General features: G+C 37.5%; 188 protein-coding genes, 4 tRNA genes, 2 other RNA genes and 2 pseudogenes (2 of these 196 running past the window's edge). 56 read left to right on the top strand and 140 right to left on the bottom strand.

Features of this window, described 5'->3' with window-relative positions; genetic code table 11:
* On the top strand, positions 1–751 hold the 3' end of the coding sequence (locus BTO11_RS13290; protein WP_105053051.1) for an ATP-binding protein. The gene continues 1,994 nt to the left of window position 1, outside the view; the window shows 751 of its 2,745 coding nt (coding positions 1,995–2,745); the start codon falls outside the window, past its left edge; it ends in the stop codon at positions 749–751.
* Between the two features lie 21 nt (positions 752–772).
* Here the strand turns inward: BTO11_RS13290 and pepP are convergent, their stop codons facing one another.
* Complete coding sequence (gene pepP / locus BTO11_RS13295; RefSeq protein ID WP_105053052.1) at positions 773–2,101, bottom strand: Xaa-Pro aminopeptidase; 1,329 nt, start codon at positions 2,099–2,101, stop codon at positions 773–775.
* Positions 2,102–2,137: 36 nt separating this feature from the next.
* Complete coding sequence (locus tag BTO11_RS13300) at positions 2,138–2,692, bottom strand: UPF0149 family protein (RefSeq protein WP_105053053.1); 555 nt, start codon at positions 2,690–2,692, stop codon at positions 2,138–2,140.
* 328 nt (positions 2,693–3,020) lie between these two features.
* On the opposite strand from BTO11_RS13300, the gene ssrS reads away from it, so the two are divergent.
* A non-coding RNA gene (ssrS, locus tag BTO11_RS13305) (6S RNA) lies at positions 3,021–3,215 on the top strand.
* A 128-nt stretch (positions 3,216–3,343) separates the two neighbouring features.
* On the opposite strand, the gene BTO11_RS13310 is transcribed toward ssrS, so the two are convergent.
* Together BTO11_RS13310 and BTO11_RS13315 are read right to left on the bottom strand one after the other, a co-directional pair.
* On the bottom strand, positions 3,344–4,726 hold the full coding sequence (locus BTO11_RS13310; RefSeq protein WP_105053054.1) for a sensor histidine kinase: 1,383 nt from the start codon (positions 4,724–4,726) through the stop codon (positions 3,344–3,346).
* Complete coding sequence (locus BTO11_RS13315) at positions 4,723–5,481, bottom strand: response regulator transcription factor (protein WP_105053055.1); 759 nt, start codon at positions 5,479–5,481, stop codon at positions 4,723–4,725. The genes BTO11_RS13310 and BTO11_RS13315 overlap by 4 nt, the downstream gene beginning before the upstream one ends.
* A 185-nt stretch (positions 5,482–5,666) precedes the next feature.
* Here BTO11_RS13315 and BTO11_RS13320 point away from each other — a divergent pair, with 185 nt between their 5' ends.
* Positions 5,667–6,737, top strand: a complete 1,071-nt coding sequence (locus BTO11_RS13320) for a YHYH protein (protein WP_105053056.1) — start codon at positions 5,667–5,669, stop codon at positions 6,735–6,737.
* Between the two features lie 129 nt (positions 6,738–6,866).
* On the opposite strand, the gene BTO11_RS13325 is transcribed toward BTO11_RS13320, so the two are convergent.
* The 10 genes from BTO11_RS13325 to BTO11_RS13370 form a co-directional block, all read right to left on the bottom strand.
* The gene (locus tag BTO11_RS13325; RefSeq protein ID WP_105053057.1) at positions 6,867–8,120 is read right to left on the bottom strand and encodes an SAM-dependent methyltransferase; all 1,254 of its coding nucleotides are present in this window, start codon (positions 8,118–8,120) and stop codon (positions 6,867–6,869) included.
* A gap of 43 nt (positions 8,121–8,163) precedes the next feature.
* Entirely contained in the window at positions 8,164–8,985 is an 822-nt protein-coding gene (locus BTO11_RS13330) for a DUF1365 domain-containing protein (RefSeq protein ID WP_181135909.1), read from the bottom strand.
* A gap of 83 nt (positions 8,986–9,068) precedes the next feature.
* Positions 9,069–10,337, bottom strand: a complete 1,269-nt coding sequence (locus tag BTO11_RS13335) for an NAD(P)/FAD-dependent oxidoreductase (protein ID WP_105053059.1) — start codon at positions 10,335–10,337, stop codon at positions 9,069–9,071.
* A complete protein-coding gene (locus BTO11_RS13340; RefSeq protein ID WP_229793286.1) occupies positions 10,334–11,188 on the bottom strand; it encodes an SDR family NAD(P)-dependent oxidoreductase in 855 nt (284 codons plus the stop codon). Before BTO11_RS13340 ends, BTO11_RS13335 begins: the two co-directional genes overlap by 4 nt.
* Positions 11,181–11,669 carry a nuclear transport factor 2 family protein gene (locus tag BTO11_RS13345; RefSeq protein WP_105053060.1) on the bottom strand — a complete coding sequence of 163 codons (489 nt, stop codon included), beginning with the start codon at positions 11,667–11,669 and terminating at the stop codon, positions 11,181–11,183. Before BTO11_RS13345 ends, BTO11_RS13340 begins: the two co-directional genes overlap by 8 nt.
* 101 nt (positions 11,670–11,770) lie before the next feature.
* A complete protein-coding gene (locus tag BTO11_RS13350) occupies positions 11,771–13,243 on the bottom strand; it encodes a cryptochrome/photolyase family protein (RefSeq protein WP_105053061.1) in 1,473 nt (490 codons plus the stop codon).
* A gap of 129 nt (positions 13,244–13,372) precedes the next feature.
* Complete coding sequence (locus tag BTO11_RS13355; protein ID WP_105053062.1) at positions 13,373–14,335, bottom strand: YbgA family protein; 963 nt, start codon at positions 14,333–14,335, stop codon at positions 13,373–13,375.
* 9 nt (positions 14,336–14,344) lie between these two features.
* Positions 14,345–15,046: a ChrR family anti-sigma-E factor gene (locus BTO11_RS13360; RefSeq protein WP_105053063.1), complete on the bottom strand. Its 702-nt coding sequence runs from the start codon at positions 15,044–15,046 to the stop codon at positions 14,345–14,347.
* Positions 15,039–15,665 (bottom strand): sigma-70 family RNA polymerase sigma factor, encoded by a 627-nt coding sequence (locus BTO11_RS13365; RefSeq protein WP_105053064.1) that lies wholly within the window; start codon positions 15,663–15,665, stop codon positions 15,039–15,041. Before BTO11_RS13365 ends, BTO11_RS13360 begins: the two co-directional genes overlap by 8 nt.
* A 294-nt stretch (positions 15,666–15,959) precedes the next feature.
* Entirely contained in the window at positions 15,960–16,235 is a 276-nt protein-coding gene (locus BTO11_RS13370) for an HU family DNA-binding protein (RefSeq protein ID WP_105053065.1), read from the bottom strand.
* A gap of 324 nt (positions 16,236–16,559) precedes the next feature.
* Here BTO11_RS13370 and ssrA point away from each other — a divergent pair.
* Positions 16,560–16,928: a transfer-messenger RNA gene (ssrA, locus tag BTO11_RS13375) on the top strand.
* A gap of 262 nt (positions 16,929–17,190) precedes the next feature.
* Here ssrA and BTO11_RS13380 read toward each other — a convergent pair.
* The 7 genes from BTO11_RS13380 to BTO11_RS13405 all read right to left on the bottom strand — a co-directional run bounded on the left by BTO11_RS13380 (position 17,191) and on the right by BTO11_RS13405 (position 22,235).
* The gene (locus tag BTO11_RS13380) at positions 17,191–18,300 is read right to left on the bottom strand and encodes an AAA family ATPase (protein WP_181135910.1); all 1,110 of its coding nucleotides are present in this window, start codon (positions 18,298–18,300) and stop codon (positions 17,191–17,193) included.
* The gene (locus BTO11_RS13385; protein ID WP_105053067.1) at positions 18,293–19,156 is read right to left on the bottom strand and encodes a GTP 3',8-cyclase MoaA family protein; all 864 of its coding nucleotides are present in this window, start codon (positions 19,154–19,156) and stop codon (positions 18,293–18,295) included. Before BTO11_RS13385 ends, BTO11_RS13380 begins: the two co-directional genes overlap by 8 nt.
* A gap of 572 nt (positions 19,157–19,728) precedes the next feature.
* On the bottom strand, positions 19,729–19,875 hold the full coding sequence (locus tag BTO11_RS16510) for a hypothetical protein (protein ID WP_181135911.1): 147 nt from the start codon (positions 19,873–19,875) through the stop codon (positions 19,729–19,731).
* 126 nt (positions 19,876–20,001) lie between these two features.
* Positions 20,002–20,265 (bottom strand): ParE family toxin-like protein, encoded by a 264-nt coding sequence (locus BTO11_RS16730; RefSeq protein WP_105053068.1) that lies wholly within the window; start codon positions 20,263–20,265, stop codon positions 20,002–20,004.
* Positions 20,266–20,325: 60 nt separating this feature from the next.
* Complete coding sequence (locus tag BTO11_RS13395; RefSeq protein ID WP_105053069.1) at positions 20,326–21,054, bottom strand: hypothetical protein; 729 nt, start codon at positions 21,052–21,054, stop codon at positions 20,326–20,328.
* 3 nt (positions 21,055–21,057) lie between these two features.
* Entirely contained in the window at positions 21,058–21,534 is a 477-nt protein-coding gene (locus BTO11_RS13400; RefSeq protein ID WP_105053070.1) for a hypothetical protein, read from the bottom strand.
* Entirely contained in the window at positions 21,531–22,235 is a 705-nt protein-coding gene (locus BTO11_RS13405; RefSeq protein ID WP_105053071.1) for a hypothetical protein, read from the bottom strand. The genes BTO11_RS13400 and BTO11_RS13405 overlap by 4 nt, the downstream gene beginning before the upstream one ends.
* Before the next feature lie 878 nt (positions 22,236–23,113).
* On the opposite strand from BTO11_RS13405, the gene BTO11_RS13410 reads away from it, so the two are divergent.
* The 3 genes from BTO11_RS13410 to BTO11_RS13420 all read left to right on the top strand — a co-directional run bounded on the left by BTO11_RS13410 (position 23,114) and on the right by BTO11_RS13420 (position 26,461).
* Positions 23,114–24,070 carry a porin gene (locus BTO11_RS13410; protein WP_105053072.1) on the top strand — a complete coding sequence of 319 codons (957 nt, stop codon included), beginning with the start codon at positions 23,114–23,116 and terminating at the stop codon, positions 24,068–24,070.
* A gap of 9 nt (positions 24,071–24,079) precedes the next feature.
* Positions 24,080–25,555: an SLC13 family permease gene (locus tag BTO11_RS13415; protein ID WP_105053073.1), complete on the top strand. Its 1,476-nt coding sequence runs from the start codon at positions 24,080–24,082 to the stop codon at positions 25,553–25,555.
* Between the two features lie 285 nt (positions 25,556–25,840).
* Complete coding sequence (locus BTO11_RS13420) at positions 25,841–26,461, top strand: hypothetical protein (protein WP_105053074.1); 621 nt, start codon at positions 25,841–25,843, stop codon at positions 26,459–26,461.
* A 79-nt stretch (positions 26,462–26,540) separates the two neighbouring features.
* Here the strand turns inward: BTO11_RS13420 and pbpC are convergent, their stop codons facing one another.
* The 4 genes from pbpC to BTO11_RS13440 all read right to left on the bottom strand — a co-directional run bounded on the left by pbpC (position 26,541) and on the right by BTO11_RS13440 (position 39,907).
* Positions 26,541–28,988 (bottom strand): penicillin-binding protein 1C, encoded by a 2,448-nt coding sequence (gene pbpC / locus BTO11_RS13425; protein ID WP_105053075.1) that lies wholly within the window; start codon positions 28,986–28,988, stop codon positions 26,541–26,543.
* Entirely contained in the window at positions 28,969–34,917 is a 5,949-nt protein-coding gene (locus BTO11_RS13430; protein WP_105053076.1) for an alpha-2-macroglobulin, read from the bottom strand. Before BTO11_RS13430 ends, pbpC begins: the two co-directional genes overlap by 20 nt.
* 593 nt (positions 34,918–35,510) lie before the next feature.
* On the bottom strand, positions 35,511–36,992 hold the full coding sequence (locus BTO11_RS13435) for a tryptophan halogenase family protein (RefSeq protein ID WP_105053077.1): 1,482 nt from the start codon (positions 36,990–36,992) through the stop codon (positions 35,511–35,513).
* Positions 36,993–37,093: 101 nt separating this feature from the next.
* Complete coding sequence (locus BTO11_RS13440) at positions 37,094–39,907, bottom strand: TonB-dependent receptor (protein WP_105053078.1); 2,814 nt, start codon at positions 39,905–39,907, stop codon at positions 37,094–37,096.
* A gap of 456 nt (positions 39,908–40,363) precedes the next feature.
* Between BTO11_RS13440 and BTO11_RS13445 the strand changes: the two genes are divergently transcribed.
* Positions 40,364–42,004, top strand: coding sequence for an alpha-glucosidase (locus tag BTO11_RS13445; protein ID WP_105053772.1), 1,641 nt, complete (start codon positions 40,364–40,366; stop codon positions 42,002–42,004).
* Positions 42,005–42,263: 259 nt separating this feature from the next.
* On the top strand, positions 42,264–43,289 hold the full coding sequence (locus BTO11_RS13450; protein ID WP_105053079.1) for a LacI family DNA-binding transcriptional regulator: 1,026 nt from the start codon (positions 42,264–42,266) through the stop codon (positions 43,287–43,289).
* Positions 43,290–43,397: 108 nt separating this feature from the next.
* Here BTO11_RS13450 and BTO11_RS13455 read toward each other — a convergent pair whose 3' ends face one another.
* The 16 genes from BTO11_RS13455 to BTO11_RS13535 all read right to left on the bottom strand — a co-directional run bounded on the left by BTO11_RS13455 (position 43,398) and on the right by BTO11_RS13535 (position 64,004).
* The gene (locus BTO11_RS13455; protein ID WP_105053773.1) at positions 43,398–45,845 is read right to left on the bottom strand and encodes a glucan 1,4-alpha-glucosidase; all 2,448 of its coding nucleotides are present in this window, start codon (positions 45,843–45,845) and stop codon (positions 43,398–43,400) included.
* Between the two features lie 57 nt (positions 45,846–45,902).
* Positions 45,903–47,420, bottom strand: coding sequence for an MFS transporter (locus BTO11_RS13460; protein WP_105053080.1), 1,518 nt, complete (start codon positions 47,418–47,420; stop codon positions 45,903–45,905).
* Between the two features lie 299 nt (positions 47,421–47,719).
* The gene (locus BTO11_RS13465; RefSeq protein WP_105053081.1) at positions 47,720–48,256 is read right to left on the bottom strand and encodes a GDYXXLXY domain-containing protein; all 537 of its coding nucleotides are present in this window, start codon (positions 48,254–48,256) and stop codon (positions 47,720–47,722) included.
* 1 nt (position 48,257) lies between these two features.
* A complete protein-coding gene (locus BTO11_RS13470) occupies positions 48,258–49,442 on the bottom strand; it encodes a DUF4401 domain-containing protein (RefSeq protein ID WP_105053082.1) in 1,185 nt (394 codons plus the stop codon).
* Positions 49,429–50,493 (bottom strand): DUF2157 domain-containing protein, encoded by a 1,065-nt coding sequence (locus tag BTO11_RS13475; protein WP_105053083.1) that lies wholly within the window; start codon positions 50,491–50,493, stop codon positions 49,429–49,431. Before BTO11_RS13475 ends, BTO11_RS13470 begins: the two co-directional genes overlap by 14 nt.
* A gap of 164 nt (positions 50,494–50,657) precedes the next feature.
* On the bottom strand, positions 50,658–50,960 hold the full coding sequence (locus BTO11_RS13480; RefSeq protein WP_105053084.1) for a DUF1330 domain-containing protein: 303 nt from the start codon (positions 50,958–50,960) through the stop codon (positions 50,658–50,660).
* A 23-nt stretch (positions 50,961–50,983) separates the two neighbouring features.
* Positions 50,984–51,586 carry a DUF1287 domain-containing protein gene (locus BTO11_RS13485; protein ID WP_105053085.1) on the bottom strand — a complete coding sequence of 201 codons (603 nt, stop codon included), beginning with the start codon at positions 51,584–51,586 and terminating at the stop codon, positions 50,984–50,986.
* Between the two features lie 90 nt (positions 51,587–51,676).
* Entirely contained in the window at positions 51,677–52,888 is a 1,212-nt protein-coding gene (locus BTO11_RS13490) for an NnrS family protein (RefSeq protein ID WP_105053086.1), read from the bottom strand.
* Between the two features lie 255 nt (positions 52,889–53,143).
* Positions 53,144–54,742, bottom strand: coding sequence for a diguanylate cyclase domain-containing protein (locus tag BTO11_RS13495; RefSeq protein ID WP_105053087.1), 1,599 nt, complete (start codon positions 54,740–54,742; stop codon positions 53,144–53,146).
* A complete protein-coding gene (locus BTO11_RS13500; RefSeq protein WP_105053088.1) occupies positions 54,732–55,160 on the bottom strand; it encodes a hypothetical protein in 429 nt (142 codons plus the stop codon). The genes BTO11_RS13495 and BTO11_RS13500 overlap by 11 nt, the downstream gene beginning before the upstream one ends.
* Positions 55,161–55,162: 2 nt before the next feature.
* Complete coding sequence (locus BTO11_RS13505) at positions 55,163–56,440, bottom strand: hypothetical protein (protein WP_229793285.1); 1,278 nt, start codon at positions 56,438–56,440, stop codon at positions 55,163–55,165.
* A 305-nt stretch (positions 56,441–56,745) separates the two neighbouring features.
* A complete protein-coding gene (locus BTO11_RS13510; RefSeq protein ID WP_105053775.1) occupies positions 56,746–58,059 on the bottom strand; it encodes a M28 family metallopeptidase in 1,314 nt (437 codons plus the stop codon).
* A gap of 299 nt (positions 58,060–58,358) precedes the next feature.
* Positions 58,359–60,782 carry an Lcl domain-containing protein gene (locus BTO11_RS16550; protein WP_219846471.1) on the bottom strand — a complete coding sequence of 808 codons (2,424 nt, stop codon included), beginning with the start codon at positions 60,780–60,782 and terminating at the stop codon, positions 58,359–58,361.
* A 193-nt stretch (positions 60,783–60,975) separates the two neighbouring features.
* Positions 60,976–62,028: an NADP-dependent oxidoreductase gene (locus tag BTO11_RS13525; RefSeq protein WP_105053089.1), complete on the bottom strand. Its 1,053-nt coding sequence runs from the start codon at positions 62,026–62,028 to the stop codon at positions 60,976–60,978.
* Between the two features lie 13 nt (positions 62,029–62,041).
* Positions 62,042–63,199, bottom strand: coding sequence for an iron-containing alcohol dehydrogenase (locus BTO11_RS13530; RefSeq protein WP_105053090.1), 1,158 nt, complete (start codon positions 63,197–63,199; stop codon positions 62,042–62,044).
* A gap of 118 nt (positions 63,200–63,317) precedes the next feature.
* Positions 63,318–64,004 (bottom strand): type 1 glutamine amidotransferase domain-containing protein, encoded by a 687-nt coding sequence (locus tag BTO11_RS13535; RefSeq protein ID WP_105053091.1) that lies wholly within the window; start codon positions 64,002–64,004, stop codon positions 63,318–63,320.
* Between the two features lie 310 nt (positions 64,005–64,314).
* On the opposite strand from BTO11_RS13535, the gene BTO11_RS13540 reads away from it, so the two are divergent.
* A complete protein-coding gene (locus tag BTO11_RS13540) occupies positions 64,315–65,220 on the top strand; it encodes a LysR family transcriptional regulator (protein ID WP_105053092.1) in 906 nt (301 codons plus the stop codon).
* A gap of 188 nt (positions 65,221–65,408) precedes the next feature.
* Here the strand turns inward: BTO11_RS13540 and BTO11_RS13545 are convergent, their stop codons facing one another.
* From BTO11_RS13545 to BTO11_RS13580, 8 genes and pseudogenes are all read right to left on the bottom strand, one after another.
* A complete protein-coding gene (locus BTO11_RS13545) occupies positions 65,409–65,918 on the bottom strand; it encodes a hypothetical protein (RefSeq protein WP_105053093.1) in 510 nt (169 codons plus the stop codon).
* Positions 65,919–66,112: 194 nt separating this feature from the next.
* Positions 66,113–66,556, bottom strand: coding sequence for a hypothetical protein (locus BTO11_RS13550; protein WP_105053094.1), 444 nt, complete (start codon positions 66,554–66,556; stop codon positions 66,113–66,115).
* Between the two features lies 1 nt (position 66,557).
* Complete coding sequence (locus BTO11_RS13555) at positions 66,558–66,986, bottom strand: hypothetical protein (RefSeq protein WP_229793306.1); 429 nt, start codon at positions 66,984–66,986, stop codon at positions 66,558–66,560.
* A 9-nt stretch (positions 66,987–66,995) separates the two neighbouring features.
* Positions 66,996–67,142 (bottom strand): annotated as a pseudogene (locus BTO11_RS16635) (RHS repeat-associated core domain-containing protein); the annotation flags it as partial.
* 162 nt (positions 67,143–67,304) lie between these two features.
* Positions 67,305–67,625 (bottom strand): hypothetical protein, encoded by a 321-nt coding sequence (locus BTO11_RS13560; RefSeq protein ID WP_105053096.1) that lies wholly within the window; start codon positions 67,623–67,625, stop codon positions 67,305–67,307.
* Positions 67,612–68,202, bottom strand: a complete 591-nt coding sequence (locus BTO11_RS16640; RefSeq protein ID WP_229793284.1) for an RHS repeat-associated core domain-containing protein — start codon at positions 68,200–68,202, stop codon at positions 67,612–67,614. The genes BTO11_RS13560 and BTO11_RS16640 overlap by 14 nt, the downstream gene beginning before the upstream one ends.
* Before the next feature lie 398 nt (positions 68,203–68,600).
* On the bottom strand, positions 68,601–68,972 hold the full coding sequence (locus BTO11_RS13575; RefSeq protein ID WP_105053098.1) for a hypothetical protein: 372 nt from the start codon (positions 68,970–68,972) through the stop codon (positions 68,601–68,603).
* A 48-nt stretch (positions 68,973–69,020) separates the two neighbouring features.
* Positions 69,021–69,224, bottom strand: a complete 204-nt coding sequence (locus tag BTO11_RS13580) for an RHS repeat-associated core domain-containing protein (RefSeq protein ID WP_342352803.1) — start codon at positions 69,222–69,224, stop codon at positions 69,021–69,023.
* 203 nt (positions 69,225–69,427) lie between these two features.
* Between BTO11_RS13580 and BTO11_RS13585 the strand changes: the two genes are divergently transcribed.
* On the top strand, positions 69,428–70,372 hold the full coding sequence (locus BTO11_RS13585) for a tRNA-dihydrouridine synthase (protein WP_105053099.1): 945 nt from the start codon (positions 69,428–69,430) through the stop codon (positions 70,370–70,372).
* Positions 70,373–70,422: 50 nt separating this feature from the next.
* On the opposite strand, the gene BTO11_RS13590 is transcribed toward BTO11_RS13585, so the two are convergent.
* On the bottom strand, positions 70,423–71,502 hold the full coding sequence (locus tag BTO11_RS13590; protein ID WP_105053100.1) for an MBL fold metallo-hydrolase: 1,080 nt from the start codon (positions 71,500–71,502) through the stop codon (positions 70,423–70,425).
* Between the two features lie 234 nt (positions 71,503–71,736).
* Here BTO11_RS13590 and BTO11_RS13595 point away from each other — a divergent pair, with 234 nt between their 5' ends.
* Genes BTO11_RS13595 through BTO11_RS13605 form a run of 3 tightly spaced genes read left to right on the top strand, consistent with a single transcriptional unit; the run spans position 71,737 to position 74,304 of the window.
* Positions 71,737–73,377, top strand: coding sequence for an ATP-binding protein (locus tag BTO11_RS13595; RefSeq protein WP_105053101.1), 1,641 nt, complete (start codon positions 71,737–71,739; stop codon positions 73,375–73,377).
* Positions 73,361–73,765 carry a response regulator gene (locus BTO11_RS13600; protein WP_105053102.1) on the top strand — a complete coding sequence of 135 codons (405 nt, stop codon included), beginning with the start codon at positions 73,361–73,363 and terminating at the stop codon, positions 73,763–73,765. The genes BTO11_RS13595 and BTO11_RS13600 overlap by 17 nt, the downstream gene beginning before the upstream one ends.
* Positions 73,762–74,304, top strand: coding sequence for a heme NO-binding domain-containing protein (locus BTO11_RS13605; protein ID WP_105053103.1), 543 nt, complete (start codon positions 73,762–73,764; stop codon positions 74,302–74,304). The genes BTO11_RS13600 and BTO11_RS13605 overlap by 4 nt, the downstream gene beginning before the upstream one ends.
* Positions 74,305–74,464: 160 nt before the next feature.
* Here the strand turns inward: BTO11_RS13605 and BTO11_RS13610 are convergent, their stop codons facing one another.
* Positions 74,465–77,587 (bottom strand): efflux RND transporter permease subunit, encoded by a 3,123-nt coding sequence (locus BTO11_RS13610; RefSeq protein ID WP_105053777.1) that lies wholly within the window; start codon positions 77,585–77,587, stop codon positions 74,465–74,467.
* A gap of 13 nt (positions 77,588–77,600) precedes the next feature.
* Positions 77,601–78,719: an efflux RND transporter periplasmic adaptor subunit gene (locus BTO11_RS13615; RefSeq protein WP_181135913.1), complete on the bottom strand. Its 1,119-nt coding sequence runs from the start codon at positions 78,717–78,719 to the stop codon at positions 77,601–77,603.
* Positions 78,720–78,858: 139 nt separating this feature from the next.
* On the opposite strand from BTO11_RS13615, the gene BTO11_RS13620 reads away from it, so the two are divergent.
* Positions 78,859–79,740, top strand: coding sequence for a LysR family transcriptional regulator (locus BTO11_RS13620; protein ID WP_105053105.1), 882 nt, complete (start codon positions 78,859–78,861; stop codon positions 79,738–79,740).
* Between the two features lie 34 nt (positions 79,741–79,774).
* On the opposite strand, the gene prpF is transcribed toward BTO11_RS13620, so the two are convergent.
* From prpF to BTO11_RS13650, 6 genes are all read right to left on the bottom strand, one after another.
* Positions 79,775–80,968: a 2-methylaconitate cis-trans isomerase PrpF gene (gene prpF / locus BTO11_RS13625; RefSeq protein ID WP_105053106.1), complete on the bottom strand. Its 1,194-nt coding sequence runs from the start codon at positions 80,966–80,968 to the stop codon at positions 79,775–79,777.
* A 24-nt stretch (positions 80,969–80,992) separates the two neighbouring features.
* Positions 80,993–83,635 (bottom strand): Fe/S-dependent 2-methylisocitrate dehydratase AcnD, encoded by a 2,643-nt coding sequence (acnD, locus tag BTO11_RS13630; RefSeq protein WP_105053107.1) that lies wholly within the window; start codon positions 83,633–83,635, stop codon positions 80,993–80,995.
* 114 nt (positions 83,636–83,749) lie between these two features.
* Positions 83,750–84,874 (bottom strand): bifunctional 2-methylcitrate synthase/citrate synthase, encoded by a 1,125-nt coding sequence (gene prpC, locus BTO11_RS13635; protein ID WP_105053108.1) that lies wholly within the window; start codon positions 84,872–84,874, stop codon positions 83,750–83,752.
* An 84-nt stretch (positions 84,875–84,958) separates the two neighbouring features.
* Positions 84,959–85,837, bottom strand: a complete 879-nt coding sequence (gene prpB, locus BTO11_RS13640) for a methylisocitrate lyase (protein ID WP_105053109.1) — start codon at positions 85,835–85,837, stop codon at positions 84,959–84,961.
* 65 nt (positions 85,838–85,902) lie between these two features.
* Complete coding sequence (locus BTO11_RS13645) at positions 85,903–86,571, bottom strand: GntR family transcriptional regulator (RefSeq protein WP_105053110.1); 669 nt, start codon at positions 86,569–86,571, stop codon at positions 85,903–85,905.
* 522 nt (positions 86,572–87,093) lie between these two features.
* A complete protein-coding gene (locus tag BTO11_RS13650; protein ID WP_105053111.1) occupies positions 87,094–89,364 on the bottom strand; it encodes a TonB-dependent receptor in 2,271 nt (756 codons plus the stop codon).
* 372 nt (positions 89,365–89,736) lie between these two features.
* On the opposite strand from BTO11_RS13650, the gene trxB reads away from it, so the two are divergent.
* From trxB to infA, 4 genes are all read left to right on the top strand, one after another.
* Complete coding sequence (trxB, locus tag BTO11_RS13655) at positions 89,737–90,687, top strand: thioredoxin-disulfide reductase (RefSeq protein WP_105053112.1); 951 nt, start codon at positions 89,737–89,739, stop codon at positions 90,685–90,687.
* A gap of 47 nt (positions 90,688–90,734) precedes the next feature.
* Entirely contained in the window at positions 90,735–91,493 is a 759-nt protein-coding gene (gene aat, locus BTO11_RS13660) for a leucyl/phenylalanyl-tRNA--protein transferase (protein WP_105053113.1), read from the top strand.
* Complete coding sequence (locus tag BTO11_RS13665) at positions 91,486–92,181, top strand: arginyltransferase (RefSeq protein WP_105053114.1); 696 nt, start codon at positions 91,486–91,488, stop codon at positions 92,179–92,181. The genes aat and BTO11_RS13665 overlap by 8 nt, the downstream gene beginning before the upstream one ends.
* A gap of 198 nt (positions 92,182–92,379) precedes the next feature.
* Positions 92,380–92,598 (top strand): translation initiation factor IF-1, encoded by a 219-nt coding sequence (gene infA / locus BTO11_RS13670; RefSeq protein WP_105053115.1) that lies wholly within the window; start codon positions 92,380–92,382, stop codon positions 92,596–92,598.
* Positions 92,599–92,721: 123 nt separating this feature from the next.
* Here infA and clpA read toward each other — a convergent pair whose 3' ends face one another.
* Positions 92,722–94,977, bottom strand: a complete 2,256-nt coding sequence (clpA, locus tag BTO11_RS13675; RefSeq protein ID WP_105053116.1) for an ATP-dependent Clp protease ATP-binding subunit ClpA — start codon at positions 94,975–94,977, stop codon at positions 92,722–92,724.
* Positions 94,978–95,021: 44 nt separating this feature from the next.
* Positions 95,022–95,342, bottom strand: coding sequence for an ATP-dependent Clp protease adapter ClpS (gene clpS / locus BTO11_RS13680; RefSeq protein ID WP_105053117.1), 321 nt, complete (start codon positions 95,340–95,342; stop codon positions 95,022–95,024).
* Positions 95,343–95,534: 192 nt separating this feature from the next.
* Here clpS and cspD point away from each other — a divergent pair, with 192 nt between their 5' ends.
* Positions 95,535–95,744, top strand: a complete 210-nt coding sequence (gene cspD / locus BTO11_RS13685) for a cold shock domain-containing protein CspD (protein WP_105053118.1) — start codon at positions 95,535–95,537, stop codon at positions 95,742–95,744.
* 66 nt (positions 95,745–95,810) lie between these two features.
* Here the strand turns inward: cspD and BTO11_RS13690 are convergent, their stop codons facing one another.
* Complete coding sequence (locus BTO11_RS13690) at positions 95,811–96,110, bottom strand: PilZ domain-containing protein (protein WP_105053119.1); 300 nt, start codon at positions 96,108–96,110, stop codon at positions 95,811–95,813.
* Between the two features lie 446 nt (positions 96,111–96,556).
* Here BTO11_RS13690 and BTO11_RS13695 point away from each other — a divergent pair, with 446 nt between their 5' ends.
* Entirely contained in the window at positions 96,557–97,327 is a 771-nt protein-coding gene (locus BTO11_RS13695) for a TIGR04219 family outer membrane beta-barrel protein (RefSeq protein WP_105053120.1), read from the top strand.
* Positions 97,328–97,435: 108 nt separating this feature from the next.
* Here the strand turns inward: BTO11_RS13695 and BTO11_RS13700 are convergent, their stop codons facing one another.
* From BTO11_RS13700 to dnaQ, 8 genes are all read right to left on the bottom strand, one after another.
* Entirely contained in the window at positions 97,436–98,671 is a 1,236-nt protein-coding gene (locus BTO11_RS13700) for an amidohydrolase family protein (RefSeq protein ID WP_373295158.1), read from the bottom strand.
* A 10-nt stretch (positions 98,672–98,681) separates the two neighbouring features.
* Positions 98,682–100,061, bottom strand: a complete 1,380-nt coding sequence (locus tag BTO11_RS13705; protein WP_105053122.1) for an amidohydrolase — start codon at positions 100,059–100,061, stop codon at positions 98,682–98,684.
* 306 nt (positions 100,062–100,367) lie between these two features.
* Positions 100,368–100,444, bottom strand: a tRNA-Asp gene (locus tag BTO11_RS13710).
* A 434-nt stretch (positions 100,445–100,878) separates the two neighbouring features.
* A tRNA-Asp gene (locus BTO11_RS13715) sits at positions 100,879–100,955 on the bottom strand.
* A gap of 80 nt (positions 100,956–101,035) precedes the next feature.
* Positions 101,036–101,112 (bottom strand) — tRNA-Asp (locus tag BTO11_RS13720).
* A 72-nt stretch (positions 101,113–101,184) separates the two neighbouring features.
* Positions 101,185–101,261: transfer RNA gene (locus BTO11_RS13725), tRNA-Asp, on the bottom strand.
* A 106-nt stretch (positions 101,262–101,367) separates the two neighbouring features.
* On the bottom strand, positions 101,368–102,726 hold the full coding sequence (locus BTO11_RS13730) for a TIGR03503 family protein (RefSeq protein ID WP_146105492.1): 1,359 nt from the start codon (positions 102,724–102,726) through the stop codon (positions 101,368–101,370).
* Positions 102,727–102,788: 62 nt separating this feature from the next.
* Entirely contained in the window at positions 102,789–103,496 is a 708-nt protein-coding gene (gene dnaQ / locus BTO11_RS13735; protein WP_105053124.1) for a DNA polymerase III subunit epsilon, read from the bottom strand.
* An 88-nt stretch (positions 103,497–103,584) separates the two neighbouring features.
* On the opposite strand from dnaQ, the gene rnhA reads away from it, so the two are divergent.
* Positions 103,585–104,046 (top strand): ribonuclease HI, encoded by a 462-nt coding sequence (gene rnhA / locus BTO11_RS13740; RefSeq protein WP_105053125.1) that lies wholly within the window; start codon positions 103,585–103,587, stop codon positions 104,044–104,046.
* A 289-nt stretch (positions 104,047–104,335) separates the two neighbouring features.
* Complete coding sequence (locus tag BTO11_RS13745; RefSeq protein ID WP_105053126.1) at positions 104,336–104,626, top strand: superinfection immunity protein; 291 nt, start codon at positions 104,336–104,338, stop codon at positions 104,624–104,626.
* Positions 104,627–104,650: 24 nt separating this feature from the next.
* Here the strand turns inward: BTO11_RS13745 and gvpU are convergent, their stop codons facing one another.
* The 6 genes from gvpU to BTO11_RS13775 all read right to left on the bottom strand — a co-directional run bounded on the left by gvpU (position 104,651) and on the right by BTO11_RS13775 (position 110,344).
* On the bottom strand, positions 104,651–105,085 hold the full coding sequence (gene gvpU / locus BTO11_RS13750) for a gas vesicle accessory protein GvpU (RefSeq protein ID WP_105053127.1): 435 nt from the start codon (positions 105,083–105,085) through the stop codon (positions 104,651–104,653).
* 372 nt (positions 105,086–105,457) lie between these two features.
* A complete protein-coding gene (locus BTO11_RS13755) occupies positions 105,458–105,922 on the bottom strand; it encodes a DUF6559 family protein (protein ID WP_342352804.1) in 465 nt (154 codons plus the stop codon).
* Between the two features lie 184 nt (positions 105,923–106,106).
* On the bottom strand, positions 106,107–106,376 hold the full coding sequence (locus BTO11_RS13760) for a hypothetical protein (RefSeq protein WP_105053129.1): 270 nt from the start codon (positions 106,374–106,376) through the stop codon (positions 106,107–106,109).
* 458 nt (positions 106,377–106,834) lie between these two features.
* A complete protein-coding gene (locus BTO11_RS13765; protein ID WP_105053130.1) occupies positions 106,835–107,254 on the bottom strand; it encodes a hypothetical protein in 420 nt (139 codons plus the stop codon).
* 110 nt (positions 107,255–107,364) lie between these two features.
* Entirely contained in the window at positions 107,365–107,736 is a 372-nt protein-coding gene (locus tag BTO11_RS13770; protein WP_105053131.1) for a hypothetical protein, read from the bottom strand.
* Between the two features lie 1,084 nt (positions 107,737–108,820).
* The gene (locus BTO11_RS13775; RefSeq protein WP_105053132.1) at positions 108,821–110,344 is read right to left on the bottom strand and encodes a fumarate hydratase; all 1,524 of its coding nucleotides are present in this window, start codon (positions 110,342–110,344) and stop codon (positions 108,821–108,823) included.
* A gap of 236 nt (positions 110,345–110,580) precedes the next feature.
* Between BTO11_RS13775 and pabB the strand changes: the two genes are divergently transcribed.
* From pabB to asnB, 5 genes are all read left to right on the top strand, one after another.
* The gene (pabB, locus tag BTO11_RS13780; protein WP_105053133.1) at positions 110,581–112,032 is read left to right on the top strand and encodes an aminodeoxychorismate synthase component I; all 1,452 of its coding nucleotides are present in this window, start codon (positions 110,581–110,583) and stop codon (positions 112,030–112,032) included.
* A gap of 142 nt (positions 112,033–112,174) precedes the next feature.
* Positions 112,175–112,768: a CoA pyrophosphatase gene (locus tag BTO11_RS13785; RefSeq protein ID WP_105053134.1), complete on the top strand. Its 594-nt coding sequence runs from the start codon at positions 112,175–112,177 to the stop codon at positions 112,766–112,768.
* An 83-nt stretch (positions 112,769–112,851) separates the two neighbouring features.
* Positions 112,852–114,255: an L-serine ammonia-lyase gene (locus BTO11_RS13790; RefSeq protein ID WP_105053135.1), complete on the top strand. Its 1,404-nt coding sequence runs from the start codon at positions 112,852–112,854 to the stop codon at positions 114,253–114,255.
* Between the two features lie 151 nt (positions 114,256–114,406).
* Positions 114,407–115,375 carry an aldose epimerase family protein gene (locus BTO11_RS13795; protein WP_105053136.1) on the top strand — a complete coding sequence of 323 codons (969 nt, stop codon included), beginning with the start codon at positions 114,407–114,409 and terminating at the stop codon, positions 115,373–115,375.
* 402 nt (positions 115,376–115,777) lie between these two features.
* Positions 115,778–117,454 carry an asparagine synthase B gene (gene asnB, locus BTO11_RS13800; RefSeq protein ID WP_105053137.1) on the top strand — a complete coding sequence of 559 codons (1,677 nt, stop codon included), beginning with the start codon at positions 115,778–115,780 and terminating at the stop codon, positions 117,452–117,454.
* Positions 117,455–117,579: 125 nt separating this feature from the next.
* Here asnB and BTO11_RS13805 read toward each other — a convergent pair whose 3' ends face one another.
* Positions 117,580–118,335, bottom strand: coding sequence for a Nif3-like dinuclear metal center hexameric protein (locus BTO11_RS13805; RefSeq protein WP_105053138.1), 756 nt, complete (start codon positions 118,333–118,335; stop codon positions 117,580–117,582).
* A 185-nt stretch (positions 118,336–118,520) separates the two neighbouring features.
* Between BTO11_RS13805 and BTO11_RS13810 the strand changes: the two genes are divergently transcribed.
* Entirely contained in the window at positions 118,521–118,940 is a 420-nt protein-coding gene (locus tag BTO11_RS13810; protein WP_105053139.1) for a hypothetical protein, read from the top strand.
* 155 nt (positions 118,941–119,095) lie between these two features.
* Here the strand turns inward: BTO11_RS13810 and BTO11_RS13815 are convergent, their stop codons facing one another.
* Genes BTO11_RS13815 through pheS form a run of 3 tightly spaced genes read right to left on the bottom strand, consistent with a single transcriptional unit; the run spans position 119,096 to position 122,817 of the window.
* On the bottom strand, positions 119,096–119,407 hold the full coding sequence (locus BTO11_RS13815; protein WP_105053140.1) for an integration host factor subunit alpha: 312 nt from the start codon (positions 119,405–119,407) through the stop codon (positions 119,096–119,098).
* 6 nt (positions 119,408–119,413) lie between these two features.
* Positions 119,414–121,825, bottom strand: coding sequence for a phenylalanine--tRNA ligase subunit beta (pheT, locus tag BTO11_RS13820; RefSeq protein ID WP_105053141.1), 2,412 nt, complete (start codon positions 121,823–121,825; stop codon positions 119,414–119,416).
* An 11-nt stretch (positions 121,826–121,836) separates the two neighbouring features.
* Positions 121,837–122,817 carry a phenylalanine--tRNA ligase subunit alpha gene (gene pheS, locus BTO11_RS13825; RefSeq protein WP_105053142.1) on the bottom strand — a complete coding sequence of 327 codons (981 nt, stop codon included), beginning with the start codon at positions 122,815–122,817 and terminating at the stop codon, positions 121,837–121,839.
* 234 nt (positions 122,818–123,051) lie between these two features.
* Here pheS and BTO11_RS13830 point away from each other — a divergent pair, with 234 nt between their 5' ends.
* On the top strand, positions 123,052–123,666 hold the full coding sequence (locus BTO11_RS13830) for a flavin reductase family protein (protein ID WP_105053143.1): 615 nt from the start codon (positions 123,052–123,054) through the stop codon (positions 123,664–123,666).
* Between the two features lie 135 nt (positions 123,667–123,801).
* On the opposite strand, the gene hda is transcribed toward BTO11_RS13830, so the two are convergent.
* Positions 123,802–124,494, bottom strand: coding sequence for a DnaA regulatory inactivator Hda (hda, locus tag BTO11_RS13835; protein WP_105053144.1), 693 nt, complete (start codon positions 124,492–124,494; stop codon positions 123,802–123,804).
* 1 nt (position 124,495) lies between these two features.
* Positions 124,496–125,779 carry a DUF2066 domain-containing protein gene (locus BTO11_RS13840; RefSeq protein WP_181135914.1) on the bottom strand — a complete coding sequence of 428 codons (1,284 nt, stop codon included), beginning with the start codon at positions 125,777–125,779 and terminating at the stop codon, positions 124,496–124,498.
* Between the two features lie 169 nt (positions 125,780–125,948).
* On the opposite strand from BTO11_RS13840, the gene BTO11_RS13845 reads away from it, so the two are divergent.
* The 7 genes from BTO11_RS13845 (at position 125,949) to BTO11_RS13875 (ending at position 138,116) form a co-directional block, all read left to right on the top strand.
* Positions 125,949–126,329, top strand: coding sequence for a histidine triad nucleotide-binding protein (locus BTO11_RS13845; protein ID WP_105053146.1), 381 nt, complete (start codon positions 125,949–125,951; stop codon positions 126,327–126,329).
* A 29-nt stretch (positions 126,330–126,358) separates the two neighbouring features.
* Positions 126,359–127,225, top strand: coding sequence for a DMT family transporter (locus BTO11_RS13850; RefSeq protein WP_181135915.1), 867 nt, complete (start codon positions 126,359–126,361; stop codon positions 127,223–127,225).
* Positions 127,226–127,370: 145 nt separating this feature from the next.
* Positions 127,371–128,705: a Xaa-Pro dipeptidase gene (gene pepQ / locus BTO11_RS13855; RefSeq protein WP_105053148.1), complete on the top strand. Its 1,335-nt coding sequence runs from the start codon at positions 127,371–127,373 to the stop codon at positions 128,703–128,705.
* Positions 128,706–128,707: 2 nt separating this feature from the next.
* The gene (locus BTO11_RS13860; protein ID WP_105053149.1) at positions 128,708–129,328 is read left to right on the top strand and encodes a tRNA-uridine aminocarboxypropyltransferase; all 621 of its coding nucleotides are present in this window, start codon (positions 128,708–128,710) and stop codon (positions 129,326–129,328) included.
* A gap of 436 nt (positions 129,329–129,764) precedes the next feature.
* Complete coding sequence (locus BTO11_RS13865) at positions 129,765–132,410, top strand: TonB-dependent receptor (RefSeq protein WP_105053150.1); 2,646 nt, start codon at positions 129,765–129,767, stop codon at positions 132,408–132,410.
* A 114-nt stretch (positions 132,411–132,524) separates the two neighbouring features.
* Positions 132,525–134,468 carry a S9 family peptidase gene (locus BTO11_RS13870; protein ID WP_105053151.1) on the top strand — a complete coding sequence of 648 codons (1,944 nt, stop codon included), beginning with the start codon at positions 132,525–132,527 and terminating at the stop codon, positions 134,466–134,468.
* A gap of 726 nt (positions 134,469–135,194) precedes the next feature.
* Entirely contained in the window at positions 135,195–138,116 is a 2,922-nt protein-coding gene (locus tag BTO11_RS13875) for a TonB-dependent receptor (RefSeq protein WP_105053152.1), read from the top strand.
* A gap of 90 nt (positions 138,117–138,206) precedes the next feature.
* Here the strand turns inward: BTO11_RS13875 and BTO11_RS13880 are convergent, their stop codons facing one another.
* The 8 genes from BTO11_RS13880 to BTO11_RS13915 all read right to left on the bottom strand — a co-directional run bounded on the left by BTO11_RS13880 (position 138,207) and on the right by BTO11_RS13915 (position 147,888).
* Positions 138,207–139,160, bottom strand: coding sequence for a 2-hydroxyacid dehydrogenase (locus tag BTO11_RS13880; protein WP_105053153.1), 954 nt, complete (start codon positions 139,158–139,160; stop codon positions 138,207–138,209).
* A 67-nt stretch (positions 139,161–139,227) separates the two neighbouring features.
* The gene (tcdA, locus tag BTO11_RS13885) at positions 139,228–140,046 is read right to left on the bottom strand and encodes a tRNA cyclic N6-threonylcarbamoyladenosine(37) synthase TcdA (RefSeq protein ID WP_105053154.1); all 819 of its coding nucleotides are present in this window, start codon (positions 140,044–140,046) and stop codon (positions 139,228–139,230) included.
* A 47-nt stretch (positions 140,047–140,093) separates the two neighbouring features.
* Positions 140,094–140,969: a pseudouridine synthase gene (locus BTO11_RS13890; protein WP_229793283.1), complete on the bottom strand. Its 876-nt coding sequence runs from the start codon at positions 140,967–140,969 to the stop codon at positions 140,094–140,096.
* 138 nt (positions 140,970–141,107) lie between these two features.
* A complete protein-coding gene (gene kdsB, locus BTO11_RS13895; RefSeq protein ID WP_105053155.1) occupies positions 141,108–141,920 on the bottom strand; it encodes a 3-deoxy-manno-octulosonate cytidylyltransferase in 813 nt (270 codons plus the stop codon).
* Positions 141,921–141,982: 62 nt separating this feature from the next.
* A complete protein-coding gene (locus BTO11_RS13900; RefSeq protein ID WP_105053156.1) occupies positions 141,983–142,177 on the bottom strand; it encodes a Trm112 family protein in 195 nt (64 codons plus the stop codon).
* Between the two features lie 50 nt (positions 142,178–142,227).
* A complete protein-coding gene (lpxK, locus tag BTO11_RS13905; protein WP_105053157.1) occupies positions 142,228–143,292 on the bottom strand; it encodes a tetraacyldisaccharide 4'-kinase in 1,065 nt (354 codons plus the stop codon).
* A gap of 57 nt (positions 143,293–143,349) precedes the next feature.
* Positions 143,350–145,107 carry a lipid A export permease/ATP-binding protein MsbA gene (gene msbA / locus BTO11_RS13910; RefSeq protein WP_219846472.1) on the bottom strand — a complete coding sequence of 586 codons (1,758 nt, stop codon included), beginning with the start codon at positions 145,105–145,107 and terminating at the stop codon, positions 143,350–143,352.
* Positions 145,108–145,158: 51 nt separating this feature from the next.
* Complete coding sequence (locus tag BTO11_RS13915) at positions 145,159–147,888, bottom strand: ComEC/Rec2 family competence protein (RefSeq protein ID WP_105053158.1); 2,730 nt, start codon at positions 147,886–147,888, stop codon at positions 145,159–145,161.
* 196 nt (positions 147,889–148,084) lie between these two features.
* Between BTO11_RS13915 and BTO11_RS13920 the strand changes: the two genes are divergently transcribed.
* Together BTO11_RS13920 and pyrC are read left to right on the top strand one after the other, a co-directional pair.
* On the top strand, positions 148,085–148,618 hold the full coding sequence (locus BTO11_RS13920; protein WP_105053159.1) for a DUF2062 domain-containing protein: 534 nt from the start codon (positions 148,085–148,087) through the stop codon (positions 148,616–148,618).
* A gap of 71 nt (positions 148,619–148,689) precedes the next feature.
* Positions 148,690–149,724, top strand: a complete 1,035-nt coding sequence (gene pyrC / locus BTO11_RS13925; RefSeq protein WP_105053160.1) for a dihydroorotase — start codon at positions 148,690–148,692, stop codon at positions 149,722–149,724.
* A 139-nt stretch (positions 149,725–149,863) separates the two neighbouring features.
* Here pyrC and BTO11_RS13930 read toward each other — a convergent pair whose 3' ends face one another.
* The 4 genes from BTO11_RS13930 to BTO11_RS13945 all read right to left on the bottom strand — a co-directional run bounded on the left by BTO11_RS13930 (position 149,864) and on the right by BTO11_RS13945 (position 156,961).
* Positions 149,864–151,447, bottom strand: coding sequence for a BspA family leucine-rich repeat surface protein (locus BTO11_RS13930; protein WP_181135916.1), 1,584 nt, complete (start codon positions 151,445–151,447; stop codon positions 149,864–149,866).
* 530 nt (positions 151,448–151,977) lie between these two features.
* Positions 151,978–152,712: a BspA family leucine-rich repeat surface protein gene (locus tag BTO11_RS13935; RefSeq protein ID WP_105053162.1), complete on the bottom strand. Its 735-nt coding sequence runs from the start codon at positions 152,710–152,712 to the stop codon at positions 151,978–151,980.
* A gap of 29 nt (positions 152,713–152,741) precedes the next feature.
* Positions 152,742–153,971, bottom strand: coding sequence for a BspA family leucine-rich repeat surface protein (locus BTO11_RS13940; RefSeq protein WP_219846473.1), 1,230 nt, complete (start codon positions 153,969–153,971; stop codon positions 152,742–152,744).
* A gap of 539 nt (positions 153,972–154,510) precedes the next feature.
* A complete protein-coding gene (locus BTO11_RS13945; protein ID WP_105053163.1) occupies positions 154,511–156,961 on the bottom strand; it encodes a BspA family leucine-rich repeat surface protein in 2,451 nt (816 codons plus the stop codon).
* Positions 156,962–157,118: 157 nt separating this feature from the next.
* On the opposite strand from BTO11_RS13945, the pseudogene BTO11_RS13950 reads away from it, so the two are divergent.
* Positions 157,119–157,259, top strand: a pseudogene (locus BTO11_RS13950) (dihydroorotase); the annotation flags it as partial.
* A gap of 138 nt (positions 157,260–157,397) precedes the next feature.
* Here BTO11_RS13950 and BTO11_RS13955 read toward each other — a convergent pair.
* Both BTO11_RS13955 and BTO11_RS13960 read right to left on the bottom strand, forming a co-directional pair.
* Positions 157,398–159,239 carry a BspA family leucine-rich repeat surface protein gene (locus BTO11_RS13955; protein ID WP_181135917.1) on the bottom strand — a complete coding sequence of 614 codons (1,842 nt, stop codon included), beginning with the start codon at positions 159,237–159,239 and terminating at the stop codon, positions 157,398–157,400.
* A gap of 329 nt (positions 159,240–159,568) precedes the next feature.
* Positions 159,569–161,209, bottom strand: coding sequence for a BspA family leucine-rich repeat surface protein (locus BTO11_RS13960; protein ID WP_105053165.1), 1,641 nt, complete (start codon positions 161,207–161,209; stop codon positions 159,569–159,571).
* A gap of 278 nt (positions 161,210–161,487) precedes the next feature.
* On the opposite strand from BTO11_RS13960, the gene trhA reads away from it, so the two are divergent.
* A complete protein-coding gene (gene trhA, locus BTO11_RS13965; protein ID WP_105053166.1) occupies positions 161,488–162,156 on the top strand; it encodes a PAQR family membrane homeostasis protein TrhA in 669 nt (222 codons plus the stop codon).
* Positions 162,157–162,229: 73 nt separating this feature from the next.
* Here trhA and BTO11_RS13970 read toward each other — a convergent pair whose 3' ends face one another.
* The 3 genes from BTO11_RS13970 to BTO11_RS13980 form a co-directional block, all read right to left on the bottom strand.
* Positions 162,230–163,609, bottom strand: coding sequence for an FtsX-like permease family protein (locus BTO11_RS13970; RefSeq protein WP_105053167.1), 1,380 nt, complete (start codon positions 163,607–163,609; stop codon positions 162,230–162,232).
* Positions 163,610–163,616: 7 nt separating this feature from the next.
* Positions 163,617–164,318 carry a lipoprotein-releasing ABC transporter ATP-binding protein LolD gene (lolD, locus tag BTO11_RS13975; protein ID WP_105053168.1) on the bottom strand — a complete coding sequence of 234 codons (702 nt, stop codon included), beginning with the start codon at positions 164,316–164,318 and terminating at the stop codon, positions 163,617–163,619.
* Positions 164,319–164,405: 87 nt separating this feature from the next.
* Positions 164,406–165,683 (bottom strand): lipoprotein-releasing ABC transporter permease subunit, encoded by a 1,278-nt coding sequence (locus BTO11_RS13980; RefSeq protein ID WP_105053169.1) that lies wholly within the window; start codon positions 165,681–165,683, stop codon positions 164,406–164,408.
* A gap of 181 nt (positions 165,684–165,864) precedes the next feature.
* Here BTO11_RS13980 and BTO11_RS13985 point away from each other — a divergent pair, with 181 nt between their 5' ends.
* Positions 165,865–166,500, top strand: coding sequence for a PilZ domain-containing protein (locus tag BTO11_RS13985; RefSeq protein WP_105053170.1), 636 nt, complete (start codon positions 165,865–165,867; stop codon positions 166,498–166,500).
* Positions 166,501–166,670: 170 nt separating this feature from the next.
* On the opposite strand, the gene BTO11_RS13990 is transcribed toward BTO11_RS13985, so the two are convergent.
* The gene (locus BTO11_RS13990; protein WP_105053171.1) at positions 166,671–167,240 is read right to left on the bottom strand and encodes a hypothetical protein; all 570 of its coding nucleotides are present in this window, start codon (positions 167,238–167,240) and stop codon (positions 166,671–166,673) included.
* A gap of 300 nt (positions 167,241–167,540) precedes the next feature.
* Between BTO11_RS13990 and BTO11_RS13995 the strand changes: the two genes are divergently transcribed.
* On the top strand, positions 167,541–168,209 hold the full coding sequence (locus BTO11_RS13995; protein ID WP_105053172.1) for a TorF family putative porin: 669 nt from the start codon (positions 167,541–167,543) through the stop codon (positions 168,207–168,209).
* Positions 168,210–168,335: 126 nt separating this feature from the next.
* Here BTO11_RS13995 and BTO11_RS14000 read toward each other — a convergent pair whose 3' ends face one another.
* A complete protein-coding gene (locus BTO11_RS14000) occupies positions 168,336–168,812 on the bottom strand; it encodes a hypothetical protein (protein ID WP_105053173.1) in 477 nt (158 codons plus the stop codon).
* A gap of 527 nt (positions 168,813–169,339) precedes the next feature.
* Entirely contained in the window at positions 169,340–169,774 is a 435-nt protein-coding gene (locus tag BTO11_RS14005) for a hypothetical protein (RefSeq protein WP_105053174.1), read from the bottom strand.
* 616 nt (positions 169,775–170,390) lie between these two features.
* Here BTO11_RS14005 and mfd point away from each other — a divergent pair.
* From mfd to BTO11_RS14025, 4 genes are read left to right on the top strand one after another with little or no spacing between them, the layout of a single operon-like run.
* Positions 170,391–173,894, top strand: a complete 3,504-nt coding sequence (mfd, locus tag BTO11_RS14010) for a transcription-repair coupling factor (protein ID WP_373295164.1) — start codon at positions 170,391–170,393, stop codon at positions 173,892–173,894.
* A gap of 38 nt (positions 173,895–173,932) precedes the next feature.
* Complete coding sequence (locus tag BTO11_RS14015) at positions 173,933–175,276, top strand: CsiV family protein (protein ID WP_105053175.1); 1,344 nt, start codon at positions 173,933–173,935, stop codon at positions 175,274–175,276.
* Positions 175,277–175,312: 36 nt separating this feature from the next.
* A complete protein-coding gene (locus BTO11_RS14020) occupies positions 175,313–175,732 on the top strand; it encodes a hypothetical protein (protein ID WP_105053176.1) in 420 nt (139 codons plus the stop codon).
* Between the two features lie 38 nt (positions 175,733–175,770).
* Entirely contained in the window at positions 175,771–176,259 is a 489-nt protein-coding gene (locus BTO11_RS14025; RefSeq protein WP_105053177.1) for a GNAT family N-acetyltransferase, read from the top strand.
* Between the two features lie 61 nt (positions 176,260–176,320).
* On the opposite strand, the gene BTO11_RS14030 is transcribed toward BTO11_RS14025, so the two are convergent.
* The 16 genes from BTO11_RS14030 to BTO11_RS14105 all read right to left on the bottom strand — a co-directional run bounded on the left by BTO11_RS14030 (position 176,321) and on the right by BTO11_RS14105 (position 200,898).
* On the bottom strand, positions 176,321–177,568 hold the full coding sequence (locus BTO11_RS14030; protein WP_105053178.1) for a phosphopentomutase: 1,248 nt from the start codon (positions 177,566–177,568) through the stop codon (positions 176,321–176,323).
* Between the two features lie 56 nt (positions 177,569–177,624).
* Positions 177,625–178,149, bottom strand: coding sequence for a cell division protein ZapC domain-containing protein (locus BTO11_RS14035; RefSeq protein ID WP_181135918.1), 525 nt, complete (start codon positions 178,147–178,149; stop codon positions 177,625–177,627).
* 139 nt (positions 178,150–178,288) lie between these two features.
* A complete protein-coding gene (pyrD, locus tag BTO11_RS14040) occupies positions 178,289–179,296 on the bottom strand; it encodes a quinone-dependent dihydroorotate dehydrogenase (RefSeq protein ID WP_105053180.1) in 1,008 nt (335 codons plus the stop codon).
* Between the two features lie 204 nt (positions 179,297–179,500).
* The gene (locus BTO11_RS14045; RefSeq protein WP_105053181.1) at positions 179,501–184,327 is read right to left on the bottom strand and encodes an NAD-glutamate dehydrogenase; all 4,827 of its coding nucleotides are present in this window, start codon (positions 184,325–184,327) and stop codon (positions 179,501–179,503) included.
* A gap of 294 nt (positions 184,328–184,621) precedes the next feature.
* Entirely contained in the window at positions 184,622–186,943 is a 2,322-nt protein-coding gene (locus BTO11_RS14050) for an efflux RND transporter permease subunit (RefSeq protein WP_105053182.1), read from the bottom strand.
* Between the two features lie 4 nt (positions 186,944–186,947).
* The gene (locus tag BTO11_RS14055) at positions 186,948–187,976 is read right to left on the bottom strand and encodes a WD40/YVTN/BNR-like repeat-containing protein (RefSeq protein WP_181135919.1); all 1,029 of its coding nucleotides are present in this window, start codon (positions 187,974–187,976) and stop codon (positions 186,948–186,950) included.
* A 116-nt stretch (positions 187,977–188,092) separates the two neighbouring features.
* On the bottom strand, positions 188,093–189,454 hold the full coding sequence (locus tag BTO11_RS14060) for a DUF1329 domain-containing protein (RefSeq protein WP_105053184.1): 1,362 nt from the start codon (positions 189,452–189,454) through the stop codon (positions 188,093–188,095).
* Positions 189,455–189,469: 15 nt separating this feature from the next.
* Complete coding sequence (locus BTO11_RS14065; RefSeq protein WP_105053185.1) at positions 189,470–191,521, bottom strand: DUF1302 domain-containing protein; 2,052 nt, start codon at positions 191,519–191,521, stop codon at positions 189,470–189,472.
* Positions 191,522–191,681: 160 nt separating this feature from the next.
* Positions 191,682–191,909 carry a DUF2835 family protein gene (locus BTO11_RS14070; RefSeq protein ID WP_105053186.1) on the bottom strand — a complete coding sequence of 76 codons (228 nt, stop codon included), beginning with the start codon at positions 191,907–191,909 and terminating at the stop codon, positions 191,682–191,684.
* Positions 191,910–191,911: 2 nt separating this feature from the next.
* Complete coding sequence (gene pepN, locus BTO11_RS14075) at positions 191,912–194,488, bottom strand: aminopeptidase N (protein ID WP_105053187.1); 2,577 nt, start codon at positions 194,486–194,488, stop codon at positions 191,912–191,914.
* Between the two features lie 194 nt (positions 194,489–194,682).
* Positions 194,683–196,116, bottom strand: coding sequence for a Na+/H+ antiporter NhaC (gene nhaC, locus BTO11_RS14080; RefSeq protein WP_105053188.1), 1,434 nt, complete (start codon positions 196,114–196,116; stop codon positions 194,683–194,685).
* A 233-nt stretch (positions 196,117–196,349) separates the two neighbouring features.
* Positions 196,350–198,389, bottom strand: coding sequence for a carboxy terminal-processing peptidase (prc, locus tag BTO11_RS14085; RefSeq protein ID WP_105053189.1), 2,040 nt, complete (start codon positions 198,387–198,389; stop codon positions 196,350–196,352).
* A gap of 8 nt (positions 198,390–198,397) precedes the next feature.
* Positions 198,398–199,027 carry an RNA chaperone ProQ gene (gene proQ / locus BTO11_RS14090; protein WP_105053190.1) on the bottom strand — a complete coding sequence of 210 codons (630 nt, stop codon included), beginning with the start codon at positions 199,025–199,027 and terminating at the stop codon, positions 198,398–198,400.
* Positions 199,027–199,311, bottom strand: a complete 285-nt coding sequence (locus BTO11_RS14095; RefSeq protein WP_105053191.1) for a hypothetical protein — start codon at positions 199,309–199,311, stop codon at positions 199,027–199,029. The genes proQ and BTO11_RS14095 overlap by 1 nt, the downstream gene beginning before the upstream one ends.
* A 6-nt stretch (positions 199,312–199,317) precedes the next feature.
* On the bottom strand, positions 199,318–199,800 hold the full coding sequence (locus BTO11_RS14100) for a GAF domain-containing protein (protein ID WP_105053192.1): 483 nt from the start codon (positions 199,798–199,800) through the stop codon (positions 199,318–199,320).
* Positions 199,801–200,019: 219 nt separating this feature from the next.
* Positions 200,020–200,898, bottom strand: a complete 879-nt coding sequence (locus tag BTO11_RS14105; RefSeq protein WP_105053193.1) for a DUF6279 family lipoprotein — start codon at positions 200,896–200,898, stop codon at positions 200,020–200,022.
* 157 nt (positions 200,899–201,055) lie between these two features.
* On the opposite strand from BTO11_RS14105, the gene BTO11_RS14110 reads away from it, so the two are divergent.
* The gene (locus tag BTO11_RS14110; RefSeq protein ID WP_105053194.1) at positions 201,056–202,042 is read left to right on the top strand and encodes an ATP-dependent 6-phosphofructokinase; all 987 of its coding nucleotides are present in this window, start codon (positions 201,056–201,058) and stop codon (positions 202,040–202,042) included.
* Positions 202,043–202,248: 206 nt separating this feature from the next.
* Here the strand turns inward: BTO11_RS14110 and BTO11_RS14115 are convergent, their stop codons facing one another.
* Both BTO11_RS14115 and BTO11_RS14120 read right to left on the bottom strand, forming a co-directional pair.
* Complete coding sequence (locus BTO11_RS14115) at positions 202,249–203,094, bottom strand: LytR/AlgR family response regulator transcription factor (RefSeq protein WP_105053195.1); 846 nt, start codon at positions 203,092–203,094, stop codon at positions 202,249–202,251.
* A gap of 5 nt (positions 203,095–203,099) precedes the next feature.
* Positions 203,100–204,167 (bottom strand): sensor histidine kinase, encoded by a 1,068-nt coding sequence (locus BTO11_RS14120; RefSeq protein WP_105053196.1) that lies wholly within the window; start codon positions 204,165–204,167, stop codon positions 203,100–203,102.
* A 150-nt stretch (positions 204,168–204,317) separates the two neighbouring features.
* On the opposite strand from BTO11_RS14120, the gene BTO11_RS16520 reads away from it, so the two are divergent.
* Entirely contained in the window at positions 204,318–204,476 is a 159-nt protein-coding gene (locus BTO11_RS16520; protein WP_181135920.1) for a hypothetical protein, read from the top strand.
* A 15-nt stretch (positions 204,477–204,491) separates the two neighbouring features.
* Here the strand turns inward: BTO11_RS16520 and BTO11_RS14125 are convergent, their stop codons facing one another.
* Both BTO11_RS14125 and BTO11_RS14130 read right to left on the bottom strand, forming a co-directional pair.
* Entirely contained in the window at positions 204,492–204,962 is a 471-nt protein-coding gene (locus BTO11_RS14125) for an Mpo1 family 2-hydroxy fatty acid dioxygenase (protein WP_105053197.1), read from the bottom strand.
* A 70-nt stretch (positions 204,963–205,032) separates the two neighbouring features.
* Positions 205,033–205,443 (bottom strand): acyl-CoA thioesterase, encoded by a 411-nt coding sequence (locus BTO11_RS14130; protein WP_105053198.1) that lies wholly within the window; start codon positions 205,441–205,443, stop codon positions 205,033–205,035.
* Positions 205,444–205,544: 101 nt separating this feature from the next.
* Between BTO11_RS14130 and BTO11_RS14135 the strand changes: the two genes are divergently transcribed.
* The gene (locus BTO11_RS14135) at positions 205,545–207,320 is read left to right on the top strand and encodes a M61 family metallopeptidase (protein WP_105053199.1); all 1,776 of its coding nucleotides are present in this window, start codon (positions 205,545–205,547) and stop codon (positions 207,318–207,320) included.
* 92 nt (positions 207,321–207,412) lie between these two features.
* Here the strand turns inward: BTO11_RS14135 and BTO11_RS14140 are convergent, their stop codons facing one another.
* The gene (locus BTO11_RS14140) at positions 207,413–208,249 is read right to left on the bottom strand and encodes a M23 family metallopeptidase (protein WP_105053200.1); all 837 of its coding nucleotides are present in this window, start codon (positions 208,247–208,249) and stop codon (positions 207,413–207,415) included.
* Positions 208,239–209,108, bottom strand: coding sequence for a 6-pyruvoyl trahydropterin synthase family protein (locus BTO11_RS14145; protein WP_105053201.1), 870 nt, complete (start codon positions 209,106–209,108; stop codon positions 208,239–208,241). Before BTO11_RS14145 ends, BTO11_RS14140 begins: the two co-directional genes overlap by 11 nt.
* Positions 209,109–209,251: 143 nt before the next feature.
* On the opposite strand from BTO11_RS14145, the gene BTO11_RS14150 reads away from it, so the two are divergent.
* Both BTO11_RS14150 and BTO11_RS16525 read left to right on the top strand, forming a co-directional pair.
* Positions 209,252–209,566: a putative signal transducing protein gene (locus BTO11_RS14150; RefSeq protein WP_105053202.1), complete on the top strand. Its 315-nt coding sequence runs from the start codon at positions 209,252–209,254 to the stop codon at positions 209,564–209,566.
* 329 nt (positions 209,567–209,895) lie between these two features.
* Positions 209,896–210,063, top strand: coding sequence for a hypothetical protein (locus BTO11_RS16525; RefSeq protein WP_181135921.1), 168 nt, complete (start codon positions 209,896–209,898; stop codon positions 210,061–210,063).
* Positions 210,064–210,192: 129 nt separating this feature from the next.
* On the opposite strand, the gene BTO11_RS14155 is transcribed toward BTO11_RS16525, so the two are convergent.
* From BTO11_RS14155 to BTO11_RS14170, 4 genes are all read right to left on the bottom strand, one after another.
* Positions 210,193–210,750, bottom strand: coding sequence for a DUF6436 domain-containing protein (locus BTO11_RS14155; protein WP_146105495.1), 558 nt, complete (start codon positions 210,748–210,750; stop codon positions 210,193–210,195).
* A 10-nt stretch (positions 210,751–210,760) separates the two neighbouring features.
* Complete coding sequence (locus BTO11_RS14160; protein ID WP_105053204.1) at positions 210,761–212,251, bottom strand: methyl-accepting chemotaxis protein; 1,491 nt, start codon at positions 212,249–212,251, stop codon at positions 210,761–210,763.
* 185 nt (positions 212,252–212,436) lie between these two features.
* The gene (locus tag BTO11_RS14165; RefSeq protein WP_105053205.1) at positions 212,437–212,877 is read right to left on the bottom strand and encodes a VOC family protein; all 441 of its coding nucleotides are present in this window, start codon (positions 212,875–212,877) and stop codon (positions 212,437–212,439) included.
* An 85-nt stretch (positions 212,878–212,962) separates the two neighbouring features.
* On the bottom strand, positions 212,963–214,657 hold the full coding sequence (locus BTO11_RS14170) for an NAD-dependent malic enzyme (protein WP_105053206.1): 1,695 nt from the start codon (positions 214,655–214,657) through the stop codon (positions 212,963–212,965).
* A gap of 292 nt (positions 214,658–214,949) precedes the next feature.
* On the opposite strand from BTO11_RS14170, the gene hisF reads away from it, so the two are divergent.
* Entirely contained in the window at positions 214,950–215,723 is a 774-nt protein-coding gene (gene hisF, locus BTO11_RS14175) for an imidazole glycerol phosphate synthase subunit HisF (protein ID WP_105053207.1), read from the top strand.
* A gap of 348 nt (positions 215,724–216,071) precedes the next feature.
* Here the strand turns inward: hisF and BTO11_RS14180 are convergent, their stop codons facing one another.
* Together BTO11_RS14180 and BTO11_RS14185 are read right to left on the bottom strand one after the other, a co-directional pair.
* The gene (locus tag BTO11_RS14180) at positions 216,072–217,193 is read right to left on the bottom strand and encodes a PQQ-dependent sugar dehydrogenase (RefSeq protein WP_105053208.1); all 1,122 of its coding nucleotides are present in this window, start codon (positions 217,191–217,193) and stop codon (positions 216,072–216,074) included.
* Positions 217,194–217,202: 9 nt separating this feature from the next.
* Complete coding sequence (locus BTO11_RS14185) at positions 217,203–218,027, bottom strand: DUF3025 domain-containing protein (protein WP_105053209.1); 825 nt, start codon at positions 218,025–218,027, stop codon at positions 217,203–217,205.
* 218 nt (positions 218,028–218,245) lie between these two features.
* Here BTO11_RS14185 and BTO11_RS14190 point away from each other — a divergent pair, with 218 nt between their 5' ends.
* A complete protein-coding gene (locus tag BTO11_RS14190) occupies positions 218,246–219,868 on the top strand; it encodes a M28 family metallopeptidase (protein ID WP_105053210.1) in 1,623 nt (540 codons plus the stop codon).
* A 188-nt stretch (positions 219,869–220,056) separates the two neighbouring features.
* On the opposite strand, the gene BTO11_RS14195 is transcribed toward BTO11_RS14190, so the two are convergent.
* The 6 genes from BTO11_RS14195 to BTO11_RS14220 all read right to left on the bottom strand — a co-directional run bounded on the left by BTO11_RS14195 (position 220,057) and on the right by BTO11_RS14220 (position 224,662).
* Positions 220,057–220,341 (bottom strand): hypothetical protein, encoded by a 285-nt coding sequence (locus BTO11_RS14195; protein WP_105053211.1) that lies wholly within the window; start codon positions 220,339–220,341, stop codon positions 220,057–220,059.
* Between the two features lie 48 nt (positions 220,342–220,389).
* On the bottom strand, positions 220,390–221,391 hold the full coding sequence (locus tag BTO11_RS14200; RefSeq protein ID WP_105053212.1) for an alpha/beta fold hydrolase: 1,002 nt from the start codon (positions 221,389–221,391) through the stop codon (positions 220,390–220,392).
* A 154-nt stretch (positions 221,392–221,545) separates the two neighbouring features.
* Positions 221,546–221,809 (bottom strand): hypothetical protein, encoded by a 264-nt coding sequence (locus BTO11_RS14205; RefSeq protein ID WP_105053213.1) that lies wholly within the window; start codon positions 221,807–221,809, stop codon positions 221,546–221,548.
* Positions 221,810–221,996: 187 nt separating this feature from the next.
* A complete protein-coding gene (locus BTO11_RS14210; RefSeq protein ID WP_105053214.1) occupies positions 221,997–223,025 on the bottom strand; it encodes a hypothetical protein in 1,029 nt (342 codons plus the stop codon).
* A gap of 336 nt (positions 223,026–223,361) precedes the next feature.
* Entirely contained in the window at positions 223,362–223,952 is a 591-nt protein-coding gene (locus BTO11_RS14215; RefSeq protein ID WP_105053215.1) for a hypothetical protein, read from the bottom strand.
* A 113-nt stretch (positions 223,953–224,065) separates the two neighbouring features.
* Positions 224,066–224,662 (bottom strand): 3'-5' exonuclease, encoded by a 597-nt coding sequence (locus tag BTO11_RS14220; protein WP_105053216.1) that lies wholly within the window; start codon positions 224,660–224,662, stop codon positions 224,066–224,068.
* Between the two features lie 197 nt (positions 224,663–224,859).
* On the opposite strand from BTO11_RS14220, the gene BTO11_RS14225 reads away from it, so the two are divergent.
* Positions 224,860–225,600, top strand: a complete 741-nt coding sequence (locus BTO11_RS14225; RefSeq protein WP_105053217.1) for a MepB family protein — start codon at positions 224,860–224,862, stop codon at positions 225,598–225,600.
* Between the two features lie 220 nt (positions 225,601–225,820).
* Here BTO11_RS14225 and BTO11_RS14230 read toward each other — a convergent pair whose 3' ends face one another.
* From BTO11_RS14230 to BTO11_RS14250, 5 genes are all read right to left on the bottom strand, one after another.
* Positions 225,821–226,480, bottom strand: a complete 660-nt coding sequence (locus BTO11_RS14230; RefSeq protein WP_105053218.1) for a CoA transferase subunit B — start codon at positions 226,478–226,480, stop codon at positions 225,821–225,823.
* Positions 226,481–226,489: 9 nt separating this feature from the next.
* On the bottom strand, positions 226,490–227,188 hold the full coding sequence (locus tag BTO11_RS14235; protein ID WP_105053219.1) for a CoA transferase subunit A: 699 nt from the start codon (positions 227,186–227,188) through the stop codon (positions 226,490–226,492).
* A gap of 329 nt (positions 227,189–227,517) precedes the next feature.
* Entirely contained in the window at positions 227,518–227,856 is a 339-nt protein-coding gene (locus BTO11_RS14240; protein WP_373295157.1) for a VF530 family protein, read from the bottom strand.
* A gap of 139 nt (positions 227,857–227,995) precedes the next feature.
* A complete protein-coding gene (locus BTO11_RS14245; protein ID WP_105053221.1) occupies positions 227,996–229,021 on the bottom strand; it encodes an ABC transporter permease in 1,026 nt (341 codons plus the stop codon).
* Entirely contained in the window at positions 229,021–229,923 is a 903-nt protein-coding gene (locus BTO11_RS14250; protein WP_105053222.1) for an ABC transporter ATP-binding protein, read from the bottom strand. The genes BTO11_RS14245 and BTO11_RS14250 overlap by 1 nt, the downstream gene beginning before the upstream one ends.
* A gap of 238 nt (positions 229,924–230,161) precedes the next feature.
* On the opposite strand from BTO11_RS14250, the gene rsmE reads away from it, so the two are divergent.
* On the top strand, positions 230,162–230,686 hold the 5' portion of the coding sequence (gene rsmE, locus BTO11_RS14255; RefSeq protein WP_105053223.1) for a 16S rRNA (uracil(1498)-N(3))-methyltransferase. The gene runs 207 nt beyond the window's last position; only the first 525 of its 732 coding nucleotides appear in the window; its start codon is at positions 230,162–230,164; its stop codon lies beyond the right edge, outside the window.

Raw genomic sequence — 230,686 nt, forward strand, 5'->3', positions numbered from 1 at the left:
CCTAATGGCCCAGTATTTTACCGATATCCACGTGGTGGATGAATCACTAATTGAACGCTTTATTGAGCAACAAGAGTCCAAGTTCAATAAAAACGATATGTTGTTAATATTCACTAACAATAGTCTTAACGAACAACAAAAGTATATTGTTTCTACCTTACTTGAAACTGGCATTTCAATGGCAATCTGTACAGACATTAACGCCCAGCAATTAACCACGAACCTAAACACCTTAGGTATAAAAAATATTATTCACCATCCATTTCATCCCGTTCAATTCCATAAGTTTATTACCGGTATGCACGCACCTCGTGTAATGGAAAAACGTTTCAAAGATATGCCAACAAATGATATTAGCCCTGAAGAAAACCGCTATAAAGGACATATATTATTAGTAGAAGATAATAAGATTAATCAATTGGTCGCGGGCAGTATGTTGAGTAACTTTGGGTTATCGTATGACGTGGCTGAAGACGGCGAACAAGCCGTTACTAAGTTGCAAAACAATCCAGAATACGACTTAGTCTTTATGGATGTACAAATGCCAGTATTAGATGGTTATGGTGCTACCATTAAACTTCGTGAGTCTGGGTTTAAAGATTTAATTATTTGTGGTTTGTCAGCAAATGCCATGCGCAGTGATTTTGAACGAGCAAAAGAAGTCGGCATGAACGACTACTTAACCAAGCCCATTGATAAAGATGAAGTAGAGTTGATCTTACAAAAGTACTTAACTAGGCAAAGTATTTAACATAGCGAATTGAGTAAATGGCTAAGCCATTAACTTTTCTATCTCTTCTATGGTTTTAGGTACTGCGTGAGTTAAGTTTTCAAAGCCATCTTGTGTGATCACTATGTTATCTTCAATTCTTACGCCAATGCCATGCCATTTAGGGTCGCATTCTGACTCAGCATCTATATAAATCCCAGGTTCAACAGTAAACACCATTCCTTCTTTTAATGGACGAGGTTCGCCATTTAAGTTGTACAGGCCAACATCATGCACATCTAAGCCTAACCAGTGACTCAGTCCGTGCATGTAATATGCTCGGTGTGCATCTTCCTCAATTAATGTATTTAACTCGCCGTGTAAAATGCCAAGTTCAATTAAGCCGTTAGTAATAACTTCTATCGACAGATCAGTTAACTGCTTTAAAGTAGCGCCAGGTTTAATCGCAGTAAACACAGCTTGTTGAGTGTCTAGCACTAGCTGGTAAATGGCTTTTTGCTCTGGACTAAATTGGCCACTAACAGGAAAGGTTCTGGTGATATCGGCGGCATAACCTTGCAACTCACAACCTGCGTCAATTAACACTAAGTCGTCGGGGTTTATTGGATCTTTATTTTCAGTGTAATGCAGTATACAAGCGTTATCGCCACTACCGACAATAGTGCCATAAGCAGGATAACGGGCATTGTGCATCGCAAAATGGTGATGTATTTCGGCTTCTAGCTGATATTCGGTGACAATGTGTTGTTGTTTGATTTGCTGGGCTGAAAACAACATAGCGCGAGTATGAGCGCTAGCAGAGATTTCACAGGCTTGTTGCATTACCTTAATTTCACTGGCTGACTTAACCAAGCGCATTTCGTGAAGTAATGGTCGAATATCAATCTGCTGATCTGGCGCACTTAAGCCCTTTCTAACCGATGCTCTTAATTGCGCAAGTAATGCAAAAACAGTCTCATCGACGGCAAAGTCTTCACCTTGTGCCCAATATAAAGTTTGCTTGTCGTTAACTGCGTTTTGCAATACTTGGTCTAACTCATCTAGAGAGGCACTTTCATCAAACAAATACTCTTGTTTAGCTAACGCTTTACCAATACGACGACCTTGCCAAATTTCAGCGGCTTTGTCTTTTACTCGACAAACGATTGTGCTTTTACTAACACCGCCAATTTTCTCTAATATTAGCCAAGCGTCTGGCTCTGGAAAACCAGTTAAATAATGAAAGTCGCTATTTTGTCTAAAACCGTATTCCGTATCTCTGCTGCGAGTCACTTCTTTTGCTGCGGTAATAACCACAACACAGTTGTCAGACAACTGCGCTAATAACTGTTCTCGACGCTGCTTAAACTCAGAAAATGCAATACGGTTCATAAATTAAATACGACTCTCAAGTGAACGGATTAAAGATTAATGAAGTGTTTTAGACTCAGATTTTGGCTCGTTTACTGCTTTACCAAACTCTTGATGACATAACACAGCGGAGATACGAACAAACTCAACCACTTCATAGAAGTCAGCCTGACTCTCGTTGTTTTCATCAAATTGCGTGTCCATACGTGTGATATTGGTAAAGTCTTCTATGATTTCACGCGCTTCGTTAGATGACATAGTCAAATCACGTTTGTTAAGGCCAAAACCAACTAAAAAGTATTGCACCCAGTTTAATAACTCTTCGGCTTGGTCAGTTAATGACTCATCGTCGTCAGGTAAGTAAATTGCAAATGACATATCTTCTGATTCAAATTGGTTAAATAAGTCTTCAACCATAGTTTCAGTGGCTTTTTTCAAAGAACCTTTAACAGATAACCCGTTATTGAATAGCTCTGACATGTGTTCTAAATAATCAGTAGATTCTCTAAACATGCCACCGCAAACTAAGCCAGTAAGCAAGCCGTGTAGTTCACTTGCTGTGGCGGTAAAGTCATTTTCGTTTAACGTAGACACTAACTGGTCGTGATTCATAAATGCAGCCTTTTATTTTACTCTCTGGTTTTAATCGAACATAAAACCATAAGAAATAAACAGTCAAAATTGATAACAAAATAATGTGCAAGCTTATCACTGTTTTAATAGCTGTGGGTAGTGTTACAAACGTAATAACCATTGTGAAAATGCGGTATTTGTTTGTTCTCTGGTCAGTTTGATAATTAATTGCTCATTTGACTAAAAAAGTCTGTTTTTACCCTTGAGCATAATCCTATACCTGTTATATTCCGCCAAGAAATAGAATAATCATTATCAGTGCATTAATGTTATTGGTGTATTACGTTATGTTAGGCTATTTTGAATATGGGACCTGGGGTGTTTGACAGAAAATTGTATCCCTGAGCCGATAATACTTATACAGGAGAGTATTTTATTTGCTATTGCGCAAGCTCGACTCATTTCGGTGAGTAATCGAGAAGCCTACGGTGAAAAAATATTTTCCGCCTTGAACACTTCGGTTGTTCATGGGTTAGGTTTTCATCGGCACCTTGGGTGTCACCATATATTAAAGTTAACGATATTCATGGTTAACCCTGCTATTTGGCTAGTTCGAGTATCAGTGCCCTACTGCCAATATTCTGCTTTCAATGTTATGCTTTCAAAAATTAACAGCACAATTTTATGCCCTTACGACTTCTTTTCAGCAAACGTAATCCGGGTTAAAAAGTAATCTTTTCTTTCATCCGATAGTTGAAAGTGCCAATTCTGTAACTGACAAATTTGTTGAACAATTTCCAACCCAATACCAAAACCTTGTATCTTATCTATGTCTTTTGCGGTGTTATTTCCTGTATTCGTATTTACGTTAACTCTAGAGTTTACAATCATAGGTGGCTTAGAGTTCGTCACTGTTACACAAGCATCCTGAATTTGAATAAATACACTCCCTTCAACGCAATGTTCAAAGGCATTGCGGATTAAGTTACTGAGTAAAATCCGGCATAAGATTTTAGGTAATAAAATAGCGTTATGGCCATCTTCCGATAAACTCAATTCGACATTTTTTCCTTGCAACAAATAATCATGTTCATGAACCAGCAAGGTAATTTCTTGTTTTAAGTTCACCTCTTCATTAAGTAAATCTTCGGTATTTTCTCTACTTAGTAACAACAGCCCGTCTGACAGTTCAGTCATATTATTGTTAGCTCGTCGAATATTGAGATACTGATCATCAAACTCGTTTTTGCCTTGTTTAATACGCAAGTCAATTATATCAAGGGCGCTGCTTACTAAGGCGATAGGTGTTCTTAATTCGTGACTGGCATTTTGGATGAATTGTTTTTCTCGTAGGTAAAATTTATCAATACGTTCCATCGACTTTTGCAGTTTTTTGGCAACCAAACCTACTTCACTTGGATTATTGGTAATGTCAAACGACGCAGCGTCATGATCATCTACTAAGCTGGCCATTTCAGCTAAATCATCCAGTGGCTTCACCACCAAGGAAATGATTTGACGAGAGACCACATAGAATAAGATCAAAGCTAAAATCACGATGCCAAATATAGACAAAGGCACGTTCATATAGGGCATATTAAAAATAGCGGTATTATTTTTCGCCAGCTCAGACTTTGTTTTTTCATCTTCACTATAGAACAAGTAAAGCAGTTGCTCTGAGTCCATTATTGGGTGAGCAAAAGCAAAGTACTTAGACGTCCTGTCAGCTTGCCCTAACACACGCTCATCTTCCTTAACTAGCATTTTAAATGGTGTTAATTGTTGCAATTCAAACAGGTCAAAATACAAAGGTGGGATATTATTCAAACCAACAAAGGCCGCGTAACTCCCTCTGTGCGGTAGTTTAAACTTAGGATCACGCTGTACTTGCTGAGCAAAGTTTTTAGACATTGTCATTAAGTTGCGGTGTGTTGTCGCTTGAGAACTTATATTAAAGATTTGATAGATTAATATTGAAAACACAACGACTAAAAAAAGCATGCTAAATAATAGATGCTTATTTAATTGGTACTTTATGCTGTTTTTTCCTAACTGGTTTTTATCTTTATTCATAATTTTCCTTTAACAGCAGGTTCCTTTAATGCAATGTCCTTAATATCACTTTTCTTTGATTCACTTTTCTTTAACACTAGGCCAACGCCTCTTACCGTTGAAATTAATGCAGAGCTAAAAGGTTTATCTACTTGCTGTCTTAATTGATAAATATGAGACTTTAATGCATCTGAATTAGGGAGTTCATCTGGCCATAACACACGCTGAATTTCTGATTTTGTCACTACATTGGGAGAGGCTTTGATTAGCAATTCTAAAATTTGCCAACCTGCTTTACTCAAGACGATCTCTTGCCCTGCTCTATTTACCTTATACTCTGCGGTATCCATAGTTAAATCACCAACGCTAAGCTGAGTGTTACCTTTTTGGGGATAGCCAGTGTTTTGGTGATAGGACTGTTGGTAGGAAGACAGTACCTTTAAGCGAGCAACCAACTCTGGCAGTTGAAATGGTTTAACTAAGTAATCGTTGGCGCCAACATCAAAGCCTTCTAATTTATCTTCTAGGGTGCCTTTAGCGGTCATCATAATTATAGGAGTAGATATGCCATGGTCTCTAATGGCTGAACATAAGTTAATGCCATCCATTCCCGGCAACATTATATCCAGTAAAATCACATCAAACCTTTGTTCACGTGCTAACGTCAAGCCTAAATTACCATTGTCAGCATAATCACACTCAAAGCCATACGCCTCTAAATATTCAATAATGTTTGCGGCTAACACTCGATTGTCTTCAACAAGTAGCACCAACATATTTTTGACCTCGCACCTTTAATTTGTTTGTTTATACCAGATAAAAAATAAGCAGTTAAGCCGTAATTAACACATTATAATCTATCAAAAAAACACGGTTTCACTTTTTTTTCACCTACACTAGATTAAGCTTTGTTGGATAGCTATTTAACAACTAGATAAAAATACACCTGTGTGAGGATATTATGAAATTTACCAAGTTAACCATTTTAACAGCAATACTATTATCAATAACGGCTTGTGGTGATAGTAGTAACGATGACGATGCCTCATTAACGGATGACAGCTCAACAGATAGCGAGACTGTGGACACTTCGGTTATTGATATAACCAACGTTAACTTTACCAAACGAGATGGCTCTTGTGCTGATTACGAGGGATATTACAAATCTGAAGTGATGGATATTAAAAACGCAATATCCTTTATCGGCGATGTGAGCATATTACCAAGTAGCGATGTTTGTACACTTGATGCGAATACCATCCCAAACCATGACTTTCATGACGGCGGTTCTCAATTTGCTACGCAACCTGCCGAAGTGAGAACCCAATTTTTCATTAACGCTAATCCTACTTTTGCTGATGAAGTAAACCCGTTAACGTTAGGTACAGCAGAAGCTGTACTACTTAATGGTGTTACTCTAGATATTTTGGCGGCGGCTTGTTATGGCGTAGGCAATGAGACGTTAGGACAAGAAAAAATTGGCTGTGGGGCAAATCAAGATGATAACCCATGGCGTTACGACCCAATGTCTCCATTAAATAGCTTTGGTACCGACACTCACAACGCGCATACACAACCTAGCGGTAAATATCATTACCACGGCAACCCAATTGCAATGTTTGAACAAGACTGCAGTACCGCGTCAACTGCGTCTCCTGTAATTGGTTTTGCGGCTGACGGTTTCCCTGTCTTTGGTTCTTGTATTAATGTTGACGGTACAATTAGAGAAGCAACGCCTAGCTTTGAACTTAAACAAGGCACGCGTCAAGATGTCGCAGGTTACCAAACGCCAGAAGCAGACGTTGGCTCAATCGCGAGTGATAGCTATGATGGTCAATTTAGAGGTGACTATGAGTATTCTGAAGGCCTTGGTGATTTAGATGAATGTAATGGCATGACGGTGGACGGTCAATATGGCTATTACATTACCAACTCTTTCCCATGGACATTAAGCTGTTACAAAGGTGATACCAATGCCAGCTTTAGTGAGCAAGAAGTGAGTGAATCTCGTTCTCACACTCATACTCATTAAATAGAACTTAACTGAAAAGCATAAAAAAGCACCAGGGTGAAAATTTTCACCCTGGTGCTTTTTTGTTTACCGCTTTTTGTATCTATTAACTGGTGTTTTCTATCCATAGAAAAACTAGTTTATTAACGACTAAGCCTTTCTTGCCACTAAATGAATTGCACTGGTTGAACGTTCTAAGAACGCACCTTCACAATACGCTAAGTAATATAACCATAAGCGTTTAAACTTTTCGTCATAACCAAAGGTTTGTAATTCATTCCACGAATTTAAAAATTCGGTGCGCCAATCAGCTAATGTTTTTGCGTAGTCCAAACCAATATCATCTAACGACTCAATCACCATATTTGTATGCTTACTCATATGTTGGCTTAAGCTAGTAATTGACGGTAAGAAGCCACCTGGGAAAATATAACGTTGAATAAAGTCGACGTTATTTTTGTAATAATCAAATCGCTGATCCGCTATGGTAATAGACTGGATTAATAATTTACCTTCAGGCTTTAATCTGTCGTTACATTGCTTAAAGAAGCTAGGTAAATACTCAAGCCCAACGGCTTCAATCATTTCTACAGAAACCACTTTGTCGTACTGACCTTCAAGCAGTCTATAGTCTTTTTTCAATAACGTGATTTTATTGCCTAAGCCTAATTGCTTTACTCGATCTTCTGCATATTCGTATTGAGCATCAGAAATTGTGGTGGTGGTTACCTGGCAACCATAATGTTGAGCCGCAAATATCGCTAAACCGCCCCAACCTGTTCCAATCTCTAACAAGTGATCTGACGGTGATAAATCCAGACGCTGACATATAGTATGTAACTTATGGATTTGCGCCTCTGCCAATGAAGTACCTTCATCTGGATAGATAGCTGAAGAATACATCATTTCTGGGTCTAAAAAGCGCGTGTAGAGTTCATTCCCTAAGTCATAATGTGCCAGTATGTTCTTTTTAGAACCAGACTGGTTATTGCGATTTAACTTATGGAATATCGCATTTTTTAATTTATTTAACCACGAGGTTTTACTTTCAATTTGATCCGCTTGTTCCTGTGATTTAGCAAATATGCGAATAAGGTTAGTAAGGTCAGGACTGCTCCATTTACCTTCTATAAATGCTTCTGCAACGCCTATACCGCCACCTTTGATGAATTCTTTGAAAACACTGGCATCATGTATATACATTTTTGCAGTTGGTGAAAGTCCATCATGTTTTTCTGGATAAAAACTGTGCTGATGTTGTCCTTGGTTTGACTCAATAATTTCTATTTGGCCATAATCAAGTTTTGCCAATACTGACAAAACGATTCTTCTGCACTTTTGATCTACCCAAGTCACTTTTTTTGTTATTGTATTTTCACTCTCTGTGGTGACGACCTGTTCCATAGAACACTCCTTTTTACTTATCTTTTCTATAAATTTTTATTGGTTATTTTTTTCGAGTCTGGTAACTAACAAAAGGTACTCGTTTAAAAAATAATTTCATCGCTTGCCAATATATTAACAAGACAATTTTTAACGTCATGACCGGGAATCCCAACAAGACTTTGACTAATTCTGTTTTACTAAATTGTTTTTTCTTTAACGACAAGGTCGCATCAAACACTTTACTGTCTTCTTTGCTCTCTTCTTTGCTCTTATGTGCATCGCTATTTAACGTGTGGTTTTCAATATGAATAGATAACGCATCACTTGTTGCACTTGGCGGCCTTACCTTCCAAACATATTCCATATCTATCGCCATAAAAGGTGACACATGAAACTCTTTTTCTGTTGGAGGCAAATCGCCATTGTCTAAATGATCATTTAAATCTATTAGGTAATAATGACGTTGATTCCAAGGCGTATTGCTCACCTCAGCTAACATGCAATTACATGCACCTTCTGCGTCATAACAAAAATAAAAATTAGCCGGACTAAAATACAAGCCAAAACAACGCACTTGTACCAGCATCACTACTTTTTCTATTTTGTATTTACCATCTAATTGTTGCACTTTTTCGGTAATACGCTGTTTAAGAGAAATTGGATCTGTTTTGTCTGCTGTTTTTTCACGAACTTTTTTTAGATAGTCTGTTTGATTAAATTTAAGTGCATGAAACCAACGAGTGCCAAAGACGCCAATATTAAATTGCGGCGTTGAGACTTCATCAACATCAAGGGCCAACATATATAATGAATAGCCAAATCGGTTCACTTTGGGCGTAAAGCGCCTATGTCTAATTTGACCAACATAAATACTATTTTTCATATTCAATCTTTACTCAACTAATACCAGCCAATAAAGCGCCTAACCAATATCTGAATATTTTTAGACGCTACACAACCTCTACTTTACACAGTTTTAGAACCTAAACTACAACCAAATCGTGCAGCAACGTCAACGGCACTGCGTACTCCATCTTCATGGAAACCGCTGTACCAATACGCACCAGCAAAGTGGGTATGTTGCTTACCGCAGATCATATTTCGTTGCTGTTGAGCTTTTATTGATTCGATTGAAAATACTGGATGCTGATAAGTAAATTCTCTTAATATTTTATCTGGGTTAATCGACTCTTTTTGATTTAACGTCACGCAAAATGTGTGTTTGGTATCGAGACCTTGCAATATATTCATGTTGTAAGTGACACTTGCTGGCTTAACTCGGTCGTTGGTTAATTGATAATTCCAACTTGCCCAGGCTTTTTTACGCTTTGGTAATAGGTTTATATCCGTATGTAATACCACAGAATTATCACTGTATGTCATAGCTGATAAAAGAGCGTTCTCTTGCTCTGTTGCATCCCCCAGTAGTGTTAACGCTTGGTCTGAATGACATGCAATAACCACATCGTCAAAAAATTCAACATGCTGGTCGGCAAAATGCAGCTGTACACTTTCGTTCTCACGAGTGATTGATGTTATATCGGCATTTACACGAATTTTATTTTTAAACGGTTCACACAAAGGGGCTAAATAACGTCTTGAACCATTTGGAATAACATACCACTGTGGTCGGTCTGCAATATTTAATAATCCGTGATTATTAAAGAACTGCACAAAAAATCGGAATTGGAATCGAGTCATTTGATCCAACGAGCTAGACCAGATAGCCGCGCCCATTGGTAAAATATAATGCTCAGAAAAGTAATCACTGAATTTATGCTGTTGTAAAAAATCACCTAACGAATAATCCTCAACAAAAACACCAGATTTATACGCTTGTTTACATAATTTATTAAATCTTAAAATTTCTTTAATTAGAAACCAAAATCTAGGATTTAAAATATTACGTCTTTGTGCAAATAAGGTATCTAAGTTGTGTCCGTTGTACTCTAATTTACTTTGGCAATTATGAACCGAAAAGCTCATTTCAGTTTCTTGTTTCTGTATACCAATTTCATCTAACAAGGCTAAAAAATTAGGATAGGTTTTATCATTAAAAACAATAAAACCCGTGTCGATAGCAAAACTCTTATTTTCTAATTCAACATCAACCGTTGCTGTGTGCCCGCCAATTATTGGGGCTTTTTCGAATACAGTTACGTTATGTTTTTTTGATAATAAGTACGCTGCGGTTAAGCCAGAAACACCAGAACCTATAATGGCTATATTTTTCATTTTTTTAAATCCTTTGTATCAGTCTCTTTTGCGTCATCTCTCGGATGAGTGTCTTTTGAGTCTGTTTGTTTTGATGACGTATCTTTTGGAGCAGAGTCGCTAGAAATAAGTCGTTGCCAAATACTTGCTGGTAGCAATGAAAGAAGCTTTAAACTCAAGGTTAAACGTTTAGGGAAATGCAGATAGTTTTTCTTGGCCTGAACGCCATTAAAAATTCTTGCTGCGGCATCGCTTGCTTCAATAATAAACGGCATATTAAAGTGATTTACCGAGGTTAAAGGCGTACGAACAAAGCCAGGGTGAATCAAAGTAACACCAATATCATGTGCCGCTAAGTCCACTCGTAAGCTGTTAGCTAAGTAATCAACGCCAGCTTTAGACGCGCCATAAGCTTCAGCTTGTGGAAAAGGAACTATGCTAGCGCTAGAGCTGACAAATACAACTTGCCCGCCCTTTTTTACTTTAGGTAAAAAGAACTTTAGTAAACGCCCTAACGAAATTAAGTTGGTATTAATAATGTCGGCAAAAAGCTCGGCATCAAAATTGATTGGGTCTTGTATATAACGACAATCCCCAGCATTTAAAATTAATACATCTAAAACCTTATCCGCTTCACCATCTGTGCCGTTATCTAAGCTATCCGTCAGTGTTTGGGCTGCGCTTGCAACATCGTCGTTGTTATTTACATCAAACGCCAATGTTAAACGAGCAACGGCATCAAGCTCGGCTAGTTTGTCTTTATTACGTCCACAAGCAATTACGTTATGACCAGAAACCACATATTGATTTAATAGCGCCTCGCCAATGCCAGATGTTGCTCCTGTAATTAATACATTCATTTTATTAAGCATTAGCCGCCCTTTTTTTAATCCAAGAGATCAAACGTCCAAGCAGAGGAATATTTTCATATAACATCTCGCCTAAGTCGATGTAGTCACGGTGATAAATGATCTTACCTTCAAATGCTTTAAGGTGAGAGCTGCCTGTTACTGTGATTTTTTGACCACCATTTAACTGTTTATGTTGGTATGTCATGGTCCAGTAAATTGCCGCTTCAAGTTCCGTTTCTACCACATGATGAATATTGAATTGGCAATAACTAACATTTTGGTACAAGCCATCAAAATAGTTACTTAATGCATCAAAACCATGAATTTCATGAATAGGGTCAATAAAGTCTACTTTTGCATGATAAATTTGCTCAAGTAAATGAAGATTGTCTGTCGATAATTGATGGTAAACACTAATGAAATTAGTTAACCAAGCTGAATTACCCAAAACATTAATCTCAGTATGATCTGTATTAATTCTGTCCGTATTTGTGTCTGTCATTACCGTTTCCATTAAATACTATTTTGAAGTACTAGTGCCGAATGCTGTTACCAAATGCGATTGTTAATCCTGACAAAGAAAACGCTATTGATAAAAAAGCGCTACTTGTAAAAAGAAAGCGCAGCTTCTCTTGCTTCTTTATGGTCAACAATTGCAGGCCAATACATATCTAAATTTTGTTTTTTGATATAGCCATGTGGGAAGTGAATTTCTTTTGCTGGTACTTCCACAAGCTCTGGTACATATTTACGAATGAAGTCCCCATTTGGATCAAATCTTTTACTCTGTAATATAGGATTAAATATTCTAAAGTATGGTTGAGCATCACAACCGGTACTCGCAGCCCACTGCCAACCACCATTGTTAGCGGCTAAGTCACCATCGATTAATGTCTGCATAAAGTACTTCTCGCCATGACGCCAGTCGATTAATAAATGCTTAGTTAAAAAGCTCGCGACTATCATGCGTAAACGGTTATGCATCCAACCCGTTTGATTTAACTGCCTCATGGCAGCATCTACAATTGGGTAACCGGTTTTACCATCACACCAGGCTTTAAAAAGCACAGGGTTATGCGGCCAAACTGCGCCTTGGTATTTAAGGTTAAAACTTTGATGTTTACACAATCTTGGATTGTGAAAAATTAAGTGACGATAAAAATCACGCCAAATCAGCTCATTTATCCAAGTAAACAAAGGTAAGTCTGGCGCCATTAAAATATCTGGATAGTGATTTAAAATCAGTCGTAATAAATACCTAGGACTCACCGCACCTATTGCTAAATATGGCGATAAACCTGAGGTTGCTTTAATGCCTGGGAAATCACGCTCTTCATCGTAGTAAGCTAATTTATCTTGAATGAAATTTGGAATAACTTGATGTTCAATAACATTGGCTAGTGGCCACAACTTAGATGTTAATGGCGAGTCTTTTTCTCCTTCATACTCTGCAATATCATCAGTGCTTGGCAAAACGGCGGACAAGCTGACGTCACTGTTTATTAATTTAGGGAAATAATCAAAACCATAGTCTCGAACGTACTTCAGCCACGCCCGTTTAAACGGGGTAAATACTTTATACATTTCACCGCTTTGATTAAGCACTTTGCCTTTAGGCACAATCACGTCGGACTCAAATACGGTCAGTTTAATGCCGTTGTTTAACAGTGCTTGATCTCTGGCTTGTTCGTTAACCTCAAGCTCTTGATTAGCCACAAGTTCAAAGCTGCTGCTGCCATCTTCACTTAAGCTATCTTTATTTAAGCCATCTTTATTTAAGGTATCTTTACTTAAAGTGACAAGTTCAGTTAAGTATTCCACCTGCTGTGCAAAGTCATCCACTTCAACAATATCTAGCTGAATATCAAGCTGCTTTAGCTCAAATGTTAATAATTCCAGGTGACGTTTAATGAGGTCAATTTTTATTGCCGACCAATCATGTTGCTGCCACTGCTTTTCACAAACGAAAAAAATGGCTTTTGATTTAATTGAATTGGGATCAGGACGGTTTGCTAAAAAATACTGTAACGCAGGGTTGTCATGGGTTCTTAAGTCGTTTCTAAACCACAATATCAAAATTGCACCTCATTTTTTTAATGGCTTTGATGAATATGAGCGCCCTCGTTAATCACTAAGGCGCTCATTTTTAGGTTATGCTTTTAGATTAAATCTCTTACGTTAGCTTTTTTTAAAACGCTAACGAGATTAATAACCGTATCTTAATTTTAAATCCGCAGGATAAGGATTAAGGTAAGTCTGCTGAGTTAAGTATTCTTTTGGGTGTTCCAACAAATAATGTTTGATCAAAGCTAAAGGCACCATTAACGGCATCACACCTTGCCTATATTCATCAATAGTATCAGTTAGTTCTTTACGTTGCTCTGCACTGAGGTGGTCAGAGAAATAGCCCTGAATATGCTGCAAGGTATTAGTATGAGACCTACGAGTCGCTTTAATTTTAAGCGCATCCATAAGACCACTAATATACAATTTCGCCATCTCTTCAACATCCATATCAGCATCGGCTAATAATCGCCCTAACGCTTTATAAGCGACAATGTTATGACTCATTACTGAATACTTGTGTTGGCTATGAAAGGTCATTAGCTTATGTTTAGTAACGCCGCTAGCAACTAAATTGTGCCAACGTTTGTAAGTATAAATACGAGCAACAAAGTTTTCACGGATAATAGGGTCGTTCAAACGGCCATTTTCTTCACAAGGCAACAGTGGATTAGCTTTCATTATCTCGTTAGAAAATACGCCTATCCCATCAGATTTTAATGAGTTACCTTCCGGCGAATAGATTTTCACTCTTTCCATACCGCAAGTTGGGCTATTGGCACAAAACACATAACCAACCATGTCTTTGGTTAATTCAGCGACTTTCTTACCGTATTCAATTAGCGGGTCGGTTACATCGCCACTGCCATCTGGCTGAGCCACGATGATCATGTCGTCTTGTTTTATTTGTCTAATAGTAGGACGAGGAATTGGTAAACCAATGGCTACTTCAGGACAAAAAGCTTTATAAGTGACATATTTACCAAGTTCATTGATGCAAAAGTTAGACGGTTTATTACCTGAGTCGTATCTGACTTTTTCGCCAATTAAACAGGCGCTAATACCTATAGTTAAGTCTTCTTTAGCAAAAACTGATTGAGTCATATCCATTCCTTAGTAAATGAAAGAGCCGATAGGGTTCAATAACTTGTTGATACCTTGAGTAAAGTGCAACGAGTCACTTACTACGGTATAGCACAAACATCCTAATTCCGACATTGGCTGATGCTGATGTTTACCATCTAGCACGATAAAGTCGCCAGCGACGTATTCGCCCATATCATCTTTAAAGCTGCCTTCTAGTAACAAGGTAATTTCATAACCTTTGTGAGTATGCTCTGGAATTGATCCGCCTGCCTCTATTCTTAATAAGCTTGAATGAATATGCCCTTCATCTAGTAATATTCTAGAGCGGCTAAGCTTGCCAATTTGAGCGGGTTTCCCCAATGACATATGTTTCATTACATTTGGTAAGTCGTACTCTACACCACGGAATGTTACCGACAATGGTGTCTCATCAATGTTCAATTCTGTTTCAGCCTGCATCTCGGTAATATTGTTGATCATACTTTGCGCATCAAAGTTATATTCTTCATCATGATCTTGTGCTGCAAAGCTTTCTGCAGCAAACTCTTGAGAATCAAGCTCTTGTGACCCCAAGCATGTTTTTGCAGCATGCTTAGTTAATTCAATAATTTGGTTATTACATTTAGTACAAAGGTCCGAATGGATTTTTATGCCGGCAGAAATAGATGCTGGTAACTCACCATTTACATGTTGTATTAATAAATCAATTTTAGGATGGTGATTAATCATTATTTACTCCTAACAATCCTCTAAGTTTAATTAACGCGAGTCTTAATCTAGATTTTACTGTGCCTACAGGCAGATCAAGATGCACGGCTAATTGGTCTTGAGACATTTCCATAAAATAAAAGCCTTTTATGACTTCTTGCTGGTTTTGCGGCAACTTATCAATAACCGATAAAATTTGTTTTTGCTCTAGGTGATCAGAAAAGGGTTCGTGTTCAACCTCTGCCATTTCTATCATTGGCCAAATATCATCACTTAAATTATCTTCTTTGTTTGATTGCAACTTACGTAAAATATCAAAGGTGACATTACGCATTATGGTGAATATCCATGTTGTTGGCGCACCTTTGGCGTCATCAAACAAATGCGCTTTTTTCCAAACGTTAGACATAGTTTCTTGAACTACTTCGTTAGCTAACGTTTTATTTGAAAGTTTTGACTGAGATATTTTTAAAATTTTTGGTGCAAAGAAATGAAATAATTGAGTGAATGCAGATTTATCTCTAGATTTGGCAACAGCATGTAACCACGAACAAATATCCGTGTTTTGTATAGGACTATGCATAGAACTAATTATATGACCTGTTATTTTATTTGATAAGTTTGATTGTACAACTTGCATAGGATCTGTCCATTATTAAACACATACATACCAATACGCGGCTAATTAAATTAAGGATCACTATTAAAGTATTAATTAATGTATTTTTTACTTTGGTGTTAATAAGGAAGTTAAATTATATCAATTTAATTAAGTATTAATGGGAATTGAGGGGTTTAAGGGTTTAAGGTTGTAAGGCTGTAAGGCTGTAAAGCTGTAAGGTTGTAAGGCTTTAAGGGGTTGAGGGAATGTTTTTACAGCAGAAATAAAAAACGCACCTAAAGAGGTGCGTTTATAATATATAAAGATTAAAAATTAGCTATTACAAGCTTCTTTTAATCCTTTACCCGCTTTAAATGCAGGAACTTTTGCAGCAGCGATTTGAATTGCAGCACCAGTTTGAGGGTTACGACCCGTACGAGCGGCTCTGTCATTCACTTTGAATGTACCAAAACCAACTAAAGAAACATCACTTCCTTCAGCAAGCTCAGCTGTGATTGCAGCTGTAGTTGCGTTTAATGCTTTTTCAGCATCAGCTTTTGAAATGTCTGCACCTAAAGATATGGCTGCGATTAGTTCACTTTTATTCATTTTTATTATTCCATTTATTTGAATTTGGAAACCGAAATCTAAACGTTTCCCAAACAATAAGCAATAGCCAAAAGCCTATATATGCTAACTATTATGGTTTTTTATCTTAAATTCTTTAATTTGGTGTCATTTTAACTGGGAATTTAACAAATTTAATCAGATCTACAATTAACCTGAATTAATTTTAATACCACTATACGTAGCTTTTTTCAGCAGTCAGCGATCTAATCACTTCACAAGCGAATGAAATGGGTTTATCATCAGCTCGTTACATCTTCGGACAATGTTCCGTTGAATAAAGGATTCTGCTAGAAAATATTTTCTGGGGCTGATCTAGGATTCGACAGGATTGATGATACCGGATGGAGCACGTCGAGGGGCGGTTTGCCTCGTAAAAAGCCGCAAAAAAATAGTCGCAAACGACGAAAACTACGCACTAGCAGCTTAATACCCTGCCAAGAGCTCTTTTGCCCTAGCTTCCGCTCGTAAGACGGGGAACAACAAAAGATCAAAACCCAAACGAACTAGTGGCGCGGCTCCTGCCTGAGAGGCAACCCACGAAATATAATTCAGGATAGTCGATAAGTGGCGTGTCTGTTCGCAGCTTATTGGTGAATTTAAAAACTGACTAAACGTGTAGCGCCAAAGGATAAGCTTTTCTGGACGGGGGTTCGACTCCCCCCAGCTCCACCACTCATGATTACACAGAAGCCCTACTATAGAGTAGATAGATAGGACTTCTGGATAATTACACCAACATGTACAGCTGTATATAATACATTAAGTCTAAGTAGCTTAGTCCTATCAACAACTTTTACTAATTCAAGTCATAGTCATAACCGTATCAAACTCAAGCTTCTACTAAAATCGACTTATGATTTAAGTTTGTTCATTTAAAATGGCACTGTTTTTTCGAACGCCACAAACAGGACAATTAAACCTCATATATTAGTAATTAATTGAGTGTTCCATATAAACGCGCCCCCATGTCGGATTTACCTTCTGGACGTTTAACTTTATTTGAAAAACCTAAACAATGAAAAGTAACCTTACTTTCTAGAGATTCTATAACTGTTAATGCCTTAATATTTATGGCCATACATACCATATGAATCGGTTTAGAAAACGAACTTGGTATTCCATTAATTATTTTTTTAACGGTACTGCATGTATCAATAACAGAATCAATAATGATTAAAGGCTTGTTAGGGTCAAGCTCCTTCACTATCTCTGAAGGTTCCTTACACATTAAAATCATTCCGTTAAACTCATTACAAAAACCGTTCGCTATAATATTTCCGGATCTAGGTATAGATAAAACTTGATACCTCTCAGGTGTAAGCCCTGTCTTTTGAATTAAAGGGTCAACTATTAATTCACCAATTTTAAAATGATATTTGCGTAGTTCTGAAGGGGATAGTTTTGGATCAAATTGATCCTTATATAGCGTTCTTAACTTACTATCAGCTTTCACATAATAATTATTTAAATAACGGACATCATCTAATCCCAAACTTAGAAAATTATCATTTTCAAATATATTATTTAAAACGCCAAATTCAATATTGTTTTTGTAACAATAGTCTTCAGCTGCTTGAAATTCTGCTTCGGTACGTTTATTTAATCTATCTATATTGACTTCATCTCGTCGTCTTTTACACGTACGATTATCCATTTTTATATTTTCAGCAATTAGTCTTGTTGGTGTATTTAAAAATATTATGCCATCGCTGATCCCTCTATTTTCTGAGGGCATTGAATTAATTAACTTATTCGTTTTCGAATTCAAAACCAACATATGCCCATCTAAAAAAGTAAAAGTATTATTACGTTTATCATTTACAAATGTACGATGGAGTTTATTTATTAGAATATCTCTATCTTTTAAAGGTATTGAATCAATTTCTTTAAGACTATGAAAACCTCTATCCTTGAAAAATATTTTAAAACGACTTGATGTTTGTATCGCTTGAGAATTGTCTATACCTTTAACTAAGTCTTTACAGACTGCTGTTTTTCCAGATCCAGCTATTCCAACTATGTAAAATAAATAATTATTATCCATTATTAATCTCCTCATCCATAAATTTCATCGCTTTTTTAACAACTTTATCCAAATCAGTTTTTACTTGTTCAGCAACTGGTATTTGAGAGCAGTTTCCAACGGTGGCACATGAGTAACAAGCTCGTTTGGGCTCTTCAGAATTCAAATACTTAACAATATCCTCAATTGAAGTAAGCTTCTCCACTAATAACCCTTCCTCATCCCATTTTTTCTTTGCGATTCTTGAACAAGAAAATAGTCGCCCTCTTTCTAACGTGACGTCATAGCGTCTATAAAAACAAGAATTCCAATGCTCTTTAGTTAATAGCTTGTCGTTTTTAACTTCACTAATTAAATCATCCCAAGCTTCCTTTCGACGAAAATCAATATCTCCACCATATTTATTAACTGTTGTGTAACGACGCCAATTATTTTCAAAGTCGCTTTTACATATATAATCACTGATAACTAAACTATCTAACAAACTTAGAACCTCCTTGGTAATACCTTGGGGATAAAGACCATTTGTAACTAGTTCAACCTGTTTAGTTATTCCTATTTGACGAAGCTGGGTAATATACTCTGGTAATGATTTCGCTAAAGCGGCTTCGCCGCCAACCAAAACAATTTTGCCAATAGATAATCCCAATAGTTTCAGTTTTTTAAGTGAGACTATATGTTCATTTATGCCTTTACCATTAACAGCTTCAATTTGTTTAGGCACATTAAAGCCGCACCCACGACAAGTTAAATTACACTTGTTAGTTACCGTAATTTCTAATTCTTGTATTTCCATATTTGAAGCATCAGTAAATGGGCTAGCCTCTTTTTTTTGTCTGTTTAATGAATTATTAGCTAAGCTATTCGTCAATTTCATATTGTATTTTCCGTTGGATTTAATTACACCAATCTAATGTCTAGGCATTGAGTACTAGTGCAAATTTTAAATATTATTTAACAATGTTACGTCTGAGTTGTAACAGTCCTTAAGCATCAATCAATTCCTAAATATATTTAGAAGTCAGGGCATCGACATGAGCACTCAGACAGAATCCAATAATGTTGTTTTATAATGAGAGATACCTTGCCTGTTGTGTTTTTTCCGTTATCATTAAATGGCAACTGGCCAAAATAAGCTTGATATAATTCGATATTATTTTCGAATATAGTTTGCTGAGTTTTACTGTAGTTCTATCTAATAGGGTCTGATTATGTAAGTAATATACCAATACCGTATTACAATTCTTCACGTGTGACTGAGTGAAGAATATATGTTGATGCCTCAATTTACCCACTAAGGTACTCCGGGGAATTATTATTTCTGGATAAATAAAATTTAGAGTTAAAACGATTTATACTCTATCTCAGCATAATCTATTACTGCAGCTGTCCCAAATTCGCTCTGTGAGAGCAATAATTTATCTTTCAACTTTGTAAAATTTAACTTTTTTATAGATCCATCAATACTATGTAACAAATCAATTTTTGTGAGTTTGCTTCTACTTTTGAAACATCTATTGACTCATCGTCTAAAATAGTCACTTTATGTACCCCCTGCTTTGTTTTGCTTACTTCTACTTCCATGTACTTGCTCATACTGACGATTAGTACTTAATGTACCTTTGTTAAATTTTTTTAATTTGATGGATTATCAAATGGTTTTATATTTTTTATCATGTGTCATTTCCTTTTTTGGTTGTTAATAAAGTAATACTTTTTGTATTACCTTCGTTTAAGGAAATGATTTAGGTTTTTACGTAGAATGATTGTTTCTAATACGAAGCCTGTATTCGTTTTTTTAAATATTAAACGGTAGTAGCCTAGTTTGAAGCGTATTAAGTTTTTTGCTAAGTGAAGTTTTCTACCTCCTAATTTTTGGTACTTACAACCATTATCTAATTCCTCTTGAATCGACAATGCTCTATGAAAGTATTTTTGAAGTGTAGATGATGTGTATTGTTGAAATAGTGTATGAAGTGTTATCATTTTTAAGCTCCAGTTAATTAACTGTAGCTATCGTCTTCTAGTGCGCCGCACAACCAATAATTAATTTAAAATATTTTTTAAGTAATCCCAAGCCTCTTTAGATTCAGACTCTTCGGCGTAAATTTTTGACATTAATAATTCAATTACAGGTAAACGAATAATAGATTCAGAACTCAATATTTTAAGTATTTCTTGAGCTTTTAAGTATTCTTTTACGATAAAATGCTGTTCAGCCTCTTTGTATAGGCTCATATACCGTTCCCAAGGAATATCTTCAAACATAATAACTATTGGGGAAATATCGTTCATATCATTTTTTTCGTTCGAAAATGGGGATGGGAGTTTTTCGCTAAAAAAATCAAAATCTTGCGATTTCAAACATCTAACTATTTTATCAATTTTTTCACTGATAACTCCTAATGAAAAATACTCCAAATACTGTTTTTTAGTTTTTTCGACTATATGAGTAATATCCAACTCACATTTAGTACTTTTAAACATGCAATACTCTTCTAGAAAACATTTAGTTTTTTTTGTATCACCGTCAAATAAATACCAAATAATTAAAATATTACGAACAGAGTACTTTCTTCCTTGTTTAATCGGGTATTTATTTTGTTTAATACCTTGAGCTTTTAAATCTAATATTTTTCCTCTGTATAAATTAGCGTTTGCTCTTTTCGTAAAAATTGTATTCAACCCATCCTTAATTGGTGTAGGTAGTGGATCAACTTTAAGCTCACGCCGAGCAATTTCTAAAAATGTTAATGGTTCAATATCAAACGGCATAATTTATTTCATATAACAGAGTAGCTTTAGAAGGTTCGTTCTATTTAATAACTTTTTAGAACTATATCTAATTTTATCGACCGCTTTTTTACCTTTGATACATCGATAAACATAAGTACTTTGCCACCTGTTACTAGAGTTATTTATTGGCTCATTATTATAATGTTGATAAATGTATTTTATTGCTCCAACACACTGACCGATTAAGATTGCCTCTAGCTTTGACAATGAAAGTATTCCCAACAAGTTTCTTCTATCTTCGTCTACTTCATTACATGACCTTACTAGGTCGAGTTCTGAATGTTTCTTTATAAAATGAATGGCTAAACATTCACCTAATTGAATAAACTCTTTTTTATTTAAAAGAACAAAGTTAGCTTTTCCTACACTTTTCAAGTGAATGCAATCGTCAGGAAGACTTTCTTTTGAATAACTTATATGGCTAAAAAATAAAAGTGAAAATACGATTACAAATTTCATTTAGCAGCCCCTTCTCCAAATGGTTTTAATGTTCGAACTACAATAATAATGATTATCAACCATTCTATAAAACTAATTGTATCGCCTACCACACCGTTTAAATAAATTTTTATAAGTATACTTGGGGTAATATCAGGTGTGTAAGTGTAAGTGAACGTAATGAAAAACATCAATATCATCAATTTGAATATATCTAATAAAACTCTATTAAGCGAGTTAGCACAAAGTGCTATTTTGTATCGAATACTATATTTACCTACTTTAACTTTGGTTAATTTTTTGATCTTTGAAAATGTGAATATTAATATGAAGTAAAAGCACAGTTTATCCAATACATTAATATCACTAACATACCCTAAACCTGGCACCATCTCATCGGGGTTAGTCATAACAATTAATCCGTATAAATAAAATGTAATGTATGACAAGGATAATAATAAACTACACAGGTGTATAATCGATTGACCATAACCAATTTCAATATCTCTGAAAGTATATATTCCTTGCGGATCAAACAGTCTAAGTTTATGGCGTAGTTTCTCAATTAATTCTATTTCAATTTTATTGAAATATTTATCACCTACTACTTCTTCTGACTGTTTTACTGTTTGTTCTATTTCCTCTAAGGTTCTGACCGACTGCAACTCTTTTGTATCATTAATTATGACAAAGTTAGGTTCAGTATCTGAATTACCATTCATTTTTAGGGATTCCATTCTGTATTATATAAAAGTTAGTAACTACGTAGCTTGCCCACTATAAACTACTATTTAACTTTTGGGATTAGCATATATTAATAATGACAAATATATTTAAGTATAACTGCCTGATTAGCCTGAAATGAAAGAAATTAGTTTCTTTATTAACGTCAAACAAAAAATTAATAGGCATTATAAATGTAAGAGCGGCTCAATGATTTAATAGTCGTATATATTTGCTTCAAAACATAATATATTCGCTTAATATAACAGATCAAATTCATGCCAAACAGACCTATTCAAAATAATAAGCAAATACTAAGTTAGCCGAATTAGCTTGATATTCACTGAAAGTTTTAATACAAGGTTTTATTAGTCACACTAAAATTTCCTAGCTACATCACAATGAACAACGCTATACACTTCCCTATCGACTACTTATTAGCTCTGATTGTTAATACTGAGAGTCAATCACCTAAGTTTTAACGGTGCTATTTAAAAACGCCCTTCTTAATAAAAACCAAACGCTCTCTTACAAAAAATAAACGCGGTATATATAGATAGATAGTGTTAATTAAGTCTTTAATTGGACAAATATAATACATTCAATAATTTGTCGGCATATTAGGCGTGACAATTGGTGTTGTTTTCTTCAATATAGGAACGATAACCATAATGATCTTGTGGTTATTTTTTTGCCAGTTACGTTAGCGCTTATTTTCAACTTCTTGTCTATTAATGATCTGTATAAATGAAAGCGGTAACTAATGGTGCGGTTATTACAATTGATACGATAACCATGTAAGCCAAATATAAATCAACTATATAAATCATATTGATAAAGCAACAACTTAGTCTCAACTTATAAATTAGGATACATAATGATAAAAATAACATCCAAAACTTCATTATTTGCTGCATTAACAAGTTTACTTATAATTCCTAAAGCTGCGCTGGCTGAAGATTATGATGTGTACGGTAAAGTTGAAGTACAAATTGCTGATACTGATACAGGCGAAATGCGTTATGCCGCAGAAGGTACGCAAATAGATGCTCCTTTCTCACGCATTGGTATTAAAGGTGAACGTAAACTTAATGAATATTTCACCGCTGTATTTAAATATGAAGTACAAGTTAAAGGCTTTGAAAGTGATGATACAACACAACCATTTTCTGCGCGTAATACTTACCTAGGCTTAAAAGGTGCTTTTGGTGAAGTTGTAGTAGGTAGAAACGACAGTCGCTTTAAATATTCAGAAGGCAAACTTGATAACTTTAATGAAACTCAAGGTGATATAGCTCAAATCATTGCAGGCCAAGATAGATTTGGTGACACGATTACCTACTCGTCTAATTATTGGAATAACGCTCAATTTTCTGTTACTTATGCACCAAAAGACGATGCTACCGCTGAAGAAGCTGGTTTTGCAGCAACCTTTATTTATGGTGACCGAGGTTTAAAAAAGACACCGTATTATGTGTCACTAAGTCATGTTGATTCACTTAATGATGTTATTGCCAGTCGCATTGTTGCTGTGTATAAATTTGAACAATTAAAACTAGGTGCGTTATACCAACATTCTGAGTCAGTAGATGGTACTAAATCAGGTGATGGCTATGTATTAAGCGCAAGTTATGCAATTGATAAGTGGGTTCCAAAAGTACAATTGGCAACTGATGATTCAACAATTCGTCAAGCGTCGGAGGCCACACAGTTGAGCGCCGGTGTTGATTATTTATTTGATAAGCAAACAAGTGCTTATTTTCTATATACAGATTTAGATCTTGATGCGGCGGCTGACAGCAGTGTTGCGCTTGGTCTTAAGTACAACTTTTAAGAGGTTACTATGGCAAACAATATATTAACTCAGGAACCCGCTAAAAATAGACATTTTCAATGGCTATTTTTAATACTTGGTCCAATTATAATGTTACTTACCTGTTTATTAGATCCCCCAAGCGCTATGTCGCCAGCGGCATTTAAAACCGCAGGTTTAGCATTTTGGATGGCGTCTTGGTGGGTTAGTGAAGTAGTTCCTATCCCTGCAACGGCGTTATTGCCGTTGGTGATCTCACCTTTAGCTGAGATAAGTCCAATAAAAGCAGTAGCTGCACCTTATGCTCATCCTTTGATCTTTTTGTTTTTAGGTGGCTTTTTAATCTCAATTGCGATGGAACGTTGGGGTTTACATAAACGTATCGCATTAAAAACTATGTTATACGCGGGGACTAAACCAAGCTTACAAATTCTAGCTATGATGCTTGTTACCGCCTTTTTATCGATGTGGATGTCTAATACAGCGACCGCTGTAATGATGTTACCTATTGCCCTTTCAATTACTCATTTAGTAAAAGACTCAAATCCTGAAAATGACGGATTTGGTAAAGCCTTATTACTTTCAATTGCTTACGGTGCCAGTATTGGTGGTATTGCGACATTAATTGGTACACCACCAAATGCACTTATGGCTGCATACCTTTCTGATAGTTATCAAATTGAAATTGGCTTTGCTCAGTGGATGATTGTTGGTTTACCTTTAGCAATAATATTGTTGGCACTTTGCTGGGTGTGGCTTACAAAATTTGCTTATAAAGTTGATACCAAAGAAAATAAAAGCGCGAGCGTAAACACCAAAGAAGTATTTAAAGAGCAGCTAAGTGCCTTAGGTATAATGCAACGAGCTGAAAAAGGCGTACTTTGCGTATTCGTTTTCGCGGCGTTATGTTGGATTTTCAGACCTTTATTAACTGACTTTACTGGCTTGAAAATATCCGATACCGGTATTGCGATTGCCGCGGCTTTATTATTATTTGTGTTACCGGCAAATAAAGGCGAAGACGAGAAAATTCTTGATTGGAAAAGTGCCTCACAAGTTCCTTGGGGTGTGTTGTTATTGTTTGGTGGCGGACTTACTTTGGCGTCACAAATTAAATCATCGGGCTTAGCCGACTTTATTGCTCATATGATTGAAGGCGCAAGTACTATTCCATTGGTTCTTAGTGTGCTTGTTGTTGTCAGCCTAATCACTTTCTTAACCGAGATCACCAGTAACACAGCAACGGCAGCAGGCTTTTTACCACTGCTAGGCCCAGTTGCTGAGTCGATAACTGGCACACCTTTAGTTTGGGTTATTCCAGCAGCTATTGCGTGTAGTTGTGCGTTCATGATGCCGGTTGCTACGCCACCAAATGCAATTGTATTTGGGTCTGGTGAAATAACCATGCGTGACATGATAAGAGCAGGATTCGCCCTTAATATCATGGCGATTATAGTAACAACCATTATTACTATGACTATAGCTGCGCAAGTGTTTGGTTTTTAACTGAAAGCCAAGCTTAGTTTAAGTTTGGTTTAGGTTAATATTTAGTCTGTGGTTTTGTATGTTGACGTTCTCATACAAAACCACTTTTTCTGCATTAATATCTCTTTTTAGGGTTCCCCCCTATGTCAAAGCCCCTGTTATTTAACGCATAATCTCACCCAAGATAAAATCGGAAATAAAGTTATTTATCTATATTTGATTTGTAAAAATATAGATTATTCGGTTAAAAGAATCACCATCACCTCTATGTTTCCTTTGCCTTTATAAACTCAAAATGGAACCCAAATGAAGTTAAGATTTATCCTTGTCGTTTTTTCGTTATTGGTATCCGAATTTATAAATGCAAGTGAAGCTTCTCCAACCTGGAACCATGTCGATTTATCCTATAAAAGTTATTCCTATGACGACATTGATGACTTTGCTCCTACCGGATTAAACATATCTGCATCCTATTTAGTAGTTTCCAAGTTTTTCATTACTTCCCAGCATGAAGCGGTAAAGTATCAATACCCAGCCCCAAATAAAGACAATACGTTCGAGTTATCTGTGGTTACTTTTGGTGTTGGTTTAAAACATTCAATAACGAATACTACGGACATTTGGGTTGGAACCGGTATCGCCTCTTTGAAAGTAAAAACATCGGATAGAATATTTCTTAATAAAGAAGAATCTGACGGGATTTATTCTGAAATAGGCATAAGGTCTATGCTAAGTAGCAAGGTTGAATTTTTTGGCCGTTGCCAGAGACGAACAATCGAAGCGATTAATGGTAATGACAAGTCTACCGAGTATTTTACTTTTGGGTCACGTTATTTATTAAATAGAAGCGTATCATTGTTTAGTTCATTTGGTACGGGACAAGACAATAGCAGTACGACATCTATAGGGCTTAGCGTTAAATTCTAACGGCTGATTAAGCTTAACTATTATCTGAACCAATATTATCTGAATCACTTTTATCTAAGTCCACTATTGCCTAAACCTACTACTGAATAAGGTTCACTCGAACTTTCGTTGACGAACCCCGCCCTAAGTCATCAACGACCTTAACGTCAAATGTGCCGACTTCTGGATGCCAAAAGAATGGCTTATCACGCGCTACCTTGCCAACAAATCGATTATCTATAAACCAAAATAATGAATGTGAGTCGCTATCTGTAGTAGCAATAAACGGCAGTACTTCATCTTTTAACTTACTTGCTCTGACGGTATAGCTAATTAGGCTACTCGGCGAGGTTATCGTTGGTGCAAGGCCACGCGTGCCCGTTTCGTTAATATCACATGACTCCAAATAAATCGGTGGCTGACGCTTTACTACGCCTGCTTGCCTAAACAAGGTAACTAAGTCCGACGGCCAAAATTCGTAAACGTCTTTTTTGGTGATTGCTGCATCAAAACGACACGCACGCAAACCTGTTTTTTTATCTATATAAATTTCTCTGTGCACATCCGATATTTTAATTGGTGATTTACCCGGTATAAACAAGCCTTTTTTTGTTTTAGGACAATGTAGGTTAGGTAAATCTCCAGTGCTTGAGCAGATATCAACGTCGGTTATATTTAAGCCATCAGCAGATAGGTTGTCTTTGATTAAACCATAGCTTTCTAGCGAGCGAATTATTTCAAAAAACAAAGGCCCAGCTGCTGTCCCGCCGATAAAAGAAGGATGCCCTTCTCCGGTAAAGTTACCAACCCAAACTGCTAATACATAAGGCCCAGCAACTCCCACAGACCAAGCGTCTCTAAAGGCAAAAGAAGTACCTGTTTTCCAATACACCGGATACTCTTGTCGAGTTTCTTTTTGAAATTCCATCTCATCAACGGCGGTATTTTGTTTTAACATTTGTAAGGTTAAATACGCAGCTTCCGGACTTAATAATCGATTTTCATCTGACGTCGGTTCGCTACCGTTATTGTTATTGTTATTGTTGGCATTGCTAAGAAAATACTGGTCTATTTCTGTTTCAGTAGTGCTTTGGTTAGAAACAACAGCTGAAGGATCAGGCGTTAAAATCACTTCCTCTTTATAGACTCCAAAGTTGGCTAACATAGCGTACAGCCTTACTAGCTCTAACATAGTGACTTCGTTACCACCAAGAGCGAGCGCCAAACCATAAAACTCTTTAGGTTTTAAGTCTTTAACGCCTCCTGCGACTAAAAGATCATACAGGCCTATTTTTTTTAGCTCGTACATTAAATTTACCGCGGGCACATTTCGACTTAAGACTAATGACTCCGTAGCGGTTATAGGCCCTAAAAAGCCTTGGTCGTAGTTTTCAGGTGTGTATGCGCCATAACGTCTTGCCGCATCTTTGACCAAAGACAAGGGATGAATTAATCCTTCATCAATAGCCAGTCCATAAATAAACGGTTTAAGGGTAGAGCCCGGTGAACGCTTGGCTAGAGTACCGTTAACTTGACCACTAATTTTGCGATTGAAAAAATCAACCGAGCCGAGCTCAGCAACCACTTCCATGGTTTTATAATTCAATAAAAGAGCCGAGGTATTGTTCAGTCCATCTCTGTCACGACGTTGTATATAACTTTGAGCATGGCGCTCCAACAGCTTTTGTAGATTTAAGTTTATCGACGTTTTGTACTGCCCTGACTTAAGGTTTGGGTATTCGCTGCGTAAGTGATTAATAAAATGCGGCGCTAAAAAAGGCAAGTCAGAGGTAGACTGAACACTAATTGGCAGTTGCATGGCACTTGCCCAATCAGCATCTTCAGGGTGCGATTCTAGCCAACGGTTAAATAACTTTTGTCGTGTATCTAGCAATACAGGTTTGGCGGTCTTTTTAATTGGGTTACGTTTAGTCGGGTTTTGTGGGATTAAACTCAGTAATAAAGACTCTGGCAAATTAAGCTTACTGGCTGGTTTGTCAAAATAAATTAAACTCGCCGCACCAACACCTTCAATGTTTGAACCGTAAGGTGCCAAGTTAAAATACGCTTCTAATATTTGTTTTTTAGAGTAATGTCTTTCTATTTGTAAGGCGCGAAAAATTTGTTCAAGCTTGCCCACAATAACATGTGTGTTCATACCATAACGTAGTCGAGCTAATTGCATCGTAATGGTGGAAGCTCCAACTCGTCGGCTTCGTTTTATATAACTGGTATAAAACGCCTTAGTTAGCGCGACAAAGTTAATACCTATGTGCTGATAAAAGTACTGATCTTCGTATAAAAGAGTGGCCTCTTGTATATCCAGAGGGATTTTATCTATTGGAGTCCACAAACGATAACGATCGTCCGTCGCTAAATTTAAACGCAGCAGTTTCTCGTCATTGTCATAAAATGCCGTTGAATAAGAAACATGCTGAGTAATGTCGGGTTTGGGGATAAAAAGATATAGCAGCACCATAAACAGTGCTGCTATTAAAACGGCTTTCCTAAACAGCAGGAAGCCCTTTCTATTTAGACGAGATGACATCAAAGCGACCAGACGTCGAATTAGCCTTGATAGTTAGGTCGTACATAGACTCAACGTAAACGGGAGGAATAACAAAACTACCCATTGTCGTTGCTTTCACTTTATAGGTTAGTTTTGTCACACTCTCACTAAAACCACCGTAAAACACAACTCGGTCTTCTCTAACATCTTGGTAATCTGACTGCCAACCATTGTAACCACGACGAACACTTTCGGTTGAGACTTCAAAACCACCCGGCAATAAGTCTACAACCGCCACGTTAGGTACATAGTCACCTGTGGTACTACGTATTTTTAGTACAACATTTAACTCTTGTCCTTGGGTAACGTTCCCCGTTATCACATTGCCTTTGTCGTCTTGGAACTCACGGATAACTTCTAAGCCTTCACTTACCGCCTCTTTTGGCAAGCTAGTATCAAAACCAGATTGGCTAAGCATGTAGAACGAGTTAGGTTGAGCAAACAGTTTCAGTTTTTCTACATCGGTAAAGAAACTCGCTTTAGGATAAGGGTTATGTTTTACCTCCAAAGATTCACCAGTTGCTTGTTCTGCATCTTTATCCTTGTTACTTGCTTTGAATGCAGTAAAGGTTACATTTTCCTCAACACCTTTTGGTAAAACCACTTGCGAATAAGCACTCATCGCAATCACCGACCAAGCTGATGATAATGTATTGTATTTACCTTCAAATATTGGCTCAACAAAAGTAAACAATTTGTCTTTTTCAAGTTCAGCTAACTCAGTTGGGAAGTGTCTAGCGAGTAGATATACATATTGTCCGTCATGAGTAAGACGTGAGTCGTAAGAATTCCAATGATCATCTTTGGTTGCTTTACCCACTTCGTACTCTTCAATAAAGGACTTAGCTTTGTCTTCTACATGCATTAACTTGTAACTCGCACCAATAAACACAGATGCTATATCATGACGCCATGCTTTACTTCTAGCCGACTTCAGAGTTTTCTCTAAGTCGAATAGGTAGTTTGCGGTGACATCACCTTTACGTGTTAACAGGTAAATAGCATAAGCTCGGTTTCGATTACTAATAGCCGAGCTTGATTTTGACGCTGAGTGCGCAATTTTACTTACGGCCTCAAAACCTTTTCTCCACATGTCATTTGGTATCGCAACCCCCTTCTCTTTTGCATCTAATAAAAAGTGCATTACATACAAAGAAGCATACGTCGACTCGTAATCACTTGCAGGCCAAAGCATATAGCTACCATTAGGTAACTGGCGTTTACGTAAGGTGTTTATTAAGTTATTTAAACGTTCATATTTAGTAGCAATATTGCCCATGTACGTTGGGTGTTCCAGATAATTAAGAATAGGGAAAACACCACTAACTACTTGTTCCGTACACATGTGCGGGAAAGTATCTAAATAAGTAATTAAACCATCAACCAAAGCTAACGGGCTTTGCGATGCGGTTATATTGTTATTAGCCAAACTAGGATATAGAGTTCTTGGTACATCGAACGTTTCTTGACCAGACTCAGTTAACCCACTTTTAAAGGTACTCACTAAAGGCACTGGTGGACGAACGCTTAATGTTGCAGTGCGTCGGCTAAAGTTTTCACCAGCTGATGCGGTAAACGAGATTGATGCAGCACCAAGCTTATTCAGTACTTTTACGCGAAGGGCCACTCTATCTTCTGAGTTTTCATCTACTTTTAACGTTACCTTAGACTCGCCTAAGATTTTTAGGTTGTCGGACGTAGTAACATCAATATCAATTGGTAATTCTTTACCTGAACCTTCAACGCCATTGGCTACACCTAATACCACTTCAAACTCATCACCTGGAGCGGCAGCGGTTAATACATTAGGTGTTAATACAAATGGTCCACGAACGAGTGTTTGATGCTCTTGAACACCTACACCTTTGTTATTTACTGCAACCGCCATCACTCGTAAAGTACCTGAGAAAGTATCAGGGACTTTAAAGATATGTTTTTGTGTTTCAGGTCCTGCAGATAAAACACCAGACCAAAATGCAACTGGTTTCTCTACTTTACGAGAGAATGGATTAAGCTGTTTGCTTCTAAATGAAGATTCCATTGAGCTCATCATGCCACCACCGGCAGCGGCAAACTCTTGCACTAAACGAAATTCAGGTAAAATAAGGTCGACCATTTGCATAGTGCCAACTTCTAGAGCTCGTTTTTGTAAAAAGTGATTTAACGGTTTAGGTGTTTTATATTTAGCTACTTGTAAAATACCTTCATCAACAGCATACAGAACCACACTTGATGGTTTAGCTGAGCTATATGAAATAGTTAACTCATCACCAGGTTGAATTCGTTTAGGTACGCCTAAATCCAAGTCAATAACACGAGCGCTACGGTCGATAGAAAATGACTTAACTGCGTAACTTAATGGGCTAGTGAAGATCTCTTTTGAGTCTACATCTCGAACAAAAGACACATTTATATAAGCATTACCTTCAATTCCCTTAGGCACTTTTATGGTTTGTACACTACTTAATGTGTCACTTTTAAACCATTTGAAAGCATGAACTTTATTGGTTTCAATGGTGATCAAGCCAGAACCTATATAAGGCGCGACAATGCTCATCTCAACAGATTCACCCGACTTATAATCGCTCTTACTTAACTGCAGTTGTAGCTCTGCATTTCTTTCTAACTTGCCCGCTAAGTTACCTGCACCTACAACGGTAAAGTGTACTTTGGTCAATTTATTACCACTGCTATCAACAAGTTCTAATAAATAGTCTCCTGGCGTGCCTGTCGGTAATTTATAGTCAGTGCCAGTTTCAGCAATAGCGAATTTATCCGTGCTTAACAATTTATCTTTTCTGACAGATTGGTATTTATAAGTTCCATTATTTTGCTGTACTAGTGTAGAAATGTACTGCTGCTGCGTTAACTGCAAAGACAAGTTATTACGAGGAATCTGTTTAACATCTGAGTCGATATTAACAAAGTTTAATACACGGTCTGAGTCTCTAGAAATATAACCTAAGTCACCATCGGCTTTGAAACCAACCAACTCAGTCGCAGGCGATACCAGCATAGCGGTGCTTGAACGAACACTGCGGCCACCACCTTCTTCATAACCTTGCACTGAAAAGTTTAAACGATATGTGCCTGCTTCGTAATTAGTCAGGTCGATATCAAACTCAGCTTTACCATTGTTGTCGGTTTTGCTTTCGTCTAAGTTTTCATTTCTTTGTCTGATATTTTTATTATCGTAATAAGAGTCTGAAAATGTATATTTGGCATATTCATTAAAGTAAAAGTTAGCCGGCGTTAAACGTATATTGGCAGTGACTCTTCTGTCTTGAGCTGGAGTACCAAATAAGTTTTCAAGATTAACCAATGCCTTTATTTCAGAGGCTGTCACCCAACCTTTTGCTTTATATTGGGCAAACTCACTTGTTATTTTTAATCTATCCGCTTGAAACTCTTCAACTTTAAAACTGGTGCTACCAAGTTGGCGATGTCTGTTGTTTTCAACAAGTGATACGTATGCGTAATAATTACCCGTTGCAGAGCCATATTCGGTTTTAAAGTTTACGTCGATTAAACCGTCTTGGTTTAGTTTCATTCGCTTTTTATATACCGTTGAACCACGAGGATCATTAATTCTAACTTCTAACGGAATAGAGCCTAAAGCCGAAAAGTCTTTTTGTTTAACTATTGCCGCTAAGTTAACGTCATCACCTGGGCGGTAAATACCACGAGAAGAAAACATAAATGCATCTATTTGGTTTGTAGCGTTTTGACTGGTTCTTACACCACCTGTGTCAAAACGAGAGTAATTTACACTTCTGTCATAACGGTCGTAAGGGATAAAAGAAACATCCGAGCGATTCTTAACAACAAACGCAACAGGCTCTTTATCTCGTTGAAACGAAGACGTAATAGGAAAATAGGCATGGCCTCTAGCATCTGTTTTTGCCGTTAATACCACAAGTCCATTTTTAGCCAGCAAAGACACATTGCTGTTGGCTACTGGTTTTCCTGTTTCTATCGACTGAACAAATACATCGTGGGAACCATCGGCATTATTTTTTACTAAAATACCTAAGTCGGTAATAAGAATAAGGCGGCGATCGTTACTGCCAAATGCATATTTTCTTACAGGGTCCCAAGCTCTAGCATCAACAATAAACAAACCTAAACCATCTGAAGAACTGTAGCTGTCACTTAAATCAAGTGATGAATACACCGCTTTTTTCGGATGTTCGTCTTTTAATTTAATGTGTTTTTTTGAAAGAGTACTGATGTTCTCTTCTGAGAAATAATAACTCTTAAAATCAGGGCTGGTAATGCGTCCGCTAGTTTGGCTAATTAAATGATTAATTTGGTTTTCATGTACTTTAGAAATATCGACTTCAATTTCTTTAATACCACGGGTTAAGAACGACAGTTTATGATCACCATTTTTAGACAAAATAGCGCCATCTGACATTATATTTACTTCTTTAGGATAAGATGGCGTTGTTAAGAAACGGTCATACTTATTGCCCATTATAAAGCCATTCGTTGATTTTAATCCGCTATCTAAGCGTATGTAAATCTGTCTGTCTTCTGGTGCATCAAAGGTAAAGCTGTGCAATTTAGCGGTATCATGTGCTGTAGGAACGGCGGCTAATTTGATTTCTTTTGAAAGCTTAAATAATTCCGCATAATCAAGCTTACTAGAGCTACTCCAACGTTTTTGTCTGCCGTTAGCGTCCGTTGTTGGTAATAAATACGCTTTGGTTTTAGTAATAACATCTTCTGAGCTGATCTGGTCGGTAAAGTTAATAACTAATGCTTGTTCAGACTCATCTTTGGCATTTTTTACCAAGGAAACATCGGCGTTTCTCACCTTGAAAAAACTAGCAATGCTTGGAATTAATAGCGTTTTCTTCAATTTGTTTTCTAAACGTGAGCCACCGTTAGTTGGTTTAACACCGCTATCAAGCACTAGGTACATGTAACTACCATTGTCTTGAATTTTTATTTTCTCTGACGTTATATAAATTTCACGTTGATGCTTATCAGACGTCACTTCAAATTTGTATTGATACTCACCGTTATTCCCCTTTCCACTTACTGGCTGAATTAAGGTTAAGTTATCTTTGATACTGTCCAGATCTACTGGGTGTGTAGCTCTTAATGTTGCCACTACCTTATGACTATTTTTTACTTGTGGGTCCTGGTAAAGCTCAAAAGACTCTAAGCTCACACTAAAGTCTGGGGTAGTAAAACGTGTATTATCTTCCTGTAATAAAATATCAGGCTTAAAAATAGAGGTATCAAAACTAACGGTATAGGATGTTCCAGCTGGCCAATCTTGCTTAGGTTGGAATTTAAGTCTGTCCTCTTCACTCCAACGCCACACGCCCGCAACTTCTGGGTTAATTGTTATGCCACTGGTGATCTCTTTATCTAACAATTCTAATTTAGCAACGGAACGAGATACCTCTTCATTGTTACTATCTCTAGATACTGTCGGGCTAAACTTGATATATACCGCTTCTGGATTTAACGTTTCGCTATTGTAGTAAGTAAGCTCTGGCGCATAACTACTAGCTTCATAACTCACAGGCTGGGGTATAGAAAGGTAATAATTATAACCCACACCTATGAGTATAAATAAGGTGAAAACGGATAATACTGATTTGATATTACGGCGTAAAAAACCAAAAGGAGATTTAAGCCATTTAGGTTTCTTCAGTGTAATAATGTCTAAGATACTTAAAATAGGTAATACAACAGCAAAAATACTGCCAAAAATAGCCACCCCTTTTAATGCCATTTCAGTACCCGAGGTGAAGAAAATAATAATCCCCAAAATAGTCGCCAACAAAATAGCAATTAAACCGCCTAATAAGAATTGCTTGCCTACGAAGCCAAGAAACTTGAGCAACTTTGATGAGAAGGTAATTTGTTTAACGTTATCTTGTACATCCATTGGACATTAACCTTGTTTGTTAGTTTTGCGTAATTCAGTCGCTTTGATCAACAACTTTATACATTCAATATTGTATTTTCTGTTAGGTACTTTCTGTTAGGTACTTTCAATTATGAGCTTTCGATTATCACGGTAGCGGTAAGAGACATTTGCATGTTCATTGCTAAGCTATAAAACCTTAAAAGTGGTTACTAGCCATAACATTAAACTGCATTTTAAACAGCGCATTAAGCAGCATAAGCCCCGATCAATCGACCGCGAATATTACAATAAAATTAATAAGTTAACTAGTAGGGTGTTCCCCTAACCGCCTCTGATAACTAACTTAATATAGAGCAGTTCAGCGCCAATATACTTAGTTGTCTGTTTAACTATAAAGGTGATAAAGACAGACAAGTGCTTTTTTTGCAATATTAGATACCGTTACCTACTACTTTAATGATCTTAACTGGCGCTATGTTATTTTAGTTGATATGGTGATTGATGGTCTTAAGCGCTGTTAAGAGACTAAAATAACTAACATTTATTAACTCAGCTCTTTTAGTCCCTTAACCTAGCTATTTAACACTTAGTTCTTGATTTAACACCTTAATTCATTCGTTTAAAAAACCTTCATGGCTTGGCATCTTAGCGACAGTAGCTTGTATTAAGGTATTTAAGTTATCCATTAAATCAAGCAGTTGCTCGTTAGTAAGTGTGTCGGCCATTGGGTGATAATCCTCTGGGATGACTTCTTGCCCAAGCAATACTTGCTGCCATGCTATCTCACTAAACACATCATCTTGTTCCCTAAAGACCTTACCCGACTGTTTAAACAACTCGATTTTACGTTCTAGTGTTTTGGGAATATCCATCTGTTGGCAATATTGCCAAAAATCAGTATCTTCTCGCTGATTAACTTTGTAATGCAAAATAATAAAGTCTCTAATATTTTCAAATTCTATTTTAGATTGCCGATTATATTCCGCCACTTCCACATCTTTAATGCCTTGGTGAGGAAAGCACTTTAGTAACCTAATAATTCCCGTTTGAATAAGGTGAATACTGGTAGATTCTAATGGCTCTAGAAAGCCGCTTGAAAGACCAATTGCCACCACGTTTTTATTCCATTGCTTGGTCCTGCGGCCGGTTTTAAATTTAATAAAATTAGGCTCAGACAAGGGTTTACCAGACAAGCTAGCGCGTAGAGTTTGTTCCGCCTGTTCATCGCTGATAAATTTACTGGAATAAACAATGCCATTTCCCATACGATGTTGAAGTGGTATATGCCAACACCAGCCAGCATCTTTAGCGACACTTCGAGTGTAAGGTGGAATTGGTTTTGTGGGTTCACTAGGCAGTGCTATAGCTCGGTCACATGGTAGCCAATGACGCCAATCTTCAAATCCAGTATTGAGTGTCTGTTCAATCAACAAGGCGCGCATACCACTACAGTCAATAAACAAGTCCCCTGCTATTACCTGACCCGTTTCTAAGGTGACCTGCGTGACATGACCACAGCTTGGCGCTTGATCAACCTTTGTTACTTTGCCTTCAATACGTTCGACTCCCGACGCTTCACTATATTCACGTAACAACTGAGCATAAAGCGATGCATCAAAATGATAGGCATGTGTAATGCCGGGTAAATTTGTAGCGGGGATATTAGCTAGTTTATCAAATTTACCATTTTTCGCGGCCTGATAATTCAAGGAAAAATCACCAAATGAAAATTTATTCTCTAGCTTTTGCGCGCTTAAAAATAAATGATTAAAATCACAAAAAGGTAAATTTTTACCGACACTACCAAAAGCGTGCATATATTGGCTACCAAGCGAACTCCAATTTTCAAACTCAATACCAAGTTTAATTGTACCTTTGGTCGCCTTCAAGAAATGGGCTTCATCAATACCTAACGCATTATTTAGTTGGAGTATTGGTGGTATAGTTGCTTCACCAACACCTACGCTACTAATAGATTCAGATTCAATCAGTTTAATGTTGTGCGTTTTACCAAGGACTTTTACTAACAAAGCGGCACTGACCCAACCAGCCGTTCCCCCTCCAACGATCACTATGTCTGTTATATTCTTCATACTAAAACCCATCAATTAAATACAAATGCTCTAAATTATCGCTATAAAACAAGAAAACCCCTGTAACTTTCATCACAAGGGTTTTTCATATTTTTTAGCTACTATAGCTTGTAGCTAAAGCCGAGTAAGTAAGTACTACCATAATCTTGGTAATCTCGTACTTGCAATGCATTATCACCTTGTAACGAAGTGAACGGCTCTTTAGTTAAGTTATAACCTTGTAAGAAGATAGATAAACCTTTTAACTCTTCAAAACCAGCTTCACCGAAGTCATAGCCAATTTGAGCATCCCAAACCGTTTCACCTAAAATATCAACTTGCACTGTGTCAAAACCTAACCCGTAAACATCACCTTTAAATGCATCACGTTTACGCATGCTTGCACGAGCTGAGAATCCATTATGGTCATAATAAATAGTTGCGCTACTTATGCTGTCAGACAAACCAGGTAGTTGATATTCATTATCATTTTGATCTTTCATATCAGACTCAATCCCTGTGTAGCTCGCTATAATACCAAAGCCATCAAGGTCTTCGCTTATTATATTAAATGGCAAGGTTGCAGATATTTCATAACCTGAAAGTGTGCCGTCTCCGCCATTCACTTTACCGCTACCGGTACCAGATGTTGTTGCAGGTAATAGACCTGTCTCTGGATCGGTAATTCCCGTCATATCCACTGAGTAGTTACCGTCAAAAATCCAGTTTTGTAAATCTTTATGAAAAAGCGCAACCGCGAAGTAACCTTCCGCACTAAAGTAGTTTTCATAAGATACATCTATACCTATGGCTTCTTTTGGTTCTAAGCTTGGGTTACCACCATACAATGCCCAGTAATTACCGCTATCGTCAGGTTGTTGATTATATGACGCACTATAAGATGCGTTCATTTCATCTAAACGAGCACGAGAAATGGTTTTAGCTGCACCAAAACGCACAGTTTGAGTATCGTCAATTTGCATTGATAAATTAATACTAGGTAAGAAGTGGCCATAATCGTGGCTTGCGTCAGTTGCTTGTGCAACCACTAGACCATTAACCGTATTAAACGCACTACCTTGTGAAGACTGCTCGGTATGTACATAACGAATACCAAACCCACCTGTTATAGGCATGTCAGCAATTTCAGTGGCTAGTTCAGCTTGAACAAAAGCAGAAGTTACTTGCTCATTCACAACCCAAGATTTAGTGGCGTGTTTGGCGTCAGTTAAGCTTTCCTGTAATAGATTGTAGTAACCGTCATTAATCAAACCCATAGTGTCATAAGCAACCATGTTACCCATGCCAATAAAATCTAAATTAGCACTGCCTAAACGATATTCTTCAGGTACTGATAACATACCTGCATTGTTCGGGTAGCTAAAGTTACTTAAGGTCATGTAATAACCTTCAGACTTTTTAGTCTTCTCACGTTCACGAAAAGCAATACCGTAACTAATAGCAGATATAAAGTTTGAATCAATTTCCTGGCTAGCCGCAAATTTTAATGACATTAATTCATCATCAATGTTTGGCGCATTGATAAATCCATCTTGAGCTTGGTTTTCGTAATCAGTGCCGGAAAGATTATATTGATTATTTAATGCAGAGCTACCGCCCCAACTTAAAGGGCCACCTAATTGAATTAGGTTGAAGTCGCTGTAATCTAATTCGTGCGTAAATGTTGCGCCTGTATTACCTGAATCAAAAGTGTATCCTAGGTTGTCAGCAACACCACGGCTGTCGCCACGACCAGTGCCTGAGTAACTTTCAACACTGTAAACATCACGCTCAACTTTTGAGTAACTTGCATCAAAATCTAATATCCAAGTGTCATTCACGGCCCAGTTAGTATTAAAGCCAAATGACATTAGTTGTGCGTCACGTTCTTCGTAGTCATTACGAACAACAACACGCTGTCCCTCAGTAGTCGCGCTCGTTACAAAGCCTGTGGCTTCATCTATTACTGCGGTGTCAGGGGAAATAGAACCTTGACCCCAAGCAAAAGGTATTTCAATCCCACGAAGAATTTTAGTATCTAGAAAATCAACATAGAGTGCATCGAACGTTACTTTTAAGTTATCTGTAGGTGCAGCTTCAATAACCAACATGGCAGAATCACGATCTAATACAGAAGAACGTACATAAGGCTTAGCTCCACCTAAAATAGAACCTTTTGTTCCATCGGTATATTCAAATTCTGGGTAACCCCAGGCATTCCAGCGTTTTTCTTGGTTTGGTGAAGACATTGTAGTGTAAGCAAATGCAACACCTAAAGTGTCATCAGCAAACTGATCCATGTAAAAGAAAGTCCCTTTTACACCGTCATTTTCACCATCTGGATTTAATTTATCAAAACTGGTTTTTTCATACGTACCATTAACTTGAATAACACGGCCATCTTGGCTCAACGGCTTAATGGTTTGTAAATCAATAACACCAGCAATACCTTCGCCTTCAAGGCTGGCATTCGGTGTTTTATAAACGGTAACTCCGCTCATTATCTCTGACGGGTAAAGATCAAATTCCACACCGCGGTTGTCACCTATGGATACTTGCTCACGGCCATTTAATGTTGTGCCGCTTTCATTCTCACCAAAACCACGAATACTTACTTTACTTGCACGCCCGTCAATACGCTGTGCTGCAAGACCCGGTAAACGGGCAATAGACTCAGCAATTGAAGAGTCTGGTAACTTACCAATATCTTCTGCTGAAATAGCTTCGACTACGTTACCTGAGTAACGTTTTAGGCTAATTGATTTCACCAAACTTTTACGAAAGCCTGTAACTTCAATGACTTCAACTGCATTATCCGTTGCTTCAGCCGCTAACTCTTTAGCATCTTTTGTTGTTGGTTCAGCAGCGTGAGCACCACTAGCAATACCCGCTGTGATTAACGCTATTGTTACCAAATTCGGTTTGAAATTTGACATTGTTGACACCCCGTTTTGTGTTTTTTTATTATTATATTTTTTTATGTTACTGCGATTACTCTGTATGTTATGGAAATAACAATGAGCAAAATGCGTACATTTATTTTTTTGATGAGGCGATGTTACGCTTCATTCTATTTAACAAACAACCTCATGCATACGTATTCAATGTGATCCCACTACATTCAACAAACACAAAAAGCCTAAAAAACACACAAAAAAGCAGTCTATATAAAGTTAAACACTTGTAATTAATGAAAAAAAATTAATTCAATTAATATCATTGAAAAATACCTTTTATGCATACGTATGCAGCGGTATTGAACATTTTAGCTAACCTAACGTATTCTCATGCAACTTAATTTGGTCTTATCTAATTTGCACTTAATAGGTCAAACACAAGATCAATACATACAGTGCGCGACAAATACGCACAACTTATTAGTTGAGGTTTACATGCAGAAAACTCCTTGGTGGCAAGGTGCTGTTATTTATCAGGTGTATCCACGCAGTTTTATGGACTCTAATAATGATGGCATTGGTGATATAAAAGGTATCATTGATAAATTCGACTATATCGAATCCTTAGGTGTGGATGCTGTATGGGTTTCACCATTTTTTAAATCGCCAATGAAAGACTTTGGTTATGATATTAGTGACTATCGAGCTGTCGACCCTATCTTTGGTGAACTTAAAGACTTTGATGCATTAATCACTCGTGCGAAGACATCTGATATTAAAATCATTATCGACCAAGTCCTCAGCCACACGTCCGACTTACACCCCTGGTTTACTGAGTCTCGTCAAAATAAAACCAATCCTAAAGCAGACTGGTATGTATGGGCCGATCCAAAGCCAGACGGTACAGCGCCAAATAACTGGATGTCTATTTTTGGTGGTACAGCGTGGCAATGGGAGCCTCGTCGCGGTCAATATTACTTACATAATTTTTTAACTAGCCAACCGGATTTGAACTTCCATAATAATGAAGTTCAACAAGCTGTTTTAGATAATGTCGAGTTTTGGTTAAAACGTGGTGTAGGTGGCTTTAGATTAGACGCTATAAATTTTTGTTTTCATGATAAACAATTACGTGACAATCCAGCTAAGCCACAAGATAAACGTGCTGGCCGTGGATTTAGTGAAGACAATCCTTACGCTTATCAGTATCACTACTTTAATAATACCCAACCTGAAAACCTTGGGTTTATGGAATCATTGAGACAGTTATTCAATCGATATGATGAGGTGGTTAGTTTAGGTGAAATTTCAACTGAAGACTCACTTAAAGATATGGCGTTATACACTCATAACAATCAGCGTTTAAACATGGCTTATAGCTTTGAATTGTTAACCGATGACTTTTCAGCGCAACATATTAAAGACACAGTATCCTCATTAGAAGCTCAAATGACAGGTGGCTGGCCTTGTTGGGCGGTGAGTAATCACGATGCGGACCGTGTTATCACGCGTTGGGGAAAAGGCAAAGAGAACAATCAACTAGCAAAAATGTTACCTGCGATGTTGGGTTCACTTAAAGGCAGCATATGCACCTATCAAGGTGAAGAATTGGGCTTATCACACGCTGAACTATCCTTTGAAGAGCTTCAAGATCCGTTTGGAATTACATTTTGGCCACAATTTAAAGGACGAGATGGATGTCGTACACCAATGCCATGGCAACAGAATGCGATAAACGCAGGGTTTTCAGAAGCGAAACCTTGGTTACCGGTTTCTAAACAACACTTACCATTAGCCGTTGATGTGCAAAATGCCGATAAACACTCACCTCTTAGCAGTTACCGTGCATTTACTGCATGGAGAAAAGAGCACACTGCATTAATTACTGGCGACATTGAATTTGTTAGCACAGACAACAATGTTTTAATTTTTATTAGACACTGTCCAGATGCTCAAAAACAAAAGATATTGTGTGTATTTAACTTTAATGACTTCGCTGTTGATGTTGCTATTGAACAAAGTGTTATTACGTTTTTAAACGCAGCGCCGTTTTTAATGGATGTGAGTGACCTTGATAATTCAGTAACAAGTATCAACACCAGTGGATTCAGTGGTTTTTACGCTCATATTAATTAGTGCTAAATAAGTAGGTAAAGAATAACAAGGCCGCTGTTCATGGCCTTGCTTATCTCATCTCTGGTAAATGAGATAATGTTTGCGTTACTAATGTGAATGGGCGTATGGATTGTTACAAACTAGATAACAGCATTATTTGAGAGTCAGTTGAAACTTAGGTACTATCCCTTTAAGCGCATATTTAAGCGCTGTGTATTTATTTAACCACGAACAATAAACGTAGCGACTATAACCTCTTAAGCCTCAGCGAGAAACGACCATGAGAAATAAAACCACCTCTTTTGATATTGCTTATCAAGCGGGTGTATCACAATCTACCGTTTCTCGTGCATTAAGCGGCAATCCCTTAGTGAGTAAAGAGACTCGAGCTCGTATTCAAGCGATCGCTAAAGAACTCAATTATAAAGTTGATAAAAACGCCAGTAACTTACGCACTCAAACGAGTAACACAATCGCGTTATTGCTGTTTGAAGACGTCACGGTGGATGACTCCAACATTAATCCATTTTTTCTGTCTATGTTAGGCAGCATAACCAAAGCCTGCGCCGAAGCTAAATATGACTTGTTAGTCTCATTTCAACAAATGAATGACGACTGGTACGCTGAATATGAAGATTGCCATAAAGCTGACGGACTTATTCTATTAGGTTACGGCGACTATCTTACTTATGCACAAAAGTTAGCCCACTTGATTGATCAAAAAACACACTTTGTATTATGGGGAGCGGGTGATAAAAGTTTAGACGCCATCACAATACGTTGTGATAACAAACAAGGTGGTTTTGCCATCACCCAACATTTAATTGAACAAGGCCGTCGACACATTGCATTTATTGGTGAAGCTTCAGATGCGACTCCAGAATTATTAGAGCGTTATCAAGGTTATTGCCAAGCATTAAAAGATAACGGCCTAACACCGAATAAAAAACTACATGTTGACGCAAAAATCACTGAATTATCAGGCTACGAAGCCACCAAAGAATTATTAGCTAGAAACGAAAAGGTTGATGCTATCTTTACTGCTTGCGACTTAATGGCCATTGGCGCAATGCGAGCAATTAAAGACAAACAACTGGTTGTCGGTAAGGACATTGCGGTTGTTGGTTACGACGATATATCTGTGGCTCAATTTACCAATCCCCCGCTGACAACCGTAAGACAAGACACTAATATTGCAGGCCAACTGTTAGTTAAAAACCTAATTGATTTGATCAAAGGAAACGACGTTAGTAATTCCATTATTGAACCCCGTCTTATGATCAGGCAAAGTTGTGGCAAAGCTTAACGCTTTGATCAAACCTAGTTCCACAACCGCAAAGCACGATTACCGAACAAATAAAAACGCCGCTATTTAGCGGCGTTGTTATTATTAAGTACTATTTAATGTTAACGGTTAACGTTGAAACTTTTGCGTTAATTCACTGTAGTTATCCCATACTTTTTTATCAGTATATGAACGTAGTAGTTTGATATATTCAGCATGAGTCCACGCTAGTGGTGTTGCCGAGTTAGTGCCCTGACCTAACTTATATTGGTACTTATCGTTATTACCTACCCCGTCCCAAACTTGCTCTGGAAGCATCATGCCTTCATTAGCAAATAGCTCCATCGTTCTAACATAAGTATTGCGTAACTTAGTCATAGTGGCTGAGTTAATATCTTTTTGCTCTAAATTTGCAGCCGCTAACTCGTAATGACCACGTTCTCCGGTAAAGAACGGCCAAACGCGACCACGCTGTTGCTCTATGTTTTTACCCGTCGCAAAATAGCCTCGGCCTTTTAGCGTGTCTTCGCCATAACCGTCATTACCATAACGACGCCAACCTGGGAATTCTCCCGACTCACCGTCAAAACTAAAGTTATATTTAACCCGTAAATTATCTTCTATGCTTTGACTGTCATATTCTACTAAGGTATCAACCACAGCGGCATCGTCAGCACTACGAACGCCATAACGAACCAGTTCTAAGAAACCACCATCGATAACGCTTTTTTTATCTACGCCAGGCTTACCATTGTTATCGCCCAATTTCTCAGCGTCATTTATGTCTTTGTCTTTGTTCAAACGAACATAATAATGTCCATTATTTTTATTGGTAGCCGCAGAGTTAAGTTCTTTCTCTTTAGAAAAAGTACCTTCAGTGGTAAACATTAGCTTTTCAATATTGTTGGCATATTCTTTGGCTGTTTTTGCATAAAGTGCAGCACTTACTTTGTCACCCGCTAAGTTTGCAATGTCAGTCGCAGCTGCAAGCCCAGTAATAACTGCAGCGGTTGTAGATGGTGAATGACCAGACTGTTCTTCCCAACGCTCTTGTTGAGTAACTGGAGGCGTGATTTTAGCGTTATTCCAACCGATATTTACCGTTCCGCCTTTAACTAAAAAGTCAGCCGCTGGTTTGAACATTTTGTTATACCAAGAGATTAACTCTTGGTCTGATAAAATTTTACTGTCCCATAATTTCCAACCCAACATGATTGGCATAGCCGTTTGATCTAATTGCACACCAACCCACTCTACAGTGCCATCTACATGTGTTTTTTGTAAGAACCAACCACCGTCGCCTTTGTTGTCTTTAACCTTGTCCGACACCTGAACTTTTTCTAAGTAATTAAAAGAAACCAGTGGAGTCTGTGTATCGCCAAGAGCTAATAAAGCCATAGCACACTGATAAAAATCTCTTGGCCAAACCGCTTTATAACCGGTACTGCCTACTTCTGCTGAAACAGAATCGCCCCACGGATTAGACAGTGATGCGATTAATGCACCAGCATGCGTTTTGTCTTCCTGGGCTTTAAGTACTAAAGCACTAGCATGTAATAAATGTCCGTTATCTGTCGTTGTTGGGATCATCGACTTTAAGCCAGTAAGGCTAGTCAAATAATCTTGCCAACCTATGGCTGAACCTTCGCCATTATATTGTGCCAATACTGCTTGATAGCCGCGTTCTAACGTACTTTGAGCTTCATCATGACTTTCTGTTTGGCTATAACCAAAACCTAACGTGATATCAAATTCGACTGTGGCGCTGCCTTTACCATCAAGATTGACCGTATTAAACTGTGCAGTTAAACCTACGTTCCCAGCGATTTCTCCAGTGTTTTGATATTGCCAGTCCATCACGCCGTCTTTTAAGTCGGTTAAACCATCAGACTCGCCAATAAAACCAACCGATGTTTGTTTAAAACCTTGCTTACTTAATAACGTAATATGAGAACCGTTATCGCTGGCCGACAAGCTATTTTTAGACGCCACTGCCATGTCGTTACTACCACTGTTATTAACATGTGGGTTTACTAGTAAATAAGGCGTGATATTGGCCTCGTTAGCCGTGAAATAGGTTTTTACATATAACGTATTATGACTTGGGTCGGTAAATACATGTTTTTCAATACTGTATTTTCCCTCTTTGTCTTGGTTTACAATTTTATAAGCCAACGACAATGGTCGGTTTTGATCATCACGATACAAATATTCAATTGTTGAAATAGTGTCATCTTTTTCAGTATCAACAAAGCCTGTTCCCGTGACGACAAACTGCATATCTTTAATTTGTGCCTCATGGATCAAACCAAACATGGTTTCGGTAATAATACCTTGAGCTAAAGAGAACCAAACTTTTGAAACTTTACCGGTTACCGCTTCATCTGTGTATTTTAAGTCTTTATACGCTTCGTAAGATGTGCCAATACCATTTTTACCGGCATAAGCCCATGTGGAAGCAGCACCAGGCGCTCCCGGTGCTATTATATTTTTAGTCGCTAACGCGTCTGTATCTTCTGTTGTGTTTGTTGAAGATTGACCGCAACCGATTAAAGTAAGGCTACTGGCCAATGCCATAACAAGTAGATTGGGTTTTAGATGACGAGGTTTAAAATTCACGACAAACTCCTATTATTATTTTGATGGTGTCGTTTGAATGTTAGCGTCGCTAACAAATAGAGTTGAGATCCCAGCAATTATTAGCGATACGCCGCCTAATACTAGAGCATAAATTGTTTGCCCATCAAAAGCGTATCGTACCAACACGCCTAAAATACTAGCGGCAAGCAACTGTGGAATAACGATAAAAAAGTTAAATATCCCCATATACACACCCATTTTATGAGCCGGTAATGAGTTAGATAGCAATGCATAAGGCAAGGACAAGATAGATGCCCATGCGATCCCAACGCCCACCATTGAATAAATCAGGTGATCGGGGTTGGTAATAAATGAGAATGAAATTAGACCCAAGGCACCACAAGTTAAATTAAACAAATGGCTCATACGTAAACCAACTTTGCTAACAATCCAAGGGATAAACACGGCCGCTAATGCAGCAAAGCCATTGTAAGATGCGAATAAAACCCCTACCCAGTCAGCGCCATCGTTAAATAACTTACTGGTTGCATCGGATGTACCGTAATGAAAGCTAGTTACCGCAGACGTGGTATAAATCCACATAGCAAATAGAGCAAACCAGGAAAAAAACTGAGTTACCGCCAATTGTTGCATAGCTTTGGGCATATGAAACAAGTCATTAACTACCTGATAAAAACCGTTGTTAACGGCGCTGCGTTTAATCATAAACGCCGTTATGAATTCAACTAATCCAAAGGCAATCAAACCGCCAGCGACTAAATACAACTCTTTGTCTAAGCTATTGGTATAAATGAACATTAACAGCACTAAACCGACTAAACTCCAAATAGCTGCGCCAGTTAAATACTGTTTAGCGCTACGATGCTTTTCTTGATAAACCAATTTAGAATCTGTTGATGCTTTTTCAAAAGCCGCTAATTGCTCAGGAGAGTATTCTTTAGTGCGATAAACAGTCCATGACACAGCGGCAAGCAACACCACGGCTCCTGCGTAAAATGAATACGTCACTGAGTCAGATATTTCCCCTTGCGGGGCTACATTACTTATGTCTAACCAATTGGTTAAAATCCACGGTAATGCTGAAGCGACGATTGCGCCAATACCAATAAAGAAACTTTGAAATGCATAGCCTGTCGCATGTTGTTTTTTAGGTAACATGTCGCCAACAAAGGCTCTAAAGGGTTCCATTGTAATATTGATTGAAGCATCCATGATCCATAAGGTGCCTGCTGCAATCCACAATACTGACGAATTAGGCATAACGATAATAGCCAAAGAGGTAACAATAGCGCCGTAAAGAAAATAAGGGCGACGGCGGCCTAAGTGATTCCATGTTTTATCACTTAAATAACCAATAATTGGCTGAACTATTAGACCAGTTAATGGTGCTGCAATCCAAAGAATTGAAATGTCGTCAATACTTGCACCTAAGGTTTGAAAAATTCGGCTGACATTGGCGTTTTGTAATGCAAAACCAAATTGAATGCCTAAAAAACCAAAGCACATATTCCAAATTTGCCAAAAGTTTAAACTAGGTTTTTGCTGCGACATAAACGCCCCATTAGATTACGCAAGAATTAGCGCTTGATAATATAGGGACTACTACTTTATGCCTAGGGATTTGCATACGTATTCATAACAACAAGCCATAATCACTGCGGTTCAGCCGTTAAATAAAAGCCATTAATAAAAAACGTTATGATGAATTGAATGTGGGTAGCAAAAGCAAAAAAGCCGATTAACACTATGAAGTAACTTCATAATATCAATCAGCTTTTAGTATTTAAAAACCCAAATATGGTTAAAGATTAAAGATTAAAGATTAAAAATAAGTACTAATTTTTAAACGATCACTTTCCTAATAAATTAAAGTCTTTATCCATTAAAGACACCAATAATAAATCACCGGATGTGTCGACTCTAAATTGTCCGTACGTGGCACTTTCGAGCTCTGGCCCAGTCCCTTCTTCAAAGAAGTAAGCGTTGGTGGCAATTTTTATTCGTCCGTTACGTTGTCTAAATTTCATCGCGACGACCGCTTCTTTATCGTTAATTTTTTCAGTGACGCTAACAAACGAACCAACCTTATTTTCATCAAGGGAAAGCTGGACAAAACCGTCAAAACTAGCCGTTCTATAACCTTTATAATCCTCTTTGTCTTTTTCTCTGTCCTTGTCTTGTATTTGCTCTAGAGCGGTCTCAATATCACTGACAATGGCAAAACGCAGCGCCATGTAATCGCCTTGCATTAAAGAACGCGGATCAACAGGAGCTAGTGGCAAATACACAATTTGACCATTTTCTAACAATTGTTCTTTTTTATAAATAGACCAATTCACAACACCAAGTACTAAAACTAAGGTGATAACGGCAACTAATTTACGCATATTAAACACCTTCAACCGTATTTATTTTAACTGCATCTTTTTCAACAGCATCTTCTTCGGCATAGCTTTCTTCAACCGCATCTTCTTCAATCAGCGGCCAAAAACGGACGATGACAAAACGCGCCGTTAACATCACAATCGCAACGACCAAAAAAACCCCAGATTTATACAATAAGGTTTGCTCCATCGAATAATAATAAACCGAGCAAAAACCTAATAACGCGAAGATCCCTAGGCCCATCAACACGCGATTAGAACGAGAAAAACCAAGTATTATAATAACCACCGCCGCCGAGAACCCTGTGGACTTAATCGTTAACAGACAAAACACTAAAGCCCCGCCGAGCGCTATCACAGTGGCTTTAGTGTCTTTCGTGACCTTAGTAGCCTTATTAGGTAATCTTCTTTGACTGTTTTTTGTCATACATGGAATGACTTTCCAAACACTAAACATAATGGCAAATACAAATAAGCCTTGAGACACGCTATAGGGAAAATTAAATAACGGTTCCACATCGCTAGATAAAACAGTAAAAAGCCATAAGTCGAGTTCAGTTACACAATGTATGGTTAACCAGAACAAGGTTAATCCATAAACCAAGCCACTAACCTTTTGATAAGACTTAATCGTTTTAAATTCACGTGTGTACAAGACAACAAGCAGTACCAGCACAACTGAACTAACCACATAAGGAATGCCTATTACTTGAAACCCGACCTCAAATGAGATTGCAGCAAAAGCCGAAGAAAAAACACGGTGAACAAAATTAGGCATGATCACAGCTAATAGCGCATGGAAAACACCGACAATAAGCCAACTATCTGGCTCTCTGCCACCAACAATGGAAAATACCACTAAGGCTTGCCCTGCTAAGCTGACGGCTAACCCTACATGCTCAAAAAATTCATTTTTAGGTATGCGTATTATAAAATAAGCCACCACAATGAGAAGCCCACCAACAATGCCAACAATAGCTTGTTCATCAAACAGATCATTAAATAAATCTGCCATTAACAAGCCGACAAAACCTAAGAAAAATACAGCACCCACCCAACCAGAAATAGCCAATAGCGTTTTAATATACCAAGGCGATGTTAACGGTTGCGACTGAATGTCGTCAGCATCATTGTTTTGCACGAGTCCTGCATTTTTTAACTTAGCTAATAATGAATTACTCTGACTCATGTTGAACTTCCTTGTTAACGTGTTCTTGCAATGGCTCTTGTTCGGCCCGGTCTTGTTCGACCCTGACTGGCTCAAATGATTTTACTTTAGTCGACTTTTGCACTGAATTAAGCCACCAAGCAGAACAAGCACCAAGACCTACGATAATTAACGCTAGTAACAAAAATGCACTTATAATTTCACTACCATTAAATAAAAGATTTATAAATAATGTAGCAATCAGCATTATCCCAGACAGGCAGCCAATCGCTAGTATAAACAGTTCAACGGTTCTACAACGATAAAGCCAATAACCCAACCCCATACAAATAGCCCACATAGGTACGGCTAAATTGCTAAACATATTGCCTTCGCTCACTGAAATTATCGCAAGAATTGTAATTAAAATGGCCACCGTGACCGTAATAAGTCGCATAGAAAAACCATCTTGTAACCATTTACACTTTACACTGGCCAGCTGCCATACAATTAAGCTAACAAAATTAATGGCAAACAAGCCCCATAAAATAACATCTTGAACATAATGTAGAAAAAACAATCTGTTATGCGCATCGATATACAAAATAAAAGCGACGTTAATTAGGATTATGGATATTAACCACAACACTGAAAATCGTGCTGTCATTGTCCAAGGTAGTATTAAACAAGCCCAGATAAAGAATAGCTGCCAAGGATCGGCTCCTGTTTGATAAGTTTGGCCAAACAAAGCTAATAAAACGCCAACAAAAATAGCCGCCACGGTAATAGATGCTTTTGCCAACAAGGACTCTTTTTTTAATATTAGATAAGAAATTATAGCCCCGACTAAACTCACTTCAACCAAAGCGAATTTGGCAAAACGACCAAATTCCAACCAGTTAAAGGCAATAAAGAAAAGCATGGAAAGGCCAAGCGCGATGCTGCCAGTCCACAAAAACAATTGATTTAAGAAGGTTAACCAACGTGAAGAGTTAGGGATAATGTTAGCCAATGTAACGGCTTCATCTAGATTTTCATCCGTGACTAGATTGTTTTCAATGAGGTTAATCAGCTCATTACGATGTGAGTCCATCACACATTCCTTATTAATTTTTGCTACTGAATCTAAGCAGCACTAAATATACTAACTGACAGCCAAGAGGATTCTTTGAAGTGCCGTGACTGTATATTAACTAAAGTGAGATTAGAACAATTTGCCCCAAGAATATTTAGCTTAGGGCTTATTTATATAGATAATTATAAAGACTCGTGAATTGAAATGGTTGTCACTGAGTTAACCGAATTGTCAAAATACTTAGATCTGACTTCAAGATACGAAGAGTCAGTAAAAAATGCATCCATTTTTTCTCTGCTTGGAAAATCAAGCGTAAACACTCGATTAATAGGAGCTTGAGTTTTTGACTTTAATACCTTACTGACTGTAAAGTCGAAGCCAAATTCACCGCCATAAGCTTTAAGAATTGGCAGCATATTTTCACGATATTGTTGATATATCTCATCGTCAAAAACGTTTAATCCCATAATTCTTTCAAAAGACATAAAACCTCCAAACTAAATAAAAGTTAGTTAATTTGCTCGTTATACTTTGCTGGCACGTATCGATAATGCCCTGTAATTTTATAATTAAACAGCATATCTTCAATTTCAGGACCGCTACCAATATTATGAACTATCATAGGGTTGCCTGTTTTGGGATTAATACGGTCGATGACGATACCAATATGAGGAAGATTTCCCGACACCATCCAAGTCACTATATCGCCTGGCTTATAATCACTTGCAACCGCAGACGTGGTTAATACCGAACCATGTCGAGTAAAGAACGTTTGTAAATTAGGTACCCTTCTATGATCAATATTCTTATCTGTGCTTTTTAAGCCCCACATTCGCTTAGACGGATATAACAAAAAATTATCACGCATATCTTCATGAACAAGTTGTTGTAAGTCCGTACCAATTCCTCGGTAAGAACGAATAACCACATCGGTACAAACACCAATATTTTTAGGTACATCACCATTTGGATAAGCAATGGATATATATGAACCATCATAAGTAACTTGATGCGTCGTTCTTTCAATTGAAGCGGCTATAATTTCTTGCTCAAATGTAGTCGCATTTATTGCTGGCGCTGTGAATAAAAGCCAAAGCATAAATTTTTTCACACAGTTTCCTTAGGGATTGAGTTCACTTCGAAATAAAATTTAATTAAAAACGAAGCTAATTGAAAGAACAAAGCATTCAAACAGCAATCTTTATCCTGGTCTGCCATCGACTCTCGCTTGAGTTAAAATTGGGAAGTAAATAACACTAAACACCGTAAAGCTATACACCCAAAATGCAGCAGACATGGACGTTAACAATAAATAGCTGTCATTAATCCACATACCAGCAACAACTCTAAGGCTCGCGGCTATTAACAAAGCAACAAAAGCACTAACAACAAATTTATTTACCTTTAATGGACGTCCTGTGTGACCTAACGATACTCTTGCCATCATTGCCAATACCATATTGCCCATAGCGCCAATAGTTAAGCCATGCAAAACCGAACTTAAGCTAAACACCCCAAAAGCATAATGCAGCGCTAACAGTAAAAATGTTATTGGTATAAATAAATAAGATAACTGCAAACTCCATAACAAAGGGATATTAATTGTTGAGAAAAAGCGCCAGCGGCTAAATCGAATAAAGTTAGTCAGTGCGGCGATTAAAAATAAAACAGATAAAATTACTGAATACTCTTTAGATGACGCTAAGTTAAACAAAAAAGAAAAAGCCAATAAACCTACGCTTATGACACTTAACCATTCAATCCATTGTATATTTTCTCTTTTAACCGTTTTAGTTCCACTTGCGGTAAAAAATGGAATTACTCGCCCGCCCATTATGGTCATAATTAATGAAATGAACATAACCGCTGCATAAGTTCCATGCCTAAAAAAATCGCTCAATCCGTTTGTAGGTTCAATATACGTTAATCCATTACATAGGCTAAGTAGCAGTAGCACTGGAATAAACACCATATTTTTATACTGTTTTACTCGCAGAATAGGTTTTGCTAGAAAATAGCCAGCAATAGGTAAAAAGCTTAAGTCGATTAACATGACCATTACCGGAGAAATAAAGGCAGGGTTAATAGCCAATAATAATCTGGCTGATAACCATAAACTCCAAAGGCCTAATAGAGCCGAGCCTCGTAAGCCAGGTTGCCCAGTCCAAGTTTGTACCGCCGTTAATAAAAAACCCACTATGATTGCAGATACAAAACCAAATAACATTTCGTGACCATGCCACCAAAGAATGTTGTTAAACGGTGAGAATTCAACTGAACCATGCAATGCCAACAACCAAATCAATACCGCGGTCACAGAAAAAATAGCCGCTGACAAAAACATAGACCTAAAGCCTAATCTAAAAAAGGCTGGGATTTTTTGCTCTTGTGCGTTATCGGTAATATTTAACATTGTTGGTATACCTTTACTTACGTAGCGTTGAATAAAGTGGACACTCAGTATTGAATGCGCCTGGCGATAGTTAATTAGGGGTCATTATTGTATCAGATGGTTATTTTATAAGATGGCTATTTTATAAGATGGTGACATATAAAATCATTACTTTAAAAGCTCATTAGACGGCTCTAATATTTGGTGGTAGCTAGGTTTAGTGATAGTTAGTTCAGGTGATAGATAAGATAAGTTAACTAATCTCAACCTACAGCTCTATACTTTGTTAAAAATAGCGACTTGCCCTCGGCCATTTTCTTTTGCTTGATACATAGTGTTATCAGCATTCACCATAAGTTCATGCAGAGCTTCTCCATCATTTGGACCTACAACGAAACCGATACAAGCGCTAACATTACAGCTTGTATCATCATTAACTTGGATTGGAAGTTCAATATCTTGCAGCATTAACTGGGCTTGTTTTAGCGCACTTTCTTGTTCCGACAATTTGATTTCTCTGGCGATGACAAATTCATCCCCTCCCCAACGAATACAAATATCAGTATCTAAATTAAAACGACTTTTTATGCGCTGTGCCACTTCGATTAAGACTTTATCACCGGCTTCATGCCCCAAATTGTCGTTAACCGGCTTAAATTTATCTAAATCAATCATCATAAGTACAAGCTGATGATCTTTTGAAATACATTCAGACAATGCATTATTAAGTGCTCTTTCTCCAGCTCGTCTATTTAATAAATAGGTTAATGCGTCGTGATCGGCTTCAAATCGGGTTTGGAATTCTTTTTCTGCACGTTCAGTTACGTCATGTAAAATAACTTCTATCAGAGTTTCTTGATTTTCACGAACCGTATCACGCTGCTCGGTTAATTTAGCAAATAAACAGTGCAACCATTTTGTTTGTGTACCTATTGTGCATTCAATATCGAGACTGAGTTGTTCAACGTTGTCTTTTTCTCTTATCACTTGCAGCAAGCTTTGCAGTTTGTCTGAATTGTTTAATAAGGTGGGGAAATTTAACGAAGACATTTCTGTCTTGCCGTTTTCTACAAAGTGCTCTTTAAATGCCGGATTGTAGGTTGTGATCATATTTTGTTCGTCAACCAAACATATACCGGCACTAGCCTGTTCAAAAATCAATCTAAAGCGAGCTTCTAATTCTTGAGTTTTAGTTCTTAACTCTCTTTCATTACGGATAGTTTGTTGTAATGCACGCATTAAGGAGTTAATCCCCTTAATTAGTCGACTAACTTCATCTTTCCCTCGCTTTTTTACACTAAGCATTTGCATTGTTTGCGGCATACTTGGGTCTATTTTAGCGAAGTCATCTGTCAATTTTTGCAGTGGACGACTTAATTGTTGATTTACCGCAAGTGACACAAAAAAGATGATAATAATGGAATGAACCATCATTAATAACACTTCTTTTTCACTGGCTTTTTGGGCTTGTTGCTGAATATAAATATCGTCAGGATATAAGGTTAGCATGCCTATTTTAGTGTCAGGAATAAAAGGATGCATTAGCTGAATAGAGACTTGTTCAGATACGTTATTTATATCTCCCTGAGTGATCAGCATTTGCGCATCACCAGATAAACTAACCCCTTTAACTAAGTCATTACTTAACAAACCGTTACTGATCTCTTCACCAAGTTCAAGGTCAACTAAATAAGCAGATATCGCTGCCGTTTTTTGCATGGTCTGAGCAAGCTGTTTAACTAAAGTATAATTGGTTGTTTTCCTTTCCTCTAATCCAGAAATATAGGAAAAAAGAGACGTTGCAAGGGATACCAACAAAGCCACAATGGCAATGGATAATGCAACTCGTACATAAAGTTTTTGACTAATTTTCATTTAATCTATACACCACTTTAACAACATCGGTCACTTCTGATTCAGGGATGTAGGCTATAGCCGATTCAGAGTTTTGTAAATGACTAAGAACCTCATTAATAGACTGTACCGACTCAGGCGGTTTGGCTCGCCCTGAGAACAGCACTCTAGCCCAATATGCGTTAATTTTACGTTCATTTTGATTAACCAGTTTCAAATAAAAGTCATTTTTCAATTCTGACTTCGCCGGTAAATCAAACGGTTTAGCACTTTCGCCATCAGGGAATGTCACATAACGCCCCATATAAATATCTATCACTTCTCGTTTTGATAGATCATTGACTGTATTACTTTTATTAACCACAACCACTAAATCTTGAGCGTTAGTATATAAGCTAAATAGTAATAATACTGGGATAATAAATCGTATTAACTTCATGGTTAAAATACCAAGCTAGCACTAAAGCTAATTAAATTAACATTGTGCTCAACATCAATACCTAACTCAGGAGCTATGTCCCATAAACCACCGCCTGTTGGCTCGATAATAAAGTGATCGGCTTGAACTTTAAATACTACTTTGTCGGAGTAATACCATTTAGCTCCAACATTTACATTTTTTTGATCAACGATAGTACGCTTTACTGCATATTCTGTAACTTCAATTAATTCAGTTGTGGCGTATTGAACCGCTTCAGGTAAATAGGCTAATGATTCTGGAGTGACTATCTCTGGTGTATTCTTCTTATTTTTAGCAATAGATAAGCCGCCAAAATAAGTCATTTCATTTACTCGATACCCCACACTTACATAACCACTATTATTAGATGGCACCACCATCCAATCTGATTTTGTCTTGCCAGCTTCAGCTTGAATTAACCAATTCGCATTGTCGTATGCTAAACCTAACGCAGAATAGTTTATGCTGTGATGCTGATGTTCGAAACCGCGGGCAAAGTGAGCCGCTTGAGGCCATATATTACTTGGAGCAATCGTGTTTAAACTATCAATTAGTGTATTAAACGGCATAGATTCAAAATTTGACACATCAGACTTAGACGTCGCAGCTCTAAACGTCCACTCATCTTTGATATACACAGCACTTAATATGTACAAGTCGTCAAAGGTAATAGTAAGCTGTTCGTCGCCGGCCGTTAATTTGGGGGTTGTTGTGCCTAACGCTAATTTAACTCGTAAAAAACCATCATCTATTTGATTATTATATTCTACATCCACACCGTCGTAGTGTCCGGCCGTAGATGCAAAAGAATAATAGGCATGAGGAGGTCTAGCCCATAAATAGGCATATCCTACATAAGGGTATTCAGATAGAAGGAAAAGATCACTGTTCATTCTGCCCGCTCGGATAATCCAATTACGTTGTGGGCGATAACGTATAAAAGCTAATTCTAAGAAGTTATTGAAATATTTTGCTGAGCGGTCTTGGTATATACCTTGAACAACGGCATCCCAATTATTATTTATAGTGATATTTGCTTGGCCGCCTAGGATAGAGTCACGGCTAAATGAGAAGCCAGTTTCACTCTCATTAAGATAATTTGAACTAAAGCCTATATCAGAGTCATCACTGTAACTCATGCTCAATGTAGCAAAACCACTGAATTCAACACTTAAGTCATTGGCTTTCACTTGGCTTGATATACAAGCAAAAACGCCTGCTAAAAACAAAGTGTATTTGTACAATATCGATAACCTCATTCCTACCCCAACTTAACCACATTAGAGCGATTATATAAGTGTCTAAAAATTCAATGAAAGTTTGAATATATCTAGTATATATCATTTAGTTTAGTTTACTGCTAGTTGTAAACCAGTTTAGTATATTTGTGAGTTTTAGGTCGAGTAGGGAAATTTTAATTTATATACTGGTTGGCAGATAAGCTCAAACATCAAAATTATTTACTGATTTATGCTTTTTACCTACATTAACAAAAAAGCACTCAATGAGTGCTTTTGGTTAAATAAAATTTATTTAAGTGTTTATCTCACTACCATCTATCTGCCTAGTTGCCAAAGCTACCCGCAGCACCAGGAAACACAACTGGGCTTTCAGTGCCATCGATTGCAACACTTGCTACACCAAAGAAGTAATTATCAATCACCACATTTTTTAATGTAAATTCACTCACTTTGCCAACCGAGCGGCTAAATTGCCACTGTGACGAATCGGTAAATCTCCAATAGATTTTGTACCCCGCCAGTTGAGGGTTTTCTGATGCAGAAGCGAGTGTCCAAGAAAGTGTGGTATCCGGTTTTACAGCACCTTCAATTTTGACATTTGACGGCGGCGTTGGAGCCATCGCCATTGACGCTAAAGACACAGCATTAAGCGAGGTTAATTTAGCTGCATAATCAAAGTTTACGCCGTCAATTGTATCGCCGTAATTAACGCCGTTTTCAGTTCTTAAATCTTGATGTTGACGATTGTAGTTCTCGTTTGTTTCCATAATTCTAATTGCAGGAAAACCAACTTGGTTAAACGGTCTGTGATGACCACCACGGCCAAATCTATCTAATCGGTAAATCATCATAGTGTCTAAATTAGGAATATACTGGTCAGCAATTTTGTCAACATAACGAGCCAAATTACGGCTTGGCGAGTCAACTTCACCACCTGTAAAACGGCGTGTTATGGCTTCTTTGTCTGTCTCTGTTGGACGAGTACCTTCAGAGAAGAGTCGTGCTGTTGTATTGTTAATTACACCGTTAACGCCTTGAATGTTGCCAATCATGTCATTGTTTAATACGGCTTTGATGCGCCAGCCATCTTTTTTTGCTTGTTTGGCCATTATTTTTCCACCAAACAAACCTTGTTCTTCACCAGATAAGGCTGCATAAATAATGCTGCCGTTAAACTTATATTTTGATAATACTCGTGCGGCTTCAATTGTACCTGCAATGCCAGACGCATTATCATTGGCTCCTGGAGAATCGGCGGTGAAGTTCATCACATCTGAAACTCTGGAGTCAATATCACCAGACATAACAACGTAACGACTTGGGTCGGTTTGACCCTTTTGAATGGCAATAACACTTACCACTTCTGTTGGGTTTGGAATACGTTTTTCACCACTTATCGTTTCTGACTGATAATAAACTGTTAAACAACCGCCACACTCAGCTGATATTTTATCAAATTCTGCTTTAATCCATCGTCGTGCCGCACCAATTCCTCTTGTATCAGATTCTGTTTCAGACAGAGTATGGCGAGTTCCAAAACCGACTAATTTTTTTATGTCAGTTTCTATACGAATTGCCGATATCTCACTGGCAATTTTATGTAGTTGCTGATTATCTGCAAAAGCAGCAGTTGGCATAGTAGAGATATCGCCGGCCAACGACTGGGTTGCAATGAAAAGCGGTAATAAACTGACGGTATAAAGGTATTTGATGCTCATCTAATATTCCAATTTAGCGGTTCTGAAATTTAATTATTTAGAATAATTAATACGATGGCTCACTATACCCTTAAAAATATATTGAAAAATACAGATAACCAGATGAATGACCTAGATATCTGGTTCAACACCAATTTAGCCATAAACTAAACTGATATTTACTTTTAAGCATCTTGTTTAAGTTATATGACTCTACGCCTTTCATTTACAACAAGCTCTTAGCTTTTCTTCTCTGTAGGTGGCCCTGTTGGTGCTTCATCTGCGCTTATGTAACCATCATTATTACGATCAAATTGGGTAAATCTTTTAGCCGGCCCTTTAAACTCTGTACTTGAGACTTTTCCGTCATTGTCTTTATCCAATCGATTTATAAATCTATTACTACCTGATAGCGGGCGTTTTTTGACTGCAGGTTTAGTTTCAGAGTTTGCGTTTCTGCTTGTGTTTGCTCTGCTAGTGTTTGCTCTGCTAGTGTTATTACGGCTCTCGCTGTCAGAATAAGTCGCGTTCATTTCTTCAAAAACCTGACTATCTACAACGCCACCTCTTACACTGCGCACATAATTGTTTACTCTGATCATGTCACCTTGTGGGCCTCTTGACATGGCCTCACCGGTTTTGGGGTCGCTGCGTTGTGCGCCAGCACCATGTACATCCATTGTTTGACCACGCATTTCCCCTAACGCCTTACCAAAGGCAATATAAACAGCGTTGGCTTCTGGCACTCGTCCATCAAGGTGTGTTGTTGAGCTCCAGTAATAAGGATAATCTTTTTCACCGCCTTCATTAGTAATAGAAGATGTTTGAAAAATAGGGTCTATCGCTGCTGAATTTGAGGTTTCTGGCGAACGAGAATAATCCACTATGCTTTGCAGCTCTTTGGCATTTGGTAAACGCCAATCGTCGTGCCCGCCTAATTCTAGATTATTAGAAAACTCAAGCGCATCCTGCCAGTTCATGCCTTGAGCACTGTCGGCTTTTTGCCATGTTAAGCCAGTTGCTGTATCGGTAATTGTGCCGTCGTTATTATCGACAAATTTGTTTTTACCATAGTCTTTGTTATCTCTGACAAACCTGAAATACATTTTGTTGGCTTCATGCGTACGTGGATTATATTTTGGATAACCTTTGATACGACCATCAACAAAATTCACACCAAATACAGTGTCATCATTTTTCATGGTTTTGCCGACGTACTCAGTACTACTCCAAACTTGCGCGTCAATTTCACGCTCACCTTGGCTACTATCACCAAGCGGCTGAGTAAAGAAACCGGTATCAATAAAAGGCGTGATTGCTTTTTCACCCATAACCGTTCCGGTAAATTGAATAAGAGAATAAAGCTCTTTAACGCTAGCTATGCGCCAATCGTTGTAACCTCCTAGATTGAAGTTCTTCACCTTCTGTTGCGCTTGCTCATAAGTTAACTTTTCAGTTAAATCTTGTTGCCACATTAAGCCAGTTACATTGTCGGCAATGGTGCCATTGTTGTTATCTGTGTAAGACGGGTCGCTAATAATGTAACTCGCGTCTTGACCAAAAAATGCATCCCCTTCTGCTGGAGCTGAAATCACTTGGTGTGTGCTATAAAATGTCTTTTGTCCCGTATCCGCAATTTGATAAGAACCAGAGCCTCTATAAGTAACGCCTTTAGGTGAACTCATGCTGTCATCTGTTTTTTTAAAGTCCTTAGCTTTTACTAACATTAAATCAGTAGCAAAAATCACATTACCTGAATAGTTTTTACGAATTTGTTTTAAGCTGGCCTCTTGGTCAATCTCACCGGGTGTGAAGTGGGTATACACTAAGTTTTTAACCTTAGCTTGTTTAGCAAGTAAGCTTGAATCCGCTAAATCTAAATGTGCTCTCACGCGCTTGGAACTTTTATTCTGAGAGTTTGTTCCTGTATTTTTAGAGCCACCAGCCTTGTTTGTTTTTTTAGCCGTTGGTCTGTTATTACGTCCACCTGTCATGATCATGCCACCAGAGTCGATGATCATAAAATCTGCGTTTTTGGCCAACTCAGGTAAGTCTTCAGCATAAGTAAGATCGCCGGTGATCACGATAGATTGCCCGTCATAATCAAAGCGATATGCAATAGTGTGTATGGTATGTGGCACTTTTACCGTACTGACATTGATTTTGCCTATTTTAAACGACTCACCACCAAGGATATCTTTTACTTCAAACGCCTTTTTACGCTCAGCTAAGCTTCTTTGGGTTTTGTTTAACCGATAAGAAATATCTTCTTCATATAGCTCTAGGCTTGTCTGGGTTAACTTTTTAGTATTTGGAGGACCAACAATAATAAAGTCATTTCTTCCCATTAGGGAGCTTATTAATATAGGAACAAACTCTTCATTATGATCAAGGTGATGATGAGTAAAAAGCAAAGCGGATAAAGTTCGAGGTTGGACACCTAATTTATTTAAGTTAGTTTGTGCGCCATTACCCATATCAACTAATATTCGAGTGTTCCCTAAAGAAACAAGCACACTGGCACTTGCTCTATCTTCGTTATACAAAGGCGAGCCTGAACCTATAATGGTTGCCATAAGATGCTCTTTTGACCTAGCCGATGTGGTTACCAAAGCACTCAAAATAGAGCTTAATACTAAAACCCAAACAATATACTTCTTCATATAAACAGCCCTGCTTGTTATGTACTTACGCTTTTAATTAACGCTATTTCAATCTAAAAATACTGTAAAACAAAAGTATGCAAGAAATATGGAAACAAAGGATTTTATTTGTTCACTGTTTAAAATTAAGGCATAAAAAAAGCACTCGACGAGTGCTTTTTGCTTAGAGCTTTTGATAATTAGCTCTGTATAGTTATCCTGCTAAGTTCTCTGAACCAACTTGCACAACTAACTTACCAAAGTTTTCACCTTTTAATAAACCGATGAAAGCGTCTGCTGAGTTTTCAATGCCTTGAACTAAATGTTCTTTGTACTTGATTTGACCTTGTTGTAGCCAGTTCGACATAGCGTCACTGAACTCGCTGTAACGATGACCATAATCATCAAATACAATAAAGCCCTGCATTTTAATACGCTTAACCAATAAACGGCCCATTAATGCACCCATTCTGTCAGGTCCATCAGGTAATGATGTTGCGTTATATTGTGAAATCAAACCACACAATGGCACTCTTGCTTTAGTATTTAATAATGGAAGTACTGCATCAAATACCGCACCACCTACGTTTTCAAAATAAACGTCAATACCATTTGGACAAGCTTGTTTTAGAGCGTCATTTAAGCCTGCTGATTTATGATCAACACACGCATCAAAACCAAGTTGGTTAACGGCGTAATCACATTTTTCAGCACCACCAGCGATACCGACTACGTGGCAACCGTTTAGTTTAGCGATTTGTCCAACCAAGCTACCTACTGCACCCGTTGCTGCTGCAACTACTACTGTTTCGCCTTCTTTTGGCTGGCCAATATCCATAAGTCCCATATAAGCCGTTAAGCCTGGCATACCTAAAATACCTAACGCATAAGATTTTTGTGCAAGCTGCTCTGGTAGTTTTAATAAATCAACACCGTCAGATACACAATAATCTTGCCAACCACCAAATGCGACAACCCAGTCACCTTGCTTGAAGTTGTCATTTAATGTTTGCTCTACACGACAAACAGAACCACCAACCATAACGCCATTAATCGCTACTGGGTCAGCATAAGACTCAGCATCGCTCATACGGCCACGCATATAAGGGTCTAACGATAAATATACCGTTCTTAATAAAACCTGACCTTGACTGATTGTCGGGATAGCCGTTTCGACTAATTTAAAATCAGATGGTTTTGGCTCGCCATTTGGACGAGCTGCCAAAGTGACTTGTCTGTTAATTGAATTGCTTTGTAATGAATTCATAAACAACCTACTCCTACAGTGCTAGTTGATAAATTTCACGGCTAACATCAAGTGTTACTTTTTGGTGTTCACCCAATTGAGTCATACCATGTTGCTCTAAACGTTTCACTAAAGTATCAATTTTTGATGCATCTACGTCAACTTCAGACAAGCGCGTTGGCACTTTCATCGCCACAAAAAAGGCTTCTGTTTTAGCAATCGCTTGTTCAATTTTTTGTTCGTCAGAACCGTCTGTAATATTCCATACGCGCTCTGCGTATTGAACTAACTTAGCGTGTTTGTCAGCTTTACATACTTTCATCACAGCGGGTAATACGATAGATAACGTACGAGCGTGATCGATATTAAATTCAGCCGTTAACTCATGACCTAACATGTGAGTGGTCCAGTCTTGAGGAACACCAGTACCAATTAAGCCGTTTAATGCCATCGTCGCTGCCCACATAATGTTAGCGCGTACTTCTAGGTCTTTGTTGTACTCAGGCTGTAATACTTTTTCACCCTCTTCAACTAAAGTAAGCAATAAGCCTTCTGCAAAGCGGTCTTGTACTTTTGCATTTACCGGATACGTTAAGTATTGCTCAATAGTATGAACAAACGCATCTACCACACCGTTACTTACTTGGCGTTCAGATAAAGACAAGGTTACTTTTGGATCTAATACCGCAAACTTTGGACGAACTAAAGGATGCATAAACGCAAGTTTATTACCGTCTTTAGTCACTACTGAGCCTATATTAGATTCAGAACCAGTTGCTGGTAATGTAAGCACAGCGCCAATTGGCAATGCTTTGTTAATTGGTGCTTGTTTAGCAAGAATATCCCAAGGTTCGTCACCCTCAAAAAATGCAGCTGCCGCAATAAACTTAACGCCGTCAACCACAGAGCCACCGCCAACAGCCAATATGTAATCAATATTGTTTTCTTTGATGATAGGTAAGGCTTTTACTAATGTGTCGTACTTTGGATTTGGTTCGATACCTGAAAATTCAACAAATATGTGATCTTTTAAAGCGTCAACAACTTGATCATAAACACCATTGGTTTTAATTGAGCCGCCACCGTAAACAAATAACACATTGGCATTAGCTGGTATTTCTTTACTTAATGCGGCTATTTTACCTTCACCAAAATGAATTTTTGTTGTGTTTTCAAAACTAAAATTAAACATATGTATCCTTAAATTAGGATGTGCAATCGTGCGACTACACATCCTGTCTATATTGAAAATTGACGTACTTATAAACAGCGTACTCTAAACTTTACCGACAATCGATTAGCTAAGCGTATTACTTTGCTAAGAATGTTAATAATTTTTCCGCAGCTAACTCTGAACTTGCTGGGTTTTGACCGGTAATTGCTAATCCATCTTGGATAGCAAACGGATGCCAGTCAGCACCACTTTGGTATTGAGCTTTACGGTTAACAATTTCATCTTCTAACATAAATGGTACCACTTCACGTAATTGTACCGCGTCTTCTTCGCTGTTACTGAAACCAGTAATTTCTTTACCTTTAATGAAAAATTCACCATTAGTGTCTTTCACGTTTAACAACGCAGCCGTTGCATGACATACCGCAGACACAGGTTTATTTTGTGCTACAAAGCTTTCTAACAAGCTAATTGAGTCAGTATTGTCTGTTAAGTCCCATAATGGTCCGTGACCACCTGGGTAAAATACAGCGTCGTAATCGTCTGCATTTACAGATGATAATGTTACTGTATTAGCAATTAATTTTTGTACTTCGCTGTCAGCATCAAAACGTTTAGTTGCTGCCGTTTGGAAGTCTTCCAATTCACTTTTTGGATCAACCGGAGGCTGTCCGCCTAATGGAGAAGCTAATGTGACATTTACACCCGCATCTTTGAATATGTAATACGGTGCTGCAAACTCTTCTACCCAGAAACCCGTTTTCTCGCCAGTGTCGCCTAAGTCAGCATGTGAAGTAAGTACCATTAATATATTTAAAGCCATTGTATTTATTCCTTGAATTAATGAACATCAATCTTTAAGAATCGTTCTTTAATAAAAAATTTACTAAAAAACACTTAATAATTGATGTGTTTATAACGTGTTATCTAATGAGCATTTATTAAATAACTGTCTTATATAAAGTGATGTATAGATTATATAGCCCAAGTATAAATTAACAATGCAGAGTAATTTGATATCATTGTCAAAATATTTGATACAATCAAATAATATAAAAAGCAACACGCTCTAGCTAAACCAGTAACGGCTTATAAAAGCCTCTAGAAATCATAAAACCAGCGAGTAAGTAAACATGGACATTTCTTTTGAACAGCTAAAAAGCATGGTGGTGTTTGCCCAAGTCGTAGAGCAAGGAAGTTTGTCTGCGGCAGCAAAGCACATTAACTTAAGCCGTGCTGTGGTGAGCTATCATATTAAAAAGTTAGAAACACAACTTGGCGTAACATTACTTAACCGCTCAACTCGCACCATAGGTTTAACTGAAGCTGGCAGTGAATACTATCAACGTTGTCGTATTATTGCAGAGCAAGCATTTGCCGCTAATCAACAAATAGAAAATTTAAAAAATGAGCCACAAGGCTTAATTAAAATTACCTGCCCGGTTAATGTTGGCTTACAAACCATTATCCCGGCGTTAAATCAATTCAAAACCTTATACCCAAAAATAGATTTGGACGTGATGTTAACGGATGAAGTCGTCAACATTATGCAACAAGGAATTGATCTTGCTATCCGTGGTGCGCCTTTGGCCGACAGCGGGTTACAAGCCGTAAAACTCTCTGTGTTACCTATGTGTTTGTGTGGCTCTCCAGAATATTTAAATCAGTATGGTCGCCCCAAGAAACCAGCAGACTTAACAAAACATCAATGGGTTATATACAAACTGACCTCTGGCAACATAGAACTAAAAAAAGGCACTCGCTCTTACAGTGTTGCCACTAAAGGTGGGATTAGTACCAACAATGCCGCGGCAAGAACCGCATTTATTGAAGGTGGACATGGATTAGGCCGCATCCCAGTTTACGATGCCTGGCCAAAAATAAAGGCTAGCACGTTAGAACAAGTGATGAGTGACTATCTATTAGCTGATATAAATATATACGGCGTGTTTTTACCCGGAGCTGGCAACACCAAAAAAGTCAGGTTGTTATTGGACTTTTTAAAAGACTACTTTGCTAAGCAGCAAGTTCAGGTTTAGTTGTTAACTAAACCAATGCTAAATACGAGTAAATGCAAATTCCAATCACCTTCGGCAGGCATTCCGAAAGCCCCCAGCATTAGGTCCAATTTAGGTTGGCTGGCAATTCCAATCTATTTCAGCATGATTAGGTAATAAAAAGCTCAGTGGTGAACTGAGCTAATTATCAGTTTAGGTGGATCACCTTATTATTTTTCGTAAAGGCTATTTATGAAAGACTTAAATTGTGAATCCGCCTGAGGGAAAGCTTGGAAAGCTAATTCAACATTGAGGTACGATGCTTCAATCGCGTCTCTATTAGAGTTGTCAAAGACTAAACACCAATAACTATCGTTAAACCAACTACACCAACTTAAGCTATAATCAAAAACGTAAAACGAAATCATTTCATTGTTTGCGAAAAAATGAGAAACGTCTTGCCAATTGCTGCATACAATATCATTAAGCCTGACGGTTTTTCCTGAAGACTTGTAGACTCGCTCAAAATCCTCAGCAACAATTAGATCATGACTTTCAGAACACCTAGACAATTTTAAAATAGTTTTTTCAAACACATCTTGCGACATCCAGTGTTCGTCTTCTTTTCGTTTTATGAACCCTACTGTATTTCCTTCTCTTCGGACTGACGGAAAATTAGAAGGTTGAATCAGCGCATCATTTATCGATTCCACCAGTTCGTTAATTTTATCTAGAATCAATTGCTTTTCTCCTCCGGGTATCTAATTTTAACTTCAGTTTTTCCATTTGGCTTTTGTACATCTAATAATAACATTGCTACCCACTTTAAATGAAACTGCCAGAACTTGAATTTGGCACTAAGAATTAACGATGGGTGTCTCTAATGCCTGATTCTGGGCTTCATAAATCATTACGCATGTGCGATTAATAGGTATCAACGCCTACTTTTAGAGCGGAGGAAAATGCGATATCCCGCGTCGCAAGTGGCTAAGATAAACAACAAAATAAAAATAAATTTCGCGCCATTAATTGAGCGCTCAATAGCATTTTCATTGAAATGGTTAATGTTATCATGAGTAATCTGAGTAAACTTATGACCATCACGATTGATTGTAACCTCATCACCAATTTGTATATTCAAAAAGCGTTCACATTTAAGATTTGAACTATTACTAAAAGTCCCTTTATCTTCAATTTCTATAGCGTAATTAAATCTATCCTGCTTTTTGTAATGCTCAGTACAGCTAATGTTTTTGACGATACCTTGAATAACAGAGTCTTGTGCTGTCCAAGTTTTGAACAAAACAACGCCCAAGCATATCGATACAAATAATGAAAAGGCTATATTTATATTGTTTTTAAAACCATTTATTGCCAAATTAAAATACCTCTTTAGTTTCGTCTATCGTTAAACCAAGATCAGCAGCTTCTGCTCCTGTTGCTACAGCCTCATCAACCAACTTTCCAGCAGTTTCTGGCGAAAAGTTATCTCCGATACTTTTGAGTCCCTGAGCCATACCTTTTAAGCCTAAAGCTAAATCTACTGTCGTTGCAATTTGTTTTTGCAAATCTTCATCATGAGTCAAAAATGAGGCTGCGGTTTCAGAAACTGACTCTCCACTTAATCCCTCACCCATGAGAATAACTCCAGGTACTACATTACCGGTACTAGCTAATGCCGCTCCAGCAAAAATTTTGACCACTTGGTCTCCTGTTTTGGGAGCTGTATATGCACGATGAGCGATTCTGGCTGACTTTGCATCAGGAGCCATAGCAACTGACATTTGTTGTGCCCCGTATGTACTCATCCCCGTTGGGTCAATATACTTATATGGGTTATTATTCGCATATGTATATCTGTTAAAACCGTGAATACTATTCGGTGTATTCAAATGACTTAACGCATCAATCGGATCATTCGAATAAAATCGCCCGATAACTGGATCATAGTATCGTGCCTGCATATAAAGTAATCGTAATTACGATCCACTGCAATTAATTTAAAAGTTTAATATATACAGCGAGTTACCATTATAGTTGATTTTCTTGCAGTCACAAAAAAACACCCAGCGAATTATCGATGGGTGGCCTTGTTATTTCCTTTTAATATATCAACCTTTTAACACTTACATAGGTCCTGATGAGTAATTTACGAGTAAATTAAAAACACTTACAGGAGTTATAGAAGCTATACATGAGATGATAATTAGCTTTGATAGCTTCGTTTTATCTATAGTTACAACCTTAGACAAAATTACAGTGCAAACAATTGCTAAAATAACTGGCACTAAATAAATTGCGACCTTATAACCAGTATACCTTGCAACTGAATCTGCAAATAATTGAATATAGAAAAAAGAACCTATTAAAATAAAAGCTTCAAACAAAACTAAAACAAACCCACTCACCTGTTGACTCTCTGACTGCGTAAAATTATTGGTCTTCATCAGTTTTTCTATCTCCGTGTAAGTCTGGATTCATCCCTTTAGGATCATAATTTTCTGGAATTTTGCCGCCGGCTCCATTTACGAGGTTTCTTGTTGTCGTGTGACAGTTACCTTCGCTTGAGGTATCAGAACTAGGAAATGCAGAATAATCTAACGAATCACTATCAATCATTTTTTCCCCTTGCGCTAAAACAGAATTATCAAATTGCTCCTGTGTCATCCCTTCTGGAGGAGAAACAACTGCCGTACCAGCAAATGAATGAGGGGAAGTATCACTTGAATGGTTTTTGGATACAACGTTTTTACCATCAACTTTATGACTACTAAAAGTAGTTTTCGTACCATCTGACTGTGTTACTACAGTATAAGTATGCGCCCCAAGCCCACCAAGAGCAGCAGTTCGTAATGGTCTTGCAACAACTTTAACTTCTCTTCCATCCGGGTCAACATACTTATACGGATTATTACTTGCGTAAGAATATCTATTGAAAGAGTTAACAGGGTTTCGGTCAACATACCCAACAGGATCATTCGAATAAAACCGACCTATGACTGGATCATAGTATCGTGCCTGCATATAAAGTAATCGTAATTACGAACCACTGAAATTCATTTGAAAATTCAATATATACAGTAGGTTACTACTGTAGTCGAAACTCGTACAGTCACAAAAAAAACCCAACGAATAAACGGTGGATGCCCTTTGTACTTTACCAATTTAGGTGGATGTCCCTTTTATTTGGCATACATTACTAATTATTACCTGTTTCATCATTTTTGAACCCAAAGTATGCAATCAAAAACGTTATGAAAGCAGTACCAAGGGTTAATATACTTAAACTCGTTAATATAGAAGAGATAGTTATATTATCAGCTTCACTTTTCAATATCATAATTACACCTCGAACTATTAGGCAAACAATCATTATTGCGTACAAATATATAAAGGATAATTTCCAGTTTTTAATAAACTCTTTATTCATTTTCTACGGCCTTCTCTATTTCTTTTACTACGTTGCCCACAGCTGCTTTTGCACCACTATAAGTTAATTCTGCAACACCTTCATTTGCTCCTTTACCTATCATTGAATCCTTAATATTTGAACCCATCATTCCTTTCAATGTTGAACCATTTCCTAAACCGGGAACAGAAGTTACCGCAGACTTAAAAGCTTTACCCAGATCAGCATTATTCCCGTCTAAGCCATCATGAATCATCGATTCACTAGCAGAGCTTATAGCATTTAACCCACCATTAAAAACTTTAGAGCTTGTAGCCAGTTTAGTACCAACTGACGCTACGATAGAGTAACCACTTGTAGCACCGCCAATCGCCATGCTTGCCATTATTTTACTTCCACTAAATCCATCACCAGACAACGCCTGTGAAGCAGCTTAAAAAATCCCACCAACTGCCGCACCTATAACAAAATTAAGAAATTCGCCATTAGGATCAGTATATTTATAAGGATTATTATTAACGTATAAATAACGGTTAAAGGACATTACTGGGTTAGATGCTGTATACCCAACCGGATCATTCGAATAAAACCGACCTATGACTGGATCATAGTATCGTGCCTGCATATACGTTAGCATAATATTACTACTAGACACTCCAATAGTTACTAAGCTAAATGTAACTAATTTACAAAACCTCACATCGTATTTCTACAATATAAACAAATTCATGTACAATCCGCGCCGCGCCTAATTTAAATGGTGCTTTATATTTAATAGTAAAACACTTTATCAGTAACTTTTATAAAAGACTCTAGGCAACACTGAATGCGAAGGTTTAAATGAAAATCGTTCTTGCACCTATGGAAGGTGTTATTGATCACTTAATGCGTCATATGCTTACCTCTTTAGGTGGCATAGATTTATGCATGACTGAATTTGTCCGAATTGTTGATCAAAAGCTACCAGAGCGTGTTTATTATCGTTATTGCCCTGAATTACATCATGGTGGTAAAACGCCTTCAGGCGTGCCTGTGCGGGTACAGTTACTGGGACAAGATCCAGATTGGTTGTCAGAAAATGCAGTAGTGGCTACTTCTTTAGGCAGTCCCGGCATTGATCTTAATTTTGGTTGTCCAGCGCCTTTGGTTAATAGAAACAAAGGTGGCGCTATTTTATTAAAAGAGCCTGACGCATTATATAGAATTGTAAAAGCAGTACGAGCCGCGGTGCCTGGTCATTTACCAGTTACCGCTAAAATGCGCTTAGGTTACGAAGATAAGTCTTTAGCCGTAGAAAACGCACAAGCATTATCCGAAGCCGGAGCTAGTGAAATTGCGATACATGCTAGAACCAAGTCAGACGGTTATAAACCACCGGCTTATTGGGACTCGATTGCTGAGATAAAAAAGCAGGTAGATACTCCACTCATTGCCAATGGCGAGATTTGGAATCCAGAGCACGCTAAACGCTGCCAACAACAATCTAACTGCGACAACATTATGTTAGGTCGTGGTGCGCTGGCGGTGCCGAATTTAGCTGCTTGGATAAGAGGTTCTGCCGATAAGCTAACCTGGAATGAATTGTTAGCCTTAATGCTTGAGTATTCTAAGTATGAAATTGAAGGTGATAAAGGTTTGTATTATTCAAACCGTGTCAAACAATGGTTTGTTTATATAAAACAACAATATCCTGAGGCTGAGCCTTTTTTTAGACAGATCCGTGTAATAAAAAAGGCAGACGAGATGTATAACGCAATCAAGCAACAGCTGTTAATGGTTAGTTAATTGCGTTTATTTAGCGTTTATAAAAAGCTTATAAAAAAGCCAAGCTCAGTTTAAATACTTAACGGCAATCCTTGTTCTTGCCAGTCCAACATGCCACCTTTTATATTAGCCACATTAGTTAAACCAGATTTGTTTAACATAGTAACGGCTAAAGCAGAGCGGCGACCTGAACGGCATAACACCACAATAGGTTTATCGGTTGGGATAGTATCAATGTTGGACTCTAACTGACCAAGTGGGATTTCAATTACAGCCTTATCCTGCCCTACTTTACTTTTTATTTTACTCTGTACTTTACTCATTGTTATTTCATTTGGCTCTCTAACATCGAGTAACGTTACTTTATTAAGATTATTTGCGACCCAATAAGACGTAACTTGATAAATACCACTGTAGCTCAATTCTACTGGCGCCCAATTTGGCTCTTCTGGCAAGGTTTCTGGTTTGCCACTAAGGACATTAGCAGGTAAGGCGATATCAATAAATTTAGGATGAGGTAATGACATATTATTCATATAACCAACAAAGTCTTCTCGACTTGCGTTGCCCCCTAAACGAGCATTAAATTGCTTTTCTTCTGCCACTGAGGTTGAGCATCGGCCAGAATAGTCATGGCCAGGATATAACTGAAAATCGTTACTTAATGAAAATATCTGCTGATGAATAGAATCAAATAATTGGCTAGCACTGCCTTGTTGGAAGTCACAACGGCCACATCCTCTAATTAATAAAGCATCGCCAGTGAACGCTATTTTTTGCGAGTGACATACATAAGTTAAACACCCCTCTGTATGACCAGGCGTAGCCCTAACGTCTAGCTCGTATTGACCAAACTTAATAATATCGCCATTAACCAGACTTATGTCAGAATTCTGGGCATGTATTGATTTGGCGCTTGCAATTTTACAGTTGGTTTTATGTTTCAATAACCAAGAGCCTGTAACGTGGTCAGCATGACAGTGTGTGTCCAACGCATAGGTTAAGGTAAGACCAAGCTCATTAAGTAATGCTACATCTCTATTAACTTGCTCAAACACAGGGTCAATGAGCACAGCAGCTTTACTTTGTTCATCTGCCAATAAATAAGTATACGTTGATGACTTAGCATCAAATAATTGTCTAAAGATCATATTCTCACCTGAAGCTTGGTTTTACATATTAGATTAGTACACAGTATATTAGTTTTAGCTAATGCAAAAGTTTTTTCTATTAAACTTTTTCTATTAAATTATTTTATTAAAGTCAGCTCCCTGCGTTTCTATTATTCACTCAGACAAACTTAACATTAGGCTTTTTTAGCTTAAGTCATCAAAAGTGAATATGTTGACTATAGTTAAATTTCATCTCAAGAGACTAATACTTAAATGAATGAAGACAGACTTAAAAAACGTTACCAAAGAGAACGCGACGCAAGAAAAGCGGCTGAAACGGTTTTAGAACAAAAATCTATTGAGTTATTTGAGCGTAATCAAGAGCTAGAAAGTTTTAAAGCAAACCTAGAACAAGAAGTACTAGCACGTACTAAAGAAGCCGAAAAAGCGAAAACAGAAGCTTACGCCGCCAATCAAGCTAAGTCTCAATTTCTAGCCAATATGAGTCATGAAATAAGAACCCCATTAACCGCTATTATTGGCTTTGCCGAAGTACTGCTGCAACATAAACCATCGCCAGAAGAAAGTGACAAACACTTAACTACTATTATTCGCAGTAGCCGTCACTTAACGGCTTTACTTGGTGAAATTTTAGACCTCAGTAAAATTGAAAATCAAAAACTGGACTTAGAACTTTTACGCTTTAACTTACCAAGCTTATTACAAGATATTGAGCAGATATACCAACTCAACTGCCAACAAAAACAGCTGGAATTTATACTCGTTTTGGAGTCTGTGATACCTGAGTGGATTGTGACTGACTCAACGAGAGTGAAACAAGTAATACATAATTTATTGAACAATGCGATTAAGTTTACCGAAACAGGAAAGGTTGAACTTCACATTAGTTTTGAGCCAGAAACTAAAACACTAAAAATAGATGTAATCGACACAGGTCAAGGGATTGCACAAGATAAACAAGCCTTAATATTTGAGTCATTTCGCCAAGCTGACACAAGCATTACTCGTAATTTTGGCGGTACCGGATTAGGCTTATTTATTACTAAGAGCTTAGTGGAGTTAATGCACGGAAGTATCGATGTTGACTCCACTTTAGGGGTTGGATCAAAGTTTAGCGTTACTATCACCTGTAAATCTTTTGAAGGTGAATACAACGCATTTAAACATAAAACCATTGTTGATATTAAACCAGAACGCATTCCGTCATTAACTGGCAATATTTTGTTGGTTGAAGATACCGAAGTGAATCAACAACTTATTACTTTTAATTTAGAACAAGCCGGTGCTCATGTAGATTTAGCTGAAAACGGCCAACAAGGATTAGAAAAAGCCCTAGCCAATTCTTATGACTTAATTTTGATGGATATTCAAATGCCAGTTATGGATGGTAAAGAGGCGATGAAAGCATTCAAGCAACTTAATATTACCACTCCCACGTATGCTCTCACGGCCAATATAATGCCATCGGATGTTCACGAATATACTGAAATTGGCTTTACTGGAACTTTAGGAAAGCCGCTTGAGTTGACTAATCTGTATCAGGTTCTTAAACAACATTTACAAATAAATAATACCGCTAGCAAAAACACAGACCAAACTAAAAGTGCTGAAACACTCGCTCAAGATACCAAAATCAGAACCTTATTTTATAACGAATTGACCAAACAAAATTTGGCCATAACCGAAAGTATACAAAGCTTAAACTATACTAAACTCATTCAGTCGACACATATTATTAAAGGCTCGGCAACAAGCTTTGGGTATGAAGAATTAACCTTATTAGCTGAAGAGTCTCTGTTGTTGCTAAGAAAACAAAATTATGAACAAGCTATTAAATCTTGTATCGACCTTAATCAAAAAATAATGGGCGTATTAAATGGAAATAGCGATTAATATTTTACTAGTAGATGATGTTGAGTACACCAGAGAACTTTTGCGTAGTATTTTACTGTCCTGCTTAAATGAGCAAAAAATTACTATGACAGCTAAATTTTCTCATTCCTCAACAGGTTTGGATATACCTAAGAGAATAACCGATGAAAAAATCAATCTGGTTTATTTAGATATTGAATTACCCACCACCACAGGTTTAACGGTATTAAAACAAATTCGCCAAGCACATCCAGATATGATGGTTGTTATGGTTTCGGGAGAAAGCTCGCCAGACAATGTCACTAACTCAATAAAAATGGGAGCCAATGGTTTTATTGTTAAACCGTTCAATTCTGACCGAGTTATAGAGTCACTTAAAGCTTATATAAAAAAGGAGTATAAAATATGAAAGGCATGGTATTTACTGAGTTTATGGATATGGTGGAAGATGTATTTTCAGTTGATATTCTTGAAGATGTTATTGAAAAAAGTGACCTACCCAATGATGGTGCTTATACCGCGGTAGGCACTTATGATCACCAAGAAATCGTTCGTATGACTGATAACCTAAGCCAAGCTGTAAACATCCCGGTTCCCACTTTATTAGAAGTTTTTGGCAAACACTTATTTGGCCGATTTTCAGCACGTTACCCTAGCTTTTTTGCTGGTATTGCAGACCCGTTTGAATTTTTGAAAAACATTGATAATTACATTCATGTTGAAGTAAAAAAACTTTACCCTGACGCTGAGCTTCCACGTTTTTACCACGAACAAAAATCAGCTAACGAATTAACTATGTATTACATGTCATCTCGCCATTTTGAAGACTTAGCGGTTGGATTAATCTCAGGCTGTTTAGCGCACTTTGAGGCGGCCGGAAAAGTGGAAAAAAGCGAAGGACAATATAAAGGCGAAGATGCAATTATAATAAGCATAATATTAGACTGAGCTATTAAGACAACTTAATCAGCCGTTTGTTTTATCTGAATGTAGCTTATATTTGTATATGGATTTATCCAACCCAAAAGATAGTCATAAAAAAAGCCAAGTGATGTGTGCATCTACTTGGCTTTTTTGTTTAAGTTTACATTTCGGTCAAGTTAAAAAATTAACTCTGAACTCTGTCGTTTTCTTTGATCAGTAACGAATACATTACTGGTACAACGATAAGTGTCAGCACAGTGGCAAAACTTAATCCGAACATGATCACCACCGCCATACTTTTAAAGAAGTCGTCGGTTAATAAAGGCAACATACCCAGTACGGTTGTAATTGCCGCCATAGAAACAGGACGAACACGACTGACTGATGCATGTACTATTGCGTCATACAATTCTCGCCCTTCGTTTTTCTCTAAGTTTATTTGCTCAACCAGTACAATACCGTTTTTAATTAACATCCCCGATAAACTTAACAGGCCTAACAAACTCATAAATCCAAACGCTATTCCTGTGGTTAAGAATCCGAGCGTAACACCTATAATAGCAAGTGGTACGGTTGTCCATATTACCGCGGCTATTTTGAATGAATTAAACAGTAAAATAGTAATAATAAACATAATACCAAAGCCGAGCGGTAATGCGCTAAATATTGGTTTTTGTGCTTTTTTACTTGCCTCAAACTCACCGCCCCATGAAATCTCATAGCCTACAGGTAAGTGTATTTTTTCAATTTCAGGTTTTACTCTAGCAAATAATTGCGCTGCCGTTTCGTCCGATAATATATCGTGATCTGCCATCACTGTAATTGTGCGTTTTCTGTCACGACGCATAATGACTGGGTTTTCAAATTCAAGTTTGAATTCTGAAACCACTTGCGTAATAGGCACATATTGACGTAATACTGGACTATAAATTCGCATGTCTTCTAAGGTATTTATAGTTTGTCGTTCATTGTCCGGTAACCTAATGAGAATAGGTAAACGTTCAGTTCCATCTCGATATACCCCAACCGCTTTTCCGCGGTAATTAGTTAACAATAAGTTATCAACGTCTGATTTGGAAATACCCACTTCACGCGCCGCTTTAGCATTAAAGACTGGGCGTATAACTTTAGTCATATTTTTCCAATCGTCAGTGATATTCATTGCGCCTTTATCGGCCGCTAACACTTGTTTGGTTTGGTCTGAGAGTTGTCTTAATATCGCAGGATCGGAACCTGAGATCCTGGCTTCTATTTTGGCCGCCGAAGATGGACCTATATTGACTCGGGTTATTTTGCTTTCTACATTTGGATAATTCAGTTTTATGAATTCTCGTAAGTTAGCAATAACAGAAACAATACTGTCTTTGTCTTCAACACGGATAATCAACTGTCCGTAGTTGCTGTAACTCATTTCCATTTTATAGGTCAACATAAAGCGCGTTGCACCACGGCCGATTGTAGAAGAGATGAATTGCACTTTGTTTAGTTTACTCGCATAAGCTTCTAATTCAGCACCTGTGTCAGACGTTGCTCTAATATCTGAACCAGACGGTAAGCGATATTCCAAATAGAACATTGGCAAATTTGACGATGGGAAGAACGATTTTTTTACAAATTTAAAGCCATAACCTGCACCAATAAACAAAAAGAACATGAGTAACATGGTCATTTTTGGCATTTTTAACGCGAACTCTAATATGCGTTTATAGCCTACGTAAATGCCAGCTTTGTAAGGGTCTTCATGATCGTTGTCTGTATTTTTTTGGTCACTTTCTTTGTCGTTATTTTCACTAATATTGTCAGTTCCAGTAACGCTTTGGTACTTTTTATCTTTAAATAATAAAGTAGCAAAAAATGGTGTTAACGTTATCGCAGTGATCCAGCTCAATAACAAAGAGATCAACAGTACATAGAATAACGAACCTGCAAACTCACCAGTTGCATCTGGTGATAAGCCAATTGGCGCAAACGCAATAATTGCAATAAAGGTCGCGGCTAATAAAGGCCATTTAGTTTGTTTTACAATTAGGCTAGCAGCTTCAACTTTGGAGAGGCGTTTTTGCATGCCAATTAATATGCCTTCTACCACCACAATGGCGTTATCAACCAACATACCAAGAGCGATGATCAAGGCACCTAAAGATACCCGGTGTAATTGCCAACCATATATATCCATAAAAATGAATGTGCCCATAACGGTAATTAACAAAATGCCACCAATGAGCAATCCTGTTTTTAACCCCATAAACATTAATAGAATAATAATTACGATAACAACCGCTAGTAGAAGACTGTCGATAAATCCTTGAACAGAAACGGCAACCTCTTTAGGTTGGTTATAAACTGTATTTAATTCCATTCCATACGGGCGGTATTGTTCTAACTCCGCTAATTTAGCGTCAACCAATTTACCTACATCAACGACGTTAGAGCCTGATGCAAAGGATAAACCGACATAAATAGCTTGTTGGCCGTCGTAACGTACTATGTGTGATGGGACTTCAACAAAGTCACGGTAGATTTTGGCAATATCAGAGAGTTTAATGCGCTTGTTTTGCCCAGATGGACTCACAATTAAGTCACCTAGCTCTTGCACAGATTTGAATTCACCCGTTGGATTAAAGCGAATATTTTCATTACCGACTCTTACCGAACCTGCGTTTGAAACAACATTTTGCTGAGCTAATATTTGATATAAATAATCGGTCGATAATCCCAAAGAGATCATCTTATTATTTGAGATTTCAATGATAACTTGTTCTTGTTGCTTACCTTCAACCGTGACTTTACCAACACCGTCAATCAAGACTAATTCACGACGAATAAAGTCAACGTAATCGTTGATCTCGTCATAAGCAAAACCTTTACCGGTTACTGCAAATAAAACACCAAATACGTCACCAAAGTCATCTTTAATAATTGGTGTTGAAGTACCTGCGGGTAAGTTAGGGCTAAAGTCATTAACTTTACGTCTAAGCTCATCCCAAATTTGACGTAATTCTTGTTTACGATAAATCGATTTCATTTCTACTATAATTTGAGAAATACCGTTGGATGTTATCGACTTAATATTATCGACATAGGCCAACTTTTGAATTTCATTTTCTAGCGGATAAGTAACTTCTTCTTCAACTTGTTCAGGTGATGCTCCTGGGTATTGAGTAACAATAATGGCTTGTTTGAGTACAAACTCCGGATCTTCCAATTGCCCTAAGTTGGTATAAGCAATTACCCCACCAATTAATAGTAAAACTGACAATAACCAAGACGTGGTTTTTTGGCGAATAAAGTACTTTGCGATGTCCATACCTTTAGCCATATTACAGTCCTCTTTCTCTTGACCAAGGTTTAACTTGTTGATCATCAGCGATTAAGTGACTTCCTGTTGCAATTACAAGTTCACTAACCATTAACTCGCTTTCTACTTTAGGTTTAATGGTTGCACTGTTGTTATTGATTTTTATTACTTCAACTTCAACTAATACCGTTTTATTTGATGCATTTAGTTTATAAACAAATGTTTTGTCTTGACCAGCGTATTGATTTGGTAAAAAGATAGACTCAACAGGAACAGAGAAGTAACTGTGTTCAACTTCCATTATTTTATCCATTTCCACGATTAAGCTACCTGTCATTCCCGATAACATATTCATATCTTCAGGCATGTTCATGGCAAAGACCACTTTATAAGACTTAGTTGCCATGTTTGGCGTGATGTCATGCTCTTTTAATTTAACTTTAAATTTACGATCTGGCTTAACATCTAAAATGAAGGTTGGTTGATATGTATTATTTTCAGTATTTTTTGGTAATTTAGCCATCACGTTTTCTGATACTTCAATGGCAATATCAACTTGTTTACGGCCCTGTAATTCCATGATTGGTTGTTTAGCTTGTACAAATTCGTATTTTTCAACTTGTAGTTGAGCAACGATACCGTCAAATGGCGCAACAACTGTCGTGTATTTTACGTTCGTTTGAGCGACATTAAATTGAGCTTCGGCAATATCAACTTGCGCTTTTGCTTCATCAAATACTGAACTGGCGATTAGCTTTTCTTTAAATAATTGTTTCGCACGGACAAATTGACTCTTGGCTAATTCGTAACGAGCATCCGCTTGTTTTAATTGCAGTAAATAATCTTTGTCATCTAACGTTGCCAGTACTTGTCCTTTTTTAACGGTTTCACCTGCTAATGCATATAACTGTGCGATTTCACCATTAACTCTAAACGTAAGATGAGCAATTTGTGTAGGCTCAACCGTAGCTGGGAAGGTTTTAATGCTATTGCCATTAGTCGAAATAACTTCCGCTACTTTTACTGGACGAATAACTGGTTCCTCTTGTACTAAGTCAACAACAGGCTCTGAACAAGCAACCAAAAAAACAATTGTCGTTAATGACAAAGTGTTAACAAGAATACTTTTTAATACGGGCATAATATTTTCCATCACAAATTAGTGTCGCTATAGTAGTTAAGTTAGTCTTTTAATAATATTTATATTAAATTAACATCTATATAAATATTATTTATGCTTTTTAGTTTTTTATCAATACAGGACAGAAACAGGAACGTTTATGAATTTTGAGTTACTAAAGACTTTACAGGCCGTCGTCACGTCAGGTTCCATAAGCGAAGCTGCAAATCTATTATACAAAACCCAACCTGCCGTTAGTATGTCCATTAAACGCTTAGAGTCTGATGTTGGTTTTGAAATTTTTGACCGTACAGGTTACCGCCTTGAGTTAACTGACAAAGGCAAAATATATTATCAAAAGAGTAAACAGATATTAGCTCAAGTTAGCCAACTTAACAGCTTAAGTGAAAGTTATGCTAAAGGTGAAGAACACGCGGTAAGGATTGCCTTTGAAAGTACCGCAGATGTTAATGACATGATGCGAAAAATTGTTCCTATACAAAGACAATTCCCCAACACTGAACTGCACCTGCAAGGCGTGCAAATGTTAAATGCGCTGAAATTACTAACTGAACAACAAGTTGATTTGGCCGTGACACCTTGGACTATTTCGTTTGAAAGTGTAGGCGATTTTGAGTCAAAAATTGTAGGTCCGTTAAATTTCAAATTATGTATTCATAAAGACTTATTAAAGCCATTTAACATAGATAAGCCTGAACAAATAACATCAAAAGTATTAAGACAAATACCGCAACTAACACCAATTAAATTGCCTTTTAATATGGATAAAACCAGTTTGGCTAAACAAATTAGTGACAGCATTGTGAAGATTGACGATATCTCATGTTTTTTAGCGGCGTTAAATGCTCAACTTGGTTGGGGACCAATAACGGATACAGTGTGGACAAACGAAATGGAGGAAAACCTAATTCGTTTCAAATTACCTGAAATAAATTCCGATGTTAACGCCGAGATTCGTATTGTAAAAAACAGGTCAAAAGTATTAGGCCCTGCGGCTCAAGCTATTTGGGATAGCTTGTAAACTATCCCATTTTTGGGAGGAAAATTAATTATGCTTAAAATGAATCGCCAGGAATACGTACCCAACCTTCCATTAACACTCTGGCGCTACGGCTCATAGATACTTTATTAACGGTCCACAGTCCATTTACTTCCTTGGTTTCAGCTCCGACTTTTAACGTGCCAGATGGATGTCCAAACGTCACGAATTGCGTACTTCCAGTTGCGATAGCTTGAGAAACTAATGTACCTGGAATGGCCGCTGCAGTTCCGATGGCAACAGCTGCAGTTCCCATCATGGCGTGATGAAGTTTGCCCATAGATAAAGCGCGTACATTTAAGTCGATATCATCCGCTTTTACGTGTTTACCACTTGATGAGACATAAGCTTTGCTTGCTCCGACAAAGGCCACCTTTGGTGTATGCTGACGCTCTGCAGCTTGCTCGATATTATCGATAAGCCCCATTTTTAACGCACCATAAGCACGTATGGTTTCAAATCTGGCTAATGCTTTTTCATCGTTATTAATATCATCTTGTAACTCAGTGCCTTTGTAACCTAAGTCTGCTGCATTTAAGAAGATAGTTGGAATACCTGCATTGATCATAGTGACGGAATAACGGGCTGCTGAAAATTCTCCAACGGCTGGAACATCAAGCATATCGGTGATATTTCCTGTTGGAAACATAGCTTCTGAGCTATCCACTGGCGCAACAAAATCCACTTGTACTTCCGCTGCGGGAAAAGTAACACCGTCTAATTCAAAGTCACCGGTTTCTTGTACTTCACCTTTAGTTATCGGCACATGGGCGATGATGGTTTTTTGAATGTTTTTTTGCCATATTCGTACAATTGCATGACCATTTTCAGGTATACGTTTGGCATCAACTAACCCATTTGAAATAGCAAACGAACCGACAGCCGCGGTTAAATTGCCACAATTACCACTCCAATCTACAAAGGCTTTGTCGATAGCAACTTGGCCAAACAAATAATCCACGTCGTGATCCGCTTGTTGGCTTTTGGCCAAAATAACGGTTTTACTGGTACTTGACGTTGCACCACCCATTCCGTCGGTTTGCTTTGAATAAGCGTCTGGGCTGCCAATCACACGTAACAACATGTTATCTCTAGCCTCGCCGGCTACCTGACATTTCTCAGGCAAGTCCGTTAAGCTAAAAAATACACCTTTGCTGGTGCCGCCACGCATGTATGTTGCCGGGATCTTTATTTGTGGTACGTGTTTCATTATTCAGCCCTATTCTATTTATTGCTAAGCGTTAGATTGTAAAAAGTCTTGGGCAAATTTTTGTAATACGCCACCTGCGTTATAAACCGAGACTTCTTCTGCTGTATCTAAACGACACTTAACCGGTATGGTCACCACTTCGCCTGCATTTGTACCTGAGGTTCTGGTCATTAGTACTGACATTGCACCGCCTGAGGCTATGTCGCCAGCGACATCGTAGGTTTCTGTTCCGTCGATGTGGTAAGTTTTTCTGGTTTCACCATTAATGAATTCCAGCGGCAATACGCCCATTCCCACTAAGTTGGTACGATGTATACGTTCAAAACCTTCAGCAACAATAACTTCCACACCTGCTAAACGAACCCCTTTTGCCGCCCAGTCTCTTGACGATCCTTGACCATAATCAGCTCCGGCAATAATAATAAGCGGCTGTTTACGTTGCATGTAAGTTTCAATGGCTTCCCACATACGGCTTTCTTTGCCTTCAGGTTCAATGCGCGCATACGATCCTTGTTTTACCTTACCTTGTTCGTCTAATACCATTTCATTAAACAATTTAGGATTAGCAAACGTGGCACGCTGTGCGGTTAAGTGATCCCCACGGTGGGTTGCATAAGAATTAAAGTCTTCTTCAGGTAATCCCATTTTATCTAGGTAAGCACCTGCAGCACTATTTAACTGTATGGCATTAGACGGTGATAAATGATCTGTGGTGATGTTGTCGCCTAATACAGCAAGCGGCACCATGCCTTTCATTGTGCGTTCACCAGCTATAGCCCCTTCTCCCTCTTTATCCCAGTAAGGAGGACGACGAATATAAGTGCTCTGTGGACGCCAGTCGTATAACGGACTTTCTGCAGGTTCAAACGCACCTAGGTCAAACATAGGTGTATATATTTGCTTAAATTGCTCAGGCTTAACACTGGCACTAACAATACGATCTATTTCTTCATCGCTCGGCCAAATGTCTTTTAATGTAATGTCGTTACCTTGTTGGTCTTGCCCTAAAATATCTTTTTCAATATCAAAACGAATCGTCCCAGCAATTGCATAAGCCACAACTAACGGAGGTGACGCTAAAAATGCTTGTTTAGCGTATGGATGAATGCGTCCATCAAAGTTACGATTACCAGATAAAACGGCGGTGGTGTATAAATCTCGGTCTATCACTTCTTGTTGAATTTTAGGGTCCAGTGCGCCACTCATGCCGTTACAGGTTGTACAAGCATAACCGACAATACCAAAACCTAATTTTTCCATCTCAGGCAATAAACCAGATTCTTCCAAATACAATTTAGCGACTTTAGAACCCGGCGCAAACGAAGATTTAACCCAAGGTTTACGAACTAAACCAAGCTCGTTAGCACGTTTCGCTATTAAGCCTGCCGCCACTACATTGCGAGGATTTGAAGTATTGGTACAACTAGTAATGGCAGCGATGATCACAGCGCCATCTGGCATTTCACCGTCTTTTTCTTGTTGCTTACATTCACTTAAATCCTTTGCGATACCCGATGCAGTTAAATCTGAAGTGGCTAATCTACGGTGTGGATTTGAAGGGCCAGCCATATTGCGACAAACCGATGAAAGATCAAATTCTAGTACCCGTTCATATTCAGCATCAACTAAGTCGTCTGCCCATAAACCTGTATGTTTGGCATAGGTTTCAACTAGCTCAACTTGTTCCGGCTCACGTCCAGTTAATTTAAGATAATCTATTGTTTGTTGGTCTATATAAAACATACCTGCCGATGCACCGTATTCTGGTGTCATATTAGATATTGTTGCTCGGTCACCAATAGTCAGTTCTTTTGTACCTTCACCAAAAAACTCTAAGTAACTAGAGACTACTTTTGAATTTCGTAAGAATTCGGTAATGGCTAAAACAATATCCGTTGCGGTAATTCCCGATTGACGTTTTCCTGTTAACTTAACACCAATTATATTAGGTAACCTCATCATAGATGGACGACCTAACATCACAGTTTCAGCTTCTAATCCACCAACACCAATAGCGATAACACCCAATGCATCAACATGTGGTGTGTGACTGTCTGTACCTACGCAAGTATCGGGATAAGCAACGCCATCACGCAGTTGAATAACAGGCGACATTTTTTCTAAATTAATTTGATGCATGATGCCGTTTCCGGCTGGAATAACATCTACATTTTTAAATGCGGTTTTGGTCCATTCTATAAAATGGAATCTGTCTTCATTTCGTCTGTCTTCGACCGCTCTGTTTTTATCAAATGCATCAGACTCAAAACCACCAAATTCTACTGCTAGAGAATGATCAACAATTAACTGAGTAGGAACCACAGGATTTACTTTGGAAGGATCGCCACCTTGATCTGCAATTGCATCTCGTAAACCAGCTAAATCCACTAACGCTGTTTGGCCTAAAATGTCATGACAAACAACACGGGCTGGATACCAAGGAAAATCTAAGTCTTGTTTACGATAGATCAATTGTTCTAATGCACGGGTTAGATCTTTGGGATCACAACGGCGTACTAATTGCTCTGCTAATACGCGAGATGTGTAAGGTAACTTCGCATACGCGCCTGCACTAATGTTTTCAACCGCTTCTCTGGTGTCAAAAAAATCGATCGGTAAATGATCCTTTTTGTAACCTGGTAGAGGTTTTCTATATTCATAATTCATATTAAGACCTATGATAATGGATGAACTGAGCTAAAATCGTTAAATTATGACTTAAGGTCAAATATAAAATTGACCTTAAGTCATAAAATACAATAAGAGATTAACTTTCAGAAATTAACGTTCAGAAATGCCAATTACTTTTCTTGGTTCAGAACCAATGTAGTCGGCGCTAGGTCGAATAATTCGATTGTTACTACGTTGCTCCATAATGTGAGCTGCCCAGCCAGTTAAGCGGGAACAAACAAATATTGGCGTAAATAGTTTGGTTGGAATTCCCATATAGTTATAGGTTGAAGCATGGAAGAAATCGGCATTACAGAACAGTTTTTTGCTGTCCCACATAAATTCTTCACAAGCGACAGAAATATCATAAAGTGATGTGTTACCGTTTTCCTGTGCGAGTTTTTCTGACCATCTTTTTATGATCACGTTACGTGGGTCAGACTCTCTATAAATTGCGTGGCCAAAGCCCATGATTTTTTCTTTACGTTCTAACATGCCCGCCATTTGAACTTTGGCATCCTTTGGTGACTTGAACTTCAAAATCATGTCCATAGCCGCTTCATTTGCGCCACCATGAAGTGGTCCTCGTAAAGTACCAATGGCTCCTGTTACACAAGAATACATGTCAGATAATGTTGAAGCACAAACACGAGCGGTAAAAGTAGATGCGTTAAATTCATGCTCCGCATATAAGATCAGAGAAACATCCATAACTTTACGATGTTGCTCCGACGGGGTTTTACCGTTTAACAAACGTAAGAAGTGACCGGCTAATAAGTCTTCATCGGTCGTACAATCGATTTCTACACCGTCATGAGTGAATTTGTACCAGTAACACATAATAGCGGGAAATGCGGCCAGTAATCGGTTGGCTGCTTTGTTTTGTTCAGCAAAGCTATTCTCTGGTTCTAGATTACCAAGGAAAGAACAACCTGTTCGCATTACATCCATTGGATGAGCGTTTTTAGGGATCAGTTTTAATACGCTTTTTAGCGCATCTGGTAAGTCACGCATGCTTTTTAATTCAGATTTATAAGCATCTAATTCAGCTTGATTTGGTAACTCACCATTAAAGAGTAAATATGCGACTTCTTCAAACGTTGCGTTATCCGCTAAGTCAGAAACATCATAACCGCAATAGGTTAAACCAGAACCTGATTTACCAACTGTACATAATTTGGTTTCGCCAGCACTTTGACCACGTAGACCTGCACCTGTTAATTTTTTATCAACCATTGTCATCCCCTAAATTTTTATTTGATATTCAGCTACCGCAATTCTTTGACTGCTTAAGTGAGCATTTGTATTTAATTTATCTTTTTATTTGTTTTTACCTTGGGCAAATAAGCTATCTAACTTTTGCTCATAGTCGTGATAACCAAGATAGTCATACAAGTCCATTCTGGTTTGCATTGAGTCGACTACGTCTTTCTGATCACCCTTTTCTAATATAGATGTGTAAACTGACTCAGCGGCTTTGTTCATTGCTCTAAAGGCACTTAATGGATACAAGACCATAGCCGCGCCCCATTCACCTAATTGCTTTTTATTCCATAATTCGGTTTGACCAAATTCAGTAATGTTGGCAAGAATAGGGACATTTAAGGCTTGTGAAAATGCACGATAATGTTCTTCGGTTTTTACCGCTTCAGCAAAAATCCCATCAGCACCTGCAGCAACATAAGCTTTTGCTCTGGCAATAGCAGACTCAAGCCCTTCTTGAGCAAATGAATCTGTACGAGCCATAATGAAAAAGTCAGGGTCAGTACGAGCATCAACCGCCGCTTTTATTCGGTCGACCATTTCGTCAATTGGTACAATTTCTTTGTTTGGACGATGACCACAACGTTTTTGTGCTACTTGATCTTCAATATGCACCGCTGCTGCACCGGCTTTTTCCATATCACGAATGGTTTTGGCAATATTAAACGCGCCGCCCCAACCTGTATCAATATCGACCAACAAAGGTAAGTCACAGGCAGACGTAATACGCTGTACATCAACAATAACATCGTTCAAAGACGTCATACCTAAGTCGGGTAAACCGTAAGACGCGTTCGCAACACCGCCGCCGGATAAGTAAATAGCTTTATGGCCAATTTGTTTGGCCATCATTGCTGAATAAGCATTAATAGTCCCTACAATTTGTAGAGGTGTATTGTTGACTAATGCCTGACGAAATTTTTTTCCTGCGCTCATAATTTACTCTCTTAAACTAGTTAATTTAAAGATCTATTTGGTTTAAAGCTTTAGTTAGTTAAAGGTTAAGCCAATTTGTTAGCAATATTGTTTTTTGAATACATAATGTGACGACGCATTAACATCTCAGCCAATTCTTCGTCTTTATTTTGGATGGCACTAACGATAGCTTTGTGCTCATCAAATGCGGTGGTGATCCTTGGACCTGACATACCAAGCTGAACTCTGTACATACGCACCAAGTGGTAAATACCATCAACTAATAAGGAAATGAGTTGTTTGTTTTTGCATCCGAGGATAATACGGTAATGAAAGTCGACATCGCCAGCTTCTTGATAATACGAGCCTTCTTGTTTTACTTTTTCAGCGTGGATGTCTAGTAATTGATTTAATTCAGCAATTTCTTCAGATGTCATATTTTTTGCTGCTAATCTGGCAGCCATACCTTCCAAAGATTCTCTTATTTGATAAAGCTCAATTAATCCATCTGGTGTTAGTGATACCACCCTTGCACCGACATTGGCTTTTCGTTCAACTAAGTGACATGTTTCCAAACGATTTATAGCTTCTCTTATTACAGCACGACTAACTCCGTACTTTGTCGACAATTCAGTTTCACTAAGTTTACTACCAGATGCAATATCGCCTTCTACAATAGCGTACCTGATACTCAAGAATGTCTTATCTGACGAGGTTATAGCCTGCTCAATCGGTTTGGTATAGTTAAGAGTCATATTTATGCTATTTAATTAATGTTGTCGACAATTTAGACCTATCCATCTAATTCGTCAAGCAAATCGGTCTATTTTGTCGACAAAAACAAGATTTATACCTATTATAGGTATTTAGTACCCAAAAAGTTCACTTTGTTCACAACCTGTGCATAACTTAACTTTGTACAATTAGCATCCTGTTAATTAAATTGTATAAAATCATAAGTTACTGTTTTACAAGGGTTTAAAATGTTATTTAAATGCTTTTTTTTGAAATTAATTTACTCTAGACTAGCTTCATCAGTCGCATTACACATTTAATGTCGACTTACCGCTTAAGCGCACGGCTCCTAACGAGCCATTCTGTAGCCCAGACTAATTTGTCCTGGGCTTTTTTTTTGCCTAAAATATAGCAGTGTATTCAAGTTATGCACATTCAACGTATTCCTGTGACTAAATCCAAGGCATAAAAAAACCCGTTAAACATAACGGGTTTTATTTAAAAAGCTTTATTGAGTTAATAAAGCTTATGCAGGGTTAAATTTAAAAGAATGACTTCTTAAATTCAACACCCCAAATAGCCGGTTCGTTGACAACACCAGTATTGTTATTGAAATCAATACCCGCTTTTAAGTTATCTTCGTCGGTAATATTACGACCAAACAATGCCACTTCATAATCCATGTCAAAGTTTACATAACCAATACGTAAGCCAAGTTCAAATTGGCCGTCAGTTACATATTCTTCAGTTTGGTAGATAAACAAACTTGTTTCACCTTGATAAGCATAGTCTGAATAAACAAACATCTCACCACTGTCGCCAATAGGAAGAGAGTAACGTCCTGTTAACGTGAAGATAGTTTCTGGGGCATTAGGGAATGGGTTGCCATCCACGTAAGCATCATAAACTGGACCATCAGCTGTTACTCGTTCAACAGTTCTGTCTGTAGGTGTACATTGACCAGAACCACAAGTACCAATCAATAAGTCTTCATCTTGTAATTCAGTTTTATTATATGAAAAACCAGCCGTAACTAAGAAATCTTCCGTTATGCGGATCTCAGAGTCTAATTCAAAACCTGTACCTACACCTTTACCTGCATTGGTTAAACCAATGCTATTTCCGTTACCACCAACTGCAGTTAACTGAATATCATTAATTGTGTAATGGAAAACGGCACCGTTTAAACGAACCGTATTGTTAAATAAGTCAGATTTAAAACCAGCTTCGTAAGACATGATAGTTTCAGATTCAGCGACTGAAGGTGTTCCAAAAAATGCAACATCACGTCCTTGAATAGATTGAGCACGGAAACCATTTGATACTCGTGCATACAAAGACATATCAGAGTCTAATTTATGATTAGCCATTAATTCCCAACTAACTTGATTATCTGACAAGTCGATTGGCGTTACATCAGCATCAAAACCTGAAGAATAACCGGTTAAACCTTTTTCATCTTCGGTATAACGTAAACCAGCTACAACTGTTGTCATATCAGATACATCATAGGTTCCTTGACCAAATACAGCCCAAGTTGTATTTGTTTGGTTTACCGTAGAGGTTGGTATAAAGAACGGACTAGTCGCAACCTCTAGTTCAGAATCAAAGTAGAATACACCCGTTTGCCAAGAGTAATTATTATCACCGTTAGACGATAAGCGTATTTCCTGAGTGAATTGATCTATGTCTGCTGCATCTTGTGTATTTGAATTAAATGAAATAAAACCAGATGTTTCATTGTTTGGAAATGTTTCTGGTAAATAAACTGCTCCAGCACCACCATCAATATCACCTAAGCTATAGCCTTTAGCTGACTCATTTGCGGTAATAGAAGTTAATGTAAAATCACCAAAGTCGTAATTAGCCGTTAAGCTCCAACCATCGCTGTCAAATGATTGCGGGTTGTTGTCACCTGAAGCATTAACGCCTTCGTCATACCAAACCGTATCGCGGTCATAGTTATTGTTTAATTCACTACTACCCTGATTAATAACCATAGCGCGGAAAACTGAAGATGTACCTTCAAGTGAACGAGAGTGGATATTGAATAACATATCCAATTCATTGGTTGGTTTATAAGCTAATTGTAAGCGGTAGGCTTGGTCTTCATGTCCACCTAATGCGTTATCTTCACCTGTATAACCATTATCAATCCAATCGTCTTTTGATTGACTTAATACTGAAAGGCGCGCTGATAGCTCATCAGTTAAACCACCACCCACGGCACCTTCTAAATTAATAAGGCCATAAGTCCCAGCGCCAGCTTTCACATAAGCTTCAAAATCATCTGTTGGTTTACGACTGGTAAATTTAATAACACCAGCTGTAGTATTACGACCAAATAACGAACCTTGAGGTCCACGAATAATTTCAACTTGGTCCATATCAAATAGTGGGAAACTTTTTAGAACCACATTTTCCATTACCACTTCATCCATGATAATTGACACAGGTTGAGAAGCCGCTAAATCAAAATCTGTATTACCTAAGCCACGCATATAAAAACGAGGGGCTGCACGACCATTTGATGATTCTGCATAAAGGCCCGGTACACGTGTAGCTAGTGCTAAAATGTCATCGCCACCGGCAAGGATGTTTTCAAATTTTTCGCCCGACAATGTGGCAATTGAAAGTGGAACGTCTTGAATTGACTGTGTTCTTTTTAATGCGGTTACTGTAATTTTTTCTAATTTTGAATCATCTTTTTTTTCAACAACGTCTTCAGCTGCAAAAGTGGTAAATGAAGTGAATAATGCAGCCTGAATACTTAGCGCTATGACTGCTTTTTTCATGGTTTTCTTGGTTTTCATGTTATTTCCAGTAGTAAGTTGTTGTTTTAATGTAAGTCTGTTCTATAAATATTTTATTATTTTAATCGTTTAGTTTTTAACTAAATCGTCCCGATACTAACCCATGTGAGTTTATATATGTAGTTTTTAATGCTGTTTTTTTATGTTTTTATTCATCTTTCATACGTCTGTTATTCGCCTTTAATTAGTGCAAATATAATTAACAGGAAGCATCAAAAATACAGCCTTAACATTCGTTTGAATGCGGTTAAATTATATTCCATTCCATATTTATATTATTTTTTTCAAAATATCACTTGTTTGGCGCTTGCAACTGGTTATGATCCCCCCAATAAATAACAGTAATTGTTTTAAGGCGTATTGGAGTCATTAATGAGTGAAGTTCAGCATCATAGTTTAATTATTTTAGGATCAGGCCCTGCCGGTTATACCGCAGCAGTTTATGCAGCCCGTGCAAATTTAAATCCAGTGTTAATCACAGGTATGCAGCAAGGTGGTCAATTAACAACGACAACCGAAGTTGAAAACTGGCCTGGTGATGCAAATGACTTAACGGGTCCTATATTGATGGATCGTATGAAAGAGCATGCAGAGAAATTTGACACTAAAATTATCTTTGATCACATCAATTCTGTAGATTTCAGCAAGAAGCCGTATAGCTTAAAAGGCGATTCGGTTAGTTATACTTGTGATGCACTTATTATCTGTACAGGAGCATCGGCTCAGTACTTAGGACTTGAGTCTGAACAAGCATTTATGGGTAAAGGCGTATCAGCTTGTGCCACTTGTGATGGTTTCTTTTATCGTAATCAAAAAGTTGCGGTTATTGGCGGTGGTAATACAGCCGTTGAAGAAGCGTTATATTTATCAAACATTGCTTCTGAAGTTCATCTAATTCACAGACGTGAAACATTCAAAGCTGAAAAAATCTTGATCAAACGTCTTATGGATAAAGTGGCCAAAGGCAATATTGTATTACATTTAAACAAAACATTAGACGAAGTACTTGGTGACGACATGGGTGTGACAGGCGTACGTCTTAACGACACTCAATCTGACGCTCAAGAAGAATTTGATGTAATGGGTCTATTCATTGCTATTGGGCACAAACCTAATACAGCAATGTTTGAAGGCCAATTAGACATGAACAATGGCTACCTAAAAATCCATAGTGGATTAGAAGGCAACGCAACAGCAACCAATGTTGAAGGTATATTTGCTGCAGGCGATGTGTGTGACCACATTTACCGTCAAGCAATTACCTCAGCTGGTACAGGTTGTATGGCGGCGTTAGATGCAGAACGTTACTTAGACGCTCTGTAAATAAGATTTAGAGGGGATAACTCCCCTCTTACTTTGAACTACCTCATTTGAAAAAAACACTTCACTACCTATCGGACGACCCTAACTGGTTTCCTTCTCCCTCTAGCGCTCTTGATGATCCTGCTGGCTTGTTAGCCATAGGTGGTGATTTAAACCCCAAGCGTGTATTTAGCGGTTATCAACAAGGTATTTTCCCTTGGTTCTCTGCCGGCGAACCAATAATGTGGTGGAGCCCAGACCCTAGAGCAATTATTAATATTACCGATGTTAAAATTAATAAATCTCTAAGAAAGTTTTTAAAAAAATGTAACTACAGTGTCAGCGTTAATACTCAATTTAACCAAGTGATCTCTAATTGTTCAAAACCAAGGCCTAATTCAGAAGGTACTTGGATAATGCCTGAAATGATAAAATGCTATAACCAGATGCATGAAGCAGGAAACGCACATTCCATTGAAATTTGGCAGATTGGAGAGTCTGGTAAAACTTTAGTTGGTGGTTTGTACGGTGTTTTGGTGGGTAATTGTTTTTGTGGTGAGTCGATGTTTTCCCTACAGCCCAACGCATCAAAACTGGCGTTAATATGTTTGGCTGACCTGTTAAAGAATGAGCGAGTAGAAGGACATGGCGAAGCATTCATTGACTGCCAATTACCTAATCCTTACCTTATGAGTATGGGCGCGACATTAATTCCCAGACAAGTATATTTAGATCGTTTAGCCCACAGCCGGAATAAAACTTTACCATTATCGGTTTTTTCATCTAAATTTATACAATGGCAAAATATTTTAGAACATCATGACTAGTGTTAAATTTGGTTTATCCGCAACATTCGATTGCGGCTACTTAGAAGACAAACAAGAACAGCTACTTATTTATATTGATGAACAACCTTTATCGCCTACAGTTTACTCTGCTTTACAAAATCAAGGATTTAGGCGTTCAGAAGGTCATGTATACAGGCCACATTGTGATAATTGCAATGCTTGTCAATCAATACGTTTACCGGTTGATAATTTTAAGTTTAAAAGCAGTCAAAGAAGAATTTTAAATAAAGCACGTGAGTTTTCAGTAAAGCTGTCAAACAGCGTGTCAGATAAATATTACCCGCTATTTGAAACATATATTAATACCAAACACCTAGATGGCGTTATGTATCCGGCAAACCAAGCCCAGTTAGATAGTTTTGTTAAATGTGATTGGATGGATAAAGTGTTTATCGAATTACTGGACCAAGACAAACTCATCGCTGTTGCCATCTGCGACGTGACACCTGATAGCTTGTCGGCTGTGTACACTTTTTATGATCCAGATTATTTTAAATACTCTTTAGGTACGTTAATGATCTTACAACAGATCAATATTACTAAGCAGTTAGATAAAAAGTGGCTGTACTTAGGATACTTTATTGAAGACTGTGAAAAGATGAATTACAAAACCCGTTTTTCTCCCTATCAAGTTCGTCGTGATGACATTTGGTTTGAAGTAGATTGATTTATTTATCATATTTCTGTACTTTACCCGTCGTGACACCCTAACATTGAAAAATTCCACATTTATTGAACAATAAACTAGGAATAACAGGCTAATTACTATTTATTTCCAGTATTGGCTTTACTTATTGACTAAATTTGGGCAAAATCTGCGCTTATTTTTTTACGCTTACAAACAGTCCCAGAGGTTATACGCTTAATGGCGAAAGAAGACGTTATTGAAATGCAAGGTACGATTTTAGACACTTTGCCAAATACTATGTTCCGTGTTGAATTAGAGAATGGTCACGTTGTGACTGCTCACATATCCGGTAAAATGCGTAAACACTACATCCGTATTTTAACTGGTGACAAAGTAACAGTGGAAATGACTCCATATGATCTTTCGAAAGGTCGAATCACGTTCCGAGCTAGATAGTTCTTACTAATAGCTCTTGCTAATAGTTACGTACTAAATAGTTTGATTCGTAAATACTTATAAAAAAACCGAGAATATTCTCGGTTTTTTTATATCTTCAAAAAAATCATACTTTCGATTAAATTAAGCCGTTACCGCCTCTTTAGATTCGTAACTTAAACTAAGTTCATCTTTCTTAACGCCAACTTTCACTACACCACCTGATACTAACGCACCAAACAATACTTCACTGGCTAAAGGCTTACGTAATTTTTCTTGGATTAAACGAGCCATTGGACGTGCGCCCATCGCTTTGTCATACCCTTTTTTACCTAACCATTTCATTGCAGCGTCTGAAATCTCCAACTCAACTTGTTTCTTATCAAGCTGCGACTGAAGTTCAACGATGAATTTATCAACCACTTGTAAAATAGTTTCTTCATTTAAATGATTAAACCAAACAATCTCATCGAGTCTATTTCTAAACTCAGGCGCAAAGGTACGTTTAATTTCTTCCATCGCATCTGAGCTGTTGTCTTGGTGAGTAAAGCCAATCGATTTTTTCGATACTTCAACCACGCCAGCATTAGTTGTCATCACTAATATCACGTTTCTAAAGTCAGCTTTTCTGCCGTTATTATCCGTTAGCGTGCCGTGATCCATAACTTGTAATAAAAGATTGAACACATCTGGATGTGCTTTTTCTATTTCATCTAATAACACAACACTATGTGGATGCTTCATAACCGCATCCGTTAATTGACCACCTTGTTCAAAACCAACATATCCTGGAGGCGAACCAATTAAACGACTTACCGCGTGACGTTCCATGTATTCAGACATATCAAAACGCAGTAACTCGATATCGAGCACTTTTGATAGTTGTTTGGTTACTTCTGTTTTACCAACACCAGTAGGTCCTGCGAATAAGAAACTACCAATAGGTTTACCTTCAGCACCAAGCCCAGAGCGTGATAAGCGTATTGCAGCGGTTAACGCATCAATAGCTTGTTCTTGTCCGAACACGGCTAATTTCAAGTTACGGTCAACATTACGTAAAACGTCAGTATCCGATTGTGAAACTGATTTTTCTGGAATACGGGCAATTTTGGCAACGATCTGTTCAATAATGCCAACACTGATTTGCTTTTTCCGTTTTGATTTAGGCAATACTTTTTGATTTGCACCAGCTTCATCAATAATATCGATCGCTTTATCAGGTAGATGACGATCGTTAATATATCTGTCTGACAATTCCGCGGCTGCTCTTAATGCAGAATTAGTATATTTAACACCATGATGCTGTTCATAACGTTCTTTTAAGCCAATTAATATTTTAGTTGTGTCGTCCACACTTGGCTCTTCAACATCAATTTTTTGGAAACGTCTAACCAGTGCTTTATCTTTTTCAAAAATATTTCTAAATTCAGCATAGGTTGTTGATCCCATGCAGCGTAATTTACCCGTCGCTAAAAGTGGCTTAAGTAAATTAGACGCATCCATAACACCACCAGAGGCAGCTCCGGCACCGATTATTGTATGAATTTCATCAATAAATAAGATGGCATGTTCTTGAGCTTGTAATTGTTTTAACAAGGTTTTCAGGCGTTTTTCAAAGTCGCCTCTATATTTAGTACCCGCAAGTAAGCTACCCATATCTAAAGAATATACGGTCGCATTTTCAATAACTTCAGGTACAGTTCCATTAACTATTTTATAAGCTAAGCCTTCAGCAATTGCCGTTTTACCAACTCCTGCTTCACCAATTAATAATGGATTGTTTTTCTTACGACGACATAAAACCTGAATACAGCGCTCTATCTCTTGCTCTCGGCCTATAATTGGGTCAATGCCACCTTGAGTTGCCAATTCATTTAAATTGGTACACAAGCTGTCTAAGCTACTTTCAGCATCACCTGAACCATCTTCTGACTCTAAGCTTTCACCGTCGGCACCTTCTTCATCATGATCAAGCCCATGAGAAATATAATTAACCAAATCCAAACGGCTAATATCAAAACTTTTTAATACATAAACAGCGTGAGATTCTTGTTCTGAGTAAATGGCAACCAATACATTGGCACCTGACACTTCTTGCTTGCCAGAAGATTGCACGTGGAATACAGCTCTTTGTAATACTCTTTGAAAACCAAGTGTTGGCTGAGTATCTTTCTCCTCCGACTCATCTTCCGCTAAATAAGGCGTAGTTTGAGTAATAAACTCCACTAATTCGGCTTTAATTTTATCAAGATCTGCTGAGCATGCTAACAATGCATCTTTGGCGTCGGAATTATCTAGCAAAGCCATTAACAAATGCTCAAGTGTCATAAACTCATGACGATGTAGCTTGGCATAATGAAATGCTTCATTCAAAGTAACTTCTAATTCTTTGTTTAACATGGACACCTTCTTATTTATTCAAACGAATACTAAACAGAGCTTAGTTATTCTTGTTCCATTGTGCATAACAATGGATGCTGATTGGCGCGAGAAAATTGATTTACTTGTGCTACTTTTGTCTCTGCAACTTCTGCAGAATATGTACCAACAATGGCTTTTCCATCCTTGTGTACTTTAAACATTATATGGTTTGCGCTTTCTAATGTTTTGCCAAAAAACTTCATTAACACTGTCACTACAAAGTCCATGGGGGTGTAATCATCATTATTCAAGATTACTTTATACATTGACGGCTTTTTTAATTTACTTTTAGCGGCCTCTTTTAATAAGCCTGTGCCGTTTTCACTATCGGTTATTTTTGCCATACACTCACAAATATTTCTGTTATATCGTTAAGAAACTAAAACCTTTATATAAATATATTAGTCAATTAACAAAACATAGTTGTTAAAACTTGACTATTTGATTAATTTATCTACAGTATTTTATTGATTGCTTTAAATTTATACAAGAAGTAACAACAACAATTGCACAAATTTAACATAGGAAGTAGAAGTATGGCACTCGGAAAAGTAAAATGGTTCAACAACGCGAAAGGTTTTGGCTTTATTAAGGAAGAAGGCAAGGAAGAAGATATCTTTGCTCACTTCTCAACCATCACTATGGATGGTTATAAAACCCTCAAAGCTGGTCAAGATGTAGAATTTGATTTAACGCAAGGTCCAAAAGGACTGCACGCGATCAATATAAAACTTGGCGAAAAATAAAATAATAATAAAAGCCAAAATAATAGCACCCTAATTATGGGTGCTTTTTTGTATCCAAAGAATAATTTAGAGGTGCTCTATGATCTCTATTCCTAACAAATACGACCCGCTCTCTTCTTGAGAACAACGAACCACAGTTGCAGACGCTTTTAGTGCTGGTAATTCTGGACTTGCGCCTTCTAACTTGCAAACTACACTCGTACCAACTTCAACTGGCTCATCGGTTTCAACAGCCATTCCGGTTGCACTCAAGTCGCGACACACAGCATCTATTTTTCGCCCTGCGTCCGCATCTGCAATATCTATTTCTATATTAGTATTAACCATCATTCTAAAAAAATTTCGGTTGTCACTGTATCTAATCATACCGCTGCCTTTAATTTAAATTTCTGATAATTTTTTATTACTATCACTTAAAATAACTTGATTATAACAACCAGTCATCCCCTTTCGAAGCTTGGAACTCTTACTATTTGGTAGAGTCAAAACAACTTAACCAATACCTAGCTTGAAACGCTAACTTAAGCTTTTAGATTAAGAAATCCAACATAAATCAACAGTACCAAACTACTTTCCAATTTAATTATCCACCTCCATGTAATTAAATTTAAACTCATGGATACTGTAGATTAGTTACTCACTAATATACAAATTTTCAACATCATTGCTACACTTTAGTGCAAAATAAATAAACAAACTTTCATGAAAAAAGAGTAAATAAAACTAAAAAACGATTAAATAGTTTGACATTACACTCATTAAAGATTGAAATTGGCGCAACAACTTTACTAGTTACTTAGGGAATAGAACAAATGAAAAAGACAACTACGGCTCTAGCGCTTGCGTTAGCATCAACAAATGTGGCAGCTTTGCCTTTAATCGATTTTTGGGTAGGCGGATACTCTTGGAACACAGCTTATGAAGGTTCTGTATCAGCGACATCTTCAGGCCAACCTATCGATTTGTCATTGGATAACACGCTTCAACTAGAAGATTCTTACAACAATGTTATTTGGGCTGCTTTTGAGCATCCAATTCCAGTTCTTCCAAATATCCAAATAAAACAAACGACTTTAGAAACTACAGGTATGGGTTCTTTGGATCAAAGTTTCACTTTTGGTGGCAAAACTTACAGTGAAAGTGTTGACTTAAATTCAAGCATTAACCTTAATCATACGGACTTAACAGCATACTGGAGCTTACCGCTTCCGATTGTTACCGTTGATTTTGGTTTAAACATCCGTAAATTTGATGGCGAATTAGCAATTAATACAGGTGTATCTGAATTAGACGCGCCAATTCCTATGGGATTTGCACGTGTAGGCGGTTACTTACCATTTACTGGTTTATCATTAATGGCTGAAGCAAATTATATTGGTTACGGTGATACTAATCACATGGATTACCAAATTGTTGCTCGCTATACACTTCCTATCATTCCAGTTTTAGATGTGAATTTAGAAGCTGGTTACCGTTCATTTCAGTTGAACATTGACCCAACTGACTTTGATGGTAATGAAGATGACTTAACAGCTGACATTGATATGTCTGGTGTTTTTGTAGGTGTATCTTTCCACCTGTAAATATATGTTAAATATTGTTATAGAGTGAAAATAAAAAAGCTTCTACCTCATATATTACAGAGAGTAGAAGCTTTTTTTTTGCCGTTTGAAACTTTACCCTTTAAGGCATCAAGGCTTTATATAACCTCTAGGTTTATTATCTTTCGATATATATCGGTCACGTAATTTATCTTGTCTAGACTCAGTCGTCACCTTCTCACCATTAATCCAAAGCGATTCTACTTTTGAACTAATTTCAAATGGATCAGCAGTCCAAAGTACTAAATCAGCCGCACGACCAACTGCAATTTCGCCGGAATCCATATTAAACACCTCAGCAACATTTGATGTCATAGCTTCAAGAGCTCCCTGAGGCGTCATACCGTAAGATATTGCATTACCTGCATCCAACCTTAGATTTTTAGCCATATGACTGTCAGGGCTAAACAGGATGACTTTAACGCCAGCCTTTTCTAACTCACCAGCCGTTGTCAATGAAGCATGTAATGAATCAAAGCTTCCTGGCAAATTAGCAACCACTTTAATCATAACTGGAATTTCAGCTTCCGCGAGTTGTGACTTAACTCGTGCAGCGTCTTCCCCACCAGCAATAACGATGTGAACGCCATATTCTTCTTTTATCTTAATCAAATGTAATAAATCAGATGATCTAGAAGCCGAAGCCACTAACGGTTTTTCACCATTTAATAATGCAGTAAGAGCTTCTTCTTCATCGGTTGGCGCTTTGGCTTTTTTCGATGACTCATCATCAGCGTTAGATAACTTGTCTCGTTGCTCTTTTAATTTTTCAATTAACTCTATTAAGCTACTCGCTCTAGAGTCTTTGCTTTCGCCACCAAAACTAGCAACAACCGCTGATTTTGTATCAATAACGCTGTCAAAGCTTGAGTTCATTAAGATAGTAAATGCTTGACCAGCAAAAACACTATCACGTGAACTTGGTGTAATTAAACTACGCGTTATTCCACCTTTACGAGCAAATGGAATTAACGATGTTTCTGCGTTATAAGCATAAGATGGGTCAAAGTTGATGCTGCCTTTTTTTGCACTCGCATCTCGAGTACCAGATACCGCATTAACTTCCACTAAACCAAACTGGTTCATTGTGGAAATCAAACCAGGTGTCACTATTTTACCTGTGCCATCAATGATTTTGTCGGCTTTAATGCTTAGTGGATTGATGCTAATGATCTTTCCATTTTCAAACACGACACTGGCATTCGTTAGTACACCGTTGTCTGTCGCGGTATAAATAGTTGTATTTGTTATAGCTATTTTTTCAGCAAGTACCGAGCAAGATGTTAATAACGATAAAGCGATGAGAGATGGTTTTAATAATTTCATCATTGGTTCCTTAATCTTGACCTAATAGAAAATCACTTTTCGGTTGATATGCTTCATCTGCAATATCAAATACTTTGGCACCGTCAATAAAGACTTGCTCAGCTTTAGCGTAAACACTAAATGGACTTTGATTCCAAATAACCACGTCACCTTGTTTACCAGCTTCTAGTGATCCAGTTTTATCATCAATGCCCAATGACTTAGCTGCATTTAATGTGATCCAACCAATCGCTTTAGCTTCATCAATTATAAAGCCCGCTTCATTTGAACGGTACATGATTTTTGCTGCTTCCTGATTCAAACGTTGAATCGTGGTATCTGAGTCTGAATGTACAATGGCACATGAGTTTTGATAAGAATCTACAACGCCTGCATTTTCTTGGATCATGTCAAAAGCTTCCATTTTAAAGCCCCACCATTCTGGCCACATAGCCGCACAAACTTTATTTTTAGCTAAATCTTCAGCAATTTTATAAGCTTCAACAGCGTGATGGAAAGTACCAGCGTGGTAATTAAATTCTTTTGCTAAGTCCATCATCATTGACATTTCTTCAGCTTTATAACAATGATTATGAATTCTGATATCACCATCTAATACGCCTTTTAACGTATCGTAAGTAAGGTTACGCTCAGGTGCTTGAGGATTTTTACCTGCGGCGTAATCTCTTTCATACTTTTCCCAAGCACGTTTATATTCAGTTGCTTCAACCCAAGCATTTCGATAGCCAGCCATATTACCCATACGAGTTGACGGCGTCACTTTTCTGCTACCGTATACACGTTTAGGGTTTTCACCACAGGCCATTTTTAAACCATAAGGTGCATCAGGAAATTTCATTCCTTGCATAGTTGGAGATGGAATGTTTTTTAATGTAACACCACGTCCGCCAATTAAATTACCAGAACCTGGTAAAATCTGTAGTGTGGTAATACCACCAATTCTTGCTGCTTCAAAACCTGGATCTTGAGGCCAAACTGAGTGTTCAACCCAAACTTCTGCCGTTACTGGGTTGGTCATTTCGTTGCCATCTTGATGAGACTCAACGGATGGACTTGGATAAGCACCTAAATGAGAATGAACGTCAATAATACCTGGAGTAACAAATTTACCGCTACCATCGATAATAGTCGCGCTGCCGTTTTCAATATTAGTACCGACTGCTTTGATTATGCCGTTTTCTAATAGAACATCAGCATTCGGTAACATTTCCCCTGTACCCGTTAAAACAGTTGCACCTTTAATTAATACCGTTAGTTGTTCCATCGGCTTATAGGTACTTGGGTATGGATTTTTGTTGATAGTGACATGTGGATCTTGAGCTTCATTGCCTGAACATCCAGACAAAGCAGCCAATGATACAGCTGTAACAGTTAATGCGAACTTACGCATGACGACATCCTCTTTCTTTTTATGTAATTGTTTTGATTATTCCTGACAAAAAATCTCAGGCTAAATTGTTGTTCTTACAATAATTAAAATTATTACGTTTTACTACAAGGGAATGACGATAGTTTACAGGTTTAATGGGAGAGACTGGAAAGCGTGATTTTAAATGAATCAAATATACACAAAACCTAACGCTTTGAGTTTGAATTGTTAAGTTTTACATTTGGTAACAATGGCGGAATTTTATTAGTGATAATTATTTAAAAACTGAATGAAGATATTTAATACAAGGAGATAACTAAGAAATAATGGCGGAACGGACGAGACTCGAACTCGCGACCCCCGGCGTGACAGGCCGGTATTCTAACCAACTGAACTACCGCTCCGCAGAAGTAGGTTTTACATCTGTTGAAGATGACGGAACAAACAAGACTCTAACTCGAAACCTCGACCTGACAGGACGCTGCTCTTAATAAAAGCCTAACCAACTGAACTACCGCTCCGCAGAAGTAGGTTTTACATCTGTTGAAGATGACGGAACAAACAATACTCTAACTCGAAACCTCGACTTGACAGGCCGCTGCTCTTAATAAAAGCCTAACCAACTGAACTACCGCTCCGCAGAAGTAGGTTTTACATCTGTTGAAGATGACGGAACAAACAAGACTCTAACTCGAAACCTCGACCTGACAGGCCGCTGCTCTTAATAAAAGCCTAACCAACTGAACTACCGCTCCGCAGAAGTAGGTTTTACATCCGTTGAAGATGTGATTAAGGGGTATTAATCAAATGTTGTTGTAATAACAATAAGACTCAAAAGTGGCGGAACGGACGAGACTCGAACTCGCGACCCCCGGCGTGACAGGCCGGTATTCTAACCAACTGAACTACCGCTCCAGCTTTTGAGAATTTTAGCGTAAAACATTAAACAGTTAAATTATCGTTTCAGCTTTTGAAATCTTAGCATCAATATTAAATGGCGGAACGGACGAGACTCGAACTCGCGACCCCCGGCGTGACAGGCCGGTATTCTAACCAACTGAACTACCGCTCCAGTTTAATACTTCTTACTAAGAAAAGCTTAACAACTACTTTATCTTAATGTTTTAACAAATGACAATATAAGTGGCGGAACGGACGAGACTCGAACTCGCGACCCCCGGCGTGACAGGCCGGTATTCTAACCAACTGAACTACCGCTCCCTTTACTTACATGTCGTCAGCTTTGCTAAACAACGGCGCGGATATTAAAGTCTGAATGCCCTACCGTCAACCCTTTTCTTCAGTTAAGTGTTTAACTGGTCAAATTCTAATCTTCTGGCAGGCTAAGGTCTAAAATATCATCAGGTGAATCGTCAATATCTTGGTTATTATCAAGTTCTTCTGATTTAGGCTGAGGTTCATTTTCAAAATCCATTTCTGAATCTTCTTTATTTTTATCTTTCTTTTTAAAGAACCTAGCAAACGGATTTTTAATATCTCGTTTTAAAACAAACAACCAAATGACTAAACAACCAAAAGATAAAATCAGTATATTGATGAAAATAATAAAGCCAACAGGAAGTTCAGGCTCAGCATCAACTTTAAGCGCTGAGTCACCACCTTCCATTTCTGCATCCATCAAACCGTCTGTCATTTCTGGTAATACAATGTAGTCAATTTCAGGCTCTTCAGTAACAAACTGATATGGCGGTATATCTAAATGGAACTCGCGACCGTCTTTTTTGGTACCAAACACATGCATATCAACGGTAAACAAACCGTATTCACCATTAAATATCTCTATGCGTCTTTCTTGCATCCCTTCAACACTGAATGTTTGCTTGTCGCCATTTGGAAAACGGATTGTCCCTTGAAACAATAAACTTAAGTTATCTATATTTGTGTCATCTACCGTAAACATAAAGTTATGGTAACGATCAATTTCACCTGCATCATTCATTTTAGCGGGAAGTACAGTGAACGAAATTGGCGAGTCGACCACCGTAATAGGGTCTTGCATCAACTCTCGGCTAAATAACTCAGCATTGATACGGTAATTGGGGATCCACTCACCGTGCATAGTCTTAATTGTGTATTGAATGGTAAACACACCATCTCTTGGTCTTTCATCTAGGCCTTTACCGTCATCTAAAAACTCACCCAATTGAAAAATACTAGTTCCAAAGTTATCTTGTGTGGGATCTTGAGTAGGATATAAGTTTGCTCTGAGGCTAATAACCTCGTGGAACATTTTAGATTTAATTACCTCATTGCTATTAACAACTCTCGCCTCGGCTTTAATCACCTCATACTGGAATACAACATCTGGGAAGCTATCCGCTTGCAGCTCAATGTCGGTTAATATAATAATTTTACTGTCAGGTAATATTTTGCCAACCGCTTGCCACGGACCGGGCATAGGTTCTTTGATCTTAATTAAGTCGTAGCCGGTATCGGCATGCCATTCTATGGTTTTGTCATTGGCATCACGAGGATAGATTTTTGAACCATCAGGCTGGATTAATACAATAGGTTTTGAACCTTGTTTTCTAAAAAACAATAACATCACTTCTTCCACGTGATAATCCACGCGAAAGCGATTGTTCAATATTTTTATTTCATTTTTACCAGCATAGTTTTTTATGAAATTAAGTTTAGGAACATTTACAGGGCTGGTTGGAGACATGAGATCGGCCGCCGCAAAACTTGGCAAAGCCCCAACAATCAAAAGTACTACAAAAGCATAAATTACTGAATGTTTCGCCACAAACTCGTTCCACCATTCTCTTCTATTAAGGCTAATCTGGAGTCATGCTCCAAGATTTCATTTTCTGTTGCCAAAACTACGTTTAAATTTCTTTGTTTAACCATAGATTGCGCACTATCCGTGTTACCCGCATTTAATAACTGCTGGGCTAAGTCCATGTCAACTTGCCCACCTGTCATTTGCAGGTAAACATCGGCTAAGATTTCCGAATCGAGTAAGGCTCCGTGTAACATACGGTGAGTATTATCAATTTCATATCGACGACATAACGCATCCAAGTTGTTCTTTTGCCCTGGATGTCGGTCTCTTGCCATTACTAATGTATCGACCACAGGACAAAAATCTTCAGTGCCTGTCCAATCTTGCCACAAAATACCAAACTCATTATCCATATGACCGATGTCAAAAGGTGCGTTATGAATAACTAATTCGCCACCTTTTATATAATCAAAAAACTCATCGGCAATATCTTTAAATAACGGTTTATCTTTTAAAAATTCGTTAGTAATACCATGAACACCTATCGCTTCGTCTTCAATAGCGCGTCTTGGATTAACATAAACATGAAAGTTATTACCAGTTAGACGACGGTTGATCATTTCGACACAACCAATTTCAATGATCCTGTGCCCTTGTCTTGGGTCAATACCTGTTGTTTCTGTATCTAAAATTATTTGTCGTTTTGCCATTTATCTATTCATTTTATTTTTCTTTATCGTCATTATGGAGTATAACCCCTATTTCTTATGAATATCATCTATTTGGGAAATCTTCCTCATGAAATCAGTACAACTTTTCACAGATGGCTCTTGTTTAGGCAATCCTGGCCCTGGCGGATACGGCGCATTACTTATTTATAACGATAGTAAAAAAGAGCTGAGCCAAGGTTATAAAAAAACCACCAACAACCGCATGGAGTTACTTGCGGTTATTAAAGGCTTAGAAGCATTAAAATCTCCTTGTACGTTAGATATCACTACAGACAGTAATTACGTAAAAGATGGTATTACCAAGTGGATCATTAACTGGAAGAAAAACGGCTGGAAAACAGCAGCAAAACAACCTGTTAAAAATGTCGATTTATGGAAAGCACTTGATGAACAAGTAAAAGCTCACACCATAGCCTGGCATTGGGTTAAAGGTCACTCAGGACACCCAGAAAATGAATTAGTGGATGACTTAGCCAGAGACGCTGCAGAATCAAGTGACTTAATTGAAGATGTTGGCTTTAAAGGCTAAAGCTAAGCTGTAAGCTGTAAGCTTGATGCGAGCAAAAATAAAAAACAAGCAATAAAAAAGGAACTCATCAGTTCCTTTTTTTTGATAGATCAAAGTTTTATAATAACCTTATGCCGCTCATATATTTTATGTATTAAATGTTTCTTATCAAAACGCTATCTGTTTTATTCACCCAGTTTATTGACAATCCAATAGGCCAACGTTATTTTGCTACACGTCTTTTAATCAAAAACGTTTTATTTAAAAGACGTCTTATTAATCAAAAATTTTTATTCAAAGGGAGTTTTATATGGATTTTTTCAACGAATTATTAGAAACCGAAAGCACGTTAAGTCTTGTTATAATTTGCTTATTTGCATTTGTTTTTTGGTTTTTACCTGCGTTTTTAGCGTTTTTTCTTAACCGAAAATATTTCAAGATCATAGCGCTGGCCTCTATTCCAGCTGGTTTATCATTTATCGCATGGATAGGCTTACTTGGTTGGTCTTTATCGAACCATATTAAATTACCTAAAAAGGTTCAGGCCGCGACAAATAAAATGATGTCTAAATTAGAAAAACCAGATAACACGCCTACATAGTCTAAGCCTTTATCTTAAGAGGCATTAAGTTAATTCACCTAAATGAAAGCCTGAAATTGCATTTATTTTGCCACGCCATAACATTCCATCGTCATTTGGTAACTTAGTGTCTCCGTGGAAAACTCTAGCGTCTTTTAAATGAACATATTGAGTGGGTGGTAATATTTTCTCGCCCTCTTTAAGTGTATAAACGTCTGCGTTCTTTACAAAGATTTCACGGATAGCGTCTTTTTCATCCGCTGGCCATTCATCAGAGAATAACTCGGCGAACATTTCAAAATACTTTTTACCGCCAATCATAGTACCTGAGATTGTTTGCCCACTAACGTTTAACGTAACACCAAACTCAAGATCTGACGAGTTAGTCAAACAGGACAGGTTTTGCAGAAACCAGTCAACATTAACACCCTCCTGCCTTAGCTTTTTTTCATTCTGCCCAAGGGTTTTATCTTCACTCATGCTCTGTCCTCATTTAATGTTCAAACGTCATAATAAAAGAAAGTCGTACTATGATATGCCTACGTTGATGTTAGTCATAACTGACGTAATAAGCACTTTAAATGTAAGTGTATTTGCAATCAACTTAAAGCAAGCGGTAGAGTGATAAGAGCAGTTGTAACAAAAGCAGTTGTAAGTCGTAAGCTTTAAGCGGTAAGTAAAAGCAAGATCAAAAAGAGCAGTTGGAAGTTGGAAGCTTTAAGGTTTTAGAGCTTTAAGGCTTTAAGGCTTTAAGGTTTTAAGGTTTTAAGGAAAGGAAAGGAAAGGAAAGGAAAGCATAACAAGCGAACCAAATAGTCCGCTTACTTTAGATGTTAAAGATGGGTAGCCTTGTTATTCGCCACCGCCACCACTATCCCCACCATCGAAACCACTACTAGCTCCTCCACTGCCAAAGCCGCCGCTTGAGGTGGAATCAGAGATAGACGATACATATACAATAGTTGAAAACGAAAAGTCTGATGCTCCATTGAATAATATATCTGATACATCGCTACGCATAGAGCTATAGTCAAAATTTTTGCCTGCGGAATCGTGAATTTTTTTAAATTCTTCTGGAGAGCAATACATTGCATATGCATAGCAATTAGCAGTTATAACTACACCGCGACTATTTCCAATTTTCTTACGTTTGATGGCAGAATCAACTTCTGCTTTTGAGTAGTATTGTTTGTAACCATATTTAGCTTTTAAGTCTTGAGGCAACTTTCTCGCATATTTTTTAATTTTCCGCTTCTTAAAAAACTTTGAAACATACTCGAACTTCCTTATGCCATTTAACAGCGTATTAGCGCGAATTCCTGTTAAAGGACGATATCCTCAGGTGCTTTTATTCCGCTAATAAACTTTTTCATTTCTATAATTTATAACAACAGTAATAACTTAGCAGCTGATTTATGCATAAACAAACGTTTTTTGTTTTGAGGTAAATGAGACACTCTAATTTTAATTAATAGTGAACATTTAAAAGTGGGTGTCCTTGTTATTCGTTAACACCATAACTAAAGTGATATTTAACTCTAAAAGTATGTTCCCCTGGTTTTAGTTGAACCTTACCAATCGCCACTAATGTTTCTTCTATGCTCTTCCCATTAACTTTATCAATTATTATATTTGGTGGACTTGTATATAAGACTGTTGAAATTTCAGAGTCTTTTAATTTTGGACCATCATACATCGTTACAGTTCTGTATGTGCAACCACTCAAAAGAAGACCTAGTATACTTATAACACTTAAAATTCTATAAATCATAATCTTACCTTAAATATAACACCTCATTAAGAGGCTAGTAATAGTTGGCTAAAATAAACTACGAAGAGTAAAAACCAACTATTCTTCGTCCTTGTTTAGCAGCTTGTATGGATACATTTTAAACACCGTATAATTACAGTTTTAAAAGTCTCTCTGGATAAATTAGGTATTTCTAAGGAAAGGTAAAATGCGTAATCTAATGTTCCAAGTAGGTCATATCTTGTACCAACACAAAATCCATTTCCATATCGAATAAGTATAAGGTTTTCAATAATTTATAAAAGTCCTTTTTAAAACTCAATTGTTCTTTCTCTGGTTTTAGAGCAGTATACAATCAAGAAAATTACACTAGACACTCATTTGAATTTTTTCAACATGCTTAATTAAAAGTGGGTGGACTTGTTATTCTAACGCTCAAAGCAAGCGCGCCGCTTTTGGCGTCGCACTGCCTATGCTTGTTAGTTGTTTGTATCAAATATTTCCCATTCTTCCAGCCCTTCAAAAGTATAAGATAAATCCGAATAGGAATTGATACCTGCTATAGATGGCCATCTTATTTCGAAGTTGTGAATGCTAATTGGAAGCACAAAATATCTACGACTTTGACAATCAATAATGATTGTTTTTCTTTCGTAGAGTTTTTCCATCCAACCACATACGAAATATCTCCCGTCAGAAGAAAAGCCGAAACGCCCCGCCCAAGCAAAACCAGGGAACTTAATCTCATCAATCTCAATTGTGTGGTACGAATCTCCGTGAGGCGGTTCACCTTTATATTTGATGACGACCGAATGTGATCCACAGCTGGAATTGAACTGATAATCCCCCATACCAGCACCAATAGTTTCTCCATTACTTGGTAAAGTCAGAATCTTCATAAACCTAAAACCTTATAACGTGGACAGCCACTCTAATTTTCACTAACACATAAGCCAATTTATTGTAAATTGAAGTGGGTGGCCTTGTTATTTCCTTATGTTTACATTTACTAAAACGTTTCCATTATTATTTCTTTACCATTAGATGGGAAGTTAATAATGACTGATTCATATTGGCTTTCTACACTTTCAATTTCGATATAATCGCCAGATTGAAGAGTGATTTTAAGCAAACTCGGTGAGGATAAACAAACACTTGAGAATTGTTGCCTGACCAAGTTCCCCCATGGTGCACTATTGGGGGAATCATCCCATTCATAAATGTTTCCATTGATACGAGCAATAACGCGCTCATTACAATGAATACTGACATCGCAGAATTTAAACCCGATTCCACAAGAAGACAATAAAGTTGAATCTAGGTATTGCTCACTGAGAGCCTTTTGTAAAATTTCAACGATATCAGAATTAAACAGAATCACCGTACCTTCCCTGTAAACATAACGCCCATTTAAGGGGCTGATAATAGTTTGCTAAAATTGTGTAGCGAAGCGAAACCGAGCAAACTGTTAGCAGTCCCGCTTTAAATTCTTGTTATATGCCGTTACTCAAACGACCTCAATCTACTTAGTTAGCAAAGCCTGAATTATTGCTCTGAAGTTCAGTATATAAAACAACACAACAAGAAAAACAGAAGAAACTAAGAAAAATGACTTCGTGTAACTATACGACCATCCAAAAGCTATAGATAGAAACCCACAAAGTACTACCAGAGCAATGACTGTGTAAGTCGGGTAAAGTACTAAATATTGGAACAGTAATTTGCGCTTAGTTATCATTTTTCTAAAAACCATAATGTAATAATACTGAATCAATAGCAGTTACAATTATCTATTTGGGATGCACGGAACTCCCAAATTCTGCTTGGCATATAACAATTTAATCAGAGGACAATTGCCTAAGTTTCTGACAACGAGGTTCCTCTTATTTATTTTTATTATTAGTAACAAATCTCTACATCATTTACTACACGTTTGTTACGTAACAACTCGTTTTTTATGTTTCCCCAAAGATGGGCATTGTTCCTGTTTTCTTGACTTGGTAGGAAATTGATCGGGACTGTATATAAATGCAGTCCAGTAAATAACATGGACATCCAATCTAATTTGCACAATCGGATAAGTCAATTGACTAGCAACGAACCGCAGGTTCGCGCTTTTGCTTTTTGCTCTGCTTTACCTCCCGATTTAAATATCTGTGTTAAATATAACTTTTCTCAAATCGAGCGGGCATGGATGCCCGATTGAGGAAAATGTTCAGGGACGAATGTTTTTCCGTATTTGATGATAAAAGTTAGTATTTAATACAATTAGATATTTGGTGACGGGCGGCCTTTTGGCCTACCTTTTTGGCTGTTGAAAAAGGTATGGTCGCCGCAGGTGAAATAATCTTTAAATCTTTAAATCTTTAAATCTTTAAATCTTTAAATCTTTAAAATAAATTAAAACAAAAAAGGAACCTTATGGTTCCTTTCTTAAATCACTCAAATAAAACAAAACACAAAAACTACTTCTTAGTTTTTGCCTCTGCAATTTTGCCACGCCAAATAGCTGGGCCTGTTTCATGTACGTTGTTACCTGTAGAATCTACGGCAACCGATACGGGCATATCTTCAACTTCAAACTCGTAGATTGCTTCCATACCTAAGTCACCAAAGGCAACAACGCGAGATTTTTTGATTGCTTTAGATACTAAGTAAGCAGCGCCGCCAACAGCCATTAAATAAACGGCTTTGTTTTTAGCGATTGAATCTACCGTTGCAGGACCACGTTCAGATTTACCTATCATGCCAATAAGACCTGTGTCTTCTAACATCATGTCGGTAAATTTATCCATACGAGTTGCCGTTGTTGGGCCTGCTGGACCACAAACTTCGTCACGTACTGCGTCAACTGGACCAACGTAGTAGATAAAGCGATTATTAAAGTCAACGCCCTCAGGTAAGCCTTCGCCGTTATCTAACATGTCTTTAATGCGTTTATGAGCGGCATCACGACCTGTTAAGATTTTACCGCTAAGTAAAACGGTTTCACCGGCTTTCCATTCTGCAATTTCCGCTTTGGTGATGTTGTCGACATTAACTCGACGAACGTTGTCACCCAATTCCCATGTTACTTCTGGCCAGTCTTCAACACGAGGTGGTTTAAGATCTGCAGGACCAGAACCATCTAAATGGAAGTGAATATGACGCGTTGCCGCACAGTTAGGGATCATTACCACAGGTTTTGATGCTGCGTGTGTTGGGCAAGATTTAATCTTGATATCAACAACAGTAGTTAACCCACCAAGACCTTGTGCGCCTATACCTAAGTCATTTACAGCGTTAAGAATGTCTATGCGTAGTTTTTCTTCCGTTGTTTCAGGTCCTCGTTCAATTAATTCTTGAATATCAACTGGGTCCATTAACGATTCTTTTGCCATAACTGCGGCTTTTTCAGCGGTTCCGCCAATGCCTATGCCTAACATGCCCGGTGGACACCAACCAGCGCCCATTGTAGGAACGGTTTTCTTGATCCATTCAACAATGTCGTCTGACGGGTTTAACATCGCCATTTTAGATTTATTTTCAGAGCCGCCGCCTTTCGCTGCTATCATCACTTCAATACCTGCGCCTTTAACTAGCTCGGTATGCACAACAGATGGCGTGTTGTCTTTGGTATTTTTACGTGTGCCTGCAGGGTCTGCAACAATAGAGGCGCGCAATGGATTATCTGGATTTAGATACGCTTGACGAGTACCTTCGTCTACCATTTCTTGCACGGTTAAATCTGTTTTATCCCACTTAACGTCCATACCAACTTTAACAAAACAAGTTACTATGCCTGTGTCTTGGCAAATAGGTCTGTGCCCTTCTGCTGACATTCTTGAGTTTATTAAAATTTGAGCCATCGCATCTTTGGCTGCTGGGTTTTGTTCTTTGTTATAAGCGACTTCAACCGCTTTAACGTAATCTAGTGGGTGATAGTAAGAAATATATTGCAGTGCATCTGCAATACTTTCTATAAAATCTTGTTGACGAATTACAGGCATAATGTCCTCGAAGTGTTGTTTTTGTATTAATCGGCTTATTTTTTATTAGTACTTTCTATCAAGCGCACAAGTGTATAAATTAATTTACTGAGCGCTTACATAAGATTACTGAAATTGTTGTACATCGATGATAACCTCCCACTAAAATTAAACCAACAAATTAACATAGCAAAATCACTTTAATTGGTGATTTGTTGAACTCTTGTTAATCACTTTTTACTGTTTAGGTTTTAGTAATGCCAAACTCTGTTGTTTCCCAGCCTCTTTTTGTACAAGCTTTGTCGTTAAACCCTGTTCAACTTGAGCAGTTATATAGCGTATTACAAAACTCTCATGGTGCTATGTTTTTAGACTCTGCATCACAGACCCATCCAAATAGTAATGTGTCTATTTTTGTCTGGCAGCCGACGTACACAATAGAAACAATAAACAAAGACACTTTTGTATACCGTGGAGATGAGTTGCTTAAAAAAGTAGATTCAGATCCATTGGAACAAGTGCAGCTTTATTTAAACTCTCTAACTGTTTTTAACACAGGTCAAGACGCTAACTTGCCATTTACTGGTGGCGCTGTGGGTTATTGGGATTATGAATTAGGTGGGCACTTTGAGTCTTTACCAACACCAAAGCCGTCAGACATTACACTGCCTAATATGTTTATTGGCATATATACGTCCGCTATTGTGGTTGATCACGCCACTGGCCAAATTAATTTTGTTAGCCAAGACCCCAGCTACATTTCACAATGGGACAGCTTACAAAAAATAATTAACAATCTAGCACCGCAAGCAATCACAGAAACAAGTACAAACGCTCAAGCGCCATTTAAGTTAACCTCACCTTGGTTATCTAATATGACCAAAGCGCAGTACACAGAGAAATTTAACGCAGTACAAGAACATTTACTTTCTGGTGATTGTTATCAAATTAACTTAGCGCAACGTTTTAGTGCCGGTTACTCTGGTAGTGAGTTGGGATCGGAATGGACAGCGTATAACAAATTACGCAAACAAAACGCAGCGCCGTTCTCTAGCTTTATTCGCCATAAAAACGGGGCGGTATTGAGTGTTTCACCAGAGCGCTTTATTGAAGTTAAAAACAAGATTATTGAAACTAAGCCAATTAAAGGCACCAGACCAAGACACGCAGACAAAGCTAAAGATATTGAGTTGGCTGAACAGTTAAGACATGCAATCAAAGACCGCGCCGAAAATTTGATGATAGTGGACTTACTGCGTAACGATTTATCAAAAGTGGCTGTTGCAGGTTCAGTTGAAGTGCCTGAGTTATTTGAAATTGAAAGCTTTCCTGCAGTGCATCATTTGGTGAGTAAAGTGACCGCAACATTAGACGCTGCGTTTACTTCATTCGATGTATTACGTGGCGCATTCCCTGGCGGCTCTATTACTGGCGCGCCAAAAATACGTGCCATGCAAATTATCAATGAACTAGAGCCAAATCCAAGAAGTGTGTATTGTGGTGCTATTGGTTACATTAAACCAAACGGTGATATGGACAGTAATATTTCAATCCGGACTTTGGTCTGTAACCAAAATAAAATTCATTGTTGGGCTGGCGGTGGCTTAGTGGCTGACTCGGTTTGTGATGATGAATATCAAGAAACCTTAGATAAAGTAAATAAAATATTGCCTGTTTTGGAAAGTGCGCCAGTATTAGCCAACTGTTAAGCGCTTTTGCTTAAATGTTAGTGCTTAGATTAACGCTTAAGTATTTGCGCTTAAATATTAGTACTTAGCTGCTTGTGCTATTTTTTGTATGTTAATTTAAAGCCAATACAGAAACCAATTTCAAAAAGAGGAGAACAACTGCATGACACCTGAACAATTTTCTAGCCGCTTTTGTTTGACCCTTCCTACTGATAAAGAGCTAGGCAATACAGAGGCACTAAGGTCTCGTCTTGTTGCTAATAACACAACCAAAAACGCTGCGGTGCTAGTTCCTATAATAAAACGGCCTAGCGGATTAACCTTGTTGTTTACCCAACGCTCGCAAAATATGCGTCACCACCCAGGTCAAGTTAGCTTCCCTGGAGGCAAAGAAGATCCAGACGACGACTCACTACAATACACAGCGTTAAGGGAAACCTTTGAAGAAGTGGGCATTGATAATGATCAGATCACGACCTTAGGCTGGTTACCCAGTTTTCAAACCATTTCCAATTTTAAACTTTATCCATTAGTAGGATTAATCGAAAACATTAATCAACTAACATTAAACCCTGCCGAAGTAGACAGTGCGTTTGAAGTGCCACTAAGTCACTTCATTCAAAGAGGAAACCACCAGATAATAAAGTCTACATTCAACAACGTTAACCATCCCATTCATTTTATGCCATACCAAGACAAGTTAATATGGGGTGTTACCGCCGCTATTATCGATCAATTAATATTACATTTCGAATAAGTTTTACTCATGCATAAGTGGGTGTGAACAATAACAATCTAAGCTACAATGGTTCAAGTATTTTGAAATGAAGATCCATAATTATGTTAAGTGTTTTTGATATGTTCAGCGTCGGCATTGGGCCGTCTAGTTCGCATACCGTTGGGCCAATGAAAGCGGCCTGTGAATTTGTAGAAACCTTAGACCAAAAAGGTTTACTGCAACAAGTTAGCTTTATTAAAACCGACTTGTATGGATCTTTAGGCCAGACTGGTATTGGCCATGGCTCTGGTAAGGCGGTTATATTAGGATTGTTGGGTGAACAACCTGACAGCATAGATCCAGATACCGTCACTGAAAAACTTAAACAAATTGAACAAAGTGAAAGCATTCTTTTACTTGGAAAACATAAAGCCAAATTTCCAAGGACTAACTCTATCGTTTTCCATCGTAGAAAAAGCTTACCCGCTCATTCCAATGGCCTAACCTTTTTTGCTTATGCTGGCACAGGCGCTGACAAAGCTGATCTTGATAAAAAGATACTTTTTGAACAAACTTATTACTCTATTGGTGGTGGTTTTATTGTTAAACACCAGGATTTTGAACAACAAAAACAAGCCGCGTTACTTGATGTGGTTGAAAATCCAGTGCCTTACGAATTTTCAAGCGGTGCCGAGCTATTAGAGAAATGTCTAATAAACGGCTTAAGCATTCCAGCATTAATGATGGCGAACGAAAAAACATTCCAAAACGAAAGCACAGTGAGAGCTGGGTTAGTTAAATTATGGGATGTAATGCAAGCTTGTATTGACCGTGGTATTAGAACCGAGGGGATTTTACCCGGTGGTTTAAACGTAAAACGCAGAGCGCCGTCGTTAAAACGAAAATTGTCGGCTGAGCAAAGTAACGATCCACTTATAGTCATGGACTGGGTTAACTTATTTGCCTTAGCCGTGAACGAAGAAAACGCTGACGGTGGCCGTGTAGTTACCGCTCCAACTAATGGTGCAGCAGGTATTATTCCTGCGGTATTAATGTATTACCATAAGTTTGTAAAACCATTAGATGAAGACTTGATTGTGCGTTATTTATTAACCGCAGGCGCGATTGGTATTTTGTATAAGAAAAATGCGTCTATCTCAGGTGCCGAAGTTGGCTGCCAAGGCGAAGTTGGTGTTGCTTGCTCTATGGCTGCAGGTGCATTGGCTGAAATTCAAGGTGCGAGCGTTGAACAAGTTGAAAACGCCGCTGAAATTGGTATGGAGCATAACTTAGGTTTAACCTGTGACCCAGTCGGCGGGCTAGTACAAGTGCCATGTATTGAGCGTAATGCAATGGGCGCGATTAAAGCAATTAACGCGGCTCGTTTGGCGTTACGTGGCACTGGCGGTCAAAAAGTATCTTTAGATAAAGTGATCAAAACCATGTGGGATACAGGTAATGATATGAAGTCTAAGTATAAAGAAACGGCTCGTGGCGGATTAGCTGTAAACATTATTGAATGTTAAATCATGTCTCATACAAGTAAATTTAAATTACTCAATTCAATACTTGGCTAAATATGCTAAATTTGATTAACCGTTTTATCTGTTGCCCGTGACGCCAATTACATGAATAGAATTGGTAATAAGCAACCTAAATTAAGATAATCAAAAAAACATGATCAAAACTTTTACAATTGAAAATCAAGTTGGCGACAGTGTAAACATCATTAATTTGGGTGCTCGTCTTGTAGAATGGCACACTCGAGTGAAAGGCCAATCTAGAAACATCATTGTTGGTTACACAGATTATGAATTGTATCGTGAAGATCCTAGTCATTTGGGCGCTATTGCCGGCCCTTATGCCAATAGAATTAAAGGCGCAAGTGTAGAGTTAAATGGCGTTGTACATAAGTTAGCCGCTAACGAAGGGGTTAATATTTTACACAGTGGCCACAACGCACTTGAGTCTTGTATGTGGCAAGTAAAAGAACATTCCACCCGCGCTATCACTCTCACCTATTGGCTGGAAGATGGATTTAATGGCTTCCCTGGCGCTATCGCTTTTGAAGTTGAATATCGTTTAGCGGAAAACGAAAGTCAGTTAAAAATTAATATGAATGCCGTAAGTGAAAAAGAAACCATTGTTGGCCCAACCGGACATGCTTACTTTAATTTATCGGCTATGGCTAAAAGTGCCAAAAAACAAACCCCTACAGCCAAACAAGCAAATGACATTAATCAACATTCTCTGTTGTTAAATTGCCAACAATATACCCCAGTCGATAACGTTGGAATTCCAACGGGAAACATCGATAGTGTAAAAAATACTGAATTAGATTTCACCCAGCTGAAAAAAATAGACACAACCGCCATAAATCATAATTTTGTAGTGGATAACACTGACAACGTCTCGGCTGTATTAGTCAGCCCTGAGCAAGATTTGTCACTTGAAGTTTCTTCTGGTTATCCTGGTTTACAAGCGTATACCGCAGACTATTTACCATCGCCTTTTATTCCTAGACAAGGAATATGCTTGGAGCCTCAATTTTACCCAGACTCACCAAATATCAAACACTTCCCATTTTATACCACGTCACCTGAACGTCCGTTCTCTGAAAAAATCATCTACAAATTAAAAAAATAACTTAGCTTTTATAACGTTTTATTGACCTTGCTATTGAAGTTGCTAGTGGAACGTCCACTCCACCTTACCTTGCAAGTATGAAAGCGGTTTATAGCTGTTTAACACCTTACTTACATCTTGCCCTCCAGATAATAGTTCTTATTAAACTGCTTTTTCTGTATTGTTTTTGGTCATTTTTTGGCTGATTTTTCTACTTTTGATTCCATCATTTATTAATTGCATAAAAATCACTTGGCATTGGTTAAACATCTGTGGCAGTCTCAGGCTAGGCTTGATTAAAGTACAAGCTCTAATTACTAGTAAAATACTAGATTATTAAGATGTTATAGACAAAGCCGCGCCAAACGTTTTGTTTATAATAATTCATTATTGTGATTTTGATTTTAAAGGAGAGAACCTTTTATGTGTTCTATTTTTGGAGTACTGGACGTTACTACTGACGTTGCAGATTTACGAGTTAAAGCGCTAGAGTTATCTGGCTTATTACGTCACCGTGGCCCAGACTGGTCAGGTATTTGGAATAACGACAATGCGATCCTTGCTCACGAGCGTTTATCGATTGTCGACTTAGAGAATGGCGCGCAACCTCTATATAATCAAAATCGAAATCACATCTTAGCCGTTAATGGCGAAATTTATAATCATAAAGCCCTTGAAGCTGAGCTAACTACGGATTACACATTCCAAACTCAGTCAGACTGCGAAATTATTTTAGCTCTGTATCAACAAGACGGTCTTAAGTTTTTTGACAAATTAAAAGGCATGTTTGCTTTTATCTTGTATGACGACACAGATGACAGCTATTTAATTGCTCGTGATCATATGGGGATCATTCCTCTTTATTATGGTTATGACGTAGACGGCCAACTTTATGTTGCCTCTGAAATGAAAGCGTTAGTGCCAGTTTGTAGAACAATTACAGAATTCCCTCCTGGGCATTACTGGTCAAGTAAAGACGGTGAAATCAAACAATACTACGAAAGAGATTGGTTTGAGTATGACGCGGTTAAAGACAATAAAGGCGACGCAAAACAAATTCACGATGCATTAAGTGACGCAGTAAAATCTCACATGATGTCTGACGTACCTTATGGCGTATTGTTATCTGGTGGTTTGGATTCATCAGTTATTTCTGCCGTTGCACAAAAATACGCGCAAAAACGTGTTGAAGATGAAGGTAAGTCAAAAGCTTGGTGGCCACAATTGCATTCATTTGCGGTTGGTTTGGTTAACGCACCAGATTTAATTGCTGCGCAAAAAGTAGCGGATGCAATTGGTACGATTCACCATGAGATCACGTACACAATTCAAGAAGGTATTGACGCTATTCGTGATGTTATTTATCACTTAGAAACGTACGATGTCACGACGATTCGTGCATCAACGCCTATGTACTTAATGTCTCGTAAAATAAAAGCCATGGGCATCAAAATGGTATTGTCTGGCGAAGGTGCTGATGAGTTATTTGGTGGTTACTTATACTTCCATAAAGCGCCAAATGCGAAAGAATTCCACGAAGAAACGGTACGTAAAATTAAACGTCTTCATATGTTTGATTGTGCCCGTGCGAATAAAGCAATGTCGGCTTGGGGCGTGGAAGCACGTGTACCATTCTTAGACAAAGACTTTATGGATATTGCCATGCGCACTAATCCAGAGCTTAAAATGTGTGGCAACGGAAAAATGGAGAAACACATTTTACGTGAAGCATTTGAAGGCTATTTACCGAATGAAGTACTGTGGCGTCAAAAAGAACAATTCTCTGATGGTGTTGGTTACAGCTGGATAGATTCTTTGGTTGAGTCTGCTGAAGCGAAAGTGACGGATCAATTAATGGCAAGCGCGCAATACCGCTTCCCACATAATACGCCTGACTCAAAAGAAGCTTATTTATATCGTACTATCTTTGAAGAGCACTTCCCGCTTGATTCAGCGGCTGAATGTGTACCTGGCGGAAAGTCAGTAGCATGTTCAACACCTGAAGCATTAGCATGGGATGCAAGCTTTACCGCAAATGCCGATCCGTCTGGTCGTGCTATGTTTGATGTACATAACCAAGGTTACGACGATAAGTCTTAACTTTTAAAATAGCTCTTAAGAGCAAATCACTCTATTAGCTTGAATAATTAAATAGCCGTTAACCAACGGCTATTTTTTTTACCTGCAAGATAAGTTGTATCAATTATATTAAATAAAACAACCCGTTACACTGGATTGTGGATATCGATAAACTCTACATCTAAGTCAAATTCACTCGCCAAATGCTCACCAACGGCTTTAATACCATAACGCTCTGTTGCATGATGACCTGCAGCAATAAAGTGAATACCAAACTCTCTAGAGCTATGAATGGTTTGCTCTGATGCTTCACCAGTTAAAAATGCGTCTACGCCCAATTCTGCTGCGGTATCAATATATCCCTGCCCGCCACCAGTACACCAGGCAATTGACGTTACTAACTCATCATTTACCGCATTAATTAAAGGTGTTCTCTGCAATTTAGCTGTTATTAACTCACCAAAGTCCTGCACCGTCATTGGGGTTTTAAGTTTCCCCTGCATTAATACACCTTTTGGTTTAACGCTTTTCACTGGAGCTACATCAATAATATCCAATAAGCTAGCTAACTGTGCGTTATTACCTAAAGTTGCATGTACATCAACAGGTAAATGATAGGCTAATAAATTGATATCGTGTTTTAATAATTTAGCTAATCTATTCTTTTTTAATCCCGTGACAACTTGAGATTCACCTTTCCAAAAGTAGCCATGATGAACCAATATTGCATCAGCATTTTGTTCTATTGCAGCATCAATTAACATTTCACTTGCCGTTACGCCTGTTACTATTTTGTTAATTGTCGACTTGCCTTCCACTTGTAAACCATTTGGGCAGTAATCATTTATATTTTTTGTATCTAGAAGTTGATTTAAATACTCAACAAGTTCATTAGATTTCATTTATTTACTTCATTATTCATAGTTACAATTATGTTAAGTGTAATCGTTATTATTCTCCGTTTGTAACTCAATTTGATGTTTTTTCCATTAATTAGCCTTAACTTTGACCTATAAGTTGAAATTAAGGCAAAAAGTTTGTATAAACAGGGCTTAATTTAAAATCTTATTAAATTTAGGTAAAATAAATGAGCACTCTAGACAAAGAACAAGTCTTGTCTGACTTCACAGAAGCTTACAAAAAAGCAAATGGTAAAGAACCACAAATAGAAGCAAAGGGTGGCTGGTACAGCATTGATGGCGGCAAAAATGTTCGCTTAGCAGCATTAGTTGATCTAACTGCAGAAGTATCTGGCTCAGCAGCGCCTGCTAAAGCAGCAAAAGCTCCAGCTAAAGAGAAAGCGCCTGCTAAAAAAGCGGCTCCTGCAAAAGCAGCAGAAAAAGCGCCAGCTAAGAAAAAAGCAGTCGCTAAAAAAGCAGCTCCAGCTGTTGCAGCTTCAAGCTTTACTGTTGTTAAACAAGGTGATGGATTCAACCCAGCTAACTTCTGGTTAGAATATCTAGCTAGTTTAGATATGGATTGCAGAACACCACACGGTTTCTACTAAACTTTATTAAAGTTAGTAAGCCCGCCTTATAAATAATAAGGCACAAAAAAACCAGCTATTGCTGGTTTTTTTATGTCTGCGATTAAAAATCGTAACTATTTAATAACGTCATAGTTAATAAAGTGACCGAAATTAACGGCCACTTATATTTAGCACTATTTTTCTTTTTCAATTAATTGAGCGGTTCCAACTTCTACCCTAGCCTTTAATTTTTGGCCTGGTCTAAAAGTTACGACACGACGAGCTGAGATTGGAATATCTTCACCCGTTTTAGGATTTCTTCCAGGTCTTGACTGCTTTTCACGTAATTCAAAATTACCGAAACCAGATAACTTAACCTGTTCACCTTCTTCTAATGTCGTTCTCACTTTTTCGAAAAAAGATTCAACCAAATCCTTCGCATCAGTTTTATTGATACCTGCTTTCTCAAATAAATGTTCCGCGATTTCTGCTTTGGTTAGTGCCATAGTCTTTTAATCCCTGAGCGTTGCTTCAAATTGTGTGTTTAACATATCGACGATTGCTTCAATCTTAGTATTAATATCTTGTTCTTCCAATGTTTTTGCAACATCTTGTAAGATTATTGATATCGCTAAGCTCTTAAATCCATCATCAATGCCTTCACCTTGGTAAACGTCAAATAAGTTTAGGTCAACTAATTGATTTCCGCCAACTTTTTCTATCGCTTTTAATAAATCACCTGCATTTACCTGATCTTTAACCACAACCGCTATGTCTCTTCGGTTCGAAGGGAACTTAGATACAGGTTTTGCATCTGGTAAGTTACGTTTGATTAGCTCAGACATTAATAGTTCAAAAACAAATGTTTTGCCATTTAAACCTAATGATTTTTCAGCCGCCGGATGAACGGCACCGATATGACCAACTAAAGAATCACCACGGTAAATCGCAGCAGATTGTCCAGGATGAAGAGCAACACACATGTCATTATCAATCGTTAATGGTTCAAAACGGAATTCTGAACTATCAACACATTGAGCTAATAAAGCTTCAACGTCTGCCTTGGCATCGTAGAAATCAACAGGTACGGCTTTTTCTTCCCAAGACTCACCAGCAATAGAACCAGAAATAACACCAGAGAGCATCATCTCTTGACGAATATTCATTTCAGATGCGGTATCAGGTACAAATCGTAAACCCGTTTCAAATAAACGAACACGAGGTTGCTGACGCTTTTGATTATGTACAACAGCTGGTAATAAACCAGACCACAAGCTAACACGCATTACTGACATGTCGGCTGAAATTGGGTGAGGTAATGTTAAACCGGTTTGTGCAGGGAATAATTTCTCTTGTACTTTAGGATCAACAAAACTGTATGTAATGGCTTCTTGATAACCACGAGTGGTAAGAATATTAGCAAATACAGATTTATCTAACTGAGACTCTGTACGTGTTGGCATATTCAATGTCGCAACGGGTGCAACATTTGGAATATTGTTATAACCGTAAACACGTGCAACTTCTTCAATTAAGTCTTCTTCGATATTGATATCAAAGCGGAAACTTGGAGAAGTAGCAAACCAGCTGTTGTCTTTAAATTCTGTTTTTAAACCTAAACGATTTAAAATAGTGGTTACTTCATCGTCGCCAATAACATGACCTAAAACACGATCTAAACGCGCTCTGCGTAATACAACCGCAGTTTGAGCTGGTAAATCAGCTTCCGATACCGCTTCAACAATTGGACCCGCTTCGCCGCCAGAGATCTCAAGCAACAACTGAGTTGCACGCTCCATTGCTGTACGTTGTAGTTCGTAATCGACACCACGTTCATAACGGTGAGATGCATCTGTGTGCAAACCGTAAGAACGAGCACGTCCTGCAATAACCACAGGATTAAAGAATGCACTTTCTAGGATAACGTCTTTAGTTTCAGCAGAAACACCAGACTCCAAACCACCAAAGATACCAGCTATTGCTAGTGCTTTATTGTGATCGGCTATAACTAACGTGTCTTCTTTTAACGTCACTTCAGTTTCATCTAACAGAGTTAGTTTTTCGTCTTTATTTGCGTTACGAACTTTAATGCCACCTTCAACTTTTGCTAAGTCGAACGCATGCATTGGATGTCCAAATTCAATCAATACAAAGTTAGTAATATCAACAACAGGGTCAATTGAACGAATACCACTACGACGTAGTTTTTCAACCATCCATAACGGCGTTGTCGCTTCAAGGTTAATACCTTTGATCACACGTGCTAAATAACGAGGACATCCGTTAGTATTTACTAACTCGACATCGACTTTATCTTCAATCGTTGCTGTAACATCATTGACTTCAACCGGAGTAACATCAATATTATTTAATACGCCAACTTCACGAGCCACACCCGCAATACCTAAGCAGTCGCTACGGTTTGGTGTTAAGTCGATTTCAATAATGTTGTCGTCTAATTGTAAAAACTCACGAATGTCTGTGCCTATAGGCGCATCTGCTGGTAATTCCATGATGCCATCTGAGTCATCAGCCATGCCTAATTCAGACCAAGAACACAACATACCAAATGATGGTTCACCGCGTAATTTTGCTTTTTTGATTTTAAAGTCACCAGGTAAAACGGCACCAACCATAGCAACGGCTACTTTTAAACCTTGGCGACAGTTTTTAGCACCACATACAATATCGATTAACTCGCCATCGCCTGCACTGCCTACATTAATTTTGGTAATTTGTAATTTATCAGCTTCTGGGTGTTTGCCACATTCAACTACTTCACCAACAACCACACCGGTAAATTCTGCAGCAGCAGGTTCAACACCATCTACTTCCAGACCAGCCATTGATAACTGTTCGTCTAATTCTTCAACTGTAATTGCAGGATTAACCCACTCACGTAACCACTTTTCACTAAATTTCATTTTGTGAGTCCTTATTTAAACTGCTTTAAGAAACGAAGATCGTTTTCGAAGAATGAACGTAAATCGTTTACGCCGTAACGCAACATAGTTAGTCGCTCAACACCCATACCAAATGCGAAACCTGTGTATTCTTCTGGGTCAATGTTCACTGAACGTAATACGTTAGGGTGAACCATGCCACAACCTAATACTTCTAACCATTTGCCATTTTTATCCATAATATCGACTTCTGCCGATGGTTCGGTAAATGGGAAGTAAGAAGGACGGAAACGAACTTTTACGTCTTCTTCAAAGAAGTTACGTAAGAAGTCATGGATCACACCTTTAAGTTCGGCAAAGCTGACATTCTTATCAACCATAAGGCCTTCAACTTGGTGGAACATTGGTGTATGAGTTTGGTCGTAATCGTTACGGTAAACGCGTCCAGGAGAAATAATTCTTAGCGGTGGCGTTTCTTTTTCCATAGTACGGATTTGCACACCAGAGGTTTGCGTACGCAATACTGTTTTTGGCGTGAAGTAGAAAGTATCGTGGTCAGCACGAGCTGGGTGATGCTCTGGAATATTTAACGCATCGAAGTTATGGAAGTCATCTTCAACTTCTGGCCCATTTTTAACTTCAAAACCTAGGTCACCAAAGAATGATTGAATGCGCTCAATTGTGCGTGTTACTGGATGAATGTTTCCAGTATCCATTCCACGTCCAGCTAAAGTAACGTCAATAGTCTCAGAGGCTAGTTTTGCGTTTAATGCTTCAGTTTGTAATTGCTCACGACGAACAGTAATAGACTTTTGCACTGTGCCTTTAGCTATGTTGATAGCTTGGCCCATTTCTTTACGCTGTTCGTGATCCATTTTACCTAAAGACTTAAGTAATTCGGTGATCTTGCCTTTCTTACCCATATATTCAACACGCACATCTTCCAGTGCTTGGATTTCATTTGCTTGTGAAATTGCTTGTTCGGCTAACCCAACGATTTCTTCTAAATTCATGGAACACTCTTTTTTTATTCTAATGCTCGGTGCAAAATCTAAGGCGTTTAAATACCAATAACTAAGTTTGATTGGTATTTGCCTAAAATTAAACTTTCAATATAAATTACAGCCAAGAATTCTAACTTAATTGAATGCAAAATATTAGTGCTAAATCCTTATTTATATGGATTTTTAACGTATTTTATCGGTATGCTAGTGCCATTAGTTTTAAAAGCGGAAATTTAACTGACCATGATTGCCAATTTAGAAAATTTATCAGCAAATAACATTTATCATTTAATGACTCAAAGTATCATTCCAAGACCAATTGCTTGGGTATTGACTGAGTCTAGTGAAGAGAATTATAACCTTGCGCCCTTTTCATATTTCACCGCAGTGTCGAGTGCGCCACCAATATTGATGTTTTCTGTTGGTAAAAAACCAACGGGTGAAATTAAAGACACAGCAAAAAATGTAATGACTAATAAAAAAATGGTTATTCATATTGCTCACGAACAGCAATCTAAAGCGGTTACGGATTCAGCGGCAACCTTGCCCCATGGCGAGTCTGAGTTGATCTCAACAGAGCTAGAAACGGTTGAGTTTGAAGGATTTTCGCTGCCAAGATTAAAAGACTGTCACATCGCCTTTGCTTGCACCTTGTATGAAACAAAAGAACTTGGTGATGTACCACAAATGTTAATATTTGCCGAAATACAGCAGATTTACATTAACGATGAGGTTATTGAGTTAGACGATAAAGACAGAGTGAAAGTGTTAGCCGACAAGGTAAAACCGTTATCTCGACTTGGTGGTGCAGAATACGGTAGCTTAGGTAATATCATTCGAAATATTAGACCAGAATAACCACCTAGTTAGTTAAATAACCAGAGCGAACTGCTTGGAATTTTACAATTGAGCGTTTAGTTACTAAACGCACAATTACATACTTAGTTATCACTCACTTAGTTACAAAATACATATTTATCAAGCGATTAGCCATCAAATCTCAAGCACATGCTTTACAAAAGGAACTGTGACTTTTCTTTGTTTTTCAATACTTTGCTTGGCAAGGGTATTCAGTGCTTGCATCAAAAAAGACATTTTTCTAGGCAGTCGATTTAACATAAACTTGGCCACTTCTTCTGTTAACTCAAACCCCATAAAGTGAGCATGTTGTACTAACGCTCTGCTTTTATCTTGTTCAGATAAGGTTGGTATTTGGAACAAGGTGCCCCACTGTAAACGAGACGCTAAGTCAGGCAGTGATATTTGGGTTTTGGTTGGCACATCCAATGCGGTAAAAATGATGGTGGCATTGTTTTGCTGTAATGCGTTAAACAGATTAAAAATGGCGGTTTCCCACTCTCTGTTATTCGAAATGGCTTCGATATTATCGATACACACCACTTCTACATTCTCTAACCCAATGATCAAGTCAGGTGATGAATCAACCACTTGTTCAAGCGGTAATAACATACTGGACTTGCCAACTTCATTTGCATGGTGACAACAAGACGTGAGTAAGTGGCTTTTACCACTACCGTCGTTTCCTGCTAAATATAAAGCAACAAATTCGCTTGATTCAATTGCTCGACTAATTTCATTGGTCATCACACTTTGTACGTTCTCAGGTGTGACAAAAGACGAAAAGGTTTGACTACTATTTATGGTCACTGGCAGTAATAATTGCACCTTATTTGCCTAACCATTTGTAATTAAGATAAATAGTTTTCTTTTTCACTTCTACTTTAGTTTCAGTATCTACGTCTAACAATGGAGCGTCGCTTAATGCATCGCCGCTTAATGGATCTGAACTTACTGGAGTTGTGACTAAAGGATCTGTATTACTTAACACTCCAGAGTTAGCCTCTGCTGTATTTGTGTCGTCCAAGTATTCTAGGCTTTTTAACTGTTCATCAATAGATAATGAGGTGACTGGTTGATCCGGGTCTTTCAGTTTTTCAAATTCAGGTAATAACGCTAATGCTCTTATAACATCGCCACCTTCGCCAGATAAGTTTAAAAGAAACTTCACCTGATGCTTATGAACTTGCAATAATTGAACGTCTGCCACTGGCGGTAACGATTTCAAATACTTTTCAGCTCTCGTTAGCGCAACTACATTGGGTACATTTTCTAATGTTAACTCTAAGCTATCGGCTCCAGTTTGTTCACTGTCTATGGCGTATTCGCTAGCATAGTAATCACCAATATTATTCACCATTTGACGTACGACTGAAAACTGATCACCATTAAACTCGCCAATTAATAGCGGTTTATTTTCTTTCATCAACTGAAACTGCAATAGCCAACCTTGTTGGTATTCAGTGCCTTTGGTGGAATTAACATAACGCATTCTGGCCATTATGTAGTTGTCGACGTTATATCGTTTTGATGCCGCGTTAACGGGTGCTTCAAATCGAGCCCAAATATCTGACGAGTAAATAGCCTCTTTATCTATTGTGTCCATTAAAGGCAGCAATAAAGGTATTCCACGGTCATCCGATGATTGATTCAAAACTTCACTTAATTGAGGGTATTGTTCAAGTTCGACGATAGAACGGTTTACGCCTTCTTCAATCACTAACCAAACTAAAGTATTTGGTCGACGACGTCCCCATAATGAGCCACCTACGGACTTTATTAGATCGTCAATTTTTGTTTGATAAAATTGATCAACCAAAAAAGTACGATCTTGATCGTCAGTTTTAAACGCAAAGGATTTAATATAGTTGGCGGATTTGTATTTAACTTCACGTTGAATAACGGGGTTTTCTAAAATCTTTTGATTGCCAGTGACTTTAGATAATACCTGCTCAATAGCCCACCGATGCGCTTTTACACGTGTTTTCTGTGTTTTGTCATTTACCAGAATTTTACCTGTATATAGATTTGTTACTTCCACGGCAAAGGCAGCAGAGCCAAACAATAAACTAGGCAAGGTCATTATCAATATTAGTAGGCGGATATATTTCACAAACTTCACTGTATTTAGAGCAATTTTTCTTATCATAACCAATAACATCAAACAAAAACACCATTTCATTTTTATAAACTTTTATTAAGGGTTTAAGCAGTTAACATTTGCCTAATCGCATGTCCCTGATTAAAGTAGACAAAATTGTATAATCCTAATAGGAAATAACATGTCAGACACTACTATTTTCGACAAGATCATTAATAAAGAGATCCCTGCAGATATCATTTATGAAGATGATTTGGCTCTTGCATTTAAAGATATAAATCCACAAGCACCGACACACTTTTTGGTTATACCGAAAACCCCTATTGCGACGATGAATGATGTAAACGAAGAAAATGCACATTTAGTTGGTCATTTATATGTTGTTGCAGCAAAAATTGCGGCCGAGTTAGGGTTTGCTGATGATGGTTATAGAGCCGTAATGAACTGTAATGAACATGGTGGGCAAACGGTTTATCACATACATTTACACGTCCTTGCTGGAAAACCTTTTGGTTGGCCTCCGTATCAAGAGAAGTTGAAAACAGCGATTCTGAATAAATAACTATGGTGCAAAAGGATCAAAAGATAGCGGTGCAATTTGCATTAGCCAGTGTTCTATTGTGGTCGACGGTGGCAACTGCATTTAAGCTAGCCTTAACATCATCGACTTTAGAGCAACTGGTTGTCGTCTCATCGCTATCTTCACTGTTTGTTTTGTTCGTCATTTATGCTTTTAGTAAACAAAAACAAAACCTATTTACTCTTTTTAAACAAACACCCAAAGTGTATTTGTTGTTAGGAAATATAAATCCGGTTTTATATTATTACGTGTTGTTTGCGGCTTACGAAAGATTACCCGCGCAGATAGCTCAGTCAATAAATTATACTTGGGGCATAGTGCTCGCGCTGTTATCAATTCCAATTTTAGGGCAGAAGTTTTCAAAAGGTGACGCCATAGGCTTAACCCTTTGTTATGTGGGCGTTGTTATTGCGATTACCCGATTTGATATAACCAACATGCCAGAGTTTGACTCTGTTGGTCTTGGACTCGCTTTTTTGTCCACTTTAATTTGGTCAAGCTATTGGCTACTAAATAGAAAGACTAATGCACCAGCGTTAGAGTCTATTTTGATCTGCTTTATATGTGGCACACCTGCACTGTTGTTTATTGCAATTAATAACTGGCACTTATTCACCTTTAATAGCACTAATTTAATGGCGAGCGTTTATATCGCCTTATTTGAAATGAGCATTGCATTTATCTTTTGGTTAAAAGCCATGTCTTATGCGATACGTACCGCTCAGATCAGCTCGTTAATTTATCTTTCACCCTTTTTATCTCTGTTATTAATTAACTGGGTATTAAAAGAACCCATATATTTTTCGACTGTGATTGCACTTATCACTATTATGTTAGGACTTTATATTCAGAAAAGAATGAACCAGTCGCTAAAGTAACTTATTTAGTACTCTTTAATTCAGAGCTTTAATTGAAAGCTTTTATTGAGAGAACTTTAATATACAACTTAATAGACTGTTCTGTTTTTAACTTTCTATTTAGTCTTTCTATTTATTAACCTTATGATCAAAACAAGGCAATTTAATGCGTTCTATATATAAGCAACACTTACAGACTCTGCAGAATAATTTTGAAAGCGCATTAGAACAAAATAACTTTGATGGTGTTTTAATTTATTCAGGTCATCACAGCTATGGTTTTAGAGATGACAATGCTTACCCATTTAAAACCAACCCGCACTTTAAATACTGGTTACCATTAACTAAACAACAAAAAAGCTTTGTGTTGATTCAAACAGGTAAAAAGCCGCATTTATTTTTACATCAAGAATTAGATATTTGGCATGCCCAACCTGATTTACCAAAGGGAGAATGGCAACAACACTTTGACTTAACCTTAATTAGTAATGTGTCACAGGTTAAAGATTTTGTTAAAAATAAGGTTCAAACACTGGCATATATAGGTGAGCCGTTAACGGATGATACAGATACAAGCCTAGGCAAGATAAACCCTGCACTATTAATAAACCATATTGAATATGAACGAGCGTATAAAACAGAATACGAAATGGAATGTTTGCGAACAGCCAACCTTATGGCTGCAAAAGCACATATAGTCGCCAAAGAAGGCTTTTATGCCGGTAAAACAGAAATGGAGATACACCAGGCTTATTTAGCATCGTTGGGGGTAAGAGAGTTTGAACTGCCTTATAACAATATAATTGCATTTAACCATAATGCATCCGTACTGCATTATGATAATTATCAAGTTACCAACCCTGAGCAAAGACTCTCTTTTCTTATTGACGCAGGTGCAGAATTTAATGGCTACAATGCGGATATAAGCCGAACCTATTTAAACGAGGCCAATTTAAACGGAACAAATTTAAACAAAGCCAGTGAATTCCAGCAGATGTTCGACGCTTACCAAGTTGAGTACTTTGACTTGTTATCTGAAATTGAAGTAGATAAAGAATACTTTTCATTCCACGACTCGGCACATAAACGCATCGCTAAGCTGTTATCAGAGTTTGATATTGTTAAGTGCACACCACAACAAACCTACGAGAAAGGCTACAGCCAGTTATTTTTTCCATGTGGTGTCGGCCACTATATAGGTACTCAGGTTCATGATGTAGGTGGACACTTTGCTAATAAAAGTGGAGAACTCCTTACTAAAGACTCACGTTACCCATATTTACGCCTGTTACGTAAAATGGAAAAACAAACCGTATTCACGGTTGAGCCTGGTATTTACTTCATAAACCAATTACTAGAAACGGTTAAAGACAATAGTGACTTCAATTGGAGCAGACTCGAACAGTTTAAGCCTTATGGTGGATTTAGATTGGAAGACAGTATTGCCATGAATAACGGTAACATTGAAAACCTAGCCGTTGACGCATTTAATAAGCTATAGCTATGCCAAGAGAACTATGCCAAAAATGTAATTACCCAATAAAGACATGTTTATGTCGTTTTATTGAGCCTGTTAAGCACGAGACTAGAATCTTAGTTTTGCAGCACCCTTCTGAAGTGAATAATAAAAAGAATACGATACGAGTACTTTCTTTATTAACCGACAATATTCAGATATTCGTAGGAGAGAGTGAAGATGACTTTATTCAAGTAAAATCATTATTAAACCAAGCCGATACTAACTACTTTTTATTGTATCCATCCGAACAAGCTAAAACCTGGGATGAATATTCAGCTCAAAACCGTTCACAAAATGACAAAACAACGGCCAATAACGTGTTAATTGTGTTAGATGGAACATGGAGAAAGGCGAAAAAAATTCATCTATGCAATCAATGGTTAGAAAATATACCGAATTTAACACTGAATTCGACAAGGAAAACCAACTACGGCATTCGTAAATCTAGCATAGAGCTTGGATTATCCAGTATTGAGGCAATCGCATTTGCACTAGAAGATATAGAAAATATATCTTCATCCCCATTTTTAAATGCATTAAATGGACTTAAAACATCTTTTACACAGTTAATGCCAAATACAATAAAACAACGATATGACGTATAACCCCTTACTTTAAAGGTGTGTAGAAGATGTTATTGTAATTGCAGCCGTATTTAGTTAAAGGTTATTATTTTACACCCCCTTTAACATAAAAATAACTAACTAGTGGTACGACTTCAGATTAAAATTTCTAACATCAAAAGCTTTGATATAATATTTTTGTAAACAAAACAATACAAAAGATGATTTTATTTATTTATTTATTGCATTTTAAACCATTGACATGACTATATTTTAACCACCAATCCCTTACTGACACTGGATTTCCTTACAAGTTCACATTATTTAGGCCAAAGAATAACAATTGTAAAAAAATATGTTGAAATATACATTTTGTTACGCTTATTATGTGTGTGAGGTTTAAGCAAGACCATAAAATTCTAATTATGGCTAAAAAGACTTAAACTTAAAAACAATAATTATTCCAGGAACAAATCACATGAAAAATTTTAACCGTAGTATTGCTGCTGTTGCAGTATTTTCTGCTTTAGGTGTTAGTGCACCACTTTTAGCTGCTGAAGCTGATGAAGCTAAAGTTATTGAAAGAATCTCTGTTACAGGTTCACGTATTAAACAAGTTGACCTTGAAAATAGCTCACCAATCACTGTAATTACAGCTGCAGATATTAACTTATCTGGTGAACCTTCTGTTAGTGACGTACTAAACAACCTAGCATCAAACTCTTTTGGTTCATGGACTGGTGTTTCTGGTTATGGAGCAGGCAGTGCTGCATCATCAAACATTAATCTACGTGGTCTTGGTTCGGATGCTACTTTAGTATTACTTGATGGTCGTCGTATGCCTGGTACAAGTTCATCTTCTGGTGCTTCTGCAGATACATCACTTATTCCAATGTCTGTTGTTGAACGTATTGAAATTTTACGTGACGGTGCATCTGCTGTATACGGTTCTTCAGCTGTAGCTGGTGTAATCAATATCATTACTAAGAAAGACTTTGATGGTCTAAACCTTAAATATGAAGTTAACCAACCTGGTGTTGAAGGTGGTGATAGCACTAACTTCTCTGTAACTACAGGTTATACTTCTGAAAAAGGTAACATCATTTTCACTTACGAGCACTCTGAAGCTGATGCTATTTTTGATAGTGAAGTTTGGCCTCTAGACGATGCAACTTATGGTGCATATAGTTCTTACAGCCCTGTATCTAACTACAAAGATGGTAACGGTGATTATTTCTCAAACCCTGACATGTGTGCACAAGAGCCAAATGTTGTTAATGGTGTAGATGCTGATGGTAGTGGTCGTTGTTTTTACAACTACGGTGCAGTTACTAAATTTTACCCTGATGCAGAAAAAAATTCATTCTTAACAAACTTTAACTATGAATTAACTGACAACATTAGTTTTGTTGGTCGAGGAATGGCTAGCTTTAATGAAACTGACTCTCGTTATGCCGGGACTCCAGTTTCTACAACGCCTCTTTACATGCAAGCTGATAATCCATTTAACCCAACAGATGAAAAAATCCAAATCTATACTCGTGCAGTTCCAATTGGTAACCGTGATACAAAAACTGAAGTAATCACAACAGACATGCTACTAGGTTTAGAAGGTTTCTCTGACATAGGTCAAGGCCTAGATTGGGAAGTTAACTACCAAAACAGTATTTCTAAAACAAACGTTTTAGGTACAAACCTAATCAATGACGTTGCATTCCAAGCAGCAATTGACGAAGGTACATACGATTTATTTAACACTCAAAATTCTAGCTACGGTGCCTGGAGTGATAGTATGGGTGAGCTTTACCAAAGAGCAAACCATACGGGTAGCTATACAGGTCGTTATGCTAGTGAGCAAATTGACGGTTTAGTTTCAACTACACTTTTAGATGATGGTGACTTTATGGTTGCTGGTGTAGTTGGTGTAGAATTCGAACAAATTGACTTTACTCAAGTTAGTGATCCTGAATCTGCAAATGGTTTCATCTCTGGTGGTTCTGGTGGTGATGATGTATTTGCAACACGTGAACGTACTGCGGCATATATGGAGCTACAAGCTACATTACCGTATAACATTGACGTGACCGTTGCTGGTCGTTATGAAAGTTACGAACAAACAGGTACTACAAACCTAGGCGAGAAAAGCAGTACGTTTGATAAAGTTGTACCAAAAATTGGTTTAACTTGGCGTCCACTTGATTCATTATTAATCCGTGGTTCTTGGGGCGAGTCTTTCCGTGCACCAAACATGGGTGAAATGTTCCAATCTTACGCATTAAGTTTCCCTACAGTTCGTGATACAGCATGGTGTGAAGCTAACCCAGGTCAAGAGTCTGCTGGTTACTGTTCTGATGCTGGTGAGCAAGTAGCAACTTGGTTTGGTGGTAACACTGAACTTCAAGCTGAAACTGGTGATTCAACAACTGTTGGTATGGTATGGGATATAGTTGAAGATTTCTCTGTTGAACTAACTTACTACTCAATCAACTATGAAGACAGAATTGACAGTGTAAGTAACTCAGAAATCTTACGTCTTGAAAAAGAACAAGGTGGCTTAGGTTCTCTTCCTCTTGCAATTGATCGTAACTCTGTAAGTGACAAAATTGATTTCATGTACACTGGTTATGTGAATAAATCTTCACTATCTACAGACGGTATTGACTTTAGTGCTAAGTATCGTTTAGAAACTTCAATGGGTAATGTATCTACTAGCTTAAATATCTCTAAAGTATTTAGCTTTGAAGAAGTTGCAGACTCAGAAAGTGAAGCATTTGATTATGCTGGTTTACAAGAATATCCAGAATGGAAAGCTGATTTAGCAGTTAACTATTCTTATGAAGATATATCTGCTACTTGGACTATGTACTATGTAGGCGCTCAAGACTCTGGTAATGAAGAGTATGATGTAACTTACTATGCTGACCTTCCTAGCTACGTTAAGCATAATGTACAGTTAGCATATGTTGCTCCTACTGATACTAAAATTGCTGTAGGTATCAATAATCTTCTAGATAAAGAAGCTCCTAGTATATATGACGGTTTCCGTGACTATCGTGACGTTAACTGGTCTTTATATGACCTAACTGGACGCTCTCTATACTTACGTTTAGAGCAATCATTCTAAACTATATTTAATATAGTATAGACCCAAAGCCCTGCTAATTTAGTAGGGCTTTTTAATTTGTACATTACTATTTTATATGTATATTTAACTCTCATAATTTAATAAGGAAATATTATGCCTGCATTACTAAAGCTATTTATTATTAGTTTTTTATTCTTGTTTCCATTGACGACAAGTGCACAAGTAACTCAACCTTCAGTTGAAGATTTTTTTAAAAACCCTACATTTTCTAGTCTACAGCTATCGCCAGATGGCAAATATTTAGCGGTTCTATCACCAATAAATGATCGTAAAAATATAGTTATTTTAGAAACCGAAGGGTTAAAAAATGCAAAACCAGTAACTAAATTTGATGAACAAGATATATCTGGCTTCACATGGGCTAATGATAATGAGATTGTTTTTACTCTAGATAGTGATGGTAACGAAGCTTTTAGCCTATACAAAATAAATGTGCATGCAAAAAAAGGCAAAGTAGTTGAACTTATTGGGTCAAAAGTTGGAGCATCAGGTATTCGTTCTGCCGCTATAGTTCATATGTTACCAAATGATCCAGACCATATTATTGTGCAATATAATGGAAGAAATATTAAAGCTCCTGATTTGTATAAATTGCCATTAAATAGTCGTTGGGACCGTAAACGTGACAGAAATTATAAAATGGAGCTTATTGCAAAGAACCCAGGTGATTACCAGGTTTGGCTTTTAGATCATGATGGTGAAGTTCGTGGAGCTATGTCTATCGATGGCTTACAAGGAAAATTCTATTACAAAGCTAAAGGAAAAAAAGAATTTAGTATATTAAGAGAATATGAAGTTACGTCAGAGAATATACAACCACTAGCTTTTGATTTTGATAATAAATCTTTGTTTGTAGCATCTAATATAGGTAGAGATACTTATGCAGTATACAAATATGACCCAGATAATAATAAACTTGGTGAGTTGGTTTTGTCTGTTCCTGAGATTGATGTTTCTTCATTAGGTTTTTCAATTAAACGTAAAAAATTAATAGCTATATCATATATTAATGAATACCCAGAAGTTACTTACTTCGATGAAGAGACAGCTCACATGATGGCCTCATTAGAGAAAGCATTTGTTAATAAAAAAGTGTCTATTACAAGTCAAAGCAAAGATGAAAAACTGAATATTGTATATGCCGGAAGTGATACTGACCCTGGACAGTATTATTTATTTGATAAAGTAAAAAATACGCTAAAGTCTTTAGTTGCACCTATGCCTTGGCTTGATACTACGCTTCTATCTGAAATGAAGCCTATTAAATTCCAGAGTAGAGATGGCCTAACGTTACGAGGTTATTTAACGCTACCTAAAAATAGCGATGGTAAAAAAGTACCATTAATTGTTAATCCTCATGGCGGTCCATTTGGAATTAGAGACTCGTGGGGCTTTAACCCTGAAGCTCAATTTTTTGCTAGCCGAGGTTATGCGACTGTACAAGTAAACTTCCGAGGATCTGGTGGTTATGGTCGAAAATTCGAACAAGCTGGCTATGGCGGGAAATGGGGAGCTGAAATGCAAAATGATATAACAGACACTGTAAAACATTTAATTAATAATGGTACGGTAGACCCTGAGAAAGTATGTATATATGGAGCAAGTTACGGTGGTTATGCAACTATGGCGGGCTTAACATTTACACCTGAATTGTATAAATGCGGAATTAATTACGTTGGTGTAACTGATATTGAATTATTGTTCGACTCATTACCAAAACATTGGGAACCTCAAAGAGAAGTAATGAAAAAACAAATAGGTGATCCTGAAGATAAAGAATTAATGAAAAGAATGTCTCCTCTTCATCACGTAGATAAAATAGTTGCTCCAGTTATGATTGTACAAGGTGCAAAAGATCCTCGCGTAGTCAAGAAGCATGCGACAAAGCTTCGTGAAGCTCTTAAAGACCGTGGTATTGAACTTTCTGATGATGAATGGATCATGAAAGAAAATGAAGGTCATGGCTTTGCTAAGCAAGAAAATAAAATAGAGCTTTATACTAAAATGGAAAAGTTTTTAGCTAAGTACTTACAATAATAAAGCATATTTATTTCATAATAAGTAACATAAGAAAGCATGTTTAAATCCTATTTTAAACGTGATTCATAATTTTATGCCAGTCAGTTAAAGCTGACTGGCATTTATCAACTCCTCCGTCCTGAAGCTCCTAAACTATTGTCGGTTATCTTTACAAAAATAATGTTCTAAAGCCGTCTAAGTAAAACACTATTTTGATTATTCATAGCTCTTATTAATATTTAGCCTCTTAGTAAATATATATTTTTTAAGTATATATACATCAAGCTAAAATATAGCCAACAACGCTATACTGAAGCAACATAGGGCTAAGAAAGTCAAGAAATCCATAAAAAAATTCAAATAAAGGCTATAGAACATTTTACAACCTCAATATATTCACTTATAAAATCACATAATAAATTAAACTTTAATTATTCAAATTCAATATTCACAAAAACGATGTATTACTTACTGTACAGCGATGTTAGGAAGTAATTCCTATCGTTTTAAACAGTAGATACATTTCCTTGTCCCCCTTTCCTCCTCCTTATTTTTAGTTAATTGTTCAGAATTCATTACAAATCACAAAAAACTCATATAAAAACTTTTAAAATTTCTTTCAATATTGTTTAACATCAGGCACTGTAAGTTGTATAAATTAAGGGCAATTGATTTATACCACTAATTGCAACAACATGAATTGCAACAATATAAAAACAAAATAATAACAACCAGGAATAAAACATGAAAAATTTTAGAAATAGTTTAACTGCATTTGCAGTTGCTGCTGCGCTTGGCTTATCAAGTACTGCAATGGCTGCTGATACTGGCGGTTTAAAAATTAAAGTAACTGACAAAAATGGCAACGCTATTGCAGGCGCAACTGTTTTAGCTAAAGCTCCTGATTCTTTAGTAAGCAAAACAGCAGTTTCTGATGCTGACGGTTATGTGACTCTTAGAGGCTTAGATGCATCAAACCAATATACTGTTAGTATTAACGGTTCTGACATTCAGTCTTTTGAAGCTAGTAATGTTCGTGTTATTACAGGTAAAAGCTTGAACCTTAGCTACTCAGTAAGCGGTGCAACCAGCTCTATGGAGACAATTACAGTTTCTGGTCGTGCTATTTCTGCAATTGATACTACATCGGCAACAACGGGTATGGATATCACTTTAGATATGACTGAATCTTTACCTACAGGTCGTTCATATCAAAGTTATTTACAACTTACACCTGGCGTTAAGCCAAGTTCAAGTGGTAACCCTTCGTCTAAATCTGGTGTTAACTATTCAGATGTTGGTGGTAGTGTAGGTACTTCTTCAGATAATATTTACTACATCGATGGTGTAAACGTTACAGATAACTCCACTGGTACAGCTGGTGGTAACATCAACTCTGAAATTATCCAAGAACAACAAGTTATTACTGGTGCTGTTCCTGCTAAATATGCTGGTGGTGCTGGTCTAGTATCACGCGTTGTAACTAAGTCTGGTAGTAATGAATTTCATGGTTCTGTTAACTACTATCTACAAAATGACAGCCTAGTTGGCGATTATGACAGTCCTACAAAAGCAGATGCTGGTTTTTCTACTTTTGATACAGCCGTTACTTTAGGCGGTCCAATAATTAAAGATGAATTATGGTTTTTTGCTTCTTACCAAATTAAAAATAAAAAAACTGATGTAACTGACCCTGTAACAGGTGACTTTTCACGTGCCGTTGAAGATGAATCTACGTTAGGTTTTGGTAAATTAACTTGGCAGGCAACTGAAGATGACCGCTTAGTATTTACTTTCTTTAACGACCCGAGAGATATCTCAGGAAGTAGTGCATTTGATACATTATCAAACCGAGATCGAGTTACAGCAATTGGTGGTAACAATCTAAAACTTGATTACTCACATGCATGGGACGATTTAATTATAAACACTGGCGTCATGTCTCATGAATCAGAATTATCTTATCTTGCTAAAGATACATCGACTCGAAATGATGTTGCTTTTTATACAAATGCCTCATCTGCAACACAATCTGAGACTGACTTAGGTGGCTTAGGTGCTCATACTCTGCAAGATCGTAATAAATCAAGTTTTTACATTAATGCAGAGTACTACTTAGATACTGATGATTTTGGTTATCACACTATTGAAGTTGGTTATGAAGCTGAAACTAATGAAAATATCACAAACTCTGTATACACAGGTGATAGCGCTCAATACACATCTATTGCAGCCGCTGACTCTGGCGTAACATTTAATGATTATATTACAAATGATGACTGGGTTGGTACGAAAGACTTAGGAAGCGCAGATATAGTTAGACTCTCTGATGAATTAGGGATAACAGAAGCCGATGTTTCAAATATTGTATTTAATAGTACTGAAGGTAACCCTACTGGTGATGTTAATGCATATAGAATAATGCAAACTGAACAAGCAGAATCTAAATTGGAAACAAAAGGTCAAACTTTTTATATTCAAGATAGCATTACTATTGATGACTTAACGCTTAATGTAGGTTTACGTGCTGAAAAATGGGAACATTTTGCATCAACAGGCGCGAACATATTTACATTTGATTGGGAAGTCGCTCATCGTTTAAGTGCGGTATATGATATTAATGGTGATGGTGATTCTAAAGTATGGGCATTTATTGGCCGTTACTACGATCCAATTCGTACAGACATGACGTCATTTGCGGGTAATTTAACGGGTTCTGTTCGTGAAGAGCAAATATTTGTTAATGGAAATTGGGAAACATTCCGTACTCGTGGCGGTGTAGCTACTCAAGATGCATTTATTTCACCAGCAACTAAAACTCCGTATACTGATGAGTTCTTAATTGGTTATTCTACAAACCTTACCGAAGATACTAATATATCTGTAACTTATACTAAGCGTGATACCAAAGACATAATGGAAGATTATGACTTAAGTATTTACAGTGAAGACGGTTATTTAGCAGGAACTGATTTTGAATTACCATATTCTTATTTTGGTTATACTGAAAATCCGGGTTCTAACTATGTAATAGGTACACTAGCTGGAGGAAAACGTGTATACCAAGGTATTGAAGTAACATTCAAAAAATTACGTACTGAAAATTGGAGCTTATTATCTTCATATACTTATAATGACGCTGAAGGTAGTTCAAATTCAGATGGTAATGCTGACTTCCAAGGTGACTGGGAAATATTAGATCCTAGAGCTCCAAATATGTACGGTAAACAACCTGGTAATGTTGAGCATCAATTTAAAATATTAGGTACGTATTACTTTGACAACGGTTTTGAAGCTGGCGCTATTTATAACTGGAACTCAGGAACTCGTTATAGTAAAGCCCAGTCTATTAGTGGACGTTACTTACCTCTACAAGTTGAGACTGCATACGAATTTGGTGGATACACTACTGAGTGGGTAGATACAGGTTCTGTTGGTGTAGCAGAAACTCCTTCTTACGGTACTTTAGATGTACGTGTTAAATACGTCCATGACTTTGGTGACTACCAAACAGAGTTCTTCTTAGACATATTTAATGTCCTAGACGATCAAGCTATTACGGAAGAAGAGCAATTAGCTGCTGGTAGTGGAACATATGCCTTCGGTGAAGCTAAAGACTGGGTTGAGCCTCGTCGTTTCTACCTAGGTGCTAAAGTATTATTCTAGATTCAATTTCATTAGTTTGAATTAAATAATTAGTAACCATAAAAAACCAGTAGTGAAAACTACTGGTTTTTTTTATGCTTTATAAAGTGATTAATACGCAGAACGTCTATCTATCAGGTTCTTTAGCTCTAGCCCTTTCTTCTGTAAAAAGTAATTTTCAACGATTTGGCTTACCGCTGTTTCAACATTAGTCACTGCAGAAATATGTGGGGTTATTTGGATTTTATCTGACTGCCAAAACGGGTGTTGTTCTGGTAATGGTTCTTGTCTGAATACATCTAAGTACGCAAAATCTATTTGTTGTTGTGTTTGTAGGTGATGGGCTTGTTCTTTAGTAGGAGCAAGTGCAGCTATTAAGTCTTCATCAACAACATGTTCGCCTCTGGCTACATTAATTAATACAGCTGTTGATTTCATTTTAGAAAATACAGCAGCATTTAATATGTTTTCGGTTTTATCCGTAAGCGGTAATAAACAAACTAAGTAATCAGCTTCGCTAACAACAGTATTAAATCCATTATCGCCTGCATAACAATTGACGTTATTAATTTTTTTTAGACTGCGACTCCAGCCTGATACGTCAAAACCAGCACTTAACAATACTTTTGCTGTTTTTGCACCTAACTGCCCTAGCCCCAGAATGCCGACGTTATTACCCTTTCTTGCTGATTTTGGTTTCCATATACATTCTTTCTGTTGCTGATTAAATTGATTTAAGCGTAATTTATGGTGCTGCACCATAGTGAGAACATATTGCGCCATGTTTATCGCTAAATCTGGATCAACTATTCTGGCAATGGGAACATTAGGTAAGTCTGGGTCTGAGATTATTGAGTCTACGCCTGCGCCAAATGAGGATATGGCTTTTAGGTTTTTATAAGCGTTCAATGAACCATGTTGGTGTTTCCACACCAAAGCGAATTCAACCGCATCTGGATTGTTAACATTAGGCCAAACTTCAATTTCGTGTTCTGGAATGTCTTGTTTGAGTCGAGTGATTAATTTATCTAGTGGTCTTCCTGGAATATTAATTAATATCGACATCGCTTTACCCTTTTTTAATTGGCTTTTTTAATTGGCTCTTTTAAATTGACTCTTTTTATATAAGTGTTTAATTGCTGCTTTCTTTTAACAGTCGTTCTTGTTTCTGTAATATCTTGCTAATGGCTTTTGATGCTGCAAAAAAACCAAAGGTACCGGTTACCATAGTGGCGGCGCCAAATCCCATATTACAGTCCAAGCGCATTGAGCCTTCTGCGTTGGCTTTTACTTGGCACACGCTGCCATCTTCTTGCGGGTATTGTAATTGTTCTGTGCTGAATACACAGTCCACGCCAAACTTACGTTTAGGGTTTTTACTAAAGTTAAAATCACGACGTAGTAAATTTCTTACTTTTGATAATAATGGGTCGTGAGTGGTTTTAGCTAAGTCTGAATATTGAATTTGACTTGGGTCTGTCTGTCCACCAGCTCCACCGGTAACCAACAAACCTATCTTATTACGCTTACAATGGGCTATTAAGGCGGTTTTAGCATTTATACTGTCAATGGCATCAATAACATAATCAAACTTACTAGCATCTCTTGTGCCTATTATTTCAATTAAGTTATCCGCCGTTATAAAGTCTTCGATACAAGTGACCGTGCAGTCTGGATTGATTAGCTTGATTCTCTCAGCCATAACGTCAACTTTGGCTTGCCCTACAGTACCAACCATCGCATGAATTTGACGGTTAGTATTAGTCATACAAATATCATCAAGGTCAATTAACGTTATGTGGCCAATACCAGAACGTGCAAGTGCTTCTGCAGCCCAAGTACCTACGCCGCCAATGCCAACCACACAAACGCGAGCTTGTTCAATCCACTTGGCTTGTTGAGTTCCATATAGGCGGCTGATGCCACCAAAACGAGTTTCATAATCTGTCATATTAATTAACGCTATTGAGCCTTACTGTTTTAATACTAATTTAAATACTATTTTGAATCTTGTTCTTGAATATTCGTTTGTTCATTTGATGTCGAATTTTTAGACTTGTTACTTTTTGGCCAACTATGCAAATCCGGTTCACCAACCAACTCTTTAATACCTTGCTCATTATCAACAAATAACGACCCCGAATTAGGGAATGAGATTAACTTAACCTCGTCGTCACCATATTGAAAATTAAGCATTAATGCGTGTAAGTAACCTCTGTCAGAGCTATTTCCACCGTATAACTTATCGCCTAAAACAGGAGAGCCTAAACTTTTCAGCGCCACTCTTATTTGGTGAGTCTTACCTGTCTCTGGCTTGATCAAAAACAGTCTCAGTCCTTTTATATTGTCTGAGCCAGACGCTAATCCCCAGTTAAAAAAACGGGTAGTTGCAGGATTCACTTTTGTTTTTAGCAGTTTCCATTGTGATAAACGGGCTTTAGCCATATCACCACTGATACTGCCTTGTTTCTTTTTAGGTTTAGAGTCAGACAAGGCCAAATAGTATTTTTGAATTTGTTTGTTTTCAAACGCTTGTTGAAACCAAGTCGCTGCCGTTTTATTACGGGCTAAAATTAACAATCCACTGGTTAGCTTATCTAGTCTATGCACGGGAAATAAGGTTTCAGAAAAGTGCGCAGCGCATAAGTTAAAAAAGCCAGTCTGCTCTACCAGTTTTTTACTTTCGCCTACATGAAGTTCGTTTTCGCTAAGGCTTTCTGTATTTTGGCTAGCGCTTTGTTTACTTTTATCAGAGCTCTCTTTACTTCCACTAGTATCAACGCCTTCATCATGAAAGCCAATGCCAGAAGGTTTATCGACCACATAAAAGTCAGGATGTTGATAAACTACATGTATATTCAATGGTTTGTTCAAATTGTTCTTCAGTATTTAATTAATTTTATTGCACTTTTAATTGCACTTTTAATTGCACTTTAAATTGCGCTTTAAATTACGCTTCTATTACGTTTCTATTTACATTTTTGGCTTAGAATAAAAGCCTAAAATAAAAACTTAGAAACTGTTTAAGCTAGCAACGAGTCTGCGAACTTGCTCTAGGTCTTCAGCGGTATCAACACCAGCTGGCGGTGGCTCAACAGCTTCAGCCACATGGATTGATTGACCTTGCCATAACACTCGTAATTGCTCTAACGACTCAATCTGTTCTAACTGTGACGTTGGCCAAGTAATGTATTGTTTTATAAAGCCGACTTTGTATGCATAAATGCCGATGTGTCTTAAGTAGCCGTAGTTCAATTCGTCTTCTTTACCGTCACGATCAAATGGCATTGCCGAACGTGAGAAATATAAAGCTAAACCGTCTTTATCGGTAACCACTTTAACCACATTAGGATTGGCTAATTCTGCTCTTGAACAAACAGGTTCAGCTAAGGTTGCCATGCCTACATTTTTTGTTATTTCAGTTGTAGAGTTAGCGGTTTGGGCTTTTAATAAATACTGCGACAAATTATCTGCAACCTGGCAAATATTCGACGAAGGGATCATTGGCTCGTCGCCTTGTACATTGACAATAATTTCATCATCCGCCAAACCGTACTTTTCAACAACTTCAGCCAAACGTTCTGTACCAGAAGTATGTTTAGTAGACGTCATACAAACTTCGCCACCAAATGCGATAACTGCTTGCTCTATACGTTTGTCATCGGTAGCAACAATAACTTGCTTAGCTCCGCTGGCAATTGAACGTTCGTAAACCCATTGCACCATAGGTTTCCCTGCAATATCCGCTAACGGCTTACCTGGTAAACGTGAAGAATCATAACGGGCTGGGATAACAACAATAAAGTTCTTTTTATCTTGTGACATTGGTTTTCCAATCTGTGCTGTAAATATAATCGCGGTCTAAAAAAACGCTACTTTCAAATCAGTTACTTTATTTGCTCTAATTCATCGAGCGTCAGTTTTCTTGCTTCATTCTCTAACATCACAGGGATGTCATCGTTAATGGCATAAGCAAGCTTGTCGGCTCTGCAAACTAATTCGTTTAATTCTTTGTTAAAAACCAATCCAGACTTACATACTGGACAAGCCAATATTTCCAATAATTTTTTATCAAATGCCATGAGTCATTTTCCTTAAATATATTTTATAAACTAGTGCCTAATTTATTGGCTTAGTTTATTACAGGTAATTGTTTTATTAATTCAATAAGTTGTTGTTCTACGTTGTTTGATATAACCGCAGAAATAGGTAATACAAACCAATTTTCTTTTGCAAAGGCTTGGCACTTTACTGCATCTTTTTCTGTCATCACGATAATGTCATCGCGGGTAAATTTGTCAAAATCCGCTGGGCTAAACTGATGGTGATCGGCAAACCACAAGGTACTTTCAACTTGATATCCCATCGACTCAGCGGTAGTCAAAAAACGTTGTGGATTACCAATGCCAGACACTAAGTGAACCTTATTGCTTTGCTTGTCACTACTGTTTTTCTTGTCATCATTGTTAACGGCTAATTTACTGGCTGGATTTAACAAGTTATAAGCCGCATCTGCACATAGCCTATAATCATGCTCAATATTCGTATCAGCATCTATCGTATTGATATCAACAGTGCCTGAATTAACGAGTGTTAAATCCACCGACTTTAATCTTGAAGGTAATTCACGCAATGGCCCTACAGGTAACAGCCAACCGTTGCCAAACATGCGCTGTGCATCCAACAATACAATTTCAATATCTCTAGCCATTTTATAATGCTGCAAACCATCATCTGATATCACGATATTGGCATCGGTATTATCATGAACAAACTGTACCGCTTTGGCTCGGTCGGCTCCAATAACAACGGGACATTGAGTGCGTAAATGTAATAATTTAGGTTCATCACCCGTTAAATTTGTAGGTAATCCTGAGCTAACCAAACGTGGAAACGGTAAGTCCTGGCCATTGTCAGAATGTTTATTAGCACCATAACCGCGACTAACAATCGCAGGTTTAAACCCTTGGAGTTGTAACAATTCAACCAAATAAATTACAAACGGTGTTTTACCTGTGCCACCAACCGATATATTACCAACCACAATAACTGGAAGTTCAGATCTAATTTGCTGCTTTATACCCAATTTGAACAAGCATTTTCGAATACTGGATAACAACCAAAACAAACCTGTTAATGGTAATAATATAAAGTTTAATTTACTGGCGTTATACCAACCACGTTCAATCCAATTCATTTAGCTCTCGTTACTGGCATTCATTTATTTGCTTTCATAGAAGTAGCTTTCACTGATTTAGCTTTCACTAAACTGTAATTGGTGTAAGGCAGCGTAAGCACCTTTCTTTTCTAACAGCTCAGCATGACTACCTTGTTCTAGTATTTCACCCTGATCCATAACAATGATCTTATCCGCATTTTCAATTGTAGAAAGGCGATGAGCAATGACTAAACTAGTACGGTTTTTCATTAATTTGTTTAACGCATCTTGAATCGCGCGCTCAGATTCTGTGTCTAATGCCGACGTCGCTTCGTCCATAATAAGTATTGGCGCATTGCGTAATAACGCTCTAGCTATTGCGATACGTTGACGTTGCCCGCCAGATAATAATACGCCGTTTTCACCAACTTCTGTGTCTAGGCCAAATTCCATATTATTAGCGAACTCAGTGACATGAGCTAATTCTGCAGCTTGCTCTATTTCTTCCCTTGTTACCTTTTTATCACCATAAGCAATATTTGCGGCAATACTGTCGTTAAATAAAGTGACATGTTGTGATACCAAAGCAATATGAGAACGTAAATTGGAAAGTTCAAAGTCATTAATATCTACGCCATCAATTTCAACGTGGCCACTTTGAGGATAATAATAACGTGGGATAAAATTAGATATTGTGGTTTTACCACTACCAGAGCGACCAACCAGTGCAACGGTTGTTCCGGCTTCTATTTCCAAGTTAAGATTTTTAATAACTTGAACTTCACTGTTTGGATAAGCAAAATCTAAGTCTTTAAATACAACTTTACCTTTAACCGATTCTTTAACGACTGTACCAGTATTACTTTCTGACTCTTCATCTAATACTTCAAACACACTTCTAGCCGCAGTGATACCGCGTTGAAATTCGCTATTCACTGTGGTTAATTGTTTTAGTGGACGTAATAGAGTCATCATAGCGGTAATAACAACAGTAAAGGTACCTGGCGTTAAAGTGTTCAGCATCTCTGGACTGGATGCCATATATAAAACGCTTGCCAGTGCAAATGAGGCGATAATTTGAATCGTAGAAACACTTAATACACTGGTAGAAACCATCTTCATTTTTTGCTGACGGTTATTGTTATTGATTTTTAAAAATTCTGTTTTTTCTTTATCTTGCCCACCAAAAGCTAATATTACTTTATGGCCAGAGATCATTTGCTCCGACTGACGAGTTACGTGTCCCATCGCTTGTTGGATACGTTTTGAAATTACTCTAAAGCGCTTAGTCACATAAGTAACCACAATCGCCACAAAAGGTACTAACACTAATATCGCAATAGACAACTGCCAACTGTGGTAAAACATGATAGTCATCAGGCCAATAACAAAGGCACCTTCACGCACCATAACCAATAATGCTTTACTGCAAGCATTCTCAAGTTGTTCTGTGTCGTAAGTGATTTTTGAAATTAAACTGCCTGTGGAATTGGCATCGTGGAAGCTGACGGGTAAAGACATAATTTTTTCATACAGTTCCTGGCGCATATTCATCACAACATTAGAGCCAACCGAGCCTAAGCCGAAAGTAGCCATAAAGTTAGATAACCCTCTCAGGACAAAAACCACAATGACGAATATTGGCGCGTAAGCTAAAACCTTTGAACTTTGCCCAGTAATACCTTCGTCGATGAAAGTCTGTATTTTTGAAATGAATAATGCGTCGATTGAGGCATTGATCACCATACCTATAATGGCAAATGCAAAAATAAATTTAAACGGTTTAACGTATTGAAGTAAACGCTTAAACGTCTTTGGTTCTTTAACGATTGCGGTAGTGTTTGCTGAATTCAAAAATAGCGCCTTTTAAAAATTTAAACAAAGGAATTGAGATGACTGCGTATTCTACCGTATTTTTGATGTAAATCTAAAAGGATTTTGTTTTTTCCAAAATGGCTGCCAATGATCCAAATAACCTGTAACGATAACGCCACTTTTTGTTGAGTTCTGGTCTGTCTGGGTAAAGACAACTTCTAGCATTCCTTGGGTATTTGTTGAGTACTGAGTTAGTTGTGGCAACCCCCTCTGTGGTGATTTACCTTTCGTATATTGAGCATTCAATAAATCAAAACGGTCAATCACCTCAGTTGTTGGAAAACCAAATCGATTATTTACTCCTGCACTATGAAATACAATCTCTGGCGACACTGCATTTATAAACGCCTGAGCAGATGAATATTTACTGCCATGGTGGGCGGAGATAATAACGTCAGACTCTAGGTCTATTTTTGCTTTATTGTGCATAGCTAATAACCTACGTTCAATTTTACTGGTTATATCGCCGGTTAATAACACCCTACTATTGGTGAGTTTGTCGGTAATTTTTATCACGCAACTGCTGTCGTTTTTAGATAACTCGTTTTTATTTTTATTTTTATTTTTATTTTTAGTCGTTTGTTTTGAAAAGGAATGATTAAGCCTTGGCTGCTCAGGCCATAACATGGTTATTTCTGTGTTAAACCACGTTAAGGTTTGAGGTTTACAACTTTGCTTTCTTGTTGCTATCCAACTTGTATCTCCCAATACATTAATATCACCTGTATGGTCGCTATCATTATGGGAAACAACAATATGCGCTACATCGGTAATACCTAAACCAATTAACATAGGTTTTACCACAGCTTGGGTGGCGTTAAATCCCGATGGATATACCGGCCCTAAATCATAAATAAATGCAGAACTGCCCTGCTTAAATAATACCGACGTGCCTTGCCCTACATCGAGTACATACATAGTTAACTTAGGTTTAAACTGAGTAATTAATGATGAATGCCACGGATAAAAACTTAATCCCACAGGTAAAACTAGCAAAACGCTTAATACTACTTTGCTAGCGCGACTTCGATTCAGTACATACACAGGCAATATCAACACAATACAGATAATTAATAACCACCATGACCAAACACCAAAGGCAAAATCAATCCAGTAATGAAATACAGAGTAACGGCTAAACATATTAAGTAATGGGCTAAGCACCGCATCCGCAAATACAAATAAATAGTGTAACCAGCTAATGTCGAGCAAAGCTCCTACCGTCCCGACAAAAATACTCGGCACTAATATAAAACTGAAGATAGGAATGGCGATTAGGTTGGTTAATACGCTAGATACTGAAACGCCACCAAACCAGAACAGCACAACAGGCATCATCCAAACAGTAATAAACACCTGAAACTTAAGCAGATAAATAAATCTATTTGTTACATTCCTAAATATCGGAAAAAGCTTATTTTGCCATAACTGCCATTTAAGTGAATCTTCAGGGTTAGACTCTTGCTCTTGTTTGTCGCTGCTGGTAAATAGCGCCTTGATAGATTCCCTTTCTACAGAAAAATTTTTTATAGACAGCTCTTTGATAGACAGCCCAGTTGAAGACTCCACTTTAACAAAAGGGACTTTCTGGATAAATATAACGATGCCCAATACCGCAGAAAAGGTTAACCACCAAGCTGCCGTTAAGGGTGAGAAAGGATCAATTAACAGGCTAAAAAACGCGACTAACAATAACAATTTGATCTTATTAATATTACTAAAGGTTAAGTCCAACAGCGCCCATAATGAAACAAACAACCCCGCTCTTGTTGCCGACACAGGAAAGCTAATTAAGCCGATATACGACCATAATAAAATTAGCGTAAACATGGTTAAATATTTATGATTTAGATGAAGCCGCGTTAACGTCAGCCAGCCTTTTGCCACTAATTTTAATAACCACTTTATCACTAGAAAAATAATACCTATATGCAGTCCCGATATTGCTAATAAGTGGCTAATGCCCATGTGATTATACAACTCAAACTGTTCATTGGTGATTAAACTGCGATTGCCTAAACCAACCGCTAACATAACGCCCTGGCTGTTTATTCCTTGAGTTGCTTCGATTAATTTATTAACTGAGCCTTGCTGCAGTAGATTTTGTTGTAGAAATTTAAATTCTAATGGTTGTTGCTTTGAAGGATTTAGCTGTGTCGGATTTAGCTCTTTTAAAGATGAATGCGAATGAATTTTTTTAATACTGCCAGTCGCAATAAAGCCTTTTGAGAAAACCCATTGATTGTAGTCAAAACCAAATCTATTTTGATAACCATGCGGCTTAGTTAATTTGATGGTCGCGGTAAGTAGATCGCCTTGTTGTAGTAACAGCTTAGGTTTAAACCAACTAACTCTAAGTAAAGTTGGAAACCAAGACGACTTTACCGGCTCCCCATTTATGGTTGCTACTTTTATAGTGAACATTAACGATGGATTATTTTGCTTTTTAACCACCACCGAACTCACTTGTCCTTGTACATCAAATGTTTGAGCCTGTGCCGTGACAAAGTTGTTATTAAAATGGAAATTAGACATGGCCATTAAATAAATTACACCTGCCATAAAGCCGCTTATTATTGTTAAATAACCAAAGCTTTTGTGGTGTTTAAATCTAAACGACAAACTGTTTTTAGTGCTAGCTATGGTGGTAACAACCAAAAAAAAGCAGAAGATAATGACGAGTATATTTAACGGCAATAGCACAGGTGAAAATAAGGCCGCGATGTCACCGACCAAAAAAGCGAATATCCACCGTTCCATGGTTGCCCCCTATTCTGTTGAGTTATAATCCTTAACATCGTCAACTTTTGTGATCAAAGAAATTATTTATTGTCTATTTTAAACAACAAATTTAATTACAAATCCACCAAATTAAGGTAAGTTTAGCCCAATATTTTTCATGTTCTAATATTATGGTGAAAACCTTAATTCCTACCTGCTTAAGTAAGTGTTAATAATGCCTAGAAAATTAATTAAACGGTTTTTACCGGATCATCAAAAAATCAAACAAAACCGAGCCATCAATATGTTTGGTACCTTGTTACATGACGCAAATTTATGGCATTTAAACCGTAAGTCAGCGCGTGGAGCGTTTGCTATTGGTTTGTTTAACGCTTTTATACCTGTTCCTTTTCAAATGTATTTATCCGCTCTCGGCGCTATTGTTTTTAAAGTAAACTTACCTTTATCCGTTGGTTTGGTTTGGATCAGTAACCCACTAACTATGCCGCCTTTATTTTATGCTTGTTATAAACTGGGTGAGTGGATCTTAGGTCCAACAGGCCATGAGTTTGCCTTTGAACTTAGCTGGGACTGGCTTGTAACCAGCTTATCTACCATAGGCCCAACCTTTTTGTTTGGTTGTCTAGTAGTTGCAACAACTTGCGCAATCATTGGATTTTTTGGAATCGATATTTTATGGCGTTATTCCGTTGCTAGAGCATGGAAAGACCGACAAACCAAACGTGAAAACCAAGCAAAAAGCGAATAAAAAACTCTGCGCTAAATTATTTCTTTGGGTTTATTTTATTTTGTTAACCATCTCTAATTTCAGGATTTACAATGACACAGATTACAATTACAACACCAGATGACTGGCACTTACATTTTCGCGATGGCGACATGCTTAACGAAACCGTACCGGCAACAGCTCGTTGTTTTCAACGTGCCGTCGCTATGCCTAACTTAGTACCTCCTGTTACGACTGCCGACATGGTGTCTGAATATAAACAACGTATTTTAGCGGCTCGACCTAAAGACAGTACGTTTGAACCGGTTATGACATTATTCTTAACCAACAATACCAGCTGCCAAGATATTATTGATGCCAAAGCAGCAGGAGCATTAGCCGCAAAGCTTTATCCTGCTGGAGCAACAACCAACTCAGACGCAGCCGTAAGTGCTTTAGATGGAATGTTTCCTGTTTTTGAAGAGATGCAAAAGCAAGGCATGTTGTTGTTAATACATGGCGAAATGACAGCACATCATATTGATATATTTGACCGTGAAAAAGAATTCATTGATCAAAACATGACTCGTATTGTTAGTGCATTCCCACACTTAAAAGTCGTGTTTGAACACATCACCACAAAAGAAGCGGTCGAGTTTGTACTAGCCGCAGGCGACAATGTTGCTGCGACTATTACGCCTCAGCATTTGTTATTAAACCGTAACGACTTATTAGTTGGTGGTGTACGTCCTCATTATTATTGCTTACCTGTATTAAAACGTAATATTCATCAGCAAGCATTACGTTCCGTAGTCGCAACTGGTAGTAAGAAGTTTTTCCTAGGTACTGATTCCGCCCCACACGAGAAAGACAAAAAAGAAAATGCCTGCGGCTGTGCTGGTTGTTACAGCGCTTGGAGTGCAATTGAATTGTATACGCAAGTGTTCGATGAATTAGGTGCGCTAGATAAGCTAGAAGGCTTTGCATCACATAACGGTGCAGACTTTTATGGCTTACCACGCAATTCAACAAGCATTACTTTAGTAAAAGAAGACTGGGTTATTCCAGCTGAAGTCACCTTACCAAACGGCAATCCAATTGTGCCATTTTTTGGCGGTGAAACTTGTGCTTGGAAAATAAAAGACTAGTTCTTCTTGTTCTTAATGCATTTAGTGTTTACGTAATGTCCCGTCCTAAAATACAAAAAAGCCGAGGTGTTAATCACCTCGGCTTTTTTATTTTTTACGCCAATTAATGTTAAATCTAATTAACTAAAAACCAGAGTTATTAAGGCTGCAATCCATCGTCATTAATTGTCCAATTATAAGTATCTATAATTGATTGACGAGCGGCTTGACTTGAACTGCTATACGTTGCACTTACATCAAAAATTAAATCAGGTTGTAGTATTTGTATACTCCACCCGTTTAACAATGCATCGTAATTATCTGTAGATAATCCAGAAGAGTTAAGCATATTTATCATAGTTGTAACATTTGACACATCCCAACTATCTAACGGTTGGTTAAATGCAGTAGTACCTGAAAACATAGATTCCATATCAGTCACATTTGACACATCCCAACTATCTAATGGTTGATTAAATGCAGCTAAACGATGAAACATAATTGACATATTGGTTACCCTTGAAACATCCCAACTGTCTAATGGTTGATTAAACACTCCCGCTCCTGCAAACATTCCGGACATATCTGTTACATTCGATACATCCCAACTATCTAATGGCTGATTAAATGCAGCAGTACCGCCGAACATCCATGACATATCTGTCACATTAGATACATCCCAACTATCTATAGGTTGATTAAACGATTCAGCGAGTTGAAACATAAAACTCATATTTGTCACATTAGATGCATCCCAACTATCTATAGGTTGATTAAATTCAGCAGCAACATAAAACATTCCGGACATATCGGTTACATTAGACACATCCCAGCTGTTTAATGGTTGATTAAATACAGCAGCATTGAAGAACATCCATACCATATTTGTCACATTAGATACATCCCAACCATCTATAGGTTGATTAAATGCAGCAGCACCATAAAACATAACTGACATATCCGTTACATTCGATACATCCCAATGACTGATATCAGTATTGAAACTACTCGCCCCATAAAACATTGCATACATACTTTCGACATCAGATAACACAGGTGCATCAGTAGCGTTTATTACTAAGTTATGAGCTCCCCTAAACATATAACGCATGCTACTCCACCGAATATTCCCCCACTGCTCAACAGACATTAACTTGTCAACACTACTATTTTCATCATTATACATATGAGGAAATATCCCAGTAATAGAAACCGTATAAGTACCAGCTGTGCTATAAATATGGGTTACAGAATCAGTTTGATTCTCATCAATTTGACTACCATCCCCCCAATCAATTGAGAAGTCATAGTAAGTATTAAAAGAATAGATAGGGATTCTAATACTTTGATTGGACTCCGTAGTTGTCCATGTAGTAATAAATGGAATAGGAGCAAAAACATTAACTGTTCTTGTTGCAACAGTTTCATTGCCTTCACTATCAATTAAGGAGAAGGTTACCGTGTGCTCACCTAATATTGATGTGTCAATATTACGGCTATCTCCATCTGTGAAAACATAGAAGTCCCCCCCTTCATCATAAACCATAGCTCCAGCATCAATGTAGTCAAAACCTTGAGGCCAATCAACGATAAGAGCACCATTAACAGTAATAACGTAACCTACAGCATTCCCAGCCTCTACTTCCTCTACTACATCTTCGCTGGACCTATCATCGCTGCTACACCCAGCTAAAATAAAAACAGTGGATATAATCAAAGCACTACGTTTGATTAGATCTAACATTTGAAAATTTATTTTAGAAAATGATAAAACATTTGAGGATGAGTTTAGATTTGTGGATAGAGCTGAGTTTATTGGTATTAATCTATTTCTGAGGCGGCTTAACATAACGTTCCTTATTATAAGCATTTAAATATCTAAATTAATTCTAACAATTACTTTCCATCAAGGTTAGTTTTTATTTGTAAAGGTTTTGATTTGCTATAAGCATTTTTATCAGGCTGAACTATAAAACATATAAATAGACAGATTAAGATAAATTTACGTGTTCTGATTCTTCAAGTTATTGTATTCAATGATGTGAGCTGCAATCGTTATTAAAATACTTATACGTTACTGACTGTATTAGAAATCCCACACCAGTGCATTAATTTAATACACCTTTAATTCAAAAAAAACGCCAACGATCTGAATATAACGTTAAGAACTTTGTTACCCAGTAAAATACAAAAAAGCCGAGGTACTAATCACCTCGGCTTTTTTGTGAGTAATACTTAGAGCACTTTTAAAGTGTATTTAATGTATTAGCTAATTTACTCAACTGTAATTTCACGTGTTGCCGTTGATGTATTTCCAGCTGAGTCTGATGCAGTGTACGTTAACGTATAGACACCTAATACACTTGTATTTACAGAGCCTGATGTTGTAACCGCTACAGCGCCATCTCTGTCGTCTACAGCATAAGCATAAAGTTTTAAATCACTGTATTGAGAGACTGTCGTTATACCTTCATCCCACATAGTAATTGAAGGGCCTGTACTATCAGCTGTTTCGGGTAATTCCCCATTATCAAGGATATACCAATTATAATTATCCATGATGTATTGATGGGCTGCTGCACTTTCACTGTTATAATAAGCACCAATATAAAATGTAATACTTGGCTGTAATGTTCTCAAACTCCAGCCGTCCAATAACTGTGAATAACTCTCCGTCGATAACCCAACTGCACTTAACATATTACTCATATCAGTCACATTAGAAATATCCCAATCACCTAATAACTGATTAAACCCCAAAGCACTACTAAACATTCCTTGCATATTGGTGACATTAGAGACATTCCAACTATTTAATGGCTGATTAAACACAGGAGCATAAAAAAACATTGCATTCATATCAATTACACTAGATACATCCCAATTATTTAAAGGTTGATTAAAAGAAACAGCTCCTGAAAACATCTTCTTCATATCCCTCACATTAGAAACATCCCAATTATTTAAAGGTTGGTTAAATGCATCTGAACCACTAAACATAGACGACATATCGGTCACATTAGAGACATCCCAGTTATCTAATGGTTGATTAAATTTTCAGCGGAAAAGAACATACTCGTCATATCCGTCACATTGGAGACATCCCAATTATCTAATGGTTGATTAAATTTTTCAGCTAAAAAGAACATGCTCGTCATATCCGTTACATTGGACACATCCCAACTGCTAATATCAGCATTAAAACTACTGGCATTTGAAAACATCCCCCCCATATCCGTTACATTGGACACATCCCAACTGCTAATATCAACATTAAAACTACTGGCATTTGAAAACATCCGCCCCATATCAGTTACATTGGACACATCCCAACTGCTAATATCAGCATTAAAACTACTGGCATATGAAAACATATAACTCATATCAGTTACATTGGACACATCCCAACTGCTAATATCAGCATTAAAACTACTGGCATCTGAAAACATATAACTCATATCAGTTACATTGGACACATCCCAACTGCTAATATCAGCATTAAAACTACTGGCATTTGAAAACATTGAACGCATATTACTTACGTTAAACAATATAGGAGTATCCGTTGCGTTTACGACTAAATTGGTTGCACCATAAAATGAAAGCTCCATATTCTCCCAGTGAGTATTTCCCCATTGTTCCACTGAAGTCAACTTGACATTATTTTCTCTATCAGTACCGTATGAGCTTGAATACAAATAAAGGAATCGCCCTAAAATAGTAACTGTATAAGTTCCAGCTACATCATAAATATGAGAACTATCACCTGTTACATTAATTTCAACCTCGCCACCATCCCCCCAATCAATTGAGTATTTATAACCAGAACCATTGGTTCTAATTTTAATCTCTTCATTTTCTGAGGTTGTTGTCCATGTAGTAATAAATGGTGTAGATGCCACCACGTTAACCGTTCTTTTAGTGATAGTTTCATTATCTTCAAGATCGACTGCGGAATAAGTAACGGTGTAAGAACCTACTGTCGACACATCAATATCATTTGTTTGAATGAGGGGGGTTACACCATCTATATCATCATAGGCGTCAGCACCAAAATCCTCGTAGTCAAAATCTTGAGTCCAATTAATTTCATTTTCACCGACTAAAGTAATAACTGGCCCAATACCGTCGTTTGTTTCAGTTTCAACAACTACCACATCTGGTATTACCTCAACAATATCCTCACTCAATTCCTCGTCACTACCGCAGGCAGTTAAAACAAAAACAGTGGATATAATCAAAGCACTACGTTTGATTAGATCTAACATTTGAAAATTTATTTTAGAAAATGATAAAACATTTGAGGATGAGTTTAGATTTGTGGATAGAGCTGAGTTTATTGGTATTAATCTATTTCTGAGGCGGCTTAACATAACGTTCCTTATTATAAGCATTTAAATATCTAAATTAATTCTAACAATTACTTTCCATCAAGGTTAGTTTTTATTTGTATTTATTTGTAAAGGTTTTGATTTGCTATAAGCATTTTTATCAGGCTGAACTATAAAACATATAAATAGACAGATTAAGATAAATTTACGTGTTCTGATTCTTCAAGTTATTGTATTCAATGATGTGAGCTGCAATCGTTATTAAAATACTTATACGTTACTGACTGTATTAGAAATCCCACACCAGTGCATTAATTTAATACACCTTTAATTCAAAAAAAACGCCAACGATCTGAATATAACGTTAAGAACTTTGTTACCCAGTAAAATCACAAAAGCCGAAGTGTTAATCACCTCGGCTTTTTTATTATTTACGCCAATTAATGTTAAACCTAATTAACTAAAAACCAGAGTTATTAAGGCTGCAATCCATCGTCATTAATTGTCCAATTATAAGTATCTATAATTGATTGACGAGCGGCTTCACTTGCACTGCTATACTTAGCACTTACATCAAAAATCAAATCAGGTTGTAAAATTTGTAAACTCCACCCATTTAATAATGCATCATAGTTTTCTGTAGATAATCCTGAAAGACTAAGCATAACGGCCATATTGGTTACATTTGACACATCCCAACTATCTAATGGCTGGTTAAATGCAGTCGCACCAGAAAACATACTTCTCATATCCGTTGCACTAGATACATCCCAACTATCTAATGGCTGGTTAAATGCAGTTGCACCAGAAAACATCCTGCTCATATCTGTCACATTAGAAACATCCCAACTATCTAATGGCTGGTTAAATGCAGTTGCACCAGAAAACATAAACGTCATAGCTCCCAGATTGTATTTACCAGATGATAAATTTGACACATCCCAACTATTCAACGGTTGGTTAAATGCAGTCGCGCCTAAAAACATAAAGGACATATCTATCACACTAGAAACATCCCAACTATCTAATGGCTGGTTAAATGCAGTCGCACGAAAAAACATACTTGTCATATCCGTTACACTAGATACATCCCAACTATCTAATGGCTGGTTAAATGCAGTTGCACCGTAAAAAATCCCGCTCATATCTGTCACATTAGAAACATCCCAACTATCTAATGGCTGGTTAAATACAGTTGCACCTTCAAACATCCTGCTCATATCTGTCACATTAGAAACATCCCAACTATCTAATGGCTGATTAAATGCAATTGCACCGTAAAAAATCCCGCTCATATCTGTCACATTAGAAACATCCCAACTATCTAATGGCTGGTTAAATGCAGTTGTACCGTAAAACATATTCTCCATATCTGTCACATTAGAAACATCCCAACTATCTAATGGCTGGTTAAATGCAGTCGCGCCTTTAAACATCCAGCTCATATCTATCACATTAAAAACACCCCAACTATCTAATGGCTGGTTAAATGCAGTAGCACCAGAAAACATACTTCTCATATTCGTTGCACTAGATACACCCCAACTATCTAATGGCTGGTTAAATGCAGTCGCACCAGAAAACATCCTCCACATACCTTTCACATTAGAAACATCCCAACTATCTAATGGCTGGTTAAATGCGGAGGCTCCTTCAAACATAGAGTGCATATATGTCACATTAGAAACATCCCAACTATCTAGTGGCTGATTAAATACAGTTGCACCTTCAAACATCCACCTCATATCTGTCACATTAGAAACATCCCAACTATCTAATGGCTGGTTAAATGCAGTTGTACCGTAAAACATATTCTCCATATCTGTCACATTAGAAACATCCCAACTATCTAATGGCTGGTTAAATGCAGTTGCACCGTAAAACATATAACCCATATCTGTTACATTAGTTAACACTGGTGTATCTGTCGCATTTATGGTTAAATTATTTGCGCCATAAAAGGCTGCTTTCATACTACGCCATGGAGTATTCCCCCACTGCTCTACCGACATTAAACGTTTACGATTTAGCTCTGCCGTAATTAAACATATATGATTTAGCTCTACCGGCACCGGCATTAAACATTTACGATTTAGCTTATCAGAACCTAAAAGATATAAATGCGGAAATGCCCCAGTAATAGAAACTGTGTATGTACCAGCGCTTGCATAAACATGAGTAGCATCGCCTGTTTGGTTTTCTTGTACAGCACTTCCATCACCCCAATCAACTAAATAGTTATATCCACTTTCAAATGTAGGGATTGTAATCGGCTCATTCGCCTCAGTGGTTTTCCATGTAGTAATGAAAGGCGTAGCTTCTAATATATCAACCTTTTGAGTTACAGATGATGCTTCATTACCTTCACTGTCTATGGCGCTATAGGTTACTGTATAACTACCTACGACTGTGTTATCTATATCATTTGTCTGGGTAACCGTGACATCATCATCGTACTCATCATATACAGTAACCCCTAAATCTTCATAACTATAATATTGCAGCAGCTCAACAGATTTATCTCCCACCAAGGTAATGATTGGAGCCGTTGTATCAACGACCGTTACTTGACGTGTTTCAGTGATGGAGTTATCACTACTATCTGTTGCTGTGTAAATAATTAAATAAGAGCCTAATGAAAGGACATCGACGCTACCGTTTACTTCAACGGTTACACTACCATCAACATCATCTAACGCAGTTGCACCTAATTCCTCGAATAGGGAATTGTATTCTAAGGTTATTTCATCAGCACCATTAAGCGTAATAACTGGGGGAGTTGTATCTGCTGTGCTTTCTGTATCTGCGTCATCACCACACGCGGTTACAGATAGCAATAATGGGAGAATAAATAATGCCCGGAGAAGTGATTGTTTAATATTAAATTCAGCAAAAGGGTTTGCTAATATTCTCTTTTTATTGTCCATAATAAATCTCACTTCCTGATGGTTTTATCATAATTTAACAAATTAATTTCAATTGATATTAGCATAATACTAATTCCAAACAAATTAATATTATGGATTTTAACTTGCTGATTTAATGTAATTATAATGAATGTACACCCTAATAAGTTTGCTTTTATACGGCTTACCACGTAATACCAGCACGATTACCTTAGTAAAAGAAGATTGGGTTATTCCAGCTGAAATCACCTTACCAAACGGCAATCCAATTGTGCCATTTTTTGGCGGTGAAACTTGTGCTTGGAAAATAAAAGACTAGTTCTTCTTGTTCTTAATGCATTTAGTGTTTACGTAATGTCCCGTCCTAAAATACAAAAAAGCCGAGGTGCTAATCACCTCGGCTTTTTTATTTTTACGCCAATTAATGTTAAATCTAATTAACTAAAAACCAGAGTTATTAAGGCTGCAATCCATTATCTTCAAACGTCCAATTATAACTATCTTTAATTGATTGACGAGCGGCCTCGCCTTTATCGCTATAATAAACGGATGTAGTTAAAAATACCCCACTTTGCAAAACTAGCTGACTCCATGCAATTAACATATCGTCGTAATTATCAGTGCTTAACGCTGACCCATGTAGCATATTTTTCATATCCTTTACATTAGATACATCCCATGCATTTAATGCTTGATTAAAAGCATCTGCATTAAAAAACATCCTTGACATAGTTGTGACATTAGAAACATCCCAATTATCTAACGGTTGATTAAAAGCATCTGTATAGCTAAACATAAACGATATATCTGTTACATTAGATACATCCCATGCATTTAATGGTTGATTGAAAGCCTCTGCAAATGAAAGCATATTTGACATATTTGTAACTTTAGAAACATCCCAATTATTTAATGGCTGATTAAACTCACTTGCATAAGAAAACATATCACTCATATTGGTTACATTTGAAACATCCCAAGTATCTAAAGGCTGGTTAAACTCAGTTGCGCCATAAAACATATTCTTCATATCTGTTACATTAGATACGTTCCAATTCTCTAACGGTTGATTAAAATGAATTGCTCGAGAAAACATATCACTCATATTGGTTACATTTGAAACATCCCAGTTATTTAAATCTTGATTAAATACTGTTTGTAATAAAAATGAGCTAGTGCCAAACATTAGATACATATTTGTTACACTGGATACATCCCAACTATCTAATGGTTGGTTAAATGCGGAGGCTCCTTCAAACATCCACTTCATATCGGTCACATTAGATACATCCCAAGTATTTAAAGGCTGGTTAAACTCAGTTGCTTTAGAAAACATAAACGACATATTTGTAACTTTAGATACATCCCAATTATCTAACGGCTGATTAAACTCAGCTGCATTAGAAAACATATAACTCATATCTGTTACATTGGATACATCCCAATGACTAATATCACTATTAAAGCCCTTAGCATAACTAAACATAAGGCTCAGACTTTCAACATTATACAACACTGGAGCATCTGTCGCATTTATGACTAAATTCTCAGTACCTTGGAACATTGACTCCATCTTGTCCCACTTTATGTTCCCCCACTGTTCAACTGATGTTAATTTATCCATATCAGAATCAACACCTTCGAAAAGAATGGTGTTTGGCATGTACGAGAATATTCCAGCAATAGAAATTGTATAAGTACCGGCTTCGGCATAAATATGAGTAACATTACTTTCTTGATTAACCTCCATTGCACTACCATCTCCCCAATCAATTGAGAAGTCGTAATCATAATAGTCATGCTCATCTGTAGGGATTGTAATACTTTGATTGGCCTCCGTAGTTGTCCATGTAGTAATAAATGGTATTGGGGTATATATATTAACCGTTCTTGTTGCAACGCTTTCATTGTTTTCACTGTCACTTATAGTGTAAGTAACTGTTTGAGTACCAACAACTGATACATCAATATCAGTCCCATTCAGGAGATAAAACTGATCATCAGCTTCATCGTAAGAGCTAGCTCCTGAATCTCTGTAAATAGCACCTTGCGGCCAATCGACTTCAAGTTCACCATTTACAGTAATAACAGGACCTATTCCATCCCCAACCTCTACTTCTACTTCTTCGTTAGAGCTATCATCGCTGCTACACCCAGCTAAAATAAAGACGGTGAATATAATAAAAACACTACTTTTGATTAGGTCTAACATTTGAATATTTGCTTTAGCAAATAATGACCAATTTGAGGATGAGTTTAGATTTGTAGGTAGTGATGTATTTCTGAGTATATTAAACATAACGTTCCTTATTATAAGCATACAAATATCCATTTAATTTAACGATTACTTTACAACAGATTTTGAGTGCGATTAGCGATTAAGAGTTATTTTACTCCTCAACAATAACATATATAAAATAGAGAGATAATATAAAATCATGCATTTTATTACGTAACTCACTCATTTAATTATATTAATATAATACGATGTCTATACTGGTAATAAAGGTCTGCTACTTAAGTTTTAAATAAAAAAGTCATCCAATTAAATCAAAAAAGCCGAGGTGTTAATCACCTCGGTTTTATTTTGTTACAGCTTGATATGTGATCAATTGAAAGTCAGAGTTGTTAAGGTTGTAATCCACCATCATTAATTTCCCAATTATATGTATCTATAATTGATTGACGAGCGGCTTCACTGGCACTGCTGTAGTAAATACCATCAGCTCCAAATTCTACTTTTGTTTGTAAAATTTGTGCACTCCAAGCATTTAATAATGCATCATAGTAGTATGTAGATAACTCTGAATTACTGAACATATTACCCATATCCTTTACGTTAGACACATCCCAATCCCCCAAAGAGCTACCAAATGCAGTAGCACCTGAAAACATAGATGACATATCCATTACATTTGATACATCCCAACGATTTAATTCCTGAGAAAATATAGTAGCTCCAGCAAACATAGATGACATATCCGTTACATTTGATACATCCCAATTATTTAACCATTCATTGAACGCGCTAGCACCACTAAACATACTTGACATATCTGTCACTCTTGATACATCCCAATCATGTATTGGTTGATTGAACGCGCTAGCACCACTAAACATACTTGACATATCTGTCACTGTTGATAAATCCCAGTCATTTAATGGTTGATTGAACGTGGTAGCACCACTAAACATACTTGACATATCTGTCACTGTTGATACATCCCAGCCATTTAATGGATGGTCAAATGCAACAGCGCCTTCAAACATATGACTCATATCCTCCACATAAATTAACACCGGAATATCTGTCGCATTTATGACTAAATTTATAGCGGACTTAAACATATACGCCATGCTACGCCACTGAATATTCCCCCATTGTTCAACCGATGTTAATTTATCAATATCATCGTTATTTAAATTATTCATATGAGGGAATATTCCAATAATAGAAACCGTATAGGTGCCTGCTTCGTCATAGATATGGGTTACAGAATCAGTTTTATTCTCATCAACTTCACTACCATCCCCCCAATCAATTGAAAATTTATAATTATAACTTCCGGTAGGAATCGTAATTTCCTCATTTGGGCTAGTGGTTGTCCACGTAGTAACAAATGGAGTAGGAACAAGTACATTAACGTTTCTAGTTGCCAACCTCTCATTACCACTACTGTCTATTGCTTTGTACGTTACGGTGTAACTACCAATTACAGAGGTATCTATGTCATTAGTTTGAGTAACAATGACGTCACCATCATATTTATCATATGCAGTAGCTCCCAAATCCGTGTAGCTATTATTGGGAAGTAAATCAATTGTGTCATTACCAATTAAAGTAATTTTAGGGGCGGTTGTATCGACAACCATAATCGGGCATTCCACAACTGTAGAGTTACCACTGTAATCTGTTGTTGTATAGGTAATTATATATGTGCCCAAGGTAAGAGTATCTACACTTCCCTCTACCACAACGGTTAAAAGATCATCTTCAAGGTCAACAGCACCAGCTTTCGGTAGAGTATAATTCTTTGTATTATACTCTACTGTAATATAATCTACTGTAATATAATCTACTGTAATTCTACAACCGCCATTGATGATAATTACTGGGGGGTTTGTATCTGATTTTTCATCACTGCACGCCGTAATTAAAAATAATATTGCCAGAGTTGAAAGTGCTCTAATAATTGATTTTTTAAAGCTAAACTCAGTTACAAACGTTGTTAACGTTTGATATTTATTATTTATACTCTTTTTATTCATTAGATATCCCTTTCTTGATGCGCTTATAATAATGAAAGATTTATAGTAACATTAACTACTTTAATAAATTAAAACCTTAGCATAAGACAACAACCTCACCAATAGATTTTTTAAATTCCTCTTTGTTTTTATGGAGTTAAGTAGATTCAACCAATATAGATTAAGCTATAAAAACTTTTATTCCGATTAAAACTAATCTAATTACTATAATTCTTTCTTATGTAATAAACACCTGTTATCATTCAGCGAACACGTGTACGCTGAAAAGGTATTTATCTATGAATGATCAAGATATAAACGATTCAAACATCCCGAACCCTAATGCTAGTTATTCAATTAATGAAGAAATAGCTAACTCTGTTAGCCATGGCATTGGGGCGTTATTAAGTGTAGCTGGATTAACCTTATTATTGGTATCCGCCAGTGCAATTGAAAACACAGCGTTATTATTTAGCTATATTGTTTATGGCCTTAGTTTAATGAGCTTGTTTCTAGCTTCTACGCTTTATCATGCCTTTAGCCAACCGCAAATTAAAAAGCTATTTAAGCTATTTGATCATTGCGCTATTTATCTATTAATTGCAGGAACCTATACCCCTTTGATGGCAGTAACGCTAGGCGGTACATTAGGCTTTACTATGCTAGCGATTATTTGGGCATTAGCATTATTGGGTATTGGCTTTAAAATGAAGTTTGGTTCTCAATATAAAATAATATCCCTTGGCACTTATTTAGGGATGGGCTTTATTGCGTTATTTTTTGTTCCAACCTTATATGACGCATTATCTCATAACGGTTTTCTGTTCTTGGCATTTGGTGGGTTAAGTTACGCTTCTGGTGTGTATTTTTACGTGAATAAAAAAATACCGTTTAATCATGCTATTTGGCACCTATTTGTTTTAGGTGGCGCTATCAGTCATTTCTTTATGATTTACTTTTACGCGTAAAAACATCAAAAAAAGCTGAGGTATTAACCACAGCCTTATTATCTTCTACAATCTTCAATATGTTAAATATAAACTAACCAGAAATTAATTCTACAGGTGACAGTTTTGACGCTCTACTTGCTGGATATAAAGTAGCAAAGTATGCAATAACAAATGCCGTTACCGACACCACCAATACCTGAATAAGTTCTAATTCAGTTGGCAAATAATCAATAAAATACACTTCTCCATCTAACGCTTTAACGTTAAATAACTGTTCAATAACAGACAGCAATTCTGGGATGGACAAGGTTAACACGACACCCCATAAAATCCCCCAGGCTATGCCTTTAACCGCTGTTAACATTCCCATCATTACAAATACACGCTTTACGATAACAGGGGTTAAGCCCATGGTTTTTAATATACCAATGTCACTGTGTTTTTCCTGGATTGCCATAGTCAATGACGACACTATGTTAAAACAAGCTACCGACATGACTAGTACCATCACTAAATACATGATGTCTTTGACCATCACAATATCGTTATAAACATGGCCGTTGGTTCTAAACCAATCTAAGACATAAACATAATCGTGTAAACTGCTACCAATTTGACGCCCTAGTACTTGTGCATCAAATGGGTCGTTTAACCCTACTTTAACGCCTTCAGCCTGTTGTTCTGTCCAACCAAATTTTTCTTGAATAATACTTAGCGGCAAATAAACTTGGCCGTAATCCATTTGCCCACCCAATTGATAAATACCAACCAGGTTTGCTTTTAAGTACTTTGGCGCTGCCAGTTTGCCGGAGACTGACGTATTGGGGATAAGCAATTCAATGTCATCGTGTAACGACAAACCTAATTTATTCGCTAATCCTTGACCAATCACCGCTTCTACTTTATTTGCGTCTGCTGATGTTACGTCGGTCAATTGTGCTGCATTTATTCCAGTAGTGGCGACTGTAACAGCATTAACTGGTTCTTGAGTTAGCCAATGTCCTGCTTTAATATATTTATGGGTCGCATTAACGCTGGTTTCTAATTTGGCAGAAACACCATGGATGATCACCGCTTCCAAATCATTTTGCTGTTGCAGCATGGCATTTACTTTAATGTAAGGTGCAGCCCCTATCACATTCGGGTTTTTCAAAATGGCTGCTTGGGTTGCATGCCAGTTAGGTAAAGACCCTTGCACAGCTTCAAATTCAATATCTGGAACCACAGCTAATAAAGAGCTTTTTAACTCTCGTTCAAAACCATTCATTATTGACAAGCCAACAATCAAAGCGGCCACACCGACACTTATGCCTATTTTTGATGCGCGGTTAATAAAACGAATGTATTTATTTTGAAACGCAGCGTGATAATAACGTTTGGCAAACGTAGCCGCGAGCTTAAAAGATGGACTGATCAAAGATGAGCTTTTAATAGAATCTTTTTTAATAGATGAAGGGCTTATAATTGGCATAAATAGCTTAACTTATTAATCCGTCGTCGAGTTTGATCACTCTATTAAACCGAGCAGCCAACTCTAAATCATGAGTAACTACCACTAAACTTGTACCAAATTCTTGGTTAAGCTGCATAAACAATTTAAAGACATGTTCTGCATTTTCTTTGTCTAGATTACCTGTAGGCTCATCTGCCAATACCAATTTAGGTTTGTTGACCAATGCCCTAGCAATCGCGACTCGTTGGCGTTCACCACCAGATAACTGTGAAGGGTTATGATTCAAGCGATGCGACAAGCCAACCAATTCTAATAATTTGGTCGCTTCTTTATTGGCTTCTTGATTGCTCACACCTTTTATTAAAAGCGGCATAGCGACGTTCTCTACCGCGCTAAATTCCATTAACAAATGATGAAACTGGTAAATGAATCCCATATTCTCGTTTCTAAACGCAGCGCGTTCGGTTTCATTTAAACTGGTCACATCTTGTCCCAATATTTTAACGACACCTGAGCTTGGATTATCTAACATGCCTAATATATGTAACAAGGTACTTTTACCCGAGCCAGATTGACCCAAAATCGCAATTTGTTCGCCTTGTGCTATATCAAGGTTCACGCCTTTTAATACTTGCGTTGTCACCGTGTGTTCTTTAGATTTTGTATCTATTACATCGGCGTATTGCTTTACCACATTTTGGCATTCAACTAGCTTCATCTCTGACATTTTGTTACTCGTCTTATTATTCGTTTCGTTATTCATTGTAATTGTGGTGTTACTAATTTAGTGACCTATTACATTCGCTATTTTGTATTACTCATAACGTAATACATCTGCAGGCATTAACTGAGATGCTTTTTTCGCTGGATAAATACTGGCTAATAACGCAAGTACAATTGCCAAACTCACAATGTAAAATAACTTCATCCAACTAAAGTCAATTGGCAAACCTACACCGGCAACACCCAAAAAGTTAAGTCCTGTGGCATTCATAAAACCATTCAAATTTAAGGTTAAAAACGCACCTAAACCGCCGCCAAACAATGCACCTAAAATTCCGTTATACGCACCTTGAACAATAAATATATTTGATATGGTATTTTGTGTCATGCCTAAGGTTTTTAATATCGCAACTTCGTTCTGTTTTTTGGTGACCATCATCACCAGAGCCGACACTATATTAAATGCAGCCACACAAATAATTAAGCTCAACATAAACCACATCATGGTTTTTTCCATTTTCACTGCATCAAATAACTTACCGTGAGTGTCGTGCCAATTTTCTATTTTGTAATTTTCTGCTGGATAATACTCTGCCAACTTTTGCGCTACATCGTTCGCTAAAAACGCATCATTTAACACTAACCTTATACCTGCATTATCATTTGGTGGTTTTTTCATTAGTCGGTTTAAGTCTTGTGAGCGAACAAAAACAAGTTGTTCGTCAATTTCACTTTCAGTTTGAAACATTCCCACAATAGTAAACGTACGTTGGGATGGCATGCGCCCTATTGGCGTGTAATGGCTAGTTCCGCTGATCATTAATCTAACTTTATCGCCAATCCCCAGACCATATTCCATTGCTAAATATTGACCGACGACGACACCGTATTTAAAGTCCAAAAACTCAGACCAACTACCTTGCACTAAATGATTGGTCACACCTAAAGGGATAGAATCGTCACCGCTAATACCTTGCGCCATTACGCCTTTTAAATCTGACGGTAGCTGCATAATAGCAACCGACTGCACCAAAGGAAGTACTTGAATAATTTGCGCATTAAACGGCGCATTTTTAGTCACCGCATTAAACTGTTTAACCTTTAACGCCGCGTCTTTTTCTGATTTTGGGATGGATGTTTTATTTGATGAGTCATTCTTCGCTTGTATGATCACGTGCGGAACGGCACCTAAAATACGCTCTTTCAAAATACCTTCAAAGCCATCCATCACTGACATAACAAGAATTAAGGCCAGCACACCTAACGCAATGCCCGCCATGGAGAAAAAGGAAATAAAGCTAATGAATTTGCCATCTTTGGCTGCTTTTGAATAACGTAAGCCGATTTGTAAACTAATTGGGAGGTTCATGTAGATTCTATTTAGTTGATTAAAACTTGAATTTAGTTAGGTTGATTTTGCCTAAGCAGATAAATATTTTATGTAATTACTATATTAAATAATTATTAAGCTTCGATAATATGGTTTTCATTGCTAAAGTACAAGTTAATACCAATCGCTAACTTGCTAGAATATAACGTAGAGTAAAACAATGACTGACCAAGACCTAGAGCTGTTTGAAGAGTACTTCCAACTAGAACATCAAATTCCAGTTAACATCAAAGATGGCGGTACTTGGAACACAATTCCAGACATGGATAAATTTGACGCCATGATCCCAGCGGCATATAAAATCGCCTCGGAAATGCAAGGTTTAGAACAAAGCATGTTGCGCCCGTTACGACAACTTGGCGACGCTATAGAACCTTTAGCAGAATACTTAAAAGCCCAAAGTCGTAAAATAGACTTAATGATGAGCTACGTATTACAAAGCCAGGATGAAGACGATATCAAATTTAACGCACACTCTTATGGCGGTGGCGGTTTTGTATTCCAATCTGAACAAGAATTCACGTTAGATAATTGGATACAATGTAAGTTATTTTTTAATGAAGAAGCGGCGGCTGTTTTCTGCTTAGGTAAGATTGTAGAAATACAAACCGTTACTCCAAGCCAAGACGAATTAGACGGTAAAGCACAAGAGAATAAAACACCGGCCACTCCATACATTTATAAAGTCGTTTTCCACCGCATCCGTGATGAAGACCGAGAAGTGGTAGTAAGAGCGTCGCTGCATCAACAATCTAAGTTACTGTTGAACAAAACTAAGAACCGCTCAAATAAGTGATCGTTTCTAGTTTTCGTTTCCAGTGTTCGTTTCAAATAGTTAAGAGCTATCTAGTTAAGTGCTATCTAATTAAAAGCCCATTAGTTTGTACTAATCGGCTTTTAATTAATGAACCAGTCCCATTTCACTATTAGTATTTACTTATTTGAAATTTGTTTGATATTAGCTAGTTATTCTTTCATCAAATCACTAACAAATTCATCTGCCGTAGAATAAGTTCTGCCACCTAAATTGCCATGAGTACCATCTTCAGACCACAGTCCAACAACGCCTTTAACCGGATCATCTTCACTAAAACTTAATGTTTTTTCGTAAGTATAAAAATGGTAACCCTTATCACCCTTTTTAATTAAGACAAAAAAGCAATTTGTAAGTGACTTAGGTGTTGGAAAAGTAATCAGTGCGGCATCATGTTCAGGATAATATTTACTCGCCATTCCAGTTGCATAGTCCGCTGATATTATTTCAGCAGCAATACTTTGAAGTTTGGCCAAGTCCCTTTGCATCAAGTCAGCAAATAGTAAATCTCCACTAACACTGTCATAAGTTAATTCCGGTAATAACCTATGCTGAAAGTAATAGACCTTTTGAGATTCTGGAACTTCAGGTGCTTTTTCCGCAGACTCTTTTGTTTCTAATTCTAGGTTAACAGTATCAGCCAAAGGCTCAGTTGGTTTAGTTACTTGCGTGCTACTACAAGCACTTAAGGTTAGAACTAAAACAAGAATAAATAACTTCATAAACAATGCCTTTTTAAAAATATACATTTAATTAAAACCTAATACATAACAGAGACACTACTCTAGATTAAAACCCGCTAACTTTGTAGATCTATACTTCGTTATTGCTCGTTTTTCTCGATAGCTTTATATTTGAAGTTTTAGAATCTATTGGGATTAAAGATGACACAGATGACCATCTTAAATAGCCAATACAAAAGCAAACTAGGATATCCACTAATTGACAACTAAGCAGCTGACGTTTAGTCTGCCGCAATAAATAAAATGATGTATTTAATACTTTAAATGGATATGAAAACTATGATGAAAAAAATTATCGCAACTTCTTTATTAATTTTTACTGCTGCAGGCGTTCAAGCAAAAAGTACAGATCAAATTGGCTTTATGAGCGATTATTTATTCCGTGGTATTACTCAAACGGATCACGGTTTTGCCGCTTACGCCCAAACAAAAAAAACCACTGGAAATGGCTACGGTAAAATATCTTTTATCAATATTGATGCACCAGACAATGCTGAAGGCATTCCTGTGCAAATGGATGTGAGCTTTGGTTACAACAGTAAATTTGACGGTTTTAACATTGACCTAGAAGTGATCACATATAACTATTTGATTGACTCGAGAAGCGATGAGACTGAATTTAAAATAGGTACGTCTCTTACTCATAGTTTAGACATTGCTTTATATCGTGGTATTAAAAATAAAACCTTATACGCTGAAATCGTTTATGAGAAGTTTTTAACCAATCGTTTATACCTAGATGCTCATGTAGGTTACGCAACTCAAGATGACTCAGACGACAGCGCGCTTGACGCACGTGTAGAGTTAGGTCGTGACTTCCCAGAGTTTTACGGCATTGATATTTATGTAGCCGCTGACTTTATTACCGACACAACTCCGTATGGTAATAACAGCGACCAAGATGACTCTGAAGTTAGCTATGTTTTTGGTGTGCGTAAAAACTTCTAAAAATTCTGTAGAGCCATTACCTGAATAAGACTCAAGCCGATTTAATGTTATTAACGTTAATCGGCTTTTTTGTTGCTATTTTTATAGCGTAAGCAAGCAGCGTAAGTGAAGGTTATACCAATTTAATTAATATAATTTATCTTGTGGTTCGATAGCCCAAACCGCTTCATCTAACACTGTGTTTATATATTTGTTACCGACTATGTCGTAAATAAATATAGACACTAAAGTCCGTTTTCTTATGGCATCCCACTCAGTTACGCCTTTAAATAACCCAACTCCAGAAACGATTAAATCTAAATACCCATCTCTATTTACATCTACAAACTGATGTTTAAGTAAGTGATCTTGAAAAATAGTTCCATCATTATGTGAGTCGTACGTGTGAATATAAAGTCCACCAATATTAATACCACCATCACCACGAGAGGTAATACTAAATTTATAAGGCAAAGAAACACCACCACCAATATCCAGCGAGCCTTTTAATTCTTCGTAGGGGGCAAGTTTTTCCACTAAAGCGTAATCTATAATTGCAGCTGGCTCCTTTGATAAAGCATCAAAGCTAATAAGTGCTGCAACCAGCAATGTTAACGTTTTCATTTAGACCCTTTTAAAACAACGGTTATATCAGAAGGCAATCTTGTTGAATAGTCTTCTGATAATTCTAAAAAGAAGTTACTCTTTATTTACTTTTTCTATTGATAACAGATATTTACCACTGTTTCCAGATCTTTCCTGTATGCATTTACCGCATCAGACATCCTGTTTATTTAGATTTTAGTAATTGAATGCTTTGACTTTTATATTCTGCAATGTAGAGAGATAAATTATTCTCAATTGAGATAAAAACGATGTAGTTTAGTCATCTAAACAAGTCTGTTTGTGACAAAGAGTGATTAGGAAAATTTCGAGTTTGCGAGCTGCGAGTGGCGAGCTAAGAAATTAGCTCAACAGAAGATCAATAATGAAGTACGGATTGATGTGCGTATAAAAGCTCCATCATTGAGTTAATGTAAACTATTTCTTAACTTTTTTATGTTGTGAACAAGGCAATACATTTGCCATTTACTTTATCTTGTCGACGTAGCGCGGAATCAAAATGATCTGACCCCGTTGATTCTTTTCTTTTATTCTTTTTTTGCGTATTCTCGAACCAATTTCAATTTCGATTCAGCGAATTCTAATTGTGGTCGATACTTAAATGACCCATGGCAATGTGAGACATAGTTCTCAACGCTACTTTCTTTGGGGACATAGACTAAATACCTTTGCGTCGGGTATAAATCTAGACCGCAATTACTATAGGTTCTTAAAGATTCTACAGGGATAGCCGACTCTTTAAATGTCTCAATTGTGTTAAATGTTGCTTCAAGTACTTTGAGATACTCATCCTTCCGACTTTTATCTGTAATTGTAACTACTTTCAAAGACTGTACCTCAATAAGTAAAACTGCTTTAGCATCCCCAAATGACTCTTCAACAGACTTTAATCGACAAGAACAGCTTAAAGCATCATATGAGAACATGACACATATCAAAGTTAAGAATTGCAATATTTTCACATACCCTCCTACCCACATAAAACTTAATTTAGAGGCTTAAAATAACTGGCAGATTCATTGTGTTATAAAAATAAAATGAACATTCACTTTAATTTGAGCAGACATACAAGTCAATTAACTACTCACGAACCGTCAGGTTCGTTTTGCTTTTGCTTTTGCTTTTGAGTCTCCATCTAAATATTCCCGAAATAAAATAAGTTTTCCAAAATATGAGACAGGACGTCGAATAAGGGATGGTGTTCAGGGACGAATGTACATCCCGTTTTTGAGGATAAAACTTAATTTTATTGAGGATAAGAATATTGGTTAGGAGCGGCCTTTTTGGGTTACGTTTTTGGGCTGTTGCAAAAAGGTAACTTGCCGAGAGGCGAAACCTTAGAGTTAATTTAAATACGATGTAACAGCAATATAATTAAAGGAGTTCAGTTAAGTAAAATGTCATAGTAAAAATATAAATAAATCCCCCCACCTTTCATGGCCCCAACAAATAAAACACCCAAATAAAAAACATCACTCCGGGCTGATTCTTTTTTTATAACTCCATTCACGTTACACTAGCGGCAATATTGTCGTTTCAGTGGAATAATCAGTGTCTAATAAGGCTTCAACAGCGTCTTTGCCGTTAACAAAACTTACCAATTTGCCAATCCCAAAGGCCACGAGTTCAGCTAAGTCTGACAAGATATCCTGGGGACGATTGACGGGAAGCAGTAAAGCGCTAGCGATTGCAGAAAGTGCCTTATATTCAGACCGCGTAACGATAGTTATTACTGAAAGTACGCCAGCAGCCCACAGGCTTGAAGCTGAAATTGTTTCTTTGGTACCTGACGACTTTAAATTATTTACCTTCCCTGACTGGGAAATATTACCGTACGACACGTTTTCTCCGCATCAAGATATTATTTCACAGCGCTTATTAACTCTTTATCAGCTGCCTAAAATGACCAAAGGCATCGTTATTGTGCCAATTAGCACCTTGATGCATTTTTTAAGTCCAACCAAATATATTCAGGGTAATAGTTTTGTCTTTGCCGCTGGCGATACTAATAATATTTCGGCGTTAACCTTACAGTTAGAACAAAACGGTTATCGTCATGTTGAGCAGGTTATTGAACATGGTGAGTTTTCGGTTAGAGGCTCCATTTTAGATTTATTCCCAATGGGCAGCGACCAGCCTTTTCGCTTAGACTTTTTTGACGACGAAATAGATACCATACGTTACTTTGATCCTGAGTCTCAGCGCAGTAAAGACAAAGTCGAGTCTATTAACTTATTACCAGCTCACGAATTCCCTTTAGATGCCAAAGGCATTGAGTTATTTAGAAATAACTATCGTGAAGCGTTTACCATTAGAAATGAAAAAGACAGCTTATATAAGCTCGTCACCGAAGGCAGTTTCCCTGCGGGGATTGAGTATTACTTACCTTTGTTTTTTGACTCAGTTGCCACCTTGTTTGATTACTTTCCAGAAAATAGTCAAATCATTCAAGTTGGTGATATTAAGCAGCAGGCAGATCATTTCCTTGCCGATATTGAAAATAGATATGACAACTTAAACATTGACCCTTTACGACCTCTACTTGCACCGAGTCAGCTGTTTTTAGAAATTAATAAACTGTTTGCCCAGTTTAATAATTGGCCGTCAATTAAATTAGAAAAAGGGGTATTAACGAAAGGTGCTGGTAAGTTTAATGCCAATACCGAAGCGTTGCCAGACATCGCAATTGATAGCCAACTCAAATCGCCATTTAACAAGATCATCGCTTATGTGTTGGAACAAAAAGAACAACAAGGCCGGGTAATATTTAACGTTGAGTCTGCTGGGCGACGCGAAACCTTGTTAGAACTGTTAAAACAAGCGCAATTAAAACCAACTCAACACAGCAGTATTAGTGACTTTATCTTGTCAAATTCTGACATAGGTATAGTGATCACTTCCCTTGAGCACAGCTTTAGAATGCTGGCGTTAGTCGATAATAATTCTGTGCCTGTCACCTTTATTACAGAAACCGAATTACTTGGTGGCAGAGTCAGTCAGCGCCGTAAAAACAAGCGCACTAAAAACATTTCCACCGACGCATTAGTTCGTAACTTAGCCGAATTAAAAATAGACCAAGCCATTGTTCATATTGACCACGGTGTTGGTCGTTACCTTGGTTTACAAACCATAGATGCCGGCGGTATGGCAAGCGAGTTTGTCACCATTGAATATGCCAATGAAGCCAAACTATATGTGCCTGTTGGCAATTTACATTTATTAAGCCGTTACTCTGGTGGCGACACAGAAAGTGCCCCACTGAATAAATTAGGCTCAGATGCGTGGGAACGTGCTCGTAAAAAAGCCGCTGAAAAAATAAAAGATGTAGCTGCTGAGTTATTGGATATTTACGCTCAACGTGCAGCTAAACCTGGTTATGCATACAATTTGGATCGTGACGGTTATCGTCAATTCTCTGCGACTTTCCCGTTTGAAGAAACCGACGATCAACAAAGTGCAATTAACTCGGTTATTAACGACATGAAATCAAAAAATGCCATGGACAGATTGGTCTGTGGTGATGTTGGCTTTGGTAAAACCGAGGTTGCAATGCGTGCCGCTTATGTTGCGGTTAACGACGGTAAACAGGTTGCAGTATTAGTACCAACCACTTTGCTTGCACAACAACATTATGAAAATTTCTCTGACCGATTTGCCGACTGGCCAGTAAAAGTTGAAGTGTTATCTCGGTTTAAATCAGCCAAACAACAAACTGAAATTCTACAGCAATTAGAAAATGGTCAGGTAGACATAGTGGTTGGCACGCATAAATTAATTCAAGACAGCATTAAGTTTAAAGACTTAGGTTTATTGATCATTGATGAAGAACACAGGTTTGGTGTCAAACAAAAAGAAGCGATTAAGAAACTCCGTGCCGATGTGGACATATTAACGCTAACGGCTACGCCAATTCCAAGAACGTTAAACATGGCCATGAGTGGCATGCGTGACTTATCTATTATTGCTACTCCGCCGGCAAAACGTCTTGCGGTTAAAACCTTTGTGCGTACATACCAGCCTGAGCTAATTAAAGAAGCCATCATGCGGGAAACCAATCGTGGTGGTCAGGTTTACTTTTTACATAACAATGTAGAAACCATTGAGCAGCGCGCCAAAGAAATTGAAGCCTTAATGCCAGATGTAAGAGTAGTGGTTGCCCACGGTCAAATGCGTGAACGTGACTTGGAACGCATCATGAGCGACTTTTATCATCAAAGATACAATGTATTAATATGTACCACGATTATTGAAACCGGTATCGACGTACCGACAGCAAATACCATTATTATGGAACGAGCCGACCGTTTAGGTTTAGCACAACTGCATCAATTACGTGGCCGTGTGGGACGTTCGCATCATCAAGCTTATGCTTATTTATTAACACCACCGCCAAAATCAATTACTAAAGATGCGATGAAGCGTTTGGAAGCCATTGAGTCTCTTGAAGATTTAGGGGCAGGTTTTGCACTTGCCACACACGACTTAGAAATTCGTGGTGCTGGTGAATTATTAGGTGATGATCAAACCGGACAAATCCATACCATAGGTTTTACCTTGTACATGGAAATGTTAGAACAAGCGGTTGAAGCGTTAAAACAAGGCAAAGAGCTCACACTAGATGCCCTAACCTCAAAACAAACGGAAGTTGAATTACGCATACCTGCGTTATTACCAGATAGTTATATCCATGAAGTGAACATTCGCTTGAGTCTATACAAACGTATTGCAACTTGTACTAACGTTGATGAACTGAATGAAATTAAAGTAGAGCTGATTGACCGCTTTGGTTTACTACCGGATGCGGCTAAAAATCTATTTACCGTTGGTGAGTTTAGACAAAGAGCCCAGGCATTAGGTATTACTAAAATCGAAGGCGGCCCACGTGGTGGCAGCATAGAGTTTGGTGACAGTACCAAAGTCGACCCAGTATTTATTATTAGTTTAATTCAACAACATCCAAGTGTTTATAAACTCGATGGCGGGAACAAGCTTAAGTTTATATTAGAAAATAAAGATACCGAGGATAGAATAAAACTGATAAATTCGATGCTGAATGATTTTGAGCACAGATTAAAAAAGTAACACGGTATTAACCCATTATTAGATTAAAGGAAGTAAACTTGAGTCTGTTTAAGATTGAAGCGTTTAACGTAAATATGAAATTATTAGCATTAATGTCTGTATTGGTATTGGCGAGCTCATTTTCAGCCGATGTATTAGCCTTAAAAGTTGAAGCTGGACGCGTTCCAACGGCAAAATTAGTCGAAGGGATAAAGTCCCGCGATGGCCGTTGGTTTGAAGTTGAAATGATTGTTTTCAAACGCACCGATAACGTTAAATTACGTGAGCAGTTTTCTCAAAATGTAAAATCGTTAGTCGATGTTCGCCAGTGGGATCTTGTTCGTGAATTACTGCAACCTGACCTTTCTTACTATTTAACCGGTTTGCCTGAGTGCCATCAGGATAAAAACCCGCTTGCCGATGTAAAACTCAGTAAATTTTTATCTCCGTCTCAATTTTATAATCAGATGATGGCGTACCAGAGATTGATCAACGAAAAATGGCAGTTCACCAATGAATTGTGTTTGATGCCAAATGAATCTCTTGTGGGTTACTGGGATTTAGTCAATGATCTACCTCGTGTTGGTAGAAACAATTACACTCATGTTCCTTATTATGAAGTACCAAAAACAATTACCACAGGCGGTTATGATGACTTTCATAATGTGTATGTTATTGGTAAAAAAGATTTAAAACTCACAGCTCAATTTAACAAACTAGAAAGCAACCCGACTACCGAACCTATGCTGCATATTGGTTGGCGTCAGCCTGGTTTATCTAAACGTGATGCTCGACCTGTTTATATCATTGCAGGTAAAAACTATACCGATAAATTTAAATATGATGGTTCAGAAAAATTACCACCACTGTTGCCTAGTGAATTGGAGTTAGAAAGTCAACGTAATTTAGATGATGAAATTGATTTAGACTCACCATTTAGATACAAAAATAGCGTTCAGAGCTTTATGAGAAAGTTACAATCTGGTGCTGTGGTTGATTTTAAAAACAGAACATTAATCTATCCAAAACAACGTGAAATGCCTGCTGAAACTTGGCAAGTTGACGGTTTTATTAAAGTACATTTAGATCATTATTTATATATTGATGGTCAGTTTAACTTTAGAGAACTGAGCCAAATGAAAATAGACCCAATTAAGTTCTTAGCTCAGGTAACGAAAGATAAAGGCAGAACAAATGAACTGGATGACGGTTTAAGCTCACAGCAATCAGATGTGGATTCTTATGCTGAACTTGAAGCTGAAAACCCTGAAGATTTTGTCACAATTAATTATTTAAAAAATTATAACTTTAAACAAACAAGAAAATCTTACTCTGGCGATTTACATTATTTAGATCATCCTAAAATGGGTATTTTAATTCAAATTAGAAAGTATCGTCATTAGGAAAAGTTTAAAATCACAACCAAAACTAGGAATGTTATGGAAACCGACTTACCTATCACATTAAATATCAAAGGCTTATTTGAAGCTAATGATAAAAGCTCAGCGTTTTTGATCAGCAAATTAGAAGCTTGGTTAAACTTTAAAGCGCTAGGTGCCAATTGGTACGGTGATGAAACTTTGGTTGTGAATATAGACTTTACCATATTGCCAGAAAGCCAGTTTATGGACTTACAACTCGATACGGCAGACAATTGGATCCCAATTAATTTACCAGGATTAACCGCTGTATATAACCACGATATGAGCAAACAACACTTTAGCTGCATGGTCATGTTTTCTAACGACGAGTTAAGTGAAGCGATGAAAGACGGCTCAAAAGTAGAAAGTACTTTTCAGCTTAAACTAGCAGCTGCCGCTAATGTATTGGCCACTTATTATCATTTGCCAGCGCTTTAACTGATAGCCGTGATTTAAGAGATTAAAGGATAGTTATTATGTTCAAGCCGGTTACAAGCCAAGATGATATTAATCAAGTTGTTGAACTAGCTCACCTGATTTGGACTGAACATTACACGCCAATTATTGGTACGGAGCAAGTTGAGTATATGTTGACTCACTTCCATTCCAAGTCAGAAATTAGTAAACAAATCTCACAGCAAAACTATCACTTTTATCTAATAATCAACGATGATAAAGCGGTTGGTTATTGCGGCTTCCAGTTACAAGAAAACGACTTGTTTTTAAGTAAGCTGTATATTTTAAGTTCTCAACGTGGACAAGGTTTTGGTAAATTAGCCACTGACTTCATTATTCAATCGGCCAGAGATAATCATAAAAATAAAGTCTATTTAACCGTAAATAAACACAATCACGGTTCTATTAATGCCTATTACAATATAGGCTTTAACAAAGTCAAAGAGATATGTGTGGATATAGGTGGCGGTTATCAGATGGACGATTACCAATTGGAATTAGCTTTATAATCCCTACCTGCCCTATAAGGCTTAACAAGTTGTAACACTTACAACTTAATGTTGGCGTAAGTTAACTTTTTAACTGATTTAAGAACGATGTACCGTATTCCATTTTATCTAATTGGAATATCTCACAAATGGTTTGCCCCATATCGGCAAAAGTATCCCGCTTACCTAAGTTAACCGCTTGCATATTATGCTGATACACTAAAATCGGCACGTATTCTCTTGTGTGATCTGTGCCCTTCCAACTTGGATCGCAGCCGTGATCGGCCGTTATAAACAAAATATCGTCATCATTTAATGCCGCTAGTACGTCAGTCAAACGCGTATCAAAATATTCTAATGCTTGCGCATAACCTTTAATATCGCGTCTGTGACCAAAGTCTTGGTCAAAATTAACTAAGTTAGTAAAGATAATATGTTGCTCTGTTGACTGTGTGGTATCCGTCAACTGCTCAATGGTTTTATCTATTAACTGTTCAAGTCCTGTCGCTTTAATACTTTTGGTAATGCCTTGATGAGCGTATATATCTGCTATCTTGCCAATACTAGTCACTGTACCGCCTTGTGTGACGAGTTTGTCTAACATAGTTTCACTAGGTGGTAATACCGAAAAATCTCGACGGTTGCCCGTACGTTTGAATTCAGCGGCTTGTTCGCCTAAGAATGGACGTGCGATTACTCGACCAATATTATATTTGTCTAATAACTCGCGAGCGACTTCGCAAAAGTCATATAAACGTTGTAAACCAAAATGTTCTTCATGAGCCGCAACTTGCAATACACTGTCTACTGAGGTGTAGCAAATTGGTTGTTGATTCTGAATGTGTTGCTCACCGTGTTTAACTAAGATGTCAGTGCCTGGTGCATGACAATTTCCTAGAATTCCAGTTACTCCTGTTCTTGCGGTTAATTCGGTAATAAATTCTGTAGGGAAACTATTGGTTTTATCTTTGAAATATCCCCAGTCAAATAACACAGGAACGCCGGCCATTTCCCAATGACCGCTAGGTGTATCTTTACCTGTGGATATTTCCTGCATGTAACCGTATGCAGAAATTGGAGGAGTATTGCAGGGTAAGTCAATGTCTACATTGTTGGCTTGTTCACACGCTTTTAATAAACCGAGTTTAGCTAGATTAGGCAAATGTAGTTCTGGTGCTTCACCTTTTATAGAACGCTCTTGTATAGAAAGCTGTTTCATAAACTGATAAATATGAAAAAAAGTATTCGCACCAACATCGCCAAATTGCTCTGCATCTGCGCTACTGCCGATACCTAAACCGTCGGCAACTAATATTACAACTCTACTCATATGGCTCTGCTCATAACTGTACTCAATACATAAAGGTTTTTTATAAGTGTTTTTATCTATAAAGCTAAAGACTCTATATTAGACTTTTTCTCTAAACGGTCATTATGGACTCTAATTACCTGACCTTGATTAAAGACTCGGTTGGTATCAATTTGTTGTTGTTCGGATAAAAGCATAATAGTTGATGTTAGCTCATCGGTGTCAATAACCAAATAATAGCCAATAGACTTAGATTCAGTTTCTACTATATCGCCACTTTCAAAATAAAAACCTGGGTTGCCAATGGTCTCGAAGAGCCAACTTTTTGTCGCATAAGCACCGAGATAGTTATGCACGGCAGTGGCGTTAACGGCGATAGAAAATTGGGCTTGTGGGTTTAATTTAGTTAATGCTAATAACTCACGAAAGCGACTATAAACAACCGCATCTTCTGTGGTGAAGGGGATATGTTTTTGAGATGTAGTCAAAAGTTGTTGGCGAGAAAATAGCGTAGGGAATTGAATATCATTTGATAGATTCAAAATAAATTCATCTGAGTTTACATCGACTTGCCAATACCAATTCACCAGATTATTCTGCAACGCTAACCACCTAATAATAGAAAAATTTTTCGCAATTAATGTAACTGAGTTTTGCATGCAAAACCAGCCATAATCGCAACCACTAACTAAACTTGGAATTTAGTTAGTGGTTTCACTGATAGTGCTGTCACTGAGTTTACTATAAATTATTAACGATATTTTTTATTAGCTTAGGTCCCTGGTAAATAAAGTTGGTATAAACCTGAACTAAATTTGCACCTGCGGCTAATTTCTCTTTCGCGCTTTGAGCGTCATTAATACCCCCCACACCTATGATAGGTATTTCTTTATTAATGGAACGAATTTTAGTTATAACTTGTGTGCTCATGTCTTTTACTGGGTTACCACTTAAACCACCGGCTTCTTCAGCGTGTTTTAAGCCTTGTACCGCATCACGTGATAACGTGGTATTGGTCGCAATAATACCGTCCATTCCCTCAGATACTATGCAATCTACAACTTGTTCAATGGCAACTTCGTCCATATCTGGTGCAATTTTAACTAGCACAGGGACGTATTTATCATGTTCTTTAGCTAATAACGTTTGTTGTTGTTTTACCGCAGATAACAAAACGTTTAATGAGTCACCAAATTGTAAATCTCTTAATCCTGGGGTATTTGGTGAAGAGATATTTACCGTAATATAATCGGCATATTGATATACCTTTTGCATACAGATCACATAATCTTCATGACCTGTTTCATTTGGCGTATCTTTATTTTTACCAATATTGATCCCCAAAATACCTTTGAAATTTGCGCGTTTAACATTCTCAATTAAATTATCTACACCATGGTTATTAAAGCCCATGCGGTTAATTATGGCGTTTTGCTCTGGTAGTCTAAATATGCGAGGTTTTGGATTGCCGGCCTGGCCTACTGGTGTTACAGTGCCGATTTCGACAAAGCCAAATCCCATTTGACCAAATGCATCAATGCAATCACCGTTTTTATCTAAACCCGCTGCTAAGCCCACAGGATTAGGAAAAGTCATTCCGAGTACTTCTACCGGCTTGTCTTGTATTGTTTGTTTCCAAACAAAGCTAAGTGGTGTATTAGCAAATCGTTTAAAGTTTTTTAACGCAAATTCATGTGCCCACTCAGCATCTTGTGTGAACATAAACTTTTTTGCTAATTCAAATAACATGTCGGAACCCCGTTTGGATTGTATTAATAAAACTACTGATAAAGGTGCAGATAAAAGCACTTATAAAAGCACTGATAAATCGGACGCATAAAAAAACGCCCAACAAATAAATTCATGAGGCGTATTTTATAGAGTTAGACGATAAATTGTTAGTTAATTAACCGTCTATTTCTTGTCTATTTCTTGTCTCTTTCACGTTAAACGTTATAGAGATGAATCACAATGGTAACTTAGCAGCATAAGTTCACGTAATGCCACTGAGAACTTAGCAAATTCATGACTATCCGAGGTTTTAAACTCAGCTAACATTTGTTCCCAACGACCAATGATTCCGTTGAATTCAGCCATCCAGTTATCAAACATTACTTCGTCGTCATTACTGCCTTTATTAAAGTTCAGTACTGCAGATGTTAACGCACGTTGCTGCCAATCTAACTCTTCACGATAACTTGCACGAGCGAGTGCTTGCCAATGGTTACCAACAGGTTGATTAGTGATCTGTTCTAAGAACCAATGTAAACCAAGTTTAGCGCCTAATCTAAAGTAAAGTTTAGTCACTAAATCAACGTCTTTATCCATGCTTTGTGCAACATCAGCGATATCCATTGCTGAGAAGATAGAGCTTAATTGTGCGACATAAGCAGCGACTTCTTGCGGAGCGCCCTCTTGCACAAATTCGTTTTCAGCATCTTTTAATACCGTTGACTCAGCCTCGATTAAGTACTCAGGTAACTTAGTACTTAATCTATCAAATGTCGCTTTGTAGAAACCAATAGTATCTTCTAAGCCTATCGCTTTATTTCTATGTCTTAAGAACCAACGAGCTGTACGACGAACCGTACGGCGAACTTGATGCAACATTTCTGTTTGCAATTGTGCTGGGATCTTATTATCTAGCGCTTCAATTTGAGCCCAGTATTTTGGCAAGTTATAAACATCACGAGCCATCATGTAACAAGTGAGAATTTCTTCTACCGGAGCACCGGTTTCTTCTTTCATACGCTCAACAAAGTTTAAGCCCATGTCATTAACAACTTCGTTGGCTAACTTAGTCGCGATGATCTCTTTACGTAATGGATGTTTTTGGATCTGTTCTTTATATTCTTGCTGTAATTTCGGCGGGAAAGCCTCAATTAACATGTTTAAATAATATGGATTTTGATCAATTTCATCGGTAGCAAATTGTTCTTTTAACACCATTTTGCCATACGCCACTAATACAGCTAATTCTGGACGAGTAAAGCCTTGACCAGATAATTGGCGTTCAGCAATGTCTTCATCCGACGGTAAAAATTCAATTTCACGGTCTAGCTTACCACTTTTCTCAAGAGCATGAATAAAGCGAGTTTGTTCTTTTAGCAGACTTGCGCCTTTAAGCTCAGTAACCGAGATAGTATGAGTTTGACGGTAACAATCTTTTAATACAATTTCAGATACATCGTCAGTCATGTCATACAATAATTGGTCACGGTGTTTTTTGGTTAATTCACCTTCCGTCACTAACTGATTTAACAATATTTTAATGTTAACTTCGTTATCCGAACAATCAACACCACCTACGTTATCAACAAAGTCAGTATTAATACGGCCACCACTTAGTGCGTATTCAATACGACCTAATTGTGTCGCACCTAAGTTACCACCTTCACCAAATACTTTGGCTTTTAGCTCGCCACCATTAACACGAACTAAGTCCGTGCCACGGTCACCAACTTGTGCGTCACTTTCCGATTTAGCTTTAATATATGTACCAATACCGCCATTCCAGAACAAATCAACTTCCATGGTTAATAACCCACGGATTAATTCATTTGGCGTCATGCTGGCTTTTTTAGTGCCCAACATTTTTTTCATTTCTGGCGTTAAACTAATTGATTTAGCGCTGCGTAAGAAAATACCGCCGCCTTTTGAAATTAGCTTAGCGTCATAATCTTCCCAAGAAGAACGTGGCATATCGAATAATCGGCGACGCTCTGGAAATGATGTTGCTGAGTCAGGCGTTGGGTCTATAAAGATGTGCATGTGGTTAAACGCACCTTGCAAACGAATGTGTTCAGATAACAACATACCGTTACCAAATACATCACCAGCCATGTCACCAACGGCAACACAAGTGAAGTCTGTAGTTTGACAGTTAACGCCCATTTCACGGAAATGACGCTTAACCGATTCCCATGCACCGCGTGCGGTAATGCCCATTTTCTTATGGTCGTAACCAACACTGCCGCCTGATGCAAATGCATCACCTAACCAGAAGTTATATTCTTCTGAAATAGCATTAGCGATATCTGAGAATGTTGCTGTGCCTTTATCGGCAGCAACAACTAAATAAGTATCATCTTCATCGTGGCGAACCACATCTTTCGGTGGAACAACATCACCATGTACTATGTTGTCAGTTAAATCTAATAGGCCACGGATAAAGATTTTGTAACATTCTTGCCCTTCAGTGAAAAATGCATCACGTCCGCCATCAGTTGGCATTTGCTTACAAACAAAACCACCTTTAGAACCGTTAGGGACAATTACTGTATTCTTAACTTGCTGTGCTTTAACCAGTCCAAGTACTTCAGTACGGAAGTCTTCCATACGGTCAGACCAACGTAATCCACCACGAGCCACTTTACCACCACGTAAATGCACACCTTCGATACGAGGGCTGTACACAAAAATTTCAAATTTAGGTTTAGGTAAAGGTACTTCTGGAATTAATGAAGGTAACAATTTAAATGAGATGTATGGTTTGTCTGTCCCATCTTTTGCCGGTTGGTAAAAGTTAGTACGTAACGTGGCGTCCATTAAAGTAACGTATAAACGAATGATACGGTCATCATCTAAGTTGCCAACATTGTCTAATTCAGCAAATAATTCTTCTTTGGTCTTATCGTACTTTTTAACGCTATCTTTATTCGGCTTAAATTTATGGGTAAATAAAGTAACTAATTTCCCTGCAATTTCAGGATAGCGGTCGAAAGTAGATTCGATATAACTTTGTGAGAAAGTCACACCAATTTGACGCATATATTTAGCATACGCACGGATAATCGACGCTTGGCGGCCACTTAACTTAGCGCCTAAGATCAAACGGTTAAATCCGTCATTCTCTAATTTGTTATCCCACACAGCTGCGAAAGCTTGTTGGAACAACTTCTGAGTTTTCTCAAAGTCTGAGTTATCACCATTGGTTAATGTCATGGTGAAATCCATGATCCAATGCTCACCCGTTTCAGTGTCTACAGCATAAGGGGTTTCACCAATAACGCGTAGTCCAAAGTTTTCTAAAATCGGCAATACGTCAGATAAATGAATCGGTTCATCTTTATGGAATAAACTTAAACGAACGGCGTTTTTCTCAACCGCTTCTTGTGAACGATAAAACAGCATTTCTAACTTGTTGTCATCGGACAATTTTTCTAAATAGGTGACATCAACCGTAGCCGTTGATGGTAATACCGCTTCTTTATAGCTTCTAGGGAATGAGCGGTTGTAACGAGCTGCGAGCTCTTTACCTTTAGCGCCACCAAATGTTTTAGTTAACGCAGTTGCTAATCTGTCGTCCCATGTTTTGGCCGCTTCTATCAAATTACTTTCAATTTCTTTCACGTTAATTTCTACATCCTGATTGTTAGCATGAACAATATAGTGCGTTCTAGCTAAAGGTGACTCAGAAAAGTAAGTAGTGAATTCAACTTCACTATCACTGCCTATCGCTTCGCGTAATACTTCTTGTGTGTCTTTACGTAATTTAGTGTTGTAACGCTCACGACGAACAAACACCATACAAGAATAGAAACGACCATAAGTATCTTTACGAACGAAGAGCTTGGTCATATCGCGTTCTTGCATTTGCAATACGCCCATGGCGACTTCTTTTAAATGCTCATCAGAGGCTTGAATTAATTCGTCTCTTGGATAAGTTTCTAGAACATTTAATAACGCTTTGTAACCATGCGTTTCTTTTGCAAACGAGCTATTTTCAGTTATACGATTTATTTTTTCATTTAACAGCGGTATATCTTTTACGCTTGAGTTATAAAAACTCGCCGCATAAAGACCAACAAATCGATACTCGCCAACAACGTTACCTTCCGCATCTAACTTTTTAATGCCAATGTAATCTAAATAAGCTGGGCGATGGACACGAGATTGTGCGTTTGTTTTAGTCAATACTAAAAGGTTGCTAGACAATGCTTCAGTTCGGCCAGCTTGAGACAATTCAGATAACAATCTATCTGTGCTTGGTCTCTTTTTCATCAAGCCTAATGAGGTTTCATCTTTGCCTTTAACTAACGTGTCACCTTTAACTGCAGATACCGAATATTCGCGATATCCCATTAATGTAAAGTTATGATTGGCAATCCAATCTAAGAAACTTAACGTGGTTTTTACGTTGTCTTTATTAGCAACTTTTGATTTTTTGACCTCAGCAATGCACTGAGCCAATTTATCCTGAATAGGTATCCAGTCTTGCACGGCGATGCTGACATCACCAAGTACTGACGCCAATTCTTTCACTAAACTGTTTAATTGTTTCTGATCACTTTGGTGATCAATTTCAATTAAAAATACAGTTTGGTGATGCGTACTTGTGCCTGCTTTTAAGTCAATAAATTCAGATATTTCACCGTTTTTATCACGGTTCACTTTAACTGGTGTATGTAATAACAAATGAGGTGTAATTGACAGACGGTTTAACGCCATACGCACAGAGTCGACAAGAAACGGCAGATCGTTAACCACAATTTGCACTATGGTATGTTCTGACTGCCAACCGTTATCACCAAGTTCAGGATTAAAAACTCGAATAATAGGTTTGTCTTCAAATGCTTCATTAAAAGCATTAAATAAACTAAGAGATGCGCCATATAAATCTACGTCAATTCGTCTATCTAAATCGTCTGGCGCTATGTTTTCAAACAAGCGAGAGGCAAATTCTTCGACCAAGTGTTGACGTTTGGCGGGTAACTTCTCATTTATCAATTTGGCGACGTTCTTAAGGATCACCGATGAGGAATTACGTAATAAAGCCATTACTGTTTCCTTTTTCATTATACATTTATAGTTATATGTTGATTTGACGTATTTATTTAATATAAACAGCTTATATAACTGCTCGCATTAACAATTGCATTTAGTTTAGACCTATTTTCAAAATTAGAGAAGTAGATTCTAACTGGTAGTAACACCAAAGAATTCAAGAGATTAGTTGAAAAGGGAAAGATATGCAGAGGGTTTAAATAAAAAAGCGGCTTAAGGCCGCTTTTTTATATATTTATTCATAAATAATTCATTTAAAGATGTGTGAATTAGTTACCTTTTTACTGTCTATTTTTCTTTACGCCAAAGAACCGATGCTAGAGCTGGTAAGATGATCACCGCACCTAACATGTTCACCAAGAACATAAAGGTTAATAACACGCCCATATCCACTTGGAATTTAAGCGCTGAGAATGCCCAAGTACTCACACCAATTGCTAATGTTAAGCCGGTAAATAATACTGCACTGCCACGTTCTTTAAGAGCTAAGAAGTAACTGTGAGTTAGAGTGTTACCTTTTCTTAGCTCACCTATCATAGTAGACAGAATATAAATTCCGTAATCCACGCCAATACCAACACCTAATGCAATAACTGGCATAGTTGAAACCGTAAGACCAATTTCTAAATAGGTCATTAATGCTTGGGCTAATGTTGATACCACAAACAAAGGAAGAACAACTGCGATAGTGGCTTTCACTGAGCGGAAGCTAATTAAACATAAAATGATAACCGCGCCATAAACATACCAAAGCATTGGTACTTGAGCCGCTTCAACTGCTTCATTAGTTGCAGCCATAACACCCGCCGCACCAGAGGCTAATAAGAATTTAACTTGTTCTGTTTCCATCTCAGCTTTGGCAGCTTTAATTGATGAAATCACACGTTCTATCGTTTCAGCTTTATGATCTTCCAAGAAAAGAATAATTGGCATTACGCTACAGTTACGATTTAACAACCCCGTACTGGTTTCAATACGTGCTGTTGATTGAACTAAAGAAGAACTATTACGTGGCAATGAACGCCATTTCAAGTTGCCTTCGTTATAACCTGTGTTAACTACTTTTGCTACGGTAGATAAACTAATGGCCGACTGAACGCCTTGAACGTTACTTAAACGCCATTGGAATTGGTCAATCAAGTCCATAGTTGCATGACTTGTGCAGTCATAAGCTATGTCATCGTCTAAGTTGTCATCATGTATTTCGACAATGACTTTTAAGATATCCGTTGAAATAGCGTATCGGTCAGTAATTAAAAATGTATCTTGGTTATAGCGACTATCTTCATGTAAAGATGGCGCGCCCGCTTTCATGTCACCAATTTTCATTTCTTGGCTTTTCATCCAACCAAAACCATATAACAAAGCCGTGATCACTAAGATAATTGCCGTATTTTTAGGTTTGGTTACTCGAGACATTTTCTCCCATAAATGATCATGAGAATCTGCAGGTAATGCTTTAAAGCGTTTATCAAAATCTATGTATGACGCTAATACCGGCATTAAGAATAAGTTAGTGAAAATAATAACCGCCACACCTAAACTTGCTGTGATTGCTAATTCTTTAATAATACCAATATCGATTGTTAATAACGTTAAGAAGCCCACGGTATCAGACATTAATGCAATGCCACCAGGAATTAACAAGGTACAGAAACTGGCACTACAAGCCTGCTTAGCACTAAAGCCTTCATGTACCCTTTTGCCTATTGAATTTATCATTTGCACGCCATGGCTCACACCAATAGCAAAGACTAAAAACGGCACCAAAATAGACATAGGATCTAAACCAAAGCCTAAGCTATTTAACATACCTAGCTGCCATATCACCGCCATAATAGAACAAGCAATTGGCAAGATAGTTAATACGGTAGAACGGATAAATATCCAAACCATTAATGCGGTGATAACAATCGCAACGGCAAAAAACAGAACAACGTCTTTAGCCCCTGACGCAACATCACCAATCATTTTAGCAAAGCCAATGATATGGATTGATATTTTGTCGTTTTCAAACTTCTCTCTAACTTCAGTTTCTAACTGCTGAGCTAGCGCTATGCTATCTAATTTTTCGCCAGTCTCTGGATTAGTTTCTAATAATTGGCTAGACACCATGGCACAGGAATAATCGTCTGCAACCATACGACCAATAAGGCCCGCTTTTTCAATATTCTGTTTTACTTTCTGTAAGCCTGCTTTATCGGCATTGAAATCAGCTGGAATAACCGGTCCGCCAGCGAACCCATCTTCTACAACTTCAATAAAACGAGTTGATGGGGAATAAAGCGAAGATACTAATGTACGGTTTACACCAGGAATAAAAAACAATTGATCGTGGACTGATTTAAGCGACTCAAAAAACTCAGGGTTAAATATGTCGCCATTTTTGTCACACACAGAGATGTAGATGGAGTTTGCACCACCAAAGTCGTCACTGTGCTTAACATACGTTTTCATGTATTCATGATTAAGCGGTATGTTTTTGTTAAATGAGGCGTCTAAATGAATGTTAGATGCTTGATAACCTAAAACCAAAGTGATCGCGGTAAATACACCAATCACTATGGCGCGTTGTTTGAATAAGAACTTCTCTAAACTTTTTACAAACATCTATTTAATCTCTTGCTTTATTTGAAGTAAATTCGCTTAACGCGATTTTTTTAATACCAGCTTCCGTCGCTAAGTATAAGAACCCATTAAATACCACACCAGACATCACAGCTTTGCCGTCATCGAGTTCATAATCGTTAATATCTGTGTTATTTGAGGTATAAAAAATATTGCCAGAATTAGCAAAAAAATAAGTAACATTTTTGTAGTGATAAGCAGAATTTATTGTTGCTTTAACACCAGTATCTAATGCTTGCCAAGAGTCGCCTTGGTCTTCACTTTTGAATAGGTTGCCACGTAAACCAGCTAAGAACTGACTGTCGTCTACATTAATAATAGAGAAATAAGAACCAAAGTAGTCAGTTTCGATGATCTGCCAGTCTTCGCCATCCTTATCACTTTTAGCTAAAAAGCCAGCTTCGCCAGCAATAAATAGTTGTTCACCAACCACGTTAATATTATTAAAGTGAGGCAACATAAACTGTTTTTCTTTTTGGTAAACATCAGGTTCATATTCTTTCAGATCGTTTAAATACAAACGGTCATCTTCAATTAATAATTCGTCTTGAAAAGAGTCCTGCCAAGTTTGGCCTGCGTCGAAGGATTGTAAAAACAAACCATAAGCACCAACGGCAATAACATTGTCGCCAATTACTTTTACATCTAGTAAAGGTTTATCCAGCTCAGGTTGATAATTTGATACGGACCAGTTGAAACCACCATCCGTTGTTTTTAATAAAGTTGCATCATGGCCTGTTGCAAAACCTACTTTATCATTTTTAAAATCTACCGATGTTAATAATACATTAACTGGAACATTAGCTTGCTGCCATTGCTCTCCATCACTTGAAAGTAAAATGTGTCCGCGTTCACCTACCGCAATGAGGGTAGAGCCAGCAAGGGTTATATCAACCAATAAATTTTTTGAAGCAAGTTTTGATTGAATTGCGGCAACAGGAGATTGAGCTGTGACTGAAAAGACAGAACAAACAACAAGTGTATAAAACACATTTTTAATCGTTTTTTTCAACATAGGTGACTTCATAGATAAAATAACTTTTGATAAATAGATATGAATAAAAAAGAGGTTTGGGAATAAGAATAAATAAAAACGGTTGGCATAACCAACCGTCTTTTATAACAAAGAAGTTATCTACCTTCTCGTCTTAATGCTGCAGGTGTGTACATACGATCTGTTTGTTCAGTTTTGAAATCATACATATCTTCCTGATTATCCAAACCAATCGCTATATAACGACGTGAATCTAAGTCGTAATATACTTCTAACGTACTCCAATGCGTAGGTACTTCGTAATAGTTAATACCGTAAGCAACAGCTACACGATATAACTCATCACGGTTATCGTACATATCGGCAATAGAAACCTGCCAGCTATCTTCGTCGATGTAAAATACACGTTTTTTATAAACATGGCTGATACCATCTTTAAGATTAGCTTCAACTACCCAAACTCTGTGTTTTTCCCAACGAACAACATCAGTTGCTATATGGCCAGGCTTGATAATATCATCGTATTGTAATGAATTACTATGTAGTTTGTAGCTGTTATAAGGAATTAATACTTCTTTTTTACCTTTTAATGTCCAAGTGTAACGATCTGGAGCTCCGTTATACATGTCAAAATCATCGGTAGTACGTAAGCCATCAGCTGCAGATCCTGGTGCATCGTATGCAACATTAGGTGCACGACGAACTCGGCGTTGTCCTGAGTTATATGTCCAAGCTTGACGAGGTTGTTTTACTTGGTCCATCGTTTCATGAACTAACAATGCTGTACCAGCAAGACGAGCAGGTTCGGTAATTTTCTGTTTAAAACGGAATAAAATATTACTTTCTTCTAACGCAGCAGCAGTCGCATCTTTTTTAGAGTAATCAATTGCGATTGACTCATCAAAACCGATATACGTATAGTCGCCATCAGCAGTCGGAACAGCTTGTCCACCATGACGAATAGCTGAAGCACCACGGAAACGCAAAATATGGTTCCATATTACTTCTAGACCGTTAGCTGGAACTGGAAATGGAACTCCAATTGCTGCATTTTTAATACCGTTACCGTTTTGTACTAATTCTGTTTTAGTCGCATTAGCAACAGTTGCATCATAAACATACTTTGGGTATGACGCAGTACGACGACTTTGATAAACGTCTAACTTATAAGTATCAGGGTACGTTGCAAGCATTTTGCTTACGCCTGGTGTTAATAAGTCTTTGTACTGTGCTTTATTAGCATTAGTTACGGTATAAAGAACTTTATCTGCAGAGAAAGGGTCTGGGTGATGCATGCCCTCTTTATAACCAGCAGGTGGTGTTGTAATACCACCATTCCATGCTGGTATAGAACCATCTGCATTTGCAGCTCTTACTGCGCCCATTGGCGTTAATTCGCCAGTTAGCTTAGTCGCTTCTTGAGAACTAATTTTTGCACTCGCGCCAACTGATGCTAATGCAAAAGTTAAGGCCGAGGTCAATAAGGTGATCTTTTTCATAGTAAGTAACATCCCTTATAGTGAATATTTAATATTGAAAGAAACAAAGTCACGGTCTGCCATTTGGTTTACCGTACCTACGCCATCCCAAAATGCGTTATAAGCCATACCAAATGAAACGTTTTGGTATTCTACATCCATAGCCATGCTGATTGATTTTTTATCTTCATGGAAAAGGAATAATGGATCAGGTGTTACACCTTTAACATCATGAGAGAAAACAACTTTTGGTTTTAAGTTAAACGAACCAAATACACGGTTCAATTCACCCGCTAAAATTAAGCGATACCCCCAAGCATCTTGAGTTGGGAAATATGACTCAGTGTCTTGACCATCTTGTACGCCTGCAAGTATACCAGCTGCAACTTCATCAGTAGTTGCGCCAGAACGTGAAGTCCCTGGTGCATTAAAACGAAGTACGCTTTGATCTGGGAAGTCGTTAATTGTAACGTAACCAACTTCAGCAACACCATTTAAATTATCTAAACCAAATGTAGGACCAAATGATTGAATTAACGTAAATTGCGCTTGTACTGAATCAACAAGACAAAATCCTGTTGCAGTTCCGCCAGCTTGAACGCCACCAACAGGACTATTACAACCTTCTACGTCGTAATCGCCTAACTGAGAAACCCCAGTTAACTCTGGACGTATACCAGCATTAGCTAGCTGTTCAGGCATAGCGGCAAATAGCAATTCAATATCATCAATCTGAATCGGTTCATCTTGACGATAAGAAACTTCACCTGAAACTGCAGTTGTGCCTACGGTAGTATTGAAACTAAAGCCAAACAGCTGAATGTCTTCTGGGAAATATACAGCTGCTTTACTAAATGCATTTAGCGAACTGATATTGTCAGCTGTGATACCTTCAGACGCTATAAGACCTAAATCTGCAGCAATAGCAGCACTCGTAAAGTTAGACGCGCTACCTGATATTAATGGACGGCGGCTATGGTAATTTGTATAGTAAAAACCAAACTCGGTATAGTTTAATTCTTCAGCAAACCAACCTAATTTCAAACCAAATTGGCCTGAATCTTTAGCGTCTTCATCTAAGTCTTCTGCTCTTAATGCATATTTAGTTGGATACGATAAATAAGCACTGGCTGCAGTATCTGACCCTGATGAAATCAGTGGAGCCAACGCGTTTAAGTGATTAATTAACTCTTCGCGTCCCATATCTGGATTAGATGCAAAGTTTAACTGTACGTTACTGTTAGCACCGCCAGCTGCAATGAAGTCGTTGGTAGAGAAGTATGTACCAGTCGCTGCTAAGCGAGACTCTTGCGACTCGTATTGATAAAAGGCTTCTAAAGACAAAGTATCAGTTAAACCAATGTTGGCCCAAATCATACCTGTTGGAATAAATGCTTCTTTTAAGTCAGCTCCTGGTGTTTTTAGTCGAGCAACGTCAACCGCACCAACATTGATACCATGAGGTATTAATGTACTTTCACCCCAAGATAAAACTTGCTCACCTACTTTAATTGAAATTGGCGTATTACCAATTTCAAAATCAGCATAAATGTAAGCATCTAAGAAACGGAAGTCTTCACAAGCAAATTCTTTTGCTTCTGAGTCAGCACAAGGGTCAAAGCTTTTACCTGATACTGGATCTTGATAACCAATACCATCAACTGCAAAATCTTTGTAATACATGAAACGCACAAATGCACCGTAACCATCACCGTCGATAGTTAAGTCATGTAAACCTTTTATCACTTGTGAAAATGCTTCACCTGGATCGTAATTAAGGTTGGATAAATCACCATTGGTTGAGTAAGAGCCGCTGGTATTCCAAACGTCACTACTTGAATATTGTGGTGCGTAGCCTGCATAACCAGTCCAATCTAATTGTTGGTTATTAGACTTACCTATTAAACTAAAATCACGATTCTCGACACGGTATGCTGCACCCGCTGAGAAAGTTGAATCGAATTTTATTTCAAAGTTACCAAGTTCAAAAGTTGCTGCATTACCGCCAAAAGACTGCATAGCAATGATAGCTGATGCAATACTCGTAACCAGTGGTTTTAAAGCAGACTTTGTTGCCCCTCTAGACATATTATTCTCCCCTTGTCCTCTCAAGTTTATTTTTTATATTTATAAGTGAGGATATTAGGCTCATCGGATGAGCGTAATTATCCCAATAATTACACCATTTAACTAAGCAAGCAAGTGCTATGTTTAATTATTATTAGAGTAATTATTCCATTAAATACCGTTAGTTACTTAGTTTATGTAACGCCCTAAATTTATTATTTGCTTCTAATTCCAACTCAAAAAGCCCATCTATTCCGTTTGCTGTGACGAACGAGCGAATGTGCTCAGCCGGGAATTGAATTCGTTGCCCCGTTTGCGCGACAACTTGAATAGACTTATAAAATCCTTCGTAATACTGGCGGCATTCCGCCGGAGATAAATGTAAATAAAACTTAAATGTACGTGTCATAACTAACCTAGCGCTGAACTTACTTTCTCATACAAATCTTTTGATAGCTCTAATTTACTCAATTGAGTTAACTGTTGTTTCATTAAATCCTTTCTTGCTGGTTCATAACGTTGCCAGCTAAGTAATGGAGATATCATACGAGATGCTAATTGAGGGTTAAGTTTATCCATTTTTTTCAAAAAATCAGCTAAAAATTGATAACCTTTGCCAGATTCATCATGAAATTGCTCTGGATTATTCATAATAAATGCACCAAATAATGATCTAACTCGATTTGGATTTTTATCAGAAAACAGCTTATGCTCTGCCCATAATGCCATTTTTCCATAAACTTCAGCATGTGGAATTCGAGCGACGGCAGACGTCATTTTATCGAAAACTAATACATTATCCGTAAATTGCGTATCCATATCTTTTAGCAAATCATCCAGTAATGCTACCGAATACACTCTAGCAGACTCAAGCGCTGACACTTTTTCAGTCATGTTGGTCGAGTCTAAATAAACCTGCCTAATAAGACGTTCAACGTCACTGTTTTTGCTATGCGACAAATACGTTAGCAGTATGTGTTTCAATCGTCTTTGTGCCACACTTGATTGAATATAACCATCTTCAATGTTAGTTAAATTCTGTACCAAAGCATTAATCGTTTCAAATAACGACTCTATGATCTGCTGAGTTATCTCGGCTTTAACTTTTAAAATATGACTAGGATTTATCACATCAAAGGTTTCAGCAATACTGGTATAACTTGGTATCGTTAATAGTTCCGCTTTAATTGATGTTTCAATGTCGTCATTATTTAATACGTATTCGATAACTTCGATAAGCCCCTGTCTGCTCTTATCTAATATTGTGTCGCTCGCACCGTTGATTTGTTGTAACCATAATGATTGCATTGAGTCCCATCGACAAAAAGCATCAGATGCATATTTAACTATATGGATTAATTGTTCTTGAGTTAGTGTTCTTTGCACTTTTACTGGTGCTGAGAAGTTTTCAAATAACACCAACGTAACTGGCTCTGAACAATTAAATGTGAACATTTGCTCAGTTTTATCAAAGATAACCGTACCGCGTTCTAAACTACGACCATCACTATTGGCTAATAATTCATATTTAACTGGGATAACTAACGGTTTATTTTGTTCTGCTGCAGGACGTGTTGGTAACGATTGAGATAGTGTCAATTCTAAAGCCGTATCGGTTTGTTTTTCAGAAACAACAACGCTTGGCGTTCCAGCTTGTGAATACCAATTTTGGAACTGAGTTAAGTCCTTGTTATTTGCATCAGCCATTGCAGATACAAAGTCATCACAAGTAACGGCATTGCCATCATGACGCTTAAAGTACAAATCCATCCCAGCTCTAAAACCAGACTCGCCTAATAGACTATGCATCATACGGATAACTTCTGCGCCTTTATCGTATACAGTCACAGTATAAAAGTTATTCATTTCGATAACTTTTTCAGGTCTGATTGGATGTGCCATTGGACCTGAATCTTCGGCAAATTGCATTGTTCGCATCACATTGGCATGACTGATGCGCTCTATCACTTCACTGCCCATGTCAGCACTAAATTGTTGATCGCGGAAAACCGTCAAGCCTTCTTTTAAACTTAACTGAAACCAATCTCGACAAGTAACTCGGTTGCCAGTCCAGTTATGGAAATACTCATGACCAATTACCGCTTCAATGCCGTGGTAATCGATATCGGTCGCCGTGTTTAAATCGGCCAATACGTACTTACTATTAAAGACATTAAGTCCTTTATTTTCCATCGCGCCCATATTAAAGAAGTCGACAGCCACGACCATGTATTTATCTAAGTCATATTCTAAACCGTAACGTTGCTCATCCCACGCCATTGATTTAACTAACGACGCCATCGCATGATGACCTAAATGCAAGTTGCCTTTGTCGACAAACAGTTCTAAATCAACGGTTCTGCCAGACTGAGTAACAAACGTGTCGGTTAATAAATCAAAATCACCTGCAACCAAAGCAAACAAATAGCTTGGTTTCGGATGCGGATCTCGCCATTTCACCCAGCGTAGCTGTTTATTACTGTCGTCATCTTCTGTAACTAAACCTGAGTCGATAAGGTTACCGTTTGATAACATGTGTGGATAAAGTTCAGCATCGGCAAAAATAGTAACGGTAAATACAGATAAAACATCCGGACGGTCTAAATACGGTGTAATGCGTCGAAAGCTTTCAGCTTCACATTGGGTACAAAAAACACCAGCAGACTTGTATAAGCCTTCCAGTGCTGTGTTATTAATTGGATCGACCGTCACTTCAATTTCTAATTCAAACTCAGCTAAATCGACATCAATCTTTAATTGTTCTTGCTCAACGTTAAAGTCGGTTTGGTTACCGTTAATTAATACACGTAACACTTGTTTAACTTGGCAATCCAGAACTAATCCACGTGTATGTTCGCCATTACGTTTCATCTGCAACTTACTGCGAACTAAAGTGTGTTCATCGTCTAAGTTAAAAAACAATTCTGTTTCTGGAATAAAAAAGTCGGGAGTTTGATAATCTTTTAAGTATTTAGCTTCAGTTGTCATAACAATCACTTGCAGGAAGTTGAATGGTAAAAATACGCACGGTTAATGCGTACAGTTAATTGTGCATCGATAAAAAGTCTGATTCTTATCAATAAGTAGATGAGTTTTACTATAAACAGTCCAATTATAAATTTTCATTTATAATTTCTTATTTATAAAGCCCCATCTACTTACTAACTTTTATTTTGCGTCGACTAAGCTGCTTTGGTTTTTAAAATCTTAATACCCATGTAAGCAAAAGCAATGGCCATTACAGGGTTGATTAAGTTAAAAAATGCATATTGCCAATAATCTAGCGGGCTAACCAATAAAACACCGGCCATATACGCACCACAAGTATTCCAAGGAATTAATGCACTGGTAATGGTTCCGCCATCTTCTAGCGCTCTAGATAAGTTTACGTTATCTAAACCGCGACGTTCATATTCTTCTTTATACATACGACCTGGCATAACGATAGACATGTATTGATCAGCAGTGATTAAGTTAGTACCAAACGCAGTAAAAATAGTCGAAGTGATTAACGACCCCGTTGATTTCGCTTTTTTCAAAATACCTTGAACAAAAACAGCAAGCAAACCTACTTTTTCCATAACCGCACCAAACATTAACGCCGTCATGATTAGCCACGTAGTATTCAACATGCTAGACATACCACCACCACTGAGTAGGTCGTCCATCACACCATCACCTGTGGTAATAGAGAAGCCATCAAACATCGCAGTCCAAATAACGGATATTTGATCAATAACCAGACTGCTGTCGGCGATCTTAGTTAATAACTCTTGTTGGAAGATAAATCCCCAAAGAGCACCAATAAGCGCACCGATAAAAATAGATGGAAATGCAGGCAGTTTTTTTAGAGCCATGACCACAAGGAATACAAGAGGTATTAAATTGAATAACGAAACATGGTAATTCGCTGAAATAATAGTTTGCACACTATCAATCGACACATTTGCGCCGACTCGGTCTTCAGTGAAACCTAAAATAGTAAATAACACTAAGGTAATCGTAAACGATGGGACTGTGGTCCACATCATGTGGCGGATATGACTAAATAAATCACTACCTGCAACTGCCGGAGCTAAGTTTGTCGTTTCCGACAGCGGACTTATTTTATCGCCAAAATATGCACCAGAAATAACAGCACCAGCGGCAATCGCTGGATCGGCGCCAATACCATTAGCAATCCCCATCAGAGCTACACCTATTGTTGCAGCAGTCGTCCAAGAACTCCCTATACTCATGGCAACAATCGCACTTAATAAACAAGCGGCAACATAAAACCAGTCAGGGTTAAGGATTTGTAATCCATAATAGATAAGGGTTGGCACTGTACCTGACAACAACCAAGTACCGATTAAGGAACCTACAGCTAATAAGATAAAGATAGCACCCATGGAAACCGATATACCATGGATCATGGCATCTTCTATTTGCTTCCAATTCAAGCCGTTTTTTAAACCTATGATACTGGCAACACCAGCTGACATGATCAATATAATTTGGTTTGGACCAAAAGAGCTATCACTTCCATAAATAGAAACAGATACCGCTAATAACGCCACCAAAAATAGCACCGGAATAAGTGCATCAATAAAACTTGGAGATTTAACTGATTTCAAAACTTAAGTCCTTATAGACATAAATATGTGTGTAACCCAATCCGTTATTTATCACACATTAAATTTTAATTTACTACTATCAAAGTAAAAAATGAGTTCAAACGTATTAAAAATCAGAGGAGCCGTTTTAATATGAGCTTTTTAAAAAAGCTAAACATCCACTGAGATTTAGTTATTTTGTTTTAATACCAAAAAAGCAGCCTCTAGGGCTGCTCTTTGTTTAAACGTTTTGTTTATTTTGCGGCTTTTGCAAACTGCCCTGCAGAAATCAAATCAGATATAATTTGTGCAGCTTCTTCTAAGAATGGGTCTAACTTTTCCAATTCTTTCGGTGTATCGTCTTCTAACGATTTTACATTCTCTAGACCTAGACGTGTTAAACGTTCATTTAAGCGCGCTAAGTTCTTTATTTTATTTTCTTCTTTTTCAGCTAAACGTTCTTTTTCGTTAAGTGAAATAAAGTTACGGTCTTTTTCTTGTTTATATTCTGCAATATCGCTTTCTAAATATAAAAATTCAGGCTCAGACTTAATTCTTAAATTATGTCTTTGCGTTAGAGAATTAACCTGTGAACTTATTGTTGGCGTTGGCGAATATTGTACCGAGCGGATATTATCCCAAGGTAGCGCTGTATCCATTTGGCTTTCACCCCAATCAGATGACTCAATTGCAGATGGGAATAGAATGTCAGGAACCACACCTTTATGCTGAGTACTGCCGCCGTTAATACGATAGAATTTAGCAATTGTATATTTAACCGAACCTAATTTTTTATCGAAACGGTCATATCTTTGACCAAGCGGTTTGAACTGTTGAACCGTACCTTTACCAAAGGTTTGTTCACCAACAATTAATGCTCTGCCATAGTCTTGTAATGCGGCTGCGAATATTTCTGACGCTGATGCACTATAACGGTCAACTAATACAGTTAACGGGCCGTCGTAGTAAGTAACGCCATCGTAGTCGCCTCTTACATCAATATTGCCAACACTATTTCTTATTTGAACTACAGGGCCTTTATCTATAAATAAACCGGTAACAAGTGAAGATTCAATTAATGAACCACCACCATTGCCGCGTAAGTCGATAACTACGCCACTAACATTTTGATCTTTTAATTTTTTAATCTCAGCTTTTACATCAACCGAAACATCATTATAAAAACTAGGTACGGTGATCACACCGATTTTACTGTCTAAAGAACTAGTTACAGGTTCAAATACATGAGAATCAACCGATTTATCTTCTAGATATACCTTGTCTCTAATAATCACGACTTCTTTAGAAGCGCCGCCTATGTTTTCGCCACGAATAACTTGCAGTCTAACTTCGGTGCCTTTTTTGCCTTTAATTAATTCAACAACTTCATCTAAACGCCAGCCCACTATGTCAACAAAGTCATCTTTACCTTGAGCAACGCCAATGATTTTATCTTCTGGTTTTAGTTTTGCCGTTTTATCAGCTGGACCACCTGGCACTAAACTACGGATAACCGTATATTCATCAACAGGTTGTAACACTGCGCCAATCCCCTCTAACTCTAGATTCATATCTATGTTAAATCGTTCTGAATTGCGCGGTGATAAATAAGAAGTATGAGCTTCAATACTGCTTGCAAAGGCATTCATCACTAGCTGAAATGCATCTTCGCTTTGCGTTTGCGATAAACGACGCTTAGCATTGACATAACGTTTCGTTAACGTTTCTTTTATTTGCGGAATATCTTTACCAGTAAGCTTTAAGTTTAACGCATCGTATTTGGTTTTTTGACGCCAAAACTCATTTTGCTCGGCTAGTGTTTTTGGCCATTCAACATCTTCACGGTCATAATAAAAAACATCTTTTTTATCAAAGTCCATTTTGTCGTCAAGTAACTTAATACTATAGTCGTAACGCTCTATACGTCGTTTGATTGACTCTTCATAAAGATCAAAGGCGAATTGTAATTCACCCGACTTTATCGCGTCATCGAATTTATCTTCGTATTTAGCAAACTGGTCTACATCTTTTTGCAGGAAAATACTTTTATTGTAATCCAAGTTTTCAATAAACTTTTTATACACTTTTGCAGATAGTTCATCATCGAGCTTTGTTTTTTTATAGTGATACCTTAAAAACCATGACGAAATCCGTTTTGACGCCGCAACGTGCTGGGATTCCTCAACTAATTTTGGGGTTTCAAATGATTCATTTTCAATAGATGCACTTATTGAAAATGACATACATAACGATACTAATAAAGGTAACGTAAAAACACGCTTAACTATCTGCATATGGACTCCTATGCTTGGAAGATATTTTCCTTGCTTACTTTCATCACCATACCTGAAGCCAATTGTACTGACACTTCATTTTTTGAAGTTTCAACAATTGTTGCAGCTATTGGTGACGCGCCTAACTTAACTTGAACCTGTTTACCTTCGGTAAAGTCATCATTGGCTACAAGTTCTTTTTGAGGCTCAGCAACAGGTTTAGTTCCCTGGCTTTCTGATTTAGCTTTTCTTTTTGGAGGATTAGCCACATTCTTAGCCGGTTTTTTATAAGGCTTTTTGTCTTTACTGGCATTTGCTTTTTTCTTTTCTTGAAATTTAGCTTTGCTTTCGGCCAACTGAGTTTGAGCATGTTGTACATGTTCCTCAGTTAATGGTTCAGCATCGTTACCTTCCAAATCAACACGTTGACCACCTTTAACAACGGCCTCTAAATAGCGCCAGCTATTGGTGTAACGGCGAAGTGCATGTCTAATCTGTGTTTTTGAAACTGGATCTTCTTCACCAATTAATCCGGCGATATCATTAAAGATACCAACTTTTAATGGTTTAGCTTCACCTTTTAAACTAAAGCTCTTTGGAAACTTAATAGTTAAAAATTCAATTACTTTGTTTAAATCTGTTTTTTCTTGATTTTGCATCAATCGTACTCTATTTCATCTAGCTTCTGGCGAACAAACGTATCTAACCAGCTTTCCAGCTCATCATATTCCGCTTCAATAACAAATTCTTGTCCTGCAACAGCTGCCCATAATTCATCAAATAATTTCTCCGCAGATTCAGTCGAAACGTCTTCTGGGAACATGTTGTAGGCCTGATGGATCATTGAATTGATCCTGTCAGTTACCTCTTCTTCCTGCCCATCCCAATCACCAACTATCTCAGAGCTAATTATGTAATCGTGGATGTTTATAAAATCTTTCATTTTCTGTTATTTCTTCGGCCAAATGGTTTCAATAAAACTAACCATAGTTTCGACACCATTTAAATCATCTTGATCAAAACGACCTATACTTGGACTATCAATATCCAATACCGCCACTACTACATCATTAATAATGATAGGGACGACAACTTCAGAATTACTTGCTGCATCGCATGCAATATGTCCATCAAACGCATGCACATCTTCAATTAATTGAGATGTTTTATCCGCAACGGCTGTACCACAAACGCCTCTTCCTACTGGAATTCGAACACATGCAGCTTTGCCTTGAAATGGCCCTAATACAAGCTCTTGTTCATTACCCTGAACATTATCTTGCATCAAATAAAAACCGGCCCAATTTATGTCGACTAATCTGTCAAATAAGATTGCACTGATGTTAGCTAAATTTGCGATTAGGCTTGGTTCGCCATCACAAAGCGCCTTCACCTGCATATTTATTTCACGATATAATTCTACTTTAGCCAAAATACACCTTTATTCAATTGGTCATTTCTAAACGTAACGCAGTAACTTACCTTGATCCGCCCCAAATTTAAAGGTTTGCATCCTAATTAATAGCAATAGACTTGTTTAAACGAATAAAAAAACAACTATATTGATAAATATCACAAAAACAACCGTAAATTTGGATTTTTAAAAGAAATTTAAACACTAAAGGATCAGCCACAATCCTTTTATATCCAATTAGTTTATTTGATCTTGTGCGATTAAAAGCTCAAAGTCCGTTGTCATGTCATCGATTTTTTCGAGCAGGTAAACTTGTTGTTTATCAGTCATCGATTTTATTATGTACCTTAGTTCAGATATGCGTAATTGAGATATTTGTTCGGATATATTTTGCTGCTCAATACTTCGGTGACTAGATAGCTCAGTGAACAAAGCAAATAAGGTTAATTGGTCAATTTCAGGCTGATTAAATAAAGCTTTAGAGAAGAGATCAAGCCAACGTTTTCGCCCTGCAATTCTTAATGGCAATATATCCGGACGTTTACGTTCCATCGCTTGGAGTGTTACTTTTTGTTCTTGCGTTAAATCACCTATAAAATTTTCAATTTTATCTTCCGCGTCTTCAAACTTTTCATCCCAAGTTTGGTCTTGATCTTCTTGCCATTGTTGATTTCTTTCTTGTTGAATGTCTTTTATATTTTTAACCAATTCTTGTTTTTGTTGCTGAGATAAAGAAGGTAAAAAATCAATAATATCTGGCGTTACTTTTAAGGCCGCACGCTTCCATAACCCTCGTGCTTTTTGGTATAAAGGTTCAAGGGCAAGATCATCTTTGTTAACAACAATCGTGCGCAGCTCTTTTAACAAGCTAGTGTAATACGGCAACTCTTCTTGTCGATGCCATTTTAATAACTCGTAAATTTTTATTTCTAAGACATTTTCTTGTGCCTCATTAAGCTCCACATAGTCGTCAACTGTCCAGAATATAAGCCAATCGGCATAATTATAAATCAGTTTAGTACTGCAACTTGTTAAACAAAAAGTGAGTAATACTAATGCCAGTAATTTAACGGTTGCTTTGCGTTGACCATTTGCTCTAATCATATTTTTACTCATATTAAGGACGCTTTATCGCCCTTATGTCGTTATCGGGTTATTAAATAGATTTATGTTGTTATAGATCAATACCCTATTCGTCTATATTTAGATCATAATGCTTATAGTTAAAGTTGTAATTAACCGCTTTATATCAAATTTTAGGATTGATTCTGTTATGAAAAAAATTGGAATTCTCACATCAGGTGGTGATGCCCCTGGCATGAATGCAGCCATTCATTCTATTGTAACAACCGCCAGTGTCCATAATATCGAGTGTATCGGTTTTGAAAGAGGTTATAACGGCTTAATTGATAATGCCACATGCGCACTTCCTTTAGCAAAAGTTAAACATATTTCCCATCTTGGCGGAACCATTTTAAAAAGTGCGCGCTGTCCTAAAATGCTAGAGGATAGATACCGCCAGCAGGCAATTACCAGTTTAAACTCCAACTCATTGGATGGACTTATTGTGATTGGCGGTGATGGTAGTTTCCAAGGAGCCCACTTACTTAGTCTGCTAACCGACATCCCTATTATTGGTGTGCCAGGGACTATTGATAATGATATAGATGGTTCAGACTTCACAATTGGATTTGATACCGCGGCCAATACAGCCCTGGATGCGATTGATAAAGTAAGAGATACCGCAGATGCATTTGAACGCATATTTATTGTTGAGGTGATGGGCAGACATAGTGGACAATTGGCTGTGAATATTGGCGTTGCTGCAGAGGCTGAGCAAATATTATGTCCTGAAATGAATATAGAGCCACATCAAATAGTACAAACCGTTACCGCACATATTAATGCTTATTTAAAAGTAAACGGCCATGCGAGTTATATTATCGTCGCCGCAGAAAAAACCTATCCCGACGGTGCTTCCGCACTTGCTGAGATGTTAACCAAACAAATAGGTATAGACTGCCGTGCTTGTGTTTTAGGTCATCTACAAAGAGGTGGAATGGCAAGTTGTGCAGACCGTACTCTTGCAACCAAACTTGGCGCTTTTGCGGTTGACAGTTTAGTAAACGGTGCTAAAAGCGTTATGTCCGGTGAAGTTAATAATCAATTAGTGTTAACAAAATTAGTTGATACAGGATTAGGGAAAAAGAAAATTGATCCGTATTTACTCGACCTTTATAAAAACAAACTGAGTTTATAGCCAAGTTATTTTGTTACTCAAACTCAAGTAATAAGGCAATCACTCATCCATCAACTCTTTATTTAACAAAGGCTCACCCGTAATTGGATTAACTCTTAACGGACGTAGTAAAATTCATATAAACAGCTTGATAAGCTGACAGGTTAATTCCGTTGGGCTAGTTGTATTTAGAAAAAATTACGCCTTTTCTGTTAAACAATCCAACATCAAAGTAATGCCGCTCTTACTTTATCTCTGTAACTACGACTAACTCGAATTTCATGTTTATTTGTTAGTTGGATAACATACTCACCGCTGGTTAAGGTTAATACCTTAGAAACTTCGGTAGAATTAACAATAACTGAACGATGCACACGAATAAACCTGGCTGGGTCAAGTTCTTGTTCCAACTGCTTCATGGTTTTACGCAGAATATGAGTTTCACCATCTGAACAATGAACACACATGTAATCGCCAGCGGCATCTACCCAAACGACTTCTTTAACTGGTATACGAGTGGTTTCGCCCACATCTTTAACGGCAACGTAATTGCTGTACTCTTTTACCGATTGAAACTCACCATCAGCTAAGTTTTGTAAAATAGTTTCACTGTCAGAACCAATTAGCTGTGCCACCATATTAACTAATTTGGTTTGACTGTCCGTTTGACTGTCCGAGTTAATTTGATTTCTAACCTTAGTGATACAGTCTTGTAAACGCGCGTTATCAACTGGCTTCAGCAAATAATCTAACGCATGAACTTCAAATGCTTTTAGTGCATATTGGTCATAAGCCGTTACAAATACCACAATTGGCCAGTCTTCTGGGGCGACATCACTATGCAACTCTTTCATCACATCAAAGCCTGTCATACCTGGCATTTGTATATCTAAAAAAACCAATTTAGGTTTTTCTTGCTTAATCGTCTCAAGCGCCGAAGCACCATTGTGACATTGAGCTATTATTTCAATATCTGCAAAATCGGCCAATCTAATCGCTAAGCCTTTTCGTGCCAAAGGCTCATCGTCAACGATGATAGTTCTGATTTTATTGTCTGTATTGATTTCAATCATGCTGGTTATTCCGACTCAAACTCTAAAGGAATTCTAATATTTACTTTTAAACCATTTGGTTCATTAGTGGACAATGAGAATGAATAATCGTCATATAAAGTTTGTAATCTATCTTTTATATTCGCTATTCCTACGCCCTCACCTTTGCTGGTTGAAGATGTACTTGCCATTAATCCAGGCCCATCATCACTTACTTCAAGCAATAAGTCATTACCAAATGTCTTAGCAACAATAGTAATTGTGCCACCATCGGTTTGAGCTGCAATACCGTATTTAATAGCATTCTCAATTAACGGCTGCAATAACAAACTCGGAACTAAAGCATTACTTGCCGATTTACTGATAGACCATGTCACCGTGAGGCTTTCTTCAAATCGAATTTTTTCAATTTCCAAGTACAAGGTCAATGCTTTAACCTCTTGTTTAAGTTGTACTTTTTTAATTGGATCTGTGTGTAAAGAATAACGTAGGAAGTCGCTTAATTTGGCGACCATGCCATTGGCTATCTTGTTCTCATTACACAAAATTAATGTCGAAATAGCATTTAAGGTATTAAACAAGAAGTGAGGATTAAGTTGATAACGCAACATTTTCAATTGCGCTTCATTGGCCATATTTGAGGCTTTTAATGCTTTTTGTTTTTCTTTTTGCAGCATTTGGTAATACTTAATGCCAAAGTACAAACCACTCCAGCATAAAATAATATAAAACCCACCTAGTGAATTTCTAAAGTACCAATACCAAGCGTCAGGTCTGTAACCAAATTTATAAAACTCCCAATAAGTGAAGTTCTGCATAACAACCCAGATAAGACCAACGACATAAGAGGCTGACAAGATGACCGTGACTAAAAACCATGGAGAACGTTCCCATACACGCTGATAAAGATAACGTAGGGGTATGGTAAGTAACGCGCCAAACCATGCATTTGAAATAATTATAAACACATAGATATCACGCATGTCATTCATGAATGAGCCTATGTAATGCACTAAGGCAAATCCGAACCAGCCAGAAAAATGCAATATCCAAAAGAAACGTTTTCTATCTTCTATATATTTTTGAAATTTCAAATTACAACCTACTTAGAAAAAGGTAAGACAAATTAATGTAATTAAGATTAAGGTATTAATTATAAATCAAAAAAAAAACGGCACATCCCCGCCTGACTTGGCAGATGTGCCGTTTATCGTTTTGTTAGTTTTTTCACCATCAAAACGCAAATGAGTGTTAACGTTTGGTCGCACGGTTTTAAACCTATCGCTCTTAAACCTATCGCTCTTAAACGTACGGTTCTTAAACGTACGGTTCTTAAACGTACGGTTCTTAAACGTACGGTTCTTAAACGAGCAGTTCTTAAACTAGCGGCTATTAACCAGTAACGACTGACTCAGTTATCAATAACGGATATTTAGCTTTTTATAAACAAAACATAAAATCCAAACTGGGCCGATAAGTAAAAACTGCAGGTCTTTTAAAAATGATGGTTTCTTGCCTTCAAGATGATGACCCACAAACTGCAGGATCCAAGCAATAACAAACACCACAATAGACATAATTAATACCGACATAACCCCAGACATACTTAATTGCCACCACTGTAAAAATGCGACAACAAGTGCTGAAAATAACGTCATACCAAGTCCAACAGTAAATGATAACGAAAAGTAAAATAACATAGCTGGAATAGCGACTATCGTAGACCAGTTAACCCACATTGGCATATCTGCAATAGGAAATGGAATTGACCATAGCAAACCAAAAACCGTCATATAGATGGCTGGCACGCATAAATAGTGAATTATCTTATTGGTTTTATTTTGGTGACTAACACCATAATCTTCTAACCATTGTGTAATTGATTTCATAATTGTTTCCAATTTTTGTTTTTAGCATGCGCTAATAGATTTTAAATTTACAGGTACTAAATACCACAAACTATAATTCAACACCATTCAAAACAGGCGTTGGTTTTCTATCGTCGTCTAATGCTACAAACTTAAATGAGCCACTAATCGCTTTATGTTTATCGTCTTTATGCATGCCTTCAACAAAAACATTCACATCTACAACTAAGCTGGTACGTCCTAACGTACTAACGTTAGCCACTAACTCAACAATAGAACCTGCTGGAATTGGTTCTTTAAAATCAACTCTATCTGACGATATTGTGACTAAAGACTTACGACAAAAGCGAGTAGCACAAACAAAGGCAACTTCATCCATCCATGCTAAGGCTTCACCACCGAATAAGGTATTGTGATGATTTGTTCTGCCAGGGAAAACCGTTTTTGTGGTATAAGTAGTAGCGTAGTTTATGCGAGCTTGGACTTTATCAGAGTGTTCCATTCATCTTCTTATTTAATTAATACAGTTGAAAAGCATTATAAGCGCACATACTACTAAGGTGTAATCTAAATTTAACTCAATTCTAATTAAAGCAGAGATCAATGGCGTCCATCAAATATAAAGTATCGATAGAAAACCCGCTTAAACATCAATTTCGTATTCAAATATCTTTTGTGCCGAATACTGATAAGTTGATGCATATTTCGTTACCCAACTGGATCCCCGGTAGTTACATGATCCGTGATTTTGCTAAACATGTTTTAGAATTAAAAGCACAGGACACATCTGGCGAACTGGTTATTGAGACCATCAGCAAAAATCGTTTTGCCATTAGCCATAACCAGCAAGAAGTCACCGTAACTTATCTCTATTACGCCTTTGATATGAGTGTGCGTAAAGCTTACTTAGACCAAGAGTTTGGATTTATAAATCCGGCAAGCGCTCTATTTTGCATTGACGAACTTAAAGATCAAACCTGTCTGGTTGAATTAGTAAAATCAAATAATCCTATCATTGCAAACTGGCAACCAGCGTCTGGTTTAACGGGCGTTGACCATACCGATAGTTTTGCTTGGGGACATTACAGCGCCAAAAATTACTTAGAGTTTACTGACTACCCGATCTTGTTTGGTGAGTTAGATATTGCTGAGTTCTCAGTGGCTAACACACCGCACTTTTTAGTTACTGTAGGCCAACATTTTGGCGACTTACAACGTGCAGCCAAAGACTTAAAACCATTATGCCAATATCATATAGATATGTTTGATGGACTGCCTGAAGGTGTCGACAAGTATTTATTCTTAACTATGGTTACGGACAGTGGCTTTGGTGGTTTGGAGCACCTTAATTCAACCGCATTAGTATGCAGTCGTTTTGACATTCTTAAACAAGAACAAGAAATTGACGATAATTACACTACTTTCTTAAGCTTATGTAGCCACGAATATTTACATACTTGGAACGTAAAACGACTTAAACCAAAAGAGTTTATTCCGTACCAATTAGAGCAAGAGGTGTACACCAAACAACTTTGGTTTTATGAGGGCATGACCTCTTACTTTGACGACTTAAGTTTGCTTGAAACCAATACAATTACTCAAGACAAGTATTTAGAAATACTAGCAAAAACCTTTACTCGCATTGAGAAAGGTCAAGGGCAATTACGTCAATCAGTAACAGAAAGCAGCTTACATACTTGGACTAAGTTTTATCAACAAGATGAAGCTGCACCAGATCAAATTGTTAGTTATTACCAAAAAGGCGCAGCTATCGCATGTTTAATGGATTTAATCATTAAACAAGACAGCCAAGGGAAAATTGCATTAAAAGATTTAATGCACAAAGCTTGGAACTTATATGGCAAAGAACAGATTGGCACCACACAACAACAACTGGAAGACTTATTCAAATCGTTTATTGGTACTCAAAATCATGATTTATTACATGATGTTTTATACAACACAAACAAGATAGATTTAATCGCAGCCTTTGCTCGTAGTGGCATTGAGCTAAGTTATCAATCACAGCAAAGCGCGACACATGCTCAAGGTATTGTAGAAAACTCAACCAATAATTGGTTAGGCTGTGTGGTTGCTCTTAATAACGGTTACTTAGTGGTTAAACAAGTATTAGAGAACAGCCCAGCAGAGCAAGCTGGTATAGCCGTTAATGATCATTTAATTGCGATAGATAACTTTAGGTTAAACAACTTAAATATCGAAAAAGTATTGAGTACCGTCATTGGCAAAAACACAAGCGTACATTACTTTAGAAAAGATAAACTGTACCAGGCACCTTTGACTGTTGAGGCATCACCTAAATTTGTTGCCAGTTTAACAATTAAAGATACAGAAAAAGCTAAGCTTTGGTTAGGCTAAACCAATTAGATTTAACTTGAAGGTTAAAAACCAACTAACATAACGAAAAAAGCGAACTTAAGTTCGCTTTTTGTTTATTTGTTATTCAACAATTATGGTAATAAAAGTTGCGGGTCGAGTCTGCGGTTAAACCAATTTAAACGCCAGTCTAAATGAGGTCCAGTAACACGGCCTGTTGCACCAATCTCAGCAACTAATTGGCCTTGCTCGACAACATCGCCAGCTTTAACATGCAATGCACTTAAGTGTATATAAGTTGTGGTTATGCCCATACCGTGATCAACAATCAAAGTACCGCCAGAATAATATAAGTCATGCTCAGCCAGCATAACTTTACCAGACCAAGGTGCAATCACCTTAGTACCCGTTTTAGCGGCGATATCCATACCAAAATGTGGACGTTTAGGAACGCCATTAAATACACGCTGACTTCCGTAAACGCCGCTTAATCTGCCTTGGGCAGGTTTAACTACGTCACCGGTAAAATCGGTTCTAAACGACAATCCAGCTCGTGCTTGTTTAACTATCGCTGAATCATTACGAATACGTTGTAATACGCTTTCAGGCGGAGAAACATACTTACTTTCAACACCATTTACTTTATCAACTTTATATTCGCGTTGGGCGATGTCTAAATTTAATTGCTCTTGCGTACCGTCTTTATAACTAATTTTAAAAACAGACTTAGCTTTTGCATCACGGCCAAAGCCAAAAGCAAACAGTTTAGAATTTGGGTGGATTGGTACTTTAACGCCATCAATTGAGGCTTTTTCAACTGCTTTCGTCGCGTTGCCGACTATAAGGCCACCTTGAATAAAGTCACCCGATAAAGTTACATCCTGACTTTGTGTATTTACCGCATTTACTGCAAAGGTAAATAACAAACTAATAATAAAAATTGCTCTATTGATAAGAGTTTTATTCCGCATAAGCAATGGCACCTTTGGCAACACCTTCATAAGCAATGACTTTATAAGTGTTATCTGGATATTGAGCTTTCATTCTATCGGCTATATATTGAGCAATCAACTCTACCGTTGTATCTACCGGCATTATGTACACGTCGTCTTGTTCCAAGGCAATTTCAAACTTACCTTGTGACGATTCATATTTAAATGCAAATTGAGAATCAGTGCATTGGATAAACTCTAAATCTTCATTATTTACTTTGTCTTCAATTGTCGCCACGTAAATATCAGCCCATTCACGAGAGAAGGCTTTTTCCAATTTAGGACTTTTCATGCCATTTTCAAAAATTTGAATTCGAGAACGATGACCATGAGCAATACGTTGGCAATTACCGTCATGTTTTTTAAGGCCATGAGTATAGTGGTAATGGAAACCGCTAATGTCTTCTGGACGTAATGTCAGTTCTACTTTTTTAACGTTATCTGGCAGTTGAGGTTTAATCACAGATGCTAAATGTAAAATAACATCATTCATCGACACCGTATCGGCATCAATAAAACAGAATGCGTCGTCAGGGCTAGAAATAGCAATTTGCTTGCCCTGCTGGTCTTCAAAGTTAATTTTTATGTAATTGCTGTTTTCAACATGCGTGATTTTACAACCTGCATATTCAGATGGCACAACTAACTTATGATCAACGGTATCGTCGATAATACGTTTTACTTGTTTTTTTACCTTACCAAAATCCAACACCATGTTTTGCTCATCGAGCTCACCATGTAATGTCAAATCCACAATCCAACTTTCACCTACCATGCCTCTTTGAAGACACAAATAAGAAAAATCGATCACGGTTAGGTCATTAACAAATAATTGCATTTTACACTCTCAACAAAATAATTGGCTGTATTATACGAGCTTACAACGCATCCCGCATTAATTGTTTTAATCTGCTTGTTACTTTATGTTAAATTAATCAACAAATGATTAATAATTAGTCGTTAAATAGAGCATTATCATCAATGAAAAAAATTGTCAGCCGTTCATCGCTAATAGAATTAGCCCCATACGAATTTGCACTAGCTAGTGCGGGCATTAAATTTCGCAGAAAAAACGAGTTTATTAGTGGTGCTATCGGTGAATTACCTTTTATTGAGGCTTGGCCTGAACTCTGGTTAATTGACGATGAACAGTTTGAACAAGCCCAACAAATATGCCAACGTATCAAACAAGATGTTAATCAACCGCAAATTGACTGGTCATGTTCTGAATGCAAAGAAGAAAATGCCAACAGCTTTGAGTTTTGTTGGTCTTGCGGTGAGTTACGCCGAGTTTAACTATTTAATTGAAAATAAATATAAAAAACTATTTACTTATCAATTCCGTTTATATATAGTCACGGCTGTTATATATTCTTATCTTGTCTATCTAACAAATTACCTATTGGTAATTTAGTTATGCCTTTCCCTTTCACAGTCAGTCATCACTCAAAACATTAAGCTTAGTTGTTGTTAAGTATTCGAATTGCAGATTTTTATATCTAATTTAAGATATTAATTTGATTCGGAATAGTCAGTTATAAATGAAAAAAAATTTCGATTAAACAATAGTAAAGCTTTTCTAAAACAAGCGTATACGAATTACGCAATTTTAAGAGAGTATTATTATGTCTTATACATATAATGGTGCGGAGTATTCAGTTACATCACCCGTACAATCTATCTCTGTAAATAAACAAAATATTGTTATTACAGATAAAACTGGTTCACAGTTATTTAAATTCACGAATACACGTGATTCTAAATCATTTTTAGCTTGGGTTTACCAAGCTTAATTAGTGACCTAGAGATCCTGAACTCAAACTATTGATTTCAGGATCTATTAAACCCTTCTCATACCACACGCTTTCAAAACCTCAACTCCACACACGATAACCGGTTAACTAAACCCGTTTTAGTCATGTTTATTTCGTTTCACTTTTATTGCAGTAACAACCCACAGTATCAGCAACAATTGCAGCTCCAGGCATTTGATTAGACTTATTCGATATAAATGACTCAACAATACCACTGCCAACAGAACAAGAATATCCAGCTGAATATGGCCCAAAGTAAATTAACTTTCCTAAGTCACCAAATACGGCAATTGCGGGGGTTGAAGGGATAATAGGAAGAATGTTGTTTTCAGCTTCAAAGCTCACAGAATCGATATCTACAACCTCATTAGCGTAACCTTGTTGCTTGGCTAACACTTGCACTGAGTCGATATGTTCTTTTGCTATCGAGTTACAAGAGCACCCTTTCTCATTAAAATGAAAAACCGTATTGTTAATACGGTTAAATTGGCTTTTCATTTGTTTAGCAAAAACAACATCAAATTCTGCCGTTGCGGTTTGGCTTAATAGTTTATTGCCGGGGTCAAAGGCTGTCACCGATGAAACCGACAAATAAACTAACCCAGCTAACATGCTGACAAACCATAAAAACACAACTACATAGATTAAGTTACTCTTTATTCTCATAAAATGATGGTCATACGATGAATTTTTCAAGCTCATCATTTAGTCCATCAACCTGCTGTTTAAGTTGGCTAATATCCACTTGTACTTTCTCCATAGCTTCATTTTGCTCTGTAGAAGTAGAGTGTAACCCTTGTGTTGAACTCGATATATCATTTGACACAATCGCTTGTTCTTCAGCTGAGGTCGCTACTGAATTAATATTGTCAGCTACGGTATCAATTTGTTCAATTACCGACTCCATTACAACCGACATTTCGTCCGAGGAAGTAACCGCGTCACCCACTTTTACAATACAAGATGACATTTGAGTAACTGATAAATTAGCATCTTCAATTAATGAGTTAACCACTTCACGAATACTTTCTGCATTTTCACGAGTTTTGGTCGCCAATTGACGAACTTCATCTGCCACAACAGCAAAGCCTCGACCATGCTCACCAGCTCGTGCAGATTCAATCGCTGCATTAAGTGCTAATAAGTTAGTTTGATCTGAGATAGAAGTGATGGACGTCATTACATCAGCAATCTGATCACATTTTGCCGATAGATTTTCGATGGTCGCTGCCGTTGATACAATATCGTCTTTAAGCAAAGTGATATTTTTATTAGATACGCTAATTATCCCTTTAACTTGTGTTGTATTTTCTTTAGCTGACTTGGCATTATTACTGACTTCAACTGTACGACTTGCCACATCATTATTCGTCACTGTCATTTCTTCAATTGCCGTTGCAATTAAATCAACTTTTTCAGCTACATCATGAGTCGATGCAGACATATCTCTTGCTGTATCAGAAACACTTGAAGATGATGTATAAACTTGGTTAGAAATTGTTTTAGCGTGTTCAATTAGCGTTTTAAATGATGTAAGTAAACGGTTGAACTCTCTCAGCTCGATACTGCCTTTGCCTTGCTCTAAAGATACAGATAAGTTAAATACATTTTTATCTAATAGCACTTCATGAACAGTATTACGTATGTGTAAACCAGTTAAGGCTTCTTTATGGCTGTCATTAGCGATATACATCAACACAGCACCTTCCATCACAGCAAACAGCGCATGTATTACCAGAATATAAAAGTACATTTCGCCTTGTTCGAAAATATAAAAAGGCATACTTTGACTTTGCAAAATAAAAAACAAAACATGGTGTACAGCAACAACGAGAACACTAGTTAAAATTACTTTCCAGTCTCTATAAAATATCAACATCGCTAATAAAGAGAATATTTCAAAATGGATTTCAGTTAGGCCACCAGCTTGATGAATATGAACAGCTGTTAATAATTGGATTGCAATCGCGACCGTATGGCGAGTAATTGTAGCAAAAGGTTTACTCGCAATTAGAAATAGCGGCAACGCTGTTATCAAACCACTAAGTAAAAGTGGTGAGTATCCCGTTTGAGCATAGTACGCAATAATAAAACCAAATAAAAACTGGCCGATTAATACCCAGAAGAATAGCTTGTTCGCTTTTTCAATCCAAGGATAGTTGTTCATAGAAGCTCCATAAAAGTTCAACATGTTAATAATTTAAGTGAAATAATTTATAACCTAATAAAGGCTTATATCAGGTATGAGTATTGGATCCTTCCATTGGTTAGTCTTACCGGTAACCACACAGTGTAAATAGGCCGGCAATGTAAAACATTATCGGCCTCAAAATGAAGAACTGTTGTTTAAATTTACCAGGTACCTGTATTAGGCATAGATAACCATGGTTCTTGTGGTACTAAATCTTCATTTTTTTGTAATAATTCAATTGAGATACCATCTGGCGATTTTATAAAGGCCATATGACCACAACGAGGAGGACGATTGATAACAATCCCTGCATCCATTAATTGTTGGCAAGTGTTATAGATATCATCCACGGCAAACGCTAAATGGCCAAAGTTCTTACCACCAGCATATTCCTCTTTATCCCAGTTATAAGTTAGTTCAAGAGTTGGACTTTTACTAACTTTAGCTTGATCTAATTGATCAGGAGCCGCTAAGAACACTAAGGTAAACCGGCCTTTTTCATGTTCGCTTCTGTCAACTTCAATAAGACCTAAATGATCGCAATAAAAAGTTAACGACTCATCTAAATCTCGGACTCTAACCATAGTATGAAGATACTGCATAATACATTAGCCTTTCAGATATAAAAAAACGGTATTTATTACCGTTTTTATAAAAGTTTAATTAGTTTATATAAACGAGTAGGTATTAAACGCTAACTCGTTTGTATGGGCGATATTCTGGCAACCAGAAACCCTTCTCAATTCTTGCTCTTAACTCTTCATCACTGATTGTTAAGGCGTGCCCTTGCTCCATTGCTATTTTAGCAACATTGAAAGCGATGGTTTTACTTAGCTCAGGTAAGTCTTTTAAGTTTGGTAATAAGTTACCATCACCTGTATTTACCACAGGCGATGAGTCAGCCAAAGTCACACTTGTTGCCATTAGCATTTCATCGCTAATGATCTTAGCTTTAACCGCCAACACACCTAAACCTATACCAGGGAAAATATACGCATTATTACATTGCGCTATATGGTAAGACTCCCCTTTGTATTGAACTGGATCAAATGGGCTACCTGATGCACAAATAACATCACCATCCGTCCACTCTATAATCTGTTCAGGACGCGCTTCAATTTGTTTAATTGGATTGCTCAGTGGAAATATAATCGGCGTTTTATTGCCTTTATGCATAGCTTTAATGGCTTCTTCTGTGAACAAACCAGGTACACCAGATACGCCAATTAAAATCCCAGGTTTAGCATTTAGCATTACATCTACTAAACTGGCGTATTCTCCGTCAATTGACCAATCAGCCAAATTAGTTGAATTTTGTACCAATGCTTCCTGAAATTCACGTAAACCTGTCATACCTTCTGTTAACAAGCCAAAGCGGTCCATCATAAATACTTGTCCGCGAGCTTGTTTGTCGGTTAAGCCTTCGCCGATCATTTGTAAAATTATTTGTTCTGCAATACCACAACCTGCTGAGCCAGAACCCACAAACACCACATTTTGCTCAGAAAGTTTTTCGCCTTTTTTACGACATGCAGCCAATAAGGTACCAACCGCAACCGCGGCTGTACCTTGAATATCGTCATTAAAGCAGCATACTTCGTTTCTGTAACGTTTTAATAATGGCATCGCATTTGGCTGAGCAAAATCTTCAAATTGGATCATAACGCCAGGCCAACGCTTTTGCGCAGCGACAATAAACTGATCAACAAATACATCGTAAGCACTTTGGCTAATACGCTTATGACGTTCACCCATATACATAGGGTCGTTTAATAGTTTCTCGTTGTTGGTACCAACATCTAAGGTGATTGGTAATGTATACGCTGGGCTAATTCCACCACACGCTGTATATAGAGATAACTTACCAATTGGAATACCCATTCCGCCCATACCTTGGTCACCAAGGCCTAATATACGTTCGCCATCGGTAACTACGATCACTTTGACATTACGTTTTGTTGCATTACGTAATATGTCATCCATTTGGTCACGTTCTGTATATGAAACAAATAAGCCACGGTTACTGCGATATATATCAGAAAAACGTTCACACGCTTCACCAACGGTAGGCGTGTAGATAATTGGCATCATTTCTTCAATGTGGCGATTTAACAGTTTAAAAAATAAGGTTTCATTGCTGTCTTGAATATTACGTAAGTAGATGTGCTTATTAATGGCTTCTTTAAAGCTTGAATACTGTAAGTAAGCTCGTTCTACTTGTTCCTCTATCGACTCATAACGAGGTGGTAATAACCCCATTAAGTTAAAATTAGTTCGTTCTACTTTAGAAAACGCTGTACCTTTATTTAATAGCGGAGTTTCAATTAATGCAGGCCCTGCATGATGAATATAAAGTGGGCTTTTCGGTACAAGTTCAGACATAGCAATTCCATTGATAGACATAAAGTAATTAATAACCTGTATTTTACGGAACAAAATGCAAAATGTGAAAGTATCAATTCGATTTTACCCAATATAACAAACTGGTAATACCTGATGGAATAGGGTTTCCCCTAAATTTGTACTAAAAACACACTGCTTTTTTAAAATAAAAATAAATCATCAAAATTAGATCACTCCAATAATAATAAAAGATATTCGCGTAAACAGTTGACAGCCAAGCCATAGAAAATTAAATTGCGCCTTTACTCTAATTATTCATACTGAGAATTTCATGTTAGCCAAAAGAATCATCCCTTGTTTAGATGTTAAAGACGGAAAAGTTGTAAAGGGTGTTCAGTTTAGAAATCATGAGATTATTGGTGACATAGTGCCATTAGCAAAACGTTATGCTGAGGAAGGTGCTGACGAGTTAGTGTTTTATGATATTACCGCATCAAGCGACGACCGAGTGGTAGACAAGTCCTGGGTAACGAAGATTGCCCAAGTGATAGATATTCCATTTTGTGTTGCCGGCGGAATTAAAACCGTAGAGCAAGCGGGCGAAATTTTAGCGATGGGCGCAGACAAAATATCCATCAACTCCCCTGCACTTTCTAATCCTGAATTGATCACACAATTACACGACACCTACGGCCAACAATGTATTGTTATTGGTATAGATTCATTCTTTAATAAAGACACTGGCGATTACGAAGTTTACCAATTTACTGGTGATGAAACTCGTACCCAAAAAACCAGTTGGAAAACCATAGACTGGGTTAAACATGTGCAACAGCTAGGTGCAGGTGAGATTGTTTTAAACTGCATGAATCAAGATGGTGTAAGAAGTGGTTACGACATCAAACAGCTTACTGAAATAAGAGCCGCTTGTAATTTACCGTTAATCGCCTCTGGTGGCGCAGGTGAGATATCTCACTTTGAAGATGTATTTAAACAAGCAAAAGTAGACGGCGCATTAGCCGCCAGTGTATTCCATAAACAGATCATTAATATCCAAGAGCTGAAGAAAACGTTATTAGCCAACGGTATTCCGATGAGAGGCTAAGAGTTGCGAGTTGCGAGTTGCGAGTTGCGAGTTGCCCAAAATTTTAATCTATAAACCTTTATAGTTGATATTAGTAACGTAAAGGTTTTAATTTTTTATTAGAGAATAATGCTTCATATTGATTTGTTAAGAAAATTTACAAAATAGTAATGGTATATCACCATTAACTGTCTTTACAGTTGCATTCATTACCTACCAAAACGAAATCAAAACTACCTTCTCCAAATAATAACTAGATATAAAAAGTGTTTTTCCATTTCAATAAATCCGGTTCTAATTCAATTTTGCAGTTAAAAATTCTATCTCGTAACTCGTAACTCGTAACTCGTAACTAGAGACTCGCCACTGTTACCTTTCTAACTTAATCAACTTTCCGCTGTCAGTTAATAAGTAAATATTACCTTGTTTATCCAGCTCTATATCTCGAAAGCGTTCGCCTAAGTTTTTTAAATAACTGCTTTGACTCACTACTTTAACTGGCGCTTCACCACTTGCGTCTCCAGTGTTTGCTAACTCCACCAAACGCAGTTCTTGATACTTTAATGTGGTATTGAGTAAGTGGCCGTTTAACTGAGGGAAAGCGTTTCCGTAATACACTAAGATAGACGATGGCGCGATAGATGGTGTCCAATTGACTAAAGGTTGCTGCATCCCTTCTTTTGACGAATCCTCACTAATGATCTCACCAGAGTAATCTACGCCATAGGTAATTTCTGGCCAGCCATAATTCAAACTAGGCTTAATGATATTTACTTCATCACCGCCTTTAGGGCCATGTTCATTAGAGAATAAGATGTTTCGTTTAACGTCAAAGCTTAAGCCTTGAGGGTTACGATGACCGTAAGAGTATATTTCTGAATTGCGGTTGGCTTTTTTTACAAATGGATTATCCGCAGGAATACTGCCGTCGTCTTTTAACCTGATCAACTTACCTAAATCGCTGGTTAAGTCTTGTGCATGATCTTTATAAGAATAGCCATCCCCTACTCCAAAGACGAGAGTATTATCCGGTAAAAATTCTATTCTGCCTGCAAAGTGATAACCGCCACTTTTCATAAACCGTGGAGAAAATAATACTTCAACCTGACTTAACGTATTGCCAACAAGCTTGGCTCTAGCCAGATGAGTACCATTTTTATTCTTTTTTTGAGGATCAGAGCTAGCAGCAGAATAAGTGAAATACAGCCAATGGTTATTGGCAAAATCAGGGTGGGCTTTTACATCTAACAAACCACCTTGTCCTATATATAAAACCTCAGGTAAACCGACTATTTTGGCCGACAACGATTTACCATTCCAACGTCTTAATTGGCCGTTACGCTCGGTTATGATCAAATCACCATTGGGTAATGTCGTCATGCCCCAAGGCTGGGTAAGGCCAGAAACCAAAGTTGTGGTTTTAAAAGTAAATTCAATTGCTGCGTTTACATTAAAAGTTAAAAAGATAACTAACAATAAATACCATTTCATAGGTATATCCTATTTATCCGATTTAGGTCTGAAATAATCTGTGTTGTCATAAAAGCTAAAATCTTCATTGGCGTCTAACCACTTAGGTACGCCCATTAATGGCAACGGATATAAATTACTATTGTCATTTAACACACCATTTTTAAGTGCTGTAGCTAATTTTTGGTCGACCATACGGTATTGCACATTAAGAGGTAAGCCTGCAATTTCAGCACTGGCTTCAATGACCAACCATTTACCGGTTAAACCAATATAAGGTTTAGTTAACATTTCATAATTTGCATGCCCAAACTGGTAAACCGCAACACCGTCTGCTGACGGTTGATGCCATAAATCTCTTAGCTCTATAAATGCTTGTTGCCATTGATGTTGCTTTAACGCATTTAACAAGGTTTGATTATTGGTGACTAGGACAACACCACATTCATCAAACAAGGTTAACGCGTTTCTTAGACTACTACGATTTTGAGTGCCTAACTGTTTGATGTCATCGTAATGCAGTTTATTAATAGTCGCTTTAGTATTAGGGAACATACACCAAGATAGTGCACCAAAAATATCATGCCACGACTTTGCTCGAGTAGGCACTTTTCCCGTTTCATAAATATATTCTTCATAAGCCACAGCCGAATAATCTTGCTCTGCCGATTGAGGAACAAACTGGATTGTCTTGTTATTTAAGTTCTTAAGTTCATCTGGCTGTAATGTTTGTAGGGCTTCGCAGCTTGGCCAACCCGCCCATTCATCAAATGCAGTCATACGGTTAATATGATCATAACAACCTTGATCAGCAAAGCTGGTTGTCCATTCAGTAAACGTTTCAAATTTTTTCATAGGGTAATATTAATTCACGGCCAATCTCTGTTAATTGCAGGATACAGTAAACCATTGACAGTAAACAAAGAAGTTTTCACAAAAAAATTACAATTAGCACTATTTACAATCAAAACAGATAGATATACTCAGGCTAAGTTTAAATCGCATGTGGCATGCTCGCAGGTAATTTAATACATTTATACGAATTCAAAAAAAGCGAATAAAAGGACAAAAACATGAGAATAAAAATAAAGGCCATCACACTGTTCGCCAGTGTATTAGCCAGTTTTACATCCGCTGCGGAAGATAACTTCCAAAAAGCTTATGATTCAATTACCGGTGCTGATATTGGCAAACATGTAAAAGAAATATCGAGTGACCGTTATATGGGTCGTTCACCAACAGGTCCGGGTGAAAAATTAACGTTAGATTATTTAACCAAACAATTTACTGAATTGGGTTTTAAACCAGGCAACGGCGATAGTTTTTTACAGCCAGTTGATTTGGTCGAGATCATTGGTAACGAAGATCAAGTATTAACCATAGGCGGTAAAGAATATAAATACCGAAAAGACATGGTTACAGGTACAAGCCGTACTAGCGAATTTGAAGAGTTAAAAAATTCAGAATTAGTTTTTGTTGGTTATGGTATTAACGCACCAGAATACGACTGGAACGACTATGAAGGTTTAGACATGAAAGGCAAAACCGCGGTCATTTTAGTTAATGACCCTGGGTACGAGTCTGGTGATCCAAACTTATTCCAAGGTACAACCATGACCTATTATGGTCGTTGGACATACAAATATGAAGAAGCAAGCCGTCAAGGTGCCGCTGGTGCAATTATCATTCATGAAACCGCACCTGCGTCATATCCTTGGTCTGTAGTAGAGAATAGCTGGACTGGTCCACAATATGGATTATGGAAAGACGACGGCAATAAAGGCCGTATCGCGGTTGAAGGTTGGGTTCAACTAAATGTTGCCAAAGAGATCTTCACTAAAGCGGGTTTGAATTTTGATAAATTAAAAAAACAAGCCATGCAAAAACCAACGTCTGTTAAATTAGGTGGCTTAACTGCGTCGGTTGAAGTTAAATCAAAAGTTAAAAAATCAGTAAGTAATAACTTTATTGCGACTTTACCAGGTGACAAAGCAGCCGATGAACATATTTTATATACTGCTCATTGGGATCATATTGGCGTAGATACAACTAAAAAAGGCGACCAGATTTATAACGGCGCACATGACAACGCAACGGGCATTGGTGGTTTACTTGAAATTGCTCAAGCCTTCACAGAATTAAAACAACCTCTATCTCGTTCAGTCACTATGCTTGCGGTAACAGCTGAAGAACAAGGCCTTTTAGGTTCTCGATTTTATGCAGAAAACCCAATCATCCCACTTAATAAAACCGTTGCAGCTATCAATATGGACAGCTTAAACATTTTAGGTAAAGTGAAAGACATTAGTGTAAACGGCTTAGGTAAGTCAGAACTTGATGATTACTTAACAACGGCGGCGGCAAAGCAAAGTCGTACTCCTGTAACAGGTGAGCACCCTTCTGCTGGTTACTATTACCGTTCAGATCATTTCAACTTTGCCAAAGTAGGCGTACCTGCATTATATGCCGGTGGTGGTAATGAGCCAGTTGATGAAGCAACGGCAAAATACCGTAAAAAAATGTCGTTAATCGTGACAGGTTGTTATCACCAACCATGTGATAAATTCCGCACTAGCTGGGATTTGTCAGGCGCACAACAAGACGTACAATTATTCTTTGATGTTGGCTACAACATAGCAAATGGTGAAGCTTGGCCAAAATGGTCTGAGACGGCTGAGTTTAAACGTCAGAAGTAATCGCTAACTCAAGCTTTGTTTATTCAAGTTTGCTAACAAATAAATCTGATATTTAGTCAGATTTACACAAAAAAGGCTCTGCATTGCAGAGCCTTTTCTATTTTAGGACGGGACAAGGGCTGAGCATAGCTAAAGAATAAACAAGACCTTTTAATCTTGTATCTCGTTTACAGAGCCCAGTTGATAAATTAACTTATCACTTTAACGCCAGGTTCAAGATAAATAGTTTTAACACCTGAACGCTCTATTATTTTAACAATAGCGGATTGGATAACTTCATCTTCTCTTGCATCCGTGGTGCTTTTAAAGCCTTCTACCATAGCTTCAGCGCCTTCTTCTAGCACAAAAGATATTGCGACTTGTTCTGCCAAGTCAGCCTTACTGCCAGAATAAGAAATAGTGATTTCAGGGTAACCTTGAAACCCCATCTTTATTTTCTTAGCTATTCTCTTTTTTGATTTATCTAAATTCATCGTATTCTCTACCTAAGTGCTCTCTAAAGTACGTATATTTAAACGACGTTATCTGTAATCAATTGCTTGATGAAATGCTTTTATAAACGCGTCGTAATCTTCATATTGCGGCATATGACCTAAACCATCTAATTCAAGAAGCACAGAGTCAGTGATCATGCTTTGAGTATGTTTACCTAGCTTTTGATATTCGCCTAGTTTTCTTGTTACGCCCTCTTTTAACCAACCACGACCTGGGCCTGTTTTATCTCGAGTTCCTATGATTAAAAATGTTTTATTTTTAATCTGTGAAAATTTATCCACTATATTTTCAGCGAAAATAGGACCATAGGTTAACGCATTATTCCAAGCAATAACTGGCCAGTCATCTCCGGCTAACATGCCTTGTAAAGGAACCAGTAGCTTTTCGTATTCACTTGACCATTTACCGTCGTAATAGTTTTTCTTCTGATAGTTTCTCGCCTTGTCTAAGGTTTTAGCCAATTCATTTTTATAGAAGAAGTTAACATCTTTAAATTCTGCATATTTACCGTAATCTTCCAAACCAATCGGGTTTATTAAGATAAGTTTATTCACAACCTTTGAATAATTTGCCGCAAAGGTAACTGCAACCATTCCGCCCATAGAGTGACCCACCAGATCGTATTTACTGATATGCAGACTATCTAATAACGTCTTAGTATTTAACGCTAATTGAGCAAAACTATACTGGTAATAATCAGGCTTAGAGGATTTACCAAAACCAATTTGGTCTAACATGATGACGCGGTAATTTCTTTTTAATAGATCGTTCGCTACAGCTTCCCAATAATAACTTGAGAAATTTTTCCCGTGTAACAACACAATGACTTTTTCAGCCTCTGCTGCGCCAATATCCATATAGCGCATTTTCAATGTTTGTTTTTGCGAACTAAGTTGGAATGTTTTCACTGGAAATGGATAATCAAAACCATCAAGTTCTTTGTTATATTTAACTGGATTTTGAGCAGATACCTGCGGAGTTAAAACCAAAGCAAAAGCGGATATTAAAATTAAAAGGAGTTTTTTCATATTAACCTCATCATTAAATTATTATCTTTGACCACAACAGAGCCAGCAAAAGCGAACAACGCTATATACAGACATAACACAATTGAGATAATCATTGGCTTCGCTGGCAGACTTTATAAAGCAGCGCAGCCAATAATTATAATGCCAGTGTTAACTATTTATTATCACTGTTGACGTTAGTCTCAATACTTTCTGGCTGGGCTTCTTGCGTTTGGCTTTCTTGTACTGAGCTTTCTTGATCAGTGCTTTCTTGTACAGTGCCTTGTTCTACTAGAGGCGCTTGCGACAAATCGCCATCCGTGCCATGTATGGTTTCAACATCGCTTCCACTCGCCTTTTTCAAACGTTTTTCTTCTTTTTTCTTCTTTTTAGCTAGTTCTTTCTGACGCTTTTCAAAACTATAATTTTGCTTAGCCATTAGCTTTTCCTTCAGGTAACGCTTCAATATTGTGGCTATAGGGTACGTTATTTTTAATCGGATTGCGCTGTTGTTAACTGCCAATTTATAAATAGCTCAATAAATACATCTGCACTTACACGAATGCATACAAAAATGCCCGCTAAAGGCGGGCATTTGTAAACAATAATTAAATTAGTTTTTAGTATTACGTCTTATCTTCAGCTGGTAATCCTTGCGTTTTATCTGCTCGAATAAAGCTATTACCTAATGTTTTGGTAGACGGTAATGCGCCGAAAGGTTGAGCAAGGTTCACTGTCTTGTTTTCAAAATCAATAATACAAGGGATCTGATTTGTTCCACTCTTTATTTTACGCTTTTTGAGACTTTTAAGGCGTTTGATATCTTCATCACTTGGCGATTTATCAAAGGTGTAATAAACATAATGTACTGTTGAAAGTGCTTTAGATGGAATTGATTTTGCCACTGCTAATAAACGTTCAAATAATTCATCATTATTTAATTCTACTTGTTCTACCGAAACCTTGTTCATATTCAATATAGAAACCGTTACTAAAGAGCCCCAGTAATCTCTAAAGCCCAAAAATTCTAAACCTTCTACCTGAGTGCTACTTTTAGCTTCAGTGACAGGGTCAACCTCAGTGTCTGCTTCAACATCTAAGCCTTTTTCAGCCTCCAATATGCTTGGTTCTAACTCAGCTAACTGCTGTACGTTAAACTGCTGTCCATTAATAAGAATATCTTGTAAGCGTTCGCGTCCAGTTGGTAAAGCACTTATATAAGCATTACTTTTCTGCTTCTTTTGATATTTTTTTACTAGCTTGAAACCCCAGAAGAAAAAAATCAGTAAAAATACAATTTTACCACCAATACGGTGCCAAAAATCCAAATAGGGACCTTCTGGAAACTCATGACCAGACTCAATAATAATAGAATTTAAGTCATCAAAAGGAATATTTATGTATTCGCCTTTGTCTCCAACCTTACCGACTAAATAACCATCATAATTCCAAATTGGGATGAATATCACTTCAACCGATTTATAGATGTAACCAATATCAACACTCTCTCCAGTTGCCAATTGATAACGTTCGTCGTTTGGCAAATTTATCACTTCAACAACTTGCTCACCGCCAAAAGATAAAAGCCCGGCGGCATATACTGAGTTGGAGTTAACCATTAACATCAAAAGTGTAAATAAGATGATTTTTTTCATTGTGAGCCTTTCGTGGATGTAACTGTCGAATTAAAGATATATAAATTAGCAACGGTGTCGGATTTATCCTGATGGTTATTGCAGAGTATTCGCTTTTTTATTTAGCCAATATTTCATTTATTTTCACGTCTATTTACATTTTATGTAATAACGGCAACAAGTTACCAAGTAAGTTTGGCGTTAACAATGAGATATTAACGAGGAAGGTCAGAACTAGGGATCTCCTTATAAAGATCCCTAAAGTGTTATACAACTCTGGGGGTGACTCATCGGTTTGTCGTTTTTTGCAACGTCAATTCAATAAGCCCAGCAAGTAAGTGAGTGGTGTCGTTGATTTTAACCAGGTAAAACGACACCTAAGCTGCTAAGTAAATAGTAATAAGCTGTCACCGTTAAAATACCAAGTCCAAATACCAGAAGCGTTCTGTACTTAAGGCCATGACGATGAGCAATCTCTCTGTCTTTTTGCGAAGCAACGTCCATCATTTCATCACCAAAATAAATAGATAAAAAAGTACCTAACGCGCTGATGATCAAGATGCTCCAATAAGGGTAAGGTTCAGATAAAATGTGCTTTAATAATTGGGTGATAAAGGTTAAATCATAAATATCTGGCGTATAAAAATACGCGTATAGGTTAATAGCAATGGCAACAAACCAAAGCACCACTTGCGTATAAGACATTTTAACTTTGAATAATAACCGGATAGGAAACGCTAAAATAAATCCACCATCTGCGATAGGTGTACATAAAACAAAAAAGCTCCATGTTAATACCGACACCCCAAAACCTGTAGAAGCGTCATACTTCCAACTCATATAGGCAAAATAACCTACGAGAATAAGCACCAAAGCTAAAAATTTGAGCAAGGTTTCTTTATGGGTATTGTTCTTAGGATGAAATTCAATTTCGTTATTAGTAGGCATTTAACTATTACGTCCTGTTAATGATGACTTTTATTTTGATGGTAAAATAGGTCGGTATTATAATAGCTTATAAGATATCTGGCTATGTATCCGCACTTCAAACTTATATTTGGTTAACGACGTAAAAGGCCTTTCTCATCCAATGCTTTTACAATGCAAATTGCAGAATGTGCATCATTGGCAGCATATAAAATTTGATTTGGCTTAAGCGGATATGCACCCCAATTAGACTTTTGACTTCCTTTACCCAAACGCTGTTTTAGCACCATAGCAACTGCGGCTCTAGCACCGATAGGATCTTTATCGTCAGATAAATGTTTTAACGTAATCGATAAGTTATGAGTATTGACTATGTTTATATTTAGCTTGTTACGTAGCTCTTTTATATCACCATTAATACCAAATCCAGCCTTGGTGATATTAGGATCACTCAATATAGCTCTGACACAAGCAATGGCCTCAGGAAATCGAGTTGGGAATAAAAAACCTTGAGACTCAGTAGCAAGCTGGATTAACGTTGGTCCGGGACAAGTTTCACCTTTACGAAAAATAGGTTTAGTTTCCGTATCAAAGCCAATACAAGCTTCTTTACTTAACAGCTCCAATGCATAAGCAGCATCTTGTTCATTCTCAATAATTTTAATATTGTCGAGTGTAAGCCCTGTATATAAAGGTAATTCCCGTATTTGTTCTTTAGTTGGTCGTTGCATACTGTGGATTCTTTTTGTTTTTTGCTTTGTTGGAAATTAGTGGATTTTCAATTAATTGAAAACGATGCCTATATTATTAACAAGTCTGATTAAAATTAGCGAGTTATAATTTTATTCAATCAATGTTTTGCCCATGATACTTAACGCTAAAAATGTTAACTTTCACCTGCTTATAAATACATAGCCAAGAGTACGCTTTGAATCATAAAAATTACTGTGTTGAGTTAACTAGATTATTAACCACTGGATTTTCCCCAGCAGGTTTCCATATCACTAACGATATTGAACTTGATCCTGTGCCAGAAAATGCAAATTATGCAGCGTTAACGTTTGGCTTAAATGAACACAGAATTGTGTTCCGCAAAGGTAAAGTGACGCCTGACAGACCTGGTGCCTTTTTGGCTATTTGGCAACGTCCGTCGCCACAGCTTGTTTCAATAGATGCCTCAGATATGGCTCTGTCTGATATAAAAAGTAATAAAAAACCAATTCCTCTAAACGCCGAGCAACTGGATTATCTGTTCATAGAAGTACATTCTTATCCTGACGGCTCTGGTTTGGCTGAAGGCTCCTATTTGGCTGAGGGCTCCGATTTAGCTGAAGGCTCTGGTTTAGCTGACGGCGCTGTTTTGGCTGAGGGCTCTGATTTGGCTAAAGCCTCTAGGTCTGAGGTTGTAAATAAGCTTGAGCGTGGCATGTTTATTTTTCCTGTTTCTTTATTAATTAAAAAAGGCATTGTCTGTGGCGGTAAAAGCAAAGGGAAAAATGGTTTTAGAGTGTTTCCACCTTGGAGCCAAGATAGAGGAAAAGTAGGGACTCAAGTATTTTCCGACTCTGGTAAAAAGACGCAACGCTGGCAGCTCCCCTACTTTGTCAGTATTGATGAAAATGGCTTAATAGATCCCGCTAAATTAAATAGCCTTATAAGTAGTAATTAATTCAAGCTTCTTTTTTAAGAGCATTTTTTCAAGAGCATTGCTTCAAGATCGTTTATTCCAGGAGCTTTCTTCAAAGTCCTTTCTTGAATCGCACTTTTTATCACTTTATTTAGTGCTTTTCAGGCATAAAAAAAACCTACATTGAGTAGGTTTTTATTTTTATAGCCCTGGATATATTCACCAAGCTAACTTACAAAGGATCACGCATGAAAGCGATGGATCAAACAAAGGTCATTTCTGGAATATCACCGTCGACTCTTAATTGACCGGCGGTTTTTGATCTTATTTCTTCTACTGAAACCCCCGGAGCACGTTCCTTTAAAACAAACTCGCCGTTTTCAATTTCCATGTATGCTAAGTCAGTGATCACTTTCGTTATACAGCTTACGCCGGTTAGTGGCAAAGTACACTCAGTTAAAATTTTAGACTCGCCATGTTTATTAGCATGCATCATAGTGACGATTATATTGTCAGCCCCTGCCACTAAATCCATAGCGCCGCCCATGCCTTTAACTAATTTCCCTGGGATCATGTAACTGGCTATATTGCCATTTTGATCTACTTCAAACGCACCTAAAACCGTCACGTCTACGTGACCACCACGGATCATTGCAAAGCTTTCTGCTGAGCTAAAAATAGCAGCGCCAGTAGCTGCTGTTACCGTTTCTTTACCTGCGTTTATCATATCAGCATCTACATTGGCTTTCGTTGGGTAAGGTCCCATGCCTAATAAACCATTTTCTGATTGCAACATAACTTCTATATCGGCTGGTACATAGTTGGCCGCTAACGTTGGAATACCGATGCCAAGGTTTACGTAATCACCGTCGTTAAATTCTTGTGCCACACGTTGGGCTATTTGTTCTCTAGATAAACTCATGTGTCACTCCTAATCGCTTGTGGTTATTTTTTCTATGCGTTTTTCAAACTGACCTAAAATAACGCGGTCGACATAAATTCCCGGAGTTTGAATGTCAGTTGGCGATAATTCACCAGGCTCAACAATTTCTTCAGCTTCAACCACAGTTATTTTGCCTGCAGTTGCCGCCATAGGATTAAAATTTTGCGCCGTGTGGCGATAAATACAGTTACCGTAACGGTCTGCTTTCCATGCTTTAACAATGGCAAACTCGCCAGTAATACTTTCTTCTAGAATGTATTGGCGACCATTAAACTCTCGACTTTCTTTGCCCTCGCCTACCGGAGTACCGTAGCCAGTTGCAGTATAAAATGCAGGGATACCAGCGCCGCCTGCACGCATTTTCTCGGCAAGCGTACCTTGTGGCGTTAGTTCAACTTCTAGCTCACCGTTTAATAGCTGCTTTTCAAACAGTGCGTTTTCACCAACATAAGACGACACCATTTTTTTAATCTGTTTGTCTTCTAATAAAATACCTAAACCAAAACCATCTATGCCGCAGTTGTTTGAAACGACAGTTAGGCCTTTAGTACCTTTGTTTTTAATCTCGGCAATTAGTCCTTCTGGGATACCACATAAACCAAAACCACCTGCGATGACTGTCATATTATCTTCCAGTCCTGCCATGGCTTCTTGGTAGCTGCTCACTACTTTGTCAAAACCCGCCATAAATTAACCCTTCTTTTTTATAATTATTATTTTTGTTTTTGCTTTTTTTTGTATCAATACTTATTTTATGAATAGCCTTCATGGTGGCATAACATTGATTTATACACCTTATTTAAGCTTAAGAATTGTTGTATTTATAAACGCTATTAAGTAAACCCAACTTGACAGTTAGCCGTCGAGTTACTGATAAATTATTTGAAGAAGAGCCTATATAAGGCAATTGGGGGCTAACCATTAAATAAAATAGTTAGAGATAAAGGACGTTCTTGTATTTAGATGTTTTTTTTAATCAGGAAGATAAAAGGAATGAAGCTAAGTTGTTATATCACTTAGCTTTTCTCGTTTGACGTTCCATTTTGAAGAGTGTTTAGACTTTGAGCCCAAGGATCTTCTATTGCAGTTTGATTTTCAGCTGGGCTTTCTATTGAGCTATCGGCTGAGGAATCAACTTGGCCTTCTAACATAGACAAGTAAATCGCTTCTATTTTATCTCTAGCCCACTGCGTTTTTCTTAAAAATTTAAGACTCGACTTAATTGATGGGTCAAACATAAAACAGCGAACTTCAACTTGTTCTGCCAAATATTCCCATCCGTAATTGTCCACCAACTCAGTTAATAAGTTCTGTAGAGTGATCCCATGTAGTGGGTTATTAATTTGCTCAGTCAATTCTAGCTCCATTAGCCATTTGTGTGTCGGTGCTTCATCAATTATGCTTTTTATTAGCTAGACGTAACAACAAAGGCTAATGGTACTTGATTTTCACTGTGATTTTTATTGTTTATAACAATATATTTAACATAAGTACTTAACGACCGTCGCCATTCCAACGGAAGGTTAAAGTTCCCAGTCCTAAAAATACGCCTGTCATAACGATCATAATCGCAATATGTTCACGTAAGTCATACAAGTTTGCGCCTTCTGTCATTATGGCTCTCGCGCTTTCTACCAAGTGCGTCAGCGGTAACCAATATGCAAGTTGTTGAATGATCTCTGGGCTACCTTCTAACGAAAACCAAACGCCAGAAAATATCATCATAGGCCAGGATGCCATATTTAATAATCCACCAGTCAGCTCTTCGCTTTGGCTACGTGCGGCAATAATCAAACCTAGAGAAATTAAAGACATAGCGCCGAGTATGGCGATAATGAATAAGTCGAAATAACTGCCAAGCATGTAGAAATCAAACATAATATCGCAACCGATGAATATAACCGACGATATGCACATAACAATCATTAAGCGAGACACAATTTGTGCCGACAAAAACTCAAATGCACTTACAGGTGTGGCATTTAAACGTTTTAGCACCATAGATTTACGATATCTTACAATCACGTAACCCACACCAAATAAACAACTGAACATCATGTTCATGCCTAATATGCCAGGTAATACCCAATCTATATAACGGATTTGTTTGCCGGTTACCGTTTGTTTTATCCATTCTTTGTTGGTCATATCATTATTTTGCGCCAACAATAAATGTTCAGCCATGTAACCGGTTGGCGAGGTGTCATTTATCCAATATAAACCTAAACGATAATCCACTAACAAATCTAGCTTATGCTGCCTAATTTTACCCAGAGCTAATTCTGTGTCTGTGTAATCAACAAATTCAATATATTTAGTTTGTAAAAATGCAGCCTCTTTATCTGGTGTATTTAACACGCCTACTTTGTAAATGTCTTTGCCGTCGCCACTAAATACAATAGAAAAACCAACAAGTAACAAAACAGGAAATGCAATACTCCAGGCAAGTGAGGACTTATCACGGAAGAACTCTAAATTTCTGGCTTTTAAAATCGCGTAAAAACGTTTGAAAAATAACATTATGCTTGTTCCTCTTTTTCACTTTGTGACAGCTGATGTCCCGTTAACTTAATAAACAAGTCATCTAAGTTGGCTGACTTAACTTGCAATCCAGCTAACGATATTTTTTTGCTTAGCAGCTCTGAAATGACTTTTTCAACATCTACCGCATCTATGTCTACATGGTTTTCACCAAATAAACGGCCATACGCTTCAGGTTTTTCGTCTTTTAAGTTTTCAATTGGTAAGCGAATAATTGCGCCGGAGAAGTGTTTAGACAACAAACCTTGTGGTGAGTCGTGGGCTATAATTTTGCCTTTATCCATAATAACAATGTCATCACATAAATATTCAGCTTCATCCATGTAATGCGTGGTTAATACGACCGTTTTACCTTGCTGTTTTACCTTGTTAATTAAATCCCAAAAGTTACGTCTAGCGTGAGGGTCTAATCCTGTGGTTGGTTCGTCGAGAAATAGTATTTTAGGATCGTTTATAAGCGCCAAAGCCAATAACAGTCTTTGCTTTTGTCCACCAGATAGTTTTTTGTGATCCCGGTCGGCAATATCGTGTAAGTCGCACAAATCCATAAGTGTGCTTTTATCTGTCACTTTTGCATAAAAAGCAGAGAACATATCTATGGTTTCTTCTACCGTTAAAAAATCTTGCAACGCGGTATGCTGAAACTGAATGCCAATATCTCTTAATATTTGTTTATTAATTTGTTGGCCAAAAAATAAAATATCGCCAGATGTTTTTGTAACTAACCCTTCCATCATTTCTATGGTAGTTGTTTTACCCGCCCCATTTGGCCCCAATAAACCAAAACAAGTACCTTGTTTAACAGAGAAAGAAATGCCATCCACCGCCGTTAATTCTTTATATTGTTTTGTTAAATTCTCAACTTGTATAACCACTGACATTGTAACTCCGATTCATAACCTATTGGCTAAGCTAAGTTTACCTTTAGCTGATGACAATAACGCCAAGCGTATTTGAACTCAACTTATACCTTTAAAAATTCTATATTTTATCCGGTAGCGAATCGTGCAAAAACGATTAAGTTATAAGGTAAAAAAACGCACTAAATTAAAACTGTGATATGCAGATTTTCATTTGCTTGTTATGATCAGGTCATTGGTCAAAACTTGAATACTTTGTATGCGCACATCTCGAATATTTCACTCTCAGTCATTATCGGTTAACAGTTCTGTTAACTTAGAACCAGAAGCCGCAAATCACGTTGGCCGAGTCTTGCGCATGCAATCTGGTCAACAAGTGGTTTTGTTTAATGGCGACGGTCATGACTATTTAGCAGAAATTACTGACGTTACAAAAAAGAACGTTGTGGTTAACCTGTTATCTCAACAAGAAGTCAGCAATGAATCGCCACTTAACGTACATTTAGCCCAGGGCATTTCTCGGGGCGATAAAATGGATTTTACCATTCAGAAGTCGGTTGAGTTAGGCATTACTGAAATCACGCCCATTTTCACCGAGCGTTGTGGTGTTAAGCTTTCAGGTGAAAGACTGGATAAAAAGCATAGCCAATGGCAGAAAATTGCAATAGCCGCATGTGAACAAAGTGGCCGTGCTACTGTGCCTATTATTCATAAACCGATTCAAATTACTGAGTTCTTAGCGCAAAAATCTGACCAACTTAAGTTGAATTTACATCCAAGAGCC

The organism is Psychrosphaera saromensis (genome assembly GCF_002954545.1).
In the GTDB taxonomy this organism is placed as follows: domain Bacteria; phylum Pseudomonadota; class Gammaproteobacteria; order Enterobacterales; family Alteromonadaceae; genus Psychrosphaera; species Psychrosphaera saromensis.

Coding starts and splice junctions, on each gene's coding strand:
- pepP (WP_105053052.1), bottom strand. CDS start 2,101: ATGAACCGTATTGCATTTTCTGAGTTTAAGCAGCGTCGAGAACAGTTA.
- BTO11_RS13300 (WP_105053053.1), bottom strand. CDS start 2,692: ATGAATCACGACCAGTTAGTGTCTACGTTAAACGAAAATGACTTTACC.
- BTO11_RS13310 (WP_105053054.1), bottom strand. CDS start 4,726: ATGAATAAAGATAAAAACCAGTTAGGAAAAAACAGCATAAAGTACCAA.
- BTO11_RS13315 (WP_105053055.1), bottom strand. CDS start 5,481: ATGTTGGTGCTACTTGTTGAAGACAATCGAGTGTTAGCCGCAAACATT.
- BTO11_RS13320 (WP_105053056.1), top strand. CDS start 5,667: ATGAAATTTACCAAGTTAACCATTTTAACAGCAATACTATTATCAATA.
- BTO11_RS13325 (WP_105053057.1), bottom strand. CDS start 8,120: ATGGAACAGGTCGTCACCACAGAGAGTGAAAATACAATAACAAAAAAA.
- BTO11_RS13330 (WP_181135909.1), bottom strand. CDS start 8,985: ATGAAAAATAGTATTTATGTTGGTCAAATTAGACATAGGCGCTTTACG.
- BTO11_RS13335 (WP_105053059.1), bottom strand. CDS start 10,337: ATGAAAAATATAGCCATTATAGGTTCTGGTGTTTCTGGCTTAACCGCA.
- BTO11_RS13340 (WP_229793286.1), bottom strand. CDS start 11,188: ATGCTTAATAAAATGAATGTATTAATTACAGGAGCAACATCTGGCATT.
- BTO11_RS13345 (WP_105053060.1), bottom strand. CDS start 11,669: ATGACAGACACAAATACGGACAGAATTAATACAGATCATACTGAGATT.
- BTO11_RS13355 (WP_105053062.1), bottom strand. CDS start 14,335: ATGACTCAATCAGTTTTTGCTAAAGAAGACTTAACTATAGGTATTAGC.
- BTO11_RS13360 (WP_105053063.1), bottom strand. CDS start 15,046: ATGATTAATCACCATCCTAAAATTGATTTATTAATACAACATGTAAAT.
- BTO11_RS13365 (WP_105053064.1), bottom strand. CDS start 15,665: ATGCAAGTTGTACAATCAAACTTATCAAATAAAATAACAGGTCATATA.
- BTO11_RS13370 (WP_105053065.1), bottom strand. CDS start 16,235: ATGAATAAAAGTGAACTAATCGCAGCCATATCTTTAGGTGCAGACATT.
- BTO11_RS13380 (WP_181135910.1), bottom strand. CDS start 18,300: ATGGATAATAATTATTTATTTTACATAGTTGGAATAGCTGGATCTGGA.
- BTO11_RS13385 (WP_105053067.1), bottom strand. CDS start 19,156: ATGAAATTGACGAATAGCTTAGCTAATAATTCATTAAACAGACAAAAA.
- BTO11_RS16510 (WP_181135911.1), bottom strand. CDS start 19,875: ATGAGCAAGTACATGGAAGTAGAAGTAAGCAAAACAAAGCAGGGGGTA.
- BTO11_RS16730 (WP_105053068.1), bottom strand. CDS start 20,265: ATGATAACACTTCATACACTATTTCAACAATACACATCATCTACACTT.
- BTO11_RS13395 (WP_105053069.1), bottom strand. CDS start 21,054: ATGCCGTTTGATATTGAACCATTAACATTTTTAGAAATTGCTCGGCGT.
- BTO11_RS13400 (WP_105053070.1), bottom strand. CDS start 21,534: ATGAAATTTGTAATCGTATTTTCACTTTTATTTTTTAGCCATATAAGT.
- BTO11_RS13405 (WP_105053071.1), bottom strand. CDS start 22,235: ATGAATGGTAATTCAGATACTGAACCTAACTTTGTCATAATTAATGAT.
- BTO11_RS13410 (WP_105053072.1), top strand. CDS start 23,114: ATGATAAAAATAACATCCAAAACTTCATTATTTGCTGCATTAACAAGT.
- BTO11_RS13415 (WP_105053073.1), top strand. CDS start 24,080: ATGGCAAACAATATATTAACTCAGGAACCCGCTAAAAATAGACATTTT.
- BTO11_RS13420 (WP_105053074.1), top strand. CDS start 25,841: ATGAAGTTAAGATTTATCCTTGTCGTTTTTTCGTTATTGGTATCCGAA.
- pbpC (WP_105053075.1), bottom strand. CDS start 28,988: ATGTCATCTCGTCTAAATAGAAAGGGCTTCCTGCTGTTTAGGAAAGCC.
- BTO11_RS13430 (WP_105053076.1), bottom strand. CDS start 34,917: ATGGATGTACAAGATAACGTTAAACAAATTACCTTCTCATCAAAGTTG.
- BTO11_RS13435 (WP_105053077.1), bottom strand. CDS start 36,992: ATGAAGAATATAACAGACATAGTGATCGTTGGAGGGGGAACGGCTGGT.
- BTO11_RS13440 (WP_105053078.1), bottom strand. CDS start 39,907: ATGTCAAATTTCAAACCGAATTTGGTAACAATAGCGTTAATCACAGCG.
- BTO11_RS13445 (WP_105053772.1), top strand. CDS start 40,364: ATGCAGAAAACTCCTTGGTGGCAAGGTGCTGTTATTTATCAGGTGTAT.
- BTO11_RS13450 (WP_105053079.1), top strand. CDS start 42,264: ATGAGAAATAAAACCACCTCTTTTGATATTGCTTATCAAGCGGGTGTA.
- BTO11_RS13455 (WP_105053773.1), bottom strand. CDS start 45,845: ATGGCATTGGCCAGTAGCCTTACTTTAATCGGTTGCGGTCAATCTTCA.
- BTO11_RS13460 (WP_105053080.1), bottom strand. CDS start 47,420: ATGTCGCAGCAAAAACCTAGTTTAAACTTTTGGCAAATTTGGAATATG.
- BTO11_RS13465 (WP_105053081.1), bottom strand. CDS start 48,256: ATGCGTAAATTAGTTGCCGTTATCACCTTAGTTTTAGTACTTGGTGTT.
- BTO11_RS13470 (WP_105053082.1), bottom strand. CDS start 49,442: ATGAGTCAGAGTAATTCATTATTAGCTAAGTTAAAAAATGCAGGACTC.
- BTO11_RS13475 (WP_105053083.1), bottom strand. CDS start 50,493: ATGGACTCACATCGTAATGAGCTGATTAACCTCATTGAAAACAATCTA.
- BTO11_RS13480 (WP_105053084.1), bottom strand. CDS start 50,960: ATGTCTTTTGAAAGAATTATGGGATTAAACGTTTTTGACGATGAGATA.
- BTO11_RS13490 (WP_105053086.1), bottom strand. CDS start 52,888: ATGTTAAATATTACCGATAACGCACAAGAGCAAAAAATCCCAGCCTTT.
- BTO11_RS13495 (WP_105053087.1), bottom strand. CDS start 54,742: ATGAAAATTAGTCAAAAACTTTATGTACGAGTTGCATTATCCATTGCC.
- BTO11_RS13500 (WP_105053088.1), bottom strand. CDS start 55,160: ATGAAGTTAATACGATTTATTATCCCAGTATTATTACTATTTAGCTTA.
- BTO11_RS13505 (WP_229793285.1), bottom strand. CDS start 56,440: ATGAGGTTATCGATATTGTACAAATACACTTTGTTTTTAGCAGGCGTT.
- BTO11_RS13510 (WP_105053775.1), bottom strand. CDS start 58,059: ATGCCAACTGCTGCTTTTGCAGATAATCAGCAACTACATAAAATTGCC.
- BTO11_RS16550 (WP_219846471.1), bottom strand. CDS start 60,782: ATGAAGAAGTATATTGTTTGGGTTTTAGTATTAAGCTCTATTTTGAGT.
- BTO11_RS13525 (WP_105053089.1), bottom strand. CDS start 62,028: ATGAATTCATTACAAAGCAATTCAATTAACAGACAAGTCACTTTGGCA.
- BTO11_RS13530 (WP_105053090.1), bottom strand. CDS start 63,199: ATGTTTAATTTTAGTTTTGAAAACACAACAAAAATTCATTTTGGTGAA.
- BTO11_RS13535 (WP_105053091.1), bottom strand. CDS start 64,004: ATGGCTTTAAATATATTAATGGTACTTACTTCACATGCTGACTTAGGC.
- BTO11_RS13540 (WP_105053092.1), top strand. CDS start 64,315: ATGGACATTTCTTTTGAACAGCTAAAAAGCATGGTGGTGTTTGCCCAA.
- BTO11_RS13555 (WP_229793306.1), bottom strand. CDS start 66,986: ATGAGTACATACGGGGCACAACAAATGTCAGTTGCTATGGCTCCTGAT.
- BTO11_RS13560 (WP_105053096.1), bottom strand. CDS start 67,625: ATGAAGACCAATAATTTTACGCAGTCAGAGAGTCAACAGGTGAGTGGG.
- BTO11_RS16640 (WP_229793284.1), bottom strand. CDS start 68,202: ATGCAGGCACGATACTATGATCCAGTCATAGGTCGGTTTTATTCGAAT.
- BTO11_RS13575 (WP_105053098.1), bottom strand. CDS start 68,972: ATGGCAAGCATGGCGATTGGCGGTGCTACAAGTGGTTACTCTATCGTA.
- BTO11_RS13580 (WP_342352803.1), bottom strand. CDS start 69,224: ATGCTAACGTATATGCAGGCACGATACTATGATCCAGTCATAGGTCGG.
- BTO11_RS13585 (WP_105053099.1), top strand. CDS start 69,428: ATGAAAATCGTTCTTGCACCTATGGAAGGTGTTATTGATCACTTAATG.
- BTO11_RS13590 (WP_105053100.1), bottom strand. CDS start 71,502: ATGATCTTTAGACAATTATTTGATGCTAAGTCATCAACGTATACTTAT.
- BTO11_RS13595 (WP_105053101.1), top strand. CDS start 71,737: ATGAATGAAGACAGACTTAAAAAACGTTACCAAAGAGAACGCGACGCA.
- BTO11_RS13600 (WP_105053102.1), top strand. CDS start 73,361: ATGGAAATAGCGATTAATATTTTACTAGTAGATGATGTTGAGTACACC.
- BTO11_RS13605 (WP_105053103.1), top strand. CDS start 73,762: ATGAAAGGCATGGTATTTACTGAGTTTATGGATATGGTGGAAGATGTA.
- BTO11_RS13610 (WP_105053777.1), bottom strand. CDS start 77,587: ATGGACATCGCAAAGTACTTTATTCGCCAAAAAACCACGTCTTGGTTA.
- BTO11_RS13615 (WP_181135913.1), bottom strand. CDS start 78,719: ATGCCCGTATTAAAAAGTATTCTTGTTAACACTTTGTCATTAACGACA.
- BTO11_RS13620 (WP_105053105.1), top strand. CDS start 78,859: ATGAATTTTGAGTTACTAAAGACTTTACAGGCCGTCGTCACGTCAGGT.
- prpF (WP_105053106.1), bottom strand. CDS start 80,968: ATGAAACACGTACCACAAATAAAGATCCCGGCAACATACATGCGTGGC.
- acnD (WP_105053107.1), bottom strand. CDS start 83,635: ATGAATTATGAATATAGAAAACCTCTACCAGGTTACAAAAAGGATCAT.
- prpC (WP_105053108.1), bottom strand. CDS start 84,874: ATGGTTGATAAAAAATTAACAGGTGCAGGTCTACGTGGTCAAAGTGCT.
- prpB (WP_105053109.1), bottom strand. CDS start 85,837: ATGAGCGCAGGAAAAAAATTTCGTCAGGCATTAGTCAACAATACACCT.
- BTO11_RS13645 (WP_105053110.1), bottom strand. CDS start 86,571: ATGACTCTTAACTATACCAAACCGATTGAGCAGGCTATAACCTCGTCA.
- BTO11_RS13650 (WP_105053111.1), bottom strand. CDS start 89,364: ATGAAAACCAAGAAAACCATGAAAAAAGCAGTCATAGCGCTAAGTATT.
- trxB (WP_105053112.1), top strand. CDS start 89,737: ATGAGTGAAGTTCAGCATCATAGTTTAATTATTTTAGGATCAGGCCCT.
- BTO11_RS13665 (WP_105053114.1), top strand. CDS start 91,486: ATGACTAGTGTTAAATTTGGTTTATCCGCAACATTCGATTGCGGCTAC.
- infA (WP_105053115.1), top strand. CDS start 92,380: ATGGCGAAAGAAGACGTTATTGAAATGCAAGGTACGATTTTAGACACT.
- clpA (WP_105053116.1), bottom strand. CDS start 94,977: ATGTTAAACAAAGAATTAGAAGTTACTTTGAATGAAGCATTTCATTAT.
- clpS (WP_105053117.1), bottom strand. CDS start 95,342: ATGGCAAAAATAACCGATAGTGAAAACGGCACAGGCTTATTAAAAGAG.
- cspD (WP_105053118.1), top strand. CDS start 95,535: ATGGCACTCGGAAAAGTAAAATGGTTCAACAACGCGAAAGGTTTTGGC.
- BTO11_RS13690 (WP_105053119.1), bottom strand. CDS start 96,110: ATGATTAGATACAGTGACAACCGAAATTTTTTTAGAATGATGGTTAAT.
- BTO11_RS13695 (WP_105053120.1), top strand. CDS start 96,557: ATGAAAAAGACAACTACGGCTCTAGCGCTTGCGTTAGCATCAACAAAT.
- BTO11_RS13700 (WP_373295158.1), bottom strand. CDS start 98,671: ATGAAATTATTAAAACCATCTCTCATCGCTTTATCGTTATTAACATCT.
- BTO11_RS13705 (WP_105053122.1), bottom strand. CDS start 100,061: ATGCGTAAGTTCGCATTAACTGTTACAGCTGTATCATTGGCTGCTTTG.
- BTO11_RS13730 (WP_146105492.1), bottom strand. CDS start 102,726: ATGTCTCCAACCAGCCCTGTAAATGTTCCTAAACTTAATTTCATAAAA.
- dnaQ (WP_105053124.1), bottom strand. CDS start 103,496: ATGGCAAAACGACAAATAATTTTAGATACAGAAACAACAGGTATTGAC.
- rnhA (WP_105053125.1), top strand. CDS start 103,585: ATGAAATCAGTACAACTTTTCACAGATGGCTCTTGTTTAGGCAATCCT.
- BTO11_RS13745 (WP_105053126.1), top strand. CDS start 104,336: ATGGATTTTTTCAACGAATTATTAGAAACCGAAAGCACGTTAAGTCTT.
- gvpU (WP_105053127.1), bottom strand. CDS start 105,085: ATGAGTGAAGATAAAACCCTTGGGCAGAATGAAAAAAAGCTAAGGCAG.
- BTO11_RS13760 (WP_105053129.1), bottom strand. CDS start 106,376: ATGATTTATAGAATTTTAAGTGTTATAAGTATACTAGGTCTTCTTTTG.
- BTO11_RS13765 (WP_105053130.1), bottom strand. CDS start 107,254: ATGAAGATTCTGACTTTACCAAGTAATGGAGAAACTATTGGTGCTGGT.
- BTO11_RS13775 (WP_105053132.1), bottom strand. CDS start 110,344: ATGCCTGTAATTCGTCAACAAGATTTTATAGAAAGTATTGCAGATGCA.
- pabB (WP_105053133.1), top strand. CDS start 110,581: ATGCCAAACTCTGTTGTTTCCCAGCCTCTTTTTGTACAAGCTTTGTCG.
- BTO11_RS13785 (WP_105053134.1), top strand. CDS start 112,175: ATGACACCTGAACAATTTTCTAGCCGCTTTTGTTTGACCCTTCCTACT.
- BTO11_RS13790 (WP_105053135.1), top strand. CDS start 112,852: ATGTTAAGTGTTTTTGATATGTTCAGCGTCGGCATTGGGCCGTCTAGT.
- BTO11_RS13795 (WP_105053136.1), top strand. CDS start 114,407: ATGATCAAAACTTTTACAATTGAAAATCAAGTTGGCGACAGTGTAAAC.
- asnB (WP_105053137.1), top strand. CDS start 115,778: ATGTGTTCTATTTTTGGAGTACTGGACGTTACTACTGACGTTGCAGAT.
- BTO11_RS13805 (WP_105053138.1), bottom strand. CDS start 118,335: ATGAAATCTAATGAACTTGTTGAGTATTTAAATCAACTTCTAGATACA.
- BTO11_RS13810 (WP_105053139.1), top strand. CDS start 118,521: ATGAGCACTCTAGACAAAGAACAAGTCTTGTCTGACTTCACAGAAGCT.
- BTO11_RS13815 (WP_105053140.1), bottom strand. CDS start 119,407: ATGGCACTAACCAAAGCAGAAATCGCGGAACATTTATTTGAGAAAGCA.
- pheT (WP_105053141.1), bottom strand. CDS start 121,825: ATGAAATTTAGTGAAAAGTGGTTACGTGAGTGGGTTAATCCTGCAATT.
- pheS (WP_105053142.1), bottom strand. CDS start 122,817: ATGAATTTAGAAGAAATCGTTGGGTTAGCCGAACAAGCAATTTCACAA.
- BTO11_RS13830 (WP_105053143.1), top strand. CDS start 123,052: ATGATTGCCAATTTAGAAAATTTATCAGCAAATAACATTTATCATTTA.
- BTO11_RS13845 (WP_105053146.1), top strand. CDS start 125,949: ATGTCAGACACTACTATTTTCGACAAGATCATTAATAAAGAGATCCCT.
- pepQ (WP_105053148.1), top strand. CDS start 127,371: ATGCGTTCTATATATAAGCAACACTTACAGACTCTGCAGAATAATTTT.
- BTO11_RS13860 (WP_105053149.1), top strand. CDS start 128,708: ATGCCAAGAGAACTATGCCAAAAATGTAATTACCCAATAAAGACATGT.
- BTO11_RS13865 (WP_105053150.1), top strand. CDS start 129,765: ATGAAAAATTTTAACCGTAGTATTGCTGCTGTTGCAGTATTTTCTGCT.
- BTO11_RS13870 (WP_105053151.1), top strand. CDS start 132,525: ATGCCTGCATTACTAAAGCTATTTATTATTAGTTTTTTATTCTTGTTT.
- BTO11_RS13875 (WP_105053152.1), top strand. CDS start 135,195: ATGAAAAATTTTAGAAATAGTTTAACTGCATTTGCAGTTGCTGCTGCG.
- BTO11_RS13880 (WP_105053153.1), bottom strand. CDS start 139,160: ATGTCGATATTAATTAATATTCCAGGAAGACCACTAGATAAATTAATC.
- tcdA (WP_105053154.1), bottom strand. CDS start 140,046: ATGACAGATTATGAAACTCGTTTTGGTGGCATCAGCCGCCTATATGGA.
- kdsB (WP_105053155.1), bottom strand. CDS start 141,920: ATGTCACAAGATAAAAAGAACTTTATTGTTGTTATCCCAGCCCGTTAT.
- BTO11_RS13900 (WP_105053156.1), bottom strand. CDS start 142,177: ATGGCATTTGATAAAAAATTATTGGAAATATTGGCTTGTCCAGTATGT.
- lpxK (WP_105053157.1), bottom strand. CDS start 143,292: ATGAATTGGATTGAACGTGGTTGGTATAACGCCAGTAAATTAAACTTT.
- BTO11_RS13915 (WP_105053158.1), bottom strand. CDS start 147,888: ATGGAACGGTGGATATTCGCTTTTTTGGTCGGTGACATCGCGGCCTTA.
- BTO11_RS13920 (WP_105053159.1), top strand. CDS start 148,085: ATGCCTAGAAAATTAATTAAACGGTTTTTACCGGATCATCAAAAAATC.
- pyrC (WP_105053160.1), top strand. CDS start 148,690: ATGACACAGATTACAATTACAACACCAGATGACTGGCACTTACATTTT.
- BTO11_RS13930 (WP_181135916.1), bottom strand. CDS start 151,447: ATGTTAGATCTAATCAAACGTAGTGCTTTGATTATATCCACTGTTTTT.
- BTO11_RS13935 (WP_105053162.1), bottom strand. CDS start 152,712: ATGTCGTCTATGTTTAGTGGTTCAGATGCATTTAACCAACCTTTAAAT.
- BTO11_RS13940 (WP_219846473.1), bottom strand. CDS start 153,971: ATGTTAGATCTAATCAAACGTAGTGCTTTGATTATATCCACTGTTTTT.
- BTO11_RS13945 (WP_105053163.1), bottom strand. CDS start 156,961: ATGGACAATAAAAAGAGAATATTAGCAAACCCTTTTGCTGAATTTAAT.
- BTO11_RS13955 (WP_181135917.1), bottom strand. CDS start 159,239: ATGTTTAATATACTCAGAAATACATCACTACCTACAAATCTAAACTCA.
- BTO11_RS13960 (WP_105053165.1), bottom strand. CDS start 161,209: ATGAATAAAAAGAGTATAAATAATAAATATCAAACGTTAACAACGTTT.
- trhA (WP_105053166.1), top strand. CDS start 161,488: ATGAATGATCAAGATATAAACGATTCAAACATCCCGAACCCTAATGCT.
- BTO11_RS13970 (WP_105053167.1), bottom strand. CDS start 163,609: ATGCCAATTATAAGCCCTTCATCTATTAAAAAAGATTCTATTAAAAGC.
- lolD (WP_105053168.1), bottom strand. CDS start 164,318: ATGTCAGAGATGAAGCTAGTTGAATGCCAAAATGTGGTAAAGCAATAC.
- BTO11_RS13980 (WP_105053169.1), bottom strand. CDS start 165,683: ATGAACCTCCCAATTAGTTTACAAATCGGCTTACGTTATTCAAAAGCA.
- BTO11_RS13985 (WP_105053170.1), top strand. CDS start 165,865: ATGACTGACCAAGACCTAGAGCTGTTTGAAGAGTACTTCCAACTAGAA.
- BTO11_RS13990 (WP_105053171.1), bottom strand. CDS start 167,240: ATGAAGTTATTTATTCTTGTTTTAGTTCTAACCTTAAGTGCTTGTAGT.
- BTO11_RS13995 (WP_105053172.1), top strand. CDS start 167,541: ATGATGAAAAAAATTATCGCAACTTCTTTATTAATTTTTACTGCTGCA.
- BTO11_RS14000 (WP_105053173.1), bottom strand. CDS start 168,812: ATGAAAACGTTAACATTGCTGGTTGCAGCACTTATTAGCTTTGATGCT.
- BTO11_RS14020 (WP_105053176.1), top strand. CDS start 175,313: ATGGAAACCGACTTACCTATCACATTAAATATCAAAGGCTTATTTGAA.
- BTO11_RS14025 (WP_105053177.1), top strand. CDS start 175,771: ATGTTCAAGCCGGTTACAAGCCAAGATGATATTAATCAAGTTGTTGAA.
- BTO11_RS14030 (WP_105053178.1), bottom strand. CDS start 177,568: ATGAGTAGAGTTGTAATATTAGTTGCCGACGGTTTAGGTATCGGCAGT.
- pyrD (WP_105053180.1), bottom strand. CDS start 179,296: ATGTTATTTGAATTAGCAAAAAAGTTTATGTTCACACAAGATGCTGAG.
- BTO11_RS14045 (WP_105053181.1), bottom strand. CDS start 184,327: ATGGCTTTATTACGTAATTCCTCATCGGTGATCCTTAAGAACGTCGCC.
- BTO11_RS14050 (WP_105053182.1), bottom strand. CDS start 186,943: ATGTTTGTAAAAAGTTTAGAGAAGTTCTTATTCAAACAACGCGCCATA.
- BTO11_RS14055 (WP_181135919.1), bottom strand. CDS start 187,976: ATGTTGAAAAAAACGATTAAAAATGTGTTTTATACACTTGTTGTTTGT.
- BTO11_RS14060 (WP_105053184.1), bottom strand. CDS start 189,454: ATGAAAAAGATCACCTTATTGACCTCGGCCTTAACTTTTGCATTAGCA.
- BTO11_RS14065 (WP_105053185.1), bottom strand. CDS start 191,521: ATGTCTAGAGGGGCAACAAAGTCTGCTTTAAAACCACTGGTTACGAGT.
- BTO11_RS14070 (WP_105053186.1), bottom strand. CDS start 191,909: ATGACACGTACATTTAAGTTTTATTTACATTTATCTCCGGCGGAATGC.
- pepN (WP_105053187.1), bottom strand. CDS start 194,488: ATGACAACTGAAGCTAAATACTTAAAAGATTATCAAACTCCCGACTTT.
- prc (WP_105053189.1), bottom strand. CDS start 198,389: ATGCAGATAGTTAAGCGTGTTTTTACGTTACCTTTATTAGTATCGTTA.
- proQ (WP_105053190.1), bottom strand. CDS start 199,027: ATGCAAAATCAAGAAAAAACAGATTTAAACAAAGTAATTGAATTTTTA.
- BTO11_RS14095 (WP_105053191.1), bottom strand. CDS start 199,311: ATGAAAGATTTTATAAACATCCACGATTACATAATTAGCTCTGAGATA.
- BTO11_RS14105 (WP_105053193.1), bottom strand. CDS start 200,898: ATGAGTAAAAATATGATTAGAGCAAATGGTCAACGCAAAGCAACCGTT.
- BTO11_RS14110 (WP_105053194.1), top strand. CDS start 201,056: ATGAAAAAAATTGGAATTCTCACATCAGGTGGTGATGCCCCTGGCATG.
- BTO11_RS14115 (WP_105053195.1), bottom strand. CDS start 203,094: ATGATTGAAATCAATACAGACAATAAAATCAGAACTATCATCGTTGAC.
- BTO11_RS16520 (WP_181135920.1), top strand. CDS start 204,318: ATGAGTGTTAACGTTTGGTCGCACGGTTTTAAACCTATCGCTCTTAAA.
- BTO11_RS14125 (WP_105053197.1), bottom strand. CDS start 204,962: ATGAAATCAATTACACAATGGTTAGAAGATTATGGTGTTAGTCACCAA.
- BTO11_RS14130 (WP_105053198.1), bottom strand. CDS start 205,443: ATGGAACACTCTGATAAAGTCCAAGCTCGCATAAACTACGCTACTACT.
- BTO11_RS14135 (WP_105053199.1), top strand. CDS start 205,545: ATGGCGTCCATCAAATATAAAGTATCGATAGAAAACCCGCTTAAACAT.
- BTO11_RS14140 (WP_105053200.1), bottom strand. CDS start 208,249: ATGCGGAATAAAACTCTTATCAATAGAGCAATTTTTATTATTAGTTTG.
- BTO11_RS14145 (WP_105053201.1), bottom strand. CDS start 209,108: ATGCAATTATTTGTTAATGACCTAACCGTGATCGATTTTTCTTATTTG.
- BTO11_RS14150 (WP_105053202.1), top strand. CDS start 209,252: ATGAAAAAAATTGTCAGCCGTTCATCGCTAATAGAATTAGCCCCATAC.
- BTO11_RS16525 (WP_181135921.1), top strand. CDS start 209,896: ATGTCTTATACATATAATGGTGCGGAGTATTCAGTTACATCACCCGTA.
- BTO11_RS14155 (WP_146105495.1), bottom strand. CDS start 210,750: ATGAGAATAAAGAGTAACTTAATCTATGTAGTTGTGTTTTTATGGTTT.
- BTO11_RS14160 (WP_105053204.1), bottom strand. CDS start 212,251: ATGAACAACTATCCTTGGATTGAAAAAGCGAACAAGCTATTCTTCTGG.
- BTO11_RS14165 (WP_105053205.1), bottom strand. CDS start 212,877: ATGCAGTATCTTCATACTATGGTTAGAGTCCGAGATTTAGATGAGTCG.
- BTO11_RS14170 (WP_105053206.1), bottom strand. CDS start 214,657: ATGTCTGAACTTGTACCGAAAAGCCCACTTTATATTCATCATGCAGGG.
- hisF (WP_105053207.1), top strand. CDS start 214,950: ATGTTAGCCAAAAGAATCATCCCTTGTTTAGATGTTAAAGACGGAAAA.
- BTO11_RS14180 (WP_105053208.1), bottom strand. CDS start 217,193: ATGAAATGGTATTTATTGTTAGTTATCTTTTTAACTTTTAATGTAAAC.
- BTO11_RS14185 (WP_105053209.1), bottom strand. CDS start 218,027: ATGAAAAAATTTGAAACGTTTACTGAATGGACAACCAGCTTTGCTGAT.
- BTO11_RS14190 (WP_105053210.1), top strand. CDS start 218,246: ATGAGAATAAAAATAAAGGCCATCACACTGTTCGCCAGTGTATTAGCC.
- BTO11_RS14195 (WP_105053211.1), bottom strand. CDS start 220,341: ATGAATTTAGATAAATCAAAAAAGAGAATAGCTAAGAAAATAAAGATG.
- BTO11_RS14200 (WP_105053212.1), bottom strand. CDS start 221,391: ATGAAAAAACTCCTTTTAATTTTAATATCCGCTTTTGCTTTGGTTTTA.
- BTO11_RS14205 (WP_105053213.1), bottom strand. CDS start 221,809: ATGGCTAAGCAAAATTATAGTTTTGAAAAGCGTCAGAAAGAACTAGCT.
- BTO11_RS14210 (WP_105053214.1), bottom strand. CDS start 223,025: ATGAAAAAAATCATCTTATTTACACTTTTGATGTTAATGGTTAACTCC.
- BTO11_RS14215 (WP_105053215.1), bottom strand. CDS start 223,952: ATGCCTACTAATAACGAAATTGAATTTCATCCTAAGAACAATACCCAT.
- BTO11_RS14220 (WP_105053216.1), bottom strand. CDS start 224,662: ATGCAACGACCAACTAAAGAACAAATACGGGAATTACCTTTATATACA.
- BTO11_RS14230 (WP_105053218.1), bottom strand. CDS start 226,480: ATGAGTTTATCTAGAGAACAAATAGCCCAACGTGTGGCACAAGAATTT.
- BTO11_RS14235 (WP_105053219.1), bottom strand. CDS start 227,188: ATGGCGGGTTTTGACAAAGTAGTGAGCAGCTACCAAGAAGCCATGGCA.
- BTO11_RS14245 (WP_105053221.1), bottom strand. CDS start 229,021: ATGTTATTTTTCAAACGTTTTTACGCGATTTTAAAAGCCAGAAATTTA.
- BTO11_RS14250 (WP_105053222.1), bottom strand. CDS start 229,923: ATGTCAGTGGTTATACAAGTTGAGAATTTAACAAAACAATATAAAGAA.